At 54.3% G+C, this 228555-nt stretch carries 227 protein-coding genes, 3 tRNA genes, 3 pseudogenes and 1 riboswitch (2 of these 234 running past the window's edge); of the genes and pseudogenes, 138 read left to right on the top strand and 95 right to left on the bottom strand.

The window, feature by feature from the left end:
- Positions 1 to 1532, top strand: partial view of a methyl-accepting chemotaxis protein gene (locus HV340_RS14070; RefSeq protein ID WP_181216045.1) — the 3' portion only. 364 nt of this gene lie to the left of the window's left edge; only the last 1532 of its 1896 coding nucleotides appear in the window; its start codon lies off the left edge, out of view; it ends in the stop codon at positions 1530 to 1532.
- A gap of 428 nt (positions 1533 to 1960) precedes the next feature.
- On the top strand, positions 1961 to 2395 hold the full coding sequence (locus HV340_RS14065; RefSeq protein ID WP_181216044.1) for a hypothetical protein: 435 nt from the start codon (positions 1961 to 1963) through the stop codon (positions 2393 to 2395).
- Between the two features lie 73 nt (positions 2396 to 2468).
- Here the strand turns inward: HV340_RS14065 and HV340_RS14060 are convergent, their stop codons facing one another.
- Entirely contained in the window at positions 2469 to 3923 is a 1455-nt protein-coding gene (locus tag HV340_RS14060) for a FliC/FljB family flagellin (protein ID WP_181216043.1), read from the bottom strand.
- A 304-nt stretch (positions 3924 to 4227) separates the two neighbouring features.
- Between HV340_RS14060 and HV340_RS14055 the strand changes: the two genes are divergently transcribed.
- On the top strand, positions 4228 to 4455 hold the full coding sequence (locus HV340_RS14055; protein ID WP_181216042.1) for a flagellar cap protein FliD N-terminal domain-containing protein: 228 nt from the start codon (positions 4228 to 4230) through the stop codon (positions 4453 to 4455).
- Between the two features lie 9 nt (positions 4456 to 4464).
- Here HV340_RS14055 and HV340_RS14050 read toward each other — a convergent pair.
- Positions 4465 to 5585, bottom strand: a protein-coding gene (locus HV340_RS14050; protein WP_085950818.1) for an IS3-like element ISSen4 family transposase whose coding sequence is annotated in 2 segments (ribosomal slippage) — positions 4465 to 5327 and positions 5327 to 5585 — 1122 coding nt in all. Because the reading frame shifts where the segments join, the coding sequence is not laid out codon by codon here.
- 236 nt (positions 5586 to 5821) lie between these two features.
- Between HV340_RS14050 and fliD (HV340_RS14045) the strand changes: the two genes are divergently transcribed.
- From fliD (HV340_RS14045) to HV340_RS14035, 3 genes are read left to right on the top strand one after another with little or no spacing between them, the layout of a single operon-like run.
- Positions 5822 to 6922 carry a flagellar filament capping protein FliD gene (gene fliD, locus HV340_RS14045; RefSeq protein ID WP_249415699.1) on the top strand — a complete coding sequence of 367 codons (1101 nt, stop codon included), beginning with the start codon at positions 5822 to 5824 and terminating at the stop codon, positions 6920 to 6922.
- A 45-nt stretch (positions 6923 to 6967) separates the two neighbouring features.
- On the top strand, positions 6968 to 7375 hold the full coding sequence (gene fliS, locus HV340_RS14040) for a flagellar export chaperone FliS (protein ID WP_025203762.1): 408 nt from the start codon (positions 6968 to 6970) through the stop codon (positions 7373 to 7375).
- Positions 7368 to 7688, top strand: a complete 321-nt coding sequence (locus HV340_RS14035; protein WP_181216041.1) for a flagellar protein FliT — start codon at positions 7368 to 7370, stop codon at positions 7686 to 7688. The genes fliS (HV340_RS14040) and HV340_RS14035 overlap by 8 nt, the downstream gene beginning before the upstream one ends.
- Before the next feature lie 132 nt (positions 7689 to 7820).
- On the opposite strand, the gene flgN is transcribed toward HV340_RS14035, so the two are convergent.
- From flgN to flgA, 3 genes are all read right to left on the bottom strand, one after another.
- Positions 7821 to 8264, bottom strand: coding sequence for a flagellar export chaperone FlgN (gene flgN / locus HV340_RS14030; RefSeq protein WP_059306720.1), 444 nt, complete (start codon positions 8262 to 8264; stop codon positions 7821 to 7823).
- A gap of 17 nt (positions 8265 to 8281) precedes the next feature.
- Positions 8282 to 8581, bottom strand: coding sequence for a flagellar biosynthesis anti-sigma factor FlgM (gene flgM, locus HV340_RS14025; protein WP_025203765.1), 300 nt, complete (start codon positions 8579 to 8581; stop codon positions 8282 to 8284).
- A 72-nt stretch (positions 8582 to 8653) separates the two neighbouring features.
- Entirely contained in the window at positions 8654 to 9352 is a 699-nt protein-coding gene (gene flgA / locus HV340_RS14020; RefSeq protein WP_059306719.1) for a flagellar basal body P-ring formation chaperone FlgA, read from the bottom strand.
- 225 nt (positions 9353 to 9577) lie between these two features.
- Between flgA and flgB the strand changes: the two genes are divergently transcribed.
- From flgB to HV340_RS13920, 20 genes are all read left to right on the top strand, one after another.
- The gene (flgB, locus tag HV340_RS14015; protein ID WP_040017877.1) at positions 9578 to 10012 is read left to right on the top strand and encodes a flagellar basal body rod protein FlgB; all 435 of its coding nucleotides are present in this window, start codon (positions 9578 to 9580) and stop codon (positions 10010 to 10012) included.
- Positions 10013 to 10018: 6 nt separating this feature from the next.
- On the top strand, positions 10019 to 10423 hold the full coding sequence (gene flgC, locus HV340_RS14010) for a flagellar basal body rod protein FlgC (RefSeq protein WP_059306718.1): 405 nt from the start codon (positions 10019 to 10021) through the stop codon (positions 10421 to 10423).
- Positions 10424 to 10431: 8 nt separating this feature from the next.
- Complete coding sequence (locus tag HV340_RS14005; RefSeq protein WP_063924777.1) at positions 10432 to 11160, top strand: flagellar hook capping FlgD N-terminal domain-containing protein; 729 nt, start codon at positions 10432 to 10434, stop codon at positions 11158 to 11160.
- Between the two features lie 2 nt (positions 11161 to 11162).
- Positions 11163 to 12359, top strand: coding sequence for a flagellar hook protein FlgE (flgE, locus tag HV340_RS14000; RefSeq protein WP_025203770.1), 1197 nt, complete (start codon positions 11163 to 11165; stop codon positions 12357 to 12359).
- A gap of 9 nt (positions 12360 to 12368) precedes the next feature.
- Positions 12369 to 13106, top strand: coding sequence for a flagellar basal body rod protein FlgF (locus HV340_RS13995; RefSeq protein ID WP_025203771.1), 738 nt, complete (start codon positions 12369 to 12371; stop codon positions 13104 to 13106).
- A gap of 21 nt (positions 13107 to 13127) precedes the next feature.
- Entirely contained in the window at positions 13128 to 13910 is a 783-nt protein-coding gene (gene flgG / locus HV340_RS13990; protein ID WP_063924778.1) for a flagellar basal-body rod protein FlgG, read from the top strand.
- Positions 13911 to 13959: 49 nt separating this feature from the next.
- A complete protein-coding gene (locus tag HV340_RS13985) occupies positions 13960 to 14673 on the top strand; it encodes a flagellar basal body L-ring protein FlgH (RefSeq protein WP_025203773.1) in 714 nt (237 codons plus the stop codon).
- A 7-nt stretch (positions 14674 to 14680) separates the two neighbouring features.
- Complete coding sequence (locus HV340_RS13980) at positions 14681 to 15802, top strand: flagellar basal body P-ring protein FlgI (RefSeq protein WP_063924779.1); 1122 nt, start codon at positions 14681 to 14683, stop codon at positions 15800 to 15802.
- Positions 15802 to 16722: a flagellar assembly peptidoglycan hydrolase FlgJ gene (gene flgJ, locus HV340_RS13975; RefSeq protein ID WP_063924780.1), complete on the top strand. Its 921-nt coding sequence runs from the start codon at positions 15802 to 15804 to the stop codon at positions 16720 to 16722. The genes HV340_RS13980 and flgJ overlap by 1 nt, the downstream gene beginning before the upstream one ends.
- A gap of 94 nt (positions 16723 to 16816) precedes the next feature.
- The gene (flgK, locus tag HV340_RS13970; protein WP_063924781.1) at positions 16817 to 18466 is read left to right on the top strand and encodes a flagellar hook-associated protein FlgK; all 1650 of its coding nucleotides are present in this window, start codon (positions 16817 to 16819) and stop codon (positions 18464 to 18466) included.
- Between the two features lie 11 nt (positions 18467 to 18477).
- On the top strand, positions 18478 to 19371 hold the full coding sequence (gene flgL, locus HV340_RS13965) for a flagellar hook-associated protein FlgL (RefSeq protein ID WP_063924782.1): 894 nt from the start codon (positions 18478 to 18480) through the stop codon (positions 19369 to 19371).
- A gap of 74 nt (positions 19372 to 19445) precedes the next feature.
- Entirely contained in the window at positions 19446 to 21074 is a 1629-nt protein-coding gene (locus HV340_RS13960) for a methyl-accepting chemotaxis protein (protein WP_040017858.1), read from the top strand.
- A 158-nt stretch (positions 21075 to 21232) separates the two neighbouring features.
- Entirely contained in the window at positions 21233 to 21958 is a 726-nt protein-coding gene (gene fliA, locus HV340_RS13955) for an RNA polymerase sigma factor FliA (protein ID WP_063924783.1), read from the top strand.
- Positions 21959 to 22317: 359 nt separating this feature from the next.
- Entirely contained in the window at positions 22318 to 22668 is a 351-nt protein-coding gene (gene flhD, locus HV340_RS13950) for a flagellar transcriptional regulator FlhD (RefSeq protein ID WP_025203780.1), read from the top strand.
- 1 nt (position 22669) lies between these two features.
- Positions 22670 to 23245 carry a flagellar transcriptional regulator FlhC gene (gene flhC, locus HV340_RS13945; protein WP_025203781.1) on the top strand — a complete coding sequence of 192 codons (576 nt, stop codon included), beginning with the start codon at positions 22670 to 22672 and terminating at the stop codon, positions 23243 to 23245.
- Positions 23246 to 23329: 84 nt separating this feature from the next.
- Positions 23330 to 24226 carry a flagellar motor stator protein MotA gene (gene motA, locus HV340_RS13940; protein WP_025203782.1) on the top strand — a complete coding sequence of 299 codons (897 nt, stop codon included), beginning with the start codon at positions 23330 to 23332 and terminating at the stop codon, positions 24224 to 24226.
- Complete coding sequence (gene motB / locus HV340_RS13935) at positions 24223 to 25128, top strand: flagellar motor protein MotB (protein ID WP_025203783.1); 906 nt, start codon at positions 24223 to 24225, stop codon at positions 25126 to 25128. Before motA (HV340_RS13940) ends, motB (HV340_RS13935) begins: the two co-directional genes overlap by 4 nt.
- Positions 25115 to 27049 carry a chemotaxis protein CheA gene (gene cheA / locus HV340_RS13930; RefSeq protein ID WP_181216040.1) on the top strand — a complete coding sequence of 645 codons (1935 nt, stop codon included), beginning with the start codon at positions 25115 to 25117 and terminating at the stop codon, positions 27047 to 27049. The genes motB (HV340_RS13935) and cheA (HV340_RS13930) overlap by 14 nt, the downstream gene beginning before the upstream one ends.
- Positions 27046 to 27552: a chemotaxis protein CheW gene (locus tag HV340_RS13925; RefSeq protein ID WP_025203785.1), complete on the top strand. Its 507-nt coding sequence runs from the start codon at positions 27046 to 27048 to the stop codon at positions 27550 to 27552. Before cheA (HV340_RS13930) ends, HV340_RS13925 begins: the two co-directional genes overlap by 4 nt.
- A 134-nt stretch (positions 27553 to 27686) precedes the next feature.
- Complete coding sequence (locus HV340_RS13920) at positions 27687 to 28586, top strand: LysR family transcriptional regulator (RefSeq protein ID WP_014170763.1); 900 nt, start codon at positions 27687 to 27689, stop codon at positions 28584 to 28586.
- On the opposite strand, the gene HV340_RS13915 is transcribed toward HV340_RS13920, so the two are convergent.
- The 3 genes from HV340_RS13915 to HV340_RS13905 form a co-directional block, all read right to left on the bottom strand.
- Complete coding sequence (locus HV340_RS13915; RefSeq protein WP_063924785.1) at positions 28561 to 29349, bottom strand: substrate-binding domain-containing protein; 789 nt, start codon at positions 29347 to 29349, stop codon at positions 28561 to 28563. The two genes, HV340_RS13920 and HV340_RS13915, sit on opposite strands and share 26 nt — an antisense overlap.
- On the bottom strand, positions 29346 to 30659 hold the full coding sequence (locus HV340_RS13910; RefSeq protein ID WP_032680672.1) for an MFS transporter: 1314 nt from the start codon (positions 30657 to 30659) through the stop codon (positions 29346 to 29348). The genes HV340_RS13915 and HV340_RS13910 overlap by 4 nt, the downstream gene beginning before the upstream one ends.
- Before the next feature lie 285 nt (positions 30660 to 30944).
- Positions 30945 to 32252 (bottom strand): serine hydrolase, encoded by a 1308-nt coding sequence (locus HV340_RS13905; protein ID WP_032679710.1) that lies wholly within the window; start codon positions 32250 to 32252, stop codon positions 30945 to 30947.
- A 95-nt stretch (positions 32253 to 32347) separates the two neighbouring features.
- Here HV340_RS13905 and HV340_RS13900 point away from each other — a divergent pair, with 95 nt between their 5' ends.
- Complete coding sequence (locus tag HV340_RS13900; RefSeq protein WP_063924786.1) at positions 32348 to 33253, top strand: LysR family transcriptional regulator; 906 nt, start codon at positions 32348 to 32350, stop codon at positions 33251 to 33253.
- Here HV340_RS13900 and fumA read toward each other — a convergent pair.
- On the bottom strand, positions 33242 to 34891 hold the full coding sequence (gene fumA, locus HV340_RS13895; RefSeq protein ID WP_063924787.1) for a class I fumarate hydratase FumA: 1650 nt from the start codon (positions 34889 to 34891) through the stop codon (positions 33242 to 33244). The genes HV340_RS13900 and fumA overlap by 12 nt on opposite strands.
- A 55-nt stretch (positions 34892 to 34946) precedes the next feature.
- Entirely contained in the window at positions 34947 to 36455 is a 1509-nt protein-coding gene (locus HV340_RS13890) for an anion permease (RefSeq protein ID WP_074148147.1), read from the bottom strand.
- Positions 36456 to 37067: 612 nt separating this feature from the next.
- On the opposite strand from HV340_RS13890, the gene HV340_RS13885 reads away from it, so the two are divergent.
- Together HV340_RS13885 and HV340_RS13880 are read left to right on the top strand one after the other, a co-directional pair.
- Positions 37068 to 39848: a flavocytochrome c gene (locus tag HV340_RS13885; RefSeq protein WP_181216039.1), complete on the top strand. Its 2781-nt coding sequence runs from the start codon at positions 37068 to 37070 to the stop codon at positions 39846 to 39848.
- A 65-nt stretch (positions 39849 to 39913) separates the two neighbouring features.
- Positions 39914 to 40876 carry an FAD:protein FMN transferase gene (locus HV340_RS13880; protein ID WP_063924789.1) on the top strand — a complete coding sequence of 321 codons (963 nt, stop codon included), beginning with the start codon at positions 39914 to 39916 and terminating at the stop codon, positions 40874 to 40876.
- Here HV340_RS13880 and dcuR read toward each other — a convergent pair.
- The gene (dcuR, locus tag HV340_RS13875; protein WP_014170753.1) at positions 40857 to 41576 is read right to left on the bottom strand and encodes a two-component system response regulator DcuR; all 720 of its coding nucleotides are present in this window, start codon (positions 41574 to 41576) and stop codon (positions 40857 to 40859) included. The two genes, HV340_RS13880 and dcuR, sit on opposite strands and share 20 nt — an antisense overlap.
- Entirely contained in the window at positions 41573 to 43189 is a 1617-nt protein-coding gene (locus HV340_RS13870) for a sensor histidine kinase (RefSeq protein WP_181216038.1), read from the bottom strand. The genes dcuR and HV340_RS13870 overlap by 4 nt, the downstream gene beginning before the upstream one ends.
- A 164-nt stretch (positions 43190 to 43353) precedes the next feature.
- Here HV340_RS13870 and HV340_RS13865 point away from each other — a divergent pair, with 164 nt between their 5' ends.
- Positions 43354 to 44217: an N-acetylmuramic acid 6-phosphate etherase gene (locus tag HV340_RS13865; RefSeq protein ID WP_020883324.1), complete on the top strand. Its 864-nt coding sequence runs from the start codon at positions 43354 to 43356 to the stop codon at positions 44215 to 44217.
- A 56-nt stretch (positions 44218 to 44273) separates the two neighbouring features.
- On the opposite strand, the gene ompC is transcribed toward HV340_RS13865, so the two are convergent.
- Entirely contained in the window at positions 44274 to 45440 is a 1167-nt protein-coding gene (ompC, locus tag HV340_RS13860; RefSeq protein WP_181216037.1) for a porin OmpC, read from the bottom strand.
- Between the two features lie 352 nt (positions 45441 to 45792).
- On the opposite strand from ompC, the gene HV340_RS13855 reads away from it, so the two are divergent.
- The 3 genes from HV340_RS13855 (at position 45793) to HV340_RS13845 (ending at position 48443) form a co-directional block, all read left to right on the top strand.
- Entirely contained in the window at positions 45793 to 46494 is a 702-nt protein-coding gene (locus tag HV340_RS13855; protein WP_181216552.1) for a phosphohydrolase, read from the top strand.
- Positions 46495 to 46555: 61 nt separating this feature from the next.
- A complete protein-coding gene (locus HV340_RS13850; RefSeq protein WP_275943180.1) occupies positions 46556 to 47971 on the top strand; it encodes a DNA cytosine methyltransferase in 1416 nt (471 codons plus the stop codon).
- The gene (locus tag HV340_RS13845) at positions 47952 to 48443 is read left to right on the top strand and encodes a very short patch repair endonuclease (RefSeq protein WP_020883328.1); all 492 of its coding nucleotides are present in this window, start codon (positions 47952 to 47954) and stop codon (positions 48441 to 48443) included. Before HV340_RS13850 ends, HV340_RS13845 begins: the two co-directional genes overlap by 20 nt.
- Here the strand turns inward: HV340_RS13845 and yedA are convergent.
- A complete protein-coding gene (gene yedA / locus HV340_RS13840; protein WP_020883329.1) occupies positions 48415 to 49329 on the bottom strand; it encodes a drug/metabolite exporter YedA in 915 nt (304 codons plus the stop codon). The two genes, HV340_RS13845 and yedA, sit on opposite strands and share 29 nt — an antisense overlap.
- Before the next feature lie 178 nt (positions 49330 to 49507).
- On the opposite strand from yedA, the gene HV340_RS13835 reads away from it, so the two are divergent.
- From HV340_RS13835 to dgcQ, 3 genes are all read left to right on the top strand, one after another.
- Positions 49508 to 50419 (top strand): DUF808 domain-containing protein, encoded by a 912-nt coding sequence (locus tag HV340_RS13835; RefSeq protein WP_020883330.1) that lies wholly within the window; start codon positions 49508 to 49510, stop codon positions 50417 to 50419.
- A 78-nt stretch (positions 50420 to 50497) separates the two neighbouring features.
- Positions 50498 to 50680 carry a DUF2158 domain-containing protein gene (locus HV340_RS13830; RefSeq protein ID WP_014170745.1) on the top strand — a complete coding sequence of 61 codons (183 nt, stop codon included), beginning with the start codon at positions 50498 to 50500 and terminating at the stop codon, positions 50678 to 50680.
- A gap of 73 nt (positions 50681 to 50753) precedes the next feature.
- On the top strand, positions 50754 to 52454 hold the full coding sequence (gene dgcQ, locus HV340_RS13825) for a cellulose biosynthesis regulator diguanylate cyclase DgcQ (protein ID WP_025203799.1): 1701 nt from the start codon (positions 50754 to 50756) through the stop codon (positions 52452 to 52454).
- Here dgcQ and HV340_RS13820 read toward each other — a convergent pair.
- Together HV340_RS13820 and yodD are read right to left on the bottom strand one after the other, a co-directional pair.
- A complete protein-coding gene (locus HV340_RS13820; RefSeq protein ID WP_032680681.1) occupies positions 52439 to 53239 on the bottom strand; it encodes a mannosyl-3-phosphoglycerate phosphatase-related protein in 801 nt (266 codons plus the stop codon). The genes dgcQ and HV340_RS13820 overlap by 16 nt on opposite strands.
- A gap of 302 nt (positions 53240 to 53541) precedes the next feature.
- A complete protein-coding gene (yodD, locus tag HV340_RS13815; RefSeq protein WP_008500310.1) occupies positions 53542 to 53769 on the bottom strand; it encodes a YodD family peroxide/acid resistance protein in 228 nt (75 codons plus the stop codon).
- 129 nt (positions 53770 to 53898) lie between these two features.
- On the opposite strand from yodD, the gene dsrB reads away from it, so the two are divergent.
- Complete coding sequence (gene dsrB, locus HV340_RS13810; protein WP_020883333.1) at positions 53899 to 54087, top strand: protein DsrB; 189 nt, start codon at positions 53899 to 53901, stop codon at positions 54085 to 54087.
- Between the two features lie 104 nt (positions 54088 to 54191).
- Here dsrB and rcsA read toward each other — a convergent pair whose 3' ends face one another.
- The 14 genes from rcsA to fliF form a co-directional block, all read right to left on the bottom strand.
- On the bottom strand, positions 54192 to 54815 hold the full coding sequence (gene rcsA / locus HV340_RS13805; RefSeq protein WP_008500313.1) for a transcriptional regulator RcsA: 624 nt from the start codon (positions 54813 to 54815) through the stop codon (positions 54192 to 54194).
- Positions 54816 to 55109: 294 nt separating this feature from the next.
- A complete protein-coding gene (gene fliR, locus HV340_RS13800) occupies positions 55110 to 55895 on the bottom strand; it encodes a flagellar biosynthetic protein FliR (RefSeq protein ID WP_063924795.1) in 786 nt (261 codons plus the stop codon).
- 7 nt (positions 55896 to 55902) lie between these two features.
- The gene (gene fliQ / locus HV340_RS13795; RefSeq protein ID WP_008500315.1) at positions 55903 to 56172 is read right to left on the bottom strand and encodes a flagellar biosynthesis protein FliQ; all 270 of its coding nucleotides are present in this window, start codon (positions 56170 to 56172) and stop codon (positions 55903 to 55905) included.
- Positions 56173 to 56181: 9 nt separating this feature from the next.
- Positions 56182 to 56919 carry a flagellar type III secretion system pore protein FliP gene (gene fliP / locus HV340_RS13790; RefSeq protein WP_008500316.1) on the bottom strand — a complete coding sequence of 246 codons (738 nt, stop codon included), beginning with the start codon at positions 56917 to 56919 and terminating at the stop codon, positions 56182 to 56184.
- A complete protein-coding gene (fliO, locus tag HV340_RS13785; protein WP_025203802.1) occupies positions 56919 to 57293 on the bottom strand; it encodes a flagellar biosynthetic protein FliO in 375 nt (124 codons plus the stop codon). The genes fliP and fliO overlap by 1 nt, the downstream gene beginning before the upstream one ends.
- A gap of 2 nt (positions 57294 to 57295) precedes the next feature.
- On the bottom strand, positions 57296 to 57709 hold the full coding sequence (fliN, locus tag HV340_RS13780) for a flagellar motor switch protein FliN (RefSeq protein WP_014170738.1): 414 nt from the start codon (positions 57707 to 57709) through the stop codon (positions 57296 to 57298).
- Entirely contained in the window at positions 57706 to 58710 is a 1005-nt protein-coding gene (gene fliM / locus HV340_RS13775; RefSeq protein WP_014170737.1) for a flagellar motor switch protein FliM, read from the bottom strand. The genes fliN and fliM overlap by 4 nt, the downstream gene beginning before the upstream one ends.
- Before the next feature lie 4 nt (positions 58711 to 58714).
- Positions 58715 to 59185, bottom strand: a complete 471-nt coding sequence (fliL, locus tag HV340_RS13770; RefSeq protein WP_020883336.1) for a flagellar basal body-associated protein FliL — start codon at positions 59183 to 59185, stop codon at positions 58715 to 58717.
- Between the two features lie 106 nt (positions 59186 to 59291).
- Positions 59292 to 60530, bottom strand: coding sequence for a flagellar hook length control protein FliK (fliK, locus tag HV340_RS13765; protein ID WP_063924796.1), 1239 nt, complete (start codon positions 60528 to 60530; stop codon positions 59292 to 59294).
- Positions 60527 to 60970, bottom strand: a complete 444-nt coding sequence (gene fliJ / locus HV340_RS13760) for a flagellar export protein FliJ (protein WP_014170734.1) — start codon at positions 60968 to 60970, stop codon at positions 60527 to 60529. The genes fliK and fliJ overlap by 4 nt, the downstream gene beginning before the upstream one ends.
- Before the next feature lie 21 nt (positions 60971 to 60991).
- On the bottom strand, positions 60992 to 62362 hold the full coding sequence (fliI, locus tag HV340_RS13755; protein ID WP_032678467.1) for a flagellar protein export ATPase FliI: 1371 nt from the start codon (positions 62360 to 62362) through the stop codon (positions 60992 to 60994).
- The gene (fliH, locus tag HV340_RS13750; protein WP_032678466.1) at positions 62362 to 63069 is read right to left on the bottom strand and encodes a flagellar assembly protein FliH; all 708 of its coding nucleotides are present in this window, start codon (positions 63067 to 63069) and stop codon (positions 62362 to 62364) included. The genes fliI and fliH overlap by 1 nt, the downstream gene beginning before the upstream one ends.
- On the bottom strand, positions 63062 to 64060 hold the full coding sequence (gene fliG / locus HV340_RS13745) for a flagellar motor switch protein FliG (RefSeq protein ID WP_014170730.1): 999 nt from the start codon (positions 64058 to 64060) through the stop codon (positions 63062 to 63064). Before fliG ends, fliH begins: the two co-directional genes overlap by 8 nt.
- A complete protein-coding gene (fliF, locus tag HV340_RS13740) occupies positions 64053 to 65732 on the bottom strand; it encodes a flagellar basal-body MS-ring/collar protein FliF (RefSeq protein ID WP_063924797.1) in 1680 nt (559 codons plus the stop codon). The genes fliG and fliF overlap by 8 nt, the downstream gene beginning before the upstream one ends.
- A 228-nt stretch (positions 65733 to 65960) precedes the next feature.
- Here fliF and fliE point away from each other — a divergent pair, with 228 nt between their 5' ends.
- Both fliE and yedD read left to right on the top strand, forming a co-directional pair.
- Positions 65961 to 66272, top strand: coding sequence for a flagellar hook-basal body complex protein FliE (gene fliE, locus HV340_RS13735; protein ID WP_014170728.1), 312 nt, complete (start codon positions 65961 to 65963; stop codon positions 66270 to 66272).
- Between the two features lie 74 nt (positions 66273 to 66346).
- Complete coding sequence (gene yedD, locus HV340_RS13730; protein WP_020883340.1) at positions 66347 to 66760, top strand: lipoprotein YedD; 414 nt, start codon at positions 66347 to 66349, stop codon at positions 66758 to 66760.
- A gap of 64 nt (positions 66761 to 66824) precedes the next feature.
- Here the strand turns inward: yedD and amyA are convergent, their stop codons facing one another.
- The 4 genes from amyA to fliD (HV340_RS13710) all read right to left on the bottom strand — a co-directional run bounded on the left by amyA (position 66825) and on the right by fliD (HV340_RS13710) (position 70613).
- Complete coding sequence (amyA, locus tag HV340_RS13725; protein WP_020883341.1) at positions 66825 to 68312, bottom strand: alpha-amylase; 1488 nt, start codon at positions 68310 to 68312, stop codon at positions 66825 to 66827.
- Positions 68313 to 68415: 103 nt separating this feature from the next.
- Positions 68416 to 68775: a flagella biosynthesis regulatory protein FliT gene (fliT, locus tag HV340_RS13720; RefSeq protein WP_063924798.1), complete on the bottom strand. Its 360-nt coding sequence runs from the start codon at positions 68773 to 68775 to the stop codon at positions 68416 to 68418.
- On the bottom strand, positions 68775 to 69185 hold the full coding sequence (gene fliS / locus HV340_RS13715; protein ID WP_063924799.1) for a flagellar export chaperone FliS: 411 nt from the start codon (positions 69183 to 69185) through the stop codon (positions 68775 to 68777). The genes fliT and fliS (HV340_RS13715) overlap by 1 nt, the downstream gene beginning before the upstream one ends.
- 24 nt (positions 69186 to 69209) lie before the next feature.
- A complete protein-coding gene (gene fliD, locus HV340_RS13710; RefSeq protein WP_063924800.1) occupies positions 69210 to 70613 on the bottom strand; it encodes a flagellar filament capping protein FliD in 1404 nt (467 codons plus the stop codon).
- A 237-nt stretch (positions 70614 to 70850) separates the two neighbouring features.
- On the opposite strand from fliD (HV340_RS13710), the gene HV340_RS13705 reads away from it, so the two are divergent.
- The 8 genes from HV340_RS13705 to sdiA all read left to right on the top strand — a co-directional run bounded on the left by HV340_RS13705 (position 70851) and on the right by sdiA (position 77658).
- Positions 70851 to 71807, top strand: coding sequence for a flagellin (locus tag HV340_RS13705; protein WP_063924801.1), 957 nt, complete (start codon positions 70851 to 70853; stop codon positions 71805 to 71807).
- 162 nt (positions 71808 to 71969) lie between these two features.
- Complete coding sequence (locus tag HV340_RS13700) at positions 71970 to 72689, top strand: RNA polymerase sigma factor FliA (RefSeq protein WP_014170714.1); 720 nt, start codon at positions 71970 to 71972, stop codon at positions 72687 to 72689.
- A 54-nt stretch (positions 72690 to 72743) separates the two neighbouring features.
- On the top strand, positions 72744 to 73295 hold the full coding sequence (gene fliZ, locus HV340_RS13695) for a flagella biosynthesis regulatory protein FliZ (protein ID WP_014170713.1): 552 nt from the start codon (positions 72744 to 72746) through the stop codon (positions 73293 to 73295).
- A gap of 86 nt (positions 73296 to 73381) precedes the next feature.
- Positions 73382 to 74182, top strand: a complete 801-nt coding sequence (gene tcyJ / locus HV340_RS13690; RefSeq protein WP_020883350.1) for a cystine ABC transporter substrate-binding protein — start codon at positions 73382 to 73384, stop codon at positions 74180 to 74182.
- A 107-nt stretch (positions 74183 to 74289) separates the two neighbouring features.
- Entirely contained in the window at positions 74290 to 75276 is a 987-nt protein-coding gene (dcyD, locus tag HV340_RS13685; protein WP_181216035.1) for a D-cysteine desulfhydrase, read from the top strand.
- A gap of 20 nt (positions 75277 to 75296) precedes the next feature.
- Positions 75297 to 75965, top strand: coding sequence for a cystine ABC transporter permease (gene tcyL / locus HV340_RS13680; protein WP_014170710.1), 669 nt, complete (start codon positions 75297 to 75299; stop codon positions 75963 to 75965).
- The gene (gene tcyN, locus HV340_RS13675; protein ID WP_014170709.1) at positions 75962 to 76714 is read left to right on the top strand and encodes an L-cystine ABC transporter ATP-binding protein TcyN; all 753 of its coding nucleotides are present in this window, start codon (positions 75962 to 75964) and stop codon (positions 76712 to 76714) included. The genes tcyL and tcyN overlap by 4 nt, the downstream gene beginning before the upstream one ends.
- A gap of 221 nt (positions 76715 to 76935) precedes the next feature.
- Positions 76936 to 77658: a transcriptional regulator SdiA gene (gene sdiA / locus HV340_RS13670; protein WP_014170708.1), complete on the top strand. Its 723-nt coding sequence runs from the start codon at positions 76936 to 76938 to the stop codon at positions 77656 to 77658.
- Positions 77659 to 77724: 66 nt separating this feature from the next.
- Here the strand turns inward: sdiA and HV340_RS13665 are convergent, their stop codons facing one another.
- Positions 77725 to 77949, bottom strand: a complete 225-nt coding sequence (locus HV340_RS13665) for a DUF2594 family protein (protein ID WP_003859644.1) — start codon at positions 77947 to 77949, stop codon at positions 77725 to 77727.
- 466 nt (positions 77950 to 78415) lie between these two features.
- Between HV340_RS13665 and uvrY the strand changes: the two genes are divergently transcribed.
- From uvrY to HV340_RS13635, 6 genes are all read left to right on the top strand, one after another.
- Positions 78416 to 79072 carry a UvrY/SirA/GacA family response regulator transcription factor gene (gene uvrY, locus HV340_RS13660; protein WP_013096026.1) on the top strand — a complete coding sequence of 219 codons (657 nt, stop codon included), beginning with the start codon at positions 78416 to 78418 and terminating at the stop codon, positions 79070 to 79072.
- A complete protein-coding gene (gene uvrC, locus HV340_RS13655) occupies positions 79069 to 80901 on the top strand; it encodes an excinuclease ABC subunit UvrC (protein WP_014170707.1) in 1833 nt (610 codons plus the stop codon). The genes uvrY and uvrC overlap by 4 nt, the downstream gene beginning before the upstream one ends.
- A gap of 56 nt (positions 80902 to 80957) precedes the next feature.
- The gene (pgsA, locus tag HV340_RS13650; RefSeq protein WP_014170706.1) at positions 80958 to 81506 is read left to right on the top strand and encodes a CDP-diacylglycerol--glycerol-3-phosphate 3-phosphatidyltransferase; all 549 of its coding nucleotides are present in this window, start codon (positions 80958 to 80960) and stop codon (positions 81504 to 81506) included.
- Positions 81507 to 81658: 152 nt separating this feature from the next.
- Positions 81659 to 81734, top strand: a tRNA-Gly gene (locus tag HV340_RS13645).
- A 46-nt stretch (positions 81735 to 81780) separates the two neighbouring features.
- Positions 81781 to 81854 (top strand) — tRNA-Cys (locus tag HV340_RS13640).
- A gap of 11 nt (positions 81855 to 81865) precedes the next feature.
- A tRNA-Leu gene (locus HV340_RS13635) sits at positions 81866 to 81952 on the top strand.
- A gap of 268 nt (positions 81953 to 82220) precedes the next feature.
- Here the strand turns inward: HV340_RS13635 and HV340_RS13630 are convergent.
- Positions 82221 to 82454: pseudogene (locus HV340_RS13630) on the bottom strand (iron-containing alcohol dehydrogenase); the annotation flags it as partial.
- A gap of 23 nt (positions 82455 to 82477) precedes the next feature.
- Here HV340_RS13630 and fucR point away from each other — a divergent pair.
- Entirely contained in the window at positions 82478 to 83146 is a 669-nt protein-coding gene (fucR, locus tag HV340_RS13625; protein ID WP_063924804.1) for an L-fucose operon activator, read from the top strand.
- Between the two features lie 191 nt (positions 83147 to 83337).
- On the opposite strand, the gene HV340_RS13620 is transcribed toward fucR, so the two are convergent.
- A complete protein-coding gene (locus HV340_RS13620; RefSeq protein ID WP_014170703.1) occupies positions 83338 to 83565 on the bottom strand; it encodes a hypothetical protein in 228 nt (75 codons plus the stop codon).
- Positions 83566 to 83673: 108 nt separating this feature from the next.
- A pseudogene (locus HV340_RS24490) lies at positions 83674 to 83817 on the bottom strand (cold-shock protein); the annotation flags it as partial.
- A 125-nt stretch (positions 83818 to 83942) separates the two neighbouring features.
- Between HV340_RS24490 and HV340_RS24345 the strand changes: the two are divergent.
- Positions 83943 to 84113 carry a YnfU family zinc-binding protein gene (locus HV340_RS24345; protein WP_305961753.1) on the top strand — a complete coding sequence of 57 codons (171 nt, stop codon included), beginning with the start codon at positions 83943 to 83945 and terminating at the stop codon, positions 84111 to 84113.
- A gap of 297 nt (positions 84114 to 84410) precedes the next feature.
- Here the strand turns inward: HV340_RS24345 and HV340_RS13615 are convergent, their stop codons facing one another.
- Complete coding sequence (locus HV340_RS13615) at positions 84411 to 84629, bottom strand: cold shock domain-containing protein (protein ID WP_014170702.1); 219 nt, start codon at positions 84627 to 84629, stop codon at positions 84411 to 84413.
- 285 nt (positions 84630 to 84914) lie between these two features.
- Between HV340_RS13615 and cspF the strand changes: the two genes are divergently transcribed.
- On the top strand, positions 84915 to 85127 hold the full coding sequence (gene cspF / locus HV340_RS13610; protein WP_025203826.1) for a cold shock-like protein CspF: 213 nt from the start codon (positions 84915 to 84917) through the stop codon (positions 85125 to 85127).
- Positions 85128 to 85230: 103 nt separating this feature from the next.
- Here cspF and HV340_RS13605 read toward each other — a convergent pair whose 3' ends face one another.
- The 5 genes from HV340_RS13605 to HV340_RS13585 all read right to left on the bottom strand — a co-directional run bounded on the left by HV340_RS13605 (position 85231) and on the right by HV340_RS13585 (position 90238).
- On the bottom strand, positions 85231 to 85947 hold the full coding sequence (locus HV340_RS13605) for an ABC transporter ATP-binding protein (protein ID WP_181216034.1): 717 nt from the start codon (positions 85945 to 85947) through the stop codon (positions 85231 to 85233).
- The gene (locus HV340_RS13600; RefSeq protein WP_063924805.1) at positions 85944 to 86819 is read right to left on the bottom strand and encodes an ATP-binding cassette domain-containing protein; all 876 of its coding nucleotides are present in this window, start codon (positions 86817 to 86819) and stop codon (positions 85944 to 85946) included. The genes HV340_RS13605 and HV340_RS13600 overlap by 4 nt, the downstream gene beginning before the upstream one ends.
- Entirely contained in the window at positions 86816 to 88090 is a 1275-nt protein-coding gene (gene livM, locus HV340_RS13595) for a high-affinity branched-chain amino acid ABC transporter permease LivM (protein ID WP_020883360.1), read from the bottom strand. Before livM ends, HV340_RS13600 begins: the two co-directional genes overlap by 4 nt.
- A gap of 11 nt (positions 88091 to 88101) precedes the next feature.
- A complete protein-coding gene (locus HV340_RS13590; protein ID WP_025203827.1) occupies positions 88102 to 89016 on the bottom strand; it encodes a branched-chain amino acid ABC transporter permease in 915 nt (304 codons plus the stop codon).
- 100 nt (positions 89017 to 89116) lie between these two features.
- The gene (locus HV340_RS13585; protein WP_020883361.1) at positions 89117 to 90238 is read right to left on the bottom strand and encodes a branched-chain amino acid ABC transporter substrate-binding protein; all 1122 of its coding nucleotides are present in this window, start codon (positions 90236 to 90238) and stop codon (positions 89117 to 89119) included.
- 425 nt (positions 90239 to 90663) lie between these two features.
- Here HV340_RS13585 and HV340_RS13580 point away from each other — a divergent pair, with 425 nt between their 5' ends.
- Entirely contained in the window at positions 90664 to 91332 is a 669-nt protein-coding gene (locus HV340_RS13580; protein ID WP_020883362.1) for a YecA family protein, read from the top strand.
- Between the two features lie 31 nt (positions 91333 to 91363).
- On the opposite strand, the gene tyrP is transcribed toward HV340_RS13580, so the two are convergent.
- Complete coding sequence (gene tyrP / locus HV340_RS13575) at positions 91364 to 92575, bottom strand: tyrosine transporter TyrP (protein WP_032678446.1); 1212 nt, start codon at positions 92573 to 92575, stop codon at positions 91364 to 91366.
- A 247-nt stretch (positions 92576 to 92822) separates the two neighbouring features.
- On the opposite strand from tyrP, the gene HV340_RS13570 reads away from it, so the two are divergent.
- Positions 92823 to 93164, top strand: a complete 342-nt coding sequence (locus tag HV340_RS13570; RefSeq protein ID WP_181216033.1) for a hypothetical protein — start codon at positions 92823 to 92825, stop codon at positions 93162 to 93164.
- 54 nt (positions 93165 to 93218) lie between these two features.
- On the opposite strand, the gene ftnA is transcribed toward HV340_RS13570, so the two are convergent.
- The 3 genes from ftnA to HV340_RS13555 all read right to left on the bottom strand — a co-directional run bounded on the left by ftnA (position 93219) and on the right by HV340_RS13555 (position 96514).
- Positions 93219 to 93716 (bottom strand): non-heme ferritin, encoded by a 498-nt coding sequence (ftnA, locus tag HV340_RS13565; protein WP_014170693.1) that lies wholly within the window; start codon positions 93714 to 93716, stop codon positions 93219 to 93221.
- Between the two features lie 202 nt (positions 93717 to 93918).
- Positions 93919 to 94257 carry a YecR family lipoprotein gene (yecR, locus tag HV340_RS13560; protein ID WP_063924806.1) on the bottom strand — a complete coding sequence of 113 codons (339 nt, stop codon included), beginning with the start codon at positions 94255 to 94257 and terminating at the stop codon, positions 93919 to 93921.
- A 103-nt stretch (positions 94258 to 94360) separates the two neighbouring features.
- Complete coding sequence (locus tag HV340_RS13555; RefSeq protein ID WP_237770621.1) at positions 94361 to 96514, bottom strand: HD domain-containing phosphohydrolase; 2154 nt, start codon at positions 96512 to 96514, stop codon at positions 94361 to 94363.
- Between the two features lie 247 nt (positions 96515 to 96761).
- Here HV340_RS13555 and HV340_RS13550 point away from each other — a divergent pair, with 247 nt between their 5' ends.
- From HV340_RS13550 to HV340_RS13540, 3 genes are all read left to right on the top strand, one after another.
- Positions 96762 to 97400 carry an RpiB/LacA/LacB family sugar-phosphate isomerase gene (locus HV340_RS13550; RefSeq protein ID WP_020883367.1) on the top strand — a complete coding sequence of 213 codons (639 nt, stop codon included), beginning with the start codon at positions 96762 to 96764 and terminating at the stop codon, positions 97398 to 97400.
- 150 nt (positions 97401 to 97550) lie between these two features.
- Positions 97551 to 97634 (top strand): stress response protein AzuC, encoded by an 84-nt coding sequence (gene azuC, locus HV340_RS13545; protein WP_014832437.1) that lies wholly within the window; start codon positions 97551 to 97553, stop codon positions 97632 to 97634.
- 109 nt (positions 97635 to 97743) lie between these two features.
- Positions 97744 to 97995, top strand: coding sequence for a DUF2766 family protein (locus HV340_RS13540; RefSeq protein WP_014170688.1), 252 nt, complete (start codon positions 97744 to 97746; stop codon positions 97993 to 97995).
- Between the two features lie 49 nt (positions 97996 to 98044).
- Here the strand turns inward: HV340_RS13540 and HV340_RS13535 are convergent, their stop codons facing one another.
- Entirely contained in the window at positions 98045 to 99388 is a 1344-nt protein-coding gene (locus tag HV340_RS13535; protein WP_020883368.1) for an anaerobic C4-dicarboxylate transporter, read from the bottom strand.
- Positions 99389 to 99564: 176 nt separating this feature from the next.
- Positions 99565 to 100068, bottom strand: a complete 504-nt coding sequence (locus tag HV340_RS13530; protein ID WP_020883369.1) for a non-heme ferritin-like protein — start codon at positions 100066 to 100068, stop codon at positions 99565 to 99567.
- 506 nt (positions 100069 to 100574) lie between these two features.
- On the opposite strand from HV340_RS13530, the gene HV340_RS13525 reads away from it, so the two are divergent.
- The 6 genes from HV340_RS13525 to otsA all read left to right on the top strand — a co-directional run bounded on the left by HV340_RS13525 (position 100575) and on the right by otsA (position 107398).
- Positions 100575 to 101132, top strand: a complete 558-nt coding sequence (locus tag HV340_RS13525; protein WP_059305592.1) for a DJ-1 family glyoxalase III — start codon at positions 100575 to 100577, stop codon at positions 101130 to 101132.
- Between the two features lie 316 nt (positions 101133 to 101448).
- Positions 101449 to 102438 (top strand): arabinose ABC transporter substrate-binding protein AraF, encoded by a 990-nt coding sequence (gene araF, locus HV340_RS13520; RefSeq protein WP_063924809.1) that lies wholly within the window; start codon positions 101449 to 101451, stop codon positions 102436 to 102438.
- Positions 102439 to 102509: 71 nt separating this feature from the next.
- Entirely contained in the window at positions 102510 to 104024 is a 1515-nt protein-coding gene (gene araG, locus HV340_RS13515; RefSeq protein WP_032678442.1) for an L-arabinose ABC transporter ATP-binding protein AraG, read from the top strand.
- 14 nt (positions 104025 to 104038) lie between these two features.
- Complete coding sequence (gene araH / locus HV340_RS13510; RefSeq protein WP_014884358.1) at positions 104039 to 105019, top strand: arabinose ABC transporter permease AraH; 981 nt, start codon at positions 104039 to 104041, stop codon at positions 105017 to 105019.
- 176 nt (positions 105020 to 105195) lie between these two features.
- Positions 105196 to 105999, top strand: a complete 804-nt coding sequence (gene otsB / locus HV340_RS13505; protein ID WP_014170681.1) for a trehalose-phosphatase — start codon at positions 105196 to 105198, stop codon at positions 105997 to 105999.
- Positions 105974 to 107398, top strand: a complete 1425-nt coding sequence (gene otsA, locus HV340_RS13500) for an alpha,alpha-trehalose-phosphate synthase (RefSeq protein WP_014170680.1) — start codon at positions 105974 to 105976, stop codon at positions 107396 to 107398. Before otsB ends, otsA begins: the two co-directional genes overlap by 26 nt.
- A gap of 15 nt (positions 107399 to 107413) precedes the next feature.
- On the opposite strand, the gene uspC is transcribed toward otsA, so the two are convergent.
- Entirely contained in the window at positions 107414 to 107842 is a 429-nt protein-coding gene (gene uspC, locus HV340_RS13495) for a universal stress protein UspC (RefSeq protein WP_014170679.1), read from the bottom strand.
- Between the two features lie 795 nt (positions 107843 to 108637).
- On the opposite strand from uspC, the gene flhD (HV340_RS13490) reads away from it, so the two are divergent.
- The 6 genes from flhD (HV340_RS13490) (at position 108638) to cheW (ending at position 114067) form a co-directional block, all read left to right on the top strand.
- On the top strand, positions 108638 to 108988 hold the full coding sequence (flhD, locus tag HV340_RS13490) for a flagellar transcriptional regulator FlhD (protein ID WP_020883374.1): 351 nt from the start codon (positions 108638 to 108640) through the stop codon (positions 108986 to 108988).
- 2 nt (positions 108989 to 108990) lie between these two features.
- Positions 108991 to 109569 carry a flagellar transcriptional regulator FlhC gene (gene flhC / locus HV340_RS13485; protein ID WP_014170677.1) on the top strand — a complete coding sequence of 193 codons (579 nt, stop codon included), beginning with the start codon at positions 108991 to 108993 and terminating at the stop codon, positions 109567 to 109569.
- 123 nt (positions 109570 to 109692) lie between these two features.
- On the top strand, positions 109693 to 110580 hold the full coding sequence (gene motA / locus HV340_RS13480; protein ID WP_008500417.1) for a flagellar motor stator protein MotA: 888 nt from the start codon (positions 109693 to 109695) through the stop codon (positions 110578 to 110580).
- On the top strand, positions 110577 to 111506 hold the full coding sequence (gene motB, locus HV340_RS13475; protein ID WP_014170676.1) for a flagellar motor protein MotB: 930 nt from the start codon (positions 110577 to 110579) through the stop codon (positions 111504 to 111506). Before motA (HV340_RS13480) ends, motB (HV340_RS13475) begins: the two co-directional genes overlap by 4 nt.
- A gap of 4 nt (positions 111507 to 111510) precedes the next feature.
- Positions 111511 to 113544, top strand: coding sequence for a chemotaxis protein CheA (cheA, locus tag HV340_RS13470; protein ID WP_014170675.1), 2034 nt, complete (start codon positions 111511 to 111513; stop codon positions 113542 to 113544).
- Positions 113545 to 113563: 19 nt separating this feature from the next.
- Positions 113564 to 114067 (top strand): chemotaxis protein CheW, encoded by a 504-nt coding sequence (cheW, locus tag HV340_RS13465; protein ID WP_020883376.1) that lies wholly within the window; start codon positions 113564 to 113566, stop codon positions 114065 to 114067.
- Positions 114068 to 114256: 189 nt separating this feature from the next.
- On the opposite strand, the gene HV340_RS13460 is transcribed toward cheW, so the two are convergent.
- Positions 114257 to 115516, bottom strand: a complete 1260-nt coding sequence (locus tag HV340_RS13460) for a dicarboxylate/amino acid:cation symporter (RefSeq protein ID WP_025203835.1) — start codon at positions 115514 to 115516, stop codon at positions 114257 to 114259.
- Positions 115517 to 115946: 430 nt separating this feature from the next.
- Here HV340_RS13460 and HV340_RS13455 point away from each other — a divergent pair, with 430 nt between their 5' ends.
- The 16 genes from HV340_RS13455 (at position 115947) to HV340_RS13380 (ending at position 134448) form a co-directional block, all read left to right on the top strand.
- Positions 115947 to 116519: a spore coat protein U domain-containing protein gene (locus HV340_RS13455; RefSeq protein ID WP_050736993.1), complete on the top strand. Its 573-nt coding sequence runs from the start codon at positions 115947 to 115949 to the stop codon at positions 116517 to 116519.
- Positions 116520 to 116531: 12 nt separating this feature from the next.
- Positions 116532 to 117080, top strand: a complete 549-nt coding sequence (locus HV340_RS13450) for a spore coat U domain-containing protein (protein ID WP_025203836.1) — start codon at positions 116532 to 116534, stop codon at positions 117078 to 117080.
- 16 nt (positions 117081 to 117096) lie between these two features.
- Complete coding sequence (locus tag HV340_RS13445; RefSeq protein ID WP_181216032.1) at positions 117097 to 117858, top strand: molecular chaperone; 762 nt, start codon at positions 117097 to 117099, stop codon at positions 117856 to 117858.
- Positions 117834 to 120218 carry a fimbria/pilus outer membrane usher protein gene (locus HV340_RS13440; RefSeq protein ID WP_163387259.1) on the top strand — a complete coding sequence of 795 codons (2385 nt, stop codon included), beginning with the start codon at positions 117834 to 117836 and terminating at the stop codon, positions 120216 to 120218. The genes HV340_RS13445 and HV340_RS13440 overlap by 25 nt, the downstream gene beginning before the upstream one ends.
- Positions 120215 to 121177: a spore coat U domain-containing protein gene (locus tag HV340_RS13435; RefSeq protein ID WP_032680768.1), complete on the top strand. Its 963-nt coding sequence runs from the start codon at positions 120215 to 120217 to the stop codon at positions 121175 to 121177. Before HV340_RS13440 ends, HV340_RS13435 begins: the two co-directional genes overlap by 4 nt.
- A gap of 84 nt (positions 121178 to 121261) precedes the next feature.
- Positions 121262 to 122926: a methyl-accepting chemotaxis protein II gene (gene tar / locus HV340_RS13430; protein ID WP_047744853.1), complete on the top strand. Its 1665-nt coding sequence runs from the start codon at positions 121262 to 121264 to the stop codon at positions 122924 to 122926.
- Between the two features lie 44 nt (positions 122927 to 122970).
- Positions 122971 to 124572 (top strand): methyl-accepting chemotaxis protein IV, encoded by a 1602-nt coding sequence (gene tap, locus HV340_RS13425; RefSeq protein WP_181216031.1) that lies wholly within the window; start codon positions 122971 to 122973, stop codon positions 124570 to 124572.
- A gap of 19 nt (positions 124573 to 124591) precedes the next feature.
- A complete protein-coding gene (gene cheR, locus HV340_RS13420; protein ID WP_014170664.1) occupies positions 124592 to 125458 on the top strand; it encodes a protein-glutamate O-methyltransferase CheR in 867 nt (288 codons plus the stop codon).
- Complete coding sequence (locus HV340_RS13415; protein WP_014170663.1) at positions 125455 to 126504, top strand: chemotaxis response regulator protein-glutamate methylesterase; 1050 nt, start codon at positions 125455 to 125457, stop codon at positions 126502 to 126504. The genes cheR and HV340_RS13415 overlap by 4 nt, the downstream gene beginning before the upstream one ends.
- A gap of 17 nt (positions 126505 to 126521) precedes the next feature.
- Entirely contained in the window at positions 126522 to 126911 is a 390-nt protein-coding gene (cheY, locus tag HV340_RS13410; RefSeq protein WP_000763862.1) for a chemotaxis response regulator CheY, read from the top strand.
- A gap of 13 nt (positions 126912 to 126924) precedes the next feature.
- Positions 126925 to 127569, top strand: coding sequence for a protein phosphatase CheZ (cheZ, locus tag HV340_RS13405; RefSeq protein ID WP_013096065.1), 645 nt, complete (start codon positions 126925 to 126927; stop codon positions 127567 to 127569).
- A 275-nt stretch (positions 127570 to 127844) separates the two neighbouring features.
- Complete coding sequence (gene flhB / locus HV340_RS13400) at positions 127845 to 128993, top strand: flagellar biosynthesis protein FlhB (RefSeq protein ID WP_014170659.1); 1149 nt, start codon at positions 127845 to 127847, stop codon at positions 128991 to 128993.
- The gene (gene flhA, locus HV340_RS13395) at positions 128986 to 131064 is read left to right on the top strand and encodes a flagellar biosynthesis protein FlhA (protein WP_014170658.1); all 2079 of its coding nucleotides are present in this window, start codon (positions 128986 to 128988) and stop codon (positions 131062 to 131064) included. The genes flhB and flhA overlap by 8 nt, the downstream gene beginning before the upstream one ends.
- A complete protein-coding gene (locus HV340_RS13390) occupies positions 131061 to 131456 on the top strand; it encodes a flagellar protein FlhE (RefSeq protein ID WP_123266835.1) in 396 nt (131 codons plus the stop codon). Before flhA ends, HV340_RS13390 begins: the two co-directional genes overlap by 4 nt.
- Before the next feature lie 264 nt (positions 131457 to 131720).
- Complete coding sequence (locus HV340_RS13385) at positions 131721 to 133304, top strand: MFS transporter (RefSeq protein ID WP_025203842.1); 1584 nt, start codon at positions 131721 to 131723, stop codon at positions 133302 to 133304.
- 4 nt (positions 133305 to 133308) lie between these two features.
- Complete coding sequence (locus tag HV340_RS13380; RefSeq protein ID WP_063924817.1) at positions 133309 to 134448, top strand: glycoside hydrolase family 105 protein; 1140 nt, start codon at positions 133309 to 133311, stop codon at positions 134446 to 134448.
- A 34-nt stretch (positions 134449 to 134482) separates the two neighbouring features.
- Here HV340_RS13380 and argS read toward each other — a convergent pair whose 3' ends face one another.
- Complete coding sequence (gene argS, locus HV340_RS13375; RefSeq protein WP_014170653.1) at positions 134483 to 136216, bottom strand: arginine--tRNA ligase; 1734 nt, start codon at positions 136214 to 136216, stop codon at positions 134483 to 134485.
- Positions 136217 to 136455: 239 nt separating this feature from the next.
- Here argS and HV340_RS13370 point away from each other — a divergent pair, with 239 nt between their 5' ends.
- The gene (locus tag HV340_RS13370) at positions 136456 to 137016 is read left to right on the top strand and encodes a VOC family protein (RefSeq protein ID WP_014170652.1); all 561 of its coding nucleotides are present in this window, start codon (positions 136456 to 136458) and stop codon (positions 137014 to 137016) included.
- Positions 137017 to 137092: 76 nt separating this feature from the next.
- Entirely contained in the window at positions 137093 to 137836 is a 744-nt protein-coding gene (cutC, locus tag HV340_RS13365; RefSeq protein ID WP_041162738.1) for a copper homeostasis protein CutC, read from the top strand.
- Between the two features lie 191 nt (positions 137837 to 138027).
- Here cutC and cmoB read toward each other — a convergent pair whose 3' ends face one another.
- The 5 genes from cmoB to HV340_RS13340 are packed head-to-tail and all read right to left on the bottom strand — an operon-like array spanning position 138028 to position 141608.
- Entirely contained in the window at positions 138028 to 138999 is a 972-nt protein-coding gene (gene cmoB / locus HV340_RS13360) for a tRNA 5-methoxyuridine(34)/uridine 5-oxyacetic acid(34) synthase CmoB (protein ID WP_063924818.1), read from the bottom strand.
- Complete coding sequence (gene cmoA / locus HV340_RS13355) at positions 138996 to 139739, bottom strand: carboxy-S-adenosyl-L-methionine synthase CmoA (protein WP_020883390.1); 744 nt, start codon at positions 139737 to 139739, stop codon at positions 138996 to 138998. Before cmoA ends, cmoB begins: the two co-directional genes overlap by 4 nt.
- A gap of 40 nt (positions 139740 to 139779) precedes the next feature.
- Entirely contained in the window at positions 139780 to 140175 is a 396-nt protein-coding gene (locus tag HV340_RS13350) for an MAPEG family protein (RefSeq protein WP_020883391.1), read from the bottom strand.
- A 51-nt stretch (positions 140176 to 140226) separates the two neighbouring features.
- On the bottom strand, positions 140227 to 141045 hold the full coding sequence (locus HV340_RS13345; RefSeq protein ID WP_163387256.1) for a DUF72 domain-containing protein: 819 nt from the start codon (positions 141043 to 141045) through the stop codon (positions 140227 to 140229).
- Positions 141042 to 141608, bottom strand: coding sequence for a hydrolase (locus HV340_RS13340; protein WP_032678431.1), 567 nt, complete (start codon positions 141606 to 141608; stop codon positions 141042 to 141044). Before HV340_RS13340 ends, HV340_RS13345 begins: the two co-directional genes overlap by 4 nt.
- A 264-nt stretch (positions 141609 to 141872) precedes the next feature.
- Here HV340_RS13340 and aspS point away from each other — a divergent pair, with 264 nt between their 5' ends.
- From aspS to ruvB, 6 genes are all read left to right on the top strand, one after another.
- Positions 141873 to 143660, top strand: a complete 1788-nt coding sequence (gene aspS, locus HV340_RS13335) for an aspartate--tRNA ligase (RefSeq protein ID WP_032678430.1) — start codon at positions 141873 to 141875, stop codon at positions 143658 to 143660.
- 1 nt (position 143661) lies between these two features.
- Entirely contained in the window at positions 143662 to 144105 is a 444-nt protein-coding gene (nudB, locus tag HV340_RS13330; protein WP_181216030.1) for a dihydroneopterin triphosphate diphosphatase, read from the top strand.
- A gap of 27 nt (positions 144106 to 144132) precedes the next feature.
- A complete protein-coding gene (locus HV340_RS13325; protein WP_014170643.1) occupies positions 144133 to 144873 on the top strand; it encodes a YebC/PmpR family DNA-binding transcriptional regulator in 741 nt (246 codons plus the stop codon).
- Positions 144874 to 144907: 34 nt separating this feature from the next.
- Complete coding sequence (ruvC, locus tag HV340_RS13320) at positions 144908 to 145429, top strand: crossover junction endodeoxyribonuclease RuvC (protein ID WP_063924827.1); 522 nt, start codon at positions 144908 to 144910, stop codon at positions 145427 to 145429.
- Between the two features lie 80 nt (positions 145430 to 145509).
- On the top strand, positions 145510 to 146121 hold the full coding sequence (gene ruvA, locus HV340_RS13315; RefSeq protein ID WP_020883395.1) for a Holliday junction branch migration protein RuvA: 612 nt from the start codon (positions 145510 to 145512) through the stop codon (positions 146119 to 146121).
- A gap of 8 nt (positions 146122 to 146129) precedes the next feature.
- Positions 146130 to 147140: a Holliday junction branch migration DNA helicase RuvB gene (gene ruvB / locus HV340_RS13310; RefSeq protein WP_014170640.1), complete on the top strand. Its 1011-nt coding sequence runs from the start codon at positions 146130 to 146132 to the stop codon at positions 147138 to 147140.
- A gap of 39 nt (positions 147141 to 147179) precedes the next feature.
- Here ruvB and znuB read toward each other — a convergent pair whose 3' ends face one another.
- Positions 147180 to 147965 (bottom strand): zinc ABC transporter permease subunit ZnuB, encoded by a 786-nt coding sequence (gene znuB / locus HV340_RS13305; protein WP_014170639.1) that lies wholly within the window; start codon positions 147963 to 147965, stop codon positions 147180 to 147182.
- Positions 147962 to 148717: a zinc ABC transporter ATP-binding protein ZnuC gene (gene znuC, locus HV340_RS13300; protein WP_014170638.1), complete on the bottom strand. Its 756-nt coding sequence runs from the start codon at positions 148715 to 148717 to the stop codon at positions 147962 to 147964. Before znuC ends, znuB begins: the two co-directional genes overlap by 4 nt.
- Positions 148718 to 148794: 77 nt before the next feature.
- Between znuC and znuA the strand changes: the two genes are divergently transcribed.
- The 3 genes from znuA to lpxM all read left to right on the top strand — a co-directional run bounded on the left by znuA (position 148795) and on the right by lpxM (position 152165).
- A complete protein-coding gene (gene znuA, locus HV340_RS13295; RefSeq protein ID WP_181216029.1) occupies positions 148795 to 149739 on the top strand; it encodes a zinc ABC transporter substrate-binding protein ZnuA in 945 nt (314 codons plus the stop codon).
- Positions 149740 to 149754: 15 nt separating this feature from the next.
- Positions 149755 to 151074 (top strand): murein DD-endopeptidase MepM, encoded by a 1320-nt coding sequence (gene mepM / locus HV340_RS13290; protein ID WP_014170636.1) that lies wholly within the window; start codon positions 149755 to 149757, stop codon positions 151072 to 151074.
- A 119-nt stretch (positions 151075 to 151193) separates the two neighbouring features.
- The gene (gene lpxM, locus HV340_RS13285) at positions 151194 to 152165 is read left to right on the top strand and encodes a lauroyl-Kdo(2)-lipid IV(A) myristoyltransferase (RefSeq protein ID WP_032678429.1); all 972 of its coding nucleotides are present in this window, start codon (positions 151194 to 151196) and stop codon (positions 152163 to 152165) included.
- Positions 152166 to 152220: 55 nt separating this feature from the next.
- Here lpxM and pyk read toward each other — a convergent pair whose 3' ends face one another.
- Positions 152221 to 153663 carry a pyruvate kinase gene (gene pyk / locus HV340_RS13280; protein WP_020883399.1) on the bottom strand — a complete coding sequence of 481 codons (1443 nt, stop codon included), beginning with the start codon at positions 153661 to 153663 and terminating at the stop codon, positions 152221 to 152223.
- Positions 153664 to 153787: 124 nt separating this feature from the next.
- The gene (locus HV340_RS13275) at positions 153788 to 154657 is read right to left on the bottom strand and encodes a MurR/RpiR family transcriptional regulator (protein WP_025203851.1); all 870 of its coding nucleotides are present in this window, start codon (positions 154655 to 154657) and stop codon (positions 153788 to 153790) included.
- A 357-nt stretch (positions 154658 to 155014) separates the two neighbouring features.
- Here HV340_RS13275 and zwf point away from each other — a divergent pair, with 357 nt between their 5' ends.
- The 3 genes from zwf to kdgA all read left to right on the top strand — a co-directional run bounded on the left by zwf (position 155015) and on the right by kdgA (position 159217).
- Positions 155015 to 156490 (top strand): glucose-6-phosphate dehydrogenase, encoded by a 1476-nt coding sequence (gene zwf / locus HV340_RS13270; RefSeq protein ID WP_020883401.1) that lies wholly within the window; start codon positions 155015 to 155017, stop codon positions 156488 to 156490.
- Between the two features lie 234 nt (positions 156491 to 156724).
- Positions 156725 to 158536: a phosphogluconate dehydratase gene (gene edd, locus HV340_RS13265; protein WP_063924828.1), complete on the top strand. Its 1812-nt coding sequence runs from the start codon at positions 156725 to 156727 to the stop codon at positions 158534 to 158536.
- Between the two features lie 39 nt (positions 158537 to 158575).
- The gene (gene kdgA / locus HV340_RS13260) at positions 158576 to 159217 is read left to right on the top strand and encodes a bifunctional 4-hydroxy-2-oxoglutarate aldolase/2-dehydro-3-deoxy-phosphogluconate aldolase (RefSeq protein WP_020883402.1); all 642 of its coding nucleotides are present in this window, start codon (positions 158576 to 158578) and stop codon (positions 159215 to 159217) included.
- A 40-nt stretch (positions 159218 to 159257) separates the two neighbouring features.
- Here kdgA and purT read toward each other — a convergent pair whose 3' ends face one another.
- Positions 159258 to 160436: a formate-dependent phosphoribosylglycinamide formyltransferase gene (purT, locus tag HV340_RS13255; protein ID WP_063934432.1), complete on the bottom strand. Its 1179-nt coding sequence runs from the start codon at positions 160434 to 160436 to the stop codon at positions 159258 to 159260.
- A gap of 170 nt (positions 160437 to 160606) precedes the next feature.
- Between purT and HV340_RS13250 the strand changes: the two genes are divergently transcribed.
- Entirely contained in the window at positions 160607 to 161257 is a 651-nt protein-coding gene (locus HV340_RS13250) for a tellurite resistance TerB family protein (protein ID WP_181216028.1), read from the top strand.
- Positions 161258 to 161342: 85 nt separating this feature from the next.
- Positions 161343 to 163403: an oligopeptidase B gene (gene ptrB / locus HV340_RS13245; protein WP_032678427.1), complete on the top strand. Its 2061-nt coding sequence runs from the start codon at positions 161343 to 161345 to the stop codon at positions 163401 to 163403.
- On the opposite strand, the gene exoX is transcribed toward ptrB, so the two are convergent.
- The 3 genes from exoX to HV340_RS13230 form a co-directional block, all read right to left on the bottom strand.
- Entirely contained in the window at positions 163400 to 164062 is a 663-nt protein-coding gene (gene exoX / locus HV340_RS13240; protein ID WP_014170626.1) for an exodeoxyribonuclease X, read from the bottom strand. The genes ptrB and exoX overlap by 4 nt on opposite strands.
- 24 nt (positions 164063 to 164086) lie before the next feature.
- On the bottom strand, positions 164087 to 164737 hold the full coding sequence (locus HV340_RS13235; protein ID WP_020883406.1) for a carbon-nitrogen hydrolase family protein: 651 nt from the start codon (positions 164735 to 164737) through the stop codon (positions 164087 to 164089).
- A gap of 109 nt (positions 164738 to 164846) precedes the next feature.
- Positions 164847 to 165077 carry a DNA polymerase III subunit theta gene (locus HV340_RS13230; protein ID WP_013096102.1) on the bottom strand — a complete coding sequence of 77 codons (231 nt, stop codon included), beginning with the start codon at positions 165075 to 165077 and terminating at the stop codon, positions 164847 to 164849.
- Positions 165078 to 165214: 137 nt separating this feature from the next.
- Between HV340_RS13230 and yobA the strand changes: the two genes are divergently transcribed.
- The 3 genes from yobA to HV340_RS13215 are packed head-to-tail and all read left to right on the top strand — an operon-like array spanning position 165215 to position 166812.
- Positions 165215 to 165586 (top strand): CopC domain-containing protein YobA, encoded by a 372-nt coding sequence (gene yobA / locus HV340_RS13225; RefSeq protein WP_059306266.1) that lies wholly within the window; start codon positions 165215 to 165217, stop codon positions 165584 to 165586.
- A gap of 1 nt (position 165587) precedes the next feature.
- Positions 165588 to 166457 carry a copper homeostasis membrane protein CopD gene (gene copD / locus HV340_RS13220; RefSeq protein ID WP_059306267.1) on the top strand — a complete coding sequence of 290 codons (870 nt, stop codon included), beginning with the start codon at positions 165588 to 165590 and terminating at the stop codon, positions 166455 to 166457.
- Between the two features lie 16 nt (positions 166458 to 166473).
- A complete protein-coding gene (locus HV340_RS13215; protein ID WP_059306268.1) occupies positions 166474 to 166812 on the top strand; it encodes a YebY family protein in 339 nt (112 codons plus the stop codon).
- Between the two features lie 406 nt (positions 166813 to 167218).
- On the opposite strand, the gene HV340_RS13210 is transcribed toward HV340_RS13215, so the two are convergent.
- The gene (locus tag HV340_RS13210; RefSeq protein ID WP_014170619.1) at positions 167219 to 168160 is read right to left on the bottom strand and encodes a VirK/YbjX family protein; all 942 of its coding nucleotides are present in this window, start codon (positions 168158 to 168160) and stop codon (positions 167219 to 167221) included.
- 167 nt (positions 168161 to 168327) lie between these two features.
- Here HV340_RS13210 and pphA point away from each other — a divergent pair, with 167 nt between their 5' ends.
- Complete coding sequence (pphA, locus tag HV340_RS13205; RefSeq protein WP_181216027.1) at positions 168328 to 168972, top strand: protein-serine/threonine phosphatase; 645 nt, start codon at positions 168328 to 168330, stop codon at positions 168970 to 168972.
- Between the two features lie 34 nt (positions 168973 to 169006).
- Here the strand turns inward: pphA and HV340_RS13200 are convergent, their stop codons facing one another.
- The 4 genes from HV340_RS13200 to yebS all read right to left on the bottom strand — a co-directional run bounded on the left by HV340_RS13200 (position 169007) and on the right by yebS (position 174756).
- Positions 169007 to 169246, bottom strand: coding sequence for a YebV family protein (locus tag HV340_RS13200; protein ID WP_020883412.1), 240 nt, complete (start codon positions 169244 to 169246; stop codon positions 169007 to 169009).
- 105 nt (positions 169247 to 169351) lie between these two features.
- A complete protein-coding gene (gene rsmF, locus HV340_RS13195) occupies positions 169352 to 170794 on the bottom strand; it encodes a 16S rRNA (cytosine(1407)-C(5))-methyltransferase RsmF (RefSeq protein WP_181216026.1) in 1443 nt (480 codons plus the stop codon).
- 76 nt (positions 170795 to 170870) lie between these two features.
- Positions 170871 to 173504 (bottom strand): PqiB family protein, encoded by a 2634-nt coding sequence (locus tag HV340_RS13190; protein WP_020883414.1) that lies wholly within the window; start codon positions 173502 to 173504, stop codon positions 170871 to 170873.
- Complete coding sequence (yebS, locus tag HV340_RS13185) at positions 173473 to 174756, bottom strand: membrane integrity lipid transport subunit YebS (protein ID WP_181216025.1); 1284 nt, start codon at positions 174754 to 174756, stop codon at positions 173473 to 173475. The genes HV340_RS13190 and yebS overlap by 32 nt, the downstream gene beginning before the upstream one ends.
- 132 nt (positions 174757 to 174888) lie before the next feature.
- On the opposite strand from yebS, the gene HV340_RS13180 reads away from it, so the two are divergent.
- The 4 genes from HV340_RS13180 (at position 174889) to htpX (ending at position 179312) form a co-directional block, all read left to right on the top strand.
- Positions 174889 to 175386, top strand: coding sequence for a GAF domain-containing protein (locus tag HV340_RS13180; RefSeq protein ID WP_040017774.1), 498 nt, complete (start codon positions 174889 to 174891; stop codon positions 175384 to 175386).
- Positions 175387 to 175482: 96 nt separating this feature from the next.
- Positions 175483 to 176169 (top strand): RNA chaperone ProQ, encoded by a 687-nt coding sequence (gene proQ / locus HV340_RS13175; protein WP_181216024.1) that lies wholly within the window; start codon positions 175483 to 175485, stop codon positions 176167 to 176169.
- Between the two features lie 19 nt (positions 176170 to 176188).
- Positions 176189 to 178237 (top strand): carboxy terminal-processing peptidase, encoded by a 2049-nt coding sequence (gene prc / locus HV340_RS13170; RefSeq protein WP_020883416.1) that lies wholly within the window; start codon positions 176189 to 176191, stop codon positions 178235 to 178237.
- A gap of 193 nt (positions 178238 to 178430) precedes the next feature.
- Positions 178431 to 179312: a protease HtpX gene (gene htpX / locus HV340_RS13165; protein ID WP_014170610.1), complete on the top strand. Its 882-nt coding sequence runs from the start codon at positions 178431 to 178433 to the stop codon at positions 179310 to 179312.
- A 48-nt stretch (positions 179313 to 179360) separates the two neighbouring features.
- Here htpX and HV340_RS13160 read toward each other — a convergent pair whose 3' ends face one another.
- Positions 179361 to 180734: an MFS transporter gene (locus tag HV340_RS13160; protein ID WP_063858486.1), complete on the bottom strand. Its 1374-nt coding sequence runs from the start codon at positions 180732 to 180734 to the stop codon at positions 179361 to 179363.
- A gap of 178 nt (positions 180735 to 180912) precedes the next feature.
- On the opposite strand from HV340_RS13160, the gene kdgR reads away from it, so the two are divergent.
- A complete protein-coding gene (gene kdgR / locus HV340_RS13155; protein WP_014170608.1) occupies positions 180913 to 181704 on the top strand; it encodes a DNA-binding transcriptional regulator KdgR in 792 nt (263 codons plus the stop codon).
- 64 nt (positions 181705 to 181768) lie between these two features.
- On the opposite strand, the gene HV340_RS13150 is transcribed toward kdgR, so the two are convergent.
- Entirely contained in the window at positions 181769 to 182008 is a 240-nt protein-coding gene (locus HV340_RS13150; RefSeq protein ID WP_020883418.1) for a YobH family protein, read from the bottom strand.
- Positions 182009 to 182167: 159 nt separating this feature from the next.
- Here HV340_RS13150 and mgrB point away from each other — a divergent pair, with 159 nt between their 5' ends.
- The 7 genes from mgrB (at position 182168) to rlmA (ending at position 187401) form a co-directional block, all read left to right on the top strand.
- Positions 182168 to 182311 (top strand): PhoP/PhoQ regulator MgrB, encoded by a 144-nt coding sequence (mgrB, locus tag HV340_RS13145; protein WP_014170606.1) that lies wholly within the window; start codon positions 182168 to 182170, stop codon positions 182309 to 182311.
- A 74-nt stretch (positions 182312 to 182385) separates the two neighbouring features.
- Positions 182386 to 182676: a YebO family protein gene (locus HV340_RS13140; protein WP_020883419.1), complete on the top strand. Its 291-nt coding sequence runs from the start codon at positions 182386 to 182388 to the stop codon at positions 182674 to 182676.
- A 23-nt stretch (positions 182677 to 182699) separates the two neighbouring features.
- Positions 182700 to 183689: an MBL fold metallo-hydrolase gene (locus tag HV340_RS13135; protein ID WP_121339460.1), complete on the top strand. Its 990-nt coding sequence runs from the start codon at positions 182700 to 182702 to the stop codon at positions 183687 to 183689.
- A 525-nt stretch (positions 183690 to 184214) separates the two neighbouring features.
- Positions 184215 to 184331: a DUF2627 domain-containing protein gene (locus tag HV340_RS13130; RefSeq protein ID WP_032611517.1), complete on the top strand. Its 117-nt coding sequence runs from the start codon at positions 184215 to 184217 to the stop codon at positions 184329 to 184331.
- 39 nt (positions 184332 to 184370) lie between these two features.
- On the top strand, positions 184371 to 184580 hold the full coding sequence (gene cspE, locus HV340_RS13125; RefSeq protein ID WP_001062678.1) for a transcription antiterminator/RNA stability regulator CspE: 210 nt from the start codon (positions 184371 to 184373) through the stop codon (positions 184578 to 184580).
- 231 nt (positions 184581 to 184811) lie between these two features.
- Entirely contained in the window at positions 184812 to 186518 is a 1707-nt protein-coding gene (ftsI, locus tag HV340_RS13120; protein WP_181216023.1) for a peptidoglycan glycosyltransferase FtsI, read from the top strand.
- Between the two features lie 67 nt (positions 186519 to 186585).
- Positions 186586 to 187401 carry a 23S rRNA (guanine(745)-N(1))-methyltransferase gene (rlmA, locus tag HV340_RS13115; protein ID WP_181216022.1) on the top strand — a complete coding sequence of 272 codons (816 nt, stop codon included), beginning with the start codon at positions 186586 to 186588 and terminating at the stop codon, positions 187399 to 187401.
- Here rlmA and mntP read toward each other — a convergent pair.
- The 5 genes from mntP to manX form a co-directional block, all read right to left on the bottom strand.
- Positions 187398 to 187964: a manganese efflux pump MntP gene (mntP, locus tag HV340_RS13110; RefSeq protein ID WP_014170601.1), complete on the bottom strand. Its 567-nt coding sequence runs from the start codon at positions 187962 to 187964 to the stop codon at positions 187398 to 187400. The genes rlmA and mntP overlap by 4 nt on opposite strands.
- Before the next feature lie 10 nt (positions 187965 to 187974).
- A riboswitch (yybP-ykoY riboswitch) is annotated at positions 187975 to 188164 on the bottom strand.
- A 198-nt stretch (positions 188165 to 188362) separates the two neighbouring features.
- A complete protein-coding gene (locus tag HV340_RS13105; RefSeq protein WP_181216021.1) occupies positions 188363 to 188821 on the bottom strand; it encodes a DUF986 family protein in 459 nt (152 codons plus the stop codon).
- A gap of 54 nt (positions 188822 to 188875) precedes the next feature.
- Positions 188876 to 189727 (bottom strand): PTS mannose transporter subunit IID, encoded by an 852-nt coding sequence (locus HV340_RS13100; RefSeq protein ID WP_006810994.1) that lies wholly within the window; start codon positions 189725 to 189727, stop codon positions 188876 to 188878.
- A 12-nt stretch (positions 189728 to 189739) separates the two neighbouring features.
- Positions 189740 to 190540 carry a PTS mannose transporter subunit IIC gene (manY, locus tag HV340_RS13095; protein WP_014170599.1) on the bottom strand — a complete coding sequence of 267 codons (801 nt, stop codon included), beginning with the start codon at positions 190538 to 190540 and terminating at the stop codon, positions 189740 to 189742.
- A gap of 47 nt (positions 190541 to 190587) precedes the next feature.
- On the bottom strand, positions 190588 to 191550 hold the full coding sequence (gene manX / locus HV340_RS13090) for a PTS mannose transporter subunit IIAB (RefSeq protein WP_014170598.1): 963 nt from the start codon (positions 191548 to 191550) through the stop codon (positions 190588 to 190590).
- Between the two features lie 462 nt (positions 191551 to 192012).
- On the opposite strand from manX, the gene yoaE reads away from it, so the two are divergent.
- Entirely contained in the window at positions 192013 to 193572 is a 1560-nt protein-coding gene (yoaE, locus tag HV340_RS13085; RefSeq protein WP_181216020.1) for a CNNM family cation transport protein YoaE, read from the top strand.
- 6 nt (positions 193573 to 193578) lie between these two features.
- On the opposite strand, the pseudogene HV340_RS13080 reads toward yoaE, so the two are convergent.
- The 4 genes and pseudogenes from HV340_RS13080 to pabB all read right to left on the bottom strand — a co-directional run bounded on the left by HV340_RS13080 (position 193579) and on the right by pabB (position 198799).
- A pseudogene (locus HV340_RS13080) lies at positions 193579 to 195178 on the bottom strand (EAL domain-containing protein).
- Positions 195179 to 195318: 140 nt separating this feature from the next.
- On the bottom strand, positions 195319 to 196683 hold the full coding sequence (gene sdaA / locus HV340_RS13075; protein ID WP_020883424.1) for an L-serine ammonia-lyase: 1365 nt from the start codon (positions 196681 to 196683) through the stop codon (positions 195319 to 195321).
- A gap of 184 nt (positions 196684 to 196867) precedes the next feature.
- Positions 196868 to 197446, bottom strand: a complete 579-nt coding sequence (locus HV340_RS13070) for a CoA pyrophosphatase (RefSeq protein WP_014170594.1) — start codon at positions 197444 to 197446, stop codon at positions 196868 to 196870.
- A 6-nt stretch (positions 197447 to 197452) separates the two neighbouring features.
- A complete protein-coding gene (gene pabB / locus HV340_RS13065; protein ID WP_181216019.1) occupies positions 197453 to 198799 on the bottom strand; it encodes an aminodeoxychorismate synthase component 1 in 1347 nt (448 codons plus the stop codon).
- Between the two features lie 61 nt (positions 198800 to 198860).
- Between pabB and HV340_RS13060 the strand changes: the two genes are divergently transcribed.
- On the top strand, positions 198861 to 199043 hold the full coding sequence (locus HV340_RS13060; protein ID WP_020883426.1) for a YoaH family protein: 183 nt from the start codon (positions 198861 to 198863) through the stop codon (positions 199041 to 199043).
- 6 nt (positions 199044 to 199049) lie between these two features.
- Here the strand turns inward: HV340_RS13060 and HV340_RS13055 are convergent, their stop codons facing one another.
- Entirely contained in the window at positions 199050 to 199394 is a 345-nt protein-coding gene (locus tag HV340_RS13055) for a RidA family protein (protein WP_014170591.1), read from the bottom strand.
- Between the two features lie 131 nt (positions 199395 to 199525).
- Between HV340_RS13055 and HV340_RS13050 the strand changes: the two genes are divergently transcribed.
- From HV340_RS13050 to rnd, 5 genes are all read left to right on the top strand, one after another.
- Complete coding sequence (locus HV340_RS13050) at positions 199526 to 201436, top strand: ATP-dependent DNA helicase (RefSeq protein WP_040017764.1); 1911 nt, start codon at positions 199526 to 199528, stop codon at positions 201434 to 201436.
- Positions 201437 to 201502: 66 nt separating this feature from the next.
- Positions 201503 to 202198 carry a tRNA (adenosine(37)-N6)-threonylcarbamoyltransferase complex dimerization subunit type 1 TsaB gene (tsaB, locus tag HV340_RS13045; protein ID WP_181216018.1) on the top strand — a complete coding sequence of 232 codons (696 nt, stop codon included), beginning with the start codon at positions 201503 to 201505 and terminating at the stop codon, positions 202196 to 202198.
- A 37-nt stretch (positions 202199 to 202235) separates the two neighbouring features.
- The gene (locus HV340_RS13040; RefSeq protein WP_020883430.1) at positions 202236 to 202817 is read left to right on the top strand and encodes a Slp family lipoprotein; all 582 of its coding nucleotides are present in this window, start codon (positions 202236 to 202238) and stop codon (positions 202815 to 202817) included.
- A 202-nt stretch (positions 202818 to 203019) separates the two neighbouring features.
- Positions 203020 to 204705: a long-chain-fatty-acid--CoA ligase FadD gene (gene fadD / locus HV340_RS13035; RefSeq protein ID WP_032669980.1), complete on the top strand. Its 1686-nt coding sequence runs from the start codon at positions 203020 to 203022 to the stop codon at positions 204703 to 204705.
- Between the two features lie 83 nt (positions 204706 to 204788).
- Positions 204789 to 205904, top strand: a complete 1116-nt coding sequence (gene rnd / locus HV340_RS13030; RefSeq protein ID WP_181216551.1) for a ribonuclease D — start codon at positions 204789 to 204791, stop codon at positions 205902 to 205904.
- A 78-nt stretch (positions 205905 to 205982) separates the two neighbouring features.
- Here rnd and minE read toward each other — a convergent pair whose 3' ends face one another.
- The 3 genes from minE to minC are packed head-to-tail and all read right to left on the bottom strand — an operon-like array spanning position 205983 to position 207799.
- A complete protein-coding gene (gene minE / locus HV340_RS13025) occupies positions 205983 to 206252 on the bottom strand; it encodes a cell division topological specificity factor MinE (protein WP_008500504.1) in 270 nt (89 codons plus the stop codon).
- A gap of 3 nt (positions 206253 to 206255) precedes the next feature.
- Entirely contained in the window at positions 206256 to 207068 is an 813-nt protein-coding gene (gene minD, locus HV340_RS13020) for a septum site-determining protein MinD (RefSeq protein ID WP_014170584.1), read from the bottom strand.
- A gap of 23 nt (positions 207069 to 207091) precedes the next feature.
- Positions 207092 to 207799 carry a septum site-determining protein MinC gene (gene minC, locus HV340_RS13015; protein WP_020883433.1) on the bottom strand — a complete coding sequence of 236 codons (708 nt, stop codon included), beginning with the start codon at positions 207797 to 207799 and terminating at the stop codon, positions 207092 to 207094.
- Between the two features lie 124 nt (positions 207800 to 207923).
- Between minC and HV340_RS13010 the strand changes: the two genes are divergently transcribed.
- From HV340_RS13010 to HV340_RS13000, 3 genes are all read left to right on the top strand, one after another.
- Positions 207924 to 208199, top strand: coding sequence for a YcgL domain-containing protein (locus HV340_RS13010; RefSeq protein WP_041162729.1), 276 nt, complete (start codon positions 207924 to 207926; stop codon positions 208197 to 208199).
- A gap of 47 nt (positions 208200 to 208246) precedes the next feature.
- Positions 208247 to 208906, top strand: a complete 660-nt coding sequence (locus HV340_RS13005; RefSeq protein ID WP_020883435.1) for a fumarylacetoacetate hydrolase family protein — start codon at positions 208247 to 208249, stop codon at positions 208904 to 208906.
- A 93-nt stretch (positions 208907 to 208999) separates the two neighbouring features.
- Positions 209000 to 209443, top strand: a complete 444-nt coding sequence (locus HV340_RS13000; RefSeq protein WP_020883436.1) for a YcgN family cysteine cluster protein — start codon at positions 209000 to 209002, stop codon at positions 209441 to 209443.
- Positions 209444 to 209469: 26 nt separating this feature from the next.
- Here the strand turns inward: HV340_RS13000 and dsbB are convergent, their stop codons facing one another.
- A complete protein-coding gene (dsbB, locus tag HV340_RS12995; RefSeq protein ID WP_020883437.1) occupies positions 209470 to 210000 on the bottom strand; it encodes a disulfide bond formation protein DsbB in 531 nt (176 codons plus the stop codon).
- Between the two features lie 143 nt (positions 210001 to 210143).
- Complete coding sequence (nhaB, locus tag HV340_RS12990) at positions 210144 to 211682, bottom strand: Na(+)/H(+) antiporter NhaB (protein WP_181216017.1); 1539 nt, start codon at positions 211680 to 211682, stop codon at positions 210144 to 210146.
- 201 nt (positions 211683 to 211883) lie between these two features.
- On the opposite strand from nhaB, the gene fadR reads away from it, so the two are divergent.
- Positions 211884 to 212603 carry a fatty acid metabolism transcriptional regulator FadR gene (fadR, locus tag HV340_RS12985; RefSeq protein WP_025203875.1) on the top strand — a complete coding sequence of 240 codons (720 nt, stop codon included), beginning with the start codon at positions 211884 to 211886 and terminating at the stop codon, positions 212601 to 212603.
- Positions 212604 to 212670: 67 nt separating this feature from the next.
- Here the strand turns inward: fadR and HV340_RS12980 are convergent, their stop codons facing one another.
- A complete protein-coding gene (locus HV340_RS12980; protein WP_020883440.1) occupies positions 212671 to 214203 on the bottom strand; it encodes a SpoVR family protein in 1533 nt (510 codons plus the stop codon).
- A gap of 321 nt (positions 214204 to 214524) precedes the next feature.
- On the opposite strand from HV340_RS12980, the gene HV340_RS12975 reads away from it, so the two are divergent.
- Positions 214525 to 215823 (top strand): D-amino acid dehydrogenase, encoded by a 1299-nt coding sequence (locus tag HV340_RS12975; RefSeq protein ID WP_020883441.1) that lies wholly within the window; start codon positions 214525 to 214527, stop codon positions 215821 to 215823.
- A 9-nt stretch (positions 215824 to 215832) separates the two neighbouring features.
- Positions 215833 to 216903 carry a catabolic alanine racemase DadX gene (dadX, locus tag HV340_RS12970; protein ID WP_063924845.1) on the top strand — a complete coding sequence of 357 codons (1071 nt, stop codon included), beginning with the start codon at positions 215833 to 215835 and terminating at the stop codon, positions 216901 to 216903.
- A gap of 60 nt (positions 216904 to 216963) precedes the next feature.
- On the opposite strand, the gene HV340_RS12965 is transcribed toward dadX, so the two are convergent.
- The gene (locus HV340_RS12965; protein ID WP_014170573.1) at positions 216964 to 218697 is read right to left on the bottom strand and encodes a potassium/proton antiporter; all 1734 of its coding nucleotides are present in this window, start codon (positions 218695 to 218697) and stop codon (positions 216964 to 216966) included.
- Between the two features lie 96 nt (positions 218698 to 218793).
- Entirely contained in the window at positions 218794 to 219708 is a 915-nt protein-coding gene (ldcA, locus tag HV340_RS12960) for a muramoyltetrapeptide carboxypeptidase (protein ID WP_014170572.1), read from the bottom strand.
- Between the two features lie 107 nt (positions 219709 to 219815).
- Between ldcA and emtA the strand changes: the two genes are divergently transcribed.
- Positions 219816 to 220427: a membrane-bound lytic murein transglycosylase EmtA gene (gene emtA, locus HV340_RS12955; RefSeq protein ID WP_063924846.1), complete on the top strand. Its 612-nt coding sequence runs from the start codon at positions 219816 to 219818 to the stop codon at positions 220425 to 220427.
- Positions 220428 to 220464: 37 nt separating this feature from the next.
- Here emtA and HV340_RS12950 read toward each other — a convergent pair whose 3' ends face one another.
- Positions 220465 to 221196 carry a flagellar brake protein gene (locus HV340_RS12950; RefSeq protein WP_020883443.1) on the bottom strand — a complete coding sequence of 244 codons (732 nt, stop codon included), beginning with the start codon at positions 221194 to 221196 and terminating at the stop codon, positions 220465 to 220467.
- A 206-nt stretch (positions 221197 to 221402) separates the two neighbouring features.
- Between HV340_RS12950 and HV340_RS12945 the strand changes: the two genes are divergently transcribed.
- On the top strand, positions 221403 to 221657 hold the full coding sequence (locus HV340_RS12945; protein ID WP_010432765.1) for a GlsB/YeaQ/YmgE family stress response membrane protein: 255 nt from the start codon (positions 221403 to 221405) through the stop codon (positions 221655 to 221657).
- Positions 221658 to 221768: 111 nt separating this feature from the next.
- Positions 221769 to 223871: a TonB-dependent siderophore receptor gene (locus HV340_RS12940; protein ID WP_063924847.1), complete on the top strand. Its 2103-nt coding sequence runs from the start codon at positions 221769 to 221771 to the stop codon at positions 223869 to 223871.
- A 72-nt stretch (positions 223872 to 223943) separates the two neighbouring features.
- On the opposite strand, the gene HV340_RS12935 is transcribed toward HV340_RS12940, so the two are convergent.
- Together HV340_RS12935 and HV340_RS12930 are read right to left on the bottom strand one after the other, a co-directional pair.
- Positions 223944 to 225629 (bottom strand): alpha,alpha-trehalase, encoded by a 1686-nt coding sequence (locus HV340_RS12935; RefSeq protein WP_050736973.1) that lies wholly within the window; start codon positions 225627 to 225629, stop codon positions 223944 to 223946.
- A 362-nt stretch (positions 225630 to 225991) separates the two neighbouring features.
- Positions 225992 to 226948, bottom strand: coding sequence for an AraC family transcriptional regulator (locus HV340_RS12930; protein WP_063924848.1), 957 nt, complete (start codon positions 226946 to 226948; stop codon positions 225992 to 225994).
- Between the two features lie 115 nt (positions 226949 to 227063).
- Between HV340_RS12930 and HV340_RS12925 the strand changes: the two genes are divergently transcribed.
- Positions 227064 to 228251, top strand: coding sequence for an MFS transporter (locus tag HV340_RS12925; protein WP_032678410.1), 1188 nt, complete (start codon positions 227064 to 227066; stop codon positions 228249 to 228251).
- A 70-nt stretch (positions 228252 to 228321) separates the two neighbouring features.
- Here the strand turns inward: HV340_RS12925 and gap are convergent, their stop codons facing one another.
- A protein-coding gene (gap, locus tag HV340_RS12920) for a type I glyceraldehyde-3-phosphate dehydrogenase (RefSeq protein ID WP_020883448.1) crosses the window boundary here: on the bottom strand, positions 228322 to 228555 show its final stretch. The gene runs 777 nt beyond the window's last position; only the last 234 of its 1011 coding nucleotides appear in the window; the start codon falls outside the window, past its right edge; the stop codon is at positions 228322 to 228324.

The following is a 228555-nucleotide window of genomic DNA, read 5'->3' as shown; positions in this document are numbered from 1 at the left end:
GTGACGCGCAAAAAACGCTGCGTCTGAATACTACCTGGAATCAGCCTGATGCCCCGGCCTACTGGCAGCAGCCGTGGTTTAAGGCGGGGATGCGCGCGGCGAAAGGACAGTGCGCCTGGGCTGAGGCCTATATGGATGCGGCGAGTCCTCAGCCGCGCACCAACTGCGCGATGCCCATTTATCGTGATGGCCAGCTATGGGGAGTGGCGACGCTTGACGTCACGCTGGGCTTCTTCAATCAGCTTGCCCGTAAAATGGCTGAACCTCTGGAAGGTGGCGTGCTGATTGTAGAGGCCAGCGGCAAAATTGTGGCTTACAGCCGAGCAACGGATAATACGCCGGCGCTGAAAAACATCAGCGAGATCCCCGGCAAAGAGATTGCCCTGCTGCAGGCGATGTTAAGCCGGCAGGTGGAGGGTCACAGTGAGCAAACCTATGACGCTGAGGATGGCGAACACACCATCTTTCTCTATCCGATTGCCGGCAGTCCGTGGTTTGTGGCGACCGATACCCGGAGCAGTGTGCTAAGCAAGCAGACCCGAGATATTTTAGTGCGTCTGGCGATGGTGCAGATCCCGCTTCTGCTTCTGCTGGCTGGCGTACTGCTCCTGAGCGTTCGCATCCTGATGCGTAATCTTCAGGGGGTGGGAGAGCGTCTTGCTGCGCTCTCTGCTGGCGGTGCCGATTTGACGCGCCGCCTTCCTGAGAGCGGTACACAGGAGCTGAACGCGATTGCCACCCACGTGAACACGTTTATGAATTATCTTCAGGGGCTTTTGCAACAGGTCGGGGCCAGCACCCGGACCATTGCCGCGGCGTCGCACCAGATTGCCGACGGCAACCTGTCGCTTTCGTCGCGTACCGAAGAGCAGTCAGCCTCGCTCACGCAAACGGCAGCGTCGATGGAGGAGATAGCTGGTATCGTGGCCAACAATGCGGATAACGCAGAGCATGCCGACAGGCTGGCGACGCAGGCAGCAGGAATTGCCCGGCGCGGCGCAGCGCTAATGAACGCGGCGGTGGACAAAATGGGCCATATTGAATCGTCTTCAGCGCGGGTGGCGGATATTGTCGGCGTGATTGACGGTATCGCCTACCAGACCAATATTCTGGCGCTGAATGCGGCGGTGGAGGCCGCGCGTGCCGGTGAGCAGGGACGCGGGTTTGCCGTGGTGGCCACAGAAGTCCGTAACCTCGCCTTACGTTCCTCCAGCTCCGCGAAGGAGATCCGCGATCTGATTAACGAGGCCGTGAGCGGCGTACAGGACGGCAGTCGGCTGGTGCAGGATGCCGGAGAGACGATGAATGCGCTGGTAACGTCCGTGGGGGAGGTCTCCACCCTGATGGAAGAGGTCAAGACCGCCAGCCGTGAACAGCGTGCGGGTATCGAACAGGTCAACGTCGCGGTTTGCCAGCTCGAAGGGGCGACCCAGCAGAATACGACGCTGGTAGCGGAACTGTCGTCGGCGGCGAAAGCGATGGAAGAGCAGTCCATGGAGCTGGAAAGCGTGGTGAAGCGGTTTAACGTTTAATTTTCGTTTTTTGCCGGGCGGCGCTGCGCTTGCCCGGCCAACGAACTGCACCGAATACGCCCTCTCCCGTGAGGGTGGAAGTACAGCCTGGCACAGACTCCCCCTCTCCCTTGGGGGGGAGGTACAGCCTGGCACAGACTCCCCCTCTCCCTTGGGGGGGAAGTACAGCCTGGCACAGATTACTCCCTCTCCCTTGAGGGAGAGGGCTGGGGTGAGGGGGAAAATACAGCGCCAGACTTCATGCTTTTCATTCGATTTTTTCGCTTTTCTCAAGACGCCTCGCAAGTTTAAATTTCTCCCAAATGACCCTCTGTTAATCCCTTATCGCCGGGCGTAATGTGCTCGCACGTCAGCCACAACCGACGTCGGGATTGACCTCCTGAAAAATGCACTGGGGACAACGCATACCATTTTCTGGAGGTTACGCTATGGCTTTACAACATCTCTTCACCACCCCGTTTGACCATCACACCGATTTCACCGATCTTGCCGACCACTGCGAGCGCTTTTGCGACGCGTTGTTGGAAGAGCGCGATCCCGTCGTAAAAGCGGCATTATGCGGTCGCTTAAGCGCCTGCCTGGCCATACTTAAACCGACGCTAACCGATCCGGTTCCGCCCCATCTGGTGGACTTTTTGACAGTAGAGAGTGAACCCGTAACGTACCCGGAATTTAACCCGGAAACCGATCAGCTTTGCCGCTACTGCGAAGTGATTACCCAACAGCTGCTGGGGGGAGGGCTCTCTGACAATGGCGCACGGGTGATGATGGATTTACTGTATGACCTGACCGGCTATTTTGCCGAACGACTGAAGTTCCCGCGCTGGATCCGCACGCAAGAAGGGCGGGTGTTTATCGAATAAAAAAAGCCCTCCACCAGGGAGGGCAACCGCGCATGGAGGAGATGCGCGTAATAGTTTGAGGGGGTTACGCAGATTAACGCAGCAGGGACAGCACGTTCTGCGGAACCTGGTTGGCCTGGGCCAGTACGGACACGCCAGCCTGCTGCAGGATGTTTGCACGGCTCATGGCGGACACTTCCACGGAGAAGTCGGCATCCTGAATTCGGGAGCGTGCTTCGGTGGTGTTGATGATGCTGGTGTTCAGGTTGGCAATGATGGAGGTGAAACGGTTCTGAACAGCCCCCAGGTCGGCGCGGAAGTTGGTTACTTTCGTCATTGCCCCATCTAACTGTTCCAGCAGGTTATTAGACACCTTATTGACTTCATGTGCATCTCGCGCAGGTGCATCAGTACCAGTGGCAGCCGTACCATTCCAGGTAAAGGACTGGACGTCACCATCTTTATTAACGGCATAGTAAGTTTTTGTACCGCCATTATCTGCAGAATAAATTTGCATACCAGAGGCTGCTGCGTCTGTACCAAAAAGATCATTAGAAATCTTGTCGAGCTTAGCCTGATCCAGTACTTCTTCCCCACCAGGAGCACCGGTCAGTGTGATTTTCGAACCGATATTCATGCGCTCAAGATCTTTTACTTCACTTGGACCATTTAGCAGTATATCGGCATCCAGATCGCTGATGGATTCCTTAATTGTTGCGTTAACCAGTGTCGTATCTGTGGCATCATCTGCAAATTCCATATCCAGTTCTTTAGAACGACCTGGGTTTGCATTGTCAATCGCAAAGAAACGTAGGTTACCTTTACCGTCATCCTGGGTGACGATGTCAAGATCTCCTTCGTCGATACCTGCAGCAGTAGCTATCGCGGTAATATCTGCAGCCTCTAACTCAAAATCACTCAACGTACCATGGCCGACCTTGAAGGTGTTACCTACTACACGAACATCACCTGCTTCAGTAAATACTGAATCCTTTGGTGCATTAATGAGTTTACCGAAATCAGTTCCAAACGTATCCAGACCTAACGCCGCCAAATCCATTTTTGGCAGGGTAATATCGATAGTTTGTCCATCTTTGTCACCAATCTGAATGGTCAGTTTTTCTGTGGAACCATCTAATACGTTAACACCGTTGAAGTTTGTATCTTCGGAAATACGGCTGATTTCCTCCAGACGGGCGGTGATTTCTTTCTGAATGGATTTACGATCGTCCTCAGAGTTTGTACCATTTTTAGCCTGTACGGTCAGTTCACGAATACGCTGCAGGTTTTCGTTTACTTCTTCCAGCGCACCTTCGGTGGTCTGTGCCAGAGAGATACCGTCATTTGCGTTACGCGCTGCCTGAGTGAGACCACGAACAGACGCAGTAAAACGATTCGAAATAGCCATGCCAGCTGCATCGTCTTTAGCGCTGTTGATACGCAGACCGGAAGAGAGGCGTTGAATCGCAGTACCCAGAGATGACTGGGATTTGTTCAGGTTGTTCTGAGCCATCAGGCTAAGTGAGTTAGTATTAATGATCTGTGCCATTGTTTATATCCTTTTAAGTGATAATAACTGTATGTGCTATGCGTTCGTTGATGCGCATACTGAATTCATCGGGGGAAATAAAAATGACTAAATTATTTTTTGTAGGTTTTTTATAAATCAAAGAAATACACGCATATCTGATGTTAATTATACAAATAGCACAGCGCAATAGCGTAATAAGCCCACAATTCTGTTCTGGGGAAGGGTAATCATTGTTGACGTATAAATGAAAAATTAAACTTACGTCTCTATTACCCGATAGGAATAGTGACAGGCTAACCTATTTCAAGAGGAACATATTATTATGGCACCATCCAATTTCCTAGGCATTGGCTCTAACCTGCCATTTGACCAATTGCTGGCGACAGCACGCGAGGGGAGTAGTCAAAAGCTGAATCCCTATTTAAAAAAGCAAAGCACTTTTCAGGGGCAGATTTCCGCCTGGGGCTCTATCTCCAGTGCGCTGAGTACCATGAAGGACAATCTCGGTAAGCTTGAGGATGAAGGGTTCATGACCTGCCCCCACGATTAGATACAACACTCAGTTAGTAACGTCGGAATCTTCATTCTCAGAATGACCCTTTCTCCAGCCCGCTGCAAATTCAGACGGTGTCTGATAATTCAGCGTGGAGTGCGGGCGGCATTCGTTATAATCCTGCCGCCAGTCATTAATAATTTTCCTGGCATGAACGATATCGCTGAACCAGTGCTCATTCAAACATTCATCGCGAAATCGTCCGTTAAAGCTCTCAATAAATCCGTTCTGCGTTGGCTTGCCCGGCTGGATTAAGCGCAACTCAACACCATGCTCAAAGGCCCATTGATCCAGTGCACGGCAAGTGAACTCCGGCCCCTGGTCAGTTCTTATCGTCGCCGGATAGCCTCGAAACAGTGCAATGCTGTCCAGAATACGCGTGACCTGAACGCCTGAAATCCCAAAGGCAACAGTGACCGTCAGGCATTCCTTTGTGAAATCATCGACGCAGGTAAGACACTTGATCCTGCGACCGGTGGAAAGTGCGTCCATGACGAAATCCATCGACCAGGTCAGATTGGGCGCCGCCGGACGGAGCAGCGGCAGACGTTCTGTTGCCAGCCCTTTACGACGTCTTCTGCGTTTTACGCCCAGGCCACTGAGGTGATAAAGCCGGTACACGCGCTTATGATTAACATGAAGCCCTTCACGGCGCAGCAACTGCCAAATACGACGGTAGCCAAAACGCCTGCGCTCTAGTGCCAGCTCAGTGATGCGCCCTGATAAATGCGCATCAGCAGCCGGACGGTGAGCCTCATAGCGGCAGGTCGACAGGGATAAACCTGTAAGCCTGCAGGCACGACGTTGCGACAGACCGGTCGCATCACACATCAACATCACGGCTTCCCGCTTCTGGTCTGTCGTCAGTACTTTCGCCCAAGAGCCACCTGAAGCGCCTCTTTATCCAGCATGGCTTCGGCAAGCAGCTTCTTGAGTCTGGTGTTCTCTTCCTCAAGCGACTTCAGGCGCTTAACTTCAGGCACCTCCATACCGCCATACTTCTTACGCCAGGTGTAAAACGTGGCATCGGAAATGGCATGCTTGCGGCAGAGTTCACGGGCGGGTACCCCAGCTTCGGCTTCGCGGAGAATACTGATGATCTGTTCGTCGGAAAAACGCTTCTTCATGGGGATGTCCTCATGTGGCTTATGAAGACATTACTAACATCGGGGTGTACTAATCAACGGGGAGCAGGTCATTCAATGGTGTCAGCGTCAGCGACAATAAAACCTTTAAGGCCACGGCAGGCAGCGGGGCGATCCCTAACAGCTATTCCGTTGCCGTAAAACAGCTGGCGAAAGCGCATCAGTTGGCGGTTGAGAATAACACGCGTGATAAACCGATGAGTACGGCTGGGGCGAAGGTGAAAATCACTCTGGAAGAAGGCGAAAAACCGCTGGAGGTGGATTTAGCGCAGGATGAAACCTCTCTCGATCAGATTGCAAAAAAAATTAATGAGCAGAAAGGTGATGTGGTTGCGGAAGTGATCACCCTCGAGGACGGGAAGCATAAGCTGGTGCTGACCTCGAAAAAAACCGGTGAGGCCGGTGATATGACTATCATCGTGACGAGCGCTGATACTGATTTTCAGAAGAAGCTCGAAGGTGCGGACGTTGAAACCGAATCGAAGAATGCCGAACTTGTTCTGAACGGAAAACTCGTTACCCGCAGTTCAAACACCATCAACGATATGATCACCGGTGTGACGCTGGAACTACGAGAAGTCTCCGAATTGAAGGACCCTGGACTCCCCGCAGACGACCCGCAGAGCTACAAAACCGAATCTCTCACCATCACCGAAGACACTTCAAACGTGAAAACGCTGATTGAGGAGTTCGTGAAGAATTACAACAGCTACCTCAGCACCGTCGCCAGCGCCACCAAATATACCGTGCCGGATCGCGAAAGCCAGTCAACGGCTCCCGCATCTACCAACGGCGCGCTCTTCAGCGACGGCTCGCTTCGCCGCCTCACTAGTCAGCTTAAAGCGACCGTGGGGGGGAACTATCCCGGTGCCGACGCCGTTATAGAGTCGCTCGGCAGTATCGGTATTACCGTGAAGTTTGATGGCAAGATTGGCGACGAGCGTGGCGGGAATCTGGGTGAGTTGTCGATTGATACCAAAAAGCTGGATGCGGCGCTGAAAGACAACCCTAAAGCGGTGGAAGCGCTGTTCCTGGGCAAAGACGGTAAAGAGGGCATCAAAGATCGCATGGAGGGTATTTTTGATACCTACCTCGGTGATAAAGACGCCATCACCAAAAAAGAGGGCGTGATCGAAACAGCTCTTGAGTCGCTGCGAGAGCAGAATAAACGTATCGGCAAACAAATCACGGCTATGGAACGGCGTATTGAAGAGGAAATGGCGCGAAAGGAAAAAGAGTTTCAGCGTCTCGACAAGGTGATAAGCGATATGAACAACATGAGCAGTCAGCTACAGGGTTCGCTGGCAGGGTTGATTTAATTTTTATCATAATCCGGGCAGCGCGCTGCCCGGCAGGATTTTACGATGTACACCAATAATGGCTATAACGCCTATACCGCTGTCTCGCTGGACAGCCAGATTGCGGGCGCCACACCGCATCAACTGATTGTCTTGCTGTATGACGGTGCAATCAACGCCATGCGCCGGGCGGAAATCTACTTTCAGTCCGGCAATATTGCTCGCCGTGGGGAGATGATCTCCCGCGCGATTAACATTATCGACAACGGCCTGCGCGCCGGTCTGGACCACGAAAAGGGCGGGCAGATTGCCGCCGAGCTGGAGAGCCTGTACGAATATATTTCGCGCACGCTGCTGGAGGCGAATCTCAACAAATCCGGTGAAAATCTGCCGCATCTGATTTCGCTGATGACGGAGATGCAGGAAACCTGGCAGGCCATCAACCCGGAAAACAAGCAGGTGAAACATGGATAACGCAGTACTGTCACTTATTGAGCAGATGCTGGTGAGCAATGCGACGCTGCTGCGACAGGCCGAAGACGGTGAGTGGGACGCATTTGTAGAGGAGTCGGCGGCCTATTCCATCGGCATGAGAACGCTGTGTGAAATCGATTTGACCCAGCTGGCGCAACACAATAAACAGCAGGTGATGGGGCAGCTGGGGCAGTTGCTGGATGTCGATGCACGCCTCTCGCGTGCCATTCAGGACCGCCTCTCCACGCTTGGCACCGAACTGTCCACCATGCGTAAATCCAGCGCCTCGGCGAAAGCGTATACCGCGGTTTAATTCCTCTCTTTGTTTCAAAAAACATGCACGGATGGCCTTCCCCTCCTTTGGGGGAGGGTCATTTGTTCCTGCTTCCCGGGTAAAAAAAAGCTCGCCAGAGGCGAGCAAAGAGGACAACGCAGACAGAATGGGTCAGATGGTGATGTTGTATTTGTGGCCGCCAGAAACCTGGCTGGATTCCCCCGCCGGGCCGTAAAGCGAACTGTTGCGCCCTGCGTGGTCAATCGCTTTTTGAATGTGCTGGTTTTTCTTCATATGGCTCTGCAGCAGCGATTCCACCTGTTGATTGAGCGCTTTCGTGTTGCGCACTTTTTCATTGACCTGCTGCCAGCTCGAGAACAGTTTTCCGTGGCCAGGGTAGGGGGCCTGCGTGGCACTGTGCTGCTCCTGCTGGCGGCGCATGTCGTCATAATATTGAATGGTCGTCAGAAGCTGATTTTTATTGTCTGCCAGCACCTGCAGAGAAACCGGGTTTATCTGCGCACGGTTGAGTTGATTGACCTCTTCGATCATGATCGCCTCCAGTTCATCCAGAGACGTTTTCATTTGCGTGAGAATGGGATAAAGCTTGTCCATAACGGTCCTGCTTGCGGTTAAAACTGAAATATATCCTGCACCATGGCCTGCGCAATTTTCTCAGGCTCTATGCGCAGCGACCCTGTCGCCAGCGCGGTGCGGATCGCCTCGACGCGCGCGTAGTCAATATCGCGGCTGTCATCGTTCTGAATCTTTTTCGTCAGTGTGGTCAGGGTGACGTCGGTTTTGTCATCCTGACGCGGCTGCGTCACGTTAGCTGACACGTCGCCGTCCTGAGGGTGAATACGCGCGCGCAAATCCTGAGTGGGAGCGATTTTCGTAATCGGCGCAGTGTTCTGGCTGCTGGAGATGCTCATAATTGTCCTCACAGATAATGATTTTATGTGACTGATACTTCTTTCATCGGTGATTCACAAAAAACCTAAAATTTATTGTTGTGAAATAATGATGACCTGTCCTGACGAATCGACTTTACCGCTCACGGTGCGCCCGCCAGCGGTTTTCACTTTCAGCGTGTCATCCACCGCCGCGTTGTTTAACGCCTTTCCCTGGCTGCGAATACGAAAGCCGGAGCCGGTGGTGACCAGGTCTACCGTCTGCCCGGCGCGCAGCCGCCATTGCTGTCGGAGCTGGCTTTCCAGCAGCGGTTTGCCGGCGACAACAGCGCGCGTCAGGCGCTGGCCCACTATCTCATCGGGATTGAAGATCAGGCCGGTGGGCTGGTGGTCAATATTGCCAGTGACGGGCTCAATATCGCTTCGCTGAACAATGGCCCCGCCTGGCAGACTCTGACTGGCAATCCACCATGTGCCCTGAGCACTGAGGCGCACGGGAAGGAAGTGGCGACGAGGCCCACACTGCGCCAGCACGGTGCGTTTGCCGGTAAGGCGACTGTCGCGCCCGACCAGGCTCAGTTCCGGGTTATCGCAGACGGCCTCCAGCTGCGCGGGGGTGGCGAGCAGCGAAACCGTGCGGACGATATCAGGCCCCGACTCGGGTTGCTGAATCAAGGCATCCAGCTTGAGCAACAGGCGCTGTTTTGCCGTTTGGGTTGACGGAACGCTAGCGAGGGCGGAGGCCGAACACAGTAAAACGGCTACTGTCGGGCTGAATAATCGCAACTTCATCGTATTGCCTTTATAGAGCGGGATGATAATAAAAAAGTGGATAAATTATATACGTTCCGCGAGGGGTTTTATTGAATTAAATAGTGACATCTTTGGCGGTAATTAAATTAATCATTGTTTTAACTTTTCTCTGGCTCGTTCTATTTCCCTAAATGCGCCTATTTGTGTCGGGTCTTTGCAGTGTGATATTTCACCCACGGTGACTACACTAACGCAGTTTAAATTATGCGAAGCAGGAACTCTATCGTTATGAATAAACTCGATGACGCCTTTCGCTTTCAGCAGCAGGCATTAGGTTTGCTGTCGCGCCGTCAGGATATTCTGGCGTCGAATATTGCAAATGCGGATACGCCAGGCTATCAGGCGCGAGATATCGATTTTACCGGGCAGTTAAAACAGGCCATGGAAAATAATTCGATGGCCAAATCACCGGTCTCACTTTCGTTGACGTCTCAGCGGCATATTGAAGCGAAAGCAAAGCCTTTTGATGACAGTCAACTGCTTTATCGCGTGCCGGATCAGCCGAGCGCCGACGGTAATACCGTGGATATGGATCGTGAGCGCGTGAATTTCGCGGATAACGCCATGAAATACCAGTCGAGCCTGACCTTCCTGGGCGCGGATATTAAGAAAATGATGACAGTGTTAAGTCAGGGGTAATAAACGATGTCGCTCTTTAGCGTATTTGATATTTCGGGATCGGCAATGGCTGCCCAGTCCCGACGCCTCAACGTCAGCGCCAGTAACATGGCGAACGCTGACAGCGTGGCGGGGCCAGACGGCCAGCCGTATCGCGCTCGTCAGGTGGTTTTCCGTGTCGACAACGCTGTCGGGCAGGAGATCGGCGGCGTTCAGGTGAGTGACGTGGTGGAAAGCAGCGCACCGGATCGTCTTGTGTACGAGCCGGGCAATCCGCTGGCCGACGAGCAGGGCTATGTGCGCATGCCGAACGTTAACGTCATGAACGAGATGGTCAACACCATTTCGGCTTCCCGCAGCTACCAGGCCAACGTGGAAGTGATGAACTCCGCCAAAAGTCTGCTGCTGAAAACATTAACTCTTGGTCAGTAAGGACGCATATGGCGGTCTCTTCAATTAACAACAACGGCGGCGGCTACGGTGGTATTGGTGGCGGTGACAGTGCGGCCGATCTGTCAAATCATTTTATGACGATGCTGGTGGCGCAGATGCAAAACCAGGACCCCACGAACCCAATGGACAACAACCAGCTCGCCTCGCAGCTGGCGCAGTTCAACATGGCGTCTGGGGTGGAAAAACTGAACAACGCTGTCGTCGGCGTACAGGCCATGATGGGCCAGCTGGCCAGCATGAGTGCCACTTCCTGGGTGGGCCGCAGCGTGCTGATTGAAGGCGAGCCGAAGGTCTCCTTCGGCAGCTCAGGCATCGGTATTCAGCAGGTAGGCGTTGAGACACCGCCGAAGCGTGACGCTGATGACATCAACTTCGCGCTAGCCGGCGATGCCGAGACGGTGACCGTGACCCTGCATGACGGCGATCAGGCCTATACCGCCGAACTGAAAAACGTCAAGTCCGGCATGAACAAAATCAGCCTGGACGATCTGAAAGACTTCAAGCCGGCGCAGCCACCGCTTGATAAAGAGTACACCGTGAGCATTGAAGCCTCTAACCCTGAAGGGGAAGCACCGACCGTGTATACCCTGGTTCAGGAGCAGGTGCAGGGCGTCTCGATGGATGTCAACGGCCCGATCCTGCACCTGCGGGATCACGATCCGATCGGCATGGAAAAAGTGTTCGTCATTCAAAACAATCTTACCTACGGAATGTAATCATGGGTTTTTCACAAGGTCTTAGCGGCCTCAGCGCCGCCGCAAAAGCACTGGATGTGGTGGGTAACAACATCGCCAACTCGCAGACCGTCGGGTTTAAAGCGGGTTCTGTTGCCTTCTCCGATATCTTTGCCGGTTCAGCCGGTCTCGGCGTACAGGTCGCGGGCACCAGCCAAAACTTTGGCGACGGCGGCCTGAAGGCCGGCAGTTCTCCGCTGGATATGGGCATCACCGGGAAAGGGTTCTTCCGCATGGTGGATGCCGCCGGTAGCGTATTCTACGGACGTAACGGCGAGTTTAAGGAAGATGCTAACGGCTATATCATCAACAAGACTAACGGTCTGTTCTTAACGGGCTATCAGGCCACGGATGGGGTGATCAACCCTGGCGCGCCTGTAGGGCCGATCCGTATTCCAAAGGACGATATGCCACCGGCGGCCTCGACGGCAGGTTCACTGACCGGCAACCTGAAGTCGGATGACAAAGTTATTGATCAAGCCGACAATCCATTCGATAAGGACAAACCAGAAACTTACAACCATATCAGCGAGATTGAAGCGACCGATAACCTGGGCAATAAGCACACCGTGAAGGTTTACTTCGTTCATACGGGGGATGGCGAGTGGACAGCTTACGCGGAAGATTCTACCGCGCCTGGTGCGAAGCCGGCAGAGCTTGATCTGAAATTCACTGAAGGCAAGTTAACCGGTGCAAATGACCTGGTTATTGAGAGCGCGGCATACAGCGGTGGCCTGCCTCTTAAACTGACCATGGATTTGAGCAAACTGACGCAGTACGCCAGCGATACCCAGGTCAAGTTGGGTGAAATCGACGGTCAGGCTCCCGGTAAATTCAATAGCTATCAGGTCAGCGACACCGGTGAAGTGACGGCCATCTACAGCAACGGTAAACGTCAGGTGGTGGCACAGGTTGTACTGGCAGACTTTGCCAACGCAGGCGGCCTGGAACCGCAGGGCAACAACCTGTGGGCAGAAACCGTCCAGTCCGGCCAGCCGTTCCTGGGCCTCTCCGGCAGCGGTAGCTTCGGCGATGTTACGGGCGGCATGGTGGAACAGTCGAACGTAGATCTGGGGGAAGAGATGGTCAACATGATCGTCTACCAGCGTAACTACCAGTCCAACTCGCAAACCATCAAAACCCAGTCTGAGATCCTGCAGACGCTGGTTAACCTGCGTTAAGGCTGAGTGATGGATCGCGCTATCTATACCGCCATGAGTGCCGCCAACGCGGCGCTCAACCGCCAGGCGGTCACCTCAAATAATCTGGCGAACAGCTCTACCGCCGGTTTCCGCTCTCAGCTTGCCGCGTTTCGCTCGGTACCCATCGAAGGCGAAACCCTGCGTACGCGCGCGCTGGTGGCGGAATCCACCCCCTTTCACGACACCACCATGGGGCCCATCACCCACACCGGGCGCAGCCTGGACGTGGCACTGCCGCAAAACGGCTGGCTGGCGGTGGCGCTGGATGACGGCAGCGAAGGTTATACCCGCAACGGCGCAATCGAAGTGGATCAAGACGGAGCGCTCAGCGTCAACGGCCGTCCGCTAATGGGTGATGGCGGCCCGCTGGAAGTGCCGCCGCAGTCACATATCACTATCGGTACGGACGGCACCGTCTCCGCGCTTGGTATGGGCGATGATCCCACGGCTCTGGTCCCTGTCGGGCGCATTAAGCTGGTCAACGCGGAAATCAATGCCCTGCAGCACGGCGACGACGGTCTGTTTCGGTCAGCCGCGGGTGACGTGCTGGCACAGGATGAAACCCTGCGCCTGACGCCGGAAGCCATCGAAGGCAGCAACGTCAGTCCGGTGCAGGCGATGACCCAGATGATCGCCAACTCCCGTGGCTTTGACATGAACATGAAGGTCATCCGCACCGCCGACGAAAATGCCCAGAAGGCTAACCAGCTATTAAGCGTGAGCTAAGTTCGCGCAAGGAGTCACAACATGATTCGTTCTTTATGGATCGCTAAAACCGGGCTGGAAGCACAGCAGCTCAATATGGACGTTATTTCCAACAACCTGGCGAACGTCAATACCAACGGCTTTAAGCGCCAGCGCGCCGTGTTCCAGGATCTGCTCTATCAGAACATGCGCCAGCCAGGCGCCCAGTCCACCGAGCAGAACACCCTGCCGAGTGGTCTGCAACTGGGTACCGGCGTGCGTCCTGTTTCCACCCAGCGGGTACATACTCAGGGCGGATTGAACCAGACCGGCGATGAATACTCCGTTGCCATTGAAGGTGAAGGTTTCTTCCAGGTGCAGATGCCGGACGGCAGCACTGCCTATACCCGTGATGGCCAGTTCTCAAAAAGCCCGGACGGACAGCTGATCAACGCTGAAGGGTATCCGATCCAGCCGGGCATTGTGATCCCGCAGGATGCCAAAAGCATCACCATTGGCAGCGATGGCCTGGTGAGCGCGAAAATTCCTGGCCAGGCAGAAGATCAGCAAATCGGCCAGCTGACGCTGACCACCTTCGTCAACAACGCAGGGCTCGAAAGCGTGGGCGGCAATCTCTACAAAGAGACCCAGGCTTCCGGTGCGCCAAACGAGCTGACCCCCGGCATGGAGAGCGCGGGCATTCTGAAGCAAAGCTACGTCGAAACCTCCAACGTCAACGTGGCGGAAGAGCTGGTGACGATGATTCAGGTGCAGCGCGCCTACGAAATCAACAGCAAAGCGGTTTCAGCATCGGACCAGATGCTGCAGCGTCTTTCCCAGCTGTAATGTCCTCTTTCTGGCCGCGCGAGCGGCCAGATATTTTATCGACACTGAAATGAAAACACTCTTAATGAATACCCCTGTCGTCGCGCGTCGTTGCGCACTGGCGGCGAGCGTGCTGCTGTTGAGCGGCTGCGCGCACATTATGCAAAACAAGCTCGTTGAAGGTCCGACGACGGCAACACCATTACCGATGGCACCGGCAGCGACCGGCGGCTCGCTGTTTCAGGCGGGGCAGGGCATGAACTATGGCTATCAGCCGATGTTCGAAGACCGCCGCCCGCGTAACGTAGGCGATACGCTGACGATCCTGCTGCAGGAGAACGTGAGCGCCAGCAAAAGTTCCTCCGCCAGTGCCAACCGTAATGGATCGGCCGGGATGGGGCTGATCGCGGTACCCACTAAGCTCAACAGCTGGCTGGGTGACGGCAAAGCGGATTTTGAAGCCGAAGGCAAAAATGATTTTTCCGGCAAGGGCGGCGCCGCGGCGCGAAACACCTTTACCGGGACGATCACCGTGACCGTAAACGAGCTTCTGCCTAACGGTAACCTGCGCGTGGTGGGCGAAAAGCAGATCGCCATTAACCAGGGCACGGAATTTATCCGTTTTTCCGGCGTGGTGAATCCGCGGTTTATCAGTGGCGGGAATACCGTGCCCTCCACCCAGGTGGCGGACGCGCGGATCGAGTATGTCGGCAACGGCTACATCAACGAAGCGCAGAACATGGGCTGGCTGCAGCGCCTGTTCCTGAACCTTTCTCCATTCTGATAAGACCATGAAAAAAGAATCTATCCTGTTTTTCCTCAGCATCCTGCTCTACGGCATGATGCTGGTCGTGCCCAAAACCGCCAGCGCGGAGCGCATTCGCGATCTGGTGACGGTGCAGGGCGTTCGCTCCAACTCCCTGATGGGCTATGGCCTGATCGTGGGTCTGGACGGCACGGGCGACCAGACCATGCAGGCACCGTTTACCGGGCAAAGCCTCAACAATATGCTCTCGCAGCTGGGGATCACCGTGCCGGCGGGCACCAACATGCAGCTGAAAAATATCGCGGCGGTGATGGTCACCGCCGAGCTGCCGCCGTTTGCCCGTCCCGGCGACAAGCTGGATATCGTGGTTTCCTCGGTCGGTAATGCCAAAAGCCTGCGCGGCGGCACGCTGCTGATGACCCCGCTGAAAGGTGCGGATAACCAGATCTACGCCATTGCCCAGGGCAACATCCTGATTTCCGGCGCAGGCGCGCAGGCGGGCGGCAGCCGCGTGCAGGTCAACCAGCTCAACGGCGGGCGTATCAGCGGCGGGGCGACCGTCGAGCGCGAGGTGCCGAACGATTTTGCCACCCAGAGCATTGTCCGGTTGCAGCTTAACGAGAGCGATTTCTCGCTGGCACAGCAGATCAGCGACGCCATTAATCAGCGCTACAGCGGCGGGGCGGCTATCCCGGAAGATGCGCGTACCGTGCGCCTCTTTGCACCGCCGGATGGCCCCTCGCGCGTGCGTTTTCTGGCGAACATCCAGGACATTCCCCTGCGGGTGAACGTGCAGGATGCGAAAGTCATCGTGAATTCCCGAACCGGATCGGTGGTGATGAACCGCCACGTGTCGCTGGACTCCTGCGCGGTCGCGCACGGCTCGCTGACGGTAGAAGTGATGCAGAACAACATTATTAGCCAGCCGGATACACCGTTTGGTGGCGGTGAAACGGTGGTGGTGCCGCAGACGGACATCTCCGTGCGCGACAGCGGCGGTTCGCTGCAGCACGTGCGCAGTAGCACCGATCTGAACGCGGTGATCCGCGCCCTGAACAGCCTGGGGGCCACGCCAAACGAGCTGATGTCGGTTCTGCAGGCGATGAAAAACGCCGGCTGTCTGCGTGCGAAGCTGGAGGTCAACTGATGAACGCCTTCGATAAGTTCGACCAGCCCGCCTTTGACGTCCGTTCGCTGGACCACCTGAAACGGGAGGCCGGGCGGCAATCGCCCGGCGCACTGAAGGCGGCGGCGAAGCAGATGGAGGGGATCTTCGTGCAGATGATGATGAAAAGCATGCGCGACGCCACCTTTAAGGACGAACTGATGAACAGCCAGTCCGCCGAGATGTACACCGCCATGCACGATCAGCAGGTTGCACAAAATATTGCCGGGAGTGGTCAGCTCGGTTTTGCCGATCTTATCGTCCGTCAGCTGGGTGGCGAGAGCGATGCGCCTGTCGTAAGCACGCCGGGACGTGATTTTTCACGTCCCGGACTTTCTTCTGTTCCGGCCACCGGGCCGCTGCGCTTGCCTGCCCCGGTATCGTTCGCAAAACCAGTCGAAGGGGCACATCCGTTTATCTCGCGTCTGTTGCGCCCGGCACAGGAGGCGGCAGCCCAGAGCGGGCTGCACCCGCATCTGATTCTGGCCCAGGCGGCGCTGGAGTCCGGCTGGGGGAAACGTGAAATTCCGGCCGCCAACGGCTCCCCGAGCCACAACCTGTTCGGCATAAAGGCCACCGGCGACTGGCGCGGAAAAACCACCGAGATTACCACTACGGAATACATCAACGGCGTGAAGCAGAAGGTGAAGGCGGCATTCCGCGTCTATGACTCCTATGAGCATGCGCTGAAAGACTACGCGGCACTGTTGACCAAAAATCCTCGCTATCGCGGTGTGGCGCAGTCTGCTTCACCGGAGCAGGGAGCGAAAGCGCTGCAGGCGGGGGGCTATGCGACAGACCCGGCCTACGCCAAAAAGCTCATCACCATTATTCAGAAGGTGAAAGGCGATATTCAGCAGGGCGTAAATGCCTATAAAAACGATATCGATAAAATTTTTTAGAGAATTTTTTTATCACCGATGAAATAAGCAGAACCATGAACATTCAGGCCCGGATATAAGCAACGGGACTGCGAACGGAGAAGGTCCAGACCCTATGAATAATTTATATAACTTAGCGAGAAACGGCTTAAGCGTTGCACAGGCGGCGCTCAGAGTTACTGGTGATAATTTGACCAACGGTGTATCACATGCCTACAGCCGCCGTAGCATGATCATCGGCGAGCTGGGCGGCATGTCGACACAGACCGGTTTTTACGGTTTCGGGGCTCAGGTGAACGGCATTGAACGCGCTTACGATAGCTTTGCTAACAACCAGCTCCGCGGTGCTATCTCCCAGTATTCCTTCCTGAATGGGCGCATGGAGCAGCTGGCGGATATCGACAATATGCTGGCCGACGAGTCGGATAACGTCTCGGTATCGCTTGGCAATTTGTTTAAGGCGATGTCTACGCTGAGTACAGCCCCGGAAGATGCGGCGGCGCGTTCGGCCGTCTTTAACTCACTGGGCTCGCTGGCCAGCCGCTACAACGCCAGCGGCAAACGCCTGAGCGGGCTTGAAAAAAGCACCAACACGCAGATTGAGCAGAGCGTTAAGGATCTTAACAGCTACACCAAACAGCTGGCGGAGATCAACAAACAGCTGGAGCGCGCCCAGGGGGCCGGCAAGCCACCTGCAGACCTGCTGGACCGCCGCGATTTGCTGCTGGAAGAGATCAGCAATCAGATCGGGATTGAGGTGTCGGAGAACGTGCAGAGCGGGCGTGTTGACGTCACTCTCTCTGACGGACGCCCGCTGGTCTCTGGTGATAAGGCCTACGCGCTGAAAACCTCTCCATCGGCGAACGATCCGAACAAAACCATCGTTTCCTATGTGGATGCCAACGGCAAGGAGACGCCACTCGACGAAGACCGCATTACGAAAGGCCACCTGGCAGGGCTGTTCAAATTCCGTAACGAGGATCTGACGCTGGCGCGTCAGGAGCTGGATAAGATGGCCTTCATCATGGCCAGCCGGATGAACGAGCAGAACAGGGACGGGTACTTGCCAGACGGCACTCAGGGCGGGGATCTCTTTTCCCTGCCACCTATTGCTGCCAGGGCCAACAGCGGCAACGTGGGGACGGGCAAGCTGGGCCCGATTGAGGTAACTGACTATAAGCTGGTCAACGCCGAAGAGTACACCATCAGGTACGATGATGCTGTGGGCGGTTGGCGCGTGACGGGGGCTGATGGTCGGGACATACCTCACGTGCCGGGACGACCAGACGGAATCGAGTTCGACGGCCTCAAAGTTCAGCTTCCCGACCCGGCAACGGTGAAAGATGGCGACAGCTTCACCTTCAACCCCATGTCCGGTGCCGCCGAAGGCCTGAGCCGTAAAATTACCGACGCCCAGGGGTTTGCTGCCTCGGACTCTGCGGACCCAGATGATAAAGGTAACAACAAAAACCTGCAAAAGATGCTGGAGATCCAGAACGAAGAGCTGATTGGCGGCAGCACCCTGGCAGAGGCTTACGCCAGCCTGGTCGGCACCATCGGTGATAACGCGCGCAACGTCAAATCTAACCTCACGAGTGCAGATATTGATATGCAGACCAAGTTTGAGATCAAACAGGCGCTCTCCGGTGTGAGTATGGATGAAGAAAAGATCAACCTGGATATGTTTTTGCAGTATTACCGCGCCAACGCGCAGCTTCTGCAAACCGCCAACAACATGTTTGATTCGCTACTGGCGATCCGATAAAGGAATAAAAAATGCGATTAAGTACCCTTTATATGTACCAGCAGAGCGCGCAAAGCATGTCGGCGCGCATGAGTCAGAGCAATGAAACCTACCTGCGGATGTCGGCAGGCAAAACGCTGTTAAAAGCCTCGGACGATCCGGCGGCGGCCACCGATGCGGTGAAATATAAGGATGCGCTGGCAAAGCTTGAGCTGTACAGCGACGTGCGCTCCCGCGCGCGCGGTGCGCTGGAGCATGAGGACAATATACTGAATGGGGCCGGGAACTTACTGACCACCACGCTGAAAGAGAAACTCGTGGCGGCGGGTTCAGATGCCTATTCCGATGCGGATCGTAATGCCTTAGGCAAAGAGATTGAGGGGATTCGTCAGAATTTGCTGGATCTGGCGAATAGCCGCGACGGCAATGGCCGCTATATTTTTGGCGGTTTCCAGACGGCTAAGCCACCGTATCTTGAAGACGGCACCTATGATGGTGGTAATGAAGCGCGGAAACAGACCGTTGCGGACGGCACGGAAATGCAGATTGGGCATGTGGGTGAAGACGTCTTTGGGGATATCTTCGGGATCCTGCAAACCGCCGTGGATGAACTTTCTAAAGAGGATATTGATTACGACGCGATGAAGGCCGCGCTGAGCGCCGCAAGCCAGGCCGTCGATGCGGGTATCGACCGCCTGGGCAAGGCTCAGGCCGAGCTGGGGACCAACCTGCAGCAGTTGGAGGCGCTCGATATGTCCGGTGACGTGATGATCATTGATATGAAAGTCAAGGTGGACACCGCCATTGGTGCCGATACGGGCGTGCTGGTTTCGCTGATGGCGGAGTCGCAAATGTCCGAGCTGGCGCTGAACGCTTCCATGTACGTTTATAAAAGTATGCAAAAAATGAATCTCTTCAACAGCTGATTCATTTCACAACACAACAGACAACAACAGGCGCCGCCGCGTACGATGAATTCGTGCGCGGCAGGTGAAAATCTATGTTAACGAAACTTAAAATCTATACCGCGGTCAGCCTTATTATTGGGCTGTTTGCTGCCTTGCTGTTTGGTATTACCGTCTATTCAGTTTATGACGCCGTCAAAAATAACAATAATTTTAAACGTATTGTTGTCGCCTCTGAAAATAACGATCAGATGCGTGATGCGGTCTATAACATCAGCGCCGTAATGGCCAACACCAACGGCTTAATGCTCCAGGCTGCGATGGGTAATCCGGTCTCGCAGAACGTGACGACACACACGCAAAACGTCGTGAAATTTGCCCGCCGGAACATGGATGACTTTATGGCATCGCCGTTCAATACGCCGGAGGAGAGTCGTCTTGCGGCGGAAGTGAATGCGGCGTTTAACGAAGTCTACAAAGCGGCAGAAGCGAAGCTTGGCTACCTGAACAATCCGACAGGCTATACCGGCTCACTGGAGCACGACATGAACCTGCGCACGGAGCTGCGTAATAAGGTTGAGCAGTATACGGATGCCAGTGCCCGCCTGAATGAAAGTTATATTCATGAATCAGAGCGTGGCTACAAGATTATGCTCGGCGTTGGGCTGGTCGTGATTCTGCTCGGTGTGGGAATGCTGTTTGCCGTTCGCTTCTGGCTGCGCAATACCCTGGTCCGTCGTATGGAAACCACGGTGGAGACGCTGCGTCGCGTGGCAGCGGGCGATCTGAGTCAGGCGATCGAAAGCGGAAGCCAGAATGAAATTGGCAGCATGCTGTCCGAGCTGGAAACGATGCGCACTTCCCTGACCAGCACCATTCTGGGCATTCGTGAAAGCGTGCAGCGCATTCACAGTAACGCCCAGGAAATTGCCCACGGTAATAACGATCTCTCTTCCCGTACGGAAGAGCAGGCGGCCGCGCTGCAGGAGACAGCGGCCAGCATGGAGCAGATCAAAACTACCGTGCGTCAGAATGCCGATAACGCGCATGCGGCCCGTGAGCTGGCGGAAAGCGCCAGTACCAATGCCCATAACGGTGGCGAAGTCATGCACAGTCTTGAGCAAATCATGGCGCAGATCACCACCAGTTCCCGACAGATCGCCGACATTAACGGCGTAATCGACAGCATTGCGAACCAGACCAATATTCTTGCTCTGAACGCGGCGGTAGAAGCAGCACGCGCCGGTGAACAGGGGCGTGGTTTTGCCGTGGTTGCAGAAGAGGTGCGTAATCTGGCTAAACGCAGCGCGGACGCTGCCAAAGAGATTAATCAGCTCATCAACACCAGCGTCAATAATATTGATACCGGTTCACGCCAGGTCGGGCAGGCCAGTAACGTGATGCAGGAAATTGTGACATCGGTGGCGCAGGTAACCCAAATTATGGGCGAGATCACCTCGGCATCTGATGAACAGAGCGCGGGGATTAATCAGATTTCGCAAGCGGTAAATGAAATGGATCTGGTGACGCAGCAAAATGCCGCGATGGTTGAAGAGGCGGCCCTCGCCGCCGGTGATCTTGAAGCACAATCTGATTCCCTGGAAAAACTGGTCTCACAATTCAGGCTGAATGAAGGCAGCGCCGCTGCAAAAGTATTGCCTGTATCCAGTAGACCACAGCGTCAAAAAGATGATTCTGCTCTTGCGCAGTGGGAAACCTTTTAAAGAGGTGAAATACCGCCAGTATTAACGCCTTATTCATTGTCTGGGCGTGATATTAAATGAAGTAACGGAATGCGCATTTTTATAAAGGCTTATTGCACTATTTGAATGATTAATTTCACCGGATAATTCTCTGAGAGAATAGCGGGTGGAATGCAATCGTGGATGGTATATATACAGCCGAAGGGTTGGAAGACAAAACAGTCGTCTGGTCAAAATATCATTATCTTGTGCGGCAGGAAGCATTGCGTCTACATAAGCGGCTTCCTGCCAGCGTGGAGCTGGATGATTTGATTCAGGCAGGTTCGATGGGTTTTTTAAACGCGGTAGAAACCTTCGATCCGAAAAAAGGAATAGCGCTCAGCGCGTGGATAACACAACGCGTAAAATGGGCATTGTTAGATGAGTTGAGAGAAAGTGACTGGGTCCCGCGACGGGTAAGAACGCATACGCGAGAAATTGTCAGTATTATTCAACAAATCGAGCAGGAAAAAGGGGGGGAGGCCACCGAAGCGGATATTGCCGGGCGTATGGGCGTGTCGCTAAAAGAGTTTCAGCAAATGCTGGCGGATAATAACAACAGCCAAATGTATTCTGTCGATGAGTTACAGGAGAATTTTGCCGACAGCTGGGAGTCCTGCGACGATGAAAATGAGTCGTTAAATCCTGTCCATCATGCTGTCAGGCAAAATTTAATTGAGCAAATTACAGAACATTTGCAGTACATACCTGAACGAGAGCAGGTCTTACTTCAGCTTTATTATCTTCAGGATATGAACATGAAAGAGATTGGGCTGGTGTTCGGCATCACGGAAACGCGTGTGAGCCAGTTGCACAGTCTGGCACTCAAAAGGTTGAGAAGCCGGATGGAATCGTCTTCAAGATAAAGGTGTATTTGAGTATTCACAGTTTTAATATGTTAAAGCCAGCGGGATGAGCAGTGATTATCAGGTTTAATAACGTTTAACAAAGGTATTAATCTTATGTTAATCATGCAGTTAACATCAATTCGATGATTTGTGGCGATTTCTGTCGCTTGTTCGAAAAATACTTAATGTTTATGATTTTGCCAGTTTTGTGATGCAGCCTCCTTTGGCATTGACAAGGTAATAACGCATTTTCTGAAGAACACAGATTTACTTCAGTGAATATCAATACCAAAAGACTCTCTGCATCAGTTCGGTAGTTTTATATCTCTAAACTGACATGCCATTTATTGGCTGGATAACATTGGGAGTTTTCACCTGTGTCCAATTTCGACGAGTATCTGCAGAATATCCATGACATCAACCTGTCCTATTTGCTGCTGGCACAGCAGCTTATTCGCCAGGATAAATTTGCGGCCGGTTTTCGCCTCGGACTGTCCGAGGGAACCATTGACAATCTTAAAGAGCTTTCGTTGCCGCAGTTAATGAAACTGGCAACAACGAATCAGCTTATTTGTCGTCTGCGCGTGGACGATGAAGTTGTCATTGAAAATCTCACCAAAGATTCTCGTATTGAAGCGCTACAACAGATTCACACGGGCATTATTTTGTCGACCAATCTTCTGAATGGGCTTAGCGAAGAAACTGCGGCTGCAGCGGAGGAGGCGTAATATGTGTGGTGAAAAAAGTCTGCTGCAGGAAATTGATGAAATCAACATCGCGATGGGGTTAATTTCACTCGGCGCAAGAATGCAGGTACTGGAATCTGAAACGTCGCTGAGCCGCCGTCGTCTTTTACGATTATATAAAGAGTTGCGTGGTTGTCCGCCGCCGAAAGGCATGCTGCCCTTTTCGGAAGACTGGTTTATGTCCTGGGAACAGAATATCCACTCATCCATGTTCTACAACATTTATCTGTATCTGAAAAAGACCGAGCAGGGCCGTTCAATTGAAATGCTGATGAAGACCTATCGTCTTTATCTTGAGCAATGTAGCACCTGTGCGGATGAGAAGCCGGTCCTGGGGCTGACGCGTGCCTGGACATTATTACGTTTTATCGACTGCGGCATTATTTCCCGCAAAGCCTGCAGTACGTGTGGCGGCGGTTTTATCGTTACCACGGAATTTATTAAAAATCCATTTACCTGCAGTTTGTGCAGCCCGCCATCGCGTGCGCTTAAAAAATCCCAGGTGAGCCATTCCGGGTTGCGTGGAACCTTTGCCGCCCCGGAAATCATGACGGCGTAAACCTGAACGGCGGCTATGCGCAAGATGGCGTTTACCTGATGCCGGGATGACCGGCATCGGTCGAATAAAGTTAAAGGAGAGAGTGTGTTAGTTATTGTTGGCTATCTTGTTGTCATACTGACCGTTTTTGGTGGGTTTATCCTTTCCGGCGGCAATATTATGTCGCTGTTCCAGCCGCTGGAGCTGCTGATTATCGGCGGTGCCGGGGTCGGTGCCTTTATCGTCGGCAACAACGTCAAATCACTCAAAGCCACCGGCAAAGCGCTGGTGAAATTGTTTGTCGGTAAACGGTACAACAAAGCGGTCTATATGGACCTGATGGCGTTAATGTTCCTGCTGCTGTCGCAAAGCCGTGTTCACGGGCTGATGTCACTTGAGAAGGACATTGAAGATCCGCAGAACAGCGACATTTTTAATGCCTATCCGCGCCTGATGAGCGACCCGATGCTCAGCAACTTTATCCTCGACTATTTCCGCCTGATGATTGGCGGCAGCATGAATTCACACGAAATCGAAGCCTTAATGGATGAAGAGATCGAAACCTGTGAAGAGGAGCTGGAAGTTCCGGCGCACAGCCTGAATACCGTGGGCGACGCGTTTCCGGCGTTTGGGATTGTCGCAGCGGTGATGGGGGTGGTGAACGCCCTGGGGTCAGCCGATCGCCCTGCCGCAGAGCTGGGAATGCTGATTGGCCATGCGCTGGTGGGTACCTTCCTCGGCATTCTGATTGCCTATGGCTTTGTGTTACCGCTGGCAACGCTGCTGCGCCAGAAGAGCTCCGATCAGGTCAAGATTTTACAGTGTATTAAAGTGACGTTGCTTTCCAGCCTGAACGGCTATGCCCCGCAAATTGCTGTGGAATTCGGCCGTAAGACCATTTTTACCAGTGAACGTCCGTCGTTTGAGGAGCTGGAGGAGCACGTTCGTGAGGTGAAATCCAACGCCACGCTGAAAACCAAATCGGCGGACAACGCAGCATGAAAAACGTCACGCCTGTCATCATTTCACGTAAGCGCAAAAAGAAAAAACACGCGCACCACGGCGGGACGTGGAAGATTGCCTATGCGGACTTTATGACCGCCATGATGGCCTTCTTTCTGGTGATGTGGCTGCTGGCGCAGTCCACGGACATGGAGAGAGAGCTGATTGCCGATTATTTCCGTATGCCGATCAAGCCCTCCATGTCCAATGGCAATAAAACCAGCCTGAGCGACAGCGTCATCCCCGGCGGCGGGGATGACATCCTCAAGCAGCAGGGGGACGTGTTTAAAAGCCAGATCAATGCCCTCGATAAGCATAAGCGCTTTGAAAGTCTTCAGCAGGCCAAAGAGAAGCTACAGCGGATGATTGAAACGGATCCGCGGCTTAACAATTTTAAGTCAAATATCCTGCTGAACCTCACCAACGATGGGCTGTTGATTCAGATTACGGACTCGCAGGATCGCCCTATGTTCCGTGTGGGAAGCGAGCTGCCAGAATCCTATATGAACGGGATCCTGCAGGCGCTGGTGCCGCTGCTTCAGGAGTTGCCCAATGCGCTCAGCCTGACGGGACATACCGACTCGCTGCCGTATGCCGGCGGTGAGGGAGGATACAGTAACTGGGAACTCTCCGCCGGACGTGCTAACGCGGCCAGGCGCGTGCTGGTTCGCGCCGGGTTGAATGACGAGCGATTTCTGCGCGTCATTGGTACCGCCAGCCGCATGCCGCTGGAAAATACGTCTCCTGACAGTGCGGTGAACCGCCGAATCAGCATCCTGATCCTCAGTCGTTCAAAAGAGCAGGCGATCCGTCTGGAAGATACGCAGTCACAGCGTGCAGAAAGCGTGCTGAGCGACGTGAATCTGCAAAACGTGCAGGGTTATACCGATGGACATGAATGATTTCTCGCAGATCTTCTTTACCGAAGCAGAAGAACTGCTTGCCGAAATGGAACAGGAGCTTTTACAGCTCGATGTTGCTTCTCCCGACCAGGAGCAACTGAACGCCATTTTTCGCGCCGCGCACTCACTGAAAGGGGGCGCAGCCACCTTCGGTTTTAGCGCATTACAGGAGACAACGCACCTTCTCGAGAACTTGCTCGATCAGGCGAGGGCCGGTGAGCGCGCGTTGAGCCGGACGATCGTTAACCTTTTTCTGGAATGTAAGGACATTATGCAAGCGCAGCTGGAAGCCTATCAGTCTTCGCAGGAGCCTGATGAAGCAAGCTTTCGCTATATTTGCGAGGCTTTAAGAGAGATCGCGCTGGACAGTAAAGCACCCGTTGCGCCAGCTCCGGAACCCGTCCCGCAGGTGGGGGCAGACGAAGACGTCGCGCTACTGATAACGCTCAGTAACGTGGATGCCCACGAGCAGGCGATGTTGCGTGAAGAGCTAACTCATATAGGGGAGCTGGTGGCCGCGGAGGCCAGCGCGGACAGCCTGACGGTAACGCTGATGACCAGTGCGTCGGCCGACGACATCACTGCCGTGCTTTGCTTTGTGCTGGAGGCTGAACAGATTAAGGTCACACCAGCCGCTCAGACGCAAGCCATTGCGTCGCCGCCTGTTGCAGAAAAACCTGCGCCCGCTCCGGTGGCCAGAAAAATCGCCGCGGCGCCTCGTGCGGCAAATCAGGAGTCGGGTAGCATTCGTGTGGCGGTCAGTAAGGTCGATCAGATTATTAATCAGGTCGGCGAACTGATCATCACACAGGCCATGCTCTCGCAGCTATCGCGAACGCTCGACCCGGCCAGCTACGATCTGCTTTCCGGCTGCGTTGCGCAGATGGAGCGCAATACCCGCGAGCTGCAGGAGTCGGTGATGTCAATCCGTATGATGCCCATGGATTATGTTTTTAGCCGCTTCCCGCGACTGGTGCATGACCTCGGATCCCGCCTGAATAAACAGGTTGAACTGACGCTCAAGGGCGGCTCCGCCAAGCTGGATAAAAGCCTGATTGAACGCATTATCGACCCGCTCACGCATCTGGTACGTAACAGCCTGGACCATGGCATCGAAGAGAAAGAGATGCGCGTGGCAAAAGGGAAATCTGAAGTCGGGAATCTGACGCTGTCGGCTGAGCACCATGGTGGCAACATCGTGATTGAAGTCAGCGACGACGGCGCAGGACTTAATCGCGAGAAAATTCTCGCCAAAGCACGTGCCCAGGGGATGACGCTCAGTGACTCAATGAGCGATGAAGACGTGTGGATGCTGATTTTTGCCGCCGGTTTCTCGACGGCAGAAAGCGTGACGGACGTCTCCGGGCGCGGCGTTGGCATGGACGTGGTGCGACGAAATATTCTGGCGATGGGCGGGCACGTCGATGTGCTTTCCACGCCGGGCACGGGCACCACCATTCGCATTATTCTGCCGCTGACGCTGGCAATTCTCGACGGCATGCTGGTGAAAGTGGGCGACGAGATTTATGTCCTGCCGCTGGGCGCGGTAATGGAGTCGCTCCGTCCGAACGAAGAGATGCTGTGCCGCTTTGTCGGTGAGGAACGGTTGTTGCAGGTGCGCGGTGAGTATCTGCCACTGGTTCTGCTGCGCCAGCGGCTCAGCGTGGCGGGAGAGGTGCCCGCCGATGACGGCATTGTTGTGATCGTACAAAGCGCGGGCTGCCGCTATGCGCTGTGGGTTGACCAGCTTATTGGTCAGCAGCAGGTCGTGGTGAAAAATCTTGAACAGAACTACCGCAAAGTTCCGGGCGTCTCAGCGGCAACCATCCTTGGCGATGGCAGCGTGGCGCTGATCCTTGACGTGGTTGAACTCTCAACGCTCAACGTTCCACAACCCCGAAGGGAGGGGGTAAAAGCATGACCGTAGCAACCGCCACAAAACCGACCAGTACCGATGCCATTGCTCAGGAGTACCTGGTATTCCGCCTGGGAGACGAAGAATATGGCATCGATATTTTGAAAGTGCAGGAGATCCGCGGCTGCGATCGACTGACACGAATTCCAAACGCGCCAAACTTCATTACCGGTGTAACCAATCTGCGCGGCGTGATTGTCCCGATCGTCGATTTGCGCGTGCGGTTTGATCTGCCCGACCCCTCGCAGGATGAAAGTACGGTCGTGATTGTGCTTAATCTCAACGATAGGGTGGTGGGCATTGTTGTCGACGGCGTGGTTGATGTTCTGTCGATGGGCGTCGAGCAGATTAAACCGACGCCGGACGTGGCCTCGGTGCTGTCCGGACGCTATCTGCTTGGGCTGGGCGTACTCGATACCCGCATGATTATCCTCGTCAATATCGAAATGCTCCTGAGCCGGGAAGAGATGGAACTTGTCGACGCCGTCACTGAGTCGTTTGCCGGGTGAAGTCCCTGACGCAAAACGCCAGAGAACAGCCTGGCGTTTTGCCGCTGTACGTCAGGTTGAAACGTTAAGGGCCTGTTAAAATGTGCGTCAACCCGTCATGATGATCGTCATCAAAACGGAGAAATGTTGATACTATGCCCGTAAATTTTGACCTTAACGATCTTTATGCTTTCAGAGCGTTAGTGGAATACGGCAACTTTCGGGTTGCTGCTGAATCTATCTGTTTGTCCCCGTCAGCACTGAGCCGCAGGATTGAAAAACTGGAGGCGGCGCTGGGAGCGAAGCTGTTTGACCGGACCACCCGCCACGTGGCTCTGACACTGTACGGGCAGAACTTTGCTGAACGTTCAGCGCAGTTGCTCGATAACGTTGAGTCCATGCTGGCTGATATTGATAAAGTGAGTGAAGAGCGGACCGGGCTGATTACCGTCGCTACGGTACCGTCTGCGGCCTATTACTTTATGCCGGATGTCATTCGTCGCTTTCAGTCCCGTTATCCGCGTGTCCGGATTAAGCTCATCGACAGCAGCGCGGGGAATGTCATTGACGCGGTTGCCCGTAGCCAGGCGGATTTCGGGATCTGTTTCGCCGGGAGTTTGCCCTCTGAAATCGAGTTTTTCCCCCTTGTGGAAGATAGCTATGTCGCCGCGTGCAGGCGCGATCACCCGCTGGCAAAAAAGACTCACCTGACGTGGCAGGCGTTTTATCAGCAGGACTATATCATCCTCGACAAAACGTCAGGCAACCGTAACCTGCTCGACCGGATGCTGGGGGATATCGTGCCTGCGCGTCCCAGCGTTTGCGAAACGCGCCATGTGACCACGATGCTCGGTATGGTAGAGGCGGGCATCGGCATTGCTGCCGTGCCCGCCATGTCGATGCCGACGTCAGAGCACTCGCTACTGACGTCTGTCCCGCTCGTGGCGCCGGAGGTGAAACGCACTGTGGGGCTGATTCGACGCCGGGGGCGCATCCAGTCTTACATTGCGGCTGAACTGGAAAAACACATTACTGAGCAGTACCGCGGGACGTGACGGGGCTCATCCCCGTGTCGCGAATCACGGCGCTGGACTGTGTCGAGGAAAGGTAATCCAGCAGCGCTTTCCCTTCGCCAGGATGGTCGGCGTGGCGGGTCACGGCACCAGCAAAGCGGGTGATGTATTGCAGGTTGTCCGGGAGTTTGCCAACAAACGTCACCCCTGGAATCGGCAGCAGTTCGCTGACCTGCTGGAAACCTACCGCGTATTTCCCTTTCGCCACTTCTTCGGCGACGGGGGTGCGCTCAACCTTCGTTGCTTTACCCATCACCTCTTTTTCAATCCCCAGCGTTTTGAACAGCGTCTGGCTGACATATCTGCCGCTGGCGCTGTCGGAGTAGGCGATGGACTCCGCCTGAAGCAGCGTATGGCGAAGTTTCGCCTCGTTACTGATATCCGGGACGTCAGCGCCTTTTTTTACCACCATACCGACAGGGGAGTCCGCTAGTTCCGTGCGCGAGCCAGGCTGAGTCAGGTTGTCCTTTTCAAGTGTTGCCAGCGCATCGCCCACCATGATCACCACGTCGGCTTTTTCCCCGCGCGCAAGCCGGTTAGGAATTGCCTGCGGAGTCGTTCCCATAGACGGGCCGGGAATGAGCACAATGTTATCTCCGGTCTGGCGTTCATATTCCGGAGCCAGCTTTTCAAGGGCGGCTTTAAAACCGCCTGAGATCATGACCGTCACCTCTTTCGCTGAGGTACTGAAGCTCAGGACGGTCAGTATCAACGCGCTGGTGGTCAGTCGAGGAATCAGTCTCATGCCGCCCCCTCTGATTTCACGGTATTTTGCAGCGTCACTGCACGACGACGGTACAGGTAGAGCGTTGCCAGCAGGGCGCACACCGCGGCGAAACTCATCCAGTAGCCGGGAGAGGCTTTATCCCCGGTATATTCTATCAGCGCGGTAGACATTACCGGCGTGAACCCTCCAAATACCGCCGTTGCCAGACTGTAGGCCAGAGAGAACCCCGCCACGCGAACTTCAGAAGGCATGATCTCCGTGAGCGCCGGGATCATCGCACCGTTGTACAGGCCATAGAGGAAAGAGAGCCACAGCAGGACGCTCAGCATCATTGAGAAGCTCGGTGCCTGCGCCAGCAGCGTCAGTGCCGGGTAGCTCGTCGCCAGAGCCAGCAGCGTCATGGCGATAAGCACCGGTTTACGCCCAAAGCGGTCCGACAACGCACCGCCTACCGGCAGCCAGATAAAGTTGGAAATTGCCACCAGAAGCGTGACCAGCAGGCTGTCCGAAGCGCTGAGCATCAGCACTTTTTTCCCGAAAGTCGGCGCGTAAACGGTGATCAGATAAAAGGCCGTGGTGGTCATTGCCACCATCAGCATGCCAGCAATGACCACCTGCCAGTTACCGAGCAGGGTTTTAAAGACCTGATGCATCTCCAGATGATGGCGGCGTGCGTTGAACTCCTCTGTCTCTTCCAGTTTGCGGCGCAGGAAAAAGATAAACGGTACGATTAAACAGCCGACCAGGAACGGGATACGCCAGCCCCATTCACGAATGGCGCTCTCTGCCATCAGCGCATTCAGCGCAAACCCCATGGCTGCCGCAACCATAATCGCGACCTGCTGGCTGCCGGACTGCCAGCTGGTGTAAAAACCTTTGCGGCCGGGCGTGGCAATTTCAGCCAGATAGACCGATACGCCACCCAGCTCCGCTCCGGCAGAAAACCCCTGCAACAGTCGGCCAGTCAGAACCAGTAACGGTGCCCACAGACCTATGCTGTGATAAGACGGAATAAGCACGATCAGGAAGGTACCCGCCGCCATAATCGACAGGGTCACGATGAGTCCTTTTCTGCGCCCAACCTTGTCGATATAGGCACCCAGTACGATTGCCCCGATGGGGCGCATTAAAAATCCTGCGCCGAAGACGGCAAACGTCATCATCAGGGAAGCAAATTCACTGCTCGCCGGGAAAAAGGTATGCGCGATGTAGGTCGCATAAAAGCCGAAGAGAAAGAAGTCGAATTGCTCGAGAAAGTTGCCGGACGTCACGCGAAGTATCGCGCCCGCTTTCGAGCGAACGGTTGCAGGTGAGGTTGAGGAAAACATGGTTATCTCCAGTTTATTGTTGACGTTTTGCTCGTCTGTTTCTGAAAACTGGATCAAGAACCCCAAATTTATAAGCGCAATTAATACATGGACTGATGCATTTAACGCATCAATAGCGCGTGGTCGATCGGGAGTGATTGTCGTAACAACAACTTAACAATTAATTGATTTTTTATTCACCAGTTTGGGTAAGTCACTGATATTGCCGTTTTGTGACATCGCGCAGAGGCACCCTTGTTTGCAGCGAATACAAAAGCCAGGCGATGCCTGGCTGTTAACGATGACTTACCGCAACGCGTTGGCAATCGCACTGAACATCAGTGAGGCTTCCAGCGGCTGTGCGCTAAACGACGGTTCGGCCTGCGGCCAGGTGGACCACTGAACGATCACCAGATTTTCCGCCTGGTTTACCATGATCATCTGCCCAAAGATCCCCAGCGCCCAGAGCGAGCCTTTCAGCGACTCATTCGCCGCGGGCACCACCTTCGTGGCCGTGACGGGCACTTCGTTGTTCCACCACTGATAGCCGTACAAGCCGGTCGGGTGTGCGTCAGAGACAGAGCCATCAGCCTGCGTCCAGCGTGAGGCGTCTTTCACCCAGTTGTCGGGCAGGATCTGTTTACCGTTCGGTAGTGTGCCGTTATGCAGGATAAATTCCCCGAAGCGTCCCCAGTCTTCCAGCGTGGCGTTAAAGCCATGCGCGCCGACATCATGCTGACCTTTACGGTAGGCATGCCATACACCGTCGCTCGCCATGCCGTACGGCTGCCAGATGCTCTTCTCAAGATAGGCGGCCAGGGTCATGCCCGTTGCACGCTCAAGCACGTCACCCAACAGCCAGGCGCCACCGGAGGAGTAAGACCAGTGCTGGCCTGCCGGGTGTTCGCGTTTCAGCCCGGACACCAGCTTACGCACGCAGTCATAGGTGCCTGGTTTCGCTTCACACTCGGTGAGCTGCGCGAAATCGGAGGCGGGATTAGTGTAGTCTTCGTTCCATGCCACGCCGGAGGTGTGGGTGATCAGCTGTTTTAACGTCACGCCGTCCCAGGCGGTTCCTTTCAGGTCTGGCTCGTATTGCGTGACCAGGTCGTCGAGTGAGCGAATTTTTCCCTCTTTGAGAGCCACGCCAACCAGCGTTGAGACCACGGATTTCCCGACCGAACGGGAGGTCCAGAGCGTCGTATCCGTATTGCCTTCGCCGAGATATTTCCACGCGATTTTGCCGTCTTTCAGTACCAGCATGCCGCTCACGTTCTGACGTTTCAGGTAGTCCTGCAGGTTATAGGTCTTGCCGTTGACCTGATAGCGGGCGTCAGTGAGCGGTTTCTCTGCGCTGAGCAGCGGCGTGGCGTTGCCGTGATGGAACACATCTCCCGCGTAGTTGCGGTAGTCATTTCGAAAGCCGACCACGCGATCCGCCTGGCTCCAGGTGAGCATCTTGTGCGTGTCAGGAAGCTGTTTGTCGAACGGAGCAGGGCAGGTGTTCAGGTCAGTACCGTCGCAGGCCGCCAGCGCGACAGGCGCAAACAGACCGCTGCACAGGCTAATTACAACGCCCGCCAGCAGCGTGCGGTTCAGTGAAGGATAATTCATCATTTTTCTCGCTGTGATTAGGAACGCCTTCAGTTTAAGAACCCGCGACTTATAATAAAAAACGCGTAATGGGGGAAATTCCCCCCGAAAACTGAATGGAGAGTGGCGTGTCGACGGTAATTTATTCCTTTGCCCAACTGGAAGCGTTTACCGCCGTGGTGGAATACGGTGGCCTGGCAAAAGCGGCGATGAAGCTCGGGAAAGATCGTACGACGCTGCGCGACCTGATTGATTTTCTCGAAGATGGATTAGGGTACAGGCTGTTTGTGCGTGCAGGACGCACGCTGCGTCTGACCCCTGAGGGCGAGCAGCTGCAGCGGCAGGCGCACCTGCTGATGCGCCAGGTGAAAGCCTTTGAGGCATTTGCCAGCGCGGTGCCGGAGCGTGCTACGCAGGACATCACGCTGGTTTACGATCCCTTTACTTCGAGGCCATTTTTGCAGGCGCTAATTGGCGAGATGGCGAAGCGACATTTACGTCTGAGCCTGGTCAGCGCCTCCCGGGATGAGGCTGAAGCGATGCTGGCCAGCGGGCAGGCGGATCTGGGCATTTGCCAGGCACGTAATCGCAGTGTGGGTAATGAAATGGAGTGGCGGGCGCTCGGGGCGATCGATATGGATTTCTACGCCAGCAACACGTTGTTCGCCGAAGCCACGCAGCCGCTGTCGCTGCTTGAGTTGTCGCTGGTGCCGCAGGTGATTATGCACGCCGCCTCGGATGAGCCGGTGGCGCGTCGTCTGCAGATTTCGGGGCACACCCTTTTCACCAACGAGCTGGAGATGTTGCGGAGCCTGCTGGAGCAGGGATGCGGCTGGGGGTTTTTACCGACGCATTTCCAGCCGACCGGGTGGAAAAAGGTAAAAAGGCTGCACACCGAAGTGGGCAGCCAGGGGATAAGTCAGACGATGGTGACCATCTGGAAGCCGGGAAGCGACAAGCGAGAGAGGATCGCTGAAACGCTGTCGCTGTTACCGGCGTTGTGGAAAAACTCAGCGCTGTGAACACCCATTGCACTGCTGATTCTGGATCTGCTGGAAGAAGTCGTTACCTTTGTCATCCACCAGGATAAATGCCGGGAAGTTTTCCACTTCGATTTTCCAGATGGCTTCCATACCCAGTTCAGGATAGGCCACGCACTCCAGACGCTTGATGCTGTTTTGTGCCAGTACCGCCGCCGGACCGCCGATGCTGCCGAGGTAGAAACCGCCGTGCTTATGACAGGCATCGGTCACCTGCTGGCTACGGTTGCCTTTCGCCAGCATGATCATGCTCGCACCGTGAGACTGCAGCAGGTCGACGTACGAATCCATCCGTCCTGCCGTGGTTGGGCCGAGAGAGCCTGATGCATAGCCTTCCGGAGTCTTGGCCGGGCCTGCGTAGTAGATTGGATGGTCTTTGACGTACTGCGGCAGTTCTTCACCGTTGTCGAGCAGCTCTTTCAGCTTCGCGTGGGCAATGTCGCGCGCCACGATGATGGTGCCGTTCAGTGACAGGCGGGTAGAGACCGGATGAGCGGAAAGCTGGGCCAGGATCTCCTTCATCGGCTTATTCAGATTGATGCTGACCACGTCGCCTTCACCCTGTTGACGCAGGGATTCAGGTATATACTGGCCCGGATTGTGCTCCAGTTCTTCAATCCAGATACCGTCGCGGTTGATTTTGGCTTTGATGTTGCGGTCAGCGGAGCAGGAGACGCCCATGCCAATGGGGCAGGAGGCGCCGTGGCGCGGCAGACGGATCACGCGAATATCATGGGCGAAGTATTTCCCGCCAAACTGCGCGCCCAGGCCGAGGTTCTGTGCTTCCTGAAGCAGTTCCTGTTCGAGCTGAACATCACGGAACGCCTGACCGTGTTCGTTGCCTTCGGTGGGCAGCGCGTCGTAATAGCGCGTTGAGGCGAGCTTAACGGTTTTCAGCGTCGCTTCAGCCGACGTTCCCCCAATCACGAAGGCAATATGGTAAGGCGGGCAGGCCGCGGTACCCAGGGTACGCATTTTCTCAACCAGGTAGTTTTTCAGCTTCGCCGGGGTAATCAGCGCTTTGGTTTCCTGATAGAGATAGGTTTTATTCGCGGAACCGCCGCCTTTTGCCATGCACAGGAATTTATACTCGTCCCCGTCGACGCTGTAGAGATCGATCTGCGCAGGCAGGTTAGTGCCGGTATTGACCTCTTTATACATATCCAGCGCGGCATTCTGGGAATAACGCAGATTATCTTCGATGTAGGTGTTATAGACACCCTGACTCAGCGCGGCTTCGTCACCGCCACCGGTCCAGACGCGCTGGCCTTTTTTACCCATGATGATCGCCGTACCGGTATCCTGGCAGGTGGGCAGCACGCCTTTGGCCGCAATTTCAGAGTTGCGCAGGAACTGCAGGGCAACGTATTTATCATTTTCGCTGGCTTGTGGGTCGTTAAGAATAGCGGCAACCTGTTTCTGATGCGAAGGGCGCAGCATAAAGGCGGCGTCGTGGAAGGCCTGCTGTGCCAGCAGCGTCAGCGCTTCGGGTTCCACTTTCAGGATCTCCTGACCCTCAAATTCGGCAACAGAGACGTGTTCTTTGGTCAGCAGATAGTATTCGGTATCGTCGTGTGCGAGAGGGAAGGGGTTCTGGTAGTAAAACGGTTTGTTTGACATAGCGTATTGCTCCAAAAAAATAAAACCGCCGGAGGGGTAGTCCGGCGGTCAGGGATCAGAACATCATGGACATCCACGGATAACCAATCAGCAGCAGGGCCGCCAGGAAGATGGCACCAAAGATGGTGCCGAGGCGCCAGTAGTCTTTGGTTGGCAGGTAGCCGCTACCATAGTAGATAGGGCTAGGGCCGGTACCGTAAGGGGTGATAATCCCCATGACACCCAGGGAGGTCACCATCAGCAGGACGAACACCTCCATATTCATGCCCGGAATGGTAGAGGCGATGGTCAGCATCGCTGGCAGCAGCGCCGTGGTGTGTGCGGTGGTGCTGGCAAACAGGTAGTGCAGCAGGTAGAACGCCAGCAGCAGTACGATGGTGGCAACACCCGGCGAGATACCGCTCATCAGCAGACCGCCTTCTTTACCCAGCCAGCTAATAAAGCCCGTGGAGGAGAGGCCATCCGCCAGCGCAACCAGGGTGGCGAACCAGACGAAGGTGTTCCAGGCGGCTTTATTCCCGGTGATATCGTTCCACTCCAGCACCCCGGTCCACAGCATCAGACCCACGATTAACAGTGCAGCCATTGCCGGTTCAATCCACGCGGCGGCGAAGATCCACATCAGCAGCGCGCAGCAGACGAAAATCAGCAGCAGGATTTCGTTACGGGACAGTTTGCCCAGTTTTTCCAGTTCACGGGTCGCCCACAGTGGCACTTCGTTGTTCACTTTAACTTCAGGCGGGTAGAACCAGTAGGCCAGCAGCGGCATGGTCAGAATCAGCAACACGCCCAGCGGCAGGAATGCGATAAACCAGGTGCCCCAGGAGATGTCGATCCCCACGGTGCTTTTCACCAGCGCCAGCGCCAGCAGGTTCGGCGCGAGGGCAGACAGGAACATTGAGCTGGTAATACAGGCCGCGGTGATCGCCACCCACATCAGGTAAGAACCAATTTTACGCGCGCTTGGATCGTTTGGTTTAGAACCATACAGCGGCGGCAGGTTAGCGATAATCGGATAGATGGTCCCGCCGCTACGCGCGGTGTTGGAAGGTGTAAACGGTGCCAGCAGCAGGTCTGCGAAGGTGATAGCGTAACCGAGCGTCAGGCTGCGACGACCCAGATATTTCACCAGAATCAGCGCCAGACGGCGGCCGAAGCGGGTTTTGTCATAGCCTGCGGCAAACATGAAGGCACCGAAAATCAGCCATACGGTAGAGTTACCAAAACCGCTCACGGCCCATTTAAAGGAGGCACCCGCCAGTTTGAATTTCGGGTCGGCCAATTGTTCCGGGCTGAACAACACCCACTGGCTGCAGAGCGCAATCGCCACGACGCCGGTCAGGCCAATGACCGCGCCTGGCAGCGGTTCGAAGATCAAACCGACAATCACGCCGACAAAGATAGCGAAGTAGTGCCACGCGTAAGGAGGAAGCCCTTCCGGGACCGGAACAAACAGTAACAGCACGGCAACGACAACGGGCAATGCCATCATTAGCAGACGTTTTGCCTTTCCGTTGGATGCTTGACTCGCCACAGGGGGCGTTACAGCAGTTTTTGTATTCATAGTTTCGCGTCTTAAGTTGTCAGGAATTCGGTTATGCGCTGAAATATTCATTTGCTTTCTTTAGTTTGTTTTTATTTTCGTTAGTTACTAAAGGTGCGCATTTGCTATTTCAGTAATAGCGATTTAACGTATTTTTGATGCGCTAAATTAAAAAATTGATGATATTTATATATTGCGCCTTTGACTGTCTCGATGCTTGATCGCGATCAAAAAAATAGAGTTGCGGTGGTGTTTTTGTTCAACTGATAATAACCACTCTGGCGTATGTGGTTATTATTTATTTTGATATGGATTTTACTCAAGGTTGTTAACATTTCATATAACCATTTTCATATAACTCTTTGTTTCTAATGGTTTGTTTTTGTCTCTTGGGATCGTGAAAAGGTCATTGATACGTTAACAGTGTTTAAAGGATTGTGAATGGAGTAATTAATATTGCTAACACCAATGTGTTATTAATGTTATTGAAGGGATTAAATAGTTTTTTAACTAACGTAATAGCTTTAGAAACTAAAAAAATCATTATATTAGTATTATGACATCGGAATAAAAAATCGAAATAAAACTGAGCCCGATAACGAATTCTTAATTTTAAAGTTTGGAGTTTCTATTATGAGCACTAACGAACGTATTCTAAGCCCCTTCACATTACCGAATGGTACCGAACTGAAAAACCGTTTGTTAATGGCCCCTATGACGACCTGTACCGGTTATTACGACGGTACGGTGACCAGCGAGCTGGTTGAGTACTATCGCGCCCGCTCAGGCAGTATTGGTACCATTATTGTTGAGTGCTGCTTTGTTGACGATCTCGGTCTCGCCTTCCCGGGTGCGATTGGCATTGATAACGACGAGAAAATCGCCGGGCTGGCGAAGATCGCTGAGGCGATTAAGTCCAAAGGATCTAAAGCGCTGCTGCAGATCTACCACGGCGGCCGCATGGTTGATCCGAAACTGATCGGTGGCCGCACGCCGGTGGGGCCAAGTGCCGTTGCCGCGCCACGTGACGGCGCCGCCACGCCGGTTGCCCTGACGGGAGAAGAAGTCGAAGGGATGATTGGTAAGTTCGGTGAAGCAGTACGCCGTGCGATTCAGGCGGGTTTCGATGGCGTTGAAATCCATGGGGCCAACACCTATTTGATTCAGCAGTTCTACTCTCCAAACTCTAACCAGCGTGATGACGAGTGGGGTGGCAGCCGCGATAACCGCGCGAAATTCCCGCTGGCCGTGCTCGACATCACCCATAAAATGGTGCGCCAGTACGCCGATGACGCCTTTATCATCGGCTATCGCTTCTCCCCTGAAGAGCTGGAAGAGCCGGGCATCCGCTTTGAAGACACCATGTACCTGCTGGAAAAGCTGGCCGTGCGCGGTGTGGATTATCTGCACTTCTCCGTTGGCGCAACCCTGCGTCCTTCTATTGTCGACACGCAGGATCCGACCCCGCTTATCGAAAAATACCGTGCAATGCGTTCTGACACGCTGGCGCAGGTGCCGGTCATGGGTGTCGGAGGCGTGGTCAATGCCGCGGATGCGAACGAGGCGCTGGAACATGGCTACGATCTTATCGCCGTAGGCCGCGCCACCATCGCCTACCCGGACTGGACAGACCGCATCGCGGCGGGAGAAACGCTGGAACTGTTTATGGACAGCACCCGACGCGAAGCGCTAAGCATCCCTGAGCCGCTTTGGCGTTTCTCGCTGGTGGAGGCGATGATCCGCGATATGAGCATGGGTGAATCGAAATTTAAACCGGGCATGTTTATTGAGAATGTTCGGGACGATAGCAACGAACTGGTGATTAACGTCAGCCTGGAGACCGACCGCATCGCCGACATTGAACTGGCTTCTGGCCCGACCCAGGACGTTGAGTTTGTCACCAGCTTCGAAGAGATCCGCACCCGTATTCTGGATGCAAACACCCCGCACGTGGATGCCATTACCGGTGCAACCAGCCAGAGTGAAGCGGTCAAAAAAGCGGTGTCCAAAGCCATGCTGAAATCCAGCAAAGCGCTGGCAGCCGAAGAGGGTGTCGACCCGAACGAGACCCGAAGCGTTGACGTTGTGGTGGTCGGTAGCGGTGGCGCGGGTCTGGCCGCAGCAATCCAGGCGCATGACGAAGGCGCAAGCGTGCTGATTGTTGAGAAAATGCCCTCCATCGGCGGTAACACCATTAAAGCGTCTGCGGGGATGAACGCCGCGGAAACCCGCTTCCAGCGGGTGAAAGGGATTCAGGACAGCAAAGAGCTGTTCTATCAGGAAAGCCTGAAAGGCGGTAAAAACAAGAACAACCCGGCACTGTTGCGCCGCTTTGTGGAAAATGCCCCACAGGCGATCGAGTGGCTGGCGACCCGCGGCATTATGCTCAACGACATCACCACCACCGGCGGGATGAGCATCGACCGTACTCACCGTCCAAAAGACGGTTCTGCGGTGGGCGGCTATCTGATTAGCGGCCTGGTGCGTAACGTCAACAAACGCAACATCGAGGTCATGCTCGATACGTCGGTCAGCGACATTCTCTTCGAGAACGGCGAAGTCACCGGCGTACGTCTGACCACGGAAGAAAACGAAACCCTTACCGTAGCAACCAAAAGCGTCATTGTGGCTACCGGTGGTTTCAGCGCCAATAGCCAGATGGTGGTTAAGTACCGTCCTGACCTGGAAGGTTTCGTGACCACCAACCACAAAGGGGCGACAGGGGGAGGTATCGCGCTGCTGGAGCGTATTGGCGCCGGTACGGTCGATATGGGTGAAATCCAGATCCACCCAACCGTTGAGCAGAAAACCTCGTACCTGATTTCCGAATCCATCCGCGGTGGCGGGGCGATTCTGGTGAATCAGCAGGGGAACCGTTTCTTCAACGAGATGGAAACCCGCGATAAAGTCTCTGCACAAATTATCGCCCTGCCGGAGAAATACGCTTACATCGTCTTTGATGAGCATGTCCGCGCCAAAAACAAAGCGGCAGATGAGTACATCGCTAAAGGGTTTGTCACCAGCGCCAGCTCACCTAAAGCGCTGGCTGAAACCCTGGGTATGGATTACCACGCTTTCCTGGCGACCCTGGAGCGTTACAACAGCTTTGTTGAAAAACAGCACGATGACGATTTTGGCCGTACGACCGCGCTGCGTGCACCAATCAACGAAGGGCCATTCTATGCCATTCAGATTGCGCCGGGCGTGCACCACACCATGGGCGGTGTGACCATTAACACCGAAACCTGCGTACTGGACAGCAACCACAACGTGCTGCCAGGGGCATTTGCGGCCGGTGAAGTGGTCGGTGGTATCCACGGTGGTAACCGCATCGGGGGTAACGCGGTGGCAGATATCATTATTTTTGGTACGCTTGCCGGACATCAGGCGGCGATGCGCGCGAAAAGGGCGTAAGTCAGCCGTAAGGGTATGCCGGATACGCCCCGTGTATCCGGCATTTCAACCAGGGAGCTTGCACCATGTCTTCTGACCACCGCGTCTACAGTTACTCCGCCGTTCTGATGGGATCGCCCATTCTCCTGAAGCTTTTCTCTCATGATGAAGCCCTCGCTTCTCGCGTTTTTAGACTGATTAAACAGTATGAAGACCTGCTGACGGTCAACCGTGCCAGCTCGCAGGTGATGGATATCAACCATGCTGCCGGTCAGCATCCTGTCACCGTCAGTCGCCCGGTTTTTGAGCTTATCCGCTGTGCGAAAGCGGCAAGCCAGCTCAAGGACAGCGCATTTAACCTGGCCATCGGCCCGCTGGTGAAACGCTGGAAAATCGGTTTTCGGGGAGATAGCGTTCCGCCTGCCGATGAAATCGCGTCGTTGCTCGCCATTACCCATCCTGAGGATGTGCTCCTTGATGAGGCCAGCAGCAGCGTGTTCCTGACCCGGGCGGGAATGGAGATTGATCTGGGGGCTATCGCCAAAGGCTATATCGCCGACAGAGTGCGCGATTACCTGCGTAAAGAGGGGGCTCAACTGGGGCTTATAAATCTTGGCGGTAATATCCAGACGCTGGGTTCACCGGAAGGGGGCTGGAGCGTGGGGCTCAAAAAACCGTTCGCCGGGGAGGCGCTGATCGGTACGATGACCGTAGAGAACATGTCGGTGGTGACATCGGGTACCTACGAACGCTTTTTTGAGCAGAACGGCAGGCGTTATCACCACATACTTGACCCGCGCACCGGCTATCCGCTGGATAACGAACTGGACAGCGTCACCATCATTTCGAAAAACTCCATTGACGGTGATATCTGGACCACGCTGATGTACGGCATGGGCGTCAGTAAAGGCTGTTCAGCGCTGCGTGCACGACCCGACATTGAAGCAATCTTCGTGACCAAAACAAAAGAAGTGGTGCTCTCTTCAGCGCACCACTTCCGCTTTACCTTGCTGGATAACAGCTACCGCGTTACTGACAGTACTGCTTGAGCAGTGCCGTCTGCTCGGGCTGCAGGCGATAGCGATACACCGGCCGCCCGGTGGCACCGTAGTGAATGCTGGTGAACAGGATGTTGATTTGCGCCAGCCAGATCAGGTATTTGCGACAGGACACGCGCGAGATATTAACCGCGTTTGCCAGATCATCGGTGGAAAACTCCGTCTCCGGGTGCGCATCAATCCACTGACAAATCGTACGCAGCGTTTGCGGCGTTAACCCTTTCGGCAGTTTTTTACTGTCCGCCAGTTCCGGCGCACCGCCGTGGATCAATCTGTCGACGTCGGCCTGCTCATAGTACTGATGCGATCCCATCAGGCTGTGCTTTGCCTTCCAGCCGTTCAGCGCCTCTTCAAAACGCGGGAACTGGAACGGTTTAATCAGATAATCCACCACACCGTAATGGATGGAGGTCTGGATGGTGGCGGCATCGGCGGCGGAGGAGATCATAATGACATCGATCGGCCGGCCTGAGGCACGGATGACGGGAAGGAGATCCAGCCCGTTATCCTGCTGCATATAGACATCCAGCAGCACCAGATCGACAGGCTGGCTGGGGTCGTTAATGATGGCCCTGGCCTGGTTGAGCGTGGAGGCGACGCCGCAGCAGCTAAAGCCTTCAACACGGTTGACATACAGACGGTTGAGGTCGGCCACCATGGCGTCATCATCGACAATTAACACATTTATCACACGATATTCCTCTCGCTATCCCAGGGGATGTGAACAAAAAATTGGGTAAATACGCCAGGCTCAGACTCGACGGTAATGTCTCCGCCCAGGTTCTGGATCTGCTGACGAGCAAGGAACAGCCCAACGCCGCGATTTTCGCCTTTGGTTGAGAAGCCCTTTGTAAAAACAGCCTCGAGCTGAGCCGGATCAATACCGGGGCCATCGTCGCTGACTTCGCAACTGAGCCAGCCATTCTGATAATGTAGCAGCAGGCCAATTTCGCCTTCCTGCTGTCCTTCCATCGCGTCGAGCGCGTTTTCAATGAGGTTACCCAGCACGGTAATCAGCACCGCAACCTGCTCTTCGTTGGCGGTATCCGGTATCTGGCACTCATCGGCCAGCGTCAGGGCGATCCCTGCTTCCTTAGCCCGGTTGATTTTACCCAGCAGGAACCCGGCTATCACCGGAGATTTAACTTTGCTCTGAATGGTACCAATATCGGTCTGATAATTATGCGCCGTCTGGATAATGTACTCTTCAAGTTTGTCGTAGCGCTTCATATGCAGCAGCCCGAGGATCACGTGCAGTTTGTTCATAAACTCGTGCGTATGGGAGCGCAGGGCATCGACATAATTGACCATGCCATCGATACGCTGCATCAGCTGGCTGATTTCCGTTTTATCGCGAAAAGTGGTGATGGCACCAATAACCCGCTCCTGGCTTTTAACAGGCACCATGTTGCACAGCAAGAGTCGCCCGTTGCAGCTGATCTCCTGATCCTTGCGTGCAATGCCACTCTTCGAGACTTCCCGCAGGCTTGCCAGCAGGGGAGCACTGGCATTTTCGGTCTGTTTGCCGGAAGGCAGAAGCAATATTTCTCTGGCGGTGTGGTTAATCATCGTCACCCGCCCCTGAATATCCACGGCCAGAACCCCTTCGCGAAGCGACTGCAGCATAGCCTGCCGCTGTTCGAACAGCGCAGAGATCTCATACGGCTCAAGGCCGAACAGGATACGTTTGAGCACGCGAACCAGACCCCAGATGGCCAGCGAGCTCATCAATATACTGAATAATATGGTCCAGACGGCGTTAAGCCGCCCGCGGGCAATCTGATCTTCCACTTTTTTAAGGGAGATACCGACCACCACCACGCCGATCTGCTCGTGCTGGCTATCAAAGACGGGGGTGAAGACGCGAAGCGCTTCGGCGAGGGCACCCCGGTTAACGGCGACATGTTCCTTTCCTTCCAGCGCGGGCGTCAGGTCATCGCCGATAAAGTGCAGACCTAGCAGGGCTTCGTTCGGGTGCGAGTAACGAATACCGCGCATGTCGGTGACCACGGTGAAGAGCAGGTCGTTGCGCCTGGTGACCGCCTGGGCGATGGGCTGAATAATATCCGCCTGGGGAGCCTGCATCAGACCGCGTTGAATTTCGGGACTGTCGGCCAGCGTTCGTGCGATCCCAAGGGCCGTATCCTTAACATCATCGCGGGTGGCACGGGTGATTTGGACGGAATAGAGCGCAAATACCAACAGCAGCACAGAACCGATAATCGCGCACACCATTAACGTGACCAGGGTGTTCAGTTTCATGGGGCGCTTGCGCGTCAGGGGGAAGGGCTGCAAATCGCTCATCAAAACTCCGCGATGATTAAGAAAGGGGTAATTATCGCCGATGACGCGCGTTTCTTAAAGCCATGTAAAGGCATGGATTCGGTCCTCTTTTCGTGACCCTCCTCGCAGGTCACCTGTCTAAAACACTTTATAGTGTAGGGGTACTCATAATAAGGAGGTTGTTTATGAGCATTACGCTTACCGGTTCGGTCAAGGAAAGACGGCACGCCAGCACGATGAATATCGATAGATTGTCCACGCTGGACATGCTGAAAGTCATTCACCAGGATGATGCCCTCATCTCCGCTGCAATAACCCCATGTTTAACAACGATCGCCCGCGTGGTGGATAACGCCGCTGCGACCCTGAGTCACGGTGGTCGTCTGGTCATTGTTGGCGCCGGTCCGTCAGGCCGTGTCGCGCAGCAGGCAGCCGATGAGTATGCCCCGGGAAAAACGCCTGTGATCGCCATAACGGCGGGAGAGGAGGCGGGCAGCTATGAGCGCGGTGTCGCTGACCTGCAGGCCATCAAATTTGGTGAACAGGATATGATGCTGGCGGTCACCGTCAGCGGCAAAACACCGTGGGTCTGGGGCGCGATGCGCCATGCGTGGTCGTTGGGTTCCCCGGTCGCGGCTATTACGGATGACGCGCAAAGTGAAGCCGCGCAGCTGGCGAGCATGGTGATTGCCCCGGAGCTTGGCGCGGACGCGATCGCGGGTTATATCAATACCAAAGCCGGGATCGCACAAAAAATGATCCTGACCATGATAACCACCGGCCTGGCGGTTCGAACCGGACGCGTGTTCAGCAACCTGCGCGTGGATCTGGACGCCAGCAACACCAAATGGTCTGAACGACAAATTGCCATCGTCATGGAAGCGGGGGGATGCACCCGGTCAGCGGCGAAAGCCGCGCTGGAGAGCTGCAACCATAACTGCAAAACAGCGGTGCTGATGGTGCTGACAGGGCTGGATGCCTGGAAGGCGCATGAACTGCTGGCGCAGAACAACGGCTTTATTCGCCTGGCACTGCAGGAAGCTCCGTAACATTTCTCTGTTGAATAAAAAAAGCCCGCGATGCGGGCTTTTATCATAGTGGGAAGTTAGAACTGGTACGTCATACCTACGCCAACGATGTCATCTGTAGAGATGCCGTTTGCTTCGTAGAAGCTTTCGTCGTTGTCCAGCATGTTGATTTTGTAATCAACATAGGTGGAGAAGTTTTTGTTAAAGCTGTAGGTCATACCGACGTCGATATAGTTAACCAGATCCATGTCGCCATGCTGGCCCTGTGGGTTACCCGCATTGCCAGGATAAGTCATGTCCTTGCCTTTGGAGTAAACCCATGCCAGGGACGGACGCAGGCCGAAGTCGAACTGGTATTGTGCCACGGCTTCAAAGTTCTGCGTCTCATCCGCAATCCCGGTATCGCCATATGGCGTCATATTACGGGTTTGCGCATACATTATCGCCAGATAAACGCTGTTGGCATCATATTTCGCGCCAACGGTCCACACTTCCGCAGTCTTACCGCCGGCGAAACGTGCGCTGTCTTGTATACCCTTCGCTTCCTGCTCATTGGTACGGTCAGAAGAGGAGTAGGCCGCGCCTAAGGTCAGGCCAGACAGATCGCCGGAGAAATCATAGCTAGTGGACATACCGAAGCCATCACCGTTCTGGAAACGCACGTCGTTATGACCGTTCTTGGTCCCTTCCTGATCTTCTGTTGCGTCCTGACCTTCGTTTGCCCCCTGATACTGCAGCGCAAAATTCAGACCCTCAACCAGGCCGAAGAAATCGGCATTACGGTAGGTCGCCACACCGTTTGCACGGCCGACCATGAAGTTGTCGGTCCAGGTATAAGAATCGCCCCCAAATACGGGCAGCATATCGGTCCAGGCTTCAACATCATACACGACGCCGTAATTACGACCGTAATCGAACGAACCGTATTCGCCATATTTCAGGCCAGCGTACGCCAGACGGTTAAATGAAGTATCACCGGCACTTTCGGTATTATTGGCGTAACTTTTATATTCCCACTGGCCATAACCAATAACATCGTTGGTGATTTGTGTTTCGCCTTTGAAACCAATTTGTACATAGGTTTCATCGCCATCATCCCCAGGGTGGTCAGAGAAGGTATGACGCGCATCGATCTTACCGTACAGATCAACTTTATTGCCGTTTTTGTTATACATTTCAGCTGCATGTGCTGCGCCAGCCATTAATAGCGCGGGTACGAGAATTGCCAGAACTTTTCTTTTCATTATATATTCCCTTTAAAGATAATTAATATGAATATATGTAATCACTCTCTGTCATTACAGAATTGATACTATTCTACGCAATGTCATTTTGGTTCAAAAATAAATGTAATTAAAATCGTAGAAATATTGCAAAACATTTCTATTTGTCGCTTTATTTTTCTGGTGAATTAGAGTTTAGAATATATAGAAATAAATTATCATTAAGTATTTAGCGGCAGTATTATTTAATATCTCCAATTGATATTAAATATATTTCCTCGGGAATGCAGGGTACACGCGTCCCTGTCAGGACAAGCCGTGATAGCAGCGGGGAAAGTTGCTATTGTAGCCGTTTTAACAACAGGACGTGATGATGGAACTTACGCAGTGGCAGTCTCGCTTTGAGCGTTGGCTCGATAAAAACCACGCGACCCACGACGCTGCGCATGATATTTCGCACTTTCGTCGTGTCTGGATGACGGCGCAAAAAATCATGGCGAACCAGGCGGTCGATTCACTGGTGGTACTGACCGCCTGTTATTTCCATGACATTGTCAGCCTGCCGAAAAACCATCCCCAACGCAGCCAGTCATCACGTCTGGCGGCTAGCAAGACGCTCGACATTCTGCGTCGCGATTTTCCGGATTTCGCCTCTGAACGCTATGCAGCCGTGGAGCATGCCATTGAAGCGCACAGTTTTAGCGCCGGTATCGCGCCGCACAGTCTTGAAGCCAAAATTGTTCAGGATGCTGACCGGCTGGAAGCGCTTGGTGCTATTGGTCTTGCGCGCGTCTTTGCGGTATCGGGGGCGCTGGGCGTGGCGCTCTTTAACGCAGAAGACCCGTTTGCCGACGCGCGCACCCTTAATGATCGCGCCTTTGCCCTCGACCATTTTCAGACCAAGCTGCTGCGCTTGCCTGATACAATGCACACAGACGTGGGGCGCGAACTTGCGCAACACAACGCCGATTTTCTCATCCAGTTTATGGCGAAATTAAGTGCCGAATTACAGGGCGACTGCCTGGGGCTGGATACCCAGGTGCTGAGCCGCTTCCGTCGCAGTTTGAGCGAGTGAACTGTGGTAATCTGTTTCCAGTCTTTATTCTCCGGTTAAAAGAATGCAGGAAAATCGATCAGTGAGTGAGCCCGCGCCAGAGCAGGCTGAGAAATCAACGGCAACGGTGCAGGCTTTATTGCGCCAGCTGCTGGATATCTATGATGCTAAAACGCTGGCGAATCAGCTGGTGGCGCACGGTGAGAGCCACTGGAGCCCGGCAATCCTGAAGAGACTGCTGACCAGCGAGCGGGCAGGGCAGCGTCTGAGTGAGGGCGAGTTTCGTTATCTGCAAAACCTGCTTCCGCGTCCTTCAGCCGCGCACCCGAACTATGCCTTCCGTTTTATCGATCTGTTTGCCGGCATTGGCGGCATTCGACACGGGTTTGAGGCCATTGGCGGGCAGTGTGTGTTTACCAGCGAGTGGAACAAACATGCGGTCCGTACCTACAAAGCCAACTGGTACTGCGATCCCTATGAACACCGTTTCAACGCCGATATCCGTGATGTTACGCTGAGCCACAAAATCGGCGTGAGTGATGAAGAGGCGGCTGAGCACATTCGCCAGTCAATTCCGGCCCATGATGTCCTGCTGGCGGGCTTCCCGTGCCAGCCTTTCTCGCTGGCCGGCGTGTCGAAAAAGAATGCCCTCGGACGCGCCCACGGTTTTGCCTGCGATACGCAAGGCACGCTGTTCTTTGATGTTGTCCGCATTATCGATGCCCGTCGTCCGGCGATTTTCGTGCTGGAGAACGTCAAGAATCTCAAGAGCCATGACGGCGGGAAGACCTTCCGCATTATCATGCAAACGCTCGATGAGCTGGGGTATGACGTAGCGGACGCTCAGCATATGGGCGCGGATGACCCGAAAATCATCGACGGTAAACATTTCCTGCCGCAGCACCGCGAACGCATTGTGCTGGTTGGTTTTCGCCGCGACCTCAACCTGAAGGGGGATTTTACCCTGCGGGATATTCCCTCTTTATATCCTGCGCGTCGCCCAACCGTGGCCGACCTGCTGGAACCAGTCGTCGACGCGAAATTTATCCTCACCCCGGTGCTGTGGAAATACCTCTACCGCTATGCGAAAAAACACCAGGCCAAAGGCAACGGTTTTGGCTTCGGGATGGTTAATCCGAACGATCCGCACTGTGTGACGCGCACGTTGTCCGCTCGCTACTATAAAGATGGCGCAGAGATCCTGATCGACCGGGGCTGGGATAAAGCGCTGGGGGAGAAAGATTTTGACGATCCCGATAACCAGCGTCACCGTCCGCGCCGCTTAACGCCGCGTGAATGCGCTCGGCTGATGGGGTTTGAGACCCCGCAGGGTTATACCTTCCGCATTCCGGTGTCGGACACCCAGGCTTATCGGCAGTTTGGTAACTCGGTGGTCGTTCCCGCGTTTGCGGCGGTGGCAAAACTGCTGGCCTCCCGCATCAGACAGGCCGTGGCGTTACGTGAGAGTGAGGCCGTCAATGACGGATGTTCACAATAAGGCGACGCGCAGTAAAAACATGCGTGCCATCGGCACGCGTGATACCGCCATTGAAAAGCGGCTAGCCGGGCTGCTGACCGAGGCGGGGTTTGATTTCCGCGTGCAGGATGCCGCGCTTGCGGGCCGTCCGGATTTCGTTATCGATGCGTATCAATGCATCATCTTTACCCACGGCTGTTTCTGGCATCACCACGACTGCTACCTGTTTAAGGTTCCCGCGACGCGTACGGATTTCTGGCTGGAGAAGATTGGCAAGAACGTCGCGCGGGACAACCGTGACCTTAGCACGCTTCTCGCGCAGGGCTGGCGGGTGTTGATTGTCTGGGAGTGCGCGCTGCGCGGCAGATTAAGACGTACCGATGCCGACCTGACAGAACGGCTGGAAGAGTGGATCTGCGGCGGCGGGCAGGCCGCGCAGATCGACACCCAGGGTATTCACCCGCTTACGGTTTCTCCACCTCACACGGCGTAACAACCGGCTTCGCAGGAAGCAGATATTTCCCCAGCGTTACCAGCACAACGGCAAAGACAATCACGCCCAGCGCCAGCCATTCCACCGGAGATAACGTTTCGCCCGCAAAGCTGGTGCCCAGCAGTACGGCAACCACCGGGTTCACGTAAGCGTAGCTGGTCGCGATCGCCGGCGAGACATTGCGGATCAAGAACATATAGGCGTTAATGGCGATGACAGAGCCAAATAGAGCCAGGTAACCCACGGCCAGGAAGCCCGAAAGGTCCGGCATGGCTGTCAGTTTTTCGCCCGTCAGCGTTGAGGCAATCAGCAGCACAATTCCCGCCGCGAGCATCTCAATCGCGCCTGCCATCATGCCGGTCGGTAGCTCAATTCGTGAACCGTATACCGACCCAAATGCCCAGCTCATCGAGCCGATCAGGATAATCACTGCACCCCAAGGATTTCCGCTCAGGTTACCGCCGCTGTTGAGCAGGATGATCCCGGCAAGCCCGATCCCAATCCCTACCCATTCGAGCTTGCGGGTGCGGATGCCGAAAAGACGGCTAAAGCACAGCGTAAACAGCGGGACGGTCGCGACCACGACGGCGGCAATTCCGGACGGCACGTTCTGGTGCTCGGCGACCGTCACAAACCCATTCCCTATTGCCAGCAGCAGCAGGCCAATCAGGGCGGCATTGAGCATCGGGCGAAGCGGAGGCAGCTTATGGCCCCGTAACAGCAGGAAGGCCATCAGTAACACGCCCGCCGAGAGAAAGCGTACGCCCGCCATCATGAGCGGCGGCCAGCTCTCCACGCCGATACGAATGACAAAGTAGGTGGAACCCCAGATGATATACAGCGAAAAAAGTGCCCCAATGAGCGGTAGCAGTTGCCGGAAACGCATAATCCCTCGCGACAAAATGAAAAGGTCGCTGACAGTAAACGCCAAAACTATCGGGCTGGCGAGCGCTTTAATTGTGTAGATGATGTGAATTTTTTGTTGACGCGAGGTGCCTGTTTCCGGGTTTACACTTTTGCTCCATACTATTCACTTAATTACCAAAAAAAGAAGGAATGAGATTTTGGCAGGAAGTAGCTTATTAACATTACTGGATGATATTGCCACCTTACTGGATGACATTTCGGTGATGGGGAAACTGGCGGCGAAGAAAACCGCCGGGGTTCTGGGAGACGATTTATCGCTCAACGCCCAGCAGGTGAGCGGCGTTCGGGCCAACCGTGAATTACCGGTGGTATGGGGCGTAGCGAAGGGTTCATTCCTGAATAAGGTGATCCTGGTGCCGCTTGCGCTGCTGATCAGCGCGTTTATCCCATGGGCGATCACGCCGTTGCTGATGATTGGCGGCGCATTTTTATGCTTCGAAGGCGCTGAGAAGATCCTGCACTCGTTCGCCGCACGTAAGAACAGCGACACGCCGGAAATGCGCCAGCAGCGTCTTGAGGCGCTGGCCGCGCAGGATCCTAAAACCTTCGAGCGTGATAAGGTGAAAGGTGCCATTCGTACCGACTTTATTCTGTCGGCGGAGATCGTGGCCATTACGTTAGGTATTGTCTCTGAAGCACCGCTTCTGAACCAGGTCCTGATCCTCTCAGGGATCGCCATTCTGGTCACGGTGGGGGTGTACGGGCTGGTGGGGCTTATCGTTAAGCTGGATGATATCGGCTACTGGCTGGAAGAAAAATCGAGCGCTATCGCCAAAGGTATCGGCAAAAGCCTGCTGGTGACCGCGCCCTGGCTGATGAAGAGCCTGTCAGTGGTTGGCACGCTGGCGATGTTCCTTGTCGGAGGCGGTATTGTGGTTCACGGTATCGCGCCGCTGCACCATGCTATTGAACATTTCGCCTCGGCGCAGGGCAGCATAGTGGCGGCAATTCTGCCCACGCTGCTTAATCTTGTGCTGGGCTTTATCATTGGCATTATCGTGGTTGGGGCCGTAAAACTGGTCGAAAAAATCCGCGGAACGTCGCACTAATTGTTACCTGTTGCGGGGTGCAAAAAGATCATTCCTCGTCTAAATTGAAAACGTTTCACCCTGATACAGGAGGCAGGTATGGTCTTTTTGGTCAGTGATGAAGTTAAGCCTAAGAAGGGCGGCCCACGTATGATTGTCACCGGGTATTCCAGCGGTATGGTGGAATGCCGGTGGCACGACGGTTATAGCATCAAGCGGGAAGCGTTCCGTGAAGATGAGCTTCAACCGGGAGACGGGCAGCGCAAGCGAGACAAGGCTTAATGACATAACGCCCGGCTTTGCCGGGCGTTTTTACCTTCCGTATCCGGCGTCGGGCAGTAATCAGGGAGTGTGTGTGCAGCGCGAGACCTTTGTTGTAAGACGATCTTTTCTGCAATGGCTGCATATGCGTAGCAATCCGGGGTTGATTGTTAATCTCTGTTTTCTCATCGTACTGATATTTTCCACGCTCCTGACCTGGCGAGAGGTGGTGGTACTAGAAGATGCGTATATCTCCAGCCAGCGTAATCATCTGGAAACGGTAGCCACTTCGCTGGACCGGCAGTTACAGTACAGCGTGGATAAAATGCTTTTTTTCCGCAAAAGCATGCGTGATGCCATCCAGACGCCGCTGGCCTTTGATGTCCTGTATGAAGCGATTTCACGCTTTAACGCCTTTCGCACGCGCCCCAGCTGGCAGCTCGCCGTTGATAAAAAACGCACTCTCCCTATTAACGGCGTGTCGGATGCGTTCGTCGAAAAAACCACGCTGTTGAATCGTGACCCTGAACGTATCAGCAATGAAATTTCTGCCGCCCTCGAAGTGGGGTATTTACTCCGACTGGCGTCCTCGGTGGGGCAAAGTGAAGAGCGGGTTATCTATGCGTCACGCGCCGGGTTTTACCTCGCGACGGACACGCCTGAACAGACGAGTGATATTAGCCAGCGCTATTACTATCTGGTTACCCAGCCGTGGTTTACCCAGCAGTCTGAACGTAACAATCGCGCTCGCGCGGTGCGCTGGTTTATCTCCAGCCCGTCACCCTGGACCGGTGGTGAACGGATGATCACGGCCAGCGTGCCGATCTATTTTGACCATTACTGGTATGGCGTTGTGGCGATGGATTTCTCATTGAAGACCATGAAACATCTGCTGGAAGAGGCAACGCAAGAGCGTACAGAGGGGGAATATCAGCTGTACGACACCCGGCTGAATATGATTGCCACGTCAGAAGAGGCCGGGAGCCTGGTGAACCGGTTTGACGAACGCGAAACGGCGCAGATAGCACACGCAATCGAGAACGATACCGGCGGGGGGATCCGCCTCGGAAGCCGCTTTATCAGCTGGGAGCGGCTCGATCACTTCGATGGTGTGATTTTACGCGTTCATACCCTGCATGAAGGCGTGAAGGGGGACTTCGGCAGTATCAGTATCGTGCTGGCGCTGCTCTGGGCACTCTTCACCGCCATGCTTCTTATCTCGTGGCTGGTTATCCGTCGGATGGTCAGCAATATGTACACGCTTCAGCACTCTTTGCAGTGGCAGGCCTGGCACGATCCGCTCACCCGCCTGAATAACCGTGGTGCCCTGTTTGAGCGTGCCAAAATGCTGTCGGAGAAATGTCGGCAGCAGTCGCTGCCGTTCTCTGTGATTCAAATCGATCTCGACCATTTTAAAAGCATTAACGATCGCTTTGGCCATCAGGCCGGGGACAAAGTGCTTTCCCATGCCGCGGGCCTGATTGGCAGCGCACTGCGCAAGAATGATGTTGCCGGACGCGTGGGTGGGGAAGAGTTCTGCGTGGTACTGCCCGGCAGCGGGCTTGAAGAGGCGAGGGGGATTGCGGAACGCATTCGCTCACGCATCAACAGTAAAGAGATCCTGGTGAAAAAGAGCACCACCGTGCGTATCAGTGCTTCACTGGGGGTAAGTAGCGCCCAGGAAAAGGACAATTACGATTTCGAACAGCTGCAGTCAGTGGCGGATGCCCGGTTGTATCAGGCCAAGCAGTGCGGGCGCAACCGGGTGTTCTGGCACGATCAGGATAAGAAGTGATCCAGCCCTTCCTGCCAGCCCGCGGGTCCGGGCTGTTGCGTGTGGTACACCCGGGCGGGGTTATCGTCACGTAACGTGATGCCCTGCCGGTTAATGCCCTTGATCACCACGGCGTAGTCCACGCTGTCCAGCAGCGGGGCATCATTTGGACCATCGCCGAGCCCCAGGGTGACCGGCACAATGCCTTCCCGCGCACGGTACTGCTCAATCAGCCAGTCAACCGCAACGTCTTTACCGCAGCGAGCATCCAGAACATGCCAGAAGCGGGCTCCCTGCAGGCATTTCAGGCCACACTGCGCCAGCGCCTCGTCAAATTGCGCCATTTTTTCATCGCTGTCGCGCCAGATGAGCGTAACGGAGGCTTCGTGTCGGCGCGCGAGGGTCGAACGATAGCGCGTCAGCCCCGTCCACTCGCTGATAACCCGTTCGTCGACGTCATCAAAGGTGGTGAATTTAAAGCCCCGCTGCTGGCGAATCTGGTCGATCAGCGGGCGAATGTCGCGGTGCGTCATCCCCCTGATGTGGCGTTGACCTGTCTCCCAGCGCACGTCGGGCTGAATCACCGCGCCATTCTCAGCTATGAAGGGTAACCCCTCCAGACCCAGATCCTGCTGGATATCCAGCATTTCTGCCGCGGTCTTGCTGCTGCAGAGAATAACCGGCACCTGGTTATCCTGGAGGGTGTCCAGCCAGGGCATGGCCGGTTGCCACTCGTACGTATGAATATCGAGCAACGAGCCGTCGAGATCGGAAAAGATCAGCAGGCTATCCTGCAGTGAAGGCATAACGACTCCTGATAACTGGCAAACTGCCACCTAAGAATATTCCTAAAAAAATTCCTAATGCTTAAGTGAGGCAAAAGGGTATCTCTCCTGCCAAACCCGCATGCGGCGCATGTTGTCCCTCATAACTAAATTTATTATGTACCAAATATTATATTCGCCATGAGAATATATGCTTGTCATACAAAATGGTTGAGGATAGTGTTTTGTGTACATCAGATTTCCTGGTGTAACGAATTTTCAAGTGCTTCTTGCATAAGCAAGTTTTGATCCCGGCCATCCCCATGACCGGGATTTTTTTCGTCCTAACGATTTGCTTCAGACACGCTAAAATCGTGTATATCAAGCTCGAAGGCCTCCGCCAGTTCACGGTAGGTGTGATAATCCCTTCCGTTCACAATGACCCTGTCTGAATTGTCGTCTGAACGACGGACTTCTGACTCACTGATCTCATTGATGGCGGCCAGCAGGGCATCGACATCCACCTCAACCTCGCGTTTGATGGTGTCGCTGTACTCTTTGTCGGTCTTCATTACGGGGTACCTCATTTTGCCGTCTCCAACCGTAAGTATAGACTGCGCACAAAAACGCCATTCACACCGGGCAGCGATGCCAGTTAAGGCGTTTTGTTCTACACTGGCTCAAAACCAGAGGAGGAACGTATGAAGGTCAACGATCGGGTAACCGTTAAAACGGACGGTGGGCCACGCCGCCCGGGTGTGGTACTGGCAATTGAAGAGTTTAGTGAAGGCACGATGTACCTGGTATCACTTGAAGACTACCCGCTCGGCATCTGGTTTTTTAACGAACTGGGACACCCGGATGGCATCTTTGTAGAGAAAGCGCAATAGCATGGCGTCGGGTGGCGACTGGCGCGCCCGACACTGTCCACAGAAGCAAAAATCTCTGGCCAGGCCAGAGATCAAAGGTAGGGTGCAAAGGGTTTTTTTAGCGACTAACGCATGTTGACGAAAATCCCGTTCGTCACATTATCGGTGAGGCGTACCACGTGATAGATCACTTGCTTATTATGCGTTTTAATTTTCCTTTTAATATTTCCTTTATGTGACGAAACGGTTTTGGCTTTAATATTCATCTGGTCTGAGATCTGAATAGTCCCTTGCCCTGCCATCCACATTCGCAGCATGCTTGATTCAGTCCTGCTTAATGATAGGGTGGGTAAGTTAACCGCTCCTACATTTTTAACTTCTTTATTCAAATAATCACCCAGAATGTCATCCAGCGACTCTGGTTTAATCGATTTAGAACTGATCAATAAATTTTTACGAACCAACAAATACTCATCGAAATGGATATTCGCGATCGCCATAAAAACAATAAACAGGGTTTTTGGATGCTGATTAATGATTTGCTTAATGTGCTGACTGTTGGCTGGATCGTGAATGAAACAGTCCTCATTAATAAACACCACGCCTGGTTTAAGTTCGTCACAAGCGGCTGCGAGTTCGTCAACGGTGTGTGCATCGTTGATGTCTCTCTTTCTTACCCCTCTGCTTGCCAGGTACCCGGTTAACCCTAGCCGGGTGTAGCTGCATAAATCCATAATGATCGTTGACATGGCATACCCTCACTCAATGCGTAACGATAATTCACCATCTGCCTGAGAGCTCATAACAGCCATACGGGATGGAAAAAATTAATAAACCTGTGAGCATGACAAAGACTTTCAGGCGGACTCACTATCCCGTAAAGTTACGTATAATTTGCCAGGAATCTTCTTAAAGTAAAGTAAATATTAAGTATTGTGAGGTGGTTAGAAACAATTAAACCGCGTCAGATATATCCTGGAAGATGTTTTTCACGTTTTATTTTAGGAATATCCTCAGAAAGACAATATCAACTGTGAGGGCTATTATTTACGCGGTAGCTCACTGACAATATCTGCTAACAGATTGAATATCTCGCCGAATAAGTGCTCACAGAAGGGGGCGATAAGGGGCATCAGTAATGACATTAATAAAATACCGACCGTCAGCGTCAGCGGAAAACCAATGACGAACACCGAGAGCTGCGGTGCCATTCGGTTGAGTAAGCCTAAGGCGAGGTTCACGGTCAGCAGCAGGGTGATGATCGGCAGCGCCAGCATCAGGCCGTTCAGGAAAACAAGCCCGGCCGCACGCGTAAGCGCCAGAAACGCGTTGCTGTTCACCGGGTTTTCCCCAATCGGCAGCGTATGGAAAGTATCCACCAGCATGGAGATGAGCCACAGATGGCCGTTAAACGACAGGAACAGCAACATGGCGAGCAGATCGATAATGCGCGCCAGCACCGGCATGTTGAGGTGGCTACCGGGATCCACAAACGTGGCGAATGATAAACCCATTTGCAGGCCAATCAGTTCGCCGGCGGTCCGCACGGCCGCGAAGGCAAGCTGCATGGTAAAGCCTACGGCCACGCCAATCATCACCTGTTGCAGTGCAACCCACACCGCTTTCGCCGAGACGATCGGAATATCCACGGGCGGGAGAGAAGGGGCGACGATAATGGTGATGATGATGCCCAGCCCCACTTTGACGCGCTTGGGTATCGTTTTCTCACTGAGAATGGGGGCCGTTGTAATCAGCGCCAGGATACGTAGCATCGGCCAGAAATAGACGCCAAGCCATTGAACCCACTGGTCACTGGTGAAGTGCAGCATCGTCGGGTCAGCCGATGATGTACGGCAGATTGGTAAACAGGTTGCGCATATAGTCCAGCAACAGGTTCAGCATCCACGGCCCGGCAACGATAATCGCCACGAACACGGCGATGATTTTTGGGATAAATGACAGCGTCATTTCGTTAATCTGCGTGGCGGCCTGCAGGATACTGATAATCAGACCGGTCACCAGCGCGACAAGCAGTAACGGCGCGGCAACGGCTATCGCGATTTTCATCGCTTCCGTGCCCATCATCATGACCGATTCTGGCGTCATTACGGCTCCTTAACTGTAGAAACTCTGCGCCAGCGAACTGACCAGCAGTTGCCAGCCATCGACCAGGACAAAGAGCATGATCTTAAAGGGCAGGGCAATGGTGGCCGGGGGCACCATCATCATCCCGAGCGCCATCAGAACGCTGGCGATCACCAGATCGATAATCAGGAACGGAATAAAGATGGTAAAGCCAATCTGAAAGGCCGTTTTCAGCTCACTGGTGACATACGCAGGCAGCAGAATACGCATCGGAACGGCTTCCGGTCCCTGAAGCTCGCCGGTATTGGACAGGCGGGCGAAGAGTGCCAGGTCTGCTTCCCGGGTCTGGCGGAGCATAAACTCCCGCAGCGGCTGAGCCCCTTTATCGAGCGCTTCCTGCATGGAGATTTTATCTTCGCTAAACGGCTGGTATGCGTCGGTATAAATCTTGTCGATAACCGGCGACATAATGAAAAAGGTTAAAAACAGCGCCAGACCCAGCAGTACCTGGTTAGGCGGCGCGGACGGGGTGCCCAGCGCATTGCGCAGCAGACCAAAGACGATGATGATTCGGGTGAAGCTGGTCATCATCAGCAGGATCGCCGGAATAAACGTCAGCGAGGTGATGAAAACCAGCGTCTGCACCGGCAGCGACCAGCTTTGCCCACCGCCTGCAAGAGGGGTTGAGACCAGACCGGGCAGTTGTGCGTAAACCGCAGGGGCAAACAGGCCGACGCCCGCAAGCGTAAGGGATAACAAACGGCGCATCAGGATCTCCCGGAACGCTTAAGCAAACTCTTCATGACGGACTGAAAATCCGCAGGGACTTCTGCGCGCTCGTCACCCGTTGCCGGGGCTGGCGGCAGTTTATGCAAGACGTTGATGCTGGAGGCAGTCACGCCCAGAACCAGCCGTGCATCTTCCACATCGACAACGACCACGCGCTCGCGTGGCCCCAGTGTCGTGCTGGCGCTGACCTTCAGACCGCGGGTACCGGCGGTTTTACCCGCCAGGCCGAAGCGCTTCGCCAGCCATGCGGCGATAAGAATAAAGGCAATAATACCGAGCAACGCGCCACTCACCTGGAGCAGCGGAGAGCCGGGAACGGCAGAGGGCTGTGATATTGTTGCCTGGGTTTTCATGCTTAACGGCTCAGACGACGCATACGTTCAGATGGCGTAATAATGTCGGTGATGCGCACGCCGTATTTATCGGCAACCACCACGACTTCACCCTGGGCAATGAGATAACCGTTGATCAGAATATCCAGCGGTTCGCCGGCGAGACCGTCAAGGGCCACCACGGAACCCTGCGTCAGACGCAGCAGCTCTTTAATGGTCATGCGGGTGCGGCCCAGCTCCACGGTCAGCTTAACCGGGATATCCATAATCAGATCTATATCCTGCAGCGTACCGCTGACATCGCCGCCGCCGAGCTGCTGGAACACAGCATCCGCTGCACTTTTGGCCGGAGTCGTTTTTTGCTCGTTTAACGCGTCAGCCCACAGATCGTCCAGTGCTCCGCTGTTTTCATCGGACGGATTGTTCATGTCACTCATTTGGGCTGTTCCTCATTCAGCGAATTCAATATCGGGTTGATCAAGTGCTCAACGCGTAACGCATACTGACCGTTAATTGTGCCGTACTGACTTGTCAGCACGGGGACACCATCCACATGGGCAATAATGCGGTCGGGTTTTTCTATCGGCAAAACATCGCCGGGTTGTAATTTCAGGATCTGGGATAAGCGCAGCGGGATATCCGCGAAGCTCGCCACCAGCTCAAGCTGAGAATGCTGAACCTGGCGCACCAGGTTTTCACGCCAGTTCTGATCTTCGTTGCGTGAGTTCTCCAGCGGCGGGTTGACCAGCAGTTCACGCAGCGGTTCGATCATGCTGAACGGCAGGCAGATGTTGAACTCACCGGTCAGGTTACCGATCTCCACATGGAACGGGGTATTCACGACGATATCGTTCGGGGAGGTGGTGATATTGGTAAATTTCACCTGCATCTCAGAACGTACGTACTCCACTTCCAGTGGGTTAATCGCTTTCCACGCGTCGCTGTAAGATTCCAGTGCCAGCTTCAGCATGCGGTTGATGACGCGCTGCTCGGTGTGGGTAAATTCACGCCCTTCCACTTTGGTCGGGAAACGCCCGTCGCCACCAAACAGGTTATCCACCGCAATGAACACCAGGCTTGGCGAAAACACCACCAGACCTGTGCCGCGCAGCGGTTTCAGGTGGATCAGGTTAAGGTTCGTTGGCACCGGCAGGTTGCGGGCAAACTCATGATACGGCTGGATGCGGATCGCACCGACTGTGATATCCGGGCTACGACGCAGCAGGTTAAACAGCCCCATACGGAACTGACGTGCAAAACGTTCGTTAATGATCTCCAGCGCCTGCAGACGTTCACGTACTACGCGGCGCTGGGTATTGGGATCATAGGGACGAATATCGCTATCGCCGCCAATACCCGGTTGCGGATCATCGTTCTTATCGCTGTCGCCGTTAAGAAGCGCGTCGATTTCTGCCTGAGAAAGAATACTGTCGCCCATGTCGTTACCGCAGTATGAAGGCTGTATACAGAACGTCAGTGACTTCCTGCTTGGGTTGACCGTTTACCAGCGGGGTCGCCAGCGTCTGTTTAATGGCGTCGACCAGCTTTTGCTTACCGTCATCGGTAGCAAGCGTTGAGGCGTCCTGACGAGAGAACAGCAGCAGCAGACGGCTACGCACTTCAGGAAGATAATCATTCAGGCGCGCACGCGTGGCTTCATCTTTCAGGCGTAACGTGATACCCACATACAGCACACGATCCGCATCACCCAGATTCACGGTGAAGGTATCCAGTGGGAAGAATACCGGTGCCGGCGGAGGAGGCGGTTCGGCTTTGGCCGCAGCGGTAGAAGGTTCCTGCTGCATACGCCAGTAACTATAGCCCGCGGTAGCGCAGGCGGCGAGCGTGATTAACACCAGCAGCGGGATCCAGATGGAACGCTTGCTTTTTTTGGTGATCGCGGAGTCAGTCATCTGATACGAGCTTCCTGTTTCGGTACAGCTTAATAAGGTGATTATCCCGTGTCCTGCTGTCGTCAAAGCGTGGAAAAGACGGGGATAATCACGCTACCTCTGGCGTTTAGGCAAAGATGTCTACGGCACTGTTGCCACGCGCCGCGGATTGCAGGGCGGCAGGGGCAGGCAGTAACTCATCGCTCTCATCATTAAAACCGCTGGTATTACCGGAACGTGAAGCCTGTTGCTGCTGTTGAGAGGAGGACTGCTGCTGTCCGGCAAAGCTCTCGCTGCTGACACTGCTTTGCGCGAGCTGAATGCCACTCTCAGCAAGCGACGTGCGCAGGACCGGCAGTGCAGCTTCCAGGGCCGCACGCACGTGGCTGTGCGCCGACACCATTTGCAGTTGTGCCTGGTTATCATCCAGTTTCAGGGTAATCTGAACCTGGCCCAGATCTTCCGGGTGCAGACGCAACTCTGCGGTCTGCTGGCCCTGTTTCGTGAACAACGTAATGTGCTGACTCAGGGATTGCTGCCACTCCTGGGTTCCCAGCGGCTGGCTCAATATCGGTGCCGTGGCAACGGTTGCGGCAGCGTGGCTGGTGACGTTGCTGGAAATGACGGGCGCAAGCGTTGCGCTCGGGGCTGTTGAAGAGGGTGAACTGGCGAGATCCTGCTTCTCAGCGGCGGCGGCCACGATCGGGGTCGCCGGTGCGTTGACTGGTTGAGACGGATCGGCGTTTTGCGCCTGCGCCTGATAAGTCGACGCTTGTTGCGCTTTTTCATGGCCCGCCAGCAGGGTGCTCATGGACTGTTGACCTGCACCATTTTGCGAAAGCGCGGCAGCGTTCAGCGTTGATTTCGCCGTCACGCCAATACCTGTCGCGCCAGAGGCCACCGGCGTTGCCGTCTGCTGGTGGGGCAGCATCGCCATCAGCGCGCTCAACCCTGCCAGCTCTTCTTCGCTCAGCTCGCTTTTGCTGTCATCCTGCGTTTTCACCGCGCTCAGGGTCTTCAGGGCATCACCTTTTGAAACCGGCACCAGCCCGGAAACGAGGGTTTCCAGTGGGGTGGCTGCTGTCGGTTCATCGCCTGTCAGGGCTGGCTGACGCGAGAGCAGGTTGGCTATTTTGTCCTGCAGGGTGTTCTCTCCCCCGGCTTCCTGAGCAACTTTTGACAGCTTACTGCCGGCTGCTTTCAGGTCAGCCAGCGTCAGCGGCGCATCGTTGCCCTGGCCTGTTGCGTCAGTCAGGGCGCCTGCCAGCAGAGAAAGAAAGTCTTGTGCACCGTCGGTGCCTTTCCCTGTTTGCATGCCGCCCGACAGGTCGCTGTCGGTCATCAGCAGTTGTTGCAATGTGATCATTCCGGTTTCCTCATTGATGCGCGCTGGGCAAACTCATCCATTTTCTTCTGATCCAGACGGTTTTCCGCCAGGGTCGTTGCCGCGATCTGTCGGTCCTGTAAGGTCTGCCAGGCCTGCAGTCGCTGCTTTTTCTCGCGCCAGAAATTCAGCGCGGTGTCGACTTTCTGGGTCCACTGGTTAAGCTGCTGGCGATGCTGTTCAATCGCCTTTTCCAGTGTCTGAATAAACTGCTGATAGTTAATCCAGCGCTGGCTTCCAATGCCCTGTGTCATATCGGTATTGAGGTTGGTGCGATATTCATGCTGATAGTCGATTAACATCTTCAACTGCTCTTCAGCCTGCTGGCACCCGCGTCGCATTGCGCCAAGCTGCAATGCGGCATCATCAACTTCTTTCTCAGCCAGATCTTTCAGCGTTGATAACGCGCTGTTTTGCGCCATGACCTTCGCCCTCCACCTGTGTTACACCTGCGGGAAAATCAGCTCCAGTGCCTGGAGTGAGTCTTCCCAGTCGGCGCGTTCAAAAATACCTTGTTGCAAAAACGCCTCCAGCTGCGGCCACAGACTAATCGCTTTGTCGAGCATCGGGTCGCTGCCTTTGGCATACGCCCCCACGCTCACCAGATCGCGGTTGCGCTGGAAGCTGGAGAGGAGTTGTTTGAAGTTACGCACGCGGGCGTAGTGCTTCTCTGTTATCAATGCCGTCATTGCACGGCTGATTGATGCTTCGATATCAATTGCCGGGTAGTGGCCGGCTTCGGCCAGACGGCGCGATAACACAATATGACCGTCGAGGATCGCACGCGCGGAGTCGGCAATCGGGTCCTGCTGGTCATCGCCTTCGGTCAGAACCGTATAAAAAGCGGTGATTGAGCCGCCGCCGCTGATGCCGTTTCCTGCACGTTCGACCAGCGCCGGGAGCTTGGCAAAGACCGAAGGCGGATAACCTTTGGTCGCCGGAGGTTCTCCGATGGCGAGAGCGATTTCACGCTGCGCCATCGCATAGCGGGTCAGGGAGTCCATAATCAGCAGCACGTGCTGGCCGCGGTCACGGAAATCTTCCGCGATACGGGTGGCATACGCAGCACCCTGCATACGCAGTAACGGTGAGACATCCGCCGGTGCGGCGATGACCACCGAGCGGGCACGGCCTTCTGCACCGAGAATGTTTTCAATAAAGTCTTTTACTTCGCGACCACGTTCACCGATCAGACCCACGACGATGACATCGGCCTGGGTGTAACGTGCCATCATGCCAAGCAGGACGGATTTACCCACCCCTGAGCCGGCAAACAGGCCCATACGCTGCCCGCGGCCTACGGTCAGCAGGGCGTTAATCGGGCGCACGCCGGTGTCGAGGACATGTTCGATGGCGGTACGCTGAAGGGGGTTAAACGGCTGGGTGATCAGCGCGCCGGTTTCGGTGGTGTCCGGCGAGGGCAGACCGTCCAGCGGTTTACCGCTTCCGTCCAGTACGCGGCCAAGCAGGGCAGGGCCAAGCGGGAGCTGTTTCCCGCTTTGCAGTCCATCGCCGCTGATGTTTTTCGCATACACGCGCGCCCCGGGCAGAATGCCTTCAACTTCTTCAAGGGGCATCAGGAACAGGCGCTGGCCGTTAAAGCCGACGACTTCGCTCTCAACTTCACGCGTCTCTTGTCCATCCTGACGCTCAATCACGCAGGTGGCTCCCAGCGGAAGCTGCAGGCCAGTGGCTTCCAGCACCAGGCCGGTGGCCCGCGTGAGTCGTCCGTAACGGCGAACGGACGGCAGCTGCGTCATCTTCGCTTCAAAATTATCGAGCGTGTTGAGCCAGCGGGTGAGGCGTGCAGTCATCAGACGACTCCCGGTGCTGCCAGGCGGCACAGTTCCTGCCAGCGGGTCGCAACGCTGGCATCCAGGTCACCTTCATCGGCAGAGACCTTGCAGCCTCCGTGATGCAAGGACGGGTCGCCGCGCAGACGCCAGCCGTGCAGGCTCAGCGTCGCGCCCAGACTCTCTTCCACGCGCTGGAGGTCGTCCGGATGCACGCGCAGCTGCGGTTTCCCACTGAACAGCGGCTCCTGCTGAAGCAGACCCTGAATTTGTTTAATCAGCGCGGTGTTGTCCACCGCCGGCGCGTGGCCGATCACCTGACGGGCGGCTTCCAGCGCCATCTGCATCAACCTTGAGGCAATGACGCTGTCTAGCGCATCCAGCGTGTGCTGAAACTCGCTGACCAGCTGCTGCATACGGGCGTGAAGCGGAGCCTGTTGCTGGCGCGCCTGTTCAATGCCGTGTTCTAACCCTTTGGCCAGACCTTCCTGATACCCCTGATCGTGGCCTTTCTGGCGTCCTTCGTTCAGGCCAGCCGTGTAGCCCTGCTCATGGGCCTGCATCTGCAACTGGGCCAGCATCTGCGCGCGCTGCTCTTCTTCGCTCAGCTCAGGCTGCTCGACGTCCGGGTCGCCCTCTTCGGGCGACAGCACGGCGGGTGTAAACTCTGACAGGGGAGGCGCCAGATCGTCGGGCGTCCAGCGCTTCCACGGCAGTTCATTAGACATAGGTGTCGTCTCCGCTGCCAATCACCATCTCGCCGGTTTCCGCCAGACGACGAACGATAAGCAGGATGGCTTTCTGTTCGTTTTCCACCTGAGACAGACGGACCGGGCCACGGTTGGCAAGGTCGTCGCGCAGGATATCTGCCGCACGCTGAGACATGTTGCGCAGGAACTTCTCGCGCAGCGGCTGCTCGGCACCTTTGAGGGCGATAAGCAGCGACTCGGAGTCCACTTCCTGGAGGAGGCGCTGGATGCTGCGATCGTCCACTTCGACCAGGTTTTCGAACAGGAACATCTCGTCGATAATTTTCTGTGCCAGCTCGCCGTCGAATTCGCGAACGGCGGTAATGACCGCTTCTTCCTGCTGCGTTTTCATCAGGTTGATGATCTCTGCCGCCGTTCTCACGCCGCCCATTTTGCTGCGCTTGAGGTTCTGGCCATCGAGCAGGTTGTTCAGCACTTCGGTCAGCTCCGCCAGCGCGGCTGGCTGGACACCACCGAAGGTCGCGATACGCAGCATCACATCGTGACGCAGGCGCTCTTCGAACAACGCCAGAATATCGGCCGCCTGGCCACGTTTGAGGTGGACAAGAATGGTGGCGATAATCTGCGGGTGCTCGTCGCGGATAAGGTCGGCGGCACTCTGCGGCTCCATAAAGTTGAGCGTCTCGATACCGCTGGCGGTATCGCGCGTTTCCAGAATGTCTTCCAGCAGGCTGGCAGCACGCTCTTCGCCCAGCGCCTTGACCAGCACGGAGCGCAGATAGTCGTTGGCGTTGACGTTGAGCGCGGCAAACTGTTCGGCTTCCTGCTCAAATTCAGACAGCACTTCCGTCAGCTGTTTGTTAGAGATCTGGCGTACGTTTGCCATTGCCGCACTGAGAATCTGTACTTCGCGTTGCGAGAGGTGTTTGAACACCTCGGCCGCACGGTCTTCGCCAATGGTCATCAGCAGGATGACGCTTTTATCGGTGCCTGAAAGCGTGTTACTCATGTTCGTTACCCATCCACTGGCGGATGACCAGCGCCACGACGCGCGGATCGTTATCTGACATTTCGCGAATGCGCTGGCTCATGACCTCGGCGCCCATACGCTGGTTAGCACGGCGTTGCTGCATCTGTTCGTCTTTGCTGAGGCGAACTTCAACCGCATCTTCCACTTCCTGACGGGTACTGACCTGTTCGCGCGCCGCTTTTTCAGCTTCAGCACGACGCTGGAGCTGAGGACGAATGCCCTTACGCCACAGCAGCCACGCGACAATCAGAACCAGCAGCCAGCGACCTGCGGACAGCAGCTGATCGATAAACGCCTGCTGTTGCCAGAACGGCAGTTCACCACCTGACTCTTCAACCGAATTGAACGGTGAGTTCACCACGTTGAGCGTGTCGCCGCGCTTCTCGGAGTAACCCATCGCTTCACGGGTCAGGTCTTCAATCTGTTTCATCTGCTCGGCGGTCAACGGCAACGGCTTGCCATCCGCCAGTGTCTTGTAGTTCACCACCACCGCAACCGACAGACGCTGTACATCGCCCACGTTCAGTTTGGTGTGGCGGATAGTACGGTCCACTTCGTAGTTGGTGGTTTCGTTACGACTGCTGGTACGCGGACCGGCGGTGCTGGCTGTTGATGTGGTCAGCTGATTCGTTTGCTGACCGTTCTGCTGATTAGCCGGTGGCGTTGAGATTGGTGCCGCGTTAGCCGGTGCTGGCTGGTTAGACAATGCGCCTGGCACACCGCCTGGGTATGCGCCGCCAACCTGTTCGTTTTCATTGACCTGACGAGAGCGCATTACCGCCTGAGCCGGGTTGCCATTCGGGCTGTATTGCTCTTCGGTCTGTTCTTTATTAGAGAAGTCAATCTGCGCGGTAACCTGCGCATGCACGTTGCTGTTACCGACGACCGGGCCAAGGATGGCTTCGATGCGACGCTGCACGCGACCTTCCACATCCGCGGCATATTTCAGCTGCGCGTCATTCAGATCGCGGCCTGCGGTATTGGACTGGGTCAGCAGATGACCACTTTGATCAACCAGCGTCACGTTACCCGGCGGGAGACCGGCAACGGCGCTGGAGACCAGATGGGTCACCGCGCTGATTTGTCCTTCATCCATTGCACGGCCAGGCTGGAGGTTAACGGTGACGGAGGCCGACGGGGATTTCTGCTCGCGGACAAACAGGGAGGGTTTAGGCATGGCCAGGTGCACACGGGCACTCTTCACCGGACCCAATGTTTCAATCGTACGGGCCAGCTCACCTTCCAGCGCACGCTGGTAGTTCACCTGCTCGCTGAACTGGCTGATACCGAATTTTTCCTGATCCAGCAGTTCAAAACCTACCGCACCGCCCTTTGGCAGTCCCTGTTGCGCCAGGCGCAGACGAAGTTCGTGCACCTTATCAGCCGGTACCTCCAGCGCACCGCCGTTATCCGCAAAGCGATAAGGGATGTTCATCTGGGTAAGCTGGGTGACGATGGCACCGCCATCCTGATCGGAAAGGTTACTGTAAAGCGTGCGGTAATCAGGGCTTTTCGCCCACAAGACCATCGCTACAAGGATCGCAATTGCGGCAGCGCCTGCCACGATCAACGGGATTTTAGGATTCGCGCGAAGGCGGTTCATCCACTCGAGTGATTTATTTTGTGGCGCTGTCGATGCTGTTGCACTCATTGCGCACCTCTTAAATCCTGGTGGTTTACGTTATTCGTGTAGAGAAACAAAACTGACTCCCGGGTCGGCAAACACGACAAAAGTTCCATATTGATGGCCCTGCCATTATTTGATGATTCAGGATTTTCTATGCGTCAAATAACCTGGTTTTTTCACGCTATTTACCGCCATTATCTTATTGACAAGCTGTTAGTCTTGACCCCGTAAAAAACCATTCAGGGGAGAGTCATGGCTATACAGGGTATTGAAGGGGTGATCAGTCAGTTGCAGGCAACGGCGATGACGGCCCGTAATCAGAATGTGGCAGAACAACCGAGCATCAGTTTTGCAGGACAACTGCACGCCGCGCTTGACCGTATCAGCGATACCCAGACCGCCGCACGTACTCAGGCGGAGAAGTTCACCCTCGGCGAGCCGGGCGTGGCACTGAATGATGTGATGACCGATTTGCAAAAAGCCTCGGTTTCCTTGCAGATGGGGATTCAGGTGCGTAATAAGCTTGTGTCTGCTTATCAGGAAGTGATGGGGATGCAGGTTTAAGCCCCGTCGATCTTCGCTGGCAGCCCAAGCGCTTTAATGCCACAATATTTTTTTCTTCGAATGCAGGAAAGATGATGAAAAAAATAGCAATTGCTGGCGCGCTGCTGGCACTGACCGGGTGCGTTCAGGTGGATAACTATCAGGAAGTGATCAAACACCCCGTCCCGGCGCATCTGGCAGGGTACTGGCAGTCAAAAGGGCCGCAGAGCAAAATGGTGAGCCCAGAGGCGATTGCCACGCTGGTGGTGACGGAGGAGGGCGATACGCTGGACTGCCGTCAGTGGCAGCGCGTGATCGCTGTACCGGGTAAAATCATGCTGCGTTCAGACAGTTATTATAACGTCACCCGCAAGCTGGATATTTATCCGCTGGAGCGCGATGGCTCTGTTCTTGAGTATGATGGTATGGAGCTACAGAAGGTCGATCGCCCGACGGTAGAGTGCGCAGATTATCTGAGCAAAAATCCGCTGGAGAGTAAACTTCCGTAGTGCATGTTGCCGGGTGGCAGCTTCGCCTGACCCGGCATTCAATTCACGTCAGATGCTTTTACAACTACAACGCATCCTCAATCACCCACACGCTGACGCTTCCACCTTTGCAGGTAAAGGTGCCTTCGCCATCCGCTGCGGTAGTGACCGTTTCTTCGCGATTGCCGAGAAAATCACGCCACGTTTTGTTGCCGTAGTTTTCACCCAGACAAATCACTTTCTCGCCGTCATCGCCATTCGACATCACCACCACACAGCCAGGATCGTCTTCGGTGCCGCTGCGGCTGAAGGCGATACAGTTTGGGTGATCGAAGAACAGCGTCTGCACGCCGTGGGCAAAACGCTGGCGGGCGAGGATCAGCTCGTGAAGCTGCTCGATGACCGGCATATCAATATGGTAGGTTTCGCCGTCACCGCCCGTATCGTCATAGCTGGCACCGAATAAATCCGGATAAAAGACGCTGGGCACTCCGTTTTCACGCAGCAGGATCAGGGCATAGGCCAGCGGTTTAAACCACGCTTCAACCGGCGCTTCCAGTGCCTGCAAAGGCTGAGTGTCATGGTTGGCAACCAGAGTTACTGCATGGAACGGATCGGCTTCGACCAGGGTGCCGGTAAAGATTTGGCTCATGTCGTATTCCCGACCCTGGCGCGATGCTTCGTGGAATTTCATCTGCAGGGGGGCATCGAACAGCATCGTCTTGCCATCGACCTGGTCAATATAGGCCTGCAGTTTATCCACTTCGTGGGACCAGTATTCCGCCACGATAAACAACGGTTGCGTTGCGACTTCCTGAACGTGCTCAATCCACTCCTTATAAAACCAGGCGGGAATGTGTTTGACGGCGTCCAGACGAAAACCGTCACAGCCAGTTTGTTCCATGACCCAGCGGGCCCAGTATTTGATCTCCTCGGTGACGGCATGGTTGCGAAAATCAATGTTTTCGCCCATCAGGTAATCAAAATTACCCATCTCATCATCAACCTGGTCGTTCCAGCCTTCACCGGTGTAGTCGTTGACGATTTTAAAAATGCCGTCTTCATCGGGGTTTTCAATATGGTCGACGCCGCTGAAGCATTTGTAATCCCAGATAAACTGCGAATATTGCCCGGCACGGGCAGGGAAGGTGTAGCGTGTCCAGGCTTCACACTCAATGATCTCATCGTCGATCTGCGTGCGATCCTGTTCGTTGACGCGCTGAACGCGGACGGGTTCTTTCTCGTCTGCGCCCATTTTGTGGTTAACCACCACGTCAAGGAGGACGGCGATCTCATTACTTTTGAGTGCGTCGATGGCCTCCAGCAGCTGAGCTTTGTCACCGTACTTGGTGGCGACGCTGCCTTTCTGGTCAAACTCACCGAGGTCGAAAAGATCGTAAGTGTCGTATCCGACCGAGTACCCGCCGGATGCGCCTTTACAGGCTGGCGGCAACCAGATCATATTGATGCCGATTTCGTTAAGATTGGGGGCTAACGCCGTGACCTCTCGCCACAATTCACCGCCCGCAGGGTAATACCAGTGAAAACATTGTAACAGGGTGGGGTTTTTCATCGTCCGTGCTCCTTAATGAGAACACAGAGAGTATGGGTGAGATGCGCAGAAAACGCGGATGAAATAACGAAATATTATTCATCCGCGAGAAGTCATATCCGATCTAGAGATCGGTAGGGAAGAGAACATTTCCTGATAGACGTCCATAAGTTGAATTCAGATTATGTTGTCTTGACGTTTGCCCCACCAGAGCCTTTAACTCATCCATGCGCTGTTGAAGCATGGTTTTTAACTCGACTTCATTATCGAGGATCTGTTTCAGGATAGGGCGGATTTGAGCCTGTATATGAGGCGGGATCTCGCTGGCGTCCTGAAACATTGTGAGTTTTTCAACCGATGTAAGATACTCAACCTCATAATCGATAAGTTCATCCCAGCGCCCGGCTCTGGTTAACACGAGCATGGTGGTACTGGTTTTTAATAATTGTTGATAATGTTGTAGCAACCCGAGATGGACTTCCATTAGTAATTATCCCGCAAATTTTGAGAATTGGGGCCTATCTCTTTCCAGGCTTCAGCGATGTTATTGAGTAACTCCACCACTTCATTTATGGCATTGAGATCATTATTGAGGTTGGCCTGTAAAAGACGCCTGATCATATAGTCATAAAGACTGTCAAGATTTGCAACCAGGTCACCACCAACTTCATGATTCAGGCCTGACTGCAAACCATTACTGATGATGTTGATTGCTTTACTTAACGCCTGCCCTTTACCGGGAATATCACCTTGTTCAATCAGTATGGCCGCTTTTTTCATAGCGCTCAGTGCGCCATCAAAAAGGAGCACAACCAGTTGATGTGGACTTGCGCTCAATACGGCGGATTCGACTCCGACCTGGGCGTAAGCCTGTATTCCCGATTTTGTATACATAGTAAAACCTCAATTCATCAATTATTAACCGTTCATTGCATTGAACTGTTGGGTCAGGTAGCTTCCAGTCTGATCCATCTTTGAGACAAGCTGGCTCAGGCTGGTAAATTGCGTTTTATAACGTGCCATAGTGGCTGTGATCTGAGCGTTAACCCGATCGTATTCATCTGAAAGTTTTTTTAGCGTCTTATTGATTCCGGCAGTGGCGTTTTGCACAGACCCATCCGTACCAAGCATATCTTTCAACAAGCCACTGGTTTGTGTTGCAAAACCTGTTGTTTTTCCGTCTCCGGAAAGAAAAGAGACAACATCGGCAGTTTTTTCATTCAATGCTTTGCCAAGCTTGGTGCTGTCCACTGTCAGTTTGCCAGTCACATCTTGTGTTATACCAAGTTGTGATAACGTTGCCAGATCTCCGGTCCCCTGGCTTGTAGAAATCATTGAACGCAGGCGTGTCTGGATATTGCGAAGCGTCCCATCACCCAGCAGGTCACCATTACTGGAATCCTGCGAGGTATTTCCCTGATCGACCTTGGTATACTTTGTCTGATTTGAAATTGTTGTCTGTAAAGAGTTGTATGCGTCAACGAATGCCTGAATAGCATCGGTCATCGGCTGGTTGTCTTTAACAACTGATAATGTTTCAGGGCTGCCTTTATTTGTCTTGGAAAGATTTAATGTCACACCTTCCGGAGCATCGGTAATGGTGTTGCTGCTACGGGTAATTTCGATCCCGTTAATCTTCACCTTTGCGTCAGCTGCCGAAACTTGTTCACTCATCACGTTGGTAGAACTGGTTGGGTCATAGCTAATGTATTTCGCCAGCTCGCTATCATCTGTCGTGATAGTCATCTCATTTGTTGTTCCGCTATCACGGGAAGTGAGTGCCAGATAGTAGCTGTTGTCATCCGCCTTGATAATACTGGCACTAACACTGCCTTGTTTAGCATTGATAGCGTCACGTACGTCAGCAAGGCTAGTTTTATCACTGGCAAGTGTGATGGTTAAAGGATCTTTCTGGCCCGGTTGGGTGATCGTGATAGCGCGAGAACTCATGTTACTGTCACCCAGGTCTGTATCCTTATTGCTTACCTTAGGGCTTAACAAAGACTGAGCCGCTGCCAGTTGTGACACCTCAACAGAGTAAGAGCCTGCCGCAGCACTACTGGCAAGTGTTGCACTAAATGCCGTGTTTGTACTGGATACCTTTGACTGTGCAATTGCTGAAGTATTTTTTAACGCATCAGATGCTGTCTGCAGTTTCGTTAACGCAGTCTGCACCACCCCCCACGCTGTCAGTTTGGCTTTATAAGAACTTTGCTGCGTAGTAATGGGCGTCAGCTTGGTTTGCTCAGCAGTCTGTAAATTGTCATACAACGTATTGAGGTCTAACGAAGTACCCGCGCCGAGTGAACTAATACTTGCCATTTTTTCATCCTTTATTGAGACAATCGCTGGATGCTCTATCGGCAGAAACGAGGAAAAGATTAGCTTTTTTTTAAAAATATAATGCGCAGATAAAGAGGGATAAATTCAGGCAGTTCAGACTTTAAAAAAAAAGCTCTTTTTTTCTAAAGATTGGAAAAGTGGTGTCGATAATCACATTGACGGTGAGAAAACCGTGGGCAGATGCCTGAAACCGACAACTATTTAAAGGAATACATCATGGCTGTTATCAATACTAACACCCTGTCTCTGATGACTCAGAGCAACCTGAACAAATCTCAGTCTTCTCTTGGAACAGCAATTGAACGTTTGTCCTCCGGTCTGCGTATTAACAGTGCAAAAGACGACGCAGCGGGTCAGGCAATTGCTAACCGCTTCACTTCCAACATCAACGGTTTGACCGTTGCTGCACGTAATGCCAACGACGGTATCTCTCTGGCACAGACGGCTGAAGGCGCGCTGAGCGAAATCAACAACAACCTGCAGCGTATTCGTGATCTTACTGTCCAGGCGCAGAATAGTTCAAACTCCGCTTCTGACATTGACTCTATTCAGTCTGAAGTGAATGAGCGTATGAAGGAAATTGATCGTGTTACCACTCAAACAGATTTTAACGGAAAAAAAATCCTTGATAACTCCACTGCAGCTGCAAAGGGCTATGATTTCCAAGTAGGCTCTAAAGATGCTGAGACTATTGGTATTTCAATCAGCAGTGCTTCAGGTTGGAATTTAGCCTCTGCGAATGCAGATGGTACAACCACAGCAGTAGCTGCTGGTGTATATGTGAACACTGTCGCTGCAGCAACATTAGAAGACGTGGATGGAACTGCAGGTAATCGTAAAGTTGCTGCTGTAGGTTTTGACGTGCTGAGTGGCAAAGTAACTGGTGCAGCACTAGGTGCAGGTAAACCGCTCGAAGATATTGACGCAGCGATAAAAGCAGTTGATACCCAACGTAGTTCTCTCGGTGCTTCTCAGAACCGGTTCGAATCTACTATTACCAACCTGAACAACACCGTCAACAACCTGTCTGCTGCTCGTAGCCGTATTCAGGATTCTGACTACGCGACCGAAGTGTCCAACATGTCTCGTGCGCAGATCCTGCAACAGGCTGGCTCTTCTGTTCTGGCTCAGGCCAACCAGGTTCCGCAGACCATGCTGTCCCTGCTGCGTTAATTCGCACTTTATTGAAAAACCCCGCTTCGGCGGGGTTTTTCTTTATTTATGTAAGTGTAACTCCACAAATAACCCCTCATTTCACCCACTATTCACCCGATTAAAACCCCTGCAGAATCGGATAATCATGCCGATAACTCAACTAACGCAGGGCTGTTTATCGTGAATTCACTCTATACCGCTGAAGGTGTAATGGATAAACACTCGCTGTGGCAGCGTTATGTCCCACTGGTGCGTCACGAAGCATTGCGCCTCCAGGTGCGTTTGCCGGCGAGCGTGGAACTTGACGATCTGCTACAGGCGGGCGGTATCGGGTTATTGAATGCAGTTGACCGATACGACGCTCTGCAAGGAACGGCATTTACGACTTACGCAGTTCAGCGTATTCGTGGTGCGATGCTGGATGAGCTGCGCAGCCGCGACTGGGTGCCGCGCAGTGTTCGCCGCAACGCGCGCGAAGTGGCGCATGCGATGGGGCAGCTGGAACAGGAACTGGGACGTAACGCAACGGAAACAGAAGTGGCGGAACGTCTTGGCATTGCTGTTGAAGAGTATCGTCAGATGTTGCTCGATACCAATAATAGCCAACTCTTCTCTTATGACGAGTGGCGAGAAGAGCATGGCGATAGCATCGAGCTGGTGACGGATGAGCATCAGCAAGAAAACCCGTTACACCATTTAATGGAAGGTAATTTACGCCAGCGCGTAATGGAAGCGATTGAGGCTTTACCTGAGCGCGAACAGCTGGTGTTGACCCTCTATTATCAGGAAGAGCTTAATCTCAAAGAGATTGGCGCTGTTCTGGAAGTGGGGGAGTCTCGGGTAAGCCAGTTGCACAGCCAGGCCATTAAACGTTTACGCACAAAGCTGGGTAAGTTATAGGTGATTGATTCACCTGAAAAATGCCGCACAACGTATTGACAACCAGGAGTTATCATGACGGTGCAGCAATCTAAAAGACGGCCTTTAAGCCGCTACCTGAAAGACTTTAAACACAGCCAGACGCATTGCGCCCACTGTAACAAGTTACTCGATCGTATCACGCTGGTTCGTCGAGGCGAAATCGTTAATAAGATCGCGATTTCACGTCTCGACACGTTGATGGATGAAGCAGCATGGCTCGAAGAACAAAAAGAGTGGGTGGCGCTTTGCCGTTTCTGCGGTGATCTCCACTGCAAAGAGCAAAGCGACTTCTTCGACATTATCGGCTTCAAACAATTCCTGTTTGAACAAACGGAGATGAGCCACGGAACCGTACGCGAATATGTCGTCCGCCTGCGCCGTCTCGGACAACATCTCACCGTGAACAACATCTCCCGCGATCTGCTGAAGACCGGCTATCTGGATGAGAATCTTGAGCCGTGGCTGCCTGCGACCAGCACCAACAACTACCGCATTGCGCTGCGCAAGTATGCACAATATAAGGTACAAATGCCGGGTGTCATAAAGCAGAAAGCCCACGCTGGAACAACTTCTGATATATATTAAAAAAGAATAAGATGTAGCGCAGTCGCCTTTGACCTTGCAGGTGATTTCTCTACACTACTCAAAAATTCCACTATATCGGGGTATTTATGAAATTAGCACTTCTGGGTCGTCAGGCGCTGATGGGTGTAATGGCAGTCGCGCTGGTCGCGGGTATGAGCGTGAAAACGTTCGCCGCAGAAAATCTGCTGAATAAAGTGAAAGAGCGCGGTACGCTGCTGGTCGGGCTGGAAGGAACCTATCCTCCGTTCAGCTTCCAGGGCGATGACGGTAAACTCACCGGTTTTGAAGTGGAATTTGCACAGGAACTGGCGAAACACCTTGGCGTGAAAGCCTCCATCAAACCGACCAAATGGGACGGTATGCTGGCGTCGCTGGATTCCAAACGTATTGATGTGGTGATTAACCAGGTGACCATTTCTGACGAGCGTAAGAAGAAGTATGACTTCTCCACGCCGTACACCGTGTCCGGTATCCAGGCGCTGGTGAAGAAAGGTAACGAAGGCACCATCAAAACGGCCGCTGACCTGAAAGGCAAAAAAGTCGGTGTCGGTCTGGGGACCAACTATGAAGAGTGGCTGCGCCAGAACGTTCAGGGTGTGGATATCCGCACTTACGATGATGACCCGACAAAATACCAGGATCTCCGCGTAGGTCGTATTGATGCGATTCTGGTTGACCGTCTGGCCGCGCTGGATCTGGTGAAGAAAACCAACAATACCCTGGCGGTAGCCGGTGATGCGTTCTCTCGTCAGGAATCCGGTGTAGCCGTTCGTAAAGGCAACGACGACCTGGTTAAAGCGATTGACTCCGCGATTGCTGACATGCAAAAAGACGGCAGCCTGAAAGCCCTTTCTGAGAAGTGGTTCGGGGCAGACGTCACGAAATAAGTCTTTGACGTTAAAAAAAGGCGCTTTTAAAAGCGCCTTTTTTATTTCTTACGCGTCTGCGTGCATAATGAAAAATATCACATTGAGTCAGTGTTACCGGAGAACCCATGTCACTACAGAATTTAACGCACTTTCCCCGCCTGGAGTTTATCGGCGCGCCGACTCCGCTGGAGTATCTGCCGCGATTTTCTGACTATTTAGGACGCGATATTTTTATTAAGCGCGATGACGTAACGCCGATGGCGATGGGGGGCAATAAGCTGCGTAAGCTGGAGTTTCTGGCCGCTGACGCCCTGCGTGAAGGCGCGGATACGCTCATTACCGCAGGTGCCATTCAGTCTAACCATGTCCGCCAGACCGCCGCGGTGGCCGCAAAGCTGGGTCTCCACTGTGTGGCATTGCTGGAAAACCCAATTGGAACGCACGCAGAAAACTATCTGACTAACGGCAACCGTCTGCTGCTGGATCTGTTTAACGTACAAGTCGAAATGGTCGAGGCATTAACCGACCCGACCGCACAACTTGATGAACTGGCGACGCGTCTGGAAGCGCAGGGTTTTCGTCCCTACGTTATTCCTGTCGGCGGCTCGAATGCGCTGGGCGCGCTGGGGTATGTGGAAAGTGCGCTGGAGATTGCCCAGCAATGCGAGGGAGCGGTCAGCCTCTCTTCTGTCGTTGTTGCTTCCGGCAGTGCAGGTACCCACGCAGGGCTGGCCGTAGGTCTGGAGCAATTATTACCCGATGTCGAGCTTATTGGCGTGACGGTATCGCGTAGCGTCGCGGACCAGAAGCCGAAAGTGGTCACCTTACAGCAGGCGGTGGCAGAGCAACTGGCATTGAAGGCAACGGCTGATATCCAGCTCTGGGACGACTATTTTGCACCAGGCTACGGCACGCCTAATGAAGAGGGAATGGATGCGGTGAAATTGCTGGCGCGCCTCGAGGGTATACTGCTTGATCCCGTGTATACGGGCAAAGCGATGGCCGGTCTTATCGATGGCATTGAACAGAAGCGCTTTAAGGATGAAGGGCCGATTTTGTTTGTTCACACCGGCGGGGCACCTGCGCTGTTTGCCTACCATCCTCATGTCTAAAATCAGGTCGAAAAATAATAATGCAAGAAAGTATTCAACTGGTTATTGATTCCCTGCCGTACCTGCTTAAAGGTGCGGTATTTACGTTACAGCTCAGTATTGGCGGGATGTTCTTCGGTCTGGTACTCGGGTTTGTGCTGGCCTTAATGCGTATGTCACCCGTCTTACCAGTGCGCTGGGTGGCGCGTTTTTATATCTCCGTGTTTCGCGGCACGCCGCTTATCGCCCAGCTCTTTATGATCTACTACGGTTTACCGCAGTTTGGTATTGAGCTGGATCCGATCCCCGCGGCGATGATTGGTTTGTCGCTCAATACGGCGGCATACACCTCTGAAACGCTGCGTGCGGCAATCTCGTCCATTGATAAAGGGCAGTGGGAAGCGGCGGCCAGTATCGGTATGACGCCCTGGCAAACGCTGCGCAGAGCCATTCTGCCTCAGGCGGCGCGTGTGGCGCTTCCGCCGCTCAGCAACAGCTTTATCAGCCTGGTGAAAGACACGTCGCTGGCGGCCACCATTCAGGTACCGGAACTGTTCCGTCAGGCGCAGCTTATTACCTCGCGCACCCTGGAAGTGTTCACCATGTATCTGGCGGCCTCGCTGATTTACTGGGTAATGGCGACGGTGTTATCCGCCTTGCAAAACTATTTCGAAAACCAGCTTAACCGCCAGGAGCGTGATCCAAAATGAGTGCTATCGACGTTAAAAACCTGGTGAAAAAATTCCACGGTCAAACGGTGCTCCACGGGATTGATCTGGAGGTTGAGCAGGGCGAAGTGGTCGCCATTATCGGCCCGAGTGGTTCCGGGAAAACAACGCTGCTGCGCAGCATCAACCTGCTTGAACAGCCTGAAGAAGGCACGATTCGGGTGGGGAATATTACGATTGATACCGGCAAATCCATCAGCCAGCAAAAAGGTCTGATTCGCCAGTTGCGCCAGCATGTGGGCTTTGTTTTCCAGAACTTCAATCTCTTCCCACACCGGACGGTGCTGGAGAACATCATTGAAGGCCCGGTCATTGTAAAAGGGGAAGCCAAAGAGGACGCGACGGTTCGCGCGCGCGAGTTGCTCGCAAAAGTCGGGCTGGCCGGTAAAGAAACCAGCTACCCGCGCCGCCTGTCAGGTGGTCAGCAGCAGCGTGTGGCGATTGCCCGCGCGCTGGCGATGCGCCCGGATGTGATCCTCTTTGATGAACCGACCTCTGCGCTCGACCCTGAGCTGGTGGGAGAGGTGCTGAACACCATCCGCCAGTTGGCACAGGAGAAACGCACAATGGTTATCGTTACCCACGAGATGAGCTTCGCTCGTGATGTGGCGGACCGCGCCATTTTCATGGATCAGGGAAGGATTGTGGAGCAGGGGCCGGCAAAACACTTATTTGCCAACCCACAGCAGCCGCGAACCCGTCAGTTCCTTGAAAAATTCCTTATGCAGTAGAATTTTTGCACTAATTTGCTCCAGAAAATTCATCTGGGGCAAATTATTCTCCCCCTGCGCCCGACACCGTGTTTTTTTATTCCGCTCAGGCCCAATAAACCTTATCAAACGTAAAGTTAATTGTGCTGTTGCCGATATTTTGTAGTTAGAAATAAGTTTTATGTGTTAGGTTATATTCACCATAATAATGAATATCATTTCAGAGGCTTCATTTAGTAAGTATGAAGGATTCAGACTTTTTCACCTGGCGACGGGAATGCTCCCTCCGGTTTCAGAAATTGACCTGTGCCGACGAGGTATATCAGGAACTTCAGCGACAAACTCAGGCGCTAGAATTCGATTATTACGCACTCTGCGTACGCCATCCCGTGCCTTTTACGCGGCCTAAGATTTCTGTGCATACCACTTATCCGCCACAGTGGCAGGCGCAATATCAGTCGAAGAATTATTTCGCCATTGACCCGGTGTTAAAACCGGAGAATTTCATCCAGGGGCATTTACCCTGGACAGACGAATTATTCGCTGATGCTGAGGAATTATGGCATAGCGCACGGGAGCACGGCTTACGTACAGGAATAACGCAGTGTCTGATGCTGCCGAATCATGCTCTCGGTTTTCTGTCGGTTTCTCGTACTAGCATGCTGGAGAGCCCGCTAGACCACGAGGAAATAGAGCTGCGGTTACAACTGCTGGTGCAAGTGGCCTTAACATCGTTGATTCGATTTGAAGATGAGATGGTGATGCCGCCTGAGATGAAATTCAGCAAACGTGAACGGGAAATTCTTAAATGGACCGCGGAAGGGAAGACGTCGGCGGAAATTGCGATCATTCTCTCCATCTCAGAGAATACGGTTAACTTTCATCAGAAGAATATGCAGAAAAAATTCAATGCGCCTAACAAGACGCAGATCGCGTGTTACGCGGCGGCGACCGGGCTTATTTGAGTAGAGAGTACGTTCTGCGTGTCAGACGAGGCAACGGCTGAATGCACCGCATCCAGCCGTTTTTTATTACTGGCGGTAGGCTTGTTTAATTTGCTTAACGGTGTTGGCAAATACCGCGGATTCAGCCTGGTCTTCCATCTGCGCGATTTGTTTTTCCATTTTAATGATCACACGACCGGCGTCAGCCTGGCCCATCGCCTGTAGCATCAGCGTTAGCAGCGATTTCAGGCAGTTTACTTCCTGTGCCAGTTCCTGGTTATTCTCCGCAGTGGCAAATTCAGGTGTGCTCATTTATTTTCCTCATTATAAAACGGCGCTCGTGCGCGACGATGAAAGTCAAGGCGGCGGAGTATACCACAAGGCGCAGCAAAAAATGCAGCGGTTGTTTTTCATACTTTTACACTGGATGTTTATTTGCGTAAACAACGCGTGCCGCTAAACTGTGCGGCGTTAATAGCGACGAATTGTTTATACCCGGTTCGCTTGCCGTTAATTATTGTTACAAAAATTTAAGAACTGTTTTTTTACGGACTCAGGCGACAGGTTTTTTGTAACTTTTTGAATACAGATGCTTAAAAAAAGCTGCACAAGCCCTGGCGGCGCGGGCTCTCTTTCCACGTTCTGTACAGCCTAATTTCCAAAAACGAGAGCGAAATCGAATAGCCGATTTTTTAACGTTTTAATCTTGTGAGGAAAACCGTTAATATAAACCAAATTATCACTCAGTAGCGTTATCCCTATTCTGGAGACATTTCCTTTGATCAACGTCCTTCTTGTTGATGACCACGAACTGGTGCGCGCAGGGATACGACGCATTCTTGAAGATATAAAAGGTATTAAAGTTGCTGGTGAGGCTTGTTGCGGCGAAGATGCCGTAAAATGGTGCCGCACTAATTCGGCCGATGTGGTGTTGATGGATATGAACATGCCCGGTATCGGTGGTCTTGAAGCAACCCGCAAAATCGCGCGTACCTTTGTTGATACAAAAGTCATCATGCTGACCGTGCATACTGAAAACCCGCTGCCCGCGAAAGTGATGCAGGCGGGCGCTGCCGGTTACCTGAGTAAAGGTGCCGCGCCGCAGGAAGTTGTCAATGCTATCCGTTCCGTGTTTGCCGGACAGCGTTATATTGCTTCCGACATTGCTCAGCAGATGGCCCTGAGTCAGATCGAACCCGAGAAAACGGAATCGCCGTTTGCCAGTTTGTCCGAGCGTGAATTGCAGATTATGCTGATGATCACCAAAGGTCAGAAGGTAAATGAGATCTCGGAACAGCTGAATCTTAGCCCGAAAACGGTGAACAGCTATCGTTATCGCATGTTCAGCAAACTGAACATTCATGGTGATGTTGAACTGACTCATCTGGCCATCCGGCATGGTTTATGTAATGCGGAGACGTTGTTAAGTCAGTGAGTGATGTGTTCGATTCAAAAGCATTTCTGAAAACCGTAACCAGCCAGCCTGGCGTCTATCGTATGTATGACGCTGGCGGTACGGTTATCTACGTGGGGAAAGCGAAAGATCTCAAAAAGCGCCTCTCCAGCTATTTTCGCAGTAACCTTGCCTCCCGCAAGACCGAAGCACTGGTCGCACTCATACAGAATATTGATGTTACCGTCACGCATACCGAGACGGAGGCGCTGCTGCTTGAGCATAACTATATTAAGCTCTATCAGCCGCGCTACAACGTGCTGTTACGCGATGATAAATCCTATCCGTTCATCTTCCTGAGTGGCGATACGCACCCCCGGCTTGCTATGCACCGCGGTGCAAAACATGCCAAGGGTGAATATTTCGGCCCGTTTCCCAACGGCTATGCCGTACGTGAGACGCTGGCGCTGCTGCAAAAAATCTTCCCTGTTCGCCAGTGTGAAAACAGTGTCTATCGCAATCGCTCGCGCCCGTGTCTGCAGTACCAGATTGGCCGCTGTCTGGGACCATGCGTTGCCGGGCTGGTGAGTGAAGACGAGTATGCGCAGCAGGTGGAGTATGTGCGCCTGTTTTTAGCCGGGAAAGACGATCAGGTATTAACGCAGCTGATCGCCCGGATGGAGAAAGCCAGTGCAGCACTGGAGTTCGAAGAGGCCGCGCGGATCCGCGACCAAATCCAGGCGGTGCGCAGAGTCACTGAGAAACAGTTTGTCTCGAACACCGGTGACGATCTCGACGTGATCGGCGTTGCCTTTGACGCCGGCATGGCCTGCGTGCATGTGCTGTTTATTCGTCAGGGTAAAGTGCTCGGGAGCCGCAGCTATTTCCCGAAAGTGCCGGGGGGGACGGAGCTGGGTGAGGTGGTTGAAACCTTCGTCGGCCAGTTCTATCTGCAGGGGAGTCAGATGCGTACGCTGCCATCGGAGATCCTGCTTGATTTCAATCTCGATGATAAAACGCTGCTGGCGGATTCGCTGTCAGAACTGGCTGGTCGTCGGGTTAACGTGCAGACCAAACCGCGCGGTGACCGCGCGCGTTACCTGAAACTTGCCCGGACCAACGCGGCGACGGCGCTTACCACAAAACTGTCCCAGCAATCGACGGTCCACCAGCGTTTAACGGCGCTGGCTACGCTCCTGAAGCTGCCGGAGGTTAAACGGATGGAGTGCTTCGACATCAGCCACACGATGGGCGAGCAGACCGTGGCCTCCTGCGTGGTGTTTGATGCTAACGGCCCGCTGCGCGCGGAATATCGTCGCTATAACATCACCGGGATCACGCCGGGTGATGACTATGCAGCCATGAACCAGGTGCTGCGCCGTCGCTACGGTAAAGCCATCGAAGAGAGCAAAATCCCGGATGTGATACTGATTGATGGCGGGAAAGGGCAGCTCGGGCAGGCGAAAGCGGTCTTTGACTCACTTGATGTGAGCTGGGATAAAAACCATCCGTTGCTGCTGGGCGTGGCAAAAGGGGCCGATCGTAAAGCCGGTCTGGAGACGCTCTTCTTCGAACCGGAGGGGGAGGGCTTCAGTCTGCCGCCGGATTCTCCGGCACTGCATGTTATCCAGCATATCCGCGATGAGTCACACGATCACGCCATCAGCGGGCACCGGAAAAAACGGGCGAAGGTAAAAAACACCAGTACGCTTGAGACCATCGAAGGCGTCGGGCCAAAACGCAGGCAGATGTTGCTTAAATATATGGGCGGATTGCAAGGATTACTCAATGCCAGCATGGAGGAAATTGCAAAAGTGCCGGGTATTTCGCAAGCGCTGGCAGAAAAGATCTACTACTCGTTGAAACATTGAGGGCTCTGTAGCAACATAGAGCTAAATTTTACTGACAACAAACAGTTACCGTCATTATGCAATTTAATATCCCTACGTTGCTCACTCTTTTTCGCGTTGTGCTTATCCCGTTCTTTGTACTGGCGTTTTACCTGCCAGTCGTCTGGGCTCCTTTTGCCTGTGCACTGATTTTCCTGGTGGCTGCGGTTACGGACTGGTTTGATGGTTATCTGGCACGCCGCTGGAACCAAAGCACCCGCTTCGGTGCCTTCCTCGACCCGGTCGCCGATAAGGTCATGGTCGCTATCGCGATGGTGCTGGTGGCTGAGCACTACCACACGTGGTGGGTAACGCTGCCTGCAGCAACCATGATTGGTCGTGAGATCATCATCTCTGCACTGCGTGAGTGGATGGCGGAGCTGGGTAAGCGCAGCAGCGTTGCGGTATCGTGGATTGGTAAAGTGAAAACCACCGCGCAGATGGCCTCGCTGGTCTGGATGCTCTGGCGTCCAAACGCCTGGGTTGAGTGGGCGGGGATTGGGCTGCTGTGGGTTGCTGCGGTACTGACGCTGTGGTCTATGCTGCAATATTTAAACGCTGCCCGCGGCGATTTGCTTGATCAGTGATCGTTTCGACGTAATTTTCAGCAAACGATCCGGGGATGCAAAAAATAACGTTGACTCATACCGTCATATCAGTAGAATGCAACGCATCGAACGGCGGCACAGCTAGCCGGACGATAATGAAATCAAGTGGTTAGAAGTTAACTTGATGACATGCGGGAATAGCTCAGTTGGTAGAGCACGACCTTGCCAAGGTCGGGGTCGCGAGTTCGAGTCTCGTTTCCCGCTCCAGATTAAAGACATGCGCAATAGCGGGTGTCGCGTAAAAAAGTTTTACGGCGCGTTAGCAAAGCGGTTATGTAGCGGATTGCAAATCCGTCTAGTCCGGTTCGACTCCGGAACGCGCCTCCACTTTCTTCCCTGGCCGGATGGTGGAATCGGTAGACACAAGGGATTTAAAATCCCTCGGCGTTCGCGCTGTGTGGGTTCAAGTCCCACTCCGGCTACCATGGGAAAAAGCAGAATAATCAAAGCAATAAGCAGTGTCGTGAAACCACCGAAAGGTGGTTTTTTTGTGCCTGTTTTTCGCCGTATACCATAGTTTCACCCTTCAACTTCGCCACAATAAGAGGGCAATCATGCCCAACAATGGCCATTACCGATAGGATCTGTCGGCGTCGGTCGTCAGCTGCGAAATCACGGTTTAAATACTGATGGCGCTGTCTCTCTGCGTCACCCGGCCCAGAAGGGTCCTCTAAACCGGGTAACGCAGTTACACTACCAGGCGGTATGGTACAGCTCGCTAATTTCTGCCAGGCTCGCTTCCCGTGGGTTGCCGGCAGTACAGACATCATCATATGCCGCCTGGGCCAGCATCGGGATATCTTCCTTTTGTACTCCAGCCTCACGCAGATGGAGCGGGATGCCCACATCGTGATTAAGCCTGAAGACGGCATCCACGGCAGCATTGCGCGCGTCTGCAAGGCTCAGCCCTTCCACTTTCACGCCCATCGATTCAGCATCATAGTCTGACGATGGACGTTTTATCCACCCAGCTTAACGTCAGTAAAGAGACCATTCGCCGGGATCTCAGCGAACTGCAGGCGCAGGGAAAAGTGCTGCGCAACCACGGGCGGGCGAAATATATTCACCGGGAAAACCAGGACAGCGGCGATCCTTTTCATATTCGCCTTAAGAGCCACTTCACGGATAAAGCGGATATCGCCAGAGAAGCGCTGGAGTGGATTGAAGCCGGGATGGTCATTGCTCTGGATGCCAGCTCAACCTGCTGGTATCTAGCGCGTCAACTGCCTGACATCGATATTCAGGTCTTTACTAACAGTCACCCCATCTGCCTGGAACTGGGCAAACGTGAACAGATTCAACTTATTAGCTCCGGCGGTAAATTCGAGCGTAAGTATGGCTGCTACGTTAACCCCTCGTTGATTTCACAACTCAAACTGCTGGACATCGACCTGTTTATCTTCTCCTGCGAAGGGATAGACAGTCATGGAGGGTTGTGGGATTCCAACAGGGTCAACGCTGGCTTCAAATCGCTGCTACTCAAGCGTGCTTCTCAGTCTTTATTGTTGATAGATAAGAGTAAGTTTAATCGTTCAGGGGAGGCCAGAATTGGGCACCTGGATGAGGTAACGCATATTGTGTCTGACACACAACTGAATGAATCAGGGCTGAGACAATAAGCCACCTGACACATCATGACGCAATTAAGTCTATTAGGGATGTGTTTGTTCGCGATAGCGTTAACGTATTATTCATTCCGTATAAGATTTTTAACGCGGGGAGGGTAAACAAAAGATGTTAGCAGCACAAATAAGAAGGGGGTTACCCTTAAACAAGGGCATCTACAAGAACAGCCATACATTCAGAATAATTATAAATATTTCTTAGCCGCATCCAGAATTTCCTGAGAAGTCAGCTCCCTGTCCGACGCCACATAAACCACTTCATGATCGCCGGTCAGAGAAGGAAAACCTGCGGACATTATCTGCAGGTTTATCGCTTCACCATTCGGATATTCCTGCCGTATGGATGTAATACCCTTAAGCACGGTGACAACATTGCTCGGTTTACCATTGAAAAAGACGATGACTTTCTTCATATCTCACCTTGTTGGTCGTTATCTGCTTAAGCACCTTCTCTGTGAAGGCGAGGGGGATCAGGACGGCGCGAAAATTTTTGTCTGGCTGTCAGGTCTGTCTGCGAATGTCATCGTCGATTTGCAGAAAATGCATTTAGCGCCATACGGATTTTTTTCAGACACATCAAAAATCGACGTTCTGTATTGGGAGCCATGACAACATGGGCATCTGAAGTGAATATTTAAGTTGATATCATTTACCTTTTTTAACATTAGCGGTATTTAATTTTCGAAAAAACGTTGCATTTGTACTTTCTTTGGTTTTTGCAATCATTCGGAAATAAAAGCAAGCAATCATCTTCGTGAACGTGTATGGTGACAGTCGTTTAAATCAGGAGATGCCTATGTCAGGACGTAAAAATACACAATTCCGTCGCAATTACTTAGTTAAATGTCCATGTCCAAACTGTTCAAAAGACTCTGAGCATAGTTTCAGCCGTGTACAAAAAGGGGCTCAACTTGTCTGCCCACACTGCAGCACTCTTTTCAAAACCGCTCAAAAATTCTAAAAATGCATTTGCCAGATGATGAATTTGCGTCTTTACAGACGATCTCATTTGGCAAAGCAACATTGAAGAAGTGATGCTTTTGGAGGTTGCCTGACCTCTTACGCACTTTGATATTTTACAAGCAGCTCGCTTCTGCTTTAAGACTCTTCGTGCAGCAGACCTGCACTTCATCACATCGGTCAGCACACTCTTTCTACGAGAAAAATATGCTGACCTGTTGCTCAGAAAAAGCCTTCTAATCCAGGACCCGTCTACTCAGGAAAAATCCATCATCGTGATCGCGGGTCCGTGATAACTTTATCTATCGCAAAGTATTACGCTTGCAGCAGCAGGGCCTTTTTCGCCACTCTGGATAGCAAATTCGACCTTCTGGCCTTCAAAGAGAGTTTTAAAATCATCGCCCTGCAGAGCAGAAAAGTGCACAAACACATCTTTGCTGCCATCGACAGGAGAGATAAAACCGAAACCTTTATCTTCGTTAAACCACTTAACCAAACCTATAATTCTTGAAGACATGCAGACTCCTTGTGAGTATTTGAAATGCTAAGAAACGTATAATATTAAACGTATGGACTCAAAAGGAGGGGATATCAGCGATAGCGCCTGGTTATGAGGACTGCCGGGTAAAATTTTTTACGCTCGTGTGTGGATTAAACCAACGACTTCATTAATGCATGAGGCGGGAGAATTAGCAATTTTTATTTTAGCCTTCCGGAAGGCTCACATAAAAAGTGTCACACTGCATTAGCTTAAAATTAATTTATGTGTATAGTTAATGCATGTTTTCTAAGAGGATCTTATTTGTCTCGTAAAATGACAGGAATTGTCAAAAGTTTTGATATGCACAGTGGTAAAGGCCTAATCATCCCTTCAGATGGTCGAAAGGACGTTTTTCTCCACATTTCAGCCTTTAATAACAACGAAAAAGAAACGCTCCTTCCCGGGATTCGCGTTGAGTTCTGTCGTATCAACGGACTCAGCGGACCGATGGCCGCAAATGTCTATCTTTCATAAATAATCAGCGAAGATGTTAATAGCGGTATATTGAAACATCCGCGTCGCATCGCCTGACATATATTTACATTTATGCGCGACATGAGTATGACACGCGTATGAATTACACTCCGCCTAAATAGGCTTTTCTTACCTCCTGGTTTCCCAGCAACTCCTCGCCGCTGCCGCTGAGGCGAATTTGCCCGTTGACCATGACGTAGCCACGGTCAGAAAGCTTCAGAGCATGATGCGCATTTTGCTCTACCAGAAAAATGGTCATGCCGTTGCGAGCCAGCTCGCGCAGCGTCTGGAAGATCTGCTTAACCACTATGGGCGCCAGACCCAGGCTGGGTTCATCCAGCAGTAGCAGTTTAGGGCGGCTCATTAGCGCGCGGGCGATGGCAAGCATTTGCTGTTCTCCGCCGGACATGGTCATGGCTCGCTGTTTACGGCGTTCTTTGAGGCGCGGGAACAGCTCAAACATGCTCTGCATATCGTCGGCGGCAAATTGATTGCCGACAGGAATGGTCCCCATCAGCAGGTTCTCTTCAACCGTCATATCCGGAAAAATACGCCGCCCCTCGGGTGCCTGCGCTATGCCGCTGGAGGCCACATAGTGGGTAGATTTATGGCTGATGTCTTCGCCGCAAAACAGGATTTGCCCGTTACGAATACGCGGCTGGCCAAAAATAGACATCAGCAATGTCGATTTACCCGCGCCATTCGCGCCGATAAGCGCCACCGTTTCCCCTTTATGCACTTCGAGGGATACCTGCTTCAGCGCCTGAATCACGCCATAGAACACATCCACCTCGCGAAATGCCAGCAGCGGCTCATTCATAGAGTGACCTCGCTTTCATCGGTGCCCAGATAGGCGGCAATCACCTTTTCGTCATGCTGGATCTGCTCAGGTTTCCCCCGGGCAATCACATCGCCATGGTCGAGCACAATAATGTCGTCCGATATTTCCATCACCATCCCCATGTCGTGCTCAATCAGTAATACCGTTATGCCGTGGTTGTCGCGCAGAAAACGAATAATGTTACTCAGCTTATGTGTCTCTACCGGGTTCAGCCCGGCGGCGGGTTCATCCAGACAGATCATTTCCGGGCCGGTGCACATGGCCCGCGCGATCTCCAGACGCCGCTGTTGGCCGTACGACATCTCGCCCGCCAGGCGGTTGGCGCACTCCACAAGATCGACCACCTCCAGCCAGTAAAAGGCCCTGTCCAGCGCGTCGTTTTCCGCCCGTCGGTACGCTGGCGTATTGAATACGCCAGCCAGCAGGTTGCGATTGACGCGCATGTGCTGGGCCACGAGCAGGTTTTCCACGACCGACATCTCGCGAAAAAGACGAATATTTTGAAAGGTGCGCGCAAGTCCGGCGCGGTTCACCAGGTGAGTGCCGCCGAACATTTTGTAGAACAGGCGTTGCCCAAACTGCGCAGGGTGGATCCAGTCTCCTGTCTGGAATTTTTGCCCGAGGATCTGAATGACGTTGGTCGTCTTATTGCGCGTATTGAAGAAAATATTGCCGCCGGAAGCCTTATAGAAACCGGTCAGGCAGTTGAAGACGGTGGTTTTTCCCGCGCCGTTTGGGCCAATAAGCGCAGTAATTGAACCACGCTGCACGTCCAGGTTGACGTCGTTTAACGCCTTGATCCCGCCGAAATGCATCATCAGATGTTCAACGCTTAATATCGTTCCGTTCATGGCGCTACGCCCTTACGCACGGCAAACCCGCTGCGGTTAATGCGGATCAACCCGCGTGGACGCCAGATCATCATCACCACCATCAGCATGCCAAACAGCAAAACCCGGTACTCGGCAAAACTGCGCAGCAGCTCCGGCGTCACCGTGAGCACAAACGCCGCCAGCACCACGCCAAGCGTTGAGCCCATACCGCCGAGCACCACAATCGCCAGGATCAGCGCCGATTCAAAAAAGGTAAACGATGTCGGGTTGACAAAGCCCTGATAAGTGGCAAAAAACACCCCGGCGATGCCGGCAGTCGACGCACCCAGCGTAAAGGCCGAGAGCTTGACCAGCACATGATTTAAACCCATTGAGCGACAGGCGATTTCATCTTCCCGCAGGGCTTCCCACGCCCGACCAATCGGCATCCGCGTCAGACGATGCTTGATATACAGCACCAGCATCACCACCAGGAACAGCACCGTGTAGATAAAGATAAACTTCATGTTCGGGTTGTAGGTCAGATGGAAAAATTCGTGAAAGGGCACGCCTCCTTCTTTGGCACGGCGGCCAAACTCCAGTCCGAAAAAGGTGGGAGGCGGGGCTGAAACGCCGTTCGGGCCACCGGTGAAGGTCAGCCAGTTGTTGAGGATCAGGCGAATAATCTCCCCAAAGCCAAGCGTGACGATCGCCAGGTAATCACCGTGCATGCGCAGCACCGGAAAGCCGAGCAGGGCGCCGGCCGCGGCAGCCATAATTGCCGCCAGCGGCAGCATGCTCCAGAATCCTAATCCCAGATACTGATACCCCAGCGCCAGCCCGTAAGCGCCGATGGCATAAAAAGCGACATAACCGAGATCCAGAAGCCCGGCCAGACCGACCACAATATTCAGCCCGAGACCGAGAAGCACGTAGATAAGCCCAAGAATGGCGACGGTGAGAACGTACTTGGTGGCAACAAAGGGAAAGCAGATCGCAAGGGCGATAATCAGCGGGATTATCCAGCGCATGCGGCTTTTGTATTCCGGCGGCCGGACATAAACCCCCGCGCTGTCGGCTTCAAAACGTGCCTGGAAACGTGCACCCGGAGCGGTACCTAAAAAAGCGCTCAGCAGAAAACGGCCCAGCATCACGATGCCGACTATCCATGCGAGCCGCTGTCCGGCGAAATTAAAGCTGTATCCGTCCAACACCACGCCCGCAATCGGGCCAAAAATTATTAACGCAATCAGCCCGGAAAAAATGGCGTCCAGAATGCAGCGCTTAAGCGAAAAGCCGTGAGAGGTCATCGTATTCTCCTTCACACTTTGGCGACAATCGGGCGGCCAAGCAGACCCTGAGGACGAAAAATCAGGATCAAGACCAGCAAGCCAAACGAGAACACATCTTTATAATCTGAGTTCACCATGCCGGAAAATTGCGCCTCGGCGACGCCCAGAATCAACCCGCCGAGCATCGCACCGGGCAGGGAGCCAATCCCGCCGAGCACCGCTGCGGTAAACGCCTTGATGCCAATGACAAATCCGACGTAGAAATCGAAGGTGCCGTAATTCATGGTGATGAGCACACCCGCCAGACCGGCCATCGCCGCGCCAATCACAAAGACCAGCGAAATGATTCTGTCGGTGTTAATGCCCAGAATGGAGGCCATTTTGCGGTCCTGCTGCACCGCACGGCACATCCGCCCAAGCCGGGTATTGTTGATTATCCATGTCAGCAACAGCATGCCGGCGAACGAAGCAACCAGAATAAACACTTTGGTGTAGGTTATCTGAACGAACCCCTCACCGATATGCAGGCGAAGTACGCCATCCAGCATCGTGGGCACCCCTTGCTGACGCGGCCCCTGGCTCAGCTGCGCGTAGTTTTGCAAAATCAGTGACATCCCGATGGCGGAGATAAGTGGTGCCAGACGGGTAGAGTTGCGTAGCGGCTTATAGGCAATGCGCTCGATAGTCCAGCCGTAAACACCGGTCACCACAATCGTGAAGATCAGCGTACCGAGGATAAGCAACGGGAACGACTGCAGGCCGAAGAAAGAGAGCAGCGCCAGGCCAATGGCGCAGAGGTAGGCGGAGATCATATACACTTCGCCGTGGGCGAAATTAATCATACCAATGATGCCATACACCATGGTGTAGCCGATGGCGATTAATCCATACACGGAGCCCAGCGTTAAGCCATTTATTAACTGTTGCAGGAAGAATGTACTCATCATTGCGCGCTCGTTATTTTAAGCTGCGCGGCACGCGCAGCCTGATGTTTATTACGCGCCGACAGGCGAACCTGCCGGCGTTGAGCGTGACTCCGTCCCGTTACTGAACTTCCTTATATTTTCCGTTATCGTCCCACTGATACACCACGTAGTCAGACACTTTCAGATCGCCTTTGCTGTCCCAGGCTTTTTTGCCCATTACCGTGTCGACGGCATTGGCTTTCAGCCATTCGCTGGCTTTGGCCGAGTCTTTACCGCCCGTAGCCTTGAAGGCCGCGGCAATGGCCTGAACGGAGGCATAAGAGTAGAGGGTGTAACCTTCAGGCTCGAATTTTCCGGCGCGGAATTTCTCAATGACCGCTTTCCCATCCGGGATCAGGCGCGGGTCTTTACCGAAGGTCATATAAATCCCCTTGGTATATTGCGGCCCACCCGCCGCGGTCACCATCTCTTCGTTGACGATACAGTCGCCGGAGAAGAATTTCGCCTGCACGCCCTGTTCACGCATCTGGCGAACCAGCGGGCCGGCTTCAGGGTGACAACCGCCGAAGAACACCACATCCGGCTTTTGCGCGCCGATTTTTGTCACCAGCGCGTTAAAGTCTTTCTCACCACGGGATAAGCCCTCATACATCACATCCTGAACCCCGCGCTTCGCCAGCGCAGCTTTGGTAGCGTCTGCCAGCCCCTGACCGTAGGTGTCTTTGTCATGGATGATGACCACACGTTTGGCTTTCAGCTTATCGATAATGAAATCGCTGGCGACCTGGCCCTGCTGGTCATCGCGACCACACATGCGGAACATATCGGTCATGCCTCGTTCGGTAATGAGCGGGTTGGTGGAGCCGGGGGTAATGGCAAGGATCCCCGCGTCGCTGTACACCTCGGAGGCGGGCATTGTGGAAGAGGAGCAGAAATGGCCGACCACCGCGTTGACTTTATCCTGGTCGACCAGGCGGTTGGCGACGGCCACGGCTTGTTTCGGCTCGCAGGCATCATCCCCCTGAACCAGCTTAATCTTCTCGCCGTTAATGCCGCCTGCGGCGTTAATGTCTTCAGCGGCCTGCGTTGCACCGTGCCAGTACTGATCGCCATAGGTGGCGTTTGGACCGGTAAACGGCCCGGCCACACCAATGACAATATCTGCATGCGCAGAAAATGCCGTCACCAGACAACCGGCCAGCACGAGAGAAAGGGGAGTTCTGATAAATTTCAGCGACATTATTATGTTCCTTAGCAAAGAGGTTTTTGCACCACGGCGTAAACCCGGACGCCGACGGCGCAGCCAATCCAAAAACACGAGCAAGAACAAAATGCACTAAACGAACAAGATCCAGACAACGCCTGCGTAATACGGCGAGGTTTCCCTGCGCAGGTTCGCGCGAAGAACATTAAGCAAAATCGTTGCCAGAATGGTTAACCCATTGAGCGGGTTGTGACATGTTTGAGTATAGAGTGCGGTGATATGGCACCTTGTGGGACGCGATGAAATTACAGCGGAGATCACATATCGTTAACAACAAAGCCCATAAGTTGTGCAATGGTCACGATTTGCACGTTTTTGCAGCAATAAAGACCTAAACTTCAGATAGGAAAGCCGTGAGATATGTGTCAGGATCTTTTCCTTTTTTATCAGGAGTGTCAGCGATGACTGAAGGCCCATTGAATGAAAGCGAAATGGCGTGGCTGGAAGAGACATTAATGTCTTACGGTCATGACGATGCGTCCGTGATTGACGTGTCTGAACTGGACGGCATGCTTACCGCAGTCCTTTCCGGCCCTGTTGTCGTTGAGCCAGATACCTGGCTGGTGGCCGTGTGGGGTGGCGAGAAATACATTCCGCGCTGGAAAAACGATCGTGAAATGCACCGTTTTATCGATCTCTGCTTTAAGCATATGAACGACATTGCTGAGCGCCTGAGCGAATACCCGGATCAGTTTGAGCCGATGTTTGGTTACAACGATGTCGACGGTGAGAGCTATACCGTTGTTGAAGAGTGGTGTTATGGCTATATGCGCGGTGTGGCGCTGACGGACTGGTCAGCCTTACCGGAAGCGCTGAAGGCCGATCTTGATGCGATTGCGCTGCACGGTACAGACGAGAACAGTGAGAAGCTGGATGAGCTGAGCGAAGACGAATATAAAGCCAGCATTGAGAGCATTCAGCCTGCGGCTCTGCGTTTGTACAATTACTGGGTGGACAACCCACAGCAGCCGGAAGCAAAAAAACCGATTGTTAACGGCACAAAGGTCGGGCGTAACGATCCGTGTCCGTGCGGCAGCGGGAAGAAGTTTAAGAGCTGCTGTTTGCACTAATAAAAAGGGGCTGAAATCAGCCCCTTTTTTGTTAACCCACTTCTGGCAACATCCCTGCGGCTATCAAGCACTGCACCAGAATAATCATCACTCCGCAGGCAAACACCATGCACAGCAGCGGTTTGCCACCCATCACGCGGTACCCTTGCTGAGGATGCTGCTGGCGGCTCTTCCAGGCCAGCAGGGAAGGGAGCAGCAGGGCCAGCACGGATAACGCCACACCTGCATACCCCAGCGCCATCACGAACCCACGCGGGTAAAACAGCGCGAACGCGAGAGGAGGCAGGAAGGTGACTGCCCCTGTCTGTAAGCGTCCTGCGGCAGTATTACGACGCTGGAACAGATCGGCCAGATAATCAAACAGGCCGAGCGCCACGCCCAGAAATGAGGTGGCCAGCGCCAGGTCGGCAAACAGATGGACCGCCAGCTCAACGTGCGGGGAGGTGACAACCTCGCGCAGTGCCAGCAGAAAACCGTTCAGGCCAGCGTGTTCCGCCATCAGCCCGGTAAAGGTCGACGCGTCAATGCTTCCCAGCGTCACCAGTTGCCAGAAAATATAGGCAATCAGCGGAATAGCGCTCCCCACCATAAAGACGCGGCGTAGCTTACGGATATCGCCGTTCATATAGCTCACGATGCTGGGCACGCTACCGTGGAAGCCAAACGAGGTGAAAATAACCGGGATCGCGGACAGCGCCAGCCCTTTTTCCAGCGGCAGCGTCAGCAGATTAACCTTGTGAACATGCGGTGCCAGCAAAACCAGCATCACAATCAGGAACAGTATTTTGGCGCTGAACAGAAAACGGTTAAACAGATCGACCAGCGAAGTCCCCACACAGACCACCCCCCCTCCAATAAGCGCAAAGAAGATAACGCCCGTTGAAGGCGTGATATCAGCGTCGAACCAGTCGTTAACGCTGGAGGCGATTAACTCTCCGGCGCCGCTGATATAGGCTGCGGTCAGGGCGTACATCAGGAACATCATGCTAAAGCCGGTTATCCACTGGCCATAGCGTCCCAGGTAGCGTGCCGCAAGAGAACCCAGGCCGGTATCCGCGGGCACATGCTGATAAACCTCAAGCAACAGCAGGGCGGTGTAGCACATCAACGCCCAGAGTGTGCCAAGCAGCAGCAGTGTCATTCCAAATCCAACGCCTGCGGCAGCCAGAGGCATCGCCAGCATTCCTGCGCCAATCGTCGTTCCGGCGACGATAAAAATACTTCCCAGGGTTCTGTTTTTCACGCATTCCTCTACAACGATTCGTAATCGCGACAAATTCTGCGGCGCAGAGTAAGGGAAAAGCCCCGTTTCGTCAAATGACCGTTACAGTAGGTGTAATTAATTATTTACGATATTTTTCGACTTTAAGTAATTTCCCCGCACCTGCCCCTTTGGGAGGGGATACCTACTTCGTAAGGGCACTATTTTTGCCGAAAAATCAGGCGTAATTTAAACAATAACTATAAGTTTTCAAATAAAGTGAGGGCAGATGGCGGGAAATAATCCCTTTACCGCGGCGTGGAGCCGGGGCGGCAATTTACTGTGCCATGGTCACTGGATAATCAGCTGGCAGAACCAGGCCCTGCAGCTTCCTGAATCGCGTCGTGAAAAGGATATGGGCACCTGGGCTATTTATTCGATCATCGATCCTGAGGACGACACCTTTGCGCAGGTGCTAAAAGAAGATGAGTGGATCATCGAAAACGTAGACTGGCTGACAGATGTTTTTTTTGACGCCGGTATTCCGCTGGAGACGGCTAACTATCGGTATTTTTACCAGGCGGTCAATGCGCAGGACTGGCGATGTACAAGCTGTGCGGGGTGTATGTAAATCTGTGCGCGGAGAATAAAAAAGTGCGGCGCTGAAAACAGCACCGCAGCAATATTATTTCTGTGTATCGAGGGTAGAAAGTTCTTTATCGATAAAGTAAAGACCTTCGCCTGTTTTCCCCACCAGAGACAATTTATCCAGCACGGATTTAAACAGTTTCTCTTCTTCGTGTTGCTCTGCCACGTACCACTGCAGGAAATTAAAGGTCGGATAATCCTGGCCGATCATTGCCGCATGAACCAGTTCGTTAATTTTTTGCGTAATCAGCTGCTCGTGCTCATAGGTCGCACGGAACAGCTCATCAAGCGAATTATACTCGGCAAACGGGGACGCAACGTTATCGATGCGCGGCAGGCTGCCCGTGTCAGTCAGATAATCAAACAGACGCTGCATGTGGGTCATCTCTTCCTGCGCGTGGCGGCGCAGGAAGGCGGCAGCGCCTTCAAAACTGTGGTAGCTGCACCAGGCGCTCATCTGCTGGTAGAGAAGGGATGAAAAAAGCTCAAGGTTCATTTGCGCATTGAGCTTGTCGATCATTTCAGTTTTCAGCACGGTGACGCTCCGGGTTATTAATTCTGGTTCACAATGAGCGACACTATAATTTGTTATTTAATTATTTGCAAAACGTAAAATAATTATTTCTTTATTTAAAATACGAATGGGAATAAAACGCATTGCCGATTTATATTTTTATTAATGAGAATTGTTTTTGTTCGTAATGAAATACACTGCCAGTCAATACTGGCAGCACAGATTAATACCACGGGTTATTTGCCTTAGGGTTTACGGCAAAGCCCAAGCATTTATACTGGATCGTCACGCTCTCATTGAGACACAGAGAGCCGCTGGTCAGGGTGCAGGTTTTAATGGGCTGGCCATAGGCAGAGGCGGTGGCATACCCCATGCGCTGACACGCTTTAGCTGCGGTGCCGTTATTAACATACTCATCGGAATAGGCGTTTTGCAGCATTGCTTGCCCGTAGTCGAGGCGGACGATGCCGTTTGGCGCGTCCAGGGTGCTGACCTCAGCCTGGCGATTAATGTTACAGCCCGCCAGCAGCAGGATCGTACCGGCGACGAAGACTCTTTTCATGGTTCGCTCTGAGTGAGTGGAAATATGTTATCGTACCTGCAGATGTGAGTCGCAATGCGAGGAATAGCCGGGCAATCTGCGCTTTCTCTTTGCGACGGGCCGTTTAGTCGGCCAGGCTGTCAAAAATGGTTTTAAACTTAAGATGATGCAGGCGAAAAAGCGCAATAAGCTGCGGGTCAAAATGGCGGCCGTCACCCTCCAGAATGATTTTGCAGGCTTGCTCGTGTGTGAATCCCGGCTTATAGACCCGCTTTTGCCTCAGGGCATCATACACATCGGCCAGCGCCAGAATGCGGGCTTCCAGCGGGATCTGTTCTCCCCGCAGCCCCTGCGGATATCCACTGCCATCCCATTTTTCATGATGGAAATGGATAATATTCTCCGCAACTGCGCCCAGCTCTAAGCCCTGAATAATCCGCCACCCTTTCACGGTATGAAGTTTCATCTCGGCAAACTCGTCCTGGGTCAGCGGGCCTTGCTTACGCAGAATACGCTCCGGCACGGCAATTTTTCCGACATCGTGAAGTGAGGCAAAATGTTCTATCTCACGGGTCTTTTTGCGCGAAAGCCCCAGCTCACGCGCCATCAAGCCGCAATATCGGGCGACGCGCTGAATATGGCTGCCGGTCTCGTCATCGTGCGCGCGGTTTACCTTCTCCAGCGCCTGCACCATATTGCGGTTAACCATCCGGTTCTGGCGTAAATGGCGACGCATCATGATCAGCATACCGATGCTGAACAGGGCCACGATCAGCAAAATCACGCTGATAATCTTCAGCGTGTTTTTAGAAAAATCGGGTAAGTAACTCTGCTCATCCTGACGTTCTATTTGCGTGCGGTATTCTGACAGGCGATGAACCTGAGTCAGCAGATGAAAGAGCGGATGCTGCGGATCCACCCACGGGCCAATAATAAATTCAGAGCGGGTGACCCCCGCGACTTTCAGCACCCCGCGAAACAGTTCGTTGCCGCGAAGCGTGGACTCCAGCGAACTGAGGTCGCCCAGAATATAGTCAATCTCATCGTTCTCAATCGCGTCGATAAGACCGTCAATGGTTGGCCGGGTCACGATGATCACATCGCTGCCAAAACGCTGGCGTAAATAGGCTGCGGCAAACGAACCGTCGAGTACGCCGACGCGCTGGCTGCGAATACTCTCTTCGTTCCACAAGAAGGGCTGACTGCTGCGATTGTAATAGGCGTTGTGCCAGGCGATGTCGGGGCCGATACGACCCTGTGCATGCGCACTGTCGCTTCGATCAACGATATCAATCAATCGAACCGCCCACTGCTGTCGCGGAAGACTCGAATAGTGATCGATAAAATTGACCTCAAACTTCATGCCCAGTAAATCGCGCATGTCGTTAATCATATCAATGGCTGTGCCGTGGTAGCCCTTGCTGTCCCGCCAGATAAGTGGGGCAAAATTCTCGTTTTTGGGCAGGTTAATCTGCAGGCGGTTATGCGCGATCCAGGTTCGCTCCTCCTCTGACAGGGTGATACGGCTTAGCAGGTAATTGCGCTTGCTCTCCTCCAGCATCGTGTTGATTTTGCCGTTGCGATACCAGGTGCCAATCAGCGCATTGATTTTATCCCGCAGGGGAAGCAGGTCAGGGCTGAAGGCGAGGACGACAGGAATGCGTAGCTCAGGAAAGGGCCGGGAGACCAGATAATAGCGCTGGGTACTTTCCATCTCCGGAGCGTCATTAATATAGAAATCAGCCTGGTTGTCGCTCAGTAAGCGAAAAGCCTCGTCGCTGGTGGCGACGAGGCGCAGAGAACGAAATTTAAGGTCGGGATAACGTTGTTGCACGCTGTCGAGCGTCGCGTCATCTTTACGGAACAGCACCCGGGCATGACTGAGCTGTTCGGCAGTTGTCACCGTCATCGATGGACTGGCGGCCACCACGTCGTTATCAAACAAACGTGCTGAGAGAATTTTGGTTCTGGCTCGCTTCTCCGTGCGCAATACCCCGGCATACACGCCATACTCATTTTGTGCAAAACGCTGGCTAATATCGGCACCGGAGAGTGGCCGCAGCTGCAGCTGCGTACCCGCCTGTTTATTGATGGCCTTAATCAGTTCAGGATAAAAACCCTGCCACTCTCCTTGCGGTGTGCGCCAGGATTCGAAGTTGTTAGCATCAAAGATCCAGACCGGTACAGGCTCTTCTGCCCGGGCAGGGGGGCAAGCAAGCAACAGACCCGTCAACGCGAGTAGAAAGAGGGAGCGAAGCATCCGGCAGCGCTGATTCACAGGTCAACCCCATACGGTTTTAGCGTGTACTTTTGCAGTCTAGCTAACGGGCTGAAGCGGCAACAGGTTTGCTTTAACTTTTTAATGCACGTTTGGCGTACGGTCTCATTCTCGCTAAATTGTGAACCCGTCTTTGTTTTTTAAAACAACCTTTCATTTAATTTGAAAGGTTGTTTGTTTGATAGTAGGGTGAACAGGTAAAGGTATCCATAGCGGGATCTCCCGCCACGCATTCAGGAGAGATGAAATGAAAATTGCACTGATGATGGAAAACAGCCAGGCCGCGAAAAACCCAGTGATACTGAAAGAGTTGAAAACGGTAGCCGATGAAAAAGGGTTCCCGGTTTATAACGTGGGCATGAGCGACGAGAATGACCATCACCTGACCTATATCCATCTGGGGATTATGGCGAGCATTTTACTGAACGCGAAAGCCGTTGATTTTGTTGTGACCGGCTGCGGTACGGGGCAGGGGGCATTGATGTCGCTGAACATCCACCCGGGTGTTATCTGCGGCTATTGCATTGATCCTGCGGATGCGTTCCTGTTTGCTCAGATTAACAACGGTAACGCGCTCTCCCTGCCGTTTGCCAAAGGCTTCGGTTGGGGGGCTGAACTGAACGTTCGGTTTATCTTTGAAAAAGCGTTCACTGGTCGAAACGGTGAAGGTTATCCGCCCGAGCGCAAGGAGCCGCAGGTGCGTAACGCCGGTATTCTGAACCAGGTTAAAGCAGCGGTCGTGAAAGAAAACTATCTGGATACGCTGCGCGCAATCGATCCCGAGCTGGTGAAGACGGCCGTTTCGGGTCAGCGTTTCCAGCAGTGCTTCTTTGAGAATTGCCAGGACAAAGAGATCGAAGCTTTTGTTCGCGGGATCGTAGGCTGACGCTTTCAGGTGCCGTGAGCCCCACTTTTCAGGTTTGGCAGGAAGAATAAAATTGTGATGTACGTCACAAAAATATTGATTTTTGTGACGATGGTCATATTATAAGCACATTGACGATAAAGTTGTATAACAAGTTAATGGAGCTACCTGATGAAACTTCGCAAAATCCTGAAAAGTATGTGGGCTAACTACTGCAACACTTTTAAAGACGTGCCACCGGGCGCAATGTTCTGATGAAAAAAACCTGCTTCGGCGGGTTTTTTTGTGCTCGTAAGCGACGAGAGGGAGATGAATGGGCCTGCGTTTTGTTACTATGGCGGCCTTTAAATAAGGAGAAAGCCCCATGTCACAAAACCTGAGCGCCGATCAGGAGCTGGTGTCAGACGTTGTCGCCTGTCAGTTAGTTATCAAACAAATCCTTGATGTCCTGGACGTTATTGCGCCGGTTGAAGTGCGCGAGAAGATGTCCACGCAGCTGAAAAATATCGATTTCAACAGCCATCCCGCTGCGGCTGACCCGGTCACGCTTCGCGCTATTCAGAAAGCCATCGCGCTGATTGAACTGCGATTCACGCCGCAGGGCGAGTCTCACTAAAGCCCGCCTGACGCTAAAAAGGGCGACCGTTTGTCGCCCTTCGCTCACCTTAAAAGAACGTCTGTACCAGCAGATAGCTCGCCGCACACGCGCAGCTAACGCCAATTAATCCCGGCAGAATAAAGCTGTGGTTAATGATAAATTTGCCGATGCGGGTTGTGCCCGAACGGTCAAAGCCGATGCAGGCTAAATCGCTTGGGTAGGTCGGCAGGACAAAATAGCCGTAAGAGGCCGGGAAAAAGGCGATCAGCATTTTCGGGTCGATTCCCAGCATCAGCCCCATAGGCGCAACGGCCGTCAGGGCTGCCGCCTGGCTGTTCACCAGCTTTGATACCAGGAACAGCACAATCGCGTAGGTCCACGGATGGCTTTTCACCACGCCTTCCAGCGCCAGCTTTAACTCATCAAGATGCGCCTGGAAAAAGGTATCGCTCATCCACGCCACCCCGAACACCGAGAAGATCGCGACCATACCCGCCTTAAACACCGCGCCGTTAGAAATGGCAGACGCATTGACCTTGCAGGCCATCAGCATTACGGCACCGGCAATTAACATCATCATCTGGATGACAAGGTTCATCGACAGCGCCGTCATTTTTCCTTTTATCTCAAATGCAGGGCGCAGGTCAGGGAATGCCCCCAGCAGGACAACCACGGCAATGCCGGCGAAGAAAATCCACGTGGACCAGTAGGCCTGTTTTGGAAAACGTTGATTCATTAACGTTTCCGTCCCGCCGTAGATGAATTCACGCTGCTTCGGATCTTTGAGCTTTTCCTGAAACTCCTTATCGTCCGCTAACGCTTTCCCACGACGCAAACTCCACAGCGCAGCAATCGCCACACCGAACAGTGAGGCAGGCACCGAGACGGCGAGAATTTCCAGTATTCCCCACGCGTGGCCGAGCCCATGCTGCGCGCCCAGAATGGAGACCAGTGACACAACGGCCACGGAGACCGGCGAGGCCGTAATTGCCATCTGCGATGCCACTGATGCCACGGCCATTGGGCGTTCCGGGCGGATCCCTTTTTTCAGGGCGATATCCGCAATGATGGGAAACATGGTGTACACCACGTGTCCGGTCCCGCAGAGAAAGGTCAGCATCCAGGTGGTAAAAGGGGCGAGAAGCGTGATGTGTTGAGGATGTTTGCGCAGCAGGCGCTCAGCAAATTGCATCATGACGTTCAGGCCGCCTGCGGTCTGAAGCGTTGCGGCACACCCAATGACGGCGAGAATGGTCAGCATCACGTCAACCGGCGGTTTGCCGGGTTGCAGACCAAAGACAAAACATAAAATAAAAAGGCCAATACCGCTTATCAACCCAAGCCCCATGCCGCCGAAACGCGTACCTGTCAGCAGGCAGAGGAGGATGACAATAAACTCAATGGTGATCATGATGCTCCCTCGTCAATGATAATGTAATTAAATAAATCATTACATGTTGTGTGGTTAATCATTGAGAGCGAGATCTGATTTGTTAAATCTTAGCAAAAGCAGAAGGTTGGCGACGAGAAGGGGAACCTGCTCCCGGTAGGCCGAAAAGCGCGCCTGGCCGGGAGCAGGAAAAATGATCAGTGGTGCTGTACCGTCACAAGGTCAAGCAGATGACGGTCGGTTTGTTCCGGACATAAACCCGCCTGCTGCGCGTTATGGATTTCGTCCGCCAGCGTTTTGAGCAGCATGCCGTCCTGCTGTTGCGCTTTATCCATATCGCGTAAGAATTTAAGGGTTTTGGTGTCGTGTTGTGCTCTGGCTTCATCGGCCAGCTTGTTAAGCGTGCTGCAACGCTGTTCGTACTGTTCCAGTGTTTTCTCAAACAATTCTTCCAGAGAAGAGTAGTTATCGTCGATCGTATCAAGCGCTTTTACGGTTGGGTTTGCCCCTGCGGCTTTCATGAAGTTAAAAACACGCATCATATGGGTGACGTTGCTTTGCGCCTGGCTGCGAAAAAAAGTGGCGGAGCCATTGAGACTGTTTTCGGAACACCACGAGCTGATATGCAGGTGCAGATTCGAGGCATAGAACTCGAGGTTCAACTGGGCATTGAGTTTTTGCATCATCGTTTGGGTAGTCATACTCATATCCTTATTGACTGTGGGACGTGATGTCCGCGGCTAACCTGACCCGGCAGGCACATCTAATGGAATGCAGAAATGGCATTTCTGCGGCGACAAAAGTCGATCGAATATTCACTTCCTGTGTTCGATATAAATAAGCATACCCTTGTATTCTGTCTAAGAAAACTCTTAATTAGGCTGTGTTTACCATACATTACAAAATTTAATATAGTACAGAAATGAAAACAGGTAGAGATAAATTAACACATTAATAACTAATTGATTTTTGTGTGTTTGTGTATTGTTTGTATTGTTTTTTCAAGAGCGAAAATATTAAGGCAACAGAATCTTCTGTGACGATGTGAAAAACAGATCAATCAATCAGGATATATTTTGAGGAATAAAATTGCGCTAAATCAATTTATCGCAAAAAGGTGAGTGTGTGATCGCCGTGCAAGATTGTTCTTAATGATTATGTAAAAATGAAACAGTGTTTTATCTTGTTTCAATAATTGAGGTTTATGATGGCAAAGGTTGCGGTGCTGTTGGCACCCGGTTTTGAGGAAGCAGAGGCGATTATCACCATTGATATTTTGCGCCGGCTGAACATCGACGTGGAAACTCTGGCCTGCGCGCAGTCGCGTGCAGTGATCAGTTACCATAACATTCCCATGGTGGCAGACAGCATCTTATCAGAACGCAGCGATTCGCTTTACGATGCGATTGTTCTACCCGGGGGACCGCAGGGCAGCGCAAATCTGGCCGCGGATCCGCAGGTTATCCGTTTTATTTCTGCACATGACGCGCGCGGAAAACTGATTTGCCCTATTTGTTCAGCAGCGGCGCGCGTGCTGGGGGGAAATGGGCTGCTTCGGGGGCGTCGCTACGTCTGCTCCGGGGATTTATGGGAGACGGTAAAAGACGGTGAATATGTGGATGCACCGGTCGTCCAGGATAAAAACCTGCTCAGCGGCAAAGGTCTTGGTCATGCGTTTGACTTTGCGCTGGCCCTGGCTGCTCGACTGTTGGGTGACGAAACGCCCGTTCGCGATCACGCTGACCACATCTATTACGCCTGGTAAATTTCCCGCCGGATGCTAGAGCCTCCGGCGCTCAGGGACTTCTTAGCTGATCTTATGGATAATTCTGCTTAACCCCGTTTCATTTGTCCGACAATTCCTGCCGTTTTTATGTCATTTTCCGCTGAATTTATGTACGCAATTACTGTAATTCTGCGGTGTGATGGCGCTCTCTTATGGATGATTAATTTCCCGCTAAAACTATGACCAGCAATAACGCTTATGACGAGGTAAGCGCTAATGCCTTGTTTTAAGTCCGATTAAATAAGAAGCACGCAAATATTCCCTACAGAAAAGAATGCTAAAGCTGGAGTTTACCATGCACAAATTTACTAAAGCGCTGGCGGCCGTTGGTCTGGCTGCTGTTATGTCACAATCCGCTATCGCAGAGAATTTAAAACTCGGTTTTTTGGTAAAACAGCCAGAAGAGCCGTGGTTCCAGACTGAGTGGAAATTCGCCGATAAAGCCGGAAAAGATTTAGGTTTTGACGTCATTAAAATCGCCGTGCCTGACGGTGAAAAAACCCTGAACGCCATCGACAGCCTGGCGGCCAGCGGTGCGAAAGGTTTCGTTATCTGTACACCCGATCCAAAACTGGGGTCGGCAATTGCGGCTAAAGCGCGCGGTTACGACATGAAGGTTATTGCCGTTGACGATCAGTTCGTCAATGCCAAAGGCAAGCCAATGGACACCGTGCCGCTGGTAATGATGGCCGCGACCAAAATTGGTGAGCGCCAGGGTCAGGAACTCTATAAAGAGATGCAAAAGCGCAGCTGGGATGTAAAAGAGACGGGCGTCATGGCCATCACGGCTGATGAGCTCGATACTGCACGTCGTCGTACTACCGGTTCCATGGACGCTCTGAAAGCCGCCGGCTTCCCGGAAAAACAGATCTATAAAGTTCCTACCAAATCCAACGATATCCCCGGCGCGTTCGACGCCGCGAACTCAATGCTGGTTCAACACCCGGAAGTTAAACACTGGCTGGTGGTCGGTATGAACGACAACACCGTGCTGGGTGGCGTGCGTGCGACAGAAGGTCAGGGCTTTAAAGCTCCGGATGTGATCGGTATCGGCATCAACGGCGTTGACGCCGTCAGCGAACTGTCCAAAGCGCAGGCGACCGGCTTCTATGGCTCTCTGCTGCCAAGCCCGGACGTACACGGCTACAAATCCAGTGAAATGCTCTACAACTGGGTGACCAAAGGGGCTGAACCGCCGAAATTTACTGAAGTGACCGACGTGGTGCTGATTACCCGCGACAACTTCAAAGAGGAACTGGCGAAAAAAGGACTGGGCGGTAAGTAATACGCTGTGATTGCGCCCCTCATTCACCATGAGGGGCCAGACGTACACACTACAGGAATCACGGAGACGTTATGCGACAGTCTGATCCGTATCTCTCATTTCGCGGCATCGGGAAAACGTTCCCCGGTGTTAACGCGCTGACCGATATCAGTTTCGACTGCTATGCCGGCCAGGTTCATGCCCTGATGGGTGAAAATGGCGCGGGAAAATCCACGCTGTTAAAAATCCTCAGCGGCAACTATTCCCCTACGACCGGCACATTGGCCATTCGTGGCGAAGAGGTGGCTTTTGCTGATACCACGGCGGCGCTTAATGCCGGGGTGGCCATTATCTATCAGGAACTGCACCTGATCCCAGAGATGACCGTGGCCGAGAACATCTATTTAGGACAGCTCCCGCACAAAAGCGGCGTGGTTAATCGTTCGCTACTTAATTATGAAGCAGGGCTGCAGCTTAAACATCTTGGGCTGGACGTCGATCCTCAGACGCCGCTGAAATACCTCTCCATCGGCCAGTGGCAGATGGTTGAAATTGCCAAGGCTCTGGCGCGTAACGCCAGAATTATTGCCTTTGATGAACCCACCAGTTCGCTTTCCGCACGTGAAATCGAAAACCTGTTCCGCGTGATCCGGGAGTTGCGCCAGGAAGGCCGCACGATTTTGTATGTTTCGCACCGTATGGAAGAGATATTTGCCCTGAGCGACGCCATCACCGTGTTTAAAGATGGCCGCTATGTGCGCACCTTTAGCGATATGGCGCAGGTGAACCATGACCAGCTTGTCCAGGCGATGGTCGGACGCGATCTGGGGGACATTTACCACTGGAAACCGCGTGAGTACGGCCCTGAACGCCTGCGACTGGATAATGTAAAAGCGCCGGGAGTACGCATGCCGGTTTCGTTATCGGTACGCAGCGGTGAAATCGTCGGGCTGTTCGGCCTGGTGGGCGCAGGGCGTAGCGAGTTAATGAAAGGGTTGTTCGGCGGCACGCGCATTACCGAGGGCGTGGTGTCTATTGACGGCGCACCGGTGGATATTCAGAAGCCCGCCCACGCGATTAAGGCAGGCATGATGCTCTGCCCGGAAGATCGCAAAGCGGAGGGGATTATTCCGGTGCATTCGGTGCGTGACAACATCAATATCTCCGCCCGTCGCAAATTTATCCGCGCAGGATGCCTGATCAACGATAGCTGGGAATCGAGCAATGCCGATCACCACATTCGTTCACTCAATATCAAAACGCCGGGACCGGAACAGCTGATCATGAATCTTTCCGGGGGCAACCAGCAGAAGGCCATTCTGGGCCGCTGGCTGTCGGAGGATATGAAGGTCATTCTGCTGGACGAACCGACGCGCGGTATCGATGTGGGGGCAAAACACGAGATTTATAACGTGATCTATGAACTGGCAAAACGCGGCGTGGCGGTGCTTTTCGCCTCCAGCGATCTGCCTGAAGTGCTTGGCGTCGCCGATCGCATTGTCGTCATGCGTGAAGGTGAAATTGCCGGTGAATTGCTTCATGAACAGGCGAATGAACAACAGGCGTTGAATCTCGCCATGCCTAAAGTCAGCCAGGCTGTCGCCTGAGTAAGGAGTTAATGATGTCCTCTGTTACTACATCCGGAGCGCCAAAGTCGGCGTTCAGTTTTGGCCGAATCTGGGATCAGTACGGCATGCTGGTGGTCTTTGCCGCCCTGTTTGTCGCCTGTGCGATCTTCGTTCCTAATTTTGCCACCTTTATTAATATGAAAGGGCTGGGGCTGGCCATTTCCATGTCCGGCATGGTGGCCTGCGGTATGCTGTTCTGTCTGGCCTCGGGCGATTTTGACCTGTCGGTGGCCTCGGTTATTGCCTGTGCCGGCGTTACCACGGCTGTGGTAATCAACATGACGGAGAGCCTGTGGATTGGCGTGCTGGCGGGTCTGTTACTGGGCGTGCTCAGCGGGCTGGTGAACGGCTTTGTCATTGCTCGCCTGAAGATTAACGCCCTGATCACAACGCTTGCGACCATGCAAATTGTGCGAGGTCTTGCCTATATCATCTCTGACGGTAAAGCGGTGGGGATTGAAGACGAGCGCTTCTTTACCCTAGGTTACGCAAACTGGCTGGGGCTGCCAGCGCCAATCTGGCTGACCGTGGCCTGTCTTATCCTGTTCGGGTTCCTGCTCAACCGGACCACGTTTGGCCGTAATACCCTGGCTATCGGGGGCAATGAAGAAGCCGCACGTCTGGCCGGTGTGCCGGTGGTGCGTACCAAGATTATTATCTTTGTTCTTTCCGGGCTGGTCTCTGCAGCCGCAGGGATTATTCTGGCGTCGCGAATGACCAGTGGCCAGCCAATGACCTCTATCGGTTATGAGCTGATCGTCATTTCAGCCTGTGTTTTGGGGGGCGTTTCCCTGAAAGGCGGCATCGGAAAAATCTCATATGTGGTGGCCGGTATCCTGATCCTGGGGACGGTAGAGAACGCCATGAACCTGCTCAATATTTCGCCGTTCTCTCAGTACGTCGTTCGTGGCCTGATCCTGCTGGCAGCGGTGATATTCGACCGTTACAAGCAAAAAGCGAAGCGTACCGTTTGAGGTTTTTCCTATCTTTATATTGCTCAACTAATAACCTTAGCTGACCCCCGAACCGCCTCGCCAGTTTTGCTGGCGGGGCGGTTGTCAAATGGCGAGCGACGTCACACTGTCTATACTTACATGGCTATGAAAGAGGTAAAGGCGTTTACCTCTCGTAAACCGTAAGGAGGAATAGGGTGGCTGACTTGTTAACTGCACCGCCTGTACTGCCCGGACACTATGCTTTCTTTTTTGATCTCGACGGTACGCTCGCCGAGATAAAGCCGCATCCTGACCTGGTGGCGATCCCCGCCACGGTTCTTCAGAAGTTGCATCAGCTCTCGCAGATGACTGAGGGAGCAGTGGCATTGATATCAGGGCGCTCGATGGCCGAACTGGACCAGCTTGCCAGGCCTTATCGCTTTCCGCTGGCCGGTGTACACGGAGCGGAGCGCCGCGACATCCATGATCAAACGCATATCGTTTCACTCCCCGACGCATTAATCCAGGCGCTACAGGTACAACTCTCGTCTGCGCTGGCAGAATTGCCCGGTACGGAGCTTGAAGCCAAAGGGATGGCCTTTGCCCTGCATTATCGCCAGGCGCCGCAGCACGAAGCGGCTGTGCTTGCGCTTGCGACCGCTATAGCAAATGCACATCCGGAGCTGGCGCTGCAGCCGGGTAAATGCGTGGTGGAGCTTAAACCTAAAGGGATCAATAAAGGCGCGGCGATTGCTGCGTTTATGGCGACACCGCCTTTTAACGGCAGGACGCCCGTTTTTATTGGGGATGACCTGACCGATGAGGCAGGGTTTCGTGTGGTGAATCAGGCCGGAGGGATCGCCATCAAGGTCGGGCCTGGTGAGACTGTCGCCGAATGGCGTCTGGCGGATGTCGCCAGCGTCTGGCAGTGGATATCTGACATCGCTAACCAGCAACAACAACAAATAGCGCAAAACAAAGGGGGAAACCATTATGGGTCGCTTAGTCGTCGTCTCTAACCGAATTGCACCGCCTGATGATAAAAAATCCAGTGCAGGTGGCCTGGCGGTTGGGGTATTAGGTGCCTTAAAAGCCGCCGGTGGGCTGTGGTTTGGCTGGAATGGTGAAATCAGTGAAGAACAGAAACCGCTCAAGAAAGTGACGCGCGGAAATATTACGTGGGCGTCGTTTGCGTTAAACGAAAAAGATTATGACGAGTATTACTCGCAGTTCTCCAATGCTGTGCTGTGGCCAGCGTTTCACTATCGTCTGGATCTGGTCAAATTCCAGCGCGAGTCCTTTGAAGGCTACACGCGGGTGAATTCGCTGCTGGCGGATAAACTGCTGCCTTTAATCGAGGAAGACGATATTTTATGGATCCACGATTATCACCTGCTGCCCTTCGCCAGAGAGTTGCGTAAAAGGGGAGTGAATAACCGGATTGGCTTTTTCCTGCATATTCCGTTCCCGACGCCGGAAATCTTTACCGCGCTGCCGCCGCATGAAGAGTTGCTGGATGCGCTGTGTGACTACGATCTGCTGGGCTTCCAGACCGAGAATGACCGACTTGCGTTCCTTGATTCTGTGTCCGGCAAAACGCGAGTGGTGACCAAAGGGGGGAAAACCCATACGGCCTGGGGCAAGACATTCCACACTGAAGTGTATCCCATCGGTATTGAACCTGAAGAGATTGCCGAGCAGGCTTCCGGTCCGCTGCCGCCCAAACTGGCGCAGCTTAAGAATGAACTCAAGCATGTGAAGAATATCTTCTCGGTGGAACGTCTTGATTATTCCAAAGGGCTGCCAGAACGTTTCCTGGCGTATGAAACGCTGCTGGAGAAGTACCCGCAGCATCACGGTAAAATCCGCTATACGCAGATAGCGCCCACCTCGCGCGGTGAAGTGCAGGCTTATCAGGATATTCGTCACCAACTGGAGACGGAAGCAGGGCGCATTAATGGCCGCTACGGTCAGTTGGGCTGGACGCCGCTCTTTTATCTGAATCAACACTTTGACCGTAAGATCCTGATGAAAGTGTTCCGCTATGCGGATGTCGGGCTGGTTACGCCATTGCGGGACGGGATGAACCTGGTCGCGAAAGAGTACGTCGCCGCCCAGGACCCCGCCGATCCGGGTGTGCTGGTGCTTTCCCAGTTTGCCGGGGCCGCCAATGAATTGACGTCTGCGCTTATCGTCAACCCTTACGATCGTGACGACGTGGCGAATGCCCTCAACCGTGCGCTGACGATGCCGCTCACGGAGCGTATTTCCCGCCATGCCGAGATGATGGAAACGATCCGTAAGAACGATATTAACCACTGGCAGGCGCGTTTTATTCGCGATCTTCGTGATATTGCCCCGCAGAGTAATGAAGGCCATCTGCAAAAAAAGATCGCGACATTCCCTAAACTCGCCTGATTTTCCTCTGGGGGTTTAACGACCCCCAAGAGGCACTAACAACACATCCACCTGGCTTGACGCCACAATCGATTTCGCCGCACAGGCTGCGCGAGAAAAAAAGCTGTGGTTATGATTCCCGCATATTACTAAATCAATATTCTGCTTACTGCATATGCTGAGAATATGCGCATTAAGCTCCCCGGTCGCAATAATGGTGTCATATATAGGATATTGCGCCTTTTCTACCAGCTCGCGCATAAATTGCTGCGTTTCTTCCTGTAATACCTCACGAATATCTTCCAGCATGGGGGCAGCCAGTTGATTATACATCTCAGGCTCGGCCGCGAGGGTGATCAGGCTGATACGGGCATTATGCGGTCTGGCAATGGAAACCGCCCGGGCGATGAGTTCATGGCTTTCGGGCGAAACCGCAACAGAAACAAGAAGATGGGAGTAACTCATAACGCACTCCTTAGGTGTCTGAAAGACAGCGTCTTAGTCACCATTACCGCGATTTCACCGGATCTGCAAGAGGTGAATACGACATAAGTGTGAAGCTAATCATAATTATTCATTAATTATTCTTATAAGAAGAATAACGGGAAAACGTGCCTAAATGAAAAAAATTAACAACTTAACCTGAATCACACTTTTTTACGTTTCCGGTGTTAAATCGTTTTAATGCGTTATAAACACATTTCTAATGATTACCATGTGAAACAATTGTTATGGGCGTTTTTCATAACTGCATGTTTTTTATAGGTAATGAAAATGTGACCTTAAGATGGATTCGCTGTGACGCGCATCCGGTCGCTGACACGTTTCGAACAGCACATGTCATGCCACTTCTGCTCATACTCCTGCATGAGTATTCGCCCATAAAGAATAGAAAACAGTGTCGATCGTTCAAAAAATAACCAATTTACAAGTCATACTGATGGATTTGTGGGAGATATTCACTTAAATTGTGTGACGTAGATCACATTTTTTTAAATTTGGGGGTGGCTGCATTGTATGTGTCAAAACTGACGAGTAGAGTTTGCGTCGAATTAGGAAAAATCTTAGTTATTTGTAAGAAATGATAAAACGTGTAAGAGACGTAACCGCGTTTCAGCTGTTGCGCGTTTCAATGAATACAAACCTAAATTCGACTATGCATTTAGCCTTTTCTTTTTTATACCGGGTGATTTCCCGGCGACATCACGGGGTGCGGTCTTTCCGCATAAAAATAATAGTTGGTTATTCGGGATGGGAACAATGCATACATCCGAGTTGCTAAAACATATCTATGACATCAATTTGTCGTATTTACTGCTCGCGCAGCGTTTGATTAGTCAGGACAAGGCGTCCGCGATGTTTCGTCTGGGTATTAATGAAGAAATGGCAACCATGCTGGGTGGGTTAACCCTTCCTCAAATGGTTAAACTGGCGGAAACAAACCAACTGGTTTGCCAGTTCCGTTTTGACAATCCTCAGACTATCACGCGTCTGACGCAGGATTCCCGTGTTGACGATCTTCAACAGATCCATACCGGTATTCTTCTTTCCACTCGCTTGCTTACCGAAATCAGCCAGCCTGATGACGCAGCCCGTAAGAAAAGGGCCTAGCAATGAGCGAGAAAAGCATTGTTCAGGAAGCGCGTGACATACAGTTAGCAATGGAGCTGATTACGCTCGGTGCTCGTTTACAAATGCTGGAAAGCGAGACTCAGCTGAGTCGTGGTCGCCTCATCAAATTGTATAAAGAGTTACGTGGTAGTCCCCCGCCGAAAGGAATGCTGCCGTTTTCAACGGACTGGTTTATGACCTGGGAACAGAACATTCATGCCTCCATGTTCTGTAATGCCTGGCAGTATCTTCTCAAAACCGGTTTGTGTAGCGGCGTTGATGCCGTGATCAAAGCGTATAAACTTTACCTTGAACAATGCCCGCAGCAGGACGAGGGTCCTTTGCTGGCGCTCACCCGCGCATGGACGCTGGTGCGTTTTGTTGAAAGCGGAATGCTTGAGCTGTCGCGCTGTAACTGCTGCGATGGCAATTTTATTACCCATGCGCATCAGCCTGCAGGCAGCTTCGCCTGTAGTTTATGCCAGCCTCCATCCCGAGCAGTAAAAAGACGTAAACTTTCCCGGGAAGCTGCCGATATTATTCCACAACTGCTGGATGAACAGATCGAACAAGCTGTTTAACCCGAACGTGTGGGCAAGATTCCAGCAGCGGTAAGCAATTACCGCTGCTTTTTTTTACCCCGCAAACGGTAAACGCTGCGAGCTGAACATCCTTGCCATAGTCACTAGCGGAAGGATGATGTCGTGCTTATCTTATTAGGTTACCTGGTAGTTCTCGGTACAGTTTTCGGCGGTTACATGATGACCGGCGGGCACCTTGGAGCACTCTATCAACCGGCTGAACTTATTATCATCGGCGGCGCAGGGGTAGGGGCTTTTATCGTTGGTAATAACGGTAAATCGATCAAGGGCACGCTGAAAGCTATTCCACTGCTGTTCCGTCGCTCTAAATACACCAAAAGCATGTATATGGATCTGCTTGCGCTGCTCTATCGTCTGATGGCGAAGTCGCGTCAGCAGGGTATGTTCTCGCTTGAGCGGGATATTGAAAACCCGAAAGAGAGCGAAATTTTTGCCAGCTACCCGCGCATTCTCGCTGACGCAATGATGCTGGATTTCATCGTCGATTACCTGCGACTGATCATCAGCGGCAACATGAACACCTTCGAAATCGAAGCGCTGATGGACGAAGAGATTGAAACGCATGAAAGCGAATCCGAAGTGCCGGCAAACAGCCTGGCGCTGGTGGGCGATTCCCTCCCTGCGTTCGGTATCGTCGCGGCGGTGATGGGCGTGGTACACGCGCTGGCCTCGGCGGATCGTCCTGCGGCAGAGCTGGGCGCGCTGATTGCGCATGCGATGGTGGGCACCTTCCTCGGTATTTTGCTGGCGTATGGTTTTATCTCTCCGCTGGCCAGCGTTCTGCGTCAGAAGAGCGCGGAAACGACCAAAATGATGCAGTGCGTGAAGATCACGCTGCTCTCTAACCTCAACGGTTATGCGCCACCTATCGCAGTTGAATTCGGCCGTAAAACGCTTTATTCCAGCGAGCGCCCGTCGTTTATCGAGCTTGAAGAACACGTGCGTGCGGTGAAAAACCCAAACCAACAGACGACAACTGAGGACGCATGAAAAATCAGTCCCATCCGATCGTCATCGTAAAAAAACGCAAGCACAAGGGGCATGGGCACGGCGCGCATGGCTCCTGGAAAATCGCGTACGCCGATTTTATGACCGCAATGATGGCATTCTTTCTGGTGATGTGGCTCATCTCCATCTCCAGCCCGAAAGAGTTGATCCAGATTGCCGAGTATTTCCGAACGCCGCTGGCGACCGCCGTGACCGGTGGGCAGCGAATCTCTAACAGCGACAGCCCGATCCCTGGCGGTGGCGATGATTACACCCAGCAGAAGGGTGAGGTGAAGAAAGAGCCGAACATCGACGAGCTGAAAAAACGCATGGAGCAAGCGCGCCTGAAGAAACTGCGCGGCGATCTCGATCAGCTGATTGAGGCGGATCCTAAACTGCGTGCCCTGCGACCACACCTGAAGATCGATCTGGTGCAGGAAGGTTTACGTATACAGATTATTGATAGCCAGAATCGCCCGATGTTCAAAACGGGGAGCGCGGAAGTTGAGCCATACATGCGCGACATTTTGCGCGGCATTGCGCCAGTGCTGAACGGTATTCCTAACCGTATCAGCCTGTCTGGACACACGGATGACTTCCCGTACGCCACGGGTGAGAAGGGATACAGCAACTGGGAGCTTTCTGCCGATCGTGCCAACGCCTCGCGTCGCGAGCTGGTGGCAGGTGGGCTTGATGATGGCAAGGTACTGCGCGTGGTCGGCATGGCATCAACCATGCGAGTCACTGACCGCGGGCCGGATGACGCCATCAACCGTCGTATCAGTCTTTTAGTGCTGAACCAGCAGGCGGAGCAGGCCATCCTGCACGAAAACGCCGAAAGTCAGAATGAGTCACTGGACGATTTAAAACAGCCTGGGGCCGTTCCTTCGGCTGCCGTTCCAACATCGCCACCAGCCAATCCGAGGTGATAGCGTGAGCATGGATATTAGCGATTTTTACCAGACATTCTTTGATGAAGCCGACGAATTGTTGGCCGATATGGAGCAACACTTGCTGGATTTGGTGCCTGAAGCACCGGACTCCGAGCAGCTCAATGCCATCTTCCGTGCGGCGCACTCGATTAAAGGCGGAGCCGGAACGTTTGGATTTACCATCCTGCAGGAAACGACCCATTTAATGGAAAACCTGCTGGATGAAGCACGACGCGGTGAGATGCAGCTCAATACCGACATTATCAACCTGTTTTTGGAAACCAAAGATATTATGCAGGAACAGCTCGACGCCTATAAAAGCTCGGCAGAGCCTGATGCCGCCAGCTTTGAATACATCTGCAATGCGCTGCGCCAGCTCGCGCTGGAAGCCAAAGGTGACGCAGCCGCAGCCGTTGTTCCGGCAGCCAAACTGAGCGTTGTCGATGCCGTTACCGCACAAGAGGCGGCCCCGGCCGCCGCTGCGAGTAAAGTGCGCGTGGTGCTGTCTCGCCTCAAAGAGAACGAAGTTGACCTTCTTGAAGAAGAGCTGAGTAACCTGGCGAAATTAAGCAACGTGGTGAAAGGCAAAGACAGCCTGAGTGCGACGCTGGAAGAGGGGATTAGCCAGGACGATATCGTGGCGGTCCTGTGCTTTGTTATCGAAGCCGACCAGATCGCGTTTGAAACCGAAACGGCGGCGGTTGACGTGCCAGCGGCAGTGGAAGAGGTGGCGGTTGTTCCTCAGGCGGCCGCGCCTGCCGTTGCGCCTGCGGCGCCGGTATTGAAAGCGGTGCCAAAAGATGCCGCCGCACCAGGCCGTGGTGACAAACCGGCCGCGCGCTCCAGTGAATCCACCAGCATCCGCGTCGCCGTCGAGAAAGTTGACCAGCTGATTAACCTGGTGGGTGAACTGGTGATTACCCAGTCGATGCTGGCACAGCGGTCTAACGAACTGGATCCGGTGACCCACGGAGATCTGATTACCAGCATGGGGCAGTTGCAACGTAATGCCCGCGACCTGCAGGAATCGGTGATGTCCATCCGTATGATGCCGATGGAATATGTCTTCAGCCGCTTCCCGCGTCTGGTGCGTGACCTGGCCAGCAAACTGAATAAACAGATTGAACTGACGCTGATGGGCAGCTCCACCGAACTGGATAAAAGCCTGATCGAACGCATTATCGACCCGTTAACGCACCTGGTGCGTAACAGCCTCGACCACGGTATCGAACTGCCGGAAAACCGCATTGCTGCCGGAAAATCCCCGGTCGGGAATCTGATCCTCTCCGCCGAACACCAGGGCGGGAACATCTGCATCGAAGTGACCGATGACGGTGCGGGCCTGAACCGTGAGCGCATTCTGGCGAAAGCCATTTCGCAGGGAATGGCGGTCAACGAAAACATGACTGACGAAGAAGTGGGCATGCTGATCTTCGCGCCAGGCTTCTCGACCGCAGAGCAGGTGACGGACGTTTCCGGACGCGGCGTGGGAATGGACGTGGTGAAGCGTAACATTCAGGAGATGGGCGGCCACGTTGAGATCAAGTCTAAGCAAGGTTCCGGCACCACCATTCGTATCCTGCTGCCGCTGACGCTGGCAATCCTCGACGGCATGTCGGTGAAAGTGGCGGACGAAGTCTTTATTCTGCCGCTGAACGCAGTGATGGAATCGCTGCAGCCGCGTGAAGAAGATCTGCATCCGCTGGCGGGTGGCGAGCGCGTTCTTGAAGTGCGCGGTGAGTACCTGCCGCTGGTCGAATTGTGGAAAGTGTTCGAAGTGGATGGCGCGAAAACCGAGGCCACGCAGGGGATCGTGGTGATCCTGCAAAGTGCGGGTCGCCGCTACGCGCTGCTGGTTGATCAACTGATTGGCCAGCACCAGGTGGTCGTGAAGAACCTCGAAAGCAACTACCGCAAAGTGCCAGGTATTTCTGCCGCCACTATTCTGGGTGACGGTAGCGTGGCGCTGATCGTTGATGTGTCGGCGCTTCAGGGATTAAATCGTGAACAACGTGTGGCGTACACAGCCGCCTGATTAAGTAGAAGGTAATAACATGACCGGTATGAGTAATGTAACGAAACTGGCGGGCGAGCCATCAGGGCAGGAATTCCTGGTATTCACTTTAGGCGATGAGGAGTACGGCATCGATATCCTGAAAGTGCAGGAAATTCGTGGTTACGACCAGGTTACCCGCATCGCGAATACGCCTGCCTTTATTAAAGGTGTCACCAACCTGCGCGGCGTGATTGTGCCTATTGTTGACCTGCGCGTGAAGTTCAGCCAGGGCGACGTGGACTATAACGAAAACACCGTGGTGATTGTCCTGAATCTGGGGCAGCGCGTGGTTGGGATCGTGGTGGATGGCGTATCTGATGTGCTGTCCCTGACGTCCGATCAAATCCGTCCGGCGCCGGAGTTTGCGGTCACGCTGTCTACCGAGTATCTGACGGGGCTGGGAGCGCTGGGTGAGCGTATGCTGATTCTGGTGAATATTGAGAAGCTGCTGAACAGTGATGAGATGGCGCTCCTGGATATCGCGACGAATCACGTGGCGTAATGTTTCTCTAAACGGTTCTGTGAGGCTTTCGTGGAACCGTTTCGTTCAGTCGGGCATTTCGGTTATCTGATTCGCCCGCTGCGGTGAACGTATTAAGGGGGCTATTGCAGCCCCCTTATCTTTTTCACTTACTGCAGACGTAGTATTTTCTGCTGGTCTTAAGGCGAACGAAACCATTCCGCCAACCCGTTACGCTTCCTGCTCTACCAGCTCAGTCTCCGCTTCACGCGCCCCTTCATTTTGCGACAGCATCGCAGTCGCAATACCGTTACCCAGCACGTTAATCGCTGAACGTCCCATATCCAGGAAATGATCGATCCCCATCAGCAGCAAAATACCCGCCACCGGAATATTGAAACTCGGGATGGTTGCCGCCAGCACCACCAGCGACGAACGAGGCACCCCCGCAATCCCTTTTGAAGCCAGCATCAGCGTCAGCATCAGCACGGTCACTTCGGTGAAGCTCAGGTGAATATTGTACGCCTGGGCGATAAACATCGAGGCGAAAGAGCAATACACCATAGAGCCCACCAGGTTAAAGGAGTAACCGATCGGCAGAACGAAAGAGGCGATATTGCGCGAGCAACCAAAACGCTCAAGCTGTTCCAGCGTTTTTGGATACGCCGCTTCTGAACTGCTGGTGGTAAACGCCACCAGCACCGGGTCCTTCAGCATGCTGACCAGGCGGAACACCTCTTTCTTCAGCACCATATAGCCGACGGCCAGCAGCACCATGCAGGTGAGAAGGATTGCCACGTAGTAGCCGCCAATAAAGGAGGCGTAGTTCAGCAGAATGCCCAGACCCTGAGTGGCAATAACTGAGGAGATGGCGGCGAAAATGGCCAGCGGGGCGACGTACATTACGTAACCCGTCACCTTCAGCATGATATGGGAGACCACATCCAGCGCGGCCACCAGCGGGGCATTGAATTTTTGCCCCAGCGACGCGCCGGCGATGCCGAAGAACATAGAGAAGACCACAATCTGCAGGATTTCATTGTTCGCCATCGCACCGGCGATACTGGTCGGAATGGTATGGGACAAGAACGCTTTCAGCGTCATCCCCCCCACCGCAAGGCCGGTGTCTACCGCCTCTTTCGGGATAGCCAGGTTCAGGCCGCTGCCCGGGCGCTCCAGCGTGACGATAAACAGTCCCACCAGAATGGAAAGCACGGATGAGCTAATAAACCATACCATCGCTTTGCCGCCCACGCGACCAATGGTGGAGGTTTCACCCAGTTTCATAATGCCCACGGTCAGCGTGCTGAAGACCAGTGGCGCAATAACCATTTTAATCAGACGCAGGAAAATATCGGTCAGCAGCGTGATGTTATCCGACCATGCTTTGATGGCATCCGCAGAGGCATACTCATGAATCGCCGCCCCTGAAAGAATACCCGCCAGCATGAATATCACGATGAAGAGTGTGAGTTTGTTTGCACTTGCCACGAAAAAAGACCCTCTATGCGCTTTGGTTGCCGTCTGCGCCGATGTATATAGATTTTTTATTACGACGCAGGAAATTATTCGGCACATAAATTGAAGTAAAGCGGAGGGAGATACAACTAGTTTTTAATTTTTATTAATTTTGTTGTTAATGCCTCGACGATATATTGTGATGCAGATCACATTTCGATGGATATATCCTCTGCGTATACGAGAAATAAGGCATTCACAAAGTATTAACATCCTGTTTTATAAATAAATATTCAGTCAATAAGCCATCAGTCTTGCCCTCCGCGGCGCGGGTGGTCGAAGCGGTATCCATAAACTAAATTCTCAATAACCCCCGGAAGAGGAACGTTAAGTGGGGCTAACATCTTGAACAGCAAAAATAAAATGTGGCAAGCGAACGGAAATGTCTTCTGGAGGGTGGTAAATGAAAAGAAAACTCCTTTTGATCTGTGCAGGCACGTTGCTGACGGTGACAACAGCCCAACAGGCGCTGGCGGTGACCAGCAGCGGTACTATTGGCGCGACGTTAACCCTGACGAACGGTTGTCTGATAAACGGCTCGCCCACGCAAAATGGCATTAACTTCGGGACCCTGGATTTCGGCACCCACCCCGCAACGTTTTCCACCCTGACGACGCAGTTGACCGGTGCCAGCGGCGGTAACACTTTCACCATTCAATGCACGACCGCCAGCTATACGGTGGCGATCACCGGGAATACCAACTCCACCGCGCCGGGTACCGTTGTGGGGACGCCAGGCACGCCTGCGCGCTATCTGGTCAACACCACCAATGCTGCACAGGGTGTGGCTTACAGCCTGTATAGCGACAGCGGATTTAACAACGTCGTTGCCAACAACGCGGCACTGCCAATAGCGTCAACCGCCGGGGGCATCGACAGTTACACACTTTACGGGCGAATTACCGGGGGCGGTAACAGCGTTACGGTCGTTCCGGGCACCTACACCGACACGATTAACGTCAGCGTCACCTACTAGTTTCACGCAGCCATGAAGGCATCCATTTTGCGTCTGCGCAACAGCGCGGAGGGGATCGTGCACCCGTTGTACGCGCTGATCGTCTGCCTGATGCTGGTGCCTGCGGCGGGGGCTGTGACGTCACAGTCATTTAAGGTCAGCGCGACCATTGTGCCCGGGTGCGCGGTATCCACGGGCAGCGGAGGAGTTTTCGGTACGCTCGATTTCGGTACCCACAACGGGGTGGAAAGTGCCCCGGTGAGCACCAGTTTTGTGCCTAACGGGGCCTTGTCCATCGCCTGCACGCCCGGCGTGGCGCTGAGTATGAGCATTAACGGCGGACAGAATTACTCCTCCGTTCGGCGTATGAAGCGCTCAGGGGGAACGGAAGTGGTGGGATATCGCCTTTACAGCAGCAGTTCGCTGGCGGCGAACAGCGAAATTGGCGTCAATCAGGCAATACCGGTGACCTATACCAACAGTAATAACATTGCGCTGCCGCTTTTTGGCGTGGCGCTGCTGACCGGGTTTAGCCCGGCAGGAACGTATTCTGATCAGCTCACCGTGACCTTGTCATGGTGATAAAGGGAGACAGTCGATGAAGCCATTTTTCAGACACCTTTGTCTGGTGAGTTTGTTGGGGGGAATGGCTGCGGGTACAGGCCAGACGCAGGCGGCGGCAACCATTCTGTTGTGGCCCATCGATCCGTGGCTGTCAGCGGATGCCAAAGCCACTGAATTATGGATCCAGAATCAGGGGAACAGCGCAACGACAATGCAGGTCCGCATTGTGCGCTGGAAGCAGGAGGGCGGTTATGAACGCTACTCCGCACAGCAGGATGTGGTGGCCAGCCCGCCCATCGTCACCATTGGCAAAGGCAGTAAGCAGCTTATTCGTCTGATTAAGCAGGGTTCGGTGCCGCTCGGCGTTGAACAGGCCTACCGCATTATTGTGGATGAAATCCCCCAGCCGGATGCCAAAGCCGAGCCGGCCATTGGCCTGAAATTGCAAATGCGCTACTCCATTCCTTTGTTCGTTTATGGGCAGGGGATCCCGACCCTCAAAGAGGGGGCGCATCATGCGCTGGTGGAGACCAAAAATCTGAGCTGGCGGGTGACGCAGGAGAAGGGACATCCTGCCCTGGAGATCCGTAATCAGGGGGATGTGCACGTCAAACTCAGCCAGGTGGAGCTGGAGCAGGGCGGGCAGAAGCGGACGGTTGCAGACGGATTACTCGGGTATGTTCTTGCGGGCAGCACCCGCACCTGGTCAATTCCGGTCGGAACAGGTCAGCCAGACCGGCTGAGCGCGCAGATTAATGCCAGGGATACGCAATGGCAGTCGACGCCCGTCAACTGAAACCGGCGATGATGATCCTGCTCTGCGTCAGTACCAGCACCTGGGCTGAGCCCGGCGATGACAGTTTACCGCCGCCGCCTCAGGCTCAGGCGTTGAACGGCGAAGCGGTCTTTCAGCTCTCGATTGTGTTGAATCACTACGACACCGGTATGGTGGTGCCCGTGACGCAGCGCGAGGGGGCATTCTTTATTTCCAGCGCCGACCTGCTGCGGGCAGGGCTTCCGCCGGAGCATGTGCCTGCCGGAGACGTGAACCTTTCTACCCTGCCGCAGGTGCGCGTAGAGTACGACAGCGCCGCGCAGCGTCTGCTGCTGGGCGTTCCGGCCGACTGGGTCGCCTCACGCGTGACCCCTTTCAGCGGACAAATGTCACAAAGCAAACCACACTTCGGGCGTGGAGCACTGCTCAATTACGATCTCTACACTAACCATACGGAACATGTCGGCGGACAGGCCTCGCTCTGGCATGAATTCCGCTACTTCAATGAGAACGGCTCCTTTTCTTCAACCGGCTATGCCCGGGAAAATTTCACCGGAAACGACGGTCAGCAGGAAGGGTATGTGCGCTATGACACGACGCTTCTGATGACGAACGAGGACGAGGCCACGACCTGGACCGCCGGGGATGTGATCAGCGATGCCCTGAGCTGGAGCACCAGCGTGCGCATGGGCGGGATCAGCTACGGGCGGGATTTCTCCCTGCGTCCTGACCTCGTGACCTGGCCACTGCCAGAGTTCTCGGGCGAAGCGGCGGTTCCCACCTCGGTGGATCTCTTTATCAATGGCTATCGTTCCGGCTCGACCCAGCTTCAGCCGGGACCGTTCACCCTGACCAATCTGCCCTATATCAACGGAGCAGGGGACGCGGTACTGGTCACCACCGATGCGCTGGGGCGCCAGGTGAGTACCACGCTGCCGTTTTACGTCACCAGCGAATTGCTGAAACAAGGCCTGAGCGACGGGGCGGTGACGCTCGGCAGCCTGCGGCGTAATTACGGCATCAAGAATTTTGACTACGGCCCGGCGGCGGGTAGTGGGTCGTATCGCTATGGCGTTACGGACTGGTTGACGCTGGAGGGCCATGCCGAAGGGGCAGAAGCGCTGGCGCTGGGCGGGATGGGGACGGTGATTAAATTGGGTCGGTTTGGCGTCGTGAATACCGCGTACTCTCAAAGCCGCATGCGTGGAGATAATGGCGGGCAAATCAACTGGGGCTATCAGTACAGTACCAGTGAATTTAGTGTAGCGACACAGCATACGCGGCGCGATCGCGACTTTGGCAACCTCGCCCTCTACGACCAACCGACGGTCTATGACGAAAATGACCGGCCCATCGCCAGTTTTAGTCGCAACACCGACCAGTATTCTCTCACCTTTAACCTGGGCGAGTATGGCAGTCTCGGTGCTGCCTGGATCGGCGTGGAGAGCTTTGACAACCAAAAAACCGAACTGCTGAATCTCTCCTGGAGCCGCAATTTGTGGGGGGCGAGCAGTATTTATCTGGCTGCAAGCCGCGATCAGCAGCGGGGAGACTGGACGGTGGCCATGTCGCTTCAGGTGCCGCTGGGAGAGCGTGACAGTGCCGCCGTAACCTATGAAAACACGCCAGATGCCGGCAGCACGCAGCGTATCAACTACAACCACTCCATGCCTTCCGACGGTGGCTTTAGCTGGAACATGGCATGGGCCAACCAGTCGAAAGCCAATGATTATCAGCAGGGAACGCTGGGCTGGCGCAATAACAACATCGAACTTCAGGGCGGTGGTTATGGCGAAAGGGACATGATGACCTGGTGGGGAGAGGCGATGGGCGCGGTTGTGCTGATGGACGGCGAGCTGTTTGCGGCAAACAAAATCAACGATGCGTTTGTGGTGATCAGCACCGACGGTCACCCGGACGTTCCCGTCAGTTATGAAAACCAGCCGGTCGGCAAAACGAACAATAACGGCTACCTGCTGGTCAGCGGGGTATCGGCTTATTACCCGGCCAGTTATCGCATTGATACCCTGAATCTGCCCGCGGATACCCGGCTGAAAGAGACAGAGCGGCGGATCGCTATTCGCCGCCACAGCGGTTATCTGGTCGATTTCCCGATGGAGCAGGAGCGGGTGGCAAGCGTCATTCTGCATGACAAGCAGGGGCAGGCTATTCCGGTAGGCAGCCAGGTTCGACGTGCCTCGCGCAACAATGCGGTGGTGGGGTATGACGGCATCGCCTGGCTGGAAAATCTCAACGATGTGAACCCGCTTGAGGTGATTACGCCAGTCGGAAAACACTGCTCGGCCACGCTGACCGTGGGGGCCAATCCGGAACATAAGCTGCAGACATACGGACCGCTGATTTGCCGGGAGGAACGGTGAAGCGCTTACTGCTGTTGATGCTGCTGCTGTTTTCCGGCGGCGGCTGGGCGGCGTGTACCGTCAGTACGGTAAATGCGTCATTTGGTAGCGTCACCTCGTTCGCGCTCAGCGGAACCGGGGAGGTTGAAACCACCGGCAGGCTGATCGTGGCATGCGACGCCGTGCTCAATCTTCTGACCAACGACTCGGTGACGCTGAACTACACCGCAGCGTCGGTTTCAGGCAACAGCCGTGCCACCATGAAACGCACCGACAATGCGGCCATCACGGATGTGATCCCCACCCGGTTGTGCGGGTTAACGGGGTGTTCGGGGAACAGCGAAGTGCAAATCAGCAAAGCTTATACCTGGAGCGGCAACACCCTGCTGGGATTACTGGGGTCAAAACAGTACAGCATTCCGCTTTATTTCCGCACCGTTGCCGGACAAAACGTCACGGCCGGGCCTTATCAGGTGCTGCTCACCTTCAGCATAAACTACAGCGTCTGTTCCGTGGGCGTGCTGGGCCTTTGCACCGTTCCCCAGACAGGCACGGCGACCACCAGTATTCTTCTCAACATGACCGTCACCAACGACTGCAGCGCCATGACCACGCCGGACGTCAACTTCAACAGTGCGCCGCTGGTGCAAAGTTTCCCCACTGTCTCGCAGGCGATTGCCGTCACCTGTACCAAAGGAAGCACTTACACTATCGGAATTAATAATGGTGCCAACGCGCTGAATAATGTTCGCCGCATGGTGAGCGGCAGTAACTACATGAGTTACGACATTTATAAAGAAGCCACGACCAACCGCTGGGGTGGCAGCGGTACCGAGCGCTGGACCAGCGCAACCTCCTCGCAGGTCAGTACCGACGGTTTATTGCGAACCTACAACTACACTGCCAAAGTCCTTACCAGCCAGTCTACGCCCCCCGCCGGCACCTATACCGATACGCTGATCGTTGACGTTGCGTTTTAACCCCGCGCTTTTCCCTTTCTCAAATGTAAAGTTCCTGTAGTCAGTGCCGATAACACCGTTAATAAATCTATGAGAAGGTGTTGTATGTTGAACCGTATCCGCGTTGTCACAATGCTTATGATGGTGCTGGTCATTTTCGCACTTCTTCAGCTTACCTCCGGCGGGCTTTTTTTCTCGTCACTTAAACAAAACCAGGACAGTTTCGCCGCCTCGAACGATCTCCGCGTACAGCAGAGTGAACTGACGTCGACGTGGGATCTGATGCTGCAAACGCGTATCAACCTGAGCCGCTCTTCCGCCCGCATGATGATGGATCCAAATAATCAGCAGAGCAGTGCGAAAACGGAACTGCTGAAAAATGCGCGGGCGACCCTTGCTGACGCCGCGAAACACTACGACGCCTTTAAGAAAATCACGCCACAGCCTGCCATGGCGCAGGTGAGCCAGAATATCGATGAAAAGTACAACGCCTACTATGCCGGTCTGACGGAGCTTATTCAGTTCCTGGAAAGCGGCAACATGGACGCGTATTTCGCGCAACCTACCCAGGGGATGCAAAACGCCCTTGGTGCGGCACTCGGGGAATACGCCAAAGCCAGTGGCGACCTGTATCACTCGGCCTTTACGCAAAGCCAGAATGATTACCGCTTTGCCAAATGGCAGATGGCCGTCATGGCGCTGGCGCTGGTCATCGTGCTGGTGGGCGTGTGGTACGGCATTCGCCACATCCTGCTTAATCCTCTCGGTCGCGTCATTGCCCACATTCGCGAGATTGCCGGTGGTGACCTGACCAAAACGCTGACCGTCTCCGGGCGCAATGAAATTACCGAGCTGGCAAACAGCGTTGATCATATGCAGCGCTCGCTAATTGAGACCGTCGCCAACGTGCGTAACGGATCGGAAGCCATTTATACCGGTACCAGCGAAATTGCGATGGGCAACAACGATCTGTCGTCGCGCACCGAACAGCAGGCGTCGGCGCTCGAAGAGACCGCCGCCAGCATGGAGCAGCTTACCGCGACCGTGAAGCAGAACGCGGACAACGCCCGTCAGGCCTCACAGCTGGCGGAAAGCGCGTCCGAAACGGCGCAGCGAGGCGGTCGCGTGGTGGACGGCGTGGTGAAAACCATGCACGAAATCGCCGACAGTTCGAAGAAAATCGCCGACATCATTAGCGTTATCGACGGCATCGCTTTCCAGACCAATATCCTCGCCCTCAACGCCGCCGTTGAAGCCGCACGTGCGGGCGAGCAGGGGCGCGGGTTTGCCGTGGTGGCCGGGGAAGTGCGCAACCTTGCCAGCCGCAGTGCCAACGCGGCGAAAGAGATCAAGGCCCTGATTGAAGACTCCGTTTCCCGCGTCGATACCGGCTCCGTGCTGGTAGAAAGCGCAGGGGAAACCATGAATGACATCGTGAATGCCGTTACCCGCGTAACGGACATCATGGGTGAAATCGCCTCTGCGTCTGATGAGCAGAGTCGTGGTATCGACCAGGTCGCTCTGGCGGTATCGGAAATGGATCGCGTGACACAACAAAACGCCGCGCTGGTGCAGGAGTCCGCTGCGGCGGCCGCTGCGCTGGAAGACCAGGCAAGCCGTCTGAAGATGGCCGTCTCGGCGTTTCGTCTCGCTTCACTCGCTGGAAACACGGTCACCCCGCAAGCAACGTATCTCGCGCCTGCCGCAGCAGCGGCAGCGACCCGTAAACCTGCAGCGACGACCGGAAATGAAAACTGGGAAACATTTTGACTGACATTTAAACCGCGGCTGCTTGCCGCATGATGGGAGCGTGGATGTTAAATCGTATTCGTATCTCGACCACACTGTTTTTGATTCTGATCCTTTGCGGTGTGTTGCAGGTTGGCAGTAACGGGTTGTCTTTTTGGGCGTTTCGCGATGGCTATCAGAATTTGCAGGAAGTTGAGGCGAGTAACCAGCAGCGCGCCGCCGTGGCACAGACGCGCGCCGTACTGTTGCAGGCAAGCACGGCGCTGAACAAAGCGGGAACCTTAACCGCCCTGAGTTATCCGCCGGATGACATCAAGGCGTTGATGGTGACCGCGCGCTACAGCCTGAAGCTGGCTGACGCGCAGTTTAACGCCTTCGCGGCACAGGACGCCGGCAGCGCGGAAGTGAAAGCGCTGAAAGTCGCGATGAAGAAGCGTTTTGATCAGTGGCACAGCGACCTGGATCACCAGGCGACCTGGCTTGAGAACAACCAGCTCTCGGACTTTATGACCGCGCCGGTCCAGGCGTCCCAGGCGGCGTTTGATGCGAGCTTTAATGCCTGGCAGCAGAACATTAACCAGTTTGTCCAACGCGCCGGGAATGACAGCCGTAAAAACTACCATATGTCAGGCGTGATTTTTGCCGTGGTGGTGATTCTGGCGGTGCTGCTGACCGGCGGTGCCCTGTACTGGTCGCGCAGAATGATTGTGCAACCGCTGGCGATCGTCAGCAGCCACTTCGACAGTATTGCGAAGGGTAACCTGGCGCGTCCGGTGGCGGTGTACGGCAAGAACGAAATTTCGGCGATTTTTGCCAGCCTGAAGGCGATGCAGGGCGCCCTGCGGGAAACGGTCTCCGATGTGCGACAGGGCAGTTATGCCATGCACACCGGGATCTCGGAGATTGCGGCAGGCAATAACGATCTCTCATCGCGCACCGAGCAGCAGGCAGCTTCGCTGGCGCAAACGGCTGCCAGCATGGAGCAGCTCACCGCGACGGTAAGCCAGAACGCGGATAACGCGCGTCAGGCGTCTGACCTGTCCAGACAGGCGGCGATGACGGCGAAGAAAGGGGGCGATCAGGCCTCTCACGTGGCCAGTACCATGCAGGATATTGCCGCCAGTTCACAGAAAATTGGCGACATCATCAGCGTGATTGACGGTATTGCGTTCCAGACCAACATTCTGGCGCTGAACGCGGCCGTTGAAGCGGCACGAGCCGGTGAGCAGGGGCGTGGTTTTGCGGTTGTGGCCGGTGAAGTCCGTAATCTGGCGAGCCGCAGCGCCAACGCCGCGAAAGAAATTAAAGGGCTGATTGAAGAGTCCGTCTCACGCGTCCAGCAAGGCTCTGCCCTGGTGGACACGGCGGCGAAAACCATGCACGAAATCGTCACCTCCGTTACGCGGGTTAACGACATCATGGGCGAGATTGCTTCTGCGTCCGATGAACAGCGTCGCGGAATTGAGCAGGTGGCCCAGGCGGTAAGCCAGATGGATCAGGTCACGCAACAAAACGCCTCGTTAGTGGAGGAAGCGGCAGCGGCAACCGATCAGCTGGCCAGCCAGGCGGATCATCTGACCGGGCTGGTCGCGGTATTTAATGTGAAAGAGCACGTTGAAGCAGTAACAGAAGTCGGGCGGTCGCAGGCCGTGCCAGTTGTATCCTGAATGTAATTAAGAAGGCGCTATGACATCACCAATGCCCCCAGGGCAAACGTCATTACTGTTGCAGATGACACAGCGCCTCGCGCTGTCCGACGCGCATTTTCGTCGGATATGTCAGTTAATCTACCAGCGTGCGGGGATTGTGCTTGCCGATCATAAGCGAGACATGGTCTACAACCGTCTGGTGCGGCGCTTGCGTACGTTGGGGCTGGACGATTTTGGTCGCTATCTGAGCATGCTCGAAGCGAACCAGAACAGCGCAGAGTGGCAGGCTTTTATTAACTCGTTAACCACCAACCTGACCGCATTTTTCCGTGAAGCTCACCACTTCCCGGTCCTGGCGGAGCACGCGCGTCGCCGCAGCGGGGAGTATCGCGTCTGGAGTGCGGCCGCCTCAACCGGGGAAGAGCCATACTCGCTGGCGATCACCCTTGCCGACACGCTGGGCATGGCGCCTGGACGCTGGAAAGTCTACGCCAGTGATATTGATACCGAAGTGCTGGAAAAGGCACGCAACGGCGTGTATCGCCAGGATGAACTGAAAACGCTGTCACCTCAGCAGTTGCAGCGTTACTTCATGCGCGGAACCGGCCCGCATGAAGGCCTGGTGCGCGTGCGCCAGGAGCTGGCGAACTGTGTCGAATTCGCGCCCGTTAACCTGCTGGATAAGCAGTACAACGTGCCGGGGCCGTTCGACGCTATTTTTTGCCGTAACGTCATGATCTATTTTGATAAAACGACGCAACAGGACATTCTGCGTCGGTTTGTTCCGTTGCTCAAGCCTGACGGTTTACTGTTTGCCGGGCACTCGGAAAACTTCAGCAACCTCGTGCGTGAGTTTAGCCTGCGTGGGCAAACGGTATATGCGCTGAGTAAGGAAAAAGCATGAGTAAAATCAGGGTGTTGTCTGTCGACGATTCTGCGCTGATGCGCCAGATCATGACTGAAATTATCAATAGCCACAGCGACATGGAGATGGTGGCGACAGCGCCTGATCCGCTGGTAGCGCGGGATTTAATTAAAAAATATAACCCCGACGTGTTAACGCTGGATGTCGAAATGCCGCGCATGGATGGCATTGATTTCCTGGAAAAATTGATGCGCCTGCGGCCCATGCCGGTGGTGATGGTCTCATCCCTGACCGGAAAAGGATCTGAAATTACCCTGCGTGCGCTGGAGTTAGGGGCGGTGGATTTTGTCACCAAACCTCAGCTTGGCATTCGTGAAGGGATGCTGGCGTACAGCGAAATGATCGCCGAGAAGATCCGCACCGCGTCACGTGCGAAGCTTGCCGCGCACAAACCGATGGATGCACCGGTAACGCTGAAGGCCGGTCCTTTACTCAGTTCGGAAAAACTGCTGGTGATTGGGGCGTCAACCGGGGGAACAGAGGCAATTCGTCATGTACTCCAGCCATTGCCGCTTTCAAGTCCGGGTATTCTGATCACGCAGCATATGCCGCCAGGCTTTACCCGCTCGTTCGCCGAGCGTCTGAACAAGCTGTGTCAGATCAGCGTGAAAGAGGCGGAAGACGGTGAGCGCGTACTCCCCGGCCATGCGTATATCGCACCGGGTGACAAGCATATGGAGCTGGCGCGCAGTGGCGCTAACTATCAAATCAAAATTCATGACGGGCCGCCGGTAAACCGGCACCGTCCGTCGGTGGATGTGCTGTTTCATTCGGTGGCGAAACATGCGGGGCGCAACGCCGTTGGGGTGATCCTGACGGGGATGGGTAACGACGGTGCCGCCGGAATGCTTGCAATGCACCAGGCTGGCGCCTGGACGATTGCGCAGAATGAAGCAAGTTGTGTGGTGTTCGGCATGCCGCGCGAGGCCATCAATATGGGTGGCGTGAGCGAAGTGGTCGATCTTAGCCAGGTAAGCCAGCAGATGCTGGCGAAAATCAGTGCCGGACAGGCAATACGTATTTGACTCAGGAGTATTATTTTATGGCGGATAAAGAGCTTAAGTTTTTGGTTGTGGATGACTTTTCCACCATGCGTCGTATCGTACGCAACCTGCTGAAAGAGCTGGGCTTCAACAACGTTGAAGAAGCAGAAGACGGCGTTGATGCGCTGAACAAACTGCAGGCGGGCGGGTTTGGTTTTGTTATCTCCGACTGGAACATGCCAAACATGGACGGTCTGGAACTGCTGAAAACTATCCGTGCGGACGCGGGAATGGCATCATTGCCGGTTCTGATGGTGACCGCAGAAGCGAAAAAAGAGAACATTATTGCCGCAGCACAGGCGGGCGCTAGTGGCTATGTTGTGAAGCCGTTCACTGCGGCCACCCTGGAAGAGAAGCTCGGTAAGATCTTCGAGAAACTCGGCATGTGAGGTGTTGGTTATGATGATGCAACCTGCTATGAAACCCGTTGAAGAACACTCGCCCAGCGATATCATTGCCCGCATCGGCAGCCTGACACGCATGCTGCGTGACAGCCTGCGTGAACTGGGGCTGGACCAGGCAATCGCTGAAGCGGCGGAAGCCATTCCGGATGCCCGCGATCGTCTGGACTACGTTGTGCAGATGACCGCTCAGGCGGCTGAACGTGCGCTGAACAGCGTTGAAGCGTCACAACCGCATCAGGATGCGATGGAGAAAGGCGCGAAAGCGTTGACCAAACGCTGGGATGAGTGGTTTGAGAATCCAATCGAGCTGGCGGATGCCCGCGAGCTGGTCACGGATACCCGTCAGTTCCTGGGCGATGTGCCGGGCCACACCAGCTTTACCAACGCGCAGCTGCTGGACATCATGATGGCGCAGGATTTCCAGGACCTCACGGGCCAGGTTATCAAGCGCATGATGGATGTGATTCAGGAAATTGAACGTCAGCTGCTGATGGTGCTGCTGGAGAACATTCCGGAACCGGCCGCTCGTCCAAAACGCGAGAACGAAAGCCTGCTCAACGGTCCACAGCTCGACGCCACCAAAGCGGGCGTTGTGGCAAGCCAGGATCAGGTAGACGACCTGCTGGACAGCCTTGGTTTCTGATTGAGGTGATGACCCTCAGGTTGCGTGCGCAACCTGAGGGTATGCCGCTTAATTTTGAGTGCATAACGCTGGGTGGCTGGCCCTTGCTCACGCCCTGCTTGCTGACAGTGTTGCCAAACGCTATCTCAAATTTTTTTTTGCCGTTTTTTACTCATCACCCGATTGCTCCGACGCTGAACTGGCTAAAAGAACCCGGTTATTGGGTTTTTTCAACCCATTGATGAAGGGTCAGGCTGGCATGATACCCGTGACTAAATGGGCTGCGAGCAGGCACTGTGGCAGAAGAGAACGACGACAAAACGGAAGCCCCCACACCCCACCGACTAGAAAAAGCGCGTGAGGAAGGGCAGGTCCCCCGATCCCGAGAACTGACATCCCTGCTGATCCTCATCGTAGGCGTGTGCATTATCTGGTGGGGTGGGGAGGCGCTCGCCCGCAAACTGGCGGGAATGCTCTCGGCTGGCCTACGTTTTGACCACAGTATGGTCAACGACCCTAACCTGATCCTCAGCCAGATAATCCTGCTCGTTAAAGATGCCATGCTTGCGCTGTTGCCCCTGATTACCGGCGTCGTGCTGGTGGCGCTGGTCTCGCCCGTGATGCTGGGCGGTCTGGTGTTTAGCGGGAAATCGCTGCAACCCAAGTTTTCGAAACTGAACCCGCTGCCGGGGATTGCGAAAATGTTCTCGGCGCAAACCGGTGCGGAGTTGCTTAAAGCGATTCTTAAATCGGTCCTGATGGGCAGTACCGGCGGTTTTTTTCTGTGGCACCACTGGCCGGAAATGATGCGCCTTATCAGCGAATCGCCGTTAACCGCGATGAGCAATGCGCTGAACCTGGCCGGGCTCTGTGCCCTGCTGGTGGTGCTCAGCATTATTCCCATGGTGGGTTTTGACGTTATCTTCCAGCTTTACAGCCACTTCAAGAAACTGCGCATGTCTCGTCAGGATATTCGGGATGAATATAAGCAGATGGAAGGTGACCCGCACGTGAAAGGGCGTATCCGCCAGATGCAGCGTGCTGCCGCCCGTCGACGGATGATGGAAGATGTGCCAAAAGCCGACGTCATTGTGACTAACCCGACACACTATTCCGTTGCGCTGCAGTACGACGAAAACAAAATGAGCGCGCCGAAAGTGGTGGCGAAAGGGGCGGGGCTTATCGCCCTGCGTATTCGTGAAATTGGTACCGAAAACCGGGTGCCCATACTCGAAGCGCCTCCGCTGGCGCGAGCGCTGTATCGCCATGCGGAAATTGGACAACAGATCCCAGGACAACTCTACGCCGCGGTGGCGGAAGTGCTGGCCTGGGTATGGCAGTTGAAACGCTGGCGTCTGGCTGGCGGTCAACGGCCTGTGAAACCTGAGAACCTTCCGGTGCCTGACGCGCTGGATTTTATGAACGAGAAGGACACTGATGGCTAATCTGGTGGCAATGTTGCGCCTGCCCGGCAACCTGAAATCGACGCAATGGCAGATCCTTGCCGGACCGATTCTCATCCTGCTAATTCTGTCGATGATGGTCTTGCCGCTTCCGGCGTTCATCCTCGACCTGCTTTTCACATTCAACATTGCGTTGTCCATTATGGTTTTGCTGGTGGCGATGTTCACCCAGCGCACCCTTGAGTTCGCCGCATTCCCGACCATTCTGCTGTTTACCACCTTGTTAAGGCTGGCGCTGAACGTGGCGTCAACCCGTATCATTCTGATGGAAGGTCATACCGGTGCTGCCGCGGCGGGTAAAGTGGTTGAGGCATTCGGCCACTTCCTGGTCGGCGGTAACTTTGCCATCGGTATCGTGGTGTTCGTCATTCTTGTCATCATCAACTTTATGGTTATCACCAAAGGTGCCGGACGTATCGCGGAAGTGGGCGCGCGTTTTGTGCTTGACGGGATGCCGGGCAAGCAGATGGCCATCGACGCGGATCTGAACGCCGGGCTTATTGCCGAAGATGAAGCCAAAAAGCGCCGCTCGGAAGTGACGCAGGAAGCTGACTTCTACGGCTCAATGGACGGTGCGAGTAAGTTTGTTCGCGGTGATGCCATTGCGGGCATCCTGATCATGGTGATTAACGTGGTCGGCGGCCTGCTGGTGGGCGTGCTGCAGCACGGTATGGACATGGGCCACGCGGCGGAAAGCTATACGCTGCTGACCATTGGTGACGGTCTGGTGGCGCAGATCCCGGCGCTGGTCATCTCAACGGCGGCGGGGGTTATCGTGACCCGCGTCAGTACCGATCAGGATGTTGGCGAGCAGATGGTCGGGCAGCTCTTCAGCAACCCGCGCGTGATGCTGCTGGCCGCCGCGGTGCTGGGCCTGCTCGGTCTGGTGCCGGGAATGCCAAACCTGGTGTTCCTGCTGTTCACTGCGGCATTGTTGGGCCTTGCCTGGTGGATGCGTGGCCGTGAGATGACCCCGGCAGCGGAACCTGCTCCGGTAAAAATGCCGGAGAACACGCAGGCCGTGGAAGCGACCTGGAACGACGTTCAACTGGAAGACTCGCTGGGAATGGAAGTAGGGTATCGCCTCATCCCGATGGTCGATTTCCAGCAGGATGGCGAACTGTTGGGCCGAATCCGCAGCATCCGTAAAAAATTCGCCCAGGACATGGGCTTCCTGCCGCCGGTGGTTCACATCCGCGACAATATGGATCTGCCGCCTGCGCGCTATCGTATTCTGATGAAAGGCGTAGAGATTGGCAGCGGTGATGCTTATCCTGGCCGCTGGCTGGCCATTAACCCAGGCACCGCGGCGGGTACGCTGCCAGGCGAGCAAACCATCGACCCGGCCTTTGGCCTGGCTGCTATCTGGATTGAAAGCGCGCTGAAAGAGCAGGCGCAAATTCAGGGCTACACCGTGGTGGAGGCGAGTACCGTGGTGGCGACCCACCTGAACCATCTGATTGGACAATTCTCTGCAGAGCTGTTTGGTCGTCAGGAAGCCCAGCAACTGCTCGATCGCGTCACGCAGGAGATGCCGAAGCTGACGGAAGATCTCGTGCCAGGCGTCGTGACGCTGACCACGCTGCACAAGGTGCTGCAAAACCTGCTCGAGGAAAAAGTGCCGATCCGCGATATGCGTACCATTCTGGAAACCCTCGCCGAGCATGCACCGTTGCAAAGCGATCCACACGAGCTAACGGCGGTGGTGCGCGTGGCACTGGGACGGGCGATCACGCAGCAGTGGTTCCCGGGTACCGGGGAAGTGCAGGTTATCGGCCTCGATACGCCGCTTGAACGTCTGCTGCTGCAGGCTCTGCAGGGCGGTGGAGGGCTGGAACCTGGCCTGGCCGACCGTCTGCTGGAGCAAACACAAGAGGCGCTGGCGCGTCAGGAGATGCTGGGTGCGCCACCGGTTCTGCTGGTGAACCATGCGCTGCGTCCGCTGCTGTCGCGCTTCCTGCGCCGTAGCCTGAACCAGCTGGTCGTGCTGTCGAATATGGAGTTGTCGGATAACCGTCATATCCGTATGACGGCGACGATCGGAGGAAAATAATGCGTAAGTGGTTATGGATCTTACTTTTTCCGCTGGTGGCCCAGGCCGCCGGGGAAGGGACCTGGCAGGCCAGCAGCATTGGCGTGACCCTCAGCAACCGCGGTGTCGCCATGTCTTCGCGACCGCTATCACCGACTGAGCCGGTGTCCGGTCTGATGACCCTGGTGGTCTGGAACTACACGCTTATTGGCCCAACGCCTGCCGGGCTTCGGGTACGGCTGTGCTCCCAGACACGCTGTACGGAAATTGACGGAGAGAATGGCACCACTCAGGCCTTCAACGGCGTGCCTGCTGTCGAACCTTTGCGCTTTATCTGGGAAGTGCCGGGCGGCGGACGCCTGATCCCTGCGCTGAAAGTTCAACGTAATTCCGTCATCGTCAACTACCGCTAATACCCCGCTTTCTACGACAGCCATCAGCCATTTCTGATGGCTGGCTCGCAAAAAATGACCTCCTCTTTTGATGTAAAAGAAACGCTGTTTTATAAATCAGTGACACGCGTAACAACACTCTTTGCATTTTTGCCAGCCGCTTGCCGGTGATGGCAAAAACAGAAAGGTATCACCAGGTCGATACTCTTACTGTAGCCGTGTAATAACTCCCGGATCAGATTTTGCTTACAGGGAGTCTCCCAAAACTGAGTAGGGTTGACGGCAATGAAAACACGAAAAATTGGACTCGCAAATTATCTTGCTTACGGGTCAGGCGATTTCCTCGGGGCGGGAACCACCGCCCTGACGGCGGCCTGGCTGTTGTATTTTTATACAACGTTCTGTGGACTCTCCCCGATTGAAGCAACCTTCATCTTTGCCGCCGCAAGGGTACTGGATGCCGTCGTCAGCCCTTTGATGGGCTTTTTGACCGATAACTTTGGCACGACCTGGCTCGGCAAGCGCTTCGGTCGGCGTAAGTTCTTTATTCTGCTGGGGATCCCGTGCGTGTTCAGCTACTCCCTGATGTGGGTGGGGGAGATGAGTTTCTGGTATTACCTGCTGACCTATCTGGTGTTCGATATCGTCTACACCATGATTCTGGTGCCGTACGAAACGCTGGTGCCGGAAATGACCGATGACTTTAAACAGAAAACCCGCTTCTCAGGTGCCCGTATCTCGATGGCGCAAATGTCTGCCATCCTGGCCTCATTCCTGCCGGGGATCCTGCTCACGCATTTCGGCAAAGACAACGCGGTCTCCTTTTTCTATGCAAGCCTGGTCTTCTCCGTGCTGTGCGCGCTGATGCTGATGCTCGTCTGGTTCTTCACCTGGGAGCGACCGCGGGAAGAGTGGAGCGAAGCCGCCCTGCGTGCCGAAGAAGAGAAGAAGAAACTGTCGCTCGGGCAGAGCCTCAACCGCCTGTTTGTGGAGTTGAGCTCTACGCTGCGCGTGAGAATTTTTCGTCAGCATCTGGGGATGTACCTTGGCGGGTATATCGCCCAGGACGTCTTTAATGCCGTGTTTACCTACTACGTGGTTTTCGTGCTGATGCAGGAAGCATCCATGGCCTCCAGCCTGCTGGGCACGATGGCCATCTTCCAGTTTATTGCGGTTATCGCCATGATCCCGCTGTGCATTCGCTTCGGACCCGCGCCGTCCTATCGGATGGTCGTGGTGCTGTTTGGCCTGGCATCGCTTTCCTACGCCGTGCTGTATTACGCGGGCCTGAGTGATATCTACTCTCTGTTATTGCTGGTCTCTGCAGTTGCCGGTCTGGGACGCGGTGGGATCAACTATGTGCCGTGGAATACCTACACCTACATTGCTGATGTCGATGAAGTGATCACCGGCCAGCGCCGCGAAGGGATTTTCGCCGGCATCATGACGCTGACCCGTAAAGCCTCGCAGGCGGGGGCGGTAATGCTGGTGGGCATTGTGATGCAGATGTCCGGCTTTGTCAGCGGACAAAAGACCCAGCCCGCGGAAGTGAGCCACACCATTCTGCTGATCCTGAGCGTGGGAACGCTTCTGGTTCTGTTCTGCGGCTTCCTGGTCTCGCTGCGTTTCAAACTCAATTTGCACACCCATACCACGCTGCGTGAAGAGACCGCCAAAATGCGCGCGTCTGGCCGCGCCATTCCTGAGAGTGCGACACCAGAAGCCCGCGCCACCGTAGAGATGCTGGCCGGTATGCCTTATGCGTCGCTGTGGGGCAATAACAACATCGGTTATCTGAATCGTAATAAGCCTGCGGCACCTTCGCTGAAGGGGCGCGCGGTACTGAATTCGACATACAACAGAGGTTAAGATAATGAAAGTTTGGCCGGTCAAACACAGTCCACTCCTGCGTCAACCTGCACATTTCATCGCCCGGGACGAGCTGAAATCGCTGATTGAAAAGGTGACGCATAACCTCGTTAATATCCACGACACAACAGGTGAGTTTTTACTGCGCCTGGACGACGGGCGGGTCATTGACACCAAAGGATGGGCTGGCTGGGAGTGGACCCACGGAGTGGGGTTATACGGTATCTGGCAGTATTACTGCCAGACGGGCGACGAAGCGATGCGTGACATCATTGACCACTGGTTTGCCGATCGTTTCAGGGAAGGAGCGACCACCAAAAACGTGAATACCATGTCACCGTTCCTGACGCTGGCATATCGTTACGAAGAGACCAGAAACCCGGCCTGGCTGCCGTGGCTGGAAAGTTGGGCGGAGTGGGCCATGAATGAGATGCCGCGCACCGACCATGGCGGCATGCAGCACATCACCCTGGCGGAAGAGAATTCTCAGCAGATGTGGGATGACACGCTGATGATGACGGTTCTGCCGCTGGCGAAAATCGGCAAGCTCCTTAATAAACCGGAGTACGTTGAAGAGGCGGTGTATCAGTTTCTGCTGCACGTGCAGAACCTGATGGATCGCGAAACCGGCCTGTGGTTCCACGGCTGGAATTACGAAGGCCACCATAACTTTGCGAAGGCACGCTGGGCACGAGGCAACAGCTGGCTGACCATCGTGATCCCGGATTTCCTTGAGCTGGTGGATTTGCCTGAACATAACGCCCTTCGTCGCTACCTTGTGCAGGTGCTGAACGCGCAGATTGCGGCCCTCGCCAAATGTCAGGACGATAGCGGCCTGTGGCATACGCTGCTCGACGATCCGCATTCCTACCTTGAGGCGTCAGCCACGGCAGGCTTTGCCTACGGTATTCTGAAAGCGGTGCGTAAACGCTATGTCGGCGCGGAATATGCTGAGGTGGCGGAGAAAGCGATTCGCGGCATTGTGGAAAATATCTCGCCGGAAGGGGAGTTACTGCAGACGTCGTTCGGTACGGGGATGGGCAGCGATCTGGCGTTCTATCGCCAGATCCCACTCACGTCGATGCCCTATGGACAGGCCATGGCAATCCTGTGTTTAACGGAATACCTGCGCAAATATTTTTGAACATAAAAAACCCGGCGATGGCCGGGTTTTTTTATTACATGCGCTCTACGGTTTCGATACCCAGGGTATCCAGACCCAGCTTCAGGGTCTTCGCCGTCAGCTGAGCCAGCTTCAGGCGGCTGTTGCGGACCGCTTCGCTTTCCGCAGACAGGATAGGGCAGTGTTCGTAGAAACCGGAGAACAGACCCGCCAGATCGTACAGGTAAGAGCACATCACGTGCGGGGTACCGTCACGTGCGACAACGGCCAGCGTCTCTTCAAACTGCAGCAGACGTGCCGCCAGCTGGGCTTCGCGATCTTCGGAAATGATCACCTCAGCATTGGCCAGCGCGCTTTCATCGATACTGGCTTTACGGAACACGGAGAGCACGCGGGTGTAGGCGTACTGCATATACGGCGCAGTATTACCTTCAAAGGCCAGCATGTTATCCCAGTCGAAGATATAGTCGGTGGTACGGTTCTTGGAGAGATCCGCGTACTTCACTGCACCGATCCCCACGGCGTTGGCGAGTTTTTCCAGCTCATCGGCAGGCATATCCGGATTCTTCTCGGCCACCAGACGGCGGGCGCGTTCCAGCGCTTCGTCCAGCAGGTCGGACAGCTTCACGGTACCGCCTGCACGGGTTTTGAACGGCTTACCGTCTTTACCCAGCATCATGCCGAACATATGGTGTTCAAGCGGCACGGAATCCGGCACGTAGCCTGCTTTGCGCACGATAGTCCACGCCTGCATCAGGTGCTGGTGCTGACGGGAGTCAATGTAGTACAGCACGCGGTCCGCATGCAGCGTTTCGTAACGGTATTTCGCACAGGCGATATCGGTGGTGGTGTAGAGATAGCCGCCATCCTTTTTCTGGATGATCACGCCCATCGGTTCACCTTCCTTGTTTTTATACTCATCAAGGAACACGACCGTAGCGCCTTCGCTCTCAACCGCCAGGTTTTTGGCCTTCAGGTCAGCCACAATGCCAGGCAGCATCGGGTTATAGAGGCTTTCACCCATCACATCGTCACGGGTCAGGGTGACGTTCAGACGGTTATAGGTGAGCTGGTTCTGGGACATGGTGATGTCAACCAGTTTGCGCCACATCTCGAGGAAGTACGGGTCGCCGCCCTGCAGTTTTACCACGTAACTGCGCGCGCGCTCGGCAAAAGCGTCGTCTTCGTCGTAGTGTTTTTTAGCTTCGCGGTAGAACCCTTCCAGGTCTGCCAGGGCCATCTCACCCGCGTTTTCCTGTTGCTGTTTTTCCAGGTAAGCAATCAGCATCCCGAACTGGGTACCCCAGTCGCCCACGTGGTTCGCGCGGATCACTTTGTGACCGAGGAACTCCAGGGTACGCACGGCCGCGTCACCGATAATAGTGGAACGCAGGTGCCCGACGTGCATCTCTTTCGCCACGTTTGGCGCTGAGTAGTCAATCACCACGGTCTGCGCTTCTGGCTGGGAAACACCCAGACGGTCAGATTTCAGCGCCGCGTCAACGTGGCGTGCCAGGAAAGCAGGCTCAAGGAAGATGTTGATAAATCCAGGGCCGGCGATTTCAGTTTTGCTGGCAATACCGGTGAGATCCAGATGAGTCAGCACCTGCTCGGCGAGTTGTCGCGGCGGCATACCCAGTTTTTTAGCCACTGCCATCACGCCATTAGCCTGATAGTCGCCAAACTGTACTTTTGCTGACTGACGAACCTGCGGTTCGCAATCCGCAGGCGCACCTGCTGCAATCAGTGCCTGACTGACTTTTTCGGAGAGAAGAGCCTGAATATTCACCTGGATACCTTACATTTTTGATGCGGGCAAATAACCGCCCGCGCCAGTTAAAGAATTTAGGGCGGGAGTATACTGCAAATGCCTTCTGGCGTCAGCATTGCGGGGGCCGAAGATTGCTCAGAATCCAGGCTAAGAAAGCATGCATAAACATGCAGTCGTAAAAACCGCTATTCAGAGGTTGGTCGAAAGAGGGCAACAGAGTAAATTAGCGGCTTTGCGACACGATAAGAGACTGACGTATGGCGAACTGGCACTCCATTGACGAACTGCATGATATTTCCGCAGATTTACCGCGCTTCACCCAGGCGTTCACAGAACTTGCCACCCGCCTTGGTCTGGATATTGCGCCGCTTGAGGCCGATCACATCTCCTTGCGCTGTCATCAGAACGCAACCGCCGAGCGCTGGCGTCGCGGGTTTGAACAGTGTGGCGAGTTACTCTCAGAGAACATCATCAACGGTCGCCCCATCTGCCTGTTCAAACTGCATGAACCGGTGTGCGTGGCTCACTGGCAGTTCAGTGTGGTCGAATTGCCCTGGCCGGGCGAGAAACGCTATCCGCATGAAGGCTGGGAGCATATCGAAATTGTCCTGCCGGGTGAGCCCGAAACGCTGAATGCTCGTGCACTGGCGCTGTTGTCTGACGAGGGGCTGAGCAAGCCTGGCATTTTTGTGAAAACAAGTTCCCCGAAAGGCGAACGTGAGCGTCTGCCTAATCCTACTCTGGCCGTCACTGACGGACAGGTTACCGTGAAGTTCCATCCCTGGACGATTGAACAGATTGTTGCCAGCGAAGCATAAGATGTGACCGTACGCTGAGACCGGGCGTAGCCTGCGTGTCATGATGGTGCGTTAAGTGGATATTAAGGAGGATGTAATGGCGCTGCTGGAGATTTGTTGTTACAGCGTGGAGTGTGCCGTCACCGCGCAACAGCACGGGGCTGACCGCATTGAACTGTGCGCCGCACCCAAAGAGGGTGGGTTAACGCCTTCATACGGGATGCTGAAGTCTGCCCGTCAGGCTGTCACCCTTCCGGTACACCCGATTATTCGTCCTCGCGGCGGCGATTTCTGTTACACGCCGGGCGAGTTCAGTGCCATGCTTGAAGATATCACTCTCGTTGGCGATCTGGGATTCCCCGGCCTGGTTATTGGGTTGCTTGATGAAGACGGCAATGTCGATCTGCCGCGCATGCGTCAGGTCATGAACGCGGCAAAAGGGATGGCGGTCACTTTTCATCGCGCGTTTGATATGTGTAAAGATCCCCTGCAATCCTTTGATATTCTTGCTGAACTTGGCGTGGCGCGGGTCCTGACATCGGGTCAGCAGTCCTCTGCTGAAAAAGGACTGCAATTAATTACGGAACTAAAAGCACATTCCGGTGTTCCAATAATAATGGCGGGTGCGGGAGTGCGTGCCAGCAATATGGAACTGTTTTTAAACGCCGGGGTAGAGGAGCTTCACAGCTCTGCGGGCAAATGGATGCCATCGCCCATGCGTTATCGCAACACAGGGTTGTCAATGTCGACGGATGCTGAAGCGGATGAGTACTCACGCTACGGTGTAGAGGGAGAGTCGGTTGCGGTAATGAAATCGATGATTGAACGTCATCACGTGTAGCAACGTACCGATTTTTACCGCGCATCATGTCGCCCAATATGATGCTTGCTTGTACCAGGCCCCTGCAATTTCAACAGGGGCCTTTTTTTATGCCCCTCACCCTAACCCTCTCCCCAAAGAGGAGAGGGGACAGTACGGTGCGGTCTTTTCTCCCTCGCCCTTTGGGAAGAGGGCAGGGGGTGGGGGAAAATCTACGGTTTCGTCGCGATCAACACCGCGCGCATTGGCGCAGGATACCCTTCGACAGTCCTGCTGTGGTCTGCCGGGTCGAGGAATTCCGCCAGCGATTCGGTGATCATCCAGTCGGTGCGACGCTGTTCTTCAGTTGACGTTACGCAAACATCGGCAATACGGACATCCACAAAACCGCACTTCTCCAGCCAGTTTTTCAGCGCCGGCGCGGAAGGAATAAAGTAAACGTTCCGCATCTGCGCATAGCGATCGCCCGGCACCAGAACGGTATTCTCATCACCCTCTACCACCAGCGTTTCCAGCACCAGCTCGCCGCCGCTGACCAGCTGATCTTTCAGCTGCCACAGATGTTCGAGTGGGGAGCGGCGGTGGTACAGGACACCCATCGAAAACACGGTGTCAAACGCCTTCAGGGCAGGGAGCTGCTCAATACCCAACGGCAGCAGGTGCGCGCGCTGGTCGTTACCCAGCAATTTACGCACCGCTTCAAACTGGCACAGGAACAGCTGCATAGGGTCAATCCCCACCGCCAGATGTGCCCCTGCGCCAATCATGCGCCACATGTGGTAACCGCTGCCGCAGCCAACATCCAGAATGGTTCGCCCGGTCAGGTCGGAAAGGTGAGGCAGCACGCGATCCCATTTCCAGTCAGAACGCCATTCAGTATTAATGTTAACGCCGTAGAGTGAGAACGGACCTTTACGCCACGGCATCAGGTTACGCATCAGCGTTTCAATGCGGTTTATCTGCCCGGGGGGAAGGGGTGTTTCGCTTTGCGCGGTAACGCTGTGGAGCAGATCCAGACGGTGCGGGGTCAGTTCCGGCAGAAACTCCACCGCGTTGGACCACTGCTTTAACAGACCATGCTGCTGATCCCGCTGCCAGGCAGCAATTTGTGCCGGCAGCGTCTCCAGCCAGTGGGAGAGATGGTTTTTGGCAATCAGCTGATAGAAATTACTGAACTCGATCATGCGATGTCCCCACCTTTCAGCGCCACCAGCGAGCCGAAGTTGAAGCACTGGAACCACAGTTCGCTGTGCTCGAAGCCTGCCTGACGCAGGCGTGCTTTATGGGTTTCGACGGAGTCCGTCAGCATCACGTTTTCGAGCATGCTACGTTTCTGGCTAATTTCCAGTTCGCTATAGCCGTTGGCCCGTTTGAAGTCGTGATGCATATTGAACAGCAGCTCACCCACTTCGGCATCTTCAAAGCTGAATTTCTCGGACAGCACCAGCGCGCCACCGGGTTTCAGGCCTTTATAAATTTTGTCCAGCAACAGCTGACGGTCTTCAGGCACCAGGAACTGCAGAGTAAAATTCAGAACCACCAGCGACGCGTTATTGATGTCGATATCACGGATATCACCTTCCACAACCTCGACTGGCGTCGGGGCTTTATACGCGTCGATGTGGCGACGGCAGCGTTCCACCATGGCCGGGGAGTTATCGACGGCAATGATTTTACAGCCTTCATGGTGAACGTTACGACGAACAGACAGCGTTGCCGCGCCGAGCGAGCAGCCCAGATCATACACCTGCGTGCCGGGTTGAACGAAGCGCTCAGCCAGCATGCCGATCATAGAGATGATATTGGAATAACCGGGAACAGAGCGCTGGATCATATCCGGGAAGACTTCGGCTACCCGTTCATCAAAGGTCCAGTCGCCCAGGCTGGCGATAGGCGCGGAAAAAAGCGTGTCGCGATCTGACATAACGTAAAAATCCGGGAAAAATAAAGTGGCGTATTGTGCGCTAATGGAAGGAGAAAACCAACTCCCACGGCATATACCAAAGGTTAGCCAGCACCATCAGCAAAAGCGAACACCAGGTCGCGCTCATGCCGGAACGACGCCAGCGGAATAAGCGGTGGTGAAAGCCGTAATAATGCATTAACCGGCCGGCAATCAGAAGCAGGCCGCAGACGTGCACCATCCAGGTTTCCGCGCCGTTCATTTCCATAAACAGCAGCAAAATTAACGCAACGGGGATGTACTCAACCGCGTTACCGTGAATGCGGATAGCGCTCTGTAACTCCGAAAAACCGCCGTCACCGTAAGAAACACGATACTGCATTCGCAGGCGCACAACATCAAATGAAAACTTAATCAGCAGTAATGCACCTAACACCGCATACAGCGCGCTGACCATACTAACTCCCTGTTTTTGGCAGATGGCACCTTCCTATGATAGGGGCTGATATCAGAAAAGAGAAGATTGTTGTGGGATAGAAGGGGCGTTGCCAACGGACGGAACCGCAGCCTGCAAGGCCTGCCAGAGAACATCGACCAGTTCGGGGGCGTGAGCGATATCCGGCGTATGGAGAAAGAGATACGGCGTGGTGGTTTGCTCCCATTTCGCTAATTTTTGCAGCCAGACGGCGAACATCTCCTGGTTTTGCTGCATGTTATCGCTGCCGATAAACCTGACCATCGGGTTTTGCGCGGTGACCACGGCGTGAACAGGCACCCTGGGCTTTTTACGCTGGGCATCAATGATGGCCTCGTTATGCGGGATGGCGCTGTGCACGGGGCGGCTGTCGAGAATCACCCGGTTCACCCCGCGCGCATGTAAGCCACGGTTAAGCGCCGTTTCAGCCTCTCCCTTGGCAAAAAATGCCGCATGTCTCACCTCAACGCCGTAGGTAAAGTCCTTGGGCAGGGTATCAAGGAACTGCCATAGCGCAGGCAGGTCATGTGGGCTAAAGGTGGCCGGAAGCTGCAACCAGTACTGACCGATGCGGTTCGCCAGCGGCGACATCCGGCCAAAGAACTCGTCGGTCAAATCACCGCAGTTTCGCAGCGCAGCGGTGTGGGAGATCGTCGCCGGAAACTTGAAGCAGAAGCGGAAATCATCGGTCGTCTGGTCGCGCCAGCGCTCAACAATCTCTGCTCTGGGTAGCGCGTAGAGGGTGGTATTGCCCTCGACGCAGTTGAAATGACGGGCATATTCTTCAAGGCTGGTAATACCCAGGCGCACCCATTTCGGGTGCGACCACTGGGGCAGGCCAAGGTAGATCATAGGGCGCTTATAATGTCGTCCGTGCTACGCACGCGGCCAATGCGCGGGAAGATGTGGGTCATACTGCCCTGGTGCTGCTCCGCAGACGCTGCGCTGCATGCATCCTCAGCAATCACCAGGTTAAAGCCCAGTTCCCAGGCGTTTCGGGCGGTGGATTCCACGCCAATGTTGGTGGAGATCCCACAGAGAATCAGGGTGTCGATACCGCGCCGACGCAGCTGCAGCTCAAGATCGGTGCCGTAGAATGCGCCCCACTGGCGTTTGGTCACTTCGATATCGCTGTCCCGTTTGCCGAGCGAAACCGGATAGGTCCACCAGTTTTCAGGTAGTGAATGTGCTGCAACCTGAGCATCGACAGGCTGCTTTAAGGCCTCCGCGAAATCCGCTGACCAGCCAACGCGCACCATGATCACGGGGGCACCGCTGGCACGGCATTTTTCTGCCAGACGCGCGGCGCGGCTGACAACATCTTCGGCGCTGTGCGGGCCTCCGGCAAACGGCAGGATCCCTTCCTGTAAATCAATCACCACAAGCGCGGTTTTGCGGGCATTAAGTGTTAACATGGTAACTCCAGTGAAATGAGTCGCTTCCGCTACACCTTACGACGTAATGACCTGTTATCGGTCGGATAATTTTGTTAATTTTTGTGAGAATACATAATAAGCGCGCAGCAAACGACCGTCTGGCCGTGGTTCGCTCTTATCGTCTGGCGGAATTTCCAGTATAATAGCCGCCTTTTTTCATCCAGTTGTGACATACAGAAAGCTGCGACATAGTAGCCTGCATTCCAGGCGACATTTAGCCTGCGGCTAATTAAGGGATATCTCATGCGTACAGAATATTGCGGGCAGCTGCGTCAGTCCCACGTTGGACAGCAGGTAACCCTGTGTGGTTGGGTCAATCGTCGTCGTGATCTTGGGAGCCTTATCTTCATCGATATGCGCGACCGCGAAGGTATCGTTCAGGTGTTCTTCGACCCAGATCGCGCAGATGCGTTGAAGCTGGCTTCTGAGCTGCGTAATGAGTTCTGCATTCAGGTCACCGGCACCGTACGTGCGCGTGACGAGAAAAACGTTAACGCAGACATGGCGACCGGCGCAATTGAAGTGCTGGCGTCGGATCTGGTTATCATCAACCGTGCTGAAGCGCTGCCGCTGGACTCCAACCACGTCAACACTGAAGAAGCGCGTCTGAAATACCGCTATCTGGACCTGCGTCGTCCGGAAATGGCTCAGCGCCTGAAAACCCGTGCGAAAATCACCAGCTTGGTGCGTCGCTTTATGGATGACCACGGTTTCCTCGACATCGAAACCCCGATGCTGACCAAAGCCACGCCGGAAGGCGCGCGCGATTACCTGGTTCCATCCCGTGTACACAAAGGCAAATTCTACGCGCTGCCACAGTCTCCTCAGCTGTTCAAACAGCTGCTGATGATGTCCGGCTTCGATCGCTACTATCAGATTGTAAAATGCTTCCGCGACGAAGACCTGCGTGCTGACCGTCAGCCAGAATTTACCCAGATCGATGTGGAAACCTCCTTCATGACGGCCGAGCAGGTGCGTGAAGTGATGGAAGCCCTGGTGCGCAGTCTGTGGAATGACGTGAAAGGCGTGGAACTGGGTGATTTCCCCATCATGACCTTCGCTGAAGCTGAACGTCGCTACGGCTCTGACAAACCAGACCTGCGTAACCCGATGGAGCTGGTGGACGTTGCAGACCTGGTGAAATCCGTTGAGTTCGCGGTATTTGCCGGCCCGGCTAACGATCCAAAAGGTCGCGTGGCTGCCCTGCGTGTACCGGGCGGTGCGGCGCTGAGCCGTAAGCAGATTGACGATTACGGCAACTTCATCAAGATCTACGGCGCGAAAGGTCTGGCCTATATTAAAGTGACCGAACGTGCGAAAGGTCTGGAAGGCATTACCAGCCCGGTGGCGAAATTCCTGAACGCGGAAATCGTGGAAGCGATCCTCGAGCGCACCGGCGCACAGGATGGCGACATGATCTTCTTTGGCGCAGACAACAAGAAAATCGTTGCTGACGCGATGGGCGCGCTGCGTCTGAAGCTGGGTAAAGACCTGAGCCTGACGGACGAGAGCAAATGGGCTCCGCTGTGGGTAATCGACTTCCCAATGTTCGAAGACGACGGTGAAGGCGGCCTGACCGCAATGCACCACCCGTTCACCTCGCCAAAAGACATGACGGCGGCAGAGCTGAAAGCGGCACCGGAAGATGCGGTAGCAAACGCGTATGACATGGTTATCAACGGCTACGAAGTGGGTGGCGGTTCCGTGCGTATTCACAGCGGCGAAATGCAGCAAACCGTGTTTGGTATTCTGGGAATCAACGAGCACGAACAGCGCGAGAAATTCGGCTTCCTGCTGGACGCCCTGAAATACGGTACGCCGCCACACGCGGGTCTGGCATTCGGTCTTGACCGTTTGACCATGCTGCTGACCGGCACCGACAACATTCGTGATGTTATCGCCTTCCCGAAAACCACGGCTGCGGCCTGTCTGATGACGGAAGCCCCAAGCTTTGCCAACCCGGCCGCGCTGGCTGAGCTGGGCATTCAGGTGCTTCCGAAAGCTTCAAAAGAGATTTCGGAGAACGAATAATATGCAGTATAAGCGTCCCGTTTCGGTTCTGGTTGTCATTTATGCAGAAGATACGAAACGGGTGCTGATGTTGCAGCGGCGCGATGACCCTGATTTCTGGCAGTCGGTTACCGGCAGCCTGGAAGAGGGGGAGACCGCGTCGCAGGCCGCCGCGCGCGAAGTAAAGGAAGAGGTCAGCATTGACGTTGCTTGCGAGCAACTGACCCTGAAGGACTGTCAGCGCACGGTGGAGTTTGAAATTTTTAGCCATTTACGTCATCGCTATGCGCCGGGTATTGAGCGCAATACGGAATCGTGGTTCTGTCTCGCGCTCCCCCATGAACGGGAGATCGTGTTTACCGAACACCTGACCTACCGCTGGGTGGATGCGGCGGATGCCGCTGCACTGACCAAATCGTGGAGCAACCGGCAGGCGATTGAAGAATTTGTAATTAACGTAGCCTGAAAAGGCGCGCTCTTTGAGGAAATTTTTATGGCAGGTCATAGTAAGTGGGCCAACACCAAACACCGCAAAGCGGCACAGGATGCCAAGCGCGGTAAGATCTTCACCAAAATTATTCGTGAGCTGGTTACAGCGGCACGTCTGGGCGGCGGCGATGCGGCGTCTAACCCGCGTCTGCGTGCGGCAGTGGATAAAGCCCTGTCCAACAACATGACGCGTGACACCCTGAACCGTGCTATCGCACGTGGCGTAGGCGGTGATGAAGACGCGAACATGGAAACCATCATTTATGAAGGTTACGGTCCTGGCGGTACGGCGGTGATGGTTGAATGTCTGTCCGACAACCGTAACCGTACCGTAGCGGAAGTGCGTCATGCCTTCAGCAAATGCGGTGGTAACCTGGGCACTGACGGCTCCGTGGCCTATCTGTTCAGCAAAAAAGGTGTCATTTCCTTCGAGAAAGGCGACGAAGACGTAATCATGGAAGCGGCGCTGGAAGCCGGTGCAGAAGACGTTGTGACCTATGATGATGGCGCAATCGACGTCTACACCGCGTGGGAAGAGATGGGCGCAGTACGTGACGCGCTGGAAGCGGCGGGTCTGAAAGCAGACAACGCTGAAGTTTCCATGATCCCGTCAACCAAAGCGGACATGGATGCGGAAACGGCACCTAAACTGCTGCGTCTGATCGACATGCTCGAAGACTGCGACGACGTGCAGGAAGTGTATCATAACGGTGAAATCTCTGATGAGGTTGCAGCGACTCTCTGATGAGAGCGTATAAACCGTTTACGGGAGACGCGTGATGTCGATTATCCTCGGGATTGACCCCGGCTCGCGCGTCACCGGTTATGGCGTCATCCGGCAGGTAGGGCGCCAGTTAACCTACCTTGGCAGCGGCTGTATTCGGACCAAAGTGGACGATCTGCCGTCGCGCCTGAAGCTAATCTATGCTGGCGTGTCGGAGATCATCACCCAGTTTCAGCCCGACTTTTTTGCCATTGAGCAGGTCTTTATGGCGAAAAACGCCGATTCAGCGTTAAAACTGGGTCAGGCACGGGGCGTTGCCATCGTTGCGGCGGTGAATCAGGATCTTCCGGTGTTTGAATACGCAGCCAGACAGGTCAAACAGAGCGTCGTGGGGATTGGTAGCGCGGAGAAAAGTCAGGTGCAGCATATGGTGCGCACGCTTCTGAAGCTTCCCGCGAACCCGCAGGCAGACGCCGCCGATGCGCTGGCGATAGCCATTACCCACTGTCATATAAGCCAGAACGCGGTTCAGATGAGCGAATCGCGGCTTAATCTGGCGCGAGGCAGGTTACGATAATGACAAATCAGGCTGGATGTTTATCCAGCCTTTTTTTATTATGTCGGCAGTTAATTTCTTCCAGAACGCAGGAGCGTCACGTGATAGGCAGACTCAGAGGCATCATCATTGAAAAACAACCCCCGTTAGTGCTGCTGGAAGTCGGTGGCGTGGGCTATGAAGTCCATATGCCGATGACCTGCTTCTATGAGTTGCCGGATGCGGGCAAAGAGGCGATTGTCTTTACCCAGTTTGTGGTGCGTGAAGATGCCCAGTTGCTGTATGGCTTCAATAACAAACAGGAACGGATGCTGTTTCGCGAGCTGATCAAAACTAACGGCGTAGGGCCGAAGCTGGCGCTGGCTATTTTGTCCGGCATGTCCGCTCCGCAGTTCGTCAATGCCGTTGAGCGCGAAGATCCTGCTGCGCTGATTAAACTCCCGGGTATCGGCAAGAAAACCGCGGAGCGTTTGATTGTCGAGATGAAAGACCGCTTTAAAGGTCTGCATGGCGATCTGTTTACGCCAGCCGCTGATCTGGTGCTTACCTCGCCGGGCGCGCAAGCCTCTGACGATGCTGAACAGGAAGCGGTTGCTGCGCTGGTGGCGCTGGGATATAAACCTCAGGAGGCCAGCCGGATGGTGAGCAAAATTGCCAAACCGGATGCCAGCAGTGAAACCCTGATTCGTGAAGCGCTACGCGCGGCATTGTGAGGTAAAGGATGATTGAAGCAGATCGCCTGGTATCGGCAGGCACCCTTCAGGCAGAAGACGTGGTGGATCGCGCCATCCGCCCGAAACTGCTTGATGAGTATATTGGCCAGCCGCAGGTTCGTTCTCAGATGGAGATCTTCATTCAGGCGGCAAAACTGCGCGGCGATGCACTCGATCACCTGCTCATTTTTGGCCCCCCCGGTCTGGGGAAAACCACGCTGGCGAACATTGTCGCCAATGAAATGGGCGTTAACCTGCGCACAACTTCTGGCCCGGTGCTGGAAAAAGCGGGCGATCTGGCGGCAATGTTGACCAACCTTGAACCGCATGACGTGCTGTTTATCGATGAGATCCACCGCTTGTCGCCGGTCGTGGAAGAGGTGCTCTATCCGGCGATGGAAGATTACCAGCTGGACATCATGATCGGTGAAGGTCCGGCAGCACGTTCCATCAAAATCGATCTGCCTCCGTTTACCCTGATTGGCGCGACGACGCGTGCCGGGTCATTGACCTCTCCGCTTCGCGATCGTTTTGGTATCGTTCAGCGTCTGGAGTTCTATCAGGTTGCGGATCTTCAGCATATCGTTGGCCGCAGTGCCCGCTATATGGGGCTGGAGATGAGCGAGGAAGGGGCGTTTGAGGTAGCGAAGCGCTCGCGGGGGACGCCGCGTATTGCGAACCGCCTGTTGCGTCGCGTACGTGACTTTTCCGAAGTAAAGCACGATGGCACGATCTCGGCTGAGATTGCAGCGCAGGCGCTGGATATGCTGAATGTGGATGCCGAAGGCTTTGACTACATGGACCGTAAGCTGTTGCTGGCGGTACTGGATAAGTTCTTTGGCGGTCCGGTCGGACTGGATAACCTGGCGGCAGCGATTGGTGAAGAGCGCGAGACAATTGAAGATGTGCTTGAGCCGTATCTGATCCAGCAGGGTTTCTTGCAACGTACCCCGCGCGGTCGTATGGCAACGGTGCGGGCGTGGAACCATTTTGGTATTACCCCGCCAGCGATGCCGTAGCAGAGGTTCCCTCTCCCGGGTGGGAGAGGGGAGAGGCGATCAGCTTGCAGGCTTCTTCATCATACTGAAGATAAACAGCAGCGCCGCACACAGCACCACAGACGGTCCGGCAGGGGTATCGTAGAACGCCGAGAAGGTTAACCCTCCCGTTACCGCAATCATCCCGATGATAACCGCGACACCGGCCATTTGCTCCGGTGTACGGGCAAAACGACGCGCAGTGGCCGCGGGGATAATCAGCAGGGAAGTGATGATCAGCGCGCCGACGAATTTCATCGCCACACCAATGGTTAACGCCGTCACCAGCATCAGCAACAGCTTCACGCGCTGCAACTTCACGCCGTCGACAAACGCCAGATCCGGGCTGACGGTCATCGCCAGCAAATTACGCCACTGCCAGAGCAGAATACCCAGCACGACCACCACACCAGCGGCGATGGAGATCAGATCTTCAGGCGTCACGGCCAGCAGGTCACCGAACAGGTAGGCCATCAGATCAACACGAATGTTCGACATCAGGCTCACGACCACCAGACCCAGCGACAGGGCGCTGTGGGCCATAATACCAAGCAGCGTATCGATGGCGAGGTGAGGGCGCTTTTCCAGCCATACCAGCCCTGCGGCCAGCAGCAGCGTGACCACAATCACCGCGTAGAAGGGATTCACGTCCAGTAACAGGCCAAAGGCAACGCCCAGCAGAGACGCGTGTGCCAGCGTATCGCCAAAATAGGACATTCTGCGCCACACCACAAACGAGCCCAGCGGGCCCGCGGCGCAGGCAAGCATAATCCCGGCCAGCCAGCCGGGCAGTAACAGTTCAATCATGAGTGTCCATTTCCCCGACGCAGGACAATTCGTCCCTGTAAATCATGGCGGTGATTGTGATGATGGCGATAAATTCCCAGCTGCTCAGCGCCGCGAGGGCCGAACATGGAGATGAATTCAGGGTGCATTGACACCACTTCCGGCGTGCCGGAACAGCAGATGTGATGGTTAAGGCACAGCACTTCGTCGGTCTTGGCCATCACCAGATGGAGATCGTGGGAAACCATCAGCACCGCACAGTTGAGTTCGCGGCGTAGCTGGTCGATTAAATCGTAAAGTGCGACCTGACCATTCACGTCCACACCCTGCGTCGGCTCATCCAGCACCAGAAGCTGTGGGCTGCTCAACAGGGCGCGGGCAAGCAATACGCGCTGGGTTTCACCGCCGGACAGTTTCTGCAGCGGGGCATCAATCAGATGGCCTGCCTGCACGCGTTTCAGCGCCGGAAGAATATCGGCTTTATGTGTCCCGGGGCGCAGACGCAGGAAACGGCTAACCGTCAGCGGCAGTGTAGCGTCGAGGTGGAGTTTTTGCGGCACATAGCCGATGCGTAATTTTTCCTCACGGCGGATAACCCCTTCGTCAGGTGTTACCAGACCCAGCACCACGCGCACCAGGGTGGATTTCCCTGCGCCATTGGGGCCGAGCAGCGTCAGAATTTTGCCGGGTTTCAGATCCAGCGACACGTCAGAGAGGACGCGGCGTTGGCCAAATGAGACCGAAATATTGTCGAGAGAAACCAAAGTCGTCATGTCAATTTAAGCTTGCAGAAGTCAACGAATGTTATAATATCACATCCCACGCATTCATTACGATGATTAGTCGCATTATGTTACATAAAAATACGCTTCTTTTCGCAGCATTATCCGCTGCCCTTTGGGGTTCAACAGCACAAGATGTTAACGCTGCTGTTGTCGCTTCGCTTAAACCGCTCGGTTTCATTGCTTCCGCGATTGCAGATGGGGTTACTGACACCCAGGTTCTGCTCCCTGATGGGGCTTCCGAGCATGATTATTCCCTGCGTCCATCTGATGTAAAACGCTTACAAAACGCGGACTTAGTTGTCTGGATTGGTCCAGAGATGGAAGCGTTTATGCATAAGTCGGCAAAACAGGTGCCGGGCGAAAAACAGGTCGCCATTGCCGAACTCCCGGGCGTGAAACCGTTGCTCATGAAAGGGGCTGACGACGACGGTGATGAACATGATGCCGGACACGCCGACGGCGAAAAAGGTGATGGGGATCACCATCACGGCGAGTACAACATGCACCTTTGGCTATCCCCAGAGATAGCGCGGCTTTCGGCGGTTGCAATCCATGACAAATTAGTGGAACTTATGCCGCAAAGTCGAGCCAAACTAGACGCCAACCTGAAGGATTTTGAGGCACAATTAGCCGCAACCGATAAGCAGGTGGGTAATGAGCTCGCACCGTTGAAAGGAAAAGGGTATTTCGTTTTTCATGACGCCTATGGCTATTACGAGAAACACTACGGCCTGACCCCGCTGGGGCACTTTACCGTCAACCCTGAAATTCAACCTGGTGCGCAGCGTTTACATGAAATCAGAACACAGTTGGTTGAGCAGAAAGCGACATGCGTTTTTGCTGAGCCACAGTTCAGGCCAGCGGTCGTAGAAGCCGTGGCCAGGGGAACATCCGTGCGCATGGGAACCCTTGACCCGCTAGGAACGAATATCCAGTTGAGCAAAGCGAGCTATTCGCAGTTTCTCAGCCAACTGGCGAACCAGTATGCGAGCTGCCTGAAAGGAGATTAACGAGGAAGTGAATACGTGCAACAGATAGCCCGCTCTGTCGCCCTGGCATTTAACAATCTGCCTCGACCCCATCGCGTTATGCTGGGGTCTCTTACAGTTCTCACGTTAGCGGTCGCCGTCTGGCGGCCCTATGTTTACCATCCGAGTTCTGCCCCAATCATCAAAACCATCGAGCTTGAGAAGAGCGAGATTCGCTCTCTCCTCCCTGAGGCCAGTGAACCTATCGACCAGGCGGCTCAGGAAGATGAAGCCATCCCGCAGGATGAGCTGGACGATAAAACCGAGAATGAAGCGGGGATCCACGAATATGTCGTTTCGACGGGTGATACGTTAAGCAGCGTTCTGAACCAGTACGGTATCGACATGGGAAACATCAGCCAGCTGGCGGCGGCTGATAAAGATCTTCGTAACCTGAAAATTGGTCAACAGCTCTCCTGGACGTTAACCGCTGATGGCGATCTGCAACGCCTGACCTGGGAGATGTCCCGTCGCGAAACCCGCACCTACGATCGCACTGCAAACGGTTTCAAAATGACCAGTGAAATGCAGAAAGGCGACTGGGTGAACAGCGTGATGAAAGGGACCGTAGGCGCAAGCTTTGTCTCCAGCGCGCGCGATGCGGGGCTGACCAGCGCCGAGATCAGCTCGGTAATCAAAGCCATGCAGTGGCAAATGGACTTCCGCAAACTGAAGAAAGGCGATGAATTCTCCGTTCTCATGTCCCGTGAAATGCTTGACGGCAAGCGTGAGCAGAGCCAGCTGGTGGGTGTGCGTCTGCGCTCTGATGGCAAAGATTACTACGCCATTCGTGCCGAAGACGGTAAGTTCTACGACCGCAGCGGTACCGGGCTTGCGAAGGGCTTCCTGCGCTTCCCGACGGCTAAACAATTCCGTGTTTCATCCAACTTTAACCCGCGCCGTCTGAACCCGGTCACCGGGCGTGTTGCGCCGCACCGTGGCGTTGACTTTGCCATGCCGCAGGGGACCCCTGTGCTGGCTGTGGGTGATGGCGAAGTGGTGATTGCAAAACGTAGCGGTGCAGCCGGGTATTATGTCGCGGTGCGTCATGGTCGTACCTACACCACCCGCTATATGCACCTGCGTAAGCTACTGGTTAAGCCGGGACAGAAAGTGAAACGTGGCGACCGTATCGCGCTCTCCGGGAATACCGGGCGCTCTACCGGGCCGCATTTGCACTATGAGGTATGGATTAACCAACAGGCAGTGAACCCGCTTACGGCGAAACTGCCGCGTACCGAAGGCCTGACAGGTAAAGATCGTTCCGATTACCTGGCGCAGGTGAAAGAGGTGATTCCGCAGCTGCGCTTTGATTAAGCCCTCTGTTTTGTGAAAAAGCCGGCCTCAGTATGTGCCGGCTTTTTGTTTTGTGCGCGAGCGGCTGCCTCGCTACACTATCTGAATGAAATTTTGCGTCACCAGACCCTGGAACCAGCATGGAAACCCAAAAAAACAATATTGAGTACATTCCTGAGTTTGAAAAATCTTTTCGCCACCCGCGCAACTGGAGTGCCTGGCTTGGCGTTTACGCATTTGCGGGGATTGCGATGTTACCTGCCTCGGTTCGCGATCCGGTACTGGGAAAAATAGGCCGCCTGGCGGGCCGGTTTGGTAAAAGTGCCCGTCGCCGTGCGCAGATTAACCTCTTGTACTGTTTCCCGGAGAAGAGTGACGCCGAGCGTGAAGCGCTGATTGACGACATGTACACGACCGCGCCGCAGGCCATGGCGATGATGGCCGAACTGGCGCTCAAAGGGCCGGAGAAAGTTCAGACGCGAGTTGACTGGAAAGGGCTGGAAATCATCGAAGAGATGCGCCGCAACAACGAGAAGGTGATCTTCCTCGTTCCTCACGGCTGGGGCGTGGATATTCCTGCGATGCTGATGGCGTCACAGGGGCAGAAAATGGCGGCAATGTTCCATAACCAGGGCAATAAGATCTTTGATTACGTCTGGAACACCGTGCGGCGCCGTTTTGGTGGCCGTCTGCATGCGCGTAATGATGGCATTAAACCGTTTATACAGTCCGTGCGTCAGGGCTACTGGGGTTACTATCTGCCGGATCAGGACCACGGCCCCGAGCACAGTGAGTTTGTGGATTTCTTCGCGACGTATAAAGCCACGTTGCCGGCGATTGGCCGCCTGATGAAAGTCTGCCGTGCGCGCGTCATTCCGCTGTTTCCGGTATACGACGGGAAAACCCATCGCCTGAGCATTGAAGTGCGTCCACCGATGGATGATTTACTGACTGCGGACGATCACACCATTGCGCGTCGAATGAACGAAGAGGTCGAGATTCTGGTGGGACCGCATGCTGAGCAATACACGTGGATACTGAAGTTGCTCAAAACGCGTAAGCCCGGTGAAACAGAGCCGTACAAACGCAAAGAGCTTTTCCCGAAGAAATAAGCAGAAATAAAAAAAGCCCGCTCCGAAAAGAGCGGGCTTTTTAACAGGGGCGTGCTTACTCGACGGTCAATACGCGAGTGGTATTGGTCGAGCCGATGGTGCTCATCACGTCACCCTGAGTCACAATCACGATATCACCGGAGACCAGATAGCCTTTGTCGCGCAGCAGGTTCACGGCGTCGTGGGCAGCCGCGACACCGTCGTTGGTGCTGTCGAAGTGAACCGGCGTGACACCGCGATACAGCGCCGTCAGGTTCAGCGTACGCTCGTGACGGGACATGGCGAAGATGGGCAGACCGGAGCTGATACGGGAGGTCATCAGCGCGGTACGGCCAGATTCGGTCATGGTGATAATCGCCGTTACGCCTTTCAGGTGGTTAGCGGCGTACATGGCAGACATCGCAATCGCTTCTTCCACGTTGTCGAACTGCACGTCCAGACGGTGTTTAGAGACGTTGATGCTTGGGATCTTTTCAGCACCCAGGCAAACGCGTGCCATCGCGGCTACGGTTTCAGCAGGGTACTGGCCGGCTGCGGTTTCTGCAGAAAGCATTACGGCATCGGTACCGTCCAGCACGGCGTTAGCCACGTCCATCACCTCTGCACGGGTCGGCATTGGGTTGGTGATCATGGATTCCATCATCTGGGTTGCGGTGATCACGGCGCGGTTAAGCTGACGTGCACGGCGGATCAGGGCTTTCTGGATCCCCACCAGCTCAGGGTCGCCAATTTCCACGCCCAGATCGCCACGGGCAACCATCACCACGTCAGACGCCAGAATCACGTCATCCATCGCGTCCTGATCGCAAACGGCTTCCGCACGTTCCACTTTAGCAACGATTTTGGCATCACAGCCCGCATCACGTGCCAGACGGCGCGCGTAGTTCAGGTCTTCGCCACAGCGCGGGAAGGAGACGGCCAGATAGTCAACGCCAATCAGCGCAGCGGTCACGATATCCGCTTTGTCTTTATCGGTCAGCGCTTCGGCTGAGAGGCCACCGCCGAGTTTGTTAATGCCTTTGTTGTTTGAGAGCGGGCCGCCGACGGTGACTTCGGTGAACACCTTCATCCCCTGAACTTCCAGCACTTTCAGCTGAACGCGACCGTCGTCGAGCAGCAGGATATCGCCAGGCACAACGTCAGCCGGCAGACCTTTATAGTCGATCCCAACTTTTTCTTTATCGCCTTCGCCTTTACCCAGGTTGGCATCGAGCAGGAATTTATCGCCGATATTGAGGAAGACTTTACCTTCTTTGAAGGTTGAAACACGAATTTTTGGACCCTGCAGGTCCCCGAGGATAGCAACATGACGGCCAAGTTTGGCCGCAATTTCACGCACTTTGTCGGCACGTAATTTATGGTCTTCTGGCGTACCGTGAGAGAAGTTCATACGCACCACGTTGGCACCCGCGGCGATAATTTTCTCGAGATTGTTATCGCGGTCAGTGGCCGGGCCTAAGGTGGTTACGATCTTGGTTCTGCGAAGCCTTCTGGACATGTAATACTCCGTTGACTGAAACAACTTTGGTGTTGCGTGAACATTAAATCGGCCTTCATCTGCTGCAAGGCAACAGAGAGAGGACCGAATGCCGTAAATCGTTACATCGTAGTTATTAAACTATTTAGGGAACATCGCTTTTCATAAGCAATTCTTTATCAAAACGCGATTCCTTAAGCGCTTCCTTGACACGCTTCAAGTTATCTCTGAATTTTGCGCCACGACGCAGGGTGAAACCGGTTGCCAGCACGTCAATCACCGTGAGTTGCGCCAGACGGGAGACCATCGGCATATACATGTCGGTGTCTTCCGGGACGTCAAGGGTGATGGCGAGCGTCGCTTCTCTTGCCAGCGGCGTGCCCGCCGTCGTGAGGGCAATAACCATGGCATCGTTTTCACGCGCCAGTTGCGCCAGCTCCACCTGGCTTTTGGTGCGCCCGGTGTGCGAAATGAGTACCACGACATCATCTTCACTGCAATTCATACAGCTCATGCGTTGCAGGACAATGTCATCGGAATAAATGACCGGGACGTTAAAGCGGAAGAATTTATTCATGGCGTCATGCGCCACGGCCGCCGACGAGCCGAGGCCAAAGAACGCAATGCGCTTGGCCTGGGTCAGTAAATCCACCGCGCGGTTCACGGAATTCATATCCAGGGACTGGCGAACGTGGTCCAGCGTCGCCATGGCCGACTCAAATATTTTTGCCGTATAGGCATCAACACTGTCGTCTTCATCCACATTGCGATTAACATAAGGCGTGCCGTTTGCCAGACTTTGTGCAAGATGCAGTTTAAAATCAGGAAAGCCGCGCGTTTCAAGGCTACGGCAGAAGCGGTTAACCGTCGGTTCGCTGACGCCTGCCTCCTGCGCCAGAGCGGCGATGCTTGAATGAATCGCCTGAGCAGGAGCAGCAAGAATGACTTCGGCCACTTTTCGCTCGGATTTGCTAAGGTGTTCCAGTTGGAACTGGATTTTTTCCAGCATGTTCATTGTTAACAGGGCGCTCATGGGTGGAAACGATTTCATTAATACATGAAATCATGATTCGATTTAGCCGATATTACCCCTGTGGCTTCCATAAAGGGTAACAGTCGACAAGATAATGTTGTTGTTTTTTTTCATTACTTGATCGGTGTCGGGTTTTGTTATGACCCTGTAGTTCAAAGAATCAACGCTTTTTGCGTGATTCCGCCACCACACGCGTCTGACGGCGAAAAAATCGCGGTATCGCACGCGAGGTTAAGCGCTAATGGTTTCGGGAATGACGTAAAAGCAGTACAGTGCAACGTAATAAAATTACAACGATACCTGGCAGAAGTACCAGGTGATCCAACTGAGGAGAATGACATGGCGGTAACGCAAACAGCCCAGGCATGTGACCTGGTCATTTTCGGCGCGAAAGGCGATCTTGCACGCCGGAAATTGCTGCCTTCCCTGTATCAACTGGAGAAAGCGGGCCAAATTCATCCGGATACGCGTATCCTGGGCGTTGGGCGCGCCGACTGGGACAAGGAAGCTTATACCAAGGTCGTACGCGAGGCGCTCGAAACGTTCATGAAGGAAAAGATTGATGAAAGTTTGTGGGATACCCTCAGCGGACGTCTTGATTTCTGTAACCTGGACGTGAACGACGTCAGCGCGTTTAACCGTTTAGGCGCAATGCTGGATCAGAAAAACCGTGTCACCATTAACTACTTCGCCATGCCGCCAAGCACTTTCGGTGCAATCTGCAAAGGCCTGGGTGAAGCGAAGCTGAACGCTAAACCGGCACGCGTGGTGATGGAGAAACCGCTGGGGACCTCTCTTTCAACCTCACGTGAAATTAACGACCAGGTCGGCGAGTACTTCGAAGAGTGCCAGGTCTACCGTATCGACCACTATCTCGGTAAAGAGACGGTACTGAACCTGCTGGCGCTGCGTTTTGCCAACTCCCTGTTTGTGAATAACTGGGACAACCGTACCATCGACCATGTGGAAATCACCGTGGCCGAAGAGGTAGGTATCGAAGGCCGCTGGGGTTACTTTGACCAGGCCGGTCAGATGCGCGACATGATCCAGAACCACCTGCTGCAAATCCTTTGCATGATTGCCATGTCTCCACCGTCTGACCTGACGGCGGACAGCATCCGTGATGCTAAAGTGAAAGTGCTGAAGTCGCTGCGTCGCATCGATCGCTCAAACGTGCGTGAGAAAACGGTACGCGGCCAGTATACCGCAGGGTTTGCTCAGGGTAAAAAAGTGCCGGGCTACCTGGAAGAAGAGGGTGCTAACAAGGCGAGCAATACCGAGACGTTTGTGGCGATCCGCGTGGATATCGATGACTGGCGCTGGGCGGGTGTTCCGTTCTACCTGCGTACCGGTAAACGTCTGCCGACCAAATGCTCTGAAGTGGTCGTTTACTTCAAAAACCCTGAACTCAACCTGTTCAAAGAGTCCTGGCAAGAGCTGCCGCAGAACAAACTGACCATTCGTCTGCAGCCAGACGAAGGGGTGGACATCCAGATCCTGAACAAAGTGCCGGGCCTGGATCACAAACATAATCTGCAGACCACTAAGCTGGACCTAAGCTACTCCGAAACATTCAATCAGACGCACCTTGCCGATGCTTACGAGCGTCTGCTGCTGGAAACCATGCGCGGTATCCAGGCGCTGTTCGTGCGTCGCGATGAAGTGGAAGAGGCGTGGAAATGGGTCGACTCCATCACCGAAGCCTGGGCTGCGGATCAGGATGCGCCAAAACCGTATCAGGCGGGCACCTGGGGGCCTGTCGCGTCCGTCGCGATGATCACCCGTGATGGCCGCTCCTGGAATGAGTTTGAGTAAAATAATCAGCTGCCTCTTAGGTGTTATTTTACCGGTAACATGATCTAACACAGCTCGTGGCACAATTTATAAACTTTTAAGCTCCGCGTGGATTCACCCGCGGAGCTTTTTTTATTACACTGCCGGAAGTGATTTTGCCCCTGAGCTCCGGACAGCAAGCGTTTCAGCGTTGTTAATAATCGCCAGCGACTTTGTAAACTCCCGAGCCCGGACAGATAAATTAGAGGAGCTTTTATGAATCCGACATTGTTACGCGTAACACAACGCATTATTGAGCGTTCGAAAGAGACCCGTTCTGCCTACCTCGCCCGGATTGAACAGGCCAAAAGTAATACCGTTCATCGCTCACAACTCGCCTGCGGTAACCTGGCGCACGGTTTCGCCGCCTGCCAGCCCGACGATAAAGCCTCGCTGAAAAGCATGCTGCGTAACAATATCGCCATCATTACCTCCTACAACGACATGCTTTCTGCGCATCAGCCGTACGAAGTGTATCCGGAGATCATCCGTAAAGCGCTGCACAGCGTCAATGCGGTAGGCCAGGTCGCGGGCGGCGTGCCGGCCATGTGCGACGGCGTGACGCAGGGTCAGGATGGGATGGAGCTCTCTCTGCTGAGCCGCGAAGTGATTGCGATGTCGGCCGCAGTGGGCCTGTCTCACAATATGTTTGATGGCGCGCTGTACCTCGGCGTGTGCGATAAAATCGTCCCGGGGCTGGCCATGGCAGCGCTGTCTTTTGGTCATCTGCCTGCGATCTTCGTGCCATCAGGCCCGATGGCAAGCGGCCTGCCAAACAAAGAAAAAGTGCGTATCCGTCAGCTGTATGCGGAAGGTAAAGCAGACCGTCAGGCACTGCTGGAAGCGGAAGCCGCCTCCTACCATGCGCCGGGTACCTGTACTTTCTACGGTACGGCCAACACCAACCAGATGGTAGTGGAATTTATGGGGATGCAGCTTCCTGGTTCCTCTTTCATTCAGCCGGATGCGCCACTGCGTAAGGCCCTGACTGAAGCAGCTGCCCGGCAGGTAACGCGTCTGACCGGTAACGGCAACGCGTGGATGCCGCTGGGTAAAATGGTCGACGAGAAAGTGATCGTCAACGGTATCGTTGCGCTGCTGGCAACCGGCGGCTCAACCAACCATACCATGCATCTGGTGGCAATGGCGCGCGCGGCGGGCATCCTGATTAACTGGGATGATTTCTCTGATATCTCGTCTGTGGTGCCACTGATGGCGCGCCTGTACCCGAACGGCCCGGCTGACATCAACCACTTCCAGGCTGCCGGTGGCGTGCCGGTGCTGATGCGCGAGCTGCTGAAAGGCGGTCTGCTGCATGAAGATGTGAACACCGTGGCGGGCTTTGGTCTGCAGCGTTATACCCATGAGCCGTGGCTCAATAACGGTGAGCTTGACTGGCGTGAAGGCGCCACCGCCTCGCTTGACGCACAGGTTATCGCCACCTTTGAACAACCTTTCTCTCGTCACGGCGGCACCAAAGTGCTCAGCGGTAACCTGGGGCGTGCGGTGATGAAAACCTCCGCCGTACCGGAAGAGAACCAGATTATCGAAGCGCCGGCCGTGGTGTTTGAAAGCCAGCATGACGTTTTGCCTGCGTTTGATGCCGGTCTGCTCGACAAAGATTGCGTCGTTGTGGTGCGCCATCAGGGGCCAAAAGCGAACGGGATGCCAGAATTACATAAACTTATGCCGCCACTTGGTGTATTATTGGACCGCCGTTTCAAAATTGCGTTAGTGACCGATGGACGCCTCTCTGGCGCATCAGGTAAAGTGCCTTCTGCCATCCACGTGACCCCGGAAGCTTACGACGGCGGTTTGCTGGCGAAAGTTCGTGATGGAGACATGATCCGCGTCAACGGTCAGACAGGTGAGTTAACCCTGCTGGTGGATGACGCTGAACTGGCGGCACGTAAGCCACATATTCCTGACCTTAGCGCATCGCGCGTGGGAACCGGACGCGAAATGTTTGGCGCGCTGCGTGAGAAATTCTCCGGTGCGGAGCAGGGCGCAACCTGTATTACGTTTTAAGACGACTTGATTTTATCGATCTGGCGAGAGAAAACTCTGATGAAAAACTGGAAAACAAGTGCAGAAGCAATCCTGACCACTGGCCCTGTCGTGCCGGTAATCGTGGTGAATAAGCTGGAACATGCTGTCCCGATGGCGAAAGCCCTGGTCGCGGGTGGTGTTCGTGTTCTGGAAGTCACCCTGCGTACCGCCTGCGCGATGGACGCTATTCGCGCTATCGCCAAAGAAGTGCCGGACGCGATCATCGGTGCGGGTACCGTACTGAATGCACAGCAGCTGGCTGACGTGACCGAAGCGGGCGCGCAGTTCGCTATCAGCCCTGGCCTGACCGAGCCGCTGCTGAAAGCTGCAACCGAAGGCACGATCCCTCTGATCCCGGGTATCAGCACCGTATCTGAACTGATGATGGGTATGGATTACGGCCTGAAAGAGTTCAAATTCTTCCCGGCTGAAGCTAACGGCGGCACCAAAGCGCTGCAGGCTATTGCGGGTCCATTCTCTCAGGTTCGCTTCTGCCCGACGGGCGGTATCTCTCCGGCAAACTACCGTGACTACCTGGCGCTGAAAAGTGTCCTGTGCATCGGCGGTTCATGGCTGGTTCCTGCGGATGCGCTGGAAGCAGGCGACTGGGATCGCATCACTAAACTGGCTCGCGAAGCGGTTGAAGGCGCGAAGCAGTAAGCGAAGACAGTATGAAAAACGGGCCTGCTGGCCCGTTTTTTTATCCTGCAACCTTCACGTTCGCGGCGGCTGTTTTGGCTCTTGCCACAGCCTCATCCACGTTTTCACCGGTCGCTAGCGCCACGCCAAGGCGGCGCGTGCCGTCAATCTCCGGTTTCCCGAACAGTCGAACCTGCAAGCCTGCACCCATAGCCCCTTCGACGTTATCAAAGGTGACGTTCTGGCTGGTTAATTGCGGCAGGATCACCGCCGAAGCCGCCGGGCCGTACTGACGAATGCCGCCAACGGGCAGGCCGAGGAAAGCGCGCACATGCAGGGCGAATTCAGAAAGGTCCTGTGAAATCAGCGTGACCATCCCGGTATCGTGCGGGCGAGGGGAGACTTCACTGAAAATTACCTCGTCGCCGCAGACAAACAGTTCCACGCCAAACAATCCGTAACCGCCCAGCGCCAGAACCACTTTACGAGCAATTTCCTGCGCACGTGCCAGCGCCAGGTCGCTCATCTGCTGCGGCTGCCAGGATTCACGATAGTCGCCATCTTCCTGGCGGTGGCCAATCGGATCGCAGAAATGGACGCCATCAACGGCGCTGACCGTCAGCAGCGTGATTTCGAAATCAAACTTTACGACACCTTCGATAATCACGCGACCGGCACCGGCACGTCCTCCCTGCTGGGCATACTCCCACGCCTTATCCAGAGTGCTGCTGTCGCGGATAAAGCTCTGTCCTTTACCGGAGGAACTCATGACGGGCTTAATGATGCACGGGTAGCCAATTTCGTCGACAGCCTGCAGGAAAGCGGCTTTATCGCCGGCAAAACGGTAACCTGAGGTAGGTAAGGACAGCTCTTCAGCCGCCAGACGACGAATGCCTTCGCGGTTCATGGTCAGTTTGGCCGCTTTTGCGCAGGGCACCACGCGCTGGCCTTCCTGCTCAAGGGCGATCAGCGTATCGGTGGCAATGGCTTCAATTTCGGGTACCACGAAATCCGGTTTCTCCTGCGTAATCAGCGTACGCAGGGCATCGCCATCCAGCATATTGATCACATAAGAACGGTGGGCGACGTGCATGGCAGGTGCGTCAGCGTAACGATCCACTGCAATGACTTCCACGCCCAAACGCTGGCACTCAATGGCGACCTCTTTACCCAGTTCGCCCGATCCTAACAGCATCACACGCGTCGCCGCAGGTCGCAGCGCGGTTCCTAAACGAGTCATAACAATCCCCCTGAAAAAGTTGCGCGCATTATAAACGTAAACGTTTGCGTCTGTCTTGTTCAGGGCCCGAGAGCGGTTAAGAAATTTGCGCTTCTTTAGCCGTGGCAGACATTTCCTGACGCCTGCTCGCTTACGTTGGGAGACATATTCACCGTTAAGTGAGGGAAACCATGTCAGGCTGGCTAAATCAATTGCAATCCATGTTGGGACAGAAAACGTCGTCATCCGGCGAGCAGGGGCTGAGCAAACTCCTGGTACCGGGGGCGCTTGGCGGGCTGGCTGGACTGCTGGTTGCCAATAAATCCTCGCGTAAGTTACTGGCAAAGTATGGTACCGGCGCGCTGCTGGCGGGCGGCGGCGTTATTGCGGGTACCGTACTGTGGAACAAATACAAGGACAGAGTGCGGACCGCGCACAGCGACGACCCCCACTTTGGTGAGCAGACCTCGCCGCTGGATCTGCGTACCGAACGGCTCATCCTGGCGCTGGTGTTCGCGGCGAAAAGCGACGGGCACATTGATGACCAGGAACGATCGGCGATTGAGCAGCAACTGCGCGAGGCCGGTGTCGAAGAAAGGGGCAGAGCGCTGGTGGCGCAGGCCATCGAACAGCCGCTCGAACCGCAGCGTCTGGCGCAAAGCGTGAAAAATGAGGAAGAGGCGCTTGAGCTCTATTTTCTGAGCTGTGCCGCCATCGATATCGATCACTTTATGGAGCGCAGCTATCTCAATGCGCTGGGTGATGCCCTGAAGATCCCACAAGATGTGCGGGACGGGATCGAGAAGGATATTCAGGAGCAAAAACGGGCGTTACAGGGCTAACTGCCACCGTCGCAGCCATGTTTCGCTTGCATCATGCGTGGGTTTTGCCAACCTTATAGGGTGTAAAACTCAAAAGAATGATGACATGCCACCGAAAGCCCGACGTACTCCTTATGCGATCACCACGCATGGCGATACGCGTATAGATAACTATTACTGGCTGCGGGACGACTCCCGTTCCCGGCCAGAAGTGCTCGACTACCTGCACGAGGAAAACGACTATGGCCGCAAGGTCATGTCCAGCCAGCAGGCGTTGCAGGACCAGCTGTTAAATGAAATGGTGCAGCGTATCCCCCAGCGCGATATTTCCGCGCCATGGACCAAAAATGGCTATCGATATCGCCATATCTACGAACCTGGCAACGAGTATCCCATCTACCAGCGACAGTCGGTGTTATGCGCCGAATGGGATGAGTGGGATATCTTGCTGGATGCCAACCAGCGCGCTGCTCACAGCGAGTTTTATACCCTCGGCGGCATGTCCATCTCTCCCGATAACACCATTATGGCGCTGGCGGAGGATTACCTCTCCCGTCGTCAGTACGGTTTGCGTTTTCGCAACCTGGAAACCGGTAACTGGTATCCGGAAATGCTGGATAACGTTTCGCCGGACTTTGTCTGGGCGAATGATTCCGAAACGGTCTACTACGTCAAAAAGCATGCCTCCACGTTGTTGCCTTACCAGGTGTGGCGCCACACCGTTGGGACGGATTCTGCTGACGACGAACTGGTTTACGAAGAGAAAGACGAAACGTTTTATGTCAGCCTGCACAAAACCTCGTCTCGCCACTATGTGATTATCTTCCTGGCCAGCGCCACCACCTCTGAAGTTCTGCTTCTGGACGCCGAGCTACCTGATGCGCAGCCGCTGTGCTTCCTGCCGCGGCGTAAAGATCATGAATACAGCCTCGATCACTTCCAGCACAGCTTTTACTTGCGCTCTAATCGGGAGGGTAAAAACTTTGGCCTCTACAAAACCAAAGTACGCGATGAACGCAAGTGGGAAGTGTTAATCCCCGCCCGGGAGCAGGTGATGCTCGAAGGGTTTACGCTGTTCACCGACTGGCTGGTGGTTGAGGAGCGCCAGCGGGGGCTGACCAGCCTGCGGCAAATTAACCGCAAAACGCGGGAAGTGATCGGGATTGCGTTTGACGACCCGGCCTATGTTACGTGGATAGGGTTTAATCCTGAGCCGGAATCGTCGCGTCTGCGCTACGGCTACTCGTCTATGACCACGCCCGATACGCTCTTTGAGCTGGATATGGACACCGGGCAACGTCAGGTGCTTAAACAGTCCGAAGTGAAAGGGTTCGATTCCGACAACTACCGAAGCGAACACCTGTGGGTTACCGCCCGCGATGGCGTCGAGGTGCCGGTCTCGCTTGTTTATCATCGGGCGCATTTCCAGAAAGGTAAGAATCCGATTCTGGTTTACGGCTACGGCTCCTACGGCTCAAGCATGGACGCTGATTTCAGCAGCAGCCGGTTAAGTCTGCTGGATCGCGGTTTTGTGTTCGCCATTGCGCATGTTCGCGGCGGCGGGGAGCTGGGACAGCACTGGTATGAAGACGGGAAATTCCTGAAAAAGAAAAATACTTTCAATGATTATCTCGACGTCTGCGATGCGTTGATTGAGCAGGGCTATGGCGATCCTGGGCTTTGCTTTGGTATGGGCGGCAGCGCGGGAGGATTATTGATGGGGGCCGTCATCAATCAGCGTCCCGAACGCTTTAAAGGGATTATTGCGCAGGTGCCGTTTGTCGATGTGGTAACGACCATGCTGGATGAATCCATCCCGCTGACGACCGGAGAGTTTGAAGAGTGGGGCAACCCGCAGGATGAGATCTACTATCGCTACATGAAAGAGTACAGCCCGTACGACAATGTAGAAGCGAAAGCGTATCCGCACATGCTGGTGACCACCGGATTGCACGATTCACAGGTGCAATACTGGGAGCCTGCAAAATGGGTGGCGAAACTGCGGGAACTGAAAACCGACGACAACCTGCTGCTGCTGTGCACGGATATGGACTCCGGTCACGGCGGGAAATCGGGACGATTTAAATCTTACGAAGGCGTGGCACTGGAGTATGCGTTTTTGATTGGCCTGGCGCAGGAGACGCTGCCAGGCCGTGCGGAGCGTTAAGCTTCGCCAAGATAGTGCTTAAGCGTTAAACGCAGTTCCGGGCTCATCTTATCGAGGTTGTTATAGAGCCAGCGCAGATAGCCCGGATCTTTATCCGCAATATCGGAAACCGCCCGACCGCGGTATTTGCCAAAGGTGAAGGTAGTCAGCAATGCCGGACGCCCGGTAATGGTCGCCATATCATCAGGGGTCCAGCCGGAGTTATTCATAATATCAATGAGTAACGCGGCGGTGATGTAGCAGTCATACAGGGCGCGGTGATGGTGCAGACCCTCCGGCGTTCTGACGCTCAGCTTACGGGATTTGTACAACGCCATATTGCTGTACTTAATCCCGGGCCAGAGACGACGCGCCAGTTTCATCGTGCAAATCCATTCTCCGGGCATGTCGGGGAGCACCCGGCGGTCAAAACTGGCGTTGTGCGCGACGTACCACGGGCTACCGTAATAGTGGGGTATCACCTCTTCTATCCACGGTTTGTCCGCCACCATCGATTCTGTAATGCGATGAATAGCCATTGCCTGCGGGCTGATCGGGCGATCGGGACGTACCAGATGGCTCATTGGGTTGACTATTTTTCCATCAATCACGTCGACAGAAGCCACTTCCACTATTCCGCCCTGAAGATCGCAGGTTTCGGTATCGATGACGCGCAGCATTGAACTCTCCTGAGCCTAAAACGCCTAGCCTAAAGGAATGATATCGCCTTGCCAACCCTGTCTGCCAAGAGATCCGGTCAATAGCAGTTCACCTTTGTCCGCGCGGACGATCAGCTGACCTTTTTCATCCCATAACGCGCTGCCGCCGCGCGCGTTCGCCATTAACACCGCAATGGCATATTTGTGTGCGAATCGCTGCAGGGTACTGATGGATTGCCGCCAGCGGCTATCTCCCACTGACTGGCAGCTGGTAAACAGCGTCGCCTGTGGGTCGAGATTTGGCGAATCAGCATGTGCATCGATGATCGTCAGCTGTTTATCTCCTGGGATCAGGCTTGCACCGCGACCCTGAGGGTAGCGCAGGATGCTATGGCGAGAGGGGGTAAACAGGGCAAGGCCTTTCTGGCGATGGCCATTCACGTCGAGCGGAAGCCCGGCAATAATAGTAATCCGGTATAATTTTGCGGCGTTTAGCAACGGGGCCAGCTGTTTATCATCGGGAGGGGCGGGGAGCGTCGTTGTCCCTGGGCCAGTTAATGAGAGCTCCGGGAATACCAGCAAATCGCACTGCTGTCGTGCCGCTTCGGCAATGAAACGGAGATGGTGCGCGACATGTTCATCTACACTGTGGTGCAGCCCGGCATACTGGGCCGCAGCAATATTCCATTGTGACATCGTGACTTCCTTTACACAGAGTCGCAGTGATTTAAGAATACACCTAATTTAATCAGGGTTTTCTTATCCTGCCATATTCCGCGTAAGGAAGTGTAACGACTCGTTAAGCTTATTTAACTTTAGGTTCGTACGGTAAACGAGAGAGGTTAACTGAGGCGAGACGATGCGCAATTAAGCGTTCGCGAAACCAGTCGCGCAGATGAGCAGGTTGCTCACGTTCAACCACTTCAGCCACGATGGGCATGTTGTAACGCTCTTTAAATGCGACGCCAGCGGCAGCGAGATCGACATTCACTTTATCCATCTCGTCCTGAGGAAGGGCGGCCAGATTGATCTTCATTACCTTCTCCTTTTTAGACGGCGGCAACGTTACCGCGATTGCTCGACGATGACAAGCAGAGGTGGGATGATCCTCGACTCGCTTATTATACAGAGTTATTCTTTGCCATACAGGCATAACAAAAAGGAATGATTGCGATGGGTTTATCCTCTTCCCGCGCGGCAGGCGCACTGGTCTTTTTGGCCTCTTGCGTGATGTCACCCTCCGTGCTGGCGCACGCTCACCTTAAACAACAGACTCCGGCAGCAGATAGCCTCGTGACGGCACCGCGCACGCTGACGCTGACGTTTTCAGAAGGTATTGAGCCCGGTTTTAGCGGTCTGGTGGTGACGGATGCACAAAAGCAGACCATCAGGACCGGTGCCGTTAAACGCGACGAGAAAGACAAGACGCAGCTGAATGTGCCGCTGGATCGCGAGTTGACGCCCGGAACCTACCAGGTTGACTGGCATGTGGTGTCGGTAGACGGCCACAAGACAAAAGGCAGTTATCACTTTAGCGTGAAATAGCATGCTGGCGATGTGCTACGTAGGGCTGCGCTTTCTCCATTTCGGCGCGTTAATGCTTATTTTTGGCAATGCGCTGTATAGCGTCTGGTTTGCTCCTTCCTCTCTGCAACGACTCATGTCCCGGCGTTTTCAGTCGCAGCAGAGAATGGCGGCGTTAATCAGCCTGGTGACAGCGCTCCTGATGTTTACGCTTCAGGGCGGGTTAATGGGGAATGGCTGGGGCGATGTCGTCAACCCCGACATCTGGCGTAGCGTGCTGGGGACGCAGTTTGGAAGCGTCTGGCTGTGGCAAATTATTCTCGCGGTCCTTACTGCCGGTACAGCATGGCTGGCACCGCATAAAGGCTCACGGCTGTTACTGCTCGCCATGGGACAGTTCATCCTGCTGGCGGGAGTAGGGCATGCGACAATGAACGAAGGCGCGGTGGGCGCATTACAACGTCTTAATCACGCTCTTCATGTGTTATGTGCTGCAACCTGGCTTGGCGGATTACTGCCGCTGCTGTTTTGCATGCGTCTGGCGAAAGGGCAGTGGCAGCCTGCCGCAATCTACACCATGATGCGCTTCTCACGCGTGGGGCATTACGCCGTAGCAGGCGTGGTGCTTACCGGCGTTTTCAATGCGTTGTTTATTCTGGGTATCGATATTCCCTGGCAGGCCCGTTACGTGCAATTTTTGTTGTTCAAATGTGCGCTGGTGGCTTTGATGGTGGTAATTGCGCTGGCAAATCGGTATTTTCTGGTGCCACGGTTTCGTGCGCAAAGCGGGCGAGAACAACAAATATTTATCAGAATGACACAAGCAGAAGTGGTGCTGGGTGCGCTGGTGCTGGCTACAGTCAGTCTGTTCGCGACCTGGGAACCCTTCTGACAAGGTTAACTATCCTATGAAAAATACACTACTTTCTCTCATCTTGCTGGCCTGTACGGGGAGTGCCCTGGCCGCACCACAGGTCATTACCGTCAGCCGTTTTGAAGTGGGTAAGGACAAATGGGCGTTTAATCGCGAAGAGGTGATGCTGACCTGCCGTCCGGGGCACGCCTTGTATGCGATTAACCCAAGCACGCTGGTGCAATACCCTTTAAATGATGTCGCAGAGCAGCAGGTCGCCAGCGGCAAAAGCAGTGGACAGCCAATCAGCGTTATTCAGATTGATGATCCCGCGCATTCAGGACAGAAGATGAGCCTGGCACCGTTTATCGAGCGTGCAGACACGCTTTGTTAATCTTCGGGTTTCCAATAAAAAACCGCAGATGCTTGCGAAAGCACTGCGGTTTTTCACTTTTAATGATGCTCATACGCTTTTTTTCCGGCCGCTTTAACTGAGGACTGGAAAACCTGGCGTCGTCATCTATTCTTAAAAGGCAAGGCGACTTAGCCTGCATTAATGCCAACTTTTAGCGCACGGCTCTCTCCCAAGAGCCATTTCCCTGGACCGAATACAGGAATCGTATTCGGTCTCTTTTTATCTGATTGAAAGCAAACGATTTATTCCTTTCACCGGCTCTCTCAGAAGGGACACGTTCAGTGATCCGTCTTCAACCATATCACAAAACGGCAGGCGTAAGTCCAGCCCTTTTTGCCGGTTTTGTTAAATTTTTATGCAGAGTTGAAGAAAGCTCTCAGCGCACTTAAAAGCGTGATTTCACCTCAGCCTCAATGCAGTCAAGCAGTTCAAAGCGACGGCGATATTCCGCCCGTTTTTTACTGGCGATATCTTCCAGGGATTTACGCTCCATCTGTAACGGCAGTTGCCAGCAGAAGGGGGAGATTTTCTTACCGTCCAGACTCGCCCAGAATTCGTCATAGCTGGCATGGAAATGACGGCCTTTGCTCAGGCGGTAACGCAGTGCGCGGAAAACGTGTCCCTCATCACCGACAGCAAAAATCGCCCGGACGGATGAATGTGCGGCCAGCTGGAAAACCACTTCCATCAGCACGCGTTTTGGAAACAGGCCATGGCAGGCGCGGGTCGCCAGTTTAATGGCGTCATGCGAGACGTTGCGACGTGGCCCCTGAAGCCCACCAATCACCAGCACTCGCTGCCCGTTGCTGCGTGCGACGCTAAACGTCAGGCTTGCGAGCACGGTATTCTCGCTGTCGCGCAGCCACAGCGTGCTTTCACCTTCCCGCTCGGCTTTGCCGGCAGAAGAGGCACTCACGGTATACGTCGCGTCGTTTTTTGCCTGAAATTGCACTATGGTCTGCTCTTGCGGGCTGGTCAGCGCGTTGGCGAGGGTGATATTTTTCAGGCTATCGACCCAGTGATAATGGCTGATGATAGCGTCAGCCCGATCGCCGGCCGTCAGGCCACGCATCAGATACTGCCGATGGGTTTTACTCGGTAAGGTAATTTGAGAGGCCAGCAGACGGTCAAAATCATCACGTCCTGAGAGCGTTTCCAGCACGCGATGGGTGGAAGACCAGAACAGGAGCGAGCGCAGCAGGAACTTCAGACGATACTCGCGTTTCTGCCAGATTGGACCCGGAACGCGTTTTCCTTTCACCAGCTCGGAAATGATATTTGTGCGATGCGGATAGAACACATCGTTGTGCAGGTGCATATTAGACACGTTAAGACCTCTCGTTTAATTCATGCCTTATTCTAAAGAGTCAGCAAAAAGGGATTAATAGCGCGCGGATCTTTATTTCCATTTGGTTTACCGTTCGTTTGGCTTTGTGAATGCTGCACGTGTCAGCTGCAATTTCTGCTGCGTCTATACTTAAGCAAGGAGGTTTTATGTATCAGCGAATCGATGGTGGGAAGTGGCGGCACGTCTGGGTTGTCAGCGACATACATGGTTGTTATCAGTGGCTCATGGATGAACTGAAACGCCGGCATTTTAATCCTTATGAGGATTTGCTTATTTCCGTAGGGGATGTAATTGACCGTGGCCCTGACAGTATTAAATGTTTACAGCTCATCAATGAAAAATGGTTTCGTGCAGTACGGGGCAACCATGAACAAATGGCTATCGACAGCCTTGATAATAATGATTTTGCACTCTGGACAATGAATGGTGGAATTTGGTTTACCCGCCTTGAGCACACACAGCAGCAGCTGGCGCTGACGTTACTTAATGCGTGTCGGGAACTGCCGCACATTATCGAGATAACCTGTGCAAACGGTTTGAATGTGATTGCTCACGCTGACTATCCCGCTGCGGAATACCGCTGGCAAAAACCCGTAAGCGCCCAGCACGTACTATGGGATCGCGACCGGCTGATGGGGTTTATGGTCGGGAAAGGGCAGGGGATCGGCGGTGCGGACCATTTCTGGTTCGGACATACGCCACTTGACCGGCGGTATGATTTTAATAACCTGCACTACATTGATACCGGCGCCGTTTTCGATGGTTACTTTACGCTGGCGCAACTTCAGTAATAAATAACCCGCCTTCGGGCGGGTTCTCTTTAGGTCAGGCAAGACGCATGACCCAGGCATCGGATTGACTATCGTAATGCTCACGGTAAAGGACTGAGTGTTCGCCATCAAGTATTGCCGGTACGCTGGTATCGGCATCCCAGGCATCCAGTTGCATGCACAAATCCGGGTCGGATTTGCAGGGAATACTTAACGTTCGTTCGCCCTGTGCTTCGCCGCGCAATTCTGCGTCGTCGATTTCGAAAGCGCCAATACGCACGCTGGTTTTCGTCATATTGCTCTCCGGGTGTGTTATCAAAATCTGGTATGACCAGTATGGGCATCCATTTTTGATCGTAGACAAGGAGAGCAAAATCGCCAGTAAAAAAATGCGCTTTTTTCAGCCGGTGCGATCGTTACCGGTAAACAATCGCCCATCACGAACCAGCTCTCGCGGATAGCTGTTTTTCAATCGCGAGCCCACCTTTTTCGCCAGCCCTAACGGATAACCCTGATAGGTCACCACCACTTCATCATGCGATGGCGTGTTGTCCGGATACACATCACGGCCCCGGTACCACTCTTCGGCTTCCTGGTGTGTCAGGGCGAACGTATTCTCGCTGTCGGCGAGGGCGATAACAGCCTCATGCTGCCAGCGATAGCCTTTATTGTGCACTTCCGCCAGGCGGATCCCGATGCGGGAAAAACGTACCTTGCCGATAAGCGGCTCAATATTTGCCGGGAAAAGCCAAATCTCTTTATCGCGAATCCAAAGATGGCATGTTTCATCCCAGGCCAGCCCGACCTTAGCGGCGGCGGTAGTGACTTGCTCCGCCTCACGCCTTTTCATGGGGGCGAAGGGGAAATTGCCGACCTTAAACGTCGGGGCTGGCAGTGGCTCAACCGCCTGCGTTTTACGCAACCGTGCGACAAAAAAACCTTCGCAGTCATAAATCTGGGGGAAAACGTGCAGAAATCCTTCAGGCGTGACGGCTTCATTGGCTGAAGCGAACAAACCATTTAACGGCAGGAACTCGACGGCATCAGGGTATTGCGCCTTGAGCCACAGACAGACGTGCTCGTTCTCGTCACGGTTTAAGGTGCAGGTCGAATAAACCAATGTGCCACCGGGACGCAGGGCATGGAAGGCGCTGTCGATCAGTTCGCGCTGGGTGGCGGCAATCTCAAGGTTACTCTCCACAGACCAGTTTTTTAACGCATCAGGATCTTTACGCACCACCCCTTCGCCGGAGCAGGGCGCATCCAGCAGGATGGCATCAAACGCTTCTGGCAGGGCTGCGCCAAATACGCGGCCATCGAAGTGCGTCAGGGCAACGTTATGGATCCCGCAGCGGCTGATGTTAGCGTGCAGAACTTTAACGCGACTGGCTGAAAACTCGTTGGCGAGAATGGCCCCGCGATTCCCCAACCTGGCGGCAATTTGCGTGGTTTTGGAGCCCGGCGCGGCAGCGACATCCATGACGCGTTCTGGCGCATTATCATCCGCAAACAGGGCGGCAACCGGCAGCATCGAGCTGGCTTCCTGGATATAAAACAGACCACTCAGATGTTCTGCGGTACTGCCCAATGGCAACGACGCTTCGTCATCCCGTTCAATCCAAAAACCCTCTGCACACCACGGTACTGGCGTCAGTTGCCAGTTATACGGCGAGACCAGTGTCAGAAAATCGGCGACGCTTATTTTCAGCGTGTTGACACGGATACTCCGGCGCAACGGCCGCTGACAGGCGGCGATAAAATCGTCTAACGAGAGGTGAGAAGGAAGCGCCTCGCGCATCTGCGCCAGGAATTGTTCAGGAAGAAATACGGAGTTTTGAGCCACGTGCACACCACAGGGAAAAGTTCAGGGGCGCAGTGTAACATAAAGGCTCCGGTGCGTTGACACCGGAGCCCTGAGATTAACGCGGCAGGGCAGTGCCCCATTCACGCCACTCTTTCGGCTCGCTTTCGAGCAGCAGGAAGTGTTTGCCCGGTTGCGCTTTCGGCGCCAGCGGCGTCCCTGGTGGTGTAGCGAAAGCAATACCGCCACGAATGAACTGGTTGAAGGTGCCGGTTTTCACCACCCCGCCCGTCAGACCGAAGTCCAGTGAATAGCCGGAGGCCAGCCAGAACACCGAGTTATTACGCACCAGGTGCTGGTAACGATCGCTGATGCGTAATGCCACCATCACGCGGTCAGAGAGCGTACCGAGCGTCAGGCCCGTCACTGTACCCACCTCAATCCCGCGGAACAGCACCGGTGTGCCGATATTCAGCGAGCCTGCTTCCGGCACTTCCACCACAATGCTCAGGCCATCCAGATAGCGAGAGTCAGTGATCGTGGCTTCCTGCAGTTCAAAGTCACGGCGAGCATTCCCCTTACCGGGTTCGACGTTGATATAAGGCTGCAGGATAGTGTCGAGGTGCTCAACGCCAGCGGCCGAAATCTGTGGCGTCACCACCGAGAAGCGGGAGCCTGAGCGGGCGAAGGTTTGAACATATTCCGGGTAGAGCACGGCGGTGGCCTGCACCTCGTTACGCGCGGTGATAAGCGTCAGCTTCTGGATCTGTCCGATATCAATACCCAGATAACGGATAGGCATCCCTTCCGCCAGCTTCCCTGCATCAAAAGCATGCAGGGTAATCTGTCCGCCAACGGCACGGGCAGCGGTTTCAGACGGGAAGAGAATACGCTTATCGCCTTTACGCAGGTTTGCACCCGCACCGCTGAGGTTATCGAAGCTGATCGCTCCGCGCAGCGCACGTGAAAGCGGGGAGGCCTGCACGGTCAGCCCGTTACCGTTAAGCTGCACTTTCGCACCACCTTCGGCCCAGAACACGCTATTCGGGGTCAGCAACTTGCGATACTCCGGTTTGATATGCAGTTCGATATCAAACGCGTCCGCATGAGGGCGTACGGCAATCACTTCCCCGACCTCAAACTTACGGTACAGCACGACGGAGCCAGCCTGGACATCAGGAAGCGTCTCGGCGCTTAGCGTCAGTGTCGTGGTTGGGAGATCGCTCATGCTGTTTTCAATCGCTTTGTCCAGGTTGGCATACAGCGGATAACTGTCGCGCACCGGGCCTTTATTGCCCGGTAAAATGCGGATCCCGCCGTTTACCCATTCGCTGGCGCTGGCACCGAGGAACTCAACGCCGTCGAGGCCAACCTTCACGTCGACGCGGCTGTTCACCACAAATTTACTGTCGCCATGTACGAGGTCGCTGTATTGCGGATCGATAGCCACCGAGAAGCTCACGCCGTTTTCAGAGAGCGTACGCTCCAGCACCTGGCCCACCTGGACGCCATGCAGAATCAGCGGCTGGCCGGCTTCGATACCGTAACTTTCAGGCGCGGTCAGTTTTACCGTTACGACGCCCGGTTTTTGCAGCAGCGCTTTATCTGCCGGCGCAACAACGAAACTGTTGCTGGGTTGACCTTCACCGGGGATCAGTTCAAACGTATTACCGGTCAGAAGATTGCTCAGGCTGGTATCGTTCAGAGACAGTTTTGGGCTGCGCATCTCGATACGCGTTTTTTCACGCAGGAGATCAACTACGCTCGGGTCGACGGTCATCTCACCGGTCACGGAACCGCCTGGATTGAGCGTCATTTTGGTGAGCTGCCCAACCTGCAATCCCTGATACATAAGCGGTGTGGAACCCGCTTTCAGCCCTTTAGCGTCGGGCAGGGCGAGTTTGACGATCACGCCGCGCTGGCTGTGCGCCAGGTCAGCATACAGTCCGAAGGTATCATCTGCCGTGGCCGGGCTGGAGTTTTCCGGAGAGTCGAAGGCAACGGCACCGTTGACCAGTGCGGCCAGGCTCTCGAGCTTCACTTTGGCACCGCTCAGGCTGAGGTCAGCATCCACGCCGGAGACGTTCCAGAAACGGCTGCCTTTTTTCACCAGGTTAGTGAAGCGGCGATCGATTAACACATCAATCGTCACGCCCTGTTTATTCGGGTTGATGGCGTAATCATAAACGCGACCTACCGGAATTTTACGGTAATAAACCAGTGAGCCACTGTTGAGGGAACCCAAATCTGGTGCCTGCAGATGGATCATCAGATCGCCGTTATTCAGTCGGTATTTTGGTTGGGTATCCAGCGCAACAAAGTGATCCTGCGGTTCACCTTTACCCGGCATCATGCCGATGTAGTTACCGCCAACCAGTGCATCCAGCCCTGAAACACCCGCCAGAGAGGCCTTAGGCGTTACCAGCCAGAACTGCGTTTCGCTGCGCAGCGCATCCTGCATATCGGACTTAATGCTGGCGCGGACCTGAATTTTATTCAGCCCTTTTCCAAGGCTGATGTCCTGAACGGTACCCACTTCAACCCCCTGGAAGCGGACAGGGGTTCGCCCGGCCACAATGCCGTCGGCAGACTGGAAGTCAATGGTGATGGTGCTTCCGCGATCTTCATAGCTCGTCCAGATAAGCCAGCCTGCAATCATCAGGGCGATGACAGGCAGCAACCAGAATGGAGAAATGCGGCGTTTTGTTTTAATTCTCGCTTCAGTCGGCGAAGCGGGCGTTTCCTGACTCATGTGCATCCCAAAGTAAGCGGCTATCCAGCCATTCCACAGCAAGAATAGTCAATATCACCGCGGAGCCGAAATAAAAAGCTGCGGGTCCCATTGTAAAAGCTAATAACTGGTCGCGATTGATCAGCGACATCATCAACGAAATCACGAACAGATCCAACATCGACCAGCGGCCAATCCAGGTGACGAATCGCAAAAGCAGAATTCGGGTACGTAAACCGTGCTCACATTTGAAGTGAATACTCAGGAGCAGGGTAAACATCACCACCACTTTGGTAAACGGCACCAGAATACTGGCGATAAACACAATTGCCGCCACCCCCACGTTGCTGTGGGCGAGGGAGATGATCCCGGAGAGGATGGTATCCTCCTGGCGCCCACCATTCACGTAAATGATGGAAATCGGCAGCATATTGGCCGGGATCAAAAAGACCAGCGAGGCAATCAGCGCGGCCCAGCATTTTTGCAGACTGTTGTTGCGCCGCAGTCTCAGGGGAATATGACACCGCGGGCAACGGCCACGTGGGTCGGGCAAGCCAGTATAGTGACACCCCAGACAGACCCGGAGACTTTCATCCGGTCGCGTGGCCGGGCGCTGAGGGTAAAAGCGCTCCCAGAGCTGTTCGACGTTCAGATGAATGAGTGTGAGGATGCTGAGCAAGACCAGACAAATAAATGCAAAGAGTCCGACCCCGGGCTGTAAGAATGCATAGTCCTGCACTTTTATGGACGCCACGCCGACGCCCACCAGGTAGATATCCAGCATGACCCACTCTTTCAGTTTGTCCAGCATCAGCAACACGGGGCGGAGATTCATCCCCAGAATGTTACCAAACCAAAGATAGGCAATGGCGGCGACCAGCACCAGCGGCGCGCCGACCGTACAGAACAGCACCATGGCGGCGGTGAGCGGGTCACCCTGGCGCGTCATCTGCCAGATCCCCTGCAGTACGTTGGCATCAATACGCACACCAAGCAGGTACAGCTTCAGCAGCGGTTCGCCCCAGGCAAACGGCATAAGAAGCAGCATGGTGATGGCCATCGCGGCGAGACGGGTCAGCGACCAGTCGCGGCCGTCGCGAATTTTAGCGTCGCAGCGGGGGCAAAAAGCACTTTCATGCGATTTCATCTTCGGCAACATAAAAAGCGTATCGCACTGCGGGCAACGCTGATAATGTGCACGAGGCAAAGCTTCGCTTACCGTATGGACAGTTATCTTTTTTGTCGGCGTAATTTTGGTTGTTTTTAAGGCCATCAGCTGCGCACAAATAAGTATTGTTGAACGTTATATTAACTCATGAACGGATTCATCTTGAGCATGAGCGCATTTAATGCTTATTTTAATAGGCTATGCGGTAATTTTGTAAGACAACTAAGTGATTGAATAATGAACAAAACAGAATTCTACGCGGATCTTAACCGCGATTTTAAGGCATTGATGGCGGGTGAGACCAGCTTCTTAGCCACTCTGGCAAATACTAGCGCATTGCTGTTTGAACGGCTATCTGACGTTAACTGGGCCGGTTTTTACCTTCTGGAAGGTGAAACGCTGGTGCTTGGCCCGTTCCAGGGGAAAATTGCCTGCGTGCGTATTCCCGTAGGACGCGGCGTTTGTGGTACAGCGGTCGCGACTAATCAGGTACAGCGCGTCGAAGACGTCCATGCGTTTGACGGACACATTGCCTGTGACGCAGCCAGTAATTCTGAAATCGTTCTGCCTCTGGTGGTAAAAAATCAGATTATTGGCGTTTTGGATATCGACAGCACGGTCTTCAGTCGCTTCACAACCGAGGACGAACAAGGGCTGCGCGAGCTGGTGGCGAACCTCGAAAACGTTCTCGACGCAACCGATTATCAAAAATTCTTTGCGAGCGTAGCAGGATAATCAACGGATAACGTAGCATTTACTGATAGCGTCATTATAATGACGCCTGTTCATGCCTGCGCTTGTTGGCAACGTCCGTTGTAATCAGGAAATTTCATGGAAAATCAACCTAAGTTGAATAGCAGTAAAGAAGTTATCGCATTTCTGGCCGAGCGTTTCCCACAGTGCTTCAGTGCTGAAGGTGAAGCTCGTCCCCTGAAAGTCGGTATTTTTCAGGATCTGGTGGCACGCGTTGAGGGGGAAATGAACCTCAGCAAAACTCAGCTTCGTTCCGCCTTACGTCTTTATACTTCGAGCTGGCGTTACCTGTACGGTATCAAAGCGGGCGCGACGCGTGTTGATCTTGACGGCAACCCTTGTGGTGAGCTGGACGAGCAGCACGTTGAGCACGCACGTAAACAGCTGGAAGAAGCCAAAGCACGCGTTCAGGCACAACGTGCAGAACAGCAAGCGAAAAAACGCGAAGCCGCAGCGGCAAACGGCCAGGAAGAAGCGCCTCGTCGTGAGCGTAAACCACGCCCAGCGCCGCGTCGTAACGATAATAACGATCGCAAACCGCGTGCTGACAAACCAGCAGCTAAAGCCCCGCGCGCCCCTCGTGAAGAGCCGCGCCATACGCCGGTTTCTGACATTAACGCCCTGAGCGTGGGTCAGGCACTGATGGTGAAAGCGGGTAACAACGCAATGGACGCCACCGTACTGGAAATCACCAAAGATGGCGTTCGTGTACAGCTGACTTCTGGTATGTCAATGATTGTACGCGCAGAACACTTGTTGTTCTGAAACGGAGGCCAAGCCTGGCATGAACACTTTTTTTAAGCTCACCGCGTTGGCGGGCCTGTTTGCTATAACAGGCCATGCTTTCGCAGTGGACGATATCACGCGTGTTGATCAAATTCCGGTCCTCAAGGAAGAGACGCAGCACGCGACGGTGAGCGAGCGTGTGACCTCACGCTTCACTCGTTCGCACTATCGTCAGTTCGATCTCGATCAGGCCTTTTCGGCCAAAATCTTTGACCGCTATCTGAACTTGCTGGATTACAGCCATAACGTATTGCTCGCCAGCGATGTCGAGCAGTTCGCTAAGCGTAAATCCGGGGTGGGTGACGAGTTGCGTTCAGGCAAGCTGGATCTGTTCTACGATCTCTATAACCTGTCGCAAAAGCGCCGCTTTGAACGCTATCAGTATGCGCTGAAAGTGCTGGAACGTCCGATGGACTTCACCGGCAACGACACCTTTAATCTGGACCGCAGTAAAGCGCCCTGGCCGAAAGACGAAGCCGAGCTGAATGCGCTGTGGGATGGAAAAGTAAAATACGACGAGCTGAGCCTTAAGCTGACCGGCAAAGATGAAAAAGAGATCCGTGACACGCTGACGCGCCGTTACAAATTCGCTATTCGTCGTCTGGCTCAGACCAACAGTGAAGATGTTTTCTCACTGGCGATGACCGCTTTCGCTCACGAAATCGATCCGCATACCAATTATCTCTCGCCTCGCAATACCGAACAGTTTAATACCGAAATGAGCTTGTCTCTGGAAGGTATCGGTGCGGTGCTGCAGATGGACGATGATTACACCGTGATCAACTCAATGGTGGCCGGTGGCCCGGCGTCGAAAAGCAAAGCGATAAGCGTAGGCGATCGCATTGTTGGTGTGGGTCAAACCGGACAGAACATGGTCGATGTGATCGGCTGGCGTCTGGATGATGTGGTTGCGCTGATCAAAGGTCCGAAAGGCAGCAAAGTTCGCCTTGAAATTCTGCCAGCCGGTAAAGGCACCAAAACCCGTATCGTTACCCTGACGCGTGAGCGTATCCGCCTGGAAGACCGCGCGGTGAAAATGTCGGTGAAGACCGTGGGTAAAGAGAAGGTGGGTGTTCTGGATATTCCGGGCTTCTACGTCGGGCTGACTGATGATGTAAAAGTCCAGCTGCAGAAGCTTGAAAAGCAGAACGTGAGCAGCGTCATCATCGACTTGCGCAGCAACGGTGGTGGGGCGCTGACCGAAGCGGTTTCACTGTCCGGGCTGTTTATCCCGTCTGGTCCGGTGGTTCAGGTGCGCGATAACAACGGTAAAGTACGTGAAGATGCCGACAACGATGGTGTGGTCTATTACAAAGGCCCGCTGGTGGTCTTGGTCGATCGCTTCAGTGCTTCCGCGTCTGAAATCTTTGCCGCCGCTATGCAGGACTATGGCCGTGCGCTGATTGTCGGTGAGCCGACATTTGGTAAAGGTACCGTACAGCAGTATCGTTCTCTGAATCGTATCTACGATCAGATGCTGCGTCCGGAATGGCCTGCACTGGGTTCGGTTCAGTACACCATTCAGAAATTCTATCGTGTGAACGGTGGCAGTACGCAGCGTAAAGGCGTGACGCCGGATATCATGATGCCGACAGGCACGGAAGAGACTGAAACCGGCGAGAAGTTTGAAGATAACGCATTGCCGTGGGATAGCATTAACGCCGCGACGTACGTGAAAGCGGGTGATATGACGCAGTTTGGTCCTGAACTGCTGAAAGCGCACAACGATCGCATCGCCAAAGATCCGGAATTCCAGTACATCATGAAGGACATTGCTCGTTTCAATGCCCTGAAAGATAAGCGGAATATTGTTTCTCTCAACTACGCTCAGCGTGAGAAAGAGAACAACGAAGATGATGCAACGCGTCTGGCGCGTATCAACGATCGCTTCAAGCGTGAAGGTAAGCCTCTGCTTAAGAAACTGGACGATCTGCCAAAAGATTACCAGGAGCCGGATCCTTACCTCGACGAGACGGTGCATATCGCTCTTGACCTGGCGAATCAGGAAAAGGCGAAGCCCGCCGTGCAACCCGCACCGGCAAAATAATCCCCCAACAGGCACAAGAAATTGTGCCTGTTTCTTTTTGTTCCGCATTCTCCCGTCAGGCAAATTTCCAATTGTGTAAAGTTGTGTCTTTCTGGTGACTTACGCCCGATGGATGCTTGAAAATAGCCGTAATACCCATACGATGTGGGTAATCGCATAGTGCGCTTTGTTAAACTGAGGTTAAAAGAAAATTATGATGCGAATCGCGCTCTTCCTGCTCACCAACCTTGCGGTGATGGTGGTTTTCGGGCTCGTGCTAAGCCTGACAGGAATTCAGTCGAGCAGCGTTCAGGGTCTGTTGATTATGGCGCTGCTGTTTGGTTTTGGTGGCTCATTCGTTTCACTCCTGATGTCGAAATGGATGGCACTGAAATCGGTAGGTGGTGAAGTCATTGAGCAACCGCGTAACGATATGGAACAGTGGCTGATGAATACCGTGGCTCAGCAATCGCAGCAGGCGGGTATCGCCATGCCGCAGGTGGCCATTTACCACGCGCCTGATATTAACGCCTTTGCCACAGGTGCCCGTCGTGATGCGTCGCTGGTTGCCGTCAGCACCGGGTTGTTGCAGAACATGAGCCGTGACGAAGCCGAAGCGGTTATCGCTCACGAAATCAGCCATATCGCGAACGGCGACATGGTCACCATGACCCTGATCCAGGGCGTAGTGAACACCTTTGTTATCTTCATCTCCCGTATTCTGGCGCAGATCGCGGCAGGCTTTATGGGCGGGAACCGCGATGAAGGGGAAGAGAGCAACGGCAACCCGCTGATCTACTTCGCGGTTGCGACGGTACTGGAGCTGGTATTCGGTATTCTGGCCAGCATCATCACCATGTGGTTCTCCCGTCACCGTGAGTTCCATGCGGATGCCGGCTCGGCGAAACTGGTTGGCCGTGAGAAGATGATTGCCGCGCTGCAGCGTCTGAAAACCAGCTATGAACCGCAGGAAGCGACCAGCATTATGGCATTCTGCATTAACGGTAAATCAAAATCGCTGAGCGAGCTGTTTATGAGTCACCCGCCGCTGGATAAACGTATCGAAGCGCTGCGCAGTGGTGAATACCTGAAGTAACACTAAGAAGGGCAATGAGCCGGGCTGGAGATATCCGCCCGGCTTTTTTTATGCCTGTACTCTGGGCTGGGTAATGCGCAGCCCGCTGATGATGGCGGCGAGGGTGGCAAGGGCGCCTGCGGTGAAAAGTGCAACGTGGTTGCCATTTTGCCCGGCAAGATTAAACATCAGCGCGACCAGGGCCGCGCCGGTGCTTTGTCCCAGCAGACGTGCGGTGCCCAACATACCGCTGGCACCACCGCTGCGATGGCGCGGCGCTGAGGTGATGATGGTGTGGTTGTTAGGCGACTGGAACAGACCGAACCCTGCACCGCACAGGATCATGCGCCAGATGATATCCAGATCGGTGGGTGATGAGGGGAGTAGTGCGAGTGCGAACAGCCCCGTGGCCATGACGGCAAGCCCCAGCGCGCCAAGCAATCCGGCGTGGACGCGCTCAATCAAATACCCTGCCAGCGGCGCCATTACCATCGTCGCCAGTGGCCACGGCGTTAACAGCAGTCCGGTCTCGACTTCAGTACGTCCCACCACACTTTGCAGGAAGAAGGGCAGAGAGACCAGGGCCAGCATCTGGGCGCAGAATGAGCAAACAGAAGTACAAATCGAGAGAGAAAAAAGAGGAATACGCAGCAGGTCGACAGGCAGTAAAGGGACAGGGAGCGCGAGCTGGCGGCGTACAAAGAAGAAGCCAATCACCAGCAGCGCAATGAGCTCCGCGGCGGTAAGTATAAGGGACTGACCTTGTGCAAAGCCGCTCAGGGCAGTAATCAGCAGGCCAAAGGTCAGGGCATTCATCACTGCGCTGATAAGGTCAAAGCGTGGCATCGTGCTTTTGGGACCGTTCGCGGGAAGATAGCGCAGAGCAAAGAAGAGGGCCACAATACCCAGCGGTACGTTAATGGCGAATAACCACTGCCAGGACGCGACAGAGAGTATGGCCGCCGCAAGGGTTGGCCCGGCCGCAGACGAGACGGCGACAATAAACGAGTTTATCCCCATACCGCGTCCCAGATGACGCTGCGGATAGATTAAGCGGATCAACGCCGTGTTGACGCTCATCAGTGCCGCGCCCCCAAAACCCTGTGCTATGCGCGCAAGCGTCAGAGTATGCAGCGAATCAGAAAGGGCACAGAAAAGGGAAGTAAAGGTGAACACCAGCAGGCCGCATTGATACACCCGTCGGTAACCGAACATATCGCCCAGGAAAGAGAACGAGAGCAGTGAAACCACGATCGCTATCTGGTAGGCATTGACTATCCATATAGAACTGGCAGGGGAGGCATGCAGGTCGCTGGCAATGGTTGGCAGGGCAACGTTAGCGATTGCACCGTCAAGGACGGCCATTGAAATACCGATAACAATTGTGGCGATAGCGCCATACCGCTGGGGCAAAGGCAGGCCATCGGACAGGTTTTTTTCCATTAGGGATGAAAAGCTCAGTGTGAAATTATTCTCAGGGTAACTATTTTAGCATCGTTATTTCAGTTTTATGTCGCAGATTTGTAACGAAGTAAACGAGGATCGATTGCAGGTAACATGACGGGAATTTATAATAAAAACCGGTTCTGATTTTTATAAAACACTCTCTATGAGGTGGTAAATGGCAATTGCAGATTTGGATAAACAGCCAGATTCTGTTTCTTCCGTGCTGAAGGTGTTTGGCATCTTACAGGCGCTCGGAGAAGAGCGTGAAATTGGTATTACAGAGTTGTCGCAGCGTGTGATGATGTCGAAAAGCACCGTTTATCGCTTTTTGCAAACCATGAAGTCACTGGGTTACGTCGCACAGGAAGGCGAGTCTGAAAAGTATTCTCTGACGCTGAAACTGTTCGAGCTCGGAGCCCGTGCGCTGCAAAACGTGGATTTGATCCGCAGCGCAGATATCCAGATGCGTGAGATCTCTCGCCTGACCAAAGAGACTATCCACCTGGGGGCACTGGATGAAGACAGCATTGTCTACATCCATAAAATCGACTCCATGTACAACCTGCGCATGTATTCACGCATCGGTCGTCGTAATCCGCTTTACAGTACCGCGATTGGCAAAGTGCTGCTGGCGTGGCGCGATCGCGAAGAAGTGAAGCAGATCCTCGAAGGCGTGGAATATAAGCGCAGTACTGAACGCACCATTACCAGCACTGACGAGTTATTGGCCGTGCTCGACAAAGTACGTGAGCAGGGGTATGGCGAAGATAACGAAGAGCAGGAGGAAGGGCTGCGCTGTATCGGTGTGCCGGTATTTGACCGCTTTGGCGTTGTCATTGCCGGGTTGAGTATCTCTTTCCCGACCCTGCGCTTTTCTGAAGAACGTCTGCATGAGTATGTGGCGATTCTCCATACAGCCGCACGCAAGATTTCTGAACAAATGGGTTATAACGACTACCCGTTCTGATCCTTACGGGCACAAAAAACGCCGCACACAGTGCGGCGTTTTTTATCAGTATCAATCGGGGTGATTAGCCGTTATCAATGACGACGGATGTTTTACGCAGAACCGGGCAGTTGGTTAAACCAATGATCCCGCTGTCTGAATGAATATATTGTGCCGTGCTCATGCCCTGCGCGGTCATGTATTTGCATTGAATACCTAATCCAGCGGCGTTTTCGGTGCTTCCCACAAGCACGCCATAGCCGGTTAACAGAAGGCCAACCCATACTACGGCCAGTGCAATAATTGTACGAATGATTAAATGCATCATTGCCTCTTTATCTTTGTTGTCATGCAGTAAGCCTAAACGGTTTACTCTATGAAACAAGTGCATGATTCTGAAAACGACCAGATGGCGGTACAGTTAGTCCTTGTTTAAGATAGCCGTGATAACCTGGTTATATCGGGCCTTTAGACGGAGTGTGGAGTGAAAAAAATACGCTGGGTGATTCTGATTATTGTGCTGGTAGCCTGTGTGGTGTTGTGGACGCAGACTATCAATGTGATGTGCGATCAGGATGTACAGTTTTTTAGCGGCGTTTGCGCAATCAATAAGTTTATTCCGTGGTAACACGCATTTTTTCTCAAGGTGATTTCCTTCCTTCGCACCAGTGGTAAGATAGACGTTTTTATTGAGGTGGTGAAATGGGTGAGTTACTGAATTCAGGGCTGCTAAATATGGCATCCCTGATGATCTCGTTGGTTGTTCTGCTGGTGGGGCTTGTCATTTGGTTTTTCGTAAACCGTGCCAGTTCCCGTACAAACGAGCAGATCGAACTGCTGGAAGCGCTGCTTGACCAACAAAAACGTCAGAATGCGCTGTTACGTCGTCTGTGCGAGGCTAACGAACCAGAAGAGAAAGCGTCGGCGAAAGACGCGGTTGCTGAAGACAACACTGAGCAGGATGACTTTATCCGCCTGGTGGCTGAGCGTTAATTTGTCTTATCCGGGAGGTGGCTGTGGTCTGGAAAAATCCCTGGTATGACCCCTCCCTGAAACATCACACACCGAACGGTTTTCGTAATACTGACCCCGTCGGGCATCAGCCCGGTGACGTTGATCGCTGGCGAAAAGCGCGCAAAGAAGCTGGCTTACCCCGCCCCCCGGCAAACGGATATGAGGACTTTATCCGCCAGTGGTGGCAGCCGGCAACGCTTAAGCAGCCGCAGGAAAATGGGGTATGGTGGCTCGGACACGCAAGCCTGTTGTTGCACATTGATGGCAACACCCTGCTGACCGACCCCGTTTTTTCTCGCCGCGCCTCTCCCTTACCTTTCCTCGGACCACAACGTAAAACGCCTCCCGCTCTGTCTGTCGAACAGCTCCAACAGCTCGATGCAGTGGTTATCTCCCATAATCATTACGATCATCTGGATGACGCGACCATTCGCCGGATCCTTAAACGCTTCCCCGACGTCACTCTGTTTGTTCCCCTAGGTCTGGCAGTCTGGTTTCGCCGCCGGGGGGCAAGACGCATTGTTGAGCTCGACTGGTGGCAGAGTTTCACCTGGCAGGGGATAACGCTGTCCGCCGTACCGGCGCAGCACTGGAGTATGCGCACGCTCTGGAACCGCAATCGCTCCCTGTGGTGTGGCTGGGTGTTTGAAGGGCGGCATCATCGTTTCTGGTTTAGCGGCGACACGGGCTATTCACCTGAACTGCTGCGAATACCGGAAAGGCTGGGTAAAATTGACGCCGCGGCGTTGCCCGTTGGCGCTTATGCACCACGGTGGTTCATGGCCATACATCATATGGATCCGCAATCTGCCGTTGCGTTGTGGCAACAGTTGGGATGCCCACTGGCGTTTCCCATTCACTGGGGCGTGTTTGAACTGGCTGATGAATCGCTTGATGACCCCGTGCGAGAGTTAACTGCAGTCCTCGATAATTTAGCACCGGTTAATAATTCCTTCAGGATACTGAAAATTGGTGAATATTTATCCTTATAAACGAAGCGCTGGATTGTTGCATATATTCTGTATGTCTAAGGTCTAAAGAATGTTTTATTTTTATCGAAACGTTTTGCTTGCCTTGTTTTGATGCAGAGTCATAAAAATTTCATTATTTTGGTGCATAACATTCTTTATTAGCTGGTGCTTTTTAATACAGTTTAGCGTGAAGGATTAACATTGTATTTCCACTGTAACAATACAGGGGCGTTACAATGATTTAAGCATAAGTTTTCACAAATTGTTCTAACTCAATCAATGTAGGGGTTTTTCTTAGCGGGTTGCTGGACGCACTGGAATGATTGAGCTATGTTAAAAAAGTCTTAGATAACAGCGGTTGTGAAAGCAACGGCGAGTCTGTGTAAGTGAGCAGGGCTGTCCATATGTCATGCGCATAATTGTGCAAAAGCATACCGGCACAGTTCGAATTTGTGCGGCGGATCGAGACATGTTTAAAAATGGCTTGCCATATTAAACATAGTGTGTGATAACACGTTTTGGGTCAAACGAGGTACAGTTCTGTTTATGTGTGGCATTTTCAGTAAAGAAGTCCTGAGTAAACACGTTGTCGTTGAATACCGCTTCTCTGCCGAACCTTATATTAGTGCCTCATGCAGTAATGTCTCAGTTTTATCTCAGTAATGCCTGCGGGCTAAGAAAACACTCTAAGGAATTTTGCAAATGGCAAAGATTAAAGGTCAAGTTAAGTGGTTCAACGAGTCTAAAGGTTTTGGTTTCATTACTCCTGCTGACGGCAGCAAAGACGTGTTCGTACACTTCTCTGCAATCCAGGGTAACGGCTTCAAAACTCTGGCTGAAGGCCAGAACGTTGAGTTCGAAATTCAGGACGGCCAGAAAGGCCCAGCTGCAGTTAACGTAACTGCTATCTGATCGAACCACTGCTGACTGAAGCACGTAGTACTTCACTCTCAGACATAAAGCCTCGCATATAGCGGGGCTTTTTTATGTGCCTTATCTTTCAAAATATTACCATCCCCGCTCTTGTTAGTAACTTGTTGCAAAGCTACGAGATTAGTAGCACTGTTTTCCCTCCCTCTGGCCGTCTTTTCCCGTTAAATCAGGGCGTTGTTTAACAGTCCTGGGGTTCAGGTGAAGAAGAAAATGATAACGACCGCCGGCAATTTCACGCCGGCGCGTTTTGCGCTGCTCTGTTTAGCCATTTTTTGCAGTCTGGCGTTTTTGCTGGGCCGCGTTGCCTGGCTGCAAATTATTAAACCTGACAACCTGGTCAAGCAGGAGGATATGCGATCGCTACGCGAACTGCCGATTGATGCTCCCCGCGGAATGATCATGGATCGTGAGGGCCGGCCGCTGGCGGTCAGTGTCCCGGTCAGGGCCGTGTGGGCCGACCCAAAAACGGTGCTGGCAAAAGGGGGCGTGGGCTTTGACGATCGCTGGCAGGCGCTGGCGAATGCGTTACATCTCTCCCTGAATACCCTGTCATCACGGATTAACGCGAATCCACAGGGGAGGTTCATCTACCTTGCCCGGCAGGTGGATCCTGTTCAGGCAAAATGGATCGATAAGCTGAATTTGCCGGGTATCAATTTACGCGATGAATCACGCCGTTTTTATCCTGCCGGGCATGTGGCGGCAAACCTGATTGGTTTCACCAATATTGACGGTCAGGGTATTGAGGGGGTAGAGAAAAGTTTCAACACCCAGCTAACAGGCAAGCCGGGCGTCCGCCAGGTCAGAGAAGACCGTTACGGTCGCGTGGTGGAGAATCTGACGGAAGTCGCGCCGGTGCCTGCGCACAATATTCAGCTCAGTATTGATGAGCGCCTGCAAACCATCACCGAAGATGCGCTAGATAACGCAGTGGCCTGGAACAAGGCGGAGTCGGGGGCATCAGTGCTCATTAATATCCCCACCGGTGAAATCCTCGCGATGGCGAGCTATCCGGATTTCAACCCCAATAACCGCCAGGGCGCGACAATAGACGATTTTCGTAACCGTGCCATCAGCGATACGTTCGAGCCAGGTTCAACCGTGAAGCCGCTTGTGCTGATGACGGCATTGCAACAGGGGCTGGTGCAGCCTGACAGCGTCATTGACACCCATCCGTATATGCTTGACGGACACCGTATTCGGGACGTGGGTTACTACCCTGAACTCTCGATGACCGGGATCCTGCAAAAATCGAGCGACACTGGCGTATCTCGCCTCTCGCTGGCGATGCCTGTTCAGCACCTGATTGATACCTACCGGAACTTTGGTTTTGGTACAAACACCGGGCTTGGCTTAACCGGCGAGAGCGCCGGTCTGTTACCCCAGCGTAAATACTGGAGCCAGCTCGACAGGGCGACCTTCGCCTTTGGCTATGGTCTGATGGTCACCCCCCTCCAGCTGGCGCACGTCTATGCCACCATCGGCGGCTTCGGGCTGGAACGGCCCCTCTCAATTACCCGTATCGATCCACCCGTTATCGGGCACAGAGTCATGCCGGAAGAGATTGCTCATCAGGTCGAGCATATGATGGAGAGCGTTGCGCTGCCGGGCGGGGGCGGCGTTAAGGCTGCGGTGCGTGATTACCGTGTGGCGGTGAAAACCGGTACGGCGAAGAAAATCGATGATAGCGGCAAATATGTCGATAAATACGTTGCCTATACCGCGGGCGTCGCGCCTGCCAGCGATCCGCGTTTTGCGCTGGTGGTCGTGATTAACGATCCTCAAAACGGAGCGTACTATGGCGGCGCCGTCTCCGCACCGGTATTCAGCGAGATTATGGGTAACGTATTGCGTCTTGAGAACGTCAAACCCGATGGTCTGGCGCCTGATTCCTCGCACCTTATCGTCATGCGTTAACCCAGGCGTTTTATACCGGGGCGAATAGCGGTACACTTCGCCCTTTGATTTACGCCCCGGAGCTGCCATGTCCTTCAGTTGTCCCCTTTGCCACGCGCGTCTGACGCGATCAGAAAAAAGTTATGCCTGTCCGCAGGGACATCAGTTTGATATGGCGAAAGAAGGCTACGTGAATCTTCTGCCGGTGCAGCATAAGCGCTCGCGCGATCCGGGTGACAGTGCTGAGATGATGCAGGCACGCCGGGCATTTCTCGACGCCGGGCACTATCAGCCACTCAGAGAGGCCGTCGCGCAATTGCTGGAAGATAATCTGACTGACAGTGCAGCAGGCGTGCTGGATATTGGCTGCGGGGAAGGGTATTACACCGAGCGGTTTGCTGAGGTTGCACAAGAGAAGGGCGCGCAGACATTTGGTCTGGATGTTTCCAAAGTGGCTATCCGCGCGGCGGCAAAACGTTACTCCGGCGTGACGTTCTGCGTGGCATCGAGCCACCGACTGCCGTTTGACGCTGCCAGCATGGATGCGGTTATCCGCATCTATGCGCCCTGTAAGGCGCAGGAGCTGGCACGCGTTATCAAACCGGGCGGATGGGTCATTACCGTCACGCCAGGTCCCCGACATCTGATGGAGCTTAAAGGGCTTATCTATGATGATGTTCGGCTGCATGCGCCACATTCTGAGCAACTGGCGGGCTTTACGCTGAAGCAGGAGCAGACGCTGGCCTACGAGATGAACCTGGCAGGGGAAGAAGCTGTAGCGTTGTTGCAGATGACGCCATTTGCATGGCGGGCAAAACCGGACGTGTGGGAAACCTTAGCGGAGCAAACAACGTTTCGCTGCCAGACAGATTTCAGTATCCACTGCTGGCAGCGTGAAGATTAACCGGCGAAGTGTGCCCAGAGGATCTGGGCACCAATGCCAATCAGCACGATACCGCCCAGGATCTCGGCGCGTTTGCCCAGCAGAGGGCCAATAAACCGCCCAACCATCATTCCCAGCGTCGACATAATCAGCGTGGCACAACCAATGGCCAGCGCGGTCGCAATAATATTGACCTGCAGGAATGCCAGGCCCACACCGACGGCCATGGCGTCGAGACTGGTGGCGATGGCGGTGGTCACCAGCAGCCAGAAACCGTGGCGGTGCTGCGGCTCGTCTTCCTCATCGCCATTGCCGCGAAAACCTTCAATCACCATTCGCCCCCCCAGAAATACGAGCAGCACGAAAGCGATCCAGTGGTTCCACTCCAGTATGAACTGGCTTGCCAGCATACCAAGACCCCAGCCGATGAGCGGTGTCAGCGTTTCGATAGCACCAAAGATAAGGCCTGTGCGTAGCGCTTCAGAGAATTTGGGTTTGTGCAGCGAGGCACCTTTACCGATGGAAGCGGCAAAAGCGTCCATGGACATACCGAAAGCAAGAAGAAGGGTTGCGGAGATATTCATTAAAGCGTCCAGACCGGGAGATATCCATATGACACATCACTGCCCCCAGTAAACAGCAGTTGATGTATCTATGGTCTCGCCTGACCGCCTTGCACAAATCTGTGCGGCAAACGGTCCGTACGTGCCACGTTTTTCAACGAGTATGTTGACACGTACATTTCCTGCGAACAGGAAATCAGCTACTCCCCAACGACGGGCGCAACCTTAACATATTTTGAGAATATAAAACAACAATGAAACGGCATTATTTCGTCAAGGTGTTGATAACGATTTTCATTTAGATTTATGCGTGAAAATAACGTTAATAAATATAAGAGAAATGACAGAATAGAATATAGCTTTGGCTATATCAGGTGCGCAAAATAAACGCAGAATATAGCCAAAGCTATGTGGTTAACTTACTGAGTTTTAAGCATAAGTTTGTATATTCTTTCCAGGTCGTCAATATTCTTGACCCGAATAAGCAGCCGGCGTTGCTCTAATTGCATCACCAGTACACCGTCTTCCGATAAATTCATCTCTTTAATACGGTTATATTCTATCCATACATTGGCAAAGAAAAACCCGCAGCTTTTAAAAATGATTTTCGGAACACGGATCCAGAACAGATAAATCGCCATTAATGCCAGCGCACATAATAACCATGTGGTTAATATTGCACCATGACCGGTCACGTTGTTGTATATAAGAATGACGATGAGACCGGCGAAGATAAACGCATCCACGCGGCCGCGTCGCAGAAGGGGCAGGGAGAGCAGCGTTTCGCCGTGGCGGCGGGGCATGATGAACTCGTCATAGATCGCATATGCCAGAAGGGCCACAATAAACAAAACCAGTACGATGTCCGTGACAGTCATTCATCCTCCAGATAAAAAAACCGGGGGCAAGCCCCCGGCGTATTACGTGATGTCTTACAGGCCCAGCAGACCGACAGCGTAGCCCGCGATACCGATGACGAAGAAGCCAACAATGATCCACAGCGGGTTAACTTTCTTACGCAGTAGCCACATACAGGCGAAGGTCAGCAGCAGCGGTACCAGACCCGGCATCAGCTGGTCCAGAATCGTCTGCACGGTGGTAACACGGGTCTGACCATCCTGACCGGTGATGGTGGACACCACCAGCGGGATGTTCACGTGCGTCCACTTGTTAACCAGTGCCCCCATGACAAACAGGCCGAGGATTGACGCCCCCTCAGTCAGTTTCTGCAGGAAGCCGCCGCCCATATCCTTAACGATGTCCACCCCTTTACGGTAACCGTAAGCCACACCGTAGTAACGGGTCAGCAGACGCACCGCATTGAACAGGATGAAGAACAGCAGTGGCCCAAGCAGGCTTCCGCTCATGGCGATACCGGCACCCAGCGCCGCGAAGACCGGACGCACGGTACCCCAGAAGATTGGGTCACCGACGCCTGCCAGCGGACCCATCAGACCGACTTTGATACCGTTGATGGCACCATCGTCAATCTCTGCGCCGTTTGCACGCTGCTCTTCCATCGCCAACGTCACGCCCAGAACCGGAGCCGCCACATAAGGATGGGTGTTAAAGAATTCCAGGTGACGCTTAATCGCCTGACGGCGCGCTTCGTTGTTTTCCGGATACAGGCGTTTGATAGCCGGTACCATGGAGAAACAGAAGCCCAGCGCCTGCATACGTTCGAAGTTCCATGAACCCTGAAACAGGTTAGAACGGATGAACACGCCACGAATATCACCCGGAGTGAGTTTTTTCTCGGTGGTAGTTTTTGTCATATCAACCATTTCGCTCACCTGCTAGTCCAGTTCGTTATCGAGATCGTTATTACCAGCAGCCTGCGCTGGGGCACCCGCAACGCGGTTATATTTCGGGCTGAGCTGGATGTAGAGAATCGCCATCACTGCACCAATCACACCCAGCGCAACCAGGTTGAAGTTGGTGAACGCAGCAGTAACGAAGCCGAGGTAGAAGAACGGCATCAGGTAGCCTGCGCGCATCATATTGATAACCATCGCATAACCAACCACCACAATCATACCGCCTGCGATGTTCAGACCGCCGGTGACCACTTCTGGAATGGCGTTCAGCATGCTCTGTACTTCACTGGTACCGACGGAGATCGCAACGATAACGGCCGGGATCGCGATACGCATCGCCTGCAGGAACAGGGACGATACGTGGATCCAGGAGAGCGCCGTCAGGTTGCCATTTTCGGCCGCCTTATCCGCCGCGTGCTGGAAAGCCACGGTGATAGTACGCACGATGATGGTCAGTACCTGACCTGCTGCTGCCAGCGGGATGGCCAGGGCAATACCTGCACCGATACTCTGGTGACCGGCAATAACCAGAACCGTAGAAATGATGGACGCCAGCGCGGCATCAGGCGCAACTGCCGCACCGATGTTCATCCAGCCCAGGGCAATCATTTCCAGGGTACCACCGATGATGATCCCGGTTTTCATATCACCCAGAACGGCACCAATCAACGTACAGGCCACCAGAGGGCGGTGGAACTGAAATTCATCAAGTACGGATTCCATACCCGCAATACACGCGACGATGAACACCAGCACAATCTGAAGAGTGGTAATCTCCATTGTACTTCTCCTATTACATAAGCTTTATGTGAAAAACCGGCGCGGGCTTATTTCCCAACTTTACCGATCAGATCCATCATTTTCAGTTTCTGATCCGTGGAAACCTTACGGGCTTCCAGTTCGATACCGCGTGCATTCAGCTTGTTGAATGCCTCGATATCTTTCGCATCGACTGAAATGGCGTTGTTGACCTGCGTTTTGCCCTGACGGAATGCCATACCACCAATGTTTACGGAGGTAATTTTCACGCCGCCTTCAACCAGGCGTTCAACGTCTGTCGGGTTTGTGAACAGCAGCATCACGCGCTCGCCCGCATATTTCGGGTTGTTATAAACGCGGATCATTTTGGCGACATCCACCACGTGCGCGGTAACGCCAGGAGGAGCAACCTGTGTCAGAAGGGTTTTACGTACGGTATCAGCAGCAACTTCGTCGCTGACGACAATAATGCGTCGAACGTTGGTCTCTTTGGTCCAGCGCGTTGCCACCTGGCCGTGGATTAAACGGTCATCGATACGGGCAAGGCCGATCACCATGTAATCATTCGGGCCCATGGGCTTCGCCGGGGCTGCGGCTTTTGGCGCCGCGGCCACTGGAGCAGGCTTCTCAACCGGTTGTGCTTTCAGCGCTTTCACGCCTTCGCGACCGGTTTCAACTGCCAGAGCGACCAGTTCATCGAAACTCGGATTGTCGTCGCGTGCCATGAAGGTTTCCACCAACATGGGGATATTCACCCCGGCGACAACTTCATAATGCTCTTTATCGACGACAATGCGGCTGGCAGCATTGAACGGACTGCCTCCCCATGTATCAACGAGAAACAGCACGCCTTTGCTGGTATCCAGTTTCTGCAGTTGAGCAGTGTACTTCTCAATCAGCGTTTCAGCGTTTTCACCGGGAACGAAATCGATCCAGCCGACGTTTTCCTGCTCACCCAACAGCATCTCTGCTGTTTTGAGTAACTGCTCTGCAGCCCAACCATGTGTGCCTATGACAATAGCAATGGTCACTTGCTACCTCCTTTTATTATCATTAATACGCCTGCCAGGCAGTCGCACTGTGAATCGTATCTGGCCAACCGAATCGATTCAGAAAAGGGTTAGAGTTAAAAAACTAAGACTTCCGCGAATTATTTTAGATAGTGAAAAAATAATTTATGTGATGAAGATCCGTAATTTAGCTATGGGTTACAGAATTATCTGTAAGGTAAAGCAGCTGTGTTACAGATCTTTGCAAAGGAACGTAAATCTTTGCTAAAAACGCATTGTCTCTGATATGTTTAGCCTCCGTTTAATTGTTCAGGAGTATAGGGCTACAGCCCACTATATGGACCGTCACCGACGTCAGTCATCCTCCAGGCCATTCCGCGCCTGTTTCACCGGCGATCCTCGCCACGTATCGACTCTGTCTACCTCTGTTTTGCCCACGTTGAGTGGGGCACCGTTTGGTCATTCCGTTAGCAGGAGCGTTTCATGGAATTCTTAATGGACCCGTCAATCTGGGTGGGATTGCTCACGCTGGTCGTGCTTGAGATTGTTCTCGGCATTGATAACCTGGTGTTTATTGCCATCCTTGCGGACAAACTGCCGCCAAAACAACGTGATAAAGCGCGTCTGATCGGCCTCTCTCTGGCACTGGTCATGCGTCTGGCACTGCTGTCCGTGATCTCGTGGATGGTTACGCTGACGAAGCCGCTTTTTTCCGTCATGGATTTCACTTTCTCCGGGCGTGATTTGATCATGCTGTTCGGGGGGATATTCCTGCTTTTCAAAGCGACGACAGAGCTTCACGAGCGGCTGGAAAATCGCCAGCACGATGATGGACACGGTAAAGGCTATGCCAGCTTTTGGGTCGTGGTACTGCAGATCGTGGTGCTTGATGCGGTCTTCTCGCTGGATGCGGTGATCACGGCTGTCGGCATGGTGAACCACCTCCCGGTGATGATGGCTGCCGTGGTTATCGCGATGGCGGTGATGCTGCTGGCGTCTAAGCCACTGACGCGCTTTGTGAATCAGCATCCGACGGTCGTGGTGCTCTGCCTTAGCTTCCTGCTAATGATTGGTCTGAGCCTGGTGGCGGAAGGTTTTGGCTTCCATATACCAAAAGGCTACCTGTACGCCGCCATTGGCTTCTCGATCCTCATCGAGCTGTTTAACCAGATTGCACGACATAACTTTATCAAGCAGCAGTCTACCCAGCCGCTGCGTGCGCGTACGGCTGATGCGATTCTGCGTCTGATGGGCGGTCGCCGTCAGGTCAACGTGCAGAATGACAATGAAAGCCGTAACCCGGTTCCCGTCCCGGAAGGGGCATTTGTGGAAGAAGAGCGCTATATGATTAACGGCGTGCTCTCCCTGGCCTCCCGCTCGCTGCGCGGCATCATGACCCCGCGCGGTGAAATCAGCTGGGTCGATTCCCGCCTGAGCGTTGATGAGATTCGCCAGCAGTTGCTCTCTTCACCGCATAGCCTGTTCCCGGTTTGCCGGGGTGAACTGGACGAGATCATCGGCGTGGTGCGTGCGAAAGAGATGCTGGTGGCGCTGGAAGAGGGGATTAACGTCGAAGCCGTCGCCGCCGCATCACCGGCGATTGTGGTGCCGGAAACGCTGGATCCTATCAACCTGCTTGGCGTCCTGCGCCGCGCACGCGGTAGCTTTGTTATCGTCACCAATGAATTTGGTGTGGTGCAGGGGCTGGTGACGCCGCTCGACGTGCTTGAAGCCATTGCCGGTGAATTCCCGGATGCGGATGAAACCCCGGAAATTGTCTCCGACGGTGACGGCTGGCTGGTGAAAGGCACCACCGATCTGCACGCGCTACAGCACACGCTGGGTCTGGAAAACATCATCAACGATGAAGAGGACATTGCGACCGTGGCTGGGCTGGTTATTGCCGTTAACGGACAAATCCCGCGGACCGGCGATATCATTGAACTGCCTCCGCTGCAGATCACGATAATCGAAGCGAATGACTATCGCGTCGATATGGTGCGCATTGTTAAAGAGCAGTCGGCCCACGACGAAGAAGAGTAACTGAGCCTAGCGTAACGGCATCAGCGGAACGATATGCCCGTTACGCGGTGCTGGCGGAGACGAACTCTCCGCCAGCCATTGCGGAAATTCCCTCAGCGGCATAGGCTGCGCAAACAAAAATCCCTGCAGTACCTCTACCCCGTGATGACGCAAATACCGCGCCTGCTCGGGCGTTTCTACCCCTTCAGCCACCAGCTCAATGCTAAGCCGTTGTCCGAGCGCAATGATGATGTCCGTCACCGTGGAGTTCACGGCATCAGTGCCGATAGCGCTAGTAAAGGACTTATCAATTTTCAGCACGTCCGGATGCAGCTTTTCCAGCCACGAGAGTGAGCTATTGCCGGTGCCAAAATCATCAATGGCCAGCTTCACGCCCTGACGGTGCAACTCTCTTACAATGCGATAATCCACGTCCTGCAGCGCGTCACGCTCCGTCAGCTCCACAATCAGCTGCTGGGTGGGATGCGCGCTGAACCAGTAGCGGTTCAGGTCCTGAATGAGCGTTCCATGCCGGAAATGGCTGGCGGCGGCGTTGATGCCAATGTGAAAGCCGGGCGTTGCCGGAAAATAGCCAATCTGACTCACCGTCTCGTTAATGACGTAACGTGTGAGAGGGATAATCAGGTTGTGCTCTTCGGCGAGCGGAATAAAAACGTCCGGGGAGATCCATCCCTGACGGGGGTTGTTCCAGCGCAGCAGGATCTCCACCCCCACGCATTTCTGCGTGCGGGCATTCAGCAGCGGCTGGCAAAACAGCTCGAATTCACGCGCGGCCAGGCCAAGGTTAATTTCCCAGGTAAAACTCATGCGGTTCGCGGTCGCAAGCCAGGCGACGTAACCCATCAGGAGACTGAGCATCAGCGCCAGCGGCAGCTGAGAGGGCAAATATATCAACGCCAGCTCGCTGGCTCCCGGGCCACTGACGGTAATGGTGAACGGGGAAATGGCTGGATTGCTGGCGCAGAACCCTCTCATCATCGTTTATTGTCAGCGAGTCGGAGACATTTTCACCGTAGCGCAGGTATTTATCCCCTACGGTCAGGGCCACATCGGTGATAAGCGGGCGCTGTGGCTCCAGCATCAGGCGAGTGATGAGATCGATATTCACAATCTGCATCACACCATCTTCTCCGCTATCAGAAACCGGATACCACTGGATCAGGATCGGGCTTCCCTTGAGCAAGGATTTGTCGGTGGAGAGCACCAGTTTTGTTTCGGCGGAGGGCAGGGCAGGCTGAATCTCTCGCAACGGGACGTCGCGATTGCCGAAAATACTTGAACAGTAAAGGATACCGTCTTTGACCAGTGCAATTGAGCGCACCGTTTGCAGTGAGGCCGCCTGTTTTCGTAACACTAAATGCGCCTGAGAGCAGGGCGCTCCGACCAGTGCCAGCAGCGGGTTGCGCCCTTTTTCCAGCGGCAATAAGACGTTATCCAGCACGTTGACGGAGTGCGCCGCAAAGTTCAGGGTGTTTTGCTGATTTACGTTACGCTGTGAAATAAAGCGTATACCCAGCGTAATGATGAGCGTAAGAAGCGCAACCATCACGCAGACGATGACGCGTTTTCGGCGATACTTTTTTATGATCCTCTGTGCTGTTTGCATGGGAGGCCGCCCAATACGCCTTCAGCACCAAAAGCCGAGGCAACACAGCAAGTGTAGTGGGGAAATATTAAGTCGACGAGAAAGGGATAAAAATTCGCCCATCGTGGAAGATGGGCGAGAGAGGCGTTGAGGCGAAACGGTTAGTCGCACTGCACCTTTATCGCCAGACCGCCGCGGGAGGTCTCACGATATTTGGCGTTCATGTCTTTACCGGTTTCGTACATGGTCTCGATAACCTTGTCCAGCGAAACGCGTGGCTCGCTGGTACGGCGCATGGCCATACGCGTGGCGTTGATCGCTTTTACCGACGCGATAGCGTTACGTTCAATGCACGGTACCTGCACCTGACCCGCAACCGGATCACAGGTGAGACCGAGGTTATGTTCCATACCGATTTCAGCCGCCACACAGACCTGCTCCGGGCTGGCACCCAGCAGCTCTGCAAGACCGGCCGCGGCCATAGAACAGGCCACGCCCACTTCACCCTGACAGCCCACTTCAGCGCCAGAGATAGACGCATTCATCTTGTACAGCGCACCAATCGCCCCTGCTGCCAGGAAGTAGCGAATGTAGATATCAGGCGTTACGGGTTCAATAAAGTGATCGTAGTAGGCCAGTACCGCCGGAACGATACCGCACGCGCCGTTCGTTGGTGCAGTCACCACCCGGCCACCCGCGGCGTTTTCTTCGTTCACCGCCAGCGCAAACATGTTCACCCAGTCGACCACGTTCATCGGGTCGTTAGAGAATTTGTCTGTGGTGACCAGCATACGGCGCAGTGCAGAGGCGCGACGCGGTACGCGCAGTGGCCCAGGCAATACGCCTTCGGTGTTCATGCCGCGATCGATACAGGCCTGCATGGTTTGCCACACGTTCGCAAAATAGTCTTCAATCTCTTTTTTGCTGTGCAGCGCCAGTTCGTTCTGCATCACCATGCCGGAAAGTGACAGACCGGTTTCATGGCAGTAGTCCAGCATCTCTTTGGCGGACTTGAACGGGTAAGGTACGTTCACATCACCCGTTGTATCTTTGCCGAAGTGTTCCTCATCAACGATAAAACCACCGCCAATGGAGTAATAGGTTTTGCTGTAGATCACTTTGTCGCCGTTAAAGGCGTGGATCTGCATACCGTTTTCATGCAGGGAGAGGTTATCGCTACGAAAACGCATGCCGTCATCATGCGGGAAATCCACTTCATGCTGACCGTTTGCCAGCAGCAGGCGGCCGCGCGTTTCCACGTCGCGGATAAATGCCGGAATGGCATCAATATCTACGGTATCCGGCATATTGCCCGCCAGACCCATAATAATGGCGATATCGGTGTGGTGGCCTTTACCCGTTAATGACAGTGAGCCGTAAACATCCACGGCGACACGGGTAACGCTTTCCAGTAATCCTTTTTCGACCAGATCATCGACGAACTGTTTACCGGCCTTCATCGGGCCAACAGTATGGGAAGACGAAGGGCCAATTCCCACTTTGAACATGTCGAATATACTAATCACTTTCACACTCCTGACAGGGTTACCGGGGTTCCAGTAACGATGTTATAACTGCGCATAGTGTAAGAGGGAAGACCGACCTCGGCTTAACTATTCACATGAATTAAACTAATGGTTAACGATGGTTTTGCTAATAGCGCGACGCCGATCGCAAACCTGGCAGAAGAGGGTGGAATGTAAAGTATAGTCAAGGCTTCAGGCCGATTTGCAGCGCCAGTTCACGAATGATGCCCGCCGTCATGCCCCAGACAAAATAATGCTGATACCAGGACAACCACACCCGGTGCGCATGACCCCGACGCTGGATATCCAGCGGATGATAACGCCCGAGCCGGAGGGCCTCTTCCAGCGGCATCTCAAATACCGCAGACACTTCATCGACGCTGGCGTGATATTGCAGATCCGGCGGGATAATGCCGACCACCGGTGTGACCTGAAAACCGGTCACGCTGTCGACCGGCGGCAGCACGCCAATGATCTCAACCGCTTCAGGCGGAATGGCGACCTCTTCCTGGGCTTCGCGCAGCGCGGCGGCAATCAGCGAGGCGTCAGAACTGTCCACGGCACCGCCCGGAAAGGCGACCTGACCGGCGTGCTTACGTAAATGTGGCGAACGCTGGGTGAGCAGCAGGCCCGGCTGCTCACGACGGACCACCGGGATCAACACCGCTGCCTGACGTTGATTCAGGGCTTCGCGGCTCACGTTGGGCCGCAAAAGCTGAAAGCGCGACAGAAAATCATCCAGCGTCAGGTTCTCTTTTTCCACCCGTCATTACTCCAGTTGTTTCAGGATACGGTTAACTTTATCAAAGGTTTCCTGATATTCCGCATCGACCTGGCTATCAGCAACAATTCCGCCCCCTGCGGAACAGTACAGATTCCCGTTACAGGCGGTCAGCGTTCGAATGGTGATGCTGGTATCCAGCGTACCGCAGAGACTGATATAGCCAATGCTGCCGCACCAGGCGTTTCGACGATGCGGTTCCAGCTCATCGATTATTTGCATTGCCCGCACTTTAGGCGCGCCGGTTATCGAGCCTCCCGGGAACGCGGCGCGAAGCAGATCGCAGGCCGTGCGCGAGGCGGGCAGTTGCGCGGTAATGGTGCTGACCAGGTGATGCACCGCGGGGAACGGCTCGACGACAAACAGTTCAGGGACACGCACGCTTCCCGGTACAGCGACCCGGCCAATGTCGTTACGCATGAGGTCGACAATCATCAGGTTTTCAGCGCGATCTTTTAACGAGGCCGCCAGTTTTTCCGCCTGCTGGCGGTCGGCAACAGGATCGGCCAGGCGGGGAAGCGTGCCTTTGATCGGTCGCGTCTGAATAGTGCCATCGGCAAGATGAATAAAACGCTCGGGCGAGAGGCTCAGGATAGCGCCCTGTTCCAGGCGCAGAAATGCACTGAACGGTGCCCGGTTACTGGCGTTGAGGCGGGTAAATGCCTGCCACTCATCGCCTTCACAGGTTGCCTGAAAACGCTGAGCAAGGTTGACCTGATAGCAATCACCGCTCTGCAGATAGCCCTGAACCCGCTCAAACTTCGCGGCGTACTCCTGCGCGGTCATGTTGGCGCGCCACGCAGAGGTCAGGTGGAAATCCGCTGTTGCGACGGGGACCTGTGCCTCAAGCCAGGCAAGCCGGGCGGACACATCCTGATGGCTGAGCAGAGAGACCGCCTGCTTGTGGTGATCGACGATTATTGCCCAGTCGTAAAGCCCCACCGCCATATCCGGCAGCGGAATGTCGTCCTGCGCAGTCTCCGGCAAGGTTTCGAAGCGGCGACCTAAATCATAGCCGAACAAGCCCAGCGCACCTCCCTGGAAGGGAAGGTCGGGATTTTGCGGAACGGTTAAGCCCAGCGCGTCCAGCGCCTGCTGAAGTAATGACAGCGGATCGTCCGTTGACTGCGTTTCGCCCGTCGTAGTCACATTCCCTTGTGTTATCAGGGTCTGCAGAGGGTCGGCAACCAGAATATCAAAGCGGCTATAGGGATGATCCGCATAACCGGAGTGCAGCAACATCGCAAAAGGAAGATGGCTGAGGCGGGCAAACCAGAATTCCGCGGCGTCTGAACGCCAGGGTAATGAAATGACTGTAGGGGGTAACGGGTTCATGTGTGGCATACTACCGGGCAGCGTGAAATAATTAGCGCGGATAATTTAGCAGGAGTTGACAATGTTTGCAGGTTTACCTTCTCTGAGCCATGACCAGCAGCAGAAAGCGGTTGAGCGTATTCAGGAACTGATGTCCCAGGGGATGAGCAGCGGACAGGCGATCACGCAAGTTGCTAATGAACTTCGCGCCACCCACACCGGCGAGCGGATCGTGGCGCGTTTTGAGGATGATGAAGAGGAGTAATCCGGCTTAAACCGCCGCGATAATCTTAATTTCGACTTTGTATTCCGGCTTCATCAGCGTCGCCTGTACGGTACACCGTACGGGCGCATGTCCCGCCACAACCCAGGCATCCCAGGCTTTATTCATCGCCGCAAAATCGTCTTTACTGGCAAGAAAAATGGTCGCATCCAGAATGCGTGATTTGTCGCTGCCTTGCTTTTCCAGCACGGCGTCAATCTGCGCCAGCGTATTCGCCGTCTGTTCGAAGGCATCTGCGTCGAGATTTTCCGGTACACCGGTGTAGTAGAGCGTCTGGTTATGGATGACCACATCAGACCAGCGTGCTTCGGCATCAATGCGCACAATTGTCATAAACGTTTCCTCGTTATTTTCATGTCAGTCGGCAAGACTGCCATATTGTACTCCCCTCGTCACTATTTGGGGTGGCACTGGAGAGGATGGGCTGACATAATCCCTGTGCAAAAATACAGTGAGAGAGCAACGTGGCAGACGATTTTTCCCCAGAAGGTCAGTTAGCACAGGCGATTCCCGGTTTTAAACCGCGTGAACCCCAGCGGCAGATGGCGCATGCCGTGGCCCGCGCAATCGACACCGCGCAGCCGCTGGTGGTGGAAGCCGGTACCGGCACGGGCAAAACCTATGCCTACCTGGCGCCAGCGCTGCGGGCTAAAAAGAAAGTGATCATCTCCACCGGGTCTAAAGCGCTGCAGGACCAGCTTTACAGCCGCGATCTGCCCACGGTTGCCAACGCCCTGAAGTATAAAGGCCGCCTGGCGTTGCTGAAAGGCCGCTCCAACTACCTCTGCCTGGAACGGCTTGAGCAGCAGGCGCTGGCGGGCGGTGATCTGCCGGTGCAGACGCTCAGCGATGTCATTATTCTTCGCGCCTGGGCCAATCAGACGGAGGAGGGGGATATCAGCACCTGCGCGAGCGTGCCGGAAGACTCTCCCGCCTGGCCGCTGGTCACCAGTACCAACGACAACTGCCTGGGGAGCGACTGCCCGCTGTATAAAGATTGTTTTGTGGTGAAAGCGCGTAAAACCGCCATGGATGCGGATGTCGTGGTGGTAAACCACCATCTCTTCCTTGCCGATATGGTGGTTAAAGATAGCGGCTTTGGCGAACTGATCCCGGAAGCGGACGTGATGATCTTCGATGAAGCCCACCAGCTTCCTGACATCGCCAGCCAGTATTTTGGCCAGTCGCTCTCCAGCCGCCAGCTGCAGGACTTAGCGAAAGATTTCACCATTGCCTACCGCACCGAGTTAAAAGATACCCAACAGCTGCAGAAGTGTGCTGACCGCCTGGCGCAAAGTGCGCAGGATTTTCGCCTGCAACTGGGTGAGCCGGGCTATCGCGGTAATCTGCGTGAGCTGCTGGCAGACAAAAATATCCAGCGCGCGCTGTTGCTGCTCGATGATGCCCTTGAGCTTTGTTACGACGTGGCGAAACTATCGCTCGGCCGTTCCGCACTGCTGGATGCCGCCTTCGAGCGCGCCACGCTCTATCGGGCACGCCTCAAACGGCTGAAAGAGATAAACCAGCCGGGGTTCAGCTACTGGTATGAATGCACCTCCCGCCATTTCACACTGGCCCTGACGCCGCTGACGGTGGCGGATAAATTCAAAGAGGTGATGGCGCAAAAACCGGGAAGCTGGATCTTCACGTCGGCAACCCTTTCGGTGAATGACGATCTACACCACTTTACCGGGCGTCTGGGGATTGAGCAGGCGGAGTCGCTGCTGCTGCCCAGCCCGTTTGATTATGAAAAACAGGCGTTGCTCTGCGTTCCGCGTAATCTGCCTTTGCCTAACCAGCCCGGCGCGGCGCGCCTGCTGGCGGCAATGCTCAGGCCGATGATCGAGGCCAACAACGGCCGCTGTTTTATGCTCTGCACCTCCCACGCGATGATGCGCGATCTGGCGGAACAGTTCCGCGCCACCATGACTTTGCCGGTTCTGCTTCAGGGTGAGACCAGCAAAGGGCAACTGTTACAGCAGTTTGTCAGTGCCGGTAACGCCCTGCTGGTAGCCACCAGCAGCTTCTGGGAAGGGGTGGACGTGCGGGGAGATACCCTGTCACTGGTGATCATTGATAAACTGCCGTTTACTTCGCCGGACGATCCGCTGCTGAAGGCACGTATGGAAGACTGCCGTTTGCGCGGCGGCGATCCTTTTGATGAGGTCCAGCTACCGGACGCGGTGATCACCCTTAAACAAGGGGTAGGGCGCCTGATTCGCGACACAGACGACCGCGGCGTGCTGGTCATATGCGATAACCGGCTGGTGATGCGCCCTTACGGTGCGACCTTCCTTGCCAGCTTGCCGCCCGCGCCGCGCACGCGGGACATTAAACGCGCGGTTCGCTTCCTGGCAAACCCAACGGCGGAGTAATTTGCCCGTGAGTATGCTAAGATGCGCGCCATTTTGTGACTGACCATTGCGAGAGCGCGACGACTGATGCGAATTCTGGCTATTGATACCGCGACAGAGGCCTGTTCTGTTGCTCTGTTGAACGACGGTGCTATCTCTGCTCATTTCGAAGAGTGCCCACGAGAACACACCCAACGCATTCTGCCTCTGGTTAAAGAGATTTTAACCCGGGGCAACACCACCTTAACCGACCTCGACGCACTGGCCTTTGGCCGTGGCCCCGGCAGCTTTACGGGCGTACGCATTGGAATTGGCATTGCGCAGGGGCTGGCGCTGGGCGCAGAACTGCCGATGATCGGTGTTTCCACGCTGTCAACCATGGCGCAGGGCGCATGGCGCATGACCGGTGCAACGCGCGTTCTGGCGGCCATTGACGCCCGAATGGGAGAAGTTTACTGGGCAGAATACACCCGCGATGAAAACGGCATCTGGCACGGTGAAGAGACCGAGGCTGTCCTCAAGCCGGAAGCGGTGACCGAGCGGCTGAAACAGCTGTCCGGCGAGTGGGCGACAGTAGGCACCGGCTGGCCGGCATGGCCAGAGATGGCTAACGGCACCGGGATCACGCTGACAGACGGAAACATGCTTCTGCCCGCCGCAGAGGATATGCTTCCCATCGCCTGTCAACTGCTTGAGGCGGGCAAAACCGTGGCCGTTGAACATGCGGAGCCGGTTTATTTGCGAAACACCGTCGCGTGGAAGAAACTTCCAGGCCGGGAATGAATCTCAGTAACAGGAACTGAGAAAAAGGAGTCGCATCATGGCGGTTCAGACTAAAGTTGTACGCCTTTTTATGGCAGGCGCAGTGGCCATAGCACTGAGCGGATGCGTTTCCGTTCCTGATGCGATTAAGGGCAGCAGCCCCACGCCACAGCAGGATCTGGTTCGTGTGATGAATGCGCCTGAGCTTTACGTCGGTCAGGAAGCGCGCTTTGGCGGCAAGGTTATCGAGGTGCAAAACCAGCAGGGGAAAACCCGTCTGGAGATTGCCACCGTTCCGCTGGATAGCGGTGCGCGGCCCATCCTTGGCGAACCTTCCCGTGGGCGTATTTATGCCGACGTTGGCGGTTTTCTCGACCCGGTCGATTTTCGCGGACAGCTGGTCACCGTCGTCGGCCCGATTACCGGTTCGGTAGAGGGCAAAGTCGGCAACACGCCGTATAAATTTATGACCATGCAGGTCAACGGGTATAAGCGCTGGCGGCTGACACAGCAGGTCATCATGCCACCTCAGCCGATGGATCCGTGGATGTGGGGTCCACATCCTTATCGGTATGGCTACCCGGGCTGGGGCTGGTATAACCCGGGGCCTGCACAGGTTCAGACAATCGTTACTGAGTAACTCCCTGTAATTGTTAGAAAAGAGACAGCGGCTCAGCCGCTGTCTCTGTTTTTTACGAATAAAACGAAAAAAAAGAGTGACGCGCTTCGCAACCTTAAATCTGAACAATTAATAAACTGGTACGCTGAGTTAATATAATGTTAACAAACTGTTTATTATCGGGGTTGTGATGACGACGAACACTCATTTCAGAGGTGATGCATTGAAGAAGGTTTGGCTTAACCGTTATCCCGCAGATGTTCCTGCCGAGATCAATCCTGACCGTTATCAATCCCTGGTTGAATTGTTTGAACACTCGGTAAGGCGTTACGCAGACCAGCCTGCTTTTGTGAATATGGGCGAGGTCATGACGTTCCGTAAACTTGAGGAGCGTAGTCGGGCGTTCGCCGCCTATCTGCAGGAAGGGCTGGGGCTGCAAAAAGGGGACCGCGTCGCGCTGATGATGCCGAACCTGCTGCAATACCCGGTGGCGCTGTTCGGTGTCCTGCGTGCCGGGATGATTGTTGTCAACGTTAACCCGCTGTATACGCCGCGGGAGCTGGAGCATCAGCTCAACGACAGCGGTGCCGCCGCCATTGTGATTGTCTCTAACTTTGCCCACACGCTGGAAAAAGTGGTCGACAAAACCCAGGTCAAACACGTCATCCTGACGCGTATGGGGGATCAACTCTCAACCGCCAAAGGGACACTGGTTAACTTTGTCGTCAAATACATCAAACGTCTGGTGCCGAAATACCACCTGCCGGACGCGATCTCCTTCCGCAGTGCGCTGCAGGCGGGCTACCGCATGCAATACGTTAAACCGGAAGTGGTATCAGAAGACCTCGCGTTTCTGCAGTACACCGGCGGCACAACGGGTGTGGCTAAAGGCGCCATGCTGACCCACCGTAACATGCTGGCAAACCTTGAACAGGTGAATGCCACCTACGGACCGTTGCTGCACCACGGAAAAGAGCTGGTGATCACCGCGCTTCCGCTTTATCACATCTTCGCGCTGACCATGAACTGTCTGCTGTTTATTGAGCTGGGTGGTCAAAACGTATTGATCACAAACCCGCGCGATATTCCGGGGCTGGTGAAAGAGCTGGCGAAATATCCGTTCACCGCCATGACCGGGGTGAATACGCTCTTTAACGCGCTGCTCAACAACAAAGAGTTCCAGAAGCTCGATTTCTCCACGCTGCACCTCTCTGCGGGTGGCGGTATGCCGGTTCAACAGGCCGTTGCCGAACGCTGGATGAAACTGACGGGTCAGTATTTACTGGAAGGCTATGGCCTGACGGAGTGCGCCCCGCTGGTCAGTGTGAACCCGCACGATATCGACTATCACAGCGGAAGCATTGGCCTGCCGGTTCCGTCGACCGAAGCCAAACTGGTTGATGATGACGATAACGAAGTGGCGCCAGGTGAACCGGGCGAACTCTGTGTCAAAGGGCCGCAGGTGATGCTGGGCTACTGGCAACGTCCCGATGCGACCGATGAAATTATCAAAGACGGCTGGCTGCACACCGGTGATATCGCCGTGATGGATGAAGAGGGCTTCCTGCGTATCGTCGATCGTAAGAAAGACATGATCCTGGTTTCCGGTTTCAACGTCTACCCGAATGAAATCGAAGATGTGGTGATGCAGCACAGCGGCGTGCTCGAAGTGGCTGCCGTAGGCGTCCCTTCCGGGAGCAGCGGCGAGGCGGTGAAGATTTTTGTGGTCAAAAAAGATCCTTCTCTTACGGAGGAGGCGCTGATCACCTTCTGTCGTCGTCAGCTGACCGGCTATAAGGTGCCGAAGCTGGTTGAGTTTCGCGAGGAACTGCCGAAATCGAATGTCGGAAAGATATTACGACGAGAATTACGTGACGAAGCCCGTGGCAAAGTAGACAATAAGGCCTGAGCTTCACGCTAATCGCCCAGACGCCGGTTAAGCCGGCGTTTTTTATGGGCGCAAACAAAAGAGAATCCGTTTTGAATTACCAGATGATCACGACCAACGACGAGCTGGCTTCGCTGTGCGAAGTGACGCGCGACTTTCCTGCCATTGCCCTGGATACCGAGTTTGTCCGTACCCGGACCTACTATCCGCAGCTGGGGTTGATTCAGATGTACGACGGTAAACACGTGTCGCTGATCGACCCGCTCGGCATTACCGACTGGACGCCGATGCGTGACCTGCTGCTCGATACTGCGGTAACAAAATACCTGCACGCAGGCAGTGAAGATCTGGAAGTCTTTCTGAATACTATTGGCGTCATGCCACAACCGTTGATTGATACGCAGATCCTCGCGGCCTTCAGTAATCGACCGCTCTCATGGGGCTTTGCCGCCATGGTTGAGGAGTATACTGGCCTGACGCTGGATAAAAGCGAATCCCGCACCGACTGGCTGGCACGCCCATTAACCGAGCGTCAACTGGAATACGCGGCGGCAGACGTGTTTTACCTCCTGCCGATTGCCGGCCAGCTGATGAAAGAGGCGGAAGCGTCAGGCTGGTTGCCCGCCGCGCTGGATGAGTGCCGAATGACGCAGCAGCGTCGTCAGGAAGTGGTTGATCCGAAAGAGGCCTGGCGCGATATCAGTAACGCCTGGCAGCTGCGTACGCGTCAGCTGGCGTGTCTGCAGCTGTTAGCGGACTGGCGTTTGCGTAAAGCACGCGAGCGCGATCTGGCCGTTAACTTTGTGGTACGCGAAGAACACCTCTGGGCGGTCGCGCGGTATATGCCGGGCAGCATGGGCGAACTGGACAGCATCGGGCTTTCCGGCAGCGAGATCCGTTTCCACGGTAAAACCCTGCTTGCGCTGGTAGCAAAAGCGCAGGAAATGCCGGACGAAGCACTGCCGGAGCCACTGCTGAATCTGATGGATATGCCGGGCTATCGCAAGGCGTTCAAGGATATCAAAGCGCTGGTGCAGGACGTCGCGACGCAAAGCAAACTGGGCGCGGAACTGCTGGCGTCACGCCGTCAGATTAACCAGCTGCTGAACTGGCACTGGAAGCTGAAACCTCAGAATGGTTTGCCGGAAATGATGGCGGGCTGGCGCGGGGAATTGATGGCCGATCGCCTGAATACTGTGCTGGAAGGTTATCCGCGATAATGAAAATGCCGGGTCATGCTGACATGCCCGGCACATTTCCCCGGCGGCATACGCTTACCGGGGATACACAATCCCGAACTACGGACGTGACTCTTCGGCTTCCGGGAGCGTAACGTTCAGCTCCAGAATCGAAATATCCCCGTCTTTTTGCTCCAGCTGCACCGTGACCATCTCCGGGTCAATCTGCACATACTTACAGATCACTTCCAGGATGTCCTTACGCAGCTGCGGCAGGTAGTGTGGCTCGGCGTCACTACGACGACGCTCCGCAACGATGATTTGCAGTCGTTCTTTTGCGATGTTGGCGGTGTTCTTTTTCCGCGAGAGAAAAAAGTCCAGTAATGCCATAACTTATCCTCCGAACAGGCGTTTGAGGAAACCTTTCTTCTCTTCTTCAATGAAGCGGAAAGGACGTTCTTCTCCCAGCAGACGGTCAACGGTATCCGCGTACGCTTTACCTGCATCTGCCATTGTATCCAGGATCACTGGCTCGCCCTGGTTAGAGGCGCGCAATACGGATTGATCTTCCGGGATCACGCCGACCAGTTTGATGCGCAGGATCTCCAGCACGTCTTCCATGCTAAGCATGTCACCTTTGTTCACGCGACCCGGGTTATAGCGGGTCAGCAGCAGGTGCTCTTTAATGGGTTCTTCGCCATTTTCCGCACGACGCGATTTGGAGGCGAGGATCCCCAGAATACGGTCCGAGTCACGCACGGATGAGACTTCAGGGTTGGTGGTGATGATGGCTTCATCAGCGAAGTAGAGTGCCATCAGGGCGCCCGTTTCGATGCCGGCAGGGGAGTCACAGACAACGAAGTCAAACTCCATTTTTTTCAGCTCGTCGAGCACCTTTTCCACGCCTTCACGGGTCAGGGCGTCTTTATCACGCGTCTGAGAAGCCGGAAGGATGTAGAGGTTTTCGGTGCGCTTGTCTTTAATCAGCGCCTGGTTCAGTGTGGCGTCGCCCTGAATGACGTTCACGAAGTCATAGACCACGCGACGTTCACATCCCATGATCAGGTCGAGGTTACGCAGACCGATATCGAAATCGATAACGACGGTTTTCTTTCCCTTCTGGGCCAAACCAGTAGCGATGGCCGCGCTGGAGGTGGTCTTGCCAACGCCTCCTTTACCCGAAGTAACAACAATAATGCGTGCCATAGAAATTCCTTGTTAAAAAGGGATCAATTCAACGGTTGAACGGTCAACGCGTCGTCTGCCAGTCGCAGACGAGCCGCTTTGCCATAAAATTCGGCTGGGATCTTGTCGCTCAGCCAATATTCACCTGCGATGGACACCAGTTCCGCCGTCAGATGAGTACAAAATATTTGCGCATCCCTGTCACCACTTGCACCCGCGAGCGCACGCCCACGCATCATACCGTATACGTGAATATTGCCATCTGCAATCAGCTCTGCGCCAGCGCTGACGTGGCTTGTAACAATCAGATCACAGTTTGGTGCATAAATGCGCTGACCGGAACGAACCGGCACATCAATCAATCGCGTTTTTGTGACAGGTGTAACGTTTTGCACCGGAGGAGGGGGCGTTTGGACTGCCGCAGGGGCAGGACGCGCGGCTTTTTCTTTGCCTTCGGTCAGAATGGGCAGACCCGCCCGGTCAATTTCTGCTTTTAGCTCAGCATCTTTGCAGCCGCTGATACCGACGATACGCAGCCCGGTCGCGGCCACGGCTTGCTGGAGAAGTTTCCAGTTAACCGGTGCATCCAGACCACTGACATTCACGACGACGGGGGCATGTTTCAGAAAAGCGGGAGCCTGCGCAATTTTGTCTTCTAACGCCTGACGAATAACCTCGGGTTTTGCATCATGCAAATGTACCACTGATAAGGTGAAGCTACTGCCTTTAAGCTCGATTGGCGTGTTTGACATCCTGGCCTTACTCAATTTGCTATTAACCGCAACACCGCCGTTGCGATATTCCGAAGAGTATCAGGCATGTTATAGTCAGGAGTATATTGAGGCAAGCAACCACCCATTAATTCAGAGTAAAAACATGTTTTGTGTGATCTACAGAAGTACAAGTCGTGACCAGACCTATCTTTATGTCGAAAAGAAAGACGATTTTTCGCGCGTACCTGAAGAATTAATGAAGAACTTTGGCCGACCTCAGCTGGCGATGCTGCTGCCGCTGGATGGCCGTAAGAAACTGGTCAACGCCGAACTGGAAAAAGTGAAAACCGCATTAGCGGAGCAAGGCTATTATTTACAGCTCCCGCCACCACCCGAGAATTTATTAAAACAGCATCTTGAGGTGAACGGGAAAAAATAGTCCCGGCTGTTTTCGGGGTTAACACATCAACCGTTTAGGGGTCGTACATGTATCAACATCATAACTGGCAAGGTGCATTACTGGATTATCCCGTCAGCAAAGTGGTCTGCGTAGGCAGTAACTATGCCAAACATATTCAGGAGATGGGCAGCGCGACGCCAGACGAGCCGGTCCTGTTCATCAAGCCAGAAACCGCGCTGTGCGACATTCGCCAGCCGCTGGCGCTGCCGCAGGGGTTGGGGTCGGTGCATCATGAAGTGGAGCTGGCCGTGCTGATTGGCGCGACGCTGCGTCAGGCCTCCGAAGAGCATGTGCAAAAGGCGATTGCCGGATACGGTGTCGCGCTCGACCTGACCCTGCGTGATGTTCAGGGCAAAATGAAGAAAGCGGGGCAGCCGTGGGAAAAGGCCAAAGGGTTTGATAACGCTTGCCCGATCTCCGGTTTTATTCCGGTAAGTGAATTTACCGACGATCCGCAGAACACCCCGCTCAGCCTGAAGGTTAACGGCGAGATCCGCCAGCAGGGCACCACGGCAGATATGATCCATAAAATTGTGCCGCTGATTGCCTACATGAGCCGCTTCTTTACCCTGAAACCGGGCGATGTGATCCTCACCGGTACGCCAGAAGGTGTCGGCCCGCTGCAGGCCGGTGACGAACTGGACGTCAGTTTTAACGGTCTGTCACTGAAAACTCGCGTGCTGTAAAAGCATCTTGCCGCCTGAAGAGGGCGGCAAAACTTGCAACAACGTGCCAGACTCGTTATAAGGTGCGCTCTCTTTTGACGTGTGGACATCCTGATGAACAACATTCCTTTCTGGCAAAGCAAAACTCTCGACCAAATGACAGACGTGGAGTGGGAATCGTTGTGTGACGGTTGCGGGCAGTGCTGCCTGCATAAACTGATGGATGAAGATTCGGACGAAATCTATTTCACCAACGTTGCCTGCAAGCAGCTGAACATCAAAACCTGCCAGTGTCGCAACTATGAGCGTCGCTTCGAGTACGAGCCGGATTGCATCAAGCTAACCCGTGAGAACCTGCCCACCTTCGAATGGCTGCCGCATACCTGCGCCTATCGTCTGCTGGCGGAAGGCAAAGACCTGCCAAAATGGCACCCGCTGCTGACGGGCTCCAAAGCAGCGATGCACGGTGAACGCATCTCTGTGCGTCATATTGCGGTGAAAGAGTCAGAGGTACAGGACTGGGAAGATCACATCATGAATCATCCCAACCGTGGATAAGAAAAAACCCGCCGAGGCGGGTTTTTTTACCTGCCAAACAGGTCGCGTTTCTTGGGTTTGAACGGTTGTGCGATGAGCACCAGCAGCGCCACAATGAAGTAGGCCACAAAAATCCCCACCAGCCACTGCGGCATCTCAAGGCTCAGGAATTCCCACTGGCGCACAGAGCAGTCACCGGAAGCAACAAACACCTGCGGCAGCCATTTATCAAGCGGCAGCCAGCTCGGGAAGCGGGCGGCGAAATCACAGGTCATAAAAGGTGACGGATGCAGTTGCATCATGGTGTGCTGCCAGGAGAGCTCAATACCTTTCCAGGCGCTGTACAGCCAGATGGCAATTGCGGCATAGCGTAACGGCGATTTAGGGGCAATCGCACCCACCAGACCCGCACCCATAATGCCGAACAATGCACAGCGTTCGTAAATACAGAGTACGCAAGGCTGAAGTCCCATCACATGCTGGAACCACAGCGCGACCATTTCCAGCGCAAAGGCGGTCAGGGCCATTAACAACCACGCTCCGCGACCGCGAGAGCACTGGTTTAAAAATCTCAACATAATCATTTCCCTGGAACATGCTTAGAAAGCGCAGTGTAAACGAATTCGTTTTTCGCGCCACCTGTACCTGACGAAATAAAACGTAATTGGATGTTTATCGTGCGAAAAGGTAAACGGGCAGCAAGCTGCCCGATATATCAGGTTTACTGCGCGGCAAGTATACCCGCTTGTATCAACCATTGCGTACAGGGAATAAGGGTAATTTTGACGCAAAGCAATCCTACAAGCGTGAGCACCAGCGTATAGGGAAGCGCCATCCAGACCATTCGCCCATAAGAAAGACGTATGAGTGGAGCCAGCGCAGAGGTCAGCAGGAACAGGAACGCCGCCTGACCGTTGGGCGTCGCCACCGACGGCAGGTTGGTCCCGGTGTTAATTGCCACCGCCAGCAGTTCGAACTGTCCGGTGCTGATGACGCCTTGCTCCATGGCCGTTTTGGCCTCGTTGATGTAGACCGTGCCAACAAACACGTTATCCGAGATAGACGACAGCAGCCCGTTAAAAAGATAAAACAGCGAAAGCTGAGCATCCGGTGCCGCCTGCAAGACAAAGGTAATGATCGGCGCGAAAAGCTTCTGGTCGATGATCACCGCGACGACCGCAAAAAAGACGGCCAGCAGGGCGGTAAAGGGCAGGGCTTCCGTAAAGGCTTTGCCAATCGCATGCTCATCCGTCACGCCGGTAAAACTGGTGGCGAGAATAATCACCGACAGGCCAATTAAACCGACTTCGGCAAGATGAAACGCCAGCGCGGCGATAAGCCAGACGCCAATGACGCCCTGTGCAATAAGACGCAGCGTCTCCTGACGCGTCCGCTGGCTACGGCTTTGCTGGTCGAATTTCTGCAGCTCCTGACGCACGGGCGCCGGAATATGCGCGCCATAGCCAAAGAGGCTGAATTTCTCCACCACCACACAGGTCGCCAGACCGCACACCAGAACCGGTATGCTCACCGGTGCCATTCGCAGGAAGAAATCACCGAAATGCCAGCCCGCAGCTTTAGCAATGATCAGGTTTTGCGGTTCACCCACCATCGTCATCACGCCGCCCAGGGCGGTCCCGACGCCGGCATGCATCATCAGGCTGCGCAGGAAGGCGCGGAACTGTTCCAGCACCTCGCGGTGGTCATTATCGACCTGGCTGTCATCAAGCAGGTCATCGCCGGGACGTGAAGAGGCCACCCGGTGATAAATACCATAAAACCCGACCGCGACGCTTATCACCACGGCGACCACCGTCAGCGCATCCAGGAAGGCTGAAAGAAATGCTGCAGCCACGCAGAAAGCCAGCGACAAAAGCGTTTTTGAAGGAATGCTCAGCAGCAGGCGGGTAAAAATAAACAGCAGCAGCTGTTTCATAAAGTAGATGCCGGCCACCATAAACATCAGCAGCAGAAGCACTTCAAGGTTTGAGGCCAGTTCTGCTTTTACATGCTCGGCGCTGGTCATCCCAATGACAACCGCTTCAATGGCCAGCAAACCGCCAGGCAGCAGGGGATAGCACTTCAGCGCCATGGCCAGGGTGAAGATAAACTCCGCGACCAGCAGCCACCCGGCAATAAACGGGTGCACAATAAAGATGAGAGGATTAACAACCAGGAACACCAGAAGTATCAGCTTGTACCAGTCGGGAGACTGGCCTAAAAAATTGCGCCACAACGCGCGCCCAAAAGAAATTTCCACGACAGACGTTCTTCCCCGTGAAGTAAAACAAAACATCAGTATACGCAAAAATCACGGCCTGGAGGGGGATTCGGCTGCAATGTAAATTTCATAAAAATGAAACGGCGATCCCTCTTTTCTCTCACTGCTGCGCTATCTGCCTCTGCGAGCCTCTGGTATGATGAGTGCAATTTGCTAAAGCTGTGTAATGGAAATCTCACTATGGTCATTAAGGCGCAGAGCCCGGCGGGTTTCGCGGAAGAGTACATCATTGAAAGCATCTGGAATAATCGTTTCCCTGCAGGGTCCATTCTTCCGGCTGAACGCGAACTCTCTGAACTGATTGGCGTCACTCGCACCACGCTTCGGGAAGTGCTCCAGCGACTGGCGCGTGATGGGTGGTTGACGATTCAGCATGGCAAGCCAACAAAAGTAAACAATTTCTGGGAAACCTCCGGGCTGAATATTCTTGAAACGCTGGCGCGCCTCGATCATGAAAGCGTGCCGCAGCTGATTGATAATCTGCTCTCCGTGCGTACCAATATCGCGACCATCTTTATTCGTACGGCTTTCCGTCAGCACCCGGAAGATGCGCTCCAGGTTCTGGCCAGTGCCAACCAGGTGGAAGATCATGCGGATGCGTTTGCTACCCTTGATTACAACATCTTCCGCGGCCTGGCGTTTGCCTCCGGTAACCCGATTTACGGCCTCATCCTTAACGGCATGAAAGGGCTCTATACCCGTATCGGTCGTCACTACTTTGCCAATCCGGAAGCCCGCAGTCTGGCGCTGGGCTTTTACCACAAGCTGAGCGAGCTCTGTTCCACCGGTCAGCACGATCAGGTGTATGAAACCGTGCGCCGCTACGGTCGTGACTCCGGTGAAATCTGGCACCGGATGCAAAAAACGCTGCCGGGTGACCTGGCCATCCAGACCCGCTAAAAGAAAAAACCTCTCAGCTGAGAGGTTTTTTTTCGCCCTGACGCGGGCGTTTCGGTTCAGGCAGGCACTACAGCGTATTCATCCGCGTCGGGCAGCGCTCCAGCAACTCCACGCTACCGTCTTCATTCTGCTGCTCCAGCAGCACGTCAAAGCCCCACAGGCGATGCACATGCTTCAGCACCTCTTTGCGCCCTTTATCCAGCGGGGCACGGTTGTGCGGGATGTAGCGCAGCGTCAGAGAGCGGTCACCGCGGAGATCCACGTTCCATACCTGAATATTGGGTTCAAGATTGCTCAGGTTGTACTGGGAAGAGAGGCGAGAGCGGATCTCCCGGTATCCCTCTTCGTTATGAATCGCTGAAATTTCCAGGAAATTGTTACGGTCATCATCCAGCACGGTGAAGAAGCGGAAATCGCGCATGATCTTCGGCGACATAAACTGGCTAATAAAGCTCTCATCCTTGAAATCGCGCATCGCAAAATGCAGCGTTTCCAGCCAGTCCGAACCGGCAATATCAGGGAACCAGTATTTGTCCTCTTCCGTTGGCGACTGGCAGATACGTTTGATGTCCTGGAACATCGCAAAGCCGAGGGCATACGGGTTGATGCCGCTGTACCACGGGCTGTTGTAAGGCGGCTGGAACACCACGTTGGTATGGCTGTGGAGGAATTCCATCATAAACCGCTCGGTGACTTTCCCCTCGTCATACAGATGGTTGAGGATGGTGTAATGCCAGAATGTCGCCCAGCCTTCGTTCATCACCTGCGTCTGTTTTTGCGGATAGAAGTACTGGCTGACCTTACGCACAATGCGCAGGATCTCACGCTGCCATGACTCCAGCAGCGGCGCGTTCTTCTCCATAAAGTAGAGCAGGTTTTCCTGTGGTTCAGACGGGTAGCGGCGCGCCTCAGCGACAGCTTTCTCTTCTTCACGCTTAGGCAGGGTGCGCCACAGCATATTCACCTGGCTTTGCAGATACTCCTCGCGGCTTTTCTGCCGGGCTTTCTCCTCCTGCAGGGAAATTTTCTGCGGCCGTTTGTAGCGGTCTACGCCGTAGTTCATCAGCGCATGGCAGGAGTCGAGCAGTTTCTCCACTTCATCGACGCCGTAGCGCTCTTCGCAGTCGGTAATGTATTTACGGGCGAAGATCAGGTAATCGACGATCGAACTGGCGTCCGTCCAGCTGCGGAAAAGATAGTTATTCTTGAAGAAAGAGTTGTGCCCGTAGCAGGCATGCGCCATCACCAGCGCCTGCATGGTAATGGTGTTCTCTTCCATCAGGTAAGCGATACACGGGTTGGAGTTGATGACGATTTCATACGCCAGCCCCTGCTGGCCGTGTTTATACAGCCGTTCCGTTTCAATAAATTTTTTACCAAACGACCAGTGCGGATAATTGATCGGCATCCCGACGCTGGAATAGGCATCCATCATCTGTTCGGAGGTTATGACTTCAATCTGGTGAGGATAGGTATCCAGGCGATAGAGTTTTGCTACCCGGTCGATTTCAGCGAGGTAGACATCCAGCAACTCAAAGGTCCAGTCGGGTCCATCGCTGAGACGTGTGTTGTCCTTGTTCAGGGAATCAATAGTAGCCATTAGCGCGCCCTCGTTGTGGGTGCTCTCTCTGTCTGGAGAGCCTCCTTTCAAGCATAGATCAACGTGTTAAAAAGCGTGCTGGAGCAGAAATTTTTTCTTTACGATTTCCCGTTTTCAATACGGTAAAAAAAGCGGTTCACGCAGAGTTTTATGCTGGTTAAAAATAACGCGCAGCAGGAGATCCCAAATAAGTCCTTTCCCCGCCAGCAGGGGAAGATGTGAGATAAGTCACCATAAAAAAGTCGTATGTTGAATAATATTTTCAACTAGGTTATCAATCTGTAATTAGAAGATTGTTCTTTTGCACATTATGGAGTGGCTATGCGTGTTGTCATACTGGGAAGTGGTGTGGTTGGCGTAACCAGCGCCTGGTATTTAAGTCAGGCGGGGCATGACGTAACCGTTATCGATCGTGAACCAGGCCCTGCGCTGGAAACCAGCGCGGCGAATGCCGGGCAAATCTCTCCGGGCTATGCGGCACCGTGGGCGGCTCCCGGCGTGCCACTGAAGGCGATTAAATGGATGTTCCAGCGCCATGCGCCGCTGGCCATTAGCCTCGACGGCACGCAGTTCCAGCTTAAGTGGATGTGGCAGATGCTGCGCAATTGCGACACCCGCCATTACATGGAAAACAAAGGGCGTATGGTGCGTCTGGCGGAATACAGCCGTGACTGCCTGAAAACCTTGCGCGCCACCACCGGCATTGAGTACGAAGGCCGTCAGGGCGGTACGCTGCAGCTGTTCCGCACGGCGCAACAGTACGAAAACGCCACCCGCGATATCGCCGTGCTGGAAGATGCCGGTGTTCCGTATCAACTCCTCGAGGCCAGTCAGCTGGGACAGGTTGAACCGGCGCTGGCGGAGGTGTCCCACAAACTGACGGGCGGCCTGCGTTTACCCAACGATGAAACCGGCGACTGTCAGCTCTTTACCCAGCGTCTGGCGCAGATGTGCGAGCAGGCAGGGGTAACATTCCGCTTTAACACGCCCGTCGATAAATTGCTGTCGGAAGGCGGTAATATTTACGGCGTGAAGTGCGGCGAAGAGGTGATCAAAGCGGATGCCTACGTCATGGCCTTTGGCTCTTACTCTACCGCCATGCTGAAGGGCATTCTGGACATTCCGGTCTATCCGCTGAAGGGGTACTCCCTGACCATCCCGGTGAAAGAGGACAGCGGTGCACCCGTCTCCACCATTCTGGATGAAACCTATAAAATCGCCATTACCCGTTTTGACAACCGTATCCGCGTAGGCGGCATGGCGGAGATTGTCGGCTTCAACACCGAGCTGCTGCAGCCGCGTCGTGAAACGCTGGAGATGGTCGTGGGCGATCTCTTCCCACGCGGCGGTTTTGTCGAGCAGGCCACGTTCTGGACCGGTCTGCGTCCAATGACGCCAGACGGCACGCCGATTGTGGGCCGCACTCCGTTCAAAAACCTGTGGACGAATACCGGACACGGCACCCTCGGCTGGACAATGGCCTGTGGCTCAGGTCAGCTGTTGAGCGACTTGATTTCCGGTCGCACCCCGGCAATTCCGTTTGACGATTTAAGTGCCGCGCGCTATCAATCTGGGTTCACCCCCTCGCGTCCACAGCACCTGCACGGCGCGCATAACTAAGGAGTTGTCATGTCCCGTCCTGTTCTGGCTCAGCTGGACTTGCAGGCCCTGAAGGATAACCTGCAGATTGTTCGCCGTGCTGCGCCAGGTTCACGCGTCTGGTCGGTGGTGAAAGCGAACGCCTACGGCCACGGTATTGACCGCATCTGGAGCGCGCTCAGCGCGACCGACGGTTTTGCGTTACTGAATCTGGAAGAGGCCATTTTGCTGCGCGAGCGTGGCTGGAAAGGCCCTATCTTATTGCTGGAAGGGTTCTTCCATGCCGACGATCTACTGTTGCTGGATAAGTACCGGCTGACCACCAGCATTCACAGCAACTGGCAGGTTAAAGCCCTGCAGGACGCCAGACTGCATGCTCCGCTCGACATTTATCTCAAGGTGAACAGCGGCATGAACCGCCTGGGCTTCCAGCCCGAGCGGGTACATACGGTATGGCAACAGCTGCGCGGCATCAAGAATGTGGGCGAAATGACGCTGATGGCGCACTTTGCCGACGCGGAAAAACCCGATGGCATCGCCGAGGCGATGGTGCGGATTGAGCAGGCGGCTGAAGGTCTGGCATGTTCGCGCTCGCTCTCTAACTCGGCGGCCACGCTGTGGCACCCGGAGGCGCACTACAGCTGGGTACGCCCGGGGATCATTCTGTACGGCGCGTCACCGTCAGGGCAGTGGCAGGATATTGCCAACAGCGGCCTGAAACCGGTGATGACTCTTCGCAGCGAAATCATCGGCGTACAAACGCTGAAGGCCGGTTCCACGGTGGGCTACGGCAGCCGTTACCGGGCGACAGGCGAACAGCGAATTGGCATTGTGGCGGGAGGCTATGCCGACGGCTACCCGCGTATCGCTCCGACCGGCACGCCGGTATGGGTGGATGGCGTTCGCACGGGTACCGTGGGGACGGTCTCAATGGATATGCTGGCGGTAGACCTCACGCCGTGCCCGCAGGCGGGGATTGGTTCACCGGTTGAGCTGTGGGGAAATGAAATTAAAATTGACGATGTGGCCGCTGCGGCAGGGACCGTTGGCTATGAGCTGATGTGCGCTCTGGCGCCGCGCGTACCGGTTGTGACGGTGTAACTATGCGATGTGCCGGGGGGCGATAACGCCTTCCCCGGCCAGTAAGACATGAAACCTAAACTACTCTGACTCTTCTTCCATCGGCCTTACGCCAACTTTGCGTACCGCGTTATCTTCTTTCTCGGCCACCGTCCAGATCATCCCGGCAAACTCGACCTGGTCACCGACAACGGGTGCTGCGCCAAGCAGTTGCTGGATAATTTCCCCCAGCGTTTGCTGCTTATCGCGATACTCCAGCCCTTCATCCAGACCGTAAATCAAGGCAACATCTGCAAATTTGGCGCTCGCTTCCAGAATAAAATCGCCGAAGAAACGCTGATCCAGCGCCACCGGTGGCGACTGGCTGAACAATTTACCCAGCGCGGGCAGGTCGCGCTCGCGGCCAATCACGCACAAAATATCCCCTTCACGCAGACGGGTGCTGCCGGTAGGGTGAAGCAGAACATTGTCGCGGAACAACGCGGCAATCCGCGTTTCGGCGGGCATATGCAGATCGCGCAGCGACGCGCCCACGCACCATTTGTCTTCGCTAAGCTGATATACAAACTGTTCCCACGGATTTTCCGGATGAATATCCAGCCCCACCCGGGAGACGGGCCAGCCAACGGGGGGGATCACCACTTTTGCCTTTTTCGCCGCCCAGCCGAGTGACGTGCCCTGGAAGAGGAGTGAAATCAAAACAACGAAGAATGCGACGTTGAAGAACAGTCGGGCGTTATCCAGACCCGCCATCATCGGGAACACGGCAAGGATAATCGGCACCGCGCCGCGCAAACCCACCCAACTGATAAAGATACGCTCGCGCAGGTTAAAGCCGCGAAACGGCAGCAGGCCTGCAAACACCGACAGTGGACGGGCGAAGAAGATCATCCACGCCGACAGCATCAGCGCCGGCACGGCGATAGGCAGCAGGTCTGAAGGGGTAACCAGCAGGCCAAGCACCAGGAACATGCCAATCTGCGCCAGCCAGGCCAGTCCGTCGAAGTTCTGCAAAATGGCGTGACGGTTGCGAATAGGGCGGTTACCCATCAGGAAGCCACAGAGGTAGACGGCAAGAATACCGCTGCCATCCAGCGCGGTGGTGACGGCAAAAATCAGAATGCCCCCGCTCAGCGCCAGCAGAGGGTAAAGCCCGGCGGGAAGTGAAATCCGGTTGATCATCTGCTGCAGCAGATAGCCGCCGCCGAGGCCAAGAATAATCCCCAGACCAAACTGCTGCAGGATATGCCAGGCAAACATCCAGCTCAGCCCGCTTTCGTGCTGCTGGATCATCTCAATCAGCGTGATGGTGAGAAACACCGCCATGGGATCGTTACTGCCGGATTCAATCTCAAGCGTGGAGCCAACACGTTCGTTAAGCCCTTTACCGCCAAGCAGGGAAAAGACCGCCGCCGCATCGGTTGAACCGACAATAGCGCCAATCAGCAAGCCTTCCATGATATTGAGATGGAACAGCCAGGCGGCCATCATCCCGGTCAGGCCGGATGTGATTAATACGCCTACGGTCGCGAGCGATAGAGCCGGCCCTAAGGCGACGCGGAACGAGCTCGCCTGAGTGCGCATCCCGCCGTCCAGCAGGATCACTGCCAGCGCGAGGTTACTCACCATGTAGGCGAAAGGGTAGTTATCGAAAGGAATACCGCCGATGCCATCGATGCCAGCCAGCATGCCGATAGCAAGGAAAATAACGAGAATAGGTATGCCGAGACGCGATGAAAATGAACTTAATAATATACTACAGGTTACAAGCACAGAACCCAGAATGAAAAGGCTGATTATCGCTGCGGCATCCAATGTTGTCTTACTCCCACCTCAATGTTAACGCTGTTACTAAAACCCTAACATATTAACCACGGCAACAGCGTTTTATTAAGGGGTTTAACGGCTTTTTTATGCCTTTATGACCGGATGACCGCTTATTGTTAACCGACTGCCTGAATCATCATGTATCAGGGACGCATGTGCCCCCAGCGCAAGGGTTACGGTTTGTTGCTCATGGCCAAAATCCAGACCGGTGATAACCGGGATATCGAGACGGGAACGGATGAAATCAACCATCGTTTCAAGGGAGTAACCGGCGTCGTAATCATTGGGTGCCGCACCGCTAAAACTGCCCAGCACGATTGCTGACTGACGTTCAAGGATCCCGGCATGATAAAGCTGCAATAACATGCGCTCGACGCGGAACGGATGTTCGTTAATATCTTCCAGCACCAGAATACCGTCTTCGATGTCCGGCAACCACGGCGTACCGATGAGCGAGACCAGCATTGCCAGGTTACCGCCCCAGAGTTGGCCTTCACAGGCCCAGTGCGGCCCCTGGCCTTGCCACGTTATGCTGTAGGTTGGGTTTCGCAGGGCGCGCCAGAAATGCTCAAGGGTAAACGCATCGAGCGCCGGTGCACCAAAATTTCCGGCCAGCATCGGGCCGCTGAAGGTAATGACGTTATGCAGCGCCAGCAGCCCAAGCTGGATCACCGTGAAGTCGCTGTGGCCGCATATCAGCAGCGGGTCCTGCTGTTGACGCTGTGCCAGACCTTGCCAGTCAATACTCTCCAGTAACCGGCTCGCGCCATAGCCCCCCCGCACCGCAAGCACGATCCGATCCTCACCCTTCAGGTTCACCAGGCTGTTGATATCATTCAGTCTCTGGGCCTCGGTTCCGGCAAAACGCTGCTGGCGGCGAGGGATAATCGTCTGATTTTCTACCTGGTGGCCGAAGCCCAGTAAGCGCTGAACGCCCCGTTGTGCCGCGTCCTGATTGATGCAGTAGCCCGACGGTGCGATAAGATGAAACTGAGACATGGCAATTCCTTGCTGAATGAGAAACTAATTGTCTATATCATGCCGCTTATACGCTGCCCGCTTCAAGGGGCGGCGCACTGCGATGACCGGCTATAAGGATAGATGACGTGAAATTGAAATGGTTTGCTTTTTTGATTGTGTTGCTTGCGGGCTGTAGTTCCAGACATGACTATCAAAATCCGCCCTGGAACCCGGAAGTGCCGGTGAAACGGGCCATGCAGTGGATGCCGATCAGCGAGCAAGCCGGGAAGGCATGGGGCGTCAGTCCGCGTCTTATCACCGCAATCATTGCCGTTGAATCCGGCGGTAATCCCACGCTTGTCAGCAAATCAAACGCAGTGGGGCTGATGCAGCTTAAAGCGTCTACCGCAGGTAAAGAGGTCTACCGCTACATGGGCTGGAGCGGTCAGCCGTCGACCAGCGAGCTGAAGAACCCGGAGCGTAATATCTCCATGGGGACAGCCTATCTCAGCATTCTGGAGCATGGCGTACTGAAGGGCATCGACGACCCGGAAGTGATGCAATACGCGCTGGTGGTCTCTTACGTCAACGGGGCCGGGGCGCTGTTGCGAACCTTCTCCTCTGACCGTAAAGAGGCGATAGAAGAGATTAACGGCATGGACAAAGATGAATTCGTTGAACATGTGGCGAAAAATCATCCGGCACCACAGGCTCCGCGTTACATCTGGAAAGTACAGAAAGCGATGGATGCCATGTAATGCCGCAGGCGGGCGGCGGTCACGCTGCCCGTTTTCCTCACAGAACTTTATTCGCACGTTCCCGTGCTTCGCGCTCCAGTGCAAAGATAATGCGCTGCAGTTCGCGCTCTGAACCGGGTCCGACGTTCAGGAAGCGGAAACTCAAACGTGGCGTGGTAATCGTTTCGTTTTTGCTGTCCACCACCTTACGCTCGCTGATGGCAATCAACTGGGCATCAAAATAAAACCGTCCCCAGCCGGCCATATCCAGTTCAATTTGCGAGAATCGCATGCCTTCGACCAGTCCGTCAGGTTTCGGCGTATCCATCAGCGCGCCCATACCGCCCAGCGACAGGTCGAAGAGGCGGAAGCGGAGCTCTTTTTTGTCCGGCATTTTAGCCTTACAAAAATAGGCTGGGTGAAGGGGGGCGCTGATGCGGAAATATTCCCGGCGCTGCACAAACCACAGGTTGGCAGGCAGCGGTGTGACAAACGCGGGAAGACCCTGGTATTCGCTCATCTCAAGGCGCGGGAGCACAAATTCCACTTTTGCACCGTGGGTCTCTGCCATCACCGCGAGTTTCTCTGCTTTCAGTGCGGCGCGGTTTTCATACTCCTGACTGCCCAGATCGATAACCAGTCGCTCCTGCGAGACGTCGAGGATCTTGCTGATGAACTGATTGTTTGACCAGCTGATGCGCAGCGGCACTTCACCTTTTTGCAGGTCACGCAATACCCCTAATACAGCCAGCGGATTTTGCTTGAGGAACTGCTCACTGTAATTACTCACGCCGGATGGCTCCTTGATAGATGACAGACTGTCTTTGCGTTATCGGCACTGCACAATGAAACTTAATACAAACCGATGAGTTTTTTTCAGATTGCAGAGAAGATAAGTCGGTGAGATGAAATTAGTTTTCCAGGGATGACCTATACTTAAGTTACCTGCGCAGAAGGTTTTCTGCGCATGCATTAAACCTGCAAGAGGGCATCGCTATGGGTATTATCGCCTGGATTATCTTTGGTCTAATTGCTGGCGCTATCGCTAAACTTATCATGCCGGGAAATGATGGCGGCGGCTTCATACTGACGTGTGTGCTCGGTGTCGTGGGGGCGGTTGTAGGCGGCTGGCTGGCGACGATGTTTGGCTTTGGTGGCAGCATCAGCGGTTTTGACCTGCACAGTTTCCTGGTGGCTGTCGTGGGTGCCATTGTGGTGCTGGGCATTTTCAGGTTACTGCGACGGGCATAACTTCACTAAAACGGCTCTCAAGGAGGGCCGTTTTTTTACGTGCATATTGATTTGCTAATCGAAATGATAATAATTGTCGTTCCTGATTACACTTAATCACAAGACGACTTTATGAACCCCTCTCGTTTCACGTTATGCGCGTTGGCAGGAGCCGTGACGCTGGCATTGCAGGTACAGGCGTTTGCCGAAGAATCAACCATCGTAGTTACGGGCTCAGAGCAGGGCAGCGTACTGCCCGACTGGACGAACAGCGCAACCAAATCAGCCGTTGCCGAGAGTAAAACCCCGCAGGTGATCAATACCCTGTCGGCACAGGAAATCGATAAGCGTCACGCGAACTCCGTGAATGAGATCCTGCGCTATGCACCGGGTGTGTCGACCGAGGTGCGCGGAAACACCTCCTACATGAGCGAATATAAAATTCGCGGATTTACCGTCGATCAGGAGTTCTACAACGGGCTGCAGTTACCCTATAACGTCACCGGCAATACCAAAGCCCGTATCGATCCGCTGTTGGTTGAAAGCGTTGATATTCTCAAAGGTCCCTCATCGGTACTGTACGGCGGTGCCTCGCCGGGTGGGCTGGTGAATATTCAGAGTAAAAAACCGCAACAGGCCGCACGGACCGAACTGGGTTTTAACACCGGCAACCGTAACCTGAAAGAGGGGTATCTGGATTCGACCGGGCAAATTGCCGATAGCGACTGGAACTACCGTCTGCTGGGGAAAGCGACGGAAAGTGACGATCAGCCGCACACCTCCCGGTATGAAAACTACCTGGTTGCGCCGTCTGTCACCTGGCAACCGGACAACAAAACGCGTCTCACCCTTGATGCGCTGGCGCAAAACTCCCCAAGCCTGACGCCGTCTAACCCGCTGCCGCTCGCCTGGCTGCGTTCGAAATATGCGGGCAAGCGGGATTATGCCGGCGACGAATGGAGCGGGTTTAAACAGCGCCAGTGGATGCTGGGTTACAGCTTTGAACATGAGTTTGACAGCGGCTGGGGCTTTAACCAGAAGGCACGCTATTTTGACATCGATACCCACCAGCGCAGTATTTATGCAACCGGGCCGGGCAGTGAAGTCAATCAGCTTAACCGCTTTGCCTACACCACGGATGAAGATCTCCGGAGCTTCAACATTGATAATCAGGTGACCAAAACCGTTGCGCTGGGTGAGTGGAAACACCATCTGCTGGCCGGGTTTGACTACCAGAAGCTGAATTCCCACTTCCACTACCGCTATGCCTCGACAACACCGGGGATTGATATGCGCAATCCGGACTATTCACAGGTCCATGAGGATGCGCTGGGGCTGTATACCGCGCAGAAAAACCGTCTGAGCTATCAGCAGAATGGGTATTACCTGCAGGATCAGGTGGAGTTTGGCGGCTTAAATCTGTTGGGCAGCCTGCGCTATGATGATTATCGCTCCGTCACCACCGATTATCTGCATAACGGCGACAAGGCGTGGGTATCGCAGGATCGCGTTACCAAACGACTGGGCGCGCTCTACGCCTTCGACAACGGTCTCTCTCCGTTTATCAGCTATTCAGAAGGGTTTGCCCCGGTCTCGCCGCAGGGAACCCTGACGGCGAAAGAGGTCAAGCCGACCACCAGCAAGCAGGTGGAGGGCGGGGTGAAATATCTGCTGGCAGAGTACGCCACCACCTTTACCGCCTCGGTGTTTAGTATTCGCCAGAAGAATGTCGTCACTTCCGATCCCGGCTTCCTGAACTATCGTCAGACCGGCGAAGTGGAGTCTAAAGGGGCGGAGTTGTCTGTGATTGGCCGTCCGACAGACAATCTGAACCTGATTGCCAACTACGCATACACTCACGCCATCAATACGCAGGACGATAAGTATCAGGGCAAACGCCCTACACAGGTGCCGGAAAATGCATTCAACCTGTGGGGGGATTACACCTTTGAGAATACGCCACTGAAAGGATTGATGCTGGGGGCCGGGGCGCGCTACACCGGGCCGATGGAGATTTCACCGGCGAACGACGCGGGTAAACTCGGTGGCACCACGCAGTACGATCTGGCGGCATCCTATCGGATGGGCGAAATTCTGCCTTCGCTTGAAGGGCTGACCCTGAAAGCGAGCGCGCAGAACATCACCAATAAAGAGACGTTGACCTGTTACGATGCGACCAACTGCTGGATTGGACGTGACCGAACCTATCAGTTAGGCGCGAGCTACAGCTTCTGATGCCCTGTTAAACCCCGTAAGACGGCCCATTCACCCTCTCCTGGCGGGAGAGGGTGAGGGAATGAGGCCGCTTTATTGCGCCGTACTTTTCGCCGGTGCGACAGCATCGTTTGCCGCCGGCTGATTCTCCGGCACGCTGTCGCACGGTTTCTCTTTCGGACAGACCAGATCCAGCATTTTCAGCGTCACGCCGTTGCTCCAGCCGAAGCCATCCTGCAGCGGATATTCACCGCCGCCGCCCCCTGTACCGGTACTCGAAACGTCATACTTCTCTACCAGCTTCTGTTCGCGGTCATAGGTATGCTGAACATTTTTCAGGAAGCGCCAGGTCACATCCATTGCCACCTTATCCTGCCCGTAATTCTGCAACCCTTCCGTCGCGACCCATTGCAGCGGTGCCCAGCCATTAGGTGCATCCCACTGCTGGCCGCTGTTGATGGTGGTGGTGGAAATGCCGCCCGGTTTGAGCAGGCGTGACGATGCTGCTGCAGCGACCTTATCAGCGCGATCCTGCGAAGCCGCCTTCACATAGAGCGGATAAAGTGCGGCTGCCGTAAGCTGATTACGCACCTTTTTGCTCTTAAGATCGTAATCCGCGTACCAGCCCTCTTTATCATTCCACAGATGGCTCTCAATCGCTTTCTGACGCGCGGTCGCCAGCGCGTCATACTTGCTGGCAGCGGAGGTATCGCCGGATGCCTGGCTTGCCCTGGCCAGCAATTTTTCCATCTTAAACATCAGGGCGTTAAGATCGACAGGCACAATGCTGGTGGTGCGGATCGTGCCCAGTTTTTGCGGATCGTCCATCCAGCGGGAGCTAAAGTCCCACCCCGAGGCGGCCGCTGAGCGTAAATCGCGGTAGATCTCCGTGGCCGGTCGGTTAGGATTGCTTTTAGCGGTGGTTATATCGTCGAGCCAGGATTCAGGACGCGGCGTATCGCGGTCATCCCAGTAGCGGTTGAGCACTGAGCCATCGTCCAGCTTCACCACACGTTTGTTGGCTTGTCCGGCCTGCAGCGTATCGGCCCCCTCCATCCAGTAGGCGTACTCTTTCTCCATTTGCGGACGGTATTTTTTCAGCGCATCGCTGTCATGGGTCGCCAGCAACTCGACCATCAGCGCGAAGAACGGAGGCTGGGAGCGGCTCAGGTAGTAGCTGCGGTTGCCGTTCGGGATATGTCCCCAGCTGTCCAGCTCGTAAGCGAAGTTGTCCACCATATCGCTGATTTTGTCCCAGTGGCCACTCTCAGCCAGCCCTAACATGGTGAAATAACTGTCCCAGTAGTAGACCTCGCGAAAACGTCCACCAGGCACGACATAGGGTTTAGGCAGCGGCAGAAGGGAATCCCACTTATTACTCGCTTTATCGGTGGTGCGGGTCAGTACGGGCCAGAGGTCATCAATGTGCGCGCGTAAACTTTGCCCGGCAGGCGGGACGTATTTTTCACCCTCCGCTGGCAGCGTAAAGTTCATTTCCACAAAGTGCTTCAGATCGAAGCCAGACTGGGTGCGCTGCATACGATAATCCGCCAGAATCATCAGCGGATCGCTTTTCGGCACGGCGTCAGCAAAGGTCTTTTGATCGGGAAACAGTTTGGCACTTTGCACATCATTAAAGAGAGGACCAAGTAAAATATCGGGGGAGCTTGTCTGGGTGGTAAGTTGTTCTTCCGCATAACCCCATGTTGTCACACCGAGTAACGCGCCGCCCAAAGCCAGGTGCAAAAGAGCAGGGCGTAGTGTACGAGGTCTTATCATCGGTTCATCTCCTGTATTCGCTGAGCAGCGTTGCCGCTGTTATCAATCACCTGAAAACCTTAGACGAATATTGGCCGCTTCGCGTGTCGAATATCCCATTTTGCGCATAACCAGACAATTTACCGTCTGGTTATGCGCCGGAAGGGATTGGGAGAATTTGCTATCTCGATGAAAGATAATTCTTTTTTATGATAAATAATTATATTGCTTTTAATTTAATCAATGGGCGCAAATCATGGCGCGATAATAATATGCGCGGAATGCTCTTTTATTCCGTAATAGCGCAAGGTGCTCCCTTAGCACGCCCCATAATTAAATCGCGAAAGGCGACTGGCAAAAAATACGTATCGCTAACGCCTGGCTCAGACCTCTTCCGGGGTCTGGTTGGTCTCGCGCAACGTGCCCGGCGCATGCCCAATAATGCGCTTAAATGCCCGACTGAACGCGGCCAGTGAACCGTACCCCAGACGCAACGCGACGGTTTCAATGGGCTGATTTTCGTGGCGGATGTACTGAATGGCCAGCCGCATCCTCAGTTCGCTGAGATATTTTGCCGGTGTGGTTCCCGTGGCCGCCAGAAAACGTTCAGCAAACACGGAGCGGGAAGTGCCCGCTTCTTTCGCCAGATCCGCCACGCTCCAGTTCAGGCCTGGCTGCTGATGCATGGCGTAAATGGCCCGGCTCAAACGCGGGTCGCGCAATACCTGCACCCAGCCGGTAGCTTTGCCGCAGCCTCCTTCAACCCAGCCACGCACGATCAACGCGGCCACCACGTCGGCAAGTCGCGCGAGGATCCCGGCGAATCCGGCCTGGCGGGTCATTGATTCCCGCTCCATCGCTGCCAGCAGCGGATGAATTTCCGGCCATGTGGACATCAGCCGGCTCACCATCATCACTTCCGGCATCGCCTTGATCAGCGGCTGCATCCCACCCAGTTCAAAATCCATGCATCCACTGAAGATGATGGTGTTCTCGCTTTCCGGACACGGCTCACAGGTGATCGCGCAGACCGAACCGCAGATAGGCTCGCTGGGGAATGCACTGACCGGGGTAATGCTGGCGTGCTCGTCAGAGAGCAGGGCATGGGCGTTGCCGTTCGGGATAAAAAGGGCGTCGCCGCCATTCAGCGTGAAGGTGGCGCCACTCTCCATACGCAAAAGGGCGCTGCCGTGGCTGACAAAATGGAACTGGGCTTTGCCGGGCGCCTGGTGAAACGCCACGCCAAACGGCGCGCTGGCCTCAATCCGACGGTATTTCACGCCCGACAGGCGCATGCCGTGCAAAAGTTCGCTGATCAAATCGGGTGACTGAGCGGTCATGACGCAACTCCGGACGAATAATCAATAAGTGGAGATTATATGTCATAGATCGTCCAGGGTGAACCCACTATGCTTTTGCGACAGTTGTCACATTTTTATAACGGGAGAACAACAGATGAATTCATGTGTCGTGGCGAGAGAGGCGGTCACGCCTGCAAAACCCGCCTGGCGAGCCGTCTACTCACTGGGGCTTGGCGTATTCGGCCTGATCACAGCAGAATTCCTGCCCGCCAGTTTGCTGACGCCGATGGCCGCGAGCCTGGGGGTGTCCGAGGGGATGGCCGGACAAGCGGTGACGGCCACGGCGCTGGTGGCGCTGGTCACCGGGTTGCTCATCACGCCGGCCACCAAAAATATCGACCGTCGCTGGGTATTGATGTTCTTCTCGGTGCTGCAGATCATCTCCAGCCTGCTGGTGGCTTTTGCGCCCACGCTGCACGTCCTGCTGATGGGCCGGCTGTTGCTGGGTGTGGCGATCGGGGGATTCTGGGCGATGTCGACCGCCACGGCGATGCGCCTGGTGCCCGCCGATAAAGTGCCGAAAGCGCTGGCGGTGATCTTCTCCAGCGTCTCGATTGCGACGGTGGTGGCGGCGCCGCTGGGAAGCTATCTGGGTAGCCTGATTGGCTGGCGTAACGTCTTTATTCTCTGCATTCTGCCGAGCATGCTGGCGCTGCTGTGGCAGCTCTGGGTACTGCCGTCCATGAAGCCGGAAAGCAGCGGCAGCCTGAGTACGCTGTTCCGCGTGCTGCGTCGTCCGGGGATGATTGGCGGCATGCTGGCGACCATTCTTATCTTCAGCGGCCACTTTGCCTTCTTTACCTACCTGCGTCCGTTCCTTGAAACGGTGGGGCAGGCGAGCGTGGAGAGCATCTCGCTGATCCTGCTGGGCTTTGGGATTGCCAACTTCATCGGCACCTCCGTCGCCGGGCATCTGCTGGCGCGTAATCTGCGCCTGACGCTGGCACTGGTACCGTTCGCGATGGGCGTGCTTGCTCTCACCATGGTGGCGTTTGGTCATCTGGCGATGCTGGACGGGTTACTGGTCGCGCTGTGGGGCTTTGCGTTTGGTCTGGTACCGGTGGGCTGGTCAACGTGGCTTGCCACCACCGTGCCGGATGAAGCCGAAAGTGCGGGTGGTTTGCTGGTGGCCTCTATCCAGCTGGCGATAAGCGCCGGTGCGGCAGTGGGCGGGGCGGTATTCGACCTCAACGGTGCCAGCGGCGTCTTCGCGGGCAGCGGTTTCCTGCTGGTGACGGCCATGGTAATTGTGTTTATGGGCGTGAAAGTCAAAGCAGAGTGACGAACGCGTGCCCGGTCAGCGAAAGGCTACCGGGCAGCGACACCCACTCAGAGTGGGAACGGGGGGAAGGTTACAACCCTTTCTTATCCATCAGCACCGCCAGATCCACCAGACGGTTTGAGAATCCCCATTCGTTGTCATACCACGCCAGGATCTTCACCATTTTGCCGCCAATCACGAGGGTGGAGAGCCCGTCGATAATTGACGAGCGCGGGTCGCCCTGATAATCACTGGAAACCAGCGGTTCATCGCTGTAACCCAGAATGCCTTTCAGGGGGCCACTGGCAGCGGCTTTCCGGAAGGC

Source organism: Enterobacter sp. RHBSTW-00975 (assembly GCF_013615235.1).
Taxonomy (GTDB): Bacteria; Pseudomonadota; Gammaproteobacteria; order Enterobacterales; family Enterobacteriaceae; genus Enterobacter; species Enterobacter ludwigii.
The sequence above is the reverse complement of the archived record's forward strand: the minus strand, read 5'-3'. Positions and strand labels throughout refer to the sequence as shown.

What these genes read in the sequence shown, in the direction of transcription:
- HV340_RS14065 (WP_181216044.1), top strand. Translation starts at nt 1,961, where the DNA reads ATGGCTTTACAACATCTCTTCACCACCCCGTTTGACCATCACACCGAT.
- HV340_RS14060 (WP_181216043.1), bottom strand. Translation starts at nt 3,923, where the DNA reads ATGGCACAGATCATTAATACTAACTCACTTAGCCTGATGGCTCAGAAC.
- HV340_RS14055 (WP_181216042.1), top strand. Translation starts at nt 4,228, where the DNA reads ATGGCACCATCCAATTTCCTAGGCATTGGCTCTAACCTGCCATTTGAC.
- fliS (WP_025203762.1), top strand. Translation starts at nt 6,968, where the DNA reads ATGTACACCAATAATGGCTATAACGCCTATACCGCTGTCTCGCTGGAC.
- HV340_RS14035 (WP_181216041.1), top strand. Translation starts at nt 7,368, where the DNA reads ATGGATAACGCAGTACTGTCACTTATTGAGCAGATGCTGGTGAGCAAT.
- flgN (WP_059306720.1), bottom strand. Translation starts at nt 8,264, where the DNA reads ATGGACAAGCTTTATCCCATTCTCACGCAAATGAAAACGTCTCTGGAT.
- flgM (WP_025203765.1), bottom strand. Translation starts at nt 8,581, where the DNA reads ATGAGCATCTCCAGCAGCCAGAACACTGCGCCGATTACGAAAATCGCT.
- flgA (WP_059306719.1), bottom strand. Translation starts at nt 9,352, where the DNA reads ATGAAGTTGCGATTATTCAGCCCGACAGTAGCCGTTTTACTGTGTTCG.
- flgB (WP_040017877.1), top strand. Translation starts at nt 9,578, where the DNA reads ATGCGAAGCAGGAACTCTATCGTTATGAATAAACTCGATGACGCCTTT.
- flgC (WP_059306718.1), top strand. Translation starts at nt 10,019, where the DNA reads ATGTCGCTCTTTAGCGTATTTGATATTTCGGGATCGGCAATGGCTGCC.
- HV340_RS14005 (WP_063924777.1), top strand. Translation starts at nt 10,432, where the DNA reads ATGGCGGTCTCTTCAATTAACAACAACGGCGGCGGCTACGGTGGTATT.
- flgE (WP_025203770.1), top strand. Translation starts at nt 11,163, where the DNA reads ATGGGTTTTTCACAAGGTCTTAGCGGCCTCAGCGCCGCCGCAAAAGCA.
- HV340_RS13995 (WP_025203771.1), top strand. Translation starts at nt 12,369, where the DNA reads ATGGATCGCGCTATCTATACCGCCATGAGTGCCGCCAACGCGGCGCTC.
- flgG (WP_063924778.1), top strand. Translation starts at nt 13,128, where the DNA reads ATGATTCGTTCTTTATGGATCGCTAAAACCGGGCTGGAAGCACAGCAG.
- HV340_RS13985 (WP_025203773.1), top strand. Translation starts at nt 13,960, where the DNA reads ATGAAAACACTCTTAATGAATACCCCTGTCGTCGCGCGTCGTTGCGCA.
- HV340_RS13980 (WP_063924779.1), top strand. Translation starts at nt 14,681, where the DNA reads ATGAAAAAAGAATCTATCCTGTTTTTCCTCAGCATCCTGCTCTACGGC.
- flgJ (WP_063924780.1), top strand. Translation starts at nt 15,802, where the DNA reads ATGAACGCCTTCGATAAGTTCGACCAGCCCGCCTTTGACGTCCGTTCG.
- flgK (WP_063924781.1), top strand. Translation starts at nt 16,817, where the DNA reads ATGAATAATTTATATAACTTAGCGAGAAACGGCTTAAGCGTTGCACAG.
- flgL (WP_063924782.1), top strand. Translation starts at nt 18,478, where the DNA reads ATGCGATTAAGTACCCTTTATATGTACCAGCAGAGCGCGCAAAGCATG.
- HV340_RS13960 (WP_040017858.1), top strand. Translation starts at nt 19,446, where the DNA reads ATGTTAACGAAACTTAAAATCTATACCGCGGTCAGCCTTATTATTGGG.
- flhC (WP_025203781.1), top strand. Translation starts at nt 22,670, where the DNA reads ATGTGTGGTGAAAAAAGTCTGCTGCAGGAAATTGATGAAATCAACATC.
- motB (WP_025203783.1), top strand. Translation starts at nt 24,223, where the DNA reads ATGAAAAACGTCACGCCTGTCATCATTTCACGTAAGCGCAAAAAGAAA.
- cheA (WP_181216040.1), top strand. Translation starts at nt 25,115, where the DNA reads ATGGACATGAATGATTTCTCGCAGATCTTCTTTACCGAAGCAGAAGAA.
- HV340_RS13925 (WP_025203785.1), top strand. Translation starts at nt 27,046, where the DNA reads ATGACCGTAGCAACCGCCACAAAACCGACCAGTACCGATGCCATTGCT.
- HV340_RS13920 (WP_014170763.1), top strand. Translation starts at nt 27,687, where the DNA reads ATGCCCGTAAATTTTGACCTTAACGATCTTTATGCTTTCAGAGCGTTA.
- HV340_RS13915 (WP_063924785.1), bottom strand. Translation starts at nt 29,349, where the DNA reads ATGAGACTGATTCCTCGACTGACCACCAGCGCGTTGATACTGACCGTC.
- HV340_RS13910 (WP_032680672.1), bottom strand. Translation starts at nt 30,659, where the DNA reads ATGTTTTCCTCAACCTCACCTGCAACCGTTCGCTCGAAAGCGGGCGCG.
- HV340_RS13905 (WP_032679710.1), bottom strand. Translation starts at nt 32,252, where the DNA reads ATGAATTATCCTTCACTGAACCGCACGCTGCTGGCGGGCGTTGTAATT.
- HV340_RS13900 (WP_063924786.1), top strand. Translation starts at nt 32,348, where the DNA reads ATGGAGAGTGGCGTGTCGACGGTAATTTATTCCTTTGCCCAACTGGAA.
- fumA (WP_063924787.1), bottom strand. Translation starts at nt 34,891, where the DNA reads ATGTCAAACAAACCGTTTTACTACCAGAACCCCTTCCCTCTCGCACAC.
- HV340_RS13890 (WP_074148147.1), bottom strand. Translation starts at nt 36,455, where the DNA reads ATGAATACAAAAACTGCTGTAACGCCCCCTGTGGCGAGTCAAGCATCC.
- HV340_RS13885 (WP_181216039.1), top strand. Translation starts at nt 37,068, where the DNA reads ATGAGCACTAACGAACGTATTCTAAGCCCCTTCACATTACCGAATGGT.
- HV340_RS13880 (WP_063924789.1), top strand. Translation starts at nt 39,914, where the DNA reads ATGTCTTCTGACCACCGCGTCTACAGTTACTCCGCCGTTCTGATGGGA.
- HV340_RS13870 (WP_181216038.1), bottom strand. Translation starts at nt 43,189, where the DNA reads ATGAGCGATTTGCAGCCCTTCCCCCTGACGCGCAAGCGCCCCATGAAA.
- HV340_RS13865 (WP_020883324.1), top strand. Translation starts at nt 43,354, where the DNA reads ATGAGCATTACGCTTACCGGTTCGGTCAAGGAAAGACGGCACGCCAGC.
- ompC (WP_181216037.1), bottom strand. Translation starts at nt 45,440, where the DNA reads ATGAAAAGAAAAGTTCTGGCAATTCTCGTACCCGCGCTATTAATGGCT.
- HV340_RS13855 (WP_181216552.1), top strand. Translation starts at nt 45,793, where the DNA reads ATGGAACTTACGCAGTGGCAGTCTCGCTTTGAGCGTTGGCTCGATAAA.
- HV340_RS13845 (WP_020883328.1), top strand. Translation starts at nt 47,952, where the DNA reads ATGACGGATGTTCACAATAAGGCGACGCGCAGTAAAAACATGCGTGCC.
- yedA (WP_020883329.1), bottom strand. Translation starts at nt 49,329, where the DNA reads ATGCGTTTCCGGCAACTGCTACCGCTCATTGGGGCACTTTTTTCGCTG.
- HV340_RS13830 (WP_014170745.1), top strand. Translation starts at nt 50,498, where the DNA reads ATGGTCTTTTTGGTCAGTGATGAAGTTAAGCCTAAGAAGGGCGGCCCA.
- HV340_RS13820 (WP_032680681.1), bottom strand. Translation starts at nt 53,239, where the DNA reads ATGCCTTCACTGCAGGATAGCCTGCTGATCTTTTCCGATCTCGACGGC.
- yodD (WP_008500310.1), bottom strand. Translation starts at nt 53,769, where the DNA reads ATGAAGACCGACAAAGAGTACAGCGACACCATCAAACGCGAGGTTGAG.
- dsrB (WP_020883333.1), top strand. Translation starts at nt 53,899, where the DNA reads ATGAAGGTCAACGATCGGGTAACCGTTAAAACGGACGGTGGGCCACGC.
- rcsA (WP_008500313.1), bottom strand. Translation starts at nt 54,815, where the DNA reads ATGTCAACGATCATTATGGATTTATGCAGCTACACCCGGCTAGGGTTA.
- fliR (WP_063924795.1), bottom strand. Translation starts at nt 55,895, where the DNA reads ATGCTGCACTTCACCAGTGACCAGTGGGTTCAATGGCTTGGCGTCTAT.
- fliQ (WP_008500315.1), bottom strand. Translation starts at nt 56,172, where the DNA reads ATGACGCCAGAATCGGTCATGATGATGGGCACGGAAGCGATGAAAATC.
- fliP (WP_008500316.1), bottom strand. Translation starts at nt 56,919, where the DNA reads ATGCGCCGTTTGTTATCCCTTACGCTTGCGGGCGTCGGCCTGTTTGCC.
- fliO (WP_025203802.1), bottom strand. Translation starts at nt 57,293, where the DNA reads ATGAAAACCCAGGCAACAATATCACAGCCCTCTGCCGTTCCCGGCTCT.
- fliN (WP_014170738.1), bottom strand. Translation starts at nt 57,709, where the DNA reads ATGAGTGACATGAACAATCCGTCCGATGAAAACAGCGGAGCACTGGAC.
- fliM (WP_014170737.1), bottom strand. Translation starts at nt 58,710, where the DNA reads ATGGGCGACAGTATTCTTTCTCAGGCAGAAATCGACGCGCTTCTTAAC.
- fliL (WP_020883336.1), bottom strand. Translation starts at nt 59,185, where the DNA reads ATGACTGACTCCGCGATCACCAAAAAAAGCAAGCGTTCCATCTGGATC.
- fliK (WP_063924796.1), bottom strand. Translation starts at nt 60,530, where the DNA reads ATGATCACATTGCAACAACTGCTGATGACCGACAGCGACCTGTCGGGC.
- fliJ (WP_014170734.1), bottom strand. Translation starts at nt 60,970, where the DNA reads ATGGCGCAAAACAGCGCGTTATCAACGCTGAAAGATCTGGCTGAGAAA.
- fliI (WP_032678467.1), bottom strand. Translation starts at nt 62,362, where the DNA reads ATGACTGCACGCCTCACCCGCTGGCTCAACACGCTCGATAATTTTGAA.
- fliH (WP_032678466.1), bottom strand. Translation starts at nt 63,069, where the DNA reads ATGTCTAATGAACTGCCGTGGAAGCGCTGGACGCCCGACGATCTGGCG.
- fliG (WP_014170730.1), bottom strand. Translation starts at nt 64,060, where the DNA reads ATGAGTAACACGCTTTCAGGCACCGATAAAAGCGTCATCCTGCTGATG.
- fliF (WP_063924797.1), bottom strand. Translation starts at nt 65,732, where the DNA reads ATGAGTGCAACAGCATCGACAGCGCCACAAAATAAATCACTCGAGTGG.
- fliE (WP_014170728.1), top strand. Translation starts at nt 65,961, where the DNA reads ATGGCTATACAGGGTATTGAAGGGGTGATCAGTCAGTTGCAGGCAACG.
- yedD (WP_020883340.1), top strand. Translation starts at nt 66,347, where the DNA reads ATGAAAAAAATAGCAATTGCTGGCGCGCTGCTGGCACTGACCGGGTGC.
- amyA (WP_020883341.1), bottom strand. Translation starts at nt 68,312, where the DNA reads ATGAAAAACCCCACCCTGTTACAATGTTTTCACTGGTATTACCCTGCG.
- fliT (WP_063924798.1), bottom strand. Translation starts at nt 68,775, where the DNA reads ATGGAAGTCCATCTCGGGTTGCTACAACATTATCAACAATTATTAAAA.
- fliS (WP_063924799.1), bottom strand. Translation starts at nt 69,185, where the DNA reads ATGTATACAAAATCGGGAATACAGGCTTACGCCCAGGTCGGAGTCGAA.
- fliD (WP_063924800.1), bottom strand. Translation starts at nt 70,613, where the DNA reads ATGGCAAGTATTAGTTCACTCGGCGCGGGTACTTCGTTAGACCTCAAT.
- HV340_RS13705 (WP_063924801.1), top strand. Translation starts at nt 70,851, where the DNA reads ATGGCTGTTATCAATACTAACACCCTGTCTCTGATGACTCAGAGCAAC.
- fliZ (WP_014170713.1), top strand. Translation starts at nt 72,744, where the DNA reads ATGACGGTGCAGCAATCTAAAAGACGGCCTTTAAGCCGCTACCTGAAA.
- tcyJ (WP_020883350.1), top strand. Translation starts at nt 73,382, where the DNA reads ATGAAATTAGCACTTCTGGGTCGTCAGGCGCTGATGGGTGTAATGGCA.
- dcyD (WP_181216035.1), top strand. Translation starts at nt 74,290, where the DNA reads ATGTCACTACAGAATTTAACGCACTTTCCCCGCCTGGAGTTTATCGGC.
- tcyL (WP_014170710.1), top strand. Translation starts at nt 75,297, where the DNA reads ATGCAAGAAAGTATTCAACTGGTTATTGATTCCCTGCCGTACCTGCTT.
- tcyN (WP_014170709.1), top strand. Translation starts at nt 75,962, where the DNA reads ATGAGTGCTATCGACGTTAAAAACCTGGTGAAAAAATTCCACGGTCAA.
- sdiA (WP_014170708.1), top strand. Translation starts at nt 76,936, where the DNA reads ATGAAGGATTCAGACTTTTTCACCTGGCGACGGGAATGCTCCCTCCGG.
- HV340_RS13665 (WP_003859644.1), bottom strand. Translation starts at nt 77,949, where the DNA reads ATGAGCACACCTGAATTTGCCACTGCGGAGAATAACCAGGAACTGGCA.
- pgsA (WP_014170706.1), top strand. Translation starts at nt 80,958, where the DNA reads ATGCAATTTAATATCCCTACGTTGCTCACTCTTTTTCGCGTTGTGCTT.
- fucR (WP_063924804.1), top strand. Translation starts at nt 82,478, where the DNA reads ATGGACGTTTTATCCACCCAGCTTAACGTCAGTAAAGAGACCATTCGC.
- HV340_RS13620 (WP_014170703.1), bottom strand. Translation starts at nt 83,565, where the DNA reads ATGAAGAAAGTCATCGTCTTTTTCAATGGTAAACCGAGCAATGTTGTC.
- HV340_RS24345 (WP_305961753.1), top strand. Translation starts at nt 83,943, where the DNA reads ATGCCTATGTCAGGACGTAAAAATACACAATTCCGTCGCAATTACTTA.
- HV340_RS13615 (WP_014170702.1), bottom strand. Translation starts at nt 84,629, where the DNA reads ATGTCTTCAAGAATTATAGGTTTGGTTAAGTGGTTTAACGAAGATAAA.
- HV340_RS13605 (WP_181216034.1), bottom strand. Translation starts at nt 85,947, where the DNA reads ATGAATGAGCCGCTGCTGGCATTTCGCGAGGTGGATGTGTTCTATGGC.
- HV340_RS13600 (WP_063924805.1), bottom strand. Translation starts at nt 86,819, where the DNA reads ATGAACGGAACGATATTAAGCGTTGAACATCTGATGATGCATTTCGGC.
- livM (WP_020883360.1), bottom strand. Translation starts at nt 88,090, where the DNA reads ATGACCTCTCACGGCTTTTCGCTTAAGCGCTGCATTCTGGACGCCATT.
- HV340_RS13590 (WP_025203827.1), bottom strand. Translation starts at nt 89,016, where the DNA reads ATGAGTACATTCTTCCTGCAACAGTTAATAAATGGCTTAACGCTGGGC.
- HV340_RS13585 (WP_020883361.1), bottom strand. Translation starts at nt 90,238, where the DNA reads ATGTCGCTGAAATTTATCAGAACTCCCCTTTCTCTCGTGCTGGCCGGT.
- HV340_RS13580 (WP_020883362.1), top strand. Translation starts at nt 90,664, where the DNA reads ATGACTGAAGGCCCATTGAATGAAAGCGAAATGGCGTGGCTGGAAGAG.
- HV340_RS13570 (WP_181216033.1), top strand. Translation starts at nt 92,823, where the DNA reads ATGGCGGGAAATAATCCCTTTACCGCGGCGTGGAGCCGGGGCGGCAAT.
- yecR (WP_063924806.1), bottom strand. Translation starts at nt 94,257, where the DNA reads ATGAAAAGAGTCTTCGTCGCCGGTACGATCCTGCTGCTGGCGGGCTGT.
- HV340_RS13550 (WP_020883367.1), top strand. Translation starts at nt 96,762, where the DNA reads ATGAAAATTGCACTGATGATGGAAAACAGCCAGGCCGCGAAAAACCCA.
- azuC (WP_014832437.1), top strand. Translation starts at nt 97,551, where the DNA reads ATGAAACTTCGCAAAATCCTGAAAAGTATGTGGGCTAACTACTGCAAC.
- HV340_RS13540 (WP_014170688.1), top strand. Translation starts at nt 97,744, where the DNA reads ATGTCACAAAACCTGAGCGCCGATCAGGAGCTGGTGTCAGACGTTGTC.
- HV340_RS13535 (WP_020883368.1), bottom strand. Translation starts at nt 99,388, where the DNA reads ATGATCACCATTGAGTTTATTGTCATCCTCCTCTGCCTGCTGACAGGT.
- HV340_RS13530 (WP_020883369.1), bottom strand. Translation starts at nt 100,068, where the DNA reads ATGACTACCCAAACGATGATGCAAAAACTCAATGCCCAGTTGAACCTC.
- HV340_RS13525 (WP_059305592.1), top strand. Translation starts at nt 100,575, where the DNA reads ATGGCAAAGGTTGCGGTGCTGTTGGCACCCGGTTTTGAGGAAGCAGAG.
- araF (WP_063924809.1), top strand. Translation starts at nt 101,449, where the DNA reads ATGCACAAATTTACTAAAGCGCTGGCGGCCGTTGGTCTGGCTGCTGTT.
- araG (WP_032678442.1), top strand. Translation starts at nt 102,510, where the DNA reads ATGCGACAGTCTGATCCGTATCTCTCATTTCGCGGCATCGGGAAAACG.
- araH (WP_014884358.1), top strand. Translation starts at nt 104,039, where the DNA reads ATGTCCTCTGTTACTACATCCGGAGCGCCAAAGTCGGCGTTCAGTTTT.
- otsA (WP_014170680.1), top strand. Translation starts at nt 105,974, where the DNA reads ATGGGTCGCTTAGTCGTCGTCTCTAACCGAATTGCACCGCCTGATGAT.
- uspC (WP_014170679.1), bottom strand. Translation starts at nt 107,842, where the DNA reads ATGAGTTACTCCCATCTTCTTGTTTCTGTTGCGGTTTCGCCCGAAAGC.
- flhD (WP_020883374.1), top strand. Translation starts at nt 108,638, where the DNA reads ATGCATACATCCGAGTTGCTAAAACATATCTATGACATCAATTTGTCG.
- flhC (WP_014170677.1), top strand. Translation starts at nt 108,991, where the DNA reads ATGAGCGAGAAAAGCATTGTTCAGGAAGCGCGTGACATACAGTTAGCA.
- motB (WP_014170676.1), top strand. Translation starts at nt 110,577, where the DNA reads ATGAAAAATCAGTCCCATCCGATCGTCATCGTAAAAAAACGCAAGCAC.
- cheW (WP_020883376.1), top strand. Translation starts at nt 113,564, where the DNA reads ATGACCGGTATGAGTAATGTAACGAAACTGGCGGGCGAGCCATCAGGG.
- HV340_RS13455 (WP_050736993.1), top strand. Translation starts at nt 115,947, where the DNA reads ATGAAAAGAAAACTCCTTTTGATCTGTGCAGGCACGTTGCTGACGGTG.
- HV340_RS13450 (WP_025203836.1), top strand. Translation starts at nt 116,532, where the DNA reads ATGAAGGCATCCATTTTGCGTCTGCGCAACAGCGCGGAGGGGATCGTG.
- HV340_RS13445 (WP_181216032.1), top strand. Translation starts at nt 117,097, where the DNA reads ATGAAGCCATTTTTCAGACACCTTTGTCTGGTGAGTTTGTTGGGGGGA.
- HV340_RS13440 (WP_163387259.1), top strand. Translation starts at nt 117,834, where the DNA reads ATGGCAGTCGACGCCCGTCAACTGAAACCGGCGATGATGATCCTGCTC.
- tar (WP_047744853.1), top strand. Translation starts at nt 121,262, where the DNA reads ATGTTGAACCGTATCCGCGTTGTCACAATGCTTATGATGGTGCTGGTC.
- tap (WP_181216031.1), top strand. Translation starts at nt 122,971, where the DNA reads ATGTTAAATCGTATTCGTATCTCGACCACACTGTTTTTGATTCTGATC.
- cheR (WP_014170664.1), top strand. Translation starts at nt 124,592, where the DNA reads ATGACATCACCAATGCCCCCAGGGCAAACGTCATTACTGTTGCAGATG.
- HV340_RS13415 (WP_014170663.1), top strand. Translation starts at nt 125,455, where the DNA reads ATGAGTAAAATCAGGGTGTTGTCTGTCGACGATTCTGCGCTGATGCGC.
- cheY (WP_000763862.1), top strand. Translation starts at nt 126,522, where the DNA reads ATGGCGGATAAAGAGCTTAAGTTTTTGGTTGTGGATGACTTTTCCACC.
- cheZ (WP_013096065.1), top strand. Translation starts at nt 126,925, where the DNA reads ATGATGCAACCTGCTATGAAACCCGTTGAAGAACACTCGCCCAGCGAT.
- flhA (WP_014170658.1), top strand. Translation starts at nt 128,986, where the DNA reads ATGGCTAATCTGGTGGCAATGTTGCGCCTGCCCGGCAACCTGAAATCG.
- HV340_RS13385 (WP_025203842.1), top strand. Translation starts at nt 131,721, where the DNA reads ATGAAAACACGAAAAATTGGACTCGCAAATTATCTTGCTTACGGGTCA.
- HV340_RS13380 (WP_063924817.1), top strand. Translation starts at nt 133,309, where the DNA reads ATGAAAGTTTGGCCGGTCAAACACAGTCCACTCCTGCGTCAACCTGCA.
- HV340_RS13370 (WP_014170652.1), top strand. Translation starts at nt 136,456, where the DNA reads ATGGCGAACTGGCACTCCATTGACGAACTGCATGATATTTCCGCAGAT.
- cutC (WP_041162738.1), top strand. Translation starts at nt 137,093, where the DNA reads ATGGCGCTGCTGGAGATTTGTTGTTACAGCGTGGAGTGTGCCGTCACC.
- cmoB (WP_063924818.1), bottom strand. Translation starts at nt 138,999, where the DNA reads ATGATCGAGTTCAGTAATTTCTATCAGCTGATTGCCAAAAACCATCTC.
- cmoA (WP_020883390.1), bottom strand. Translation starts at nt 139,739, where the DNA reads ATGTCAGATCGCGACACGCTTTTTTCCGCGCCTATCGCCAGCCTGGGC.
- HV340_RS13350 (WP_020883391.1), bottom strand. Translation starts at nt 140,175, where the DNA reads ATGGTCAGCGCGCTGTATGCGGTGTTAGGTGCATTACTGCTGATTAAG.
- HV340_RS13345 (WP_163387256.1), bottom strand. Translation starts at nt 141,045, where the DNA reads ATGATCTACCTTGGCCTGCCCCAGTGGTCGCACCCGAAATGGGTGCGC.
- HV340_RS13340 (WP_032678431.1), bottom strand. Translation starts at nt 141,608, where the DNA reads ATGTTAACACTTAATGCCCGCAAAACCGCGCTTGTGGTGATTGATTTA.
- aspS (WP_032678430.1), top strand. Translation starts at nt 141,873, where the DNA reads ATGCGTACAGAATATTGCGGGCAGCTGCGTCAGTCCCACGTTGGACAG.
- nudB (WP_181216030.1), top strand. Translation starts at nt 143,662, where the DNA reads ATGCAGTATAAGCGTCCCGTTTCGGTTCTGGTTGTCATTTATGCAGAA.
- HV340_RS13325 (WP_014170643.1), top strand. Translation starts at nt 144,133, where the DNA reads ATGGCAGGTCATAGTAAGTGGGCCAACACCAAACACCGCAAAGCGGCA.
- ruvC (WP_063924827.1), top strand. Translation starts at nt 144,908, where the DNA reads ATGTCGATTATCCTCGGGATTGACCCCGGCTCGCGCGTCACCGGTTAT.
- ruvB (WP_014170640.1), top strand. Translation starts at nt 146,130, where the DNA reads ATGATTGAAGCAGATCGCCTGGTATCGGCAGGCACCCTTCAGGCAGAA.
- znuB (WP_014170639.1), bottom strand. Translation starts at nt 147,965, where the DNA reads ATGATTGAACTGTTACTGCCCGGCTGGCTGGCCGGGATTATGCTTGCC.
- znuC (WP_014170638.1), bottom strand. Translation starts at nt 148,717, where the DNA reads ATGACGACTTTGGTTTCTCTCGACAATATTTCGGTCTCATTTGGCCAA.
- znuA (WP_181216029.1), top strand. Translation starts at nt 148,795, where the DNA reads ATGTTACATAAAAATACGCTTCTTTTCGCAGCATTATCCGCTGCCCTT.
- lpxM (WP_032678429.1), top strand. Translation starts at nt 151,194, where the DNA reads ATGGAAACCCAAAAAAACAATATTGAGTACATTCCTGAGTTTGAAAAA.
- pyk (WP_020883399.1), bottom strand. Translation starts at nt 153,663, where the DNA reads ATGTCCAGAAGGCTTCGCAGAACCAAGATCGTAACCACCTTAGGCCCG.
- HV340_RS13275 (WP_025203851.1), bottom strand. Translation starts at nt 154,657, where the DNA reads ATGAACATGCTGGAAAAAATCCAGTTCCAACTGGAACACCTTAGCAAA.
- zwf (WP_020883401.1), top strand. Translation starts at nt 155,015, where the DNA reads ATGGCGGTAACGCAAACAGCCCAGGCATGTGACCTGGTCATTTTCGGC.
- edd (WP_063924828.1), top strand. Translation starts at nt 156,725, where the DNA reads ATGAATCCGACATTGTTACGCGTAACACAACGCATTATTGAGCGTTCG.
- kdgA (WP_020883402.1), top strand. Translation starts at nt 158,576, where the DNA reads ATGAAAAACTGGAAAACAAGTGCAGAAGCAATCCTGACCACTGGCCCT.
- purT (WP_063934432.1), bottom strand. Translation starts at nt 160,436, where the DNA reads ATGACTCGTTTAGGAACCGCGCTGCGACCTGCGGCGACGCGTGTGATG.
- HV340_RS13250 (WP_181216028.1), top strand. Translation starts at nt 160,607, where the DNA reads ATGTCAGGCTGGCTAAATCAATTGCAATCCATGTTGGGACAGAAAACG.
- ptrB (WP_032678427.1), top strand. Translation starts at nt 161,343, where the DNA reads ATGCCACCGAAAGCCCGACGTACTCCTTATGCGATCACCACGCATGGC.
- exoX (WP_014170626.1), bottom strand. Translation starts at nt 164,062, where the DNA reads ATGCTGCGCGTCATCGATACCGAAACCTGCGATCTTCAGGGCGGAATA.
- HV340_RS13235 (WP_020883406.1), bottom strand. Translation starts at nt 164,737, where the DNA reads ATGTCACAATGGAATATTGCTGCGGCCCAGTATGCCGGGCTGCACCAC.
- HV340_RS13230 (WP_013096102.1), bottom strand. Translation starts at nt 165,077, where the DNA reads ATGAAGATCAATCTGGCCGCCCTTCCTCAGGACGAGATGGATAAAGTG.
- yobA (WP_059306266.1), top strand. Translation starts at nt 165,215, where the DNA reads ATGGGTTTATCCTCTTCCCGCGCGGCAGGCGCACTGGTCTTTTTGGCC.
- copD (WP_059306267.1), top strand. Translation starts at nt 165,588, where the DNA reads ATGCTGGCGATGTGCTACGTAGGGCTGCGCTTTCTCCATTTCGGCGCG.
- HV340_RS13215 (WP_059306268.1), top strand. Translation starts at nt 166,474, where the DNA reads ATGAAAAATACACTACTTTCTCTCATCTTGCTGGCCTGTACGGGGAGT.
- pphA (WP_181216027.1), top strand. Translation starts at nt 168,328, where the DNA reads ATGTATCAGCGAATCGATGGTGGGAAGTGGCGGCACGTCTGGGTTGTC.
- HV340_RS13200 (WP_020883412.1), bottom strand. Translation starts at nt 169,246, where the DNA reads ATGACGAAAACCAGCGTGCGTATTGGCGCTTTCGAAATCGACGACGCA.
- HV340_RS13190 (WP_020883414.1), bottom strand. Translation starts at nt 173,504, where the DNA reads ATGAGTCAGGAAACGCCCGCTTCGCCGACTGAAGCGAGAATTAAAACA.
- yebS (WP_181216025.1), bottom strand. Translation starts at nt 174,756, where the DNA reads ATGGCCTTAAAAACAACCAAAATTACGCCGACAAAAAAGATAACTGTC.
- HV340_RS13180 (WP_040017774.1), top strand. Translation starts at nt 174,889, where the DNA reads ATGAACAAAACAGAATTCTACGCGGATCTTAACCGCGATTTTAAGGCA.
- proQ (WP_181216024.1), top strand. Translation starts at nt 175,483, where the DNA reads ATGGAAAATCAACCTAAGTTGAATAGCAGTAAAGAAGTTATCGCATTT.
- prc (WP_020883416.1), top strand. Translation starts at nt 176,189, where the DNA reads ATGAACACTTTTTTTAAGCTCACCGCGTTGGCGGGCCTGTTTGCTATA.
- htpX (WP_014170610.1), top strand. Translation starts at nt 178,431, where the DNA reads ATGATGCGAATCGCGCTCTTCCTGCTCACCAACCTTGCGGTGATGGTG.
- HV340_RS13160 (WP_063858486.1), bottom strand. Translation starts at nt 180,734, where the DNA reads ATGGAAAAAAACCTGTCCGATGGCCTGCCTTTGCCCCAGCGGTATGGC.
- kdgR (WP_014170608.1), top strand. Translation starts at nt 180,913, where the DNA reads ATGGCAATTGCAGATTTGGATAAACAGCCAGATTCTGTTTCTTCCGTG.
- HV340_RS13150 (WP_020883418.1), bottom strand. Translation starts at nt 182,008, where the DNA reads ATGCATTTAATCATTCGTACAATTATTGCACTGGCCGTAGTATGGGTT.
- HV340_RS13140 (WP_020883419.1), top strand. Translation starts at nt 182,386, where the DNA reads ATGGGTGAGTTACTGAATTCAGGGCTGCTAAATATGGCATCCCTGATG.
- HV340_RS13130 (WP_032611517.1), top strand. Translation starts at nt 184,215, where the DNA reads ATGTGTGGCATTTTCAGTAAAGAAGTCCTGAGTAAACACGTTGTCGTT.
- cspE (WP_001062678.1), top strand. Translation starts at nt 184,371, where the DNA reads ATGGCAAAGATTAAAGGTCAAGTTAAGTGGTTCAACGAGTCTAAAGGT.
- ftsI (WP_181216023.1), top strand. Translation starts at nt 184,812, where the DNA reads ATGATAACGACCGCCGGCAATTTCACGCCGGCGCGTTTTGCGCTGCTC.
- rlmA (WP_181216022.1), top strand. Translation starts at nt 186,586, where the DNA reads ATGTCCTTCAGTTGTCCCCTTTGCCACGCGCGTCTGACGCGATCAGAA.
- mntP (WP_014170601.1), bottom strand. Translation starts at nt 187,964, where the DNA reads ATGAATATCTCCGCAACCCTTCTTCTTGCTTTCGGTATGTCCATGGAC.
- HV340_RS13105 (WP_181216021.1), bottom strand. Translation starts at nt 188,821, where the DNA reads ATGACTGTCACGGACATCGTACTGGTTTTGTTTATTGTGGCCCTTCTG.
- HV340_RS13100 (WP_006810994.1), bottom strand. Translation starts at nt 189,727, where the DNA reads ATGGTTGATATGACAAAAACTACCACCGAGAAAAAACTCACTCCGGGT.
- manY (WP_014170599.1), bottom strand. Translation starts at nt 190,540, where the DNA reads ATGGAGATTACCACTCTTCAGATTGTGCTGGTGTTCATCGTCGCGTGT.
- yoaE (WP_181216020.1), top strand. Translation starts at nt 192,013, where the DNA reads ATGGAATTCTTAATGGACCCGTCAATCTGGGTGGGATTGCTCACGCTG.
- pabB (WP_181216019.1), bottom strand. Translation starts at nt 198,799, where the DNA reads ATGAACCCGTTACCCCCTACAGTCATTTCATTACCCTGGCGTTCAGAC.
- HV340_RS13060 (WP_020883426.1), top strand. Translation starts at nt 198,861, where the DNA reads ATGTTTGCAGGTTTACCTTCTCTGAGCCATGACCAGCAGCAGAAAGCG.
- HV340_RS13055 (WP_014170591.1), bottom strand. Translation starts at nt 199,394, where the DNA reads ATGACAATTGTGCGCATTGATGCCGAAGCACGCTGGTCTGATGTGGTC.
- tsaB (WP_181216018.1), top strand. Translation starts at nt 201,503, where the DNA reads ATGCGAATTCTGGCTATTGATACCGCGACAGAGGCCTGTTCTGTTGCT.
- HV340_RS13040 (WP_020883430.1), top strand. Translation starts at nt 202,236, where the DNA reads ATGGCGGTTCAGACTAAAGTTGTACGCCTTTTTATGGCAGGCGCAGTG.
- rnd (WP_181216551.1), top strand. Translation starts at nt 204,789, where the DNA reads ATGATCACGACCAACGACGAGCTGGCTTCGCTGTGCGAAGTGACGCGC.
- minE (WP_008500504.1), bottom strand. Translation starts at nt 206,252, where the DNA reads ATGGCATTACTGGACTTTTTTCTCTCGCGGAAAAAGAACACCGCCAAC.
- minD (WP_014170584.1), bottom strand. Translation starts at nt 207,068, where the DNA reads ATGGCACGCATTATTGTTGTTACTTCGGGTAAAGGAGGCGTTGGCAAG.
- minC (WP_020883433.1), bottom strand. Translation starts at nt 207,799, where the DNA reads ATGTCAAACACGCCAATCGAGCTTAAAGGCAGTAGCTTCACCTTATCA.
- HV340_RS13010 (WP_041162729.1), top strand. Translation starts at nt 207,924, where the DNA reads ATGTTTTGTGTGATCTACAGAAGTACAAGTCGTGACCAGACCTATCTT.
- HV340_RS13005 (WP_020883435.1), top strand. Translation starts at nt 208,247, where the DNA reads ATGTATCAACATCATAACTGGCAAGGTGCATTACTGGATTATCCCGTC.
- HV340_RS13000 (WP_020883436.1), top strand. Translation starts at nt 209,000, where the DNA reads ATGAACAACATTCCTTTCTGGCAAAGCAAAACTCTCGACCAAATGACA.
- dsbB (WP_020883437.1), bottom strand. Translation starts at nt 210,000, where the DNA reads ATGTTGAGATTTTTAAACCAGTGCTCTCGCGGTCGCGGAGCGTGGTTG.
- fadR (WP_025203875.1), top strand. Translation starts at nt 211,884, where the DNA reads ATGGTCATTAAGGCGCAGAGCCCGGCGGGTTTCGCGGAAGAGTACATC.
- HV340_RS12980 (WP_020883440.1), bottom strand. Translation starts at nt 214,203, where the DNA reads ATGGCTACTATTGATTCCCTGAACAAGGACAACACACGTCTCAGCGAT.
- HV340_RS12975 (WP_020883441.1), top strand. Translation starts at nt 214,525, where the DNA reads ATGCGTGTTGTCATACTGGGAAGTGGTGTGGTTGGCGTAACCAGCGCC.
- dadX (WP_063924845.1), top strand. Translation starts at nt 215,833, where the DNA reads ATGTCCCGTCCTGTTCTGGCTCAGCTGGACTTGCAGGCCCTGAAGGAT.
- ldcA (WP_014170572.1), bottom strand. Translation starts at nt 219,708, where the DNA reads ATGTCTCAGTTTCATCTTATCGCACCGTCGGGCTACTGCATCAATCAG.
- HV340_RS12945 (WP_010432765.1), top strand. Translation starts at nt 221,403, where the DNA reads ATGGGTATTATCGCCTGGATTATCTTTGGTCTAATTGCTGGCGCTATC.
- HV340_RS12940 (WP_063924847.1), top strand. Translation starts at nt 221,769, where the DNA reads ATGAACCCCTCTCGTTTCACGTTATGCGCGTTGGCAGGAGCCGTGACG.
- HV340_RS12935 (WP_050736973.1), bottom strand. Translation starts at nt 225,629, where the DNA reads ATGATAAGACCTCGTACACTACGCCCTGCTCTTTTGCACCTGGCTTTG.
- HV340_RS12930 (WP_063924848.1), bottom strand. Translation starts at nt 226,948, where the DNA reads ATGACCGCTCAGTCACCCGATTTGATCAGCGAACTTTTGCACGGCATG.
- HV340_RS12925 (WP_032678410.1), top strand. Translation starts at nt 227,064, where the DNA reads ATGAATTCATGTGTCGTGGCGAGAGAGGCGGTCACGCCTGCAAAACCC.